The following is a 230,686-nucleotide window of genomic DNA, read 5'->3' as shown; positions in this document are numbered from 1 at the left end:
ACCGGGTCTATCTCTACTTTTATTTCATGGAGGAGGTTAATCAGTATACGGTCTACTTTTCTCTTCTTTAAATGAAAAATACCCCCCAATATGGTTGCTTTTAGGTTCAGCGTTTCATCCCTCACATAGATCTTATGTTTGTTATACCAGTTCTCACTGAGCATATAGGGAGAGGTTGATAAGGTTATTGCTAAATCAGCTATTTCCCGGTTATTGCTTTTGATAAACTGGTTGGCTACCGGAAGGTGACCGTTCTCTATTTCATCCCGATAGGTCTCAATAATATTTTTGCACAGCGCATTCTCAAACGTTACGTCCGATAGGTTTTGCATAATGAAAGAGCCGATATACATATTGTCTATCTTATCCCAGTTCACCAGCTCGTGCCCAAAAGCCAATAGCAGTCGCACAATTTCCTGTTCCTGCAAACTATCATCATCTGCTTCCTGTTTGGTTTCTCCGGCTGCTGCAGAAGGGTCGGGGTTTTCAAATAGGTTATCTGGCGGACCGTCTTGAAATTGTTGTTGGTTATGTTGGGGTGCTGAACTGTTGTTGTTTGCCTTTTTAAACCTTGCAGCACGCATTTTATTTAGTTCCGACAACAGAATGCGCTCTTCTACCTGCAACAATCCACTGCATTCTCTTATAAATATGGAGGCTTTTATGTCGTCCGGAATCTTTGAAATACTTTCTACAATATCTCTAATGATGCCTGCCCGCTTAATCGGGTCTGTGCCCGCTTCTGTCAGTAAAATATTGGCTTTATAGAGGATAAAGTCTTTGCGACTATTCTCTATGTATTTCTTAAATTCTCCTGCTCCTACACGGTGCATGTAAGAATCTGGGTCGTGCCCATCGGGGAAGGAAACTACCTTAACATTTAAGCCTTCCTCCAGTATCATATCCAGTCCACGTAGCGATGCCTTAATTCCGGCAGCATCACCATCATAGAGTATGGTTACATTCTCTGTAAACCGGCCTATCATCCTGATTTGCTCAACGCTAAGCGAGGTACCAGAAGATGCGACTACGTTCTCTACCCCGGCCTGGTGTACAGAAAGCACATCGGCATAACCTTCTACCAGGTAGCAGTTGTCGGTTTCTCGTATTGCCTTTTTGGCATGGTATAACCCATAAAGCACGTTTGACTTGTGGTAAATCTCACTCTCGGGCGAGTTGACGTACTTAGGGACATTTTTATCGGTCTTAAGTGTTCTGCCTCCAAATCCAATTACCCTGCCCGTAAAATTGTGGATCGGGAACATTACCCGGCCTCTAAACCTATCGTAAAGCTTACCCTTATCATTGCGGATAGACAACCCGGTCTTCTCCAGATATTCTTCTTTATGTCCGGCTGCAACCGCCCCCTGTATCAAGGCATCCCATACATCTGGAGAATATCCCAGCTGGAACTTTTTAACAATATCTTCCCGAAACCCCCGCTCTTTGAAATAGCTTAACCCTATGGACCTGCCCTCATCGCCAGTCCACAGCTCATTGGCAAAGAATGCCGAAGCGTACTCTGAAACGATATAAAGACTTTCCCGGGCATTTTGCAGTTCAATGTTTTGCGGCGACTGTACCGTTTCCTCTACCTCAATGTTGTATTTGTTGGCAAGGAACTTTAGTGCTTCGGGGTAAGAATACTTTTCATGGTCCATAATAAAATGGACAGAATCTCCTCCCTTACCACAGCCAAAGCATTTGTAAATACCTTTGGTTACAGAAACATGAAATGATGGTGTTTTTTCGTTATGAAAAGGGCAATTGCCTATTAAACTGGTACCACGCTTTTTTAAAGCCACAAAATCACCCACCACCTCTTCTATACGGGCCGTGTCCATGATCTTGCTTATGGTATCCTGATTGATCATATGTTTTCTACGCTATTTTCATCTTTTCTTACACTCGTCATTAAGAGGCCTTTCCTTCGATGTATGTTTGTCATTGCCAAGCATGTTCGTCGAGGTATGTTTGTCATTGCGAAGTATAGTCTGTCATTATAAAGTATAGTCTGTCACTATGAAGTATGGTTTGTCATTGCGAGGTTATTTTGTCATTGCGAGGCACGAAGCAATCTCCTGGCTTGATAAGATTGCTTCGTACCTCGCAATGACAAAATAACCCTCGCAATGACAAAATAACCCTCGCAATGACAAAAAGCACATACTACGAAGTTAAAAAATTACTTTCTTTTTCCAAGGTGGTAGTCCTTGTGCACAATTAAAAAACTGGCCCGTTCTTCCTTTTTAAAAGGGTAATCCCAATTGCCCTGATAGGTAATTTTTGTTGGCAGTTTCTCCCCATCAAAATAACTCATCTCAATGTTCATCTGCACATCAAAATCAAACAGGATGTTACTATATTTCATGTCTACATACCTGCCCAGAATGGCAAAGTTCCGCTTATCAAAAATAGTTGTTAGCGTCTTAATCATCAAGCCATCTTTAGTTCCGCTGCTAATGTCTTTTTTTACAGCCACCTTAAACCGGTAAACCGGGATAGAATCCAGGTACATACCGCTATCATAAGAATAGTCGTAATACTGCCTCATATTGGCGGTAAAGATCTGGGTTTTATTACCAATAAAAGGAAGGCCTTTAATTGGTCTGCCCGGACTAAATATCAATGTTTTCAGTTTGTCTTTGTAACCTTCGTTTGTTCCTTTTCCTTTAGCATCGGTTATCATTGGTCCGTCTTCAACCAAATCAGAGCTCTGAGGGTTCATAAAAATGAAATCAAACATCTCAACAGTGTACAACTGGAACTTGCCGTTCTTCTTATATAGCTTGCCAGATTCCTCTTTAGCCAGATATTCCATTTTATACGGACCATCATTGTTATGCCTGATCTTTCTGTATATCTTCCCTTCTACCTTGTTGTTCTTATCGTATGTGTAAATCCTGTTCTCCGCCGTGAAGGTATATTTCTTCATGTTCCTGAAAGCCTGATAAAAGGTTTCATCGGTAATAATGGCGTTGATAAAAGTCTCAATTCCGAACCGCTGTGCAGAGATCCTTACTGAAGTATCCAGTTGTATGGTCTTGATGGTATCGGGGTTAAAGCGATCTATTGCCTGTCCGTAAACAGTAATTCCCATTCCACAAACCAGCAACAACAATAAAACTTTTTTCATCTTAATTAGTTACCCAACTGCTTTAATGCAATATAGGCCATCAATCCGGTAGATATTTTTAAAGCATCCTCGTCAATATCAAATCTTGGCGTGTGTACAGAATATGCGGTATCTTTTGCTGTATTGCCGGTACCCAGCCTGTAAAAGCAGGCATCAGTAACTTGAGAGTAATATGCAAAATCTTCTGCAGCCATCCAGATGTCCATATCTATCACGTTGTCCTTACCCAAATATTCGGCTGCACAAGCACGTGAACTGGCAGTCAGCTTAGGCTCGTTAACTAGAAACGGATAGCCATCCACAATCCTGAATTCGCAACTTCCACCCATGCTTTCCGCAATGCCTTCTGCCATTTTCTTCATCAGGCGCTTTGCTTCTTTTCTCCAATCCTCGTTCAGCGTTCTAAATGTTCCTTCCAGCTTTACTTCGTTAGGAATAATATTGGTGGCGCCATTTGCCTGCACTTTGCCGAACGACAATACCGAAGGTAGTCTTGGATCAGCATTGCGACTCACTATCTGTTGTAAGGCTATAATAATATGCGAAGCGATAAGAACAGGATCTATGTTTTGATGTGGCTGTGCACCATGCCCGCCCTTACCATGTACGGTTACATATAACTCATCTGTAGAGGCCATGTAAATGCCTGAACGGAAACCTACTTTACCGCTTTCTATTAAGGGCATTACATGCTGACCAATAATAGCCTGCGGCTTAGGGTTTTCTAATACCCCTTCCTTAATCATGATACTTGCTCCACCGGGCAATACTTCTTCTGCAGGTTGAAAGATCAGCTTAACTGTTCCTCCAAATTCTTCCTTTAAACTGTTCAATATAAATGCCGTTCCTAAAAGGGAGGAGCTATGTACATCGTGTCCGCAGGCATGCATTACACCGGGGTTTTTAGAAGCGTATGGCTTATCATTCGCCTCAAGAATAGGCAAGGCATCCATATCTGCTCTTAGCGCAACTACCTGATCTGATGGGAGCGCACCTGTTATCAAACCCACTATGCCTGTATTGGCCATCGCCGAAAAAGGGATACCCCATTCGGTGAGCTTACTTTTAATAAATGAAGAGGTTTCAAATTCTTTGAAAGACAATTCCGGATTGGCATGAATGTGCTGGCGATAACCCACAACCTGCTCAAATATTTCAGCAGCGTGTAATTGTATTTGATCCTTATTAATCATTGCTGTACTCTAAACTTGGTGCATTAATTTTTTCCCTGAATATAAATAGTGTAGGAAAGGTACCCTTCAGCTCGCTCATTAAACGCTGAGCTTCCAGCCTTGTTCTAAAATCTCCTACTCTTAAATAGTAATTAGGCTGCTTATAGGTAATATAGGTGTTTAATTCGGGGTATAATCCGCCAAATCTGGACTGCTCAGCAAATACCTCACGCCTGTCCGATCCATAAAACACCTGTACCCGATATCCCATTTGAGATACAAGAGGCCCCTGTTTTACCGTTCCTGTGGTTGGCACAGGAACGGTAGCATGGGTAGTACTTAGTAAAATTCGTTTAGCAATCAAACTGTCTATTAGCGGATCTTTCTCTATGGTAACAATACCCCTGGTTTGCGCAAACACACCAACAGAAAAAAAACAACATATAGCAACGATTACTATTCTCATCAATAATTTTTAATTATACACCTGCGCCATGGCAGTTCTTAAACTTCTTTCCGCTTCCGCAAGGACATGGCTCGTTTCTGCCGGTAGTCACTTCTTTACGAATCGGCTGCTGAGGCACATTTTCACGGGTATCTTCCATCTCTGGCATTCCGGCAAGTCCACCAACATTTCCAAACTCAGGTTTTGAAGTCTTTATTCTATTGGAAGCTGGTCTTGGTGCCTGTGCTTCTCTTACATCATCAGGATCGGTATGTACCGGAATCCCGCCCTTATATAAGAAACTAACCACCTCTTTATTTACCGCATTCAGCATGTTTTTAAACAGGTTAAATGCTTCCATTTTATAAATAACCAATGGGTCCTTCTGCTCGTAAACTGCATTTTGTACAGATTGCTTCAACTCATCCATCTCCCGTAAATGCTCTTTCCAGGTCTCATCAATCAGCGCAAGTACAATCGTCTTTTCAAATGATTTAGTAATTTCCCTACCCTTATTGTCAATCGCCTTTTTCAAGCCTACCGGAACCTGAACGTTTCTGATACCATCTGTAAACGGAACCAATATTTGCTCTACATTTTCGCCACGCTCATCATATACCTGGATCAATACCGGCATCGCCTGACTAATTATCGCTTCTGATTTCCTGCTGTAGAAGGCAGTCATCTCGTCAAACAATTTATCAGTTAGCGTATGGATATTCCTTGAACCAAATTCAGCTGCGTCTATTGTGGTATCTGCAGAGAAGTTCTTGATCACCTCTAACTTAAAGCCTTCAAAATTACCTGCCTCTTTGTATTCTGTTACGATATCTTCTGAAACGTCAAATACCATGTTACTCATGTCAACGTCTAAACGCTCACCAAACAATGCATTTTTACGTTTGGAATAAATTACTGAACGTTGTGAGTTCATCACATCATCATATTCCAATAATCGCTTACGAACACCAAAGTTGTTCTCTTCTACTTTCTTCTGTGCACGCTCAATTGATTTGGTAATCATAGAATGTTGGATCACCTCTCCTTCTTCTATTCCCATTCTTACCATCACGTTAGAGATCCTTTCAGACCCAAATAAACGCATCAGGTTATCTTCCAGTGATACAAAGAATTGTGAAGATCCAGGATCACCCTGTCTACCGGCACGACCGCGCAACTGCCTGTCTACACGACGGGATTCATGGCGCTCTGTACCTACAATGGCTAAACCACCTGCTTCTTTAACGCCTGGGCCTAACTTAATATCCGTACCACGACCAGCCATGTTGGTGGCTATAGTAACCTGACCGGGTTGTCCGGCTTCTGCTACAATATCTGCCTCACTCTGGTGCATCTTTGCGTTCAGCACATTGTGCTTAATGCCCCTTAATTTAAGCATGCGACTTAACAATTCAGAGATCTCCACAGAGGTAGTACCCACCAAAACTGGTCTGCCTGCTTCCGTTAACTTCACAATCTCTTCTGCTACTGCATTGTATTTTTCACGTACAGTTCTGTACACGTAATCCTGATGATCAGTTCTTGATATCACCCTGTTGGTAGGTATCTCTACCACATCCAGTTTATAGATAGACCAGAACTCACCTGCTTCTGTTGTTGCAGTACCTGTCATACCACATAACTTGTGGTACATTCTAAAAAAGTTCTGCAAGGTTACTGTCGCATAAGTCTGTGAGGCATCCTCTACCTTTACATTCTCTTTAGCCTCAATAGCCTGGTGCAAACCGTCAGAATAACGGCGACCGTCCATGATACGGCCAGTCTGCTCATCAACAATCTTAATCTTGCCTTCATCAATGATGTATTCCACATCAATTTCAAACAAAGTATAAGCCTTTAGCAATTGATTTACAGAGTGAATTCTTTCTGCTTTGATAGAGTAATCACGCATCAACGAATCTTTCTGCGCAATTTTATCTTCATTGCTCATGTCAGATTTTTCGATATCAGCAATTGCAGTACCCACATCAGGCAATACAAAGAAATGCGCATCCTCACCAGATTTAGTGATCAGCTCAATACCCTTCTCTGTAAGCTCTACCTGGTTGTTTTTCTCATCAATATAGAAGAACAATTCCGCATCTACCTTAGGCATATTTTTAGACTGATCTCCCATGTAATGGTTCTCAGTTTTAAGTAAAGTCTGCTTGTTGCCGCCTTCACTTAAAAACTTAATCAATGCCTTATTTTTAGGTAAACCACGGTGTGCACGAAGCAGGGCTAAACCACCTTCGCCTTCTTCTGTACCGGATTTACCATCATTTATTAGTTTTTTAGCTTCATTTAAAGCTTTGGTAATATATTCACGCTGCGCGGAAACCAAACGCTCTATACGAGGTTTAAGCTCATAAAACTCATGCTGATCTCCAAAAGGCACAGGACCTGATATAATCAAAGGGGTACGGGCATCATCAATCAATACGGAATCGACCTCATCCACCATCGCGAAATGCAGCTTGCGCTGTACCAGCTGATCTGGAGTTTGAGACATGTTATCTCGCAGGTAATCAAAACCAAACTCGTTATTGGTACCATAAGTAATATCTGCCAGGTAGGCGTCCCTTCTCTCCTGAGAATTTGGCTCATGCCTGTCGATACAATCCACCTTTAAACCATGGAACTCAAACAAAGGTCCATTCCACTCAGAGTCACGTCGCGCTAAATAATCATTCACCGTTACAATGTGAACACCTTGTCCGGCTAAAGCATTCAAATAAGCAGGCAATGTACTTACCAGTGTTTTTCCCTCACCAGTAGCCATCTCCGCTATCTTACCGTTGTGCAATACAATACCACCTATTAACTGTACATCGTAATGCACCATATTCCACAATACCTCAGTACCGGCCGCATCCCATTTGTTTGCCCATAACGCTTTATCTCCCTTAATGGTTACATTGCTTTTGCGCGCAGCATAATCCCTGTCGAACTGGTTGGCTGTTACTTCTAAAAATTCATTCTCAGTAAAACGTCTGGAGGTTTCTTTAACTACCGCAAATGCCTGTGGCAGCACGTCTAGCAATACCACTTCCAATTCCTTATCGCGGTCTTTAATCAACGCGTCAATCTGGTCGTAAATGGAAGTTTTTTCTGCTAAGGAAAGCTCCTGACTTTCGCCTTCTGCTTTTAAGGCATTAATACGGCCATCAATTTCAGCTAAGGCAGTAGCGATAACTTCCTTAAAGTGGGTAGTTTTATTACGCAGTTCATCATTGCTTAACGCAGATAGCTTTGCATATTCTTCATTTATCTTGTTTACAATAGGTTGAATAACCTTAATATCTCTTTCTGATTTGCTTCCAAAAACCTTGGTTAAAAATCCTAACATCTTCTATATTTTGTGTTTATGTGTTGAATAGTGAATATCAAATTGGTGACAACAACAACTAGGCCATAGAGGCTAAAAAGCCAGAATGTCAGTCGCAAGTATGTCCTTATAGTTTGTCATTGCGAGGAGCGAAGCGCCGAAGCAATCTCCCTTATCTACTTAAGGGCTGTTATTTTTAGGCGTATCCTTAACGGTCAGATCCTGGATGATCTGGTTATTTACATAATAGGTAAGCGGATGCAACTTTGCTGCAACCCCAATAACGGTTAAGTCGCTATAAGACATAAAGAAAGGATAGCGCGGATCATCGGGCTGGGTCTGACTTACAGAAGCCGCCGCCGGATTGCTCTGGTGCTTATCACAATACTGTCTCGTTAATATCCTTAGCCCCTCCACACGCTCAGCTTTGGCCAATTGTGTAAGACTAAAAAATACAAGAGATAAGGTTACTATGTGTCTCATTTAAGCGGCAAAGCTACTTCTTATCTTTTAGAAATAGAAATCTGGACTTATAAATGATTGCTGCTTGCTTTTTAATAGGCTATTCCAGTCCTGATCTGTCATTTTTTACTATATTTATAGGGTTGCAAAAGCAAGTTTATCGCACTGTTATATTAAATTTAACACGTTACTGAATATAACTTACCACCTTAATAAATTCGACTTACTACCTTAATAAATATAACTAACAACTTTAATAATCCCTCAAAATAACCGAATGAAACTATTATCGCTATCTCTAATGCTGCTGTTTTCTATTGCAGCAAACGCCCAACAAACCTTTACCATAAGCGGAACGCTAAAGAATACCAAAGGTCAGCCGCTTTCCAGCGCAACGGTATTTATTGCAAGTTCCCAAAAAAGCACCGCCACCAATGAGAAAGGAGCTTTCATAATCGGGAATTTAAATCCTGGTAGCTACCAGGTGGTGATCAATTCTATCGGCTATGCGTCCATAAAACACAACATCGTTATCCGCGATAAATCTGCCGTATTAGATACCGTACTGCTGGAAAAGGCAGTTGATTTAGATGTGGTCATTATTGGGAATGATAGTCAGCGCAAAAACTTCATCAAAACCTTTACTAAGTATTTCCTTGGAGAATCTGAAAATGCCAAAGCCTGTAAAATCTTAAACCCCGAAAAGCTGGAATTTAGCACCGACAAAAAGCTTTTAAAAGCATACACGCAGGATTTTCTGATTATCGAAAACCCCAATCTTGGATACCACATCAAATACCTGCTCAGTACTTTTCAATACAACAGCATGGCAGATGCTACTTTTTACGACGGGGAATGCATTTTTGAAGATATGCAGGGTACAGCTGCAGAAAAACAGTTGTGGGATGCCAACAGAAAAAAAGCTTACCAGGGCTCCTTAATGCATTACTTAAGGGCGCTGCATACCAATACGACAAGGGAGGAAGGTTTTTTAACGTATTTAATCCACAACTTATTGATACCCCTTGTTATTGCACCCAGTCCTGTTTTTACCGAGCAACTGATCACCAGGACTGACAGCAACTTTTTAAAGTTCAACTATAAAAAGCGTCTTTATATGCTTTATGACAAGAAGAAAGCGCTGGCAGACGATAAGCCATCCGGCAAAACCCAAATCATTGTGGATGTGGCACCAACAGGATCTATTTTACTGCTTGATGCGGATATCGACAAGCGAGGCAGTTATGCCGCCTATAAAAGCGTACTGATCCAAGGCTTTTGGGGTACAAAACGCCTTGGAGATCAACTGCCATACGAGTATGTGGCTAACTAAATATCAGAGTAATCTGTAGGGTATAAAAAGAGAATTGTGCTTTTAGATACGGTATTTTTATACTCTTCAACAGCAGATAATGTTTTCCACTGACTGTCGCCAAAAAAAGCACTCCAATGCTTCTCTCTTGATGCCATGTTATCGAATGTAGTTAAATACATCAAATTAGGCATGCGCGATCCTGCCACTACTTCTCCATAAAACACAGCATTAAAGCTCAGTCTTTTAAACAAACCGATCTCATCACCCGTATTAAACATTTTCACTTTACTTTTAAAAAGCTTCTCTGTAGGTCCTTCATAACTGCGTAGTTCGTATACCCGCTCAGCCTTTGGTGTGCTTACCGCAGATACGTTAAAGACCGGACTTTTCTCAAAGGCACTGATTAAAATGGTTTCAATTCTTTCGTATGGTGCTTTGTTATAAGCAGCATTGATATAGTCTGCTCCACTTTGCTGATACAACTTATCCTTTTCCAGCTTATCATTTAATTTAAGCAAGGCATCTGCAGATTTAAAAGGCAACCATACATAGATCAGTCGCTCGTCTTTTGTCTCATCAAAAGTAGCCGCCTTAATGTTCTTGAATACACCGGCTTTCATAATTCCTGCTCTGTGTAGCGCCGGCAAATAAGCCTTCTCTAAATAGCTTTCTACCATTTGCTCCTGATCTGCATTTTTTAAATGATAGATCTTGATCTGATATAAATCCTTTGCCGCAGCAAATAGGCCCGAAGCGGAAAGCATCAGTACCGTTAACAATAAACTAAATCTCAACTTCATGATCACAATTTTATACGATATGTTAATATATTACTAATTAAACCAGGTCAAACCCGATGTCTTCTCTAAAATATTTCCCGTCAAAATAAATTCTCGCTGCATCAGCGGTGGCACTTTGCAAGGCTTCAAACTGCGTATCCTGCAAGCTGGTAATCGCAATTACCCTACCGCCATTTGTTTTTATCACACCGCCTTCCAACACAGTACCTGCATGAAAAGCGGTAGAATTCCTAATGTTATCAATGCCTGTAATATACTTTCCTTTTTCATAATCACCAGGATACCCACCTGCAACAATCATAACAGTGGCTGCGTTCTTCGCACTAATCCTTAGCTGTTGATCTTTCAACTTTTTTTCTGCTACCGCGATGAACAATTCTACCAAATCGTTTTCAATCCTTGGGATGACACTTTCCGTCTCCGGATCGCCCATCCGGCAATTGTACTCTATAATTAAAGGATCATCGCCAACCTTAAAAAGTCCGAAAAAGATGAAACCCGTATAATCAATATTGTCTTTTTTTAATCCATTGATGGTAGGCAAAATAATGCGTTCCTCTACCTTTTTTAGAAACTCCGCATCTGCAAAAGGAACCGGAGAAACCGATCCCATACCACCAGTATTTAGGCCTGAATCTGCAACACCTATCTTCTTATAATCCTTTGCTTCTGGTAGTACGACGTAGTTGTCTCCATCGGTCAGCACAAATACAGAAAGTTCAATTCCGTTTAGGAACTCCTCAATTACGACTAAAGATCCTGCAGTTCCAAACTTACCACCAAGCATGAGCTGAAGCTCTTCTTTTGCTTCTTCAACAGTCTGACAAATTAAAACGCCTTTACCCGCAGCAAGGCCATCTGCTTTTAGTACAATGGGCAAACTATGTTGATCCAGGTAGGCCAAACCTTGTTGTAAAGTTTCGTTATTGAACGACTGAGATCCTGGAGTAGGGATGCCATGGCGCGCCATGAATTGCTTTGAAAAATCTTTACTACCCTCTAAAATGGCACCCTCCTTTTTGGGGCCAATTACCGGAATGTTTGCCAAAGCTTCATCTTCCAAAAAGAAATCATGAATGCCGTTAACCAATGGTTCTTCTGGGCCTACAACAACCAGTTCTATTTTCTCTTTCAGAACCAGTGCTTTTACTGCTTCAAAATTATTAGGATCTATGTTAACATTCTTACCGAAAGCCCCAGTACCACCGTTCCCGGGGGCAATAAAAAGCTGACCACATAGGGCTGACTGACTAACCTTCCAGGCGAATGCACTTTCTCTTCCACCTGAACCTAAAATTAAGATATTCATAACAACAAACTTAAATAAAATTGTGATGAAGTAAACACTCCATATAAAAACGATTTTATCAACAATAGAAAACGGTAGGTTTTGAATGTAATCTGAATTGGCTCTGATTAATTTATTACAAGTTCTATACCCGTTGTAAACCCGTTTTGTACTCGTTACACACCCGTTTAAAAACGGGTTTAGTACAAGTTAAACACGAATAATTAAAGTATAAACTGATACTGAAAACAAAATACGTCAATGACTTATTCCTAACTAGATTCTCATAAGTCATTTTGAAAAGAGATGCTTACTATTTGTTAACAGATTTTTTACTCCTGTTGATGACCAATAATCATACCTTAGTATTTTAAACCCCCTGTTAAATGTCAATTAACAAATATCTCAATTTAGCTATCATTTGTATGGCGCTAAGTTCCTGTGGTCCATCAGCCGATGAAATTGCAGCTACTCAAATGAAAGAAATTGTCGCTTTAGAGAATGCTCATAGCCATAGTTCAGACAATATATTTGATGCCTCTGCCCAAATGGCTTCTTTAGATTCATCCTTAAAAACTGCGAATCCTTATGATGCCTTGCGGATTAACTATTCACGTGCTAAGGTTTTTATGGAAAAGGGTGACATCAACAAGGCAGTGGAATTATTTAGCCTGGTGCATAACGATTCTACGGTTAAGGGCAGTTATTTTGACCTTAGCAAACTGCAGCGGGAACTTGCCTTTGCCTATCTAAGAATGGGCGAAGTAAACAACTGTCTGGCTAATCACAATACAGAATCTTGTATCTATCCCATCCAGGGTGGGGGTTTGCACCGCGATCCATACGGTTCAACCAAAGCAATTGAGCTCTATGAAGATATCCTTAAAAGAAACCCAAAGGATGCGGAATCCCTCTGGTTGATGAATATTGCTTACATGACTTTAAATAAATATCCGGATGGAGTACCTAAGCAATATTTACTAAAAAATCCTTATCCTGAAACCGATAAAGTATTACCTTTTGAAGATGTTGCAGCAGGGTTAAAATTGAATGTAAGCAATCGTGGTGGTGGTGTGATTACTGAAGATTTTGACAACGATGGCTACCTCGATATCGTTACTTCTGCATGGGGAACAGAGGATGCTGTACACTATTTTCACAACAATGGAGATGGCAGTTTTATAGACCAGTCGGAAAAATCTGGCCTCAGTACCCAGACGGGAAGTTTGAACATGAACCAAGCTGACTATAATAACGATGGCTTTAAAGACATCCTTTTATTGCGGGGGGGATGGAAAGGGGTTTTTGGCGCCGTACACAATTCTTTAATGAAAAATAATGGTGATGGAACTTTTACTGAAGTAACCATCCAGGCCGGACTACTTTCTGCGCATCCTACCCAAACAGCTACATGGAATGATTTCAATAATGATGGCTGGGTTGACCTCTTTATCGGCAATGAAAGTTTTCCCAATGATCCGCAATTGCAACACCCTTGTGAATTCTTTATCAACAATCAGGATGGCACTTTTACCAACGTAGCCGCTCAAACTAAATTAGACCTGAAGTATTTTGTTAAAGGGGTAACTTCTGGGGACTATAACAACGACGGCTGGCAAGACCTATTTATTAGTGCAATGGGAGAACGTATCCTTTTAAAAAACAAGGGCATAAAAGGTAAAATACCTCAATTTGAAAATGTTACCGCAAAAGCCGGCCTGTCTGCCGACAAGAACAGCAGTTTTGCTACGTGGTTTTTTGATTACGACAATGACGGATGGGAGGACATCATTGCCTGCGATTATTCTTTTAACAACACACTGTCTGGCATTGCAGGTCAAGAAGCATTGGGTATAAATTCCGAATTTAAAGGTCAGCCTGTACTATATCACAATAATGGTGATGGTACTTTTAAAAATATAACGCAAGAAGCCGGCCTATACAAATCTGTTTATGCAATGGGTGCGAGTTTTGGAGATATCGACAATGATGGTTATCTAGATATGTTTTTCGGCACGGGGAATCCCAATTTTGATTCACTTATCCCCAATAGGATGTTTAGAAATGACAGCGGCAAAGGTTTTAACGAAGTCACCAGATCTGCTCGTGTTGGAAGTCTACAAAAAGGACATGGTGTGGCTTTTGCCGATCTTGATAATGATGGTGATCAGGATATTTATATCGATTTAGGCGGGGCATACCAGGGGGATGCATTTCCAAGTGCCCTTTATATGAATCCCGGCCAAAATAAGAACAACTGGATTAATATTGATTTAACTGGTGTTGAAGCAAATAAAGCCGCTATTGGCAGCAGGTTAAAACTGTCTGTATTGGAAAATGGCAAGATGCGGTTTATCTATAAAGACGTTAACTCTGGTGGTAGTTTCGGCTCTGCCCCCTTTAGAAGGGAAATAGGGATCGGATCTGCTACTGAAATTGCTGAGTTAGAGATTAAATGGCAGGGAAGCAGTAAGGTTCAAAAATTCAAGAACATCAAACCCAACCAGTTTATAAAAATTACAGAAGGCAGCAATGAAATAAAGAAAGTAAACCTCAAGATTCTTAATTTTAAAAAGCTGGGGCCTGAAGAACATCACCATATGGTAATGTAAAAACCCTCCATTTATTTGATCAACGTTATTGATCCTTTGATTGCTTTGGAGCTTTTGGCATCCCATATTTTATAGTAATAGATACCGATGGGTAATGTTTGGCTATTGTATTTTCCATCCCATATCAGGCTATCACCTTTGCCTTTGAAAACCACTATACCATACCTGTTATAAATGGTAATTCTGGCATCAGGGTTGTCATCAAGACCTCGCACCACCCATGTGTCGTTTACCCCATCCCCATTCGGACTAAAAGCATTGGCAACAATTGCCTTGGATAAATCAAGTTCTGAGCAGCCGGGAACGACTACATAAGTCATGCTTGCCGAGCAGCCCGCTGCATCTTCAATTCTTAAAACATATTGACCTACCTCTGTTACATCAAATGTATTGCTTGTGGTCCGCTGACCGTTCCAGATGTATACCGGATAACCAGCAGGGGCAGTAAGGATTAGCAACTCATGCCTTTCTATACAAATTTTAAGATTGGTGGTTGACTCTTTAAATATTTGAGGAGCAATGATTACAATTTCTGTATTGCTGACTTCATTACAACCAGCCCTGGATACAGTTACAGAATAGTTTCCTGCTTTTTTAACTTCTATTTCCCTTGTCGTTTCACCGCTACTCCATTTGTAGGTTACGCCACTTATATCTGGTGCGGTTAGTTTTACAGATTCGCCATAGCAGAGGGATTGGGTGCTGCTCCTGACAATAGCGACAGTTGGAATACTTTCCATAAAAACTTCTACTTCCTTGGAGAATGCATAACGGTCGCCGCACATATATGCCGTAGCTCTGTATTTCCCAGCTTCAGTAGCTATATAATTTGAATTATATGCATCAGTAATGTTCACTCCGTCTTTTTGCCATTGAACGGCATATATCGGATCAGTAAAAAGTTTTACCGAACCACCAGGACAAGTATACAGGCTACCAACGGCGCCAATAGAAACTGTATAATCTGGAGTTTTACGAATGAAACAGATATTTGATTTAGATTCAGAACCTTCGCACAACGTAATAACATGACACCTCCATTCTCCCGCTGGCACGTCTACAGAAGTCTTGTTTTGCAAGGCATCTACAAATACTCCCCTGTCGCTCCACCTGATCATATACTTGCTCAGATCCACATACTTAAGACTCATTTTGATATTAACAGTTTCATTTCCACAAAAATTCCAAACAGGTGCGCTACCATCACCACCCATTGGAAGTGGAAGATAGTTGAGCTGAAGTCCAACGTCAATACCTTGACTAGTTGAGATCTTAATTTGTCTAATGCCATTTTCTGTCGCCGCCCAAATGGTCAGCTGGCATATCTTAACAGATTCGTCCGTTATCTCATCCCCAGGCCTGTAAACTTGTACAGCGAAGCTACTAACCTTTTCTTGAATGCCCTCTACAGGCACAAAGTTCTGCGTTTCCGAGCCGACTAATCCCGTTCCCTGGCTATAGTAAAGTCCCTTATCTGTCGCAGCATAGATAACCCGATAATCTAAAATACCCTTAAAAAGCTCCAGTTCTTCCAAATCGTTGACTACAAAACCTGGTAAAAAACGGGCTATCGGAGCATCACAAGTACCCAGAACTTTTAAAAATAAACCGTCGTCTGTACCCCAATATTTTAATCGGTCACTAATACTTGCGCCGTAGGATACGTTCTCGAATAGTGTACAATTCACCTTAGCAGAGTATGGAGGATCTTCGGGCAAAATAGTAGGCGCAAAAGCTGGATCATGATAAGAATGCTTTGCATTTGGATAACAGGTAGCTGCGGTTGCATCATCGTATTGAAAATCTAAGCGCTCAAAACTTGAATTGGTTATCCGCCAGTTACCCTCAGCTCCTAGTGCAGCAGGGGCACGTTCATATCTTTGGCTTGCCAAAATATCTCCTCTAAAAATGGGGTACATCCCGTTGTTTGTTGCCACCGCCAAAAAATCCCTTTTGCCATAATAGCCCTTCACTGCATCAGTTCTTTTTGCGTTTACAATGGCTATATCGTTGATTTTAGTTACACCTGCATTCAGTACTTTTATGGGTTGTGGAATGCCCAGAACAATAGCATAAATAACATCAGGAGCCCCCAGGAAATACATCTCGTTATAATTATAACCTGCCAAATCAGTTACTGTTAAGTTTTTAGCAGGTAAATAGGGGGTAAAGTCTGGATCATAAACTTTCTTATACCAAACTTTGCCCGTTGCAGATAATGCAAATACAGTAAGATCATCTGTGCAAACAATAACCTTAACCATGGCGCCAATTGGATAAGTACGCTCGACGCTGGGTGCTTGAGAGAATCCTACCCCGGGGAGCAGTAGGAACAAGAGCGTAAATAATTTAGTTAAATTCACTAAGCAATTTAATAAAATTGATGGACTATTCCATTTGGTTAATTTCTACTATTTTACCGTTACTCTTATCCCATCAGAATGTGTACTAAACTCTGGTGCGTACATGCTTTGCAAGGTGGTAATTCCATTAGAGAAGCTACCTGCATTGTTTACCCTTAATGGATATTCAAACACATAGGTTCCCTTTGGCATATAGTCAATAAAGAAATTGGTAGATGCATCCTTTGTACTTTCATAATAACCTAAGCCATCTTGATATTTGTACTGTGATATGACGTTTACCGGCTCAAAACCTGCCGACCGCATATCTTTAAGGTGCAAGTATTCCATATCTCTATCGCAATGTATTTCAATCCTCACTTTGATCAGATCGCCGGTTTTTAATACGTTGGTTGGCGTCAACCGGGTTAACACTTCTCCTGTTGCTGTTTTTACCCTTAAAAATAATTCCTTTTTAATCTGTACACCTGTGGCCGCCGGTGTAATTTTATCCAACTGTTCAAAATATTGCCAATACACTCCTCCCCATGCGATGGTTTTGTTGTTGTTTTTAACACTGATGCTTCCCATTTCTGGTTTTACCTCTTTACCGGGAATAGTAAATTTTTGATAGCCGGTACCGGCCTCCTTTTTAGGCTCATCAATTCCAAGCTGGGCAATTGTTTTGCCCCCTATAACGATCTCTGGAGCTGCCGATTCACTGAGCAGGTTGTAACCCCTCATCAGCAACGCATAGCAGGCTGCGGTTGTGGCCTTGGTGGTTTTCCATTCTGTAGTTTGCTTACGTTTCAATAACCAGATTTTCATTTCCTCTACGGATAAATCATCTGCTGCAACTTCATCAAACACTTCAATCATCAGCGCCTGGGTTTCAATATCACTTTGATACCACCACCAGCCACTTTTATTTTCAGGCCAGTACATACCTACCTCTTCACTCTGGGCGGCACGCTCTTTTAATGAATTCACAATTTTTAATGCCGCTTCATGCTTACCATTGCGCTGCAATACCAATGCAGAAAGGCCTTGCTCGTAAATGCTCATCTGCAACCAGTCCTTTTCCACGTCTTTAAGAGTAGCATTTAGCGCTTTTGAAAATTCGGCGCCATTGTTTATCTGCTTGCTATAGCTTCTGGCGTATAGATAATGCAAGGGCAGGTTGTAATTATAATTGCCATTATTCTTTTCCTTAAAGTCTTTAGAAAACTGATTGTCCAGCCAAATAATGGCCTTATTGAGCATGGTATTGTACTTAGGAAAGCTTTTCTCATCCACTAGTTTCAGGGATTTCAATTGCGCCATACCCAACACAATCTGCTGGGTAATATACCTGTTTGCAGGCATCCCGTTGAACCATGGGAAACTACCATCGGCATTTTGCATGCCTTCCAGTTTATCAAAGTTGTGTTTAAGCTCATCGGTCATCCTGTCGAGATCAAACAATACCGCCAGTCGCCTTTTCCGCTCTGCATCGTTTCCTGCATTCCTCACCCATGGGGTTTCTTCTAATAAGATTGATTTAAGCTCTGGATTTTTCTCCAGCTTGGAAACAAGTGCTTCGCTGCCGGGTTGTTTCCATTGGTCAAATACTTCCTTAATTTTTGGAGAACTGTTTATGATTCCCGTTGCGAAACTGTTAGCATAAAACCGGCTTAGGGTTTGCTCTGCGCATTCGTAGGGATATTCCATTAAATAAGGAAGCGATTGTACCGCATACCATACCGGGTTGGACGTGAACTCCAGTGTTAATGCATGGTTGCGCATGGTATTAGAACTCCCCGATTTGATCAGCTTATCCAGATTAAATATCTTTTTCTCATTGCCCCTAACATTTAGTGTCATGCTTTCTGTTACCAACATCGCATTGGTGAGTACTGGAAGGGTCATCTCCTCTCCATCTGTATATTTCCCAGATGCAGCAATTACCTTATACGTGATGGCGCTGATGCCTTTTGGAATGACAAGCGACCAACTGAGGGCCTGACTTCCGGCATTGGCTAAAGCAAATTTCTTGGTTGCTGTGGTGTTGTTTTGGAAAATATTAATGGTATTCCCGCTAACCGCATCTCTAAGTTCTATGCCCGCGTTTCCTTTTAATGTTTTTCCTGAAAGGTTATTGAGCTTGGCAGATAGCAAAATGGTATCTCCCTCCCGGAAAAACCTAGGGGCATTAGCCGAAATGGATAACTGTTTCTGGGTGATCAACTCTCTGCTAAACTTAAGCGTACTCAAGTCTTTAGTGTGGGCGAAGCCCATCATCTTAAATCGGGTTAACGATTGCGGAATGGTAAATTCTATACTGATTTCGCCGGCGGCATTGGTAAGAAGCTGGGGATAAAAAAAGGCTGTTTCACTAAAATTGGTTCGTGGAATGATATTCATCAGCTTATTGCCCAGTTTCATCTTTATTTCTTCCATCGGCATTCTGTTGTTTTGGATGTTTAGACCGGCGACTCTACCTTGCAGTAATTGCTCGACATTCCCAACAGGCACATCTTGAACTTCCTTGCCAGAAACGATATAACTGGAGCCCGTGGTAGCTTCGCGCGTGCGTTTAACATAGCCCCTTATTACAACCTCTGACAATTTATTGCCTGCATCTTTAAGGGTGACGTCCAATCTTTTAAGGGCATTTAATTTTACTGTATATGGCGTAAAACCGATGCCCTTAATGGTAATCCGATCGCCAGGTTTAGCCTTTAGGCTATATAATCCGTACTTACTGGTAGATGTTACCGCTTTACCATTTAAAAATATGGCGACATCCTGCAAGGCATATCCTGCAGTATCCGTTACCATTCCATAGTAGCTATTACCTTTTTCCAGCGCTTTAAGAATTTTGTTGCCCGCTATCACATCGCGCTTTCCTTGTTCTATAGCTATATTATCCAGGTATTTGGAAAATCCCCTATTGATTGGGCCAGTATACTCATATCCCCGGGAATCCAGATTTTGGTAGCCCCGGGTAGGAACACCCGGAAAATAAGATTTCATGGTAAGAAAGCCTAGCGAGTAGCCATAGGCCTTTTCAGATAATCTAGACGCCCATCTGTATTGATAATATGGAAAATCACCGCTATAGTACTCCCAATCCATTTGGCGAAACTTTTCCAGGGAGGCATCATAGAGTGTTGCAACCAGCTCTGCCATTTTCGCATTCCCGGCTTTGCTGTTAATCTTTAGCTTCCAGGTTTCCTTTTCTCCGGGATCCAGTTTATCTCGAAAGCTCAAAAACTTAACTTCCAATTGCTTATCCGCATCATCAATAAAAATCTGTTGTGTGGTTTCCATCAAAACACCATTCCTCACCATAGTAAACTGCACGGCATAACTACCCTGGTAGCTCGCTTTGGTATTGATAGTCAACCTAGTTTGAGTTGGTCCAACTTTTACAACACCGCTTTCCATTACTGAATCTTTATATAGTACTTCGTATTGAATGGTTGATTCCGGCAAGCCAGCCAGTCTGAACACTGCGTCCTGCTTTGGCTTTAAATAGTTGTTTTCGGCAATTACCCATTCCTCTATTTCAAGTATTGGTTCTGGCTTTTTATCGTATAAACGAACCATTTGATTGGTTTTAACTGTATCGTTAAACTCTGAAATGGCTTCCACATATACTTTATAAAAACCGGGCTTAAGCTCATTTCTGTTAATTGGAAATATAATTCCCCGGCCTTCACTAACTCCAGATTGACTAATATTAGTTGGCAGTTCCTTCCAGGTGGATTTATCTGCTTCGTTTCCATATTGGAGATATGGAAAGGCTTTAATGAAATCTGCTCTGCTGTGGGTATAATATTCTGGCATTTGAAAACCAGTATTCAAGGTAAGTCGCTCTGGTGCCTGCAGCACCACCCAGCGTACAGTAGCTTTCACTTTTACCGGTCCATTGTTGGCATTACTGGCCGATAAAACCATAGTATCAATCATTTGGTCTAACCTCATCTTAGATGGAAACCTGGAGAAGTAAACATTCAGGTCCTTTTCAGTAATTTGAAAATTCTTCGCTGCAGACCGGGTTTCTCCATTCTTATCTGTCACATCTAAACTAATATCATAACGAGTAGTGGTTTTATCCTTGCCTGCAACTGCCAGGAATTTAATGGAAAAAGCACCATCTGCACCCGTGATTGTAGTACCACCAGGAATGTCTTGACCACTACTTCTAATGGTGTATTTAATATCTGCTCCAGATACATTATAGCCAGAAAACATTTTTACTTTTCCGGTGACTGTTACAGTATCGTTGAACCTCAATCTACCTTTTAAAGGGTCAAAAAGCACCTCAAATGTTGGCCTTTTGTATTCTTCGACCTGCACCCTCGTTTCGCCAAAATCAGTTGATATTGTCATTTCTCCATTTAGTTTCCCCATAGGGATGTCAAATGAACCCTGGAATGTGCCATAATCATTAGTCGTGAAGGTTTTGGTTTGGATGTCTTCACCATTTACATCCTCAAAGGTTACCTCTATTTCTTCCCCCGGCATAATTTTACTGCTAAAGTCGCTACGCTGTACAACAAGCCCTTTAAAAAAGACCTTTTGTCCGGGACGATAGATGGGCCTGTCTTTAAAAAACATTACACTGAGCCGTCCAGGCCTATATCTCGGGTAGTTTCCAGAGAAATTTAATATTGTAGTATCCTTCCCCAATGCAACAATTGTATAACCACTTTTTTGATTAGCTGGTGAATTTGCATTCCCGTTTTGGTCAGTAATAACAATCGAATTAGGCGTAGCCAATTCACTCTTATTGTTGTAATATACCTTAGTTATTTTGACTTCCTGGAGGGGAAGACCCGTACGGCTATCCAACACCTTATATAAATCGCCATTGATTGTTGCTCTATTGGAGACAGCGAGATTAGAAACACTGAATTTAGCTGCGCTGTTAACGAGTTCTTTATTGAGCGTATCTGCAATTTGATGATTTTGGGCAATCAAGATATAATTGCCCAAAGGCAATTCATCAAAGTAATCTTCTGTAGTATGATACCTATAATCGATCTCTTTAGGTAGCTTGATTGCATAGGATTTTACAGGCGTATTTGCATTCAAAAAGGAGATATATTTATTTTTATTATCAAAATAAGCTATTTCATTTAGCGCAGAAACCTTATAAATTTTAACATAAATAGAATCTACATTTTTGTAATAGTACTGCGCCCTAATGGGTGCAGTAGGCATATTGCTAGCGTTTAAATCTATCCTTAGCGATTTTACCTTTGTATCGTTAACTAACTTTTGAGCCCGCTTAGCACCATTACTTTCAGGAAAGGCCTTGATTGCCTTTTCCAAAAACTCCATTGCTGTGGTAAGTCGTGTTTTCTCAGGGATATCACGACCAGGCACTAAATAAACAGAGGCCATTTCAACCAAAACGTCTGTGTAAATCTCCGTACCTTCTGCTTTACCCAGCAATTGTGTTAGCTTACCCAAATACTCCGCTTGATCTACATCACGGTTATGTTGCCTCTTGATCCACAACAACTCTAAATCTGCACTTGCAGCTTTATTACCATGATCCAAATGGTATTTTAGTAAGGTATTATAGATGTTCTCTACGCTTAAGGATAACGTATTATTGGGTTGCTGTTTAATTTGATAATTTGTTAAAACGGCCAGTGCACGATGCACCAATACATCATATAAGGTTGGTCTGAGATAACTAGTAGTCGTATCACCTACAAGGATGTCTGGAATATTTTTTACGCTTACTGCCTGTAATGTTGCAGTTTCAGAAACCGAAACCAGGTAAGTTTTGATGGCTTCTTGTTGTAACTTGCTTGCCGACCAAAGGGTAATGTCTCCAACTGTATCTCCCTGAACATCTGTTCGCTGGCTTATTCTATAGGCATTTTGAGTGTAATAAACCCAATAGGCTTCGCCCAAAATAGATTGTAAAATGCTCTTTTCTGGTTGCTTAGCCTGAGCAACATCTTCCCTTAATGAAGCGATGTGTTTGGTCAAATCATTTCCTTTCAGATAACTCTGAAACAACATTCTTAATGTTACCGCTTTGATAATGGCCTGGGTATTCCCGGATTTTCTGGCCCGGCTACTGATGTCATTAATAAGCACCAGGGCTGCATCATTTTTCTTTATTGTCGCAAGGGAATCGACCTTGTCAAAATCTTTACGAAATTGGTCAGAAGAACCCTTTTGTGCTTGTACAGTTGGCAAGAACACAAAAGGGCTTAAGATTAAAAATATAAATCGTAGAGCGTTTTTCATATTTGGTTGTTTTAATGTTAAGATGTAATGGCATTGCATATTCATACCCAAAATCCTGAATCTTCAGATTCCCAATAGGCAAAGCGAACTGCTGTTTCACCCTTACAAAGCACTTGAACATGGCATATCCATACCATATTGGTAAGTTAAATAATAAATTATTACTTTGTCATTTGGTACAATTCAGTTCCTGCCAGCAACAAGGCGCCAACACCGTAAACATTGGTATTATCATAACCAGCAGCACCTGGCATATCGCCCACTTTTTGAACATAGCCTAGTTTACCATCTGGATGAATAGATGATGTTAACGCAGACCATGCCTTCTCTACCACGGGAAGATATTTTTTCTTAGGCAAAAGCCCTTTCCTTATTCCCCAGGTAATTGCGTAGCAAAAGAAACCTGTTCCGCTGGTCTCTTTTTCACTAAAGGTAGTGGGGTCTAGTAAAGAGGCGTGCCAGCTTCCATCTGCCTGTTGCAAACTAGCCACTTTTTCTGCCATTTGTTTAAATTGGGTTTCATACATTTTACGGCTAGCGAAGTTCTTTGGCATGTTTTCCATTACCCTAACCAATCCGCCCATAACCCAGCCATTACCTCGCGACCAAAATACCTTATCTCCATTCTTTTCTTTCATATCGAAAAATCGACTATCGCGGTAATACAAATGGGCATCTTTATCATATAAATAGGCAGACGTTTTCCACCAGAGGGAGTCTGCTTTCTTCAGGTATTTTAAATCTTTTTTTGCAGTTGAAAGATAAGCAAGTGCAGGTGGCCCCATAAAAAGCGCATCACACCAAGCCCATTCTCTCCAATTAAGGTCTGGTGCAACTTTTAATGGTTCATTATACTGATGTTGTACAATGGTATCGGCAAGCGCTACCCATTTAGCGATCATTTTGGGATCTTTATGTTTCATGTACATTTGAGTGTACATTTGTGCAACACAGTAATCATCTGCAAAAAGCCTATGGGTGCCCATGTTCCAGTTGTTACTTTCGCCAATCCCTATTAAAAACTCATCATACTTCTTTTCAGCATCAACTTTAGTTAATGCCACCATACCTGCGTAAAGTGCGCCATTTTCCCAGTTCGTTTTAGGGATTTTTACTTTACCTTCCTTAAACTCATTGATTTGCCAGTCGGCAACCTTCTTCATATTCTTAAGAATAGAATCGGGTAGTAATTTAGCACTTTTCTGGGAAAAAGATAAGCTAGAATAGGCTACAAAAAGTAGCGTTACTAAAATTCGTTTCATAAATTTGTTTAATTCGGCATTTTAAACCTAGCAATAATTATTTTAAAAACCATCCTGATAAGGACTTAATGATCATAAATATTAATTTTGGGGGAAATGGAATTAGGAATATACACGTTTGGGGATATCGCATCAGACCCTGTTACAGGCAGCTCATTATCTGCCGCACAAAGAATCAGCGATTTGATGGAAGAGATTGTACTGGCCGATGAGGTTGGTCTTGATGTGTTTGCAGTGGGTGAACACCATAGGCCTGAATATGTAATATCATCACCTGAGGTGATCCTTGCGGCAGCAGCCGTAAAAACCAAAAACATTAAGTTATCAAGCGCAGTTACCGTATTAAGTTCTGATGATCCAGTTCGGGTGTTCCAGGGTTTTTCTACAGTAGATTTACTATCGGCCGGCCGTGCAGAGATTATGGTTGGTCGTGGTTCTTTTATAGAATCCTTTCCACTGTTTGGTTTTAACTTGCAGGACTACGATAATCTCTTTTCAGAAAAATTGGAATTACTGTTAAAACTGAATGAAGCAGAAATTGTAAGCTGGAATGGTAAACTTAGGCCCTCCTTTAAGAACCTGGGTATTTATCCAAGGCCGTATCAGGATAAGCTGCCGATTTGGATAGCCGTAGGTGGAACACAAAGTTCCATTGTGCGCGCAGCGCAACTTGGACAGCCATTGGCTATAGCTATCATCGGGGGAAACCCCGCTCATTTTGCTCCATTCGTTCAGCTTTACCGGGATGAATGGAAACAGGCTGGTCATGACCCTAACAAAATACAACTCAGCATAAATTCACACGGCTTTGTTGGCGCAACGCCAGAAGAAGCCTCTGAAGCTTTTTATCCTAGCTATGCACGAACGATGAGCAAATTAGGAATAGAACGGGGATGGCCGCCATTTACACGCTCGCAATTTGATCAGAGCACTACCCTTTCAGGGGCATTACTTGTCGGAAGTCCGCAGCAGGTGATCGATAAAATCCTCTATCAATACGAGCTTTTTGGGCATACGCGATTCCTGGCACAAATGGATGTAGGAGGCATTAAACATGCTGAATTGATGCATTCTATCGAACTTTTTGGTACTCAAGTAGCTCCTGTTGTAAGAAAACACATTTAATGCCGTTATTATAATTGTCTTGTTACAATATTTGTATCGCAAAATCTACTTCATGATCCATGCTTGCAATTATTATCCTTTAAATCAAAAAACACAAAAATGAAACTAACAAAAATGATGTTAATGCCCGCGGTAATGGGCTTATTAAGTATTTCCCTTTACTCTTGCAAAACGAAAAAACTTGCTGCAAAGCCTGCACCGGCGCCAGTAGTAAAAGAAACTCCGGCCGAAAAACCCGCTGCTGCTCCTGCTCCAGTTGAAGAAAAGGTGGTACTGGTACCGGTTGCAAAACCTGATTTTAACTTTAGCAATGTACAGTTTGAATTTAACTCGGATGTATTGAAGACTTCTTCTTACCCTACTTTAGATAAAGTAATTTCTGAGATCAAAAAAGAACCATCTGCAACATTTGTATTAAACGGCAATTCATCTGCTGAAGGATCGGCAGAAAGAAATATGTCGCTTTCGATAGACCGAGCTAATTCTGTAAAAACATATCTTGTAAATGGCGGCCTTAGCGGTGACAACTTTACAATTAAAGGCTATGGAGAGTCTAAACCAATTGCTGACAACAAAACTGAAGCAGGTAAGGTTATGAATAGAAGGGTTGAAATAAAGAGAGATTAAAATTAAGTGATCTGCTTTCGGGCTGCATAATTCCCGATGAAAAATCGGGAAAGACGCTATGCCCTCTCCCAGACACTGAATTTTCAGGGAAGCAGAACGACAATAATAAAAGGCTTGGAACTGATCTCCAAGCCTTTTATTTACCATGTATTTTAAGTGCTTATATTTTATTTACCCGTCCAGAAGAAAAATTACCTTCTCTGAAAAGGCATTAGCGTTCATCGCGGTTCTTCATCGCGGTTAATGCAGCCTTCGAAGAGAACGGTTATTTTTCCTTTTACTTCGCCTTCTCACCACTCAGCAAATCGCTAAGTTTTTGTTGCAACTCTTCTCCTCTAATGTTCTTCGCAACAATCTTACCTGTTGGATCAATTAAATAATTAGCAGGGATGGCTTGAATTCCATATTGCTTTGCAACTGCATTGTCCCAAAATTTAAGATCTGAAACATGAGTCCATGTTAAACCATCTTTCTCAATTGCTTGTAGCCATGCTTCTTTTTTACCTGGCTGATCTAAAGAAACACCCAACACTGTAAAATTTTTGTCTTTATAAGTTTTAAACGCGGCTACCACATTAGGATTCTCTGCACGACAAGGGCCGCACCACGATGCCCAGAAATCTAGTAACACGTATTTTCCTTTGAAATCAGACAGCTTGACTGGCTTATCATTCACATCATTCTGGGTAAAATCCATAGCCATCTGACCAACCTGACTCAATTTAGCTGCATTTAAGGTTTTAGCAATAGACTGACCAAGCGTTGTATTTTTAACCTCTTGTGAAAAACGATTGAACTCTGATGTAAATTTCTCGGCATCTACATCATAACCCATATAATTACGAAAAGCGACAAGTCCGATATAATTCTTAGTGTTTGCGAAAGCAAAACTACGGTTCACCTCAGTTATTTTAACACTAATCTCATCTGCCCTTGCATTAAGTCCATCCATAAACGCTTTATCCTTACGTTCTTCTGGGGTCTTACTGTTGTACTCCGAATTAAGCACATTCATTTGATCAGTATAGGGCTTCAAAGTATTTTTTAACTGCTGGCTATCCCAGTTTACCCATGATCCTTTGACCTTTGCATTCTTTACTGAATCCGAAGCAGTCAATGAAATATCGCTGTTTTCAAGATAGAGACTCAAAACATCTATAGCATTACGCTTTGCAGGATCTGCGATAGCTGCATCGTGTTTTACCCTAATAATGGCTGAAGATGGAGAGGTTACTTTTCCTGAGAAGCTAAATTCTCCATTCTTAAGTATAGCAGAATCCAATACTTGTTCTGAACCTGCTCTATAACTTAGGTAAGCCTTAGCAGGGGCATTCAAATTTGCAATTTTACCCTTAACAGTAAAGCCATGCTGTGCCATTGCAGCAACTGGCAATATGCAAATAGCCGCCAAAATTATTCTTTTCATAGTCTTTTTATAGAGTTAAATGTAGAGTGTATCATTCTTATTGAATAGCAAATATAAGATGATAACAGGCTAAAAATAAGCCTCAAATGTAAAATTATAGTAGTTTTTGATAGGTACGCCACCAAAGGTCCGGCATCTCTCCATTTACCGCAATGGTATAATCCTCATACCTGCATGGAACCAAATGATAACGCTCATTTTTAGAAACACCCACTGGATAGGGTACTTGCATCCACCATCGGTCGGACTTTTTACTTTTTACAAACAGCATCTCTCCTGTTCCATCGCTTAGACTAGCACGGTAAATTAGATATTGAGATTTAGGCATCAATGGAAAATCCTTTTTCCTGTTATAAAAGCCATCTATGAAATACCACACCATTTGTGCAAGGAGCATAGCGGTTTGCCCATTCTGGTCAAACGCCGGATTAAATTCATAAAACCCTATGGATGTTAGCTTATCACTCATCCCTGCATACCGCGCAACCCTACAGGCCTGTTCGCCATAAAAACCATTCGGACTGGCGTTTGAGTTTGCGCCAGCATCAGATGAACGGATAGAACCAATATCAAAGCTAATCATATTGGCATTCCTTATTATAGGCTCAGCCGGCGAGATGTCTTCAGTAAACTCCCCTAATCTATGTACGTCAAAAAAAAGCTTACTCATCACTTTCAAGCTTTCCTGATTCACAAAATAAGTTTGGTAACCGATATTACTAAAGTTGAATAGAAAATTAGGCTGATGCAGCAGGATCTTATTTAGATAAGTATCAGACCGTGCAGATAGCCCTTCCTGATCTTCCTCATCAAGATCAAACTTACTGTCTACCACAACAAGGTCTACTTTTTGCTCCAACGATTCGTAAGCCAGGTATTGTGGGTAGGTAAGATCTTGTCCGCCACCAAGAATTACAGGTACAATATTCAGCTTAATCAATTCAGATACGACCATTTTCAAAGCCACATAAGTATCCGAAAGCGTAGCACCTGCCGTTATATTACCTAGATCAACCAAGCGTACGGAATATGGGCCTTCATTTAAACTGTAAAACTGCTCACGGAAATAATCAGGCCCTAATGCACAACCTTCATTATTGCTTGCCGCTCGGTCCTCCAGAACCCCAAATATCGCAATATCGAAATTCTCCTCATCCAGTTCGGGAAACCTATCTGTAAAGAAAGTAGCTTTCAACCCGAGTTGACTGGTATAAAACCCTCCCTTTGGCGTATATTTTTCGGGAGATAGGGGTGAAAAAAAATCGGATAAAGACATATAGCATTTAAATGTATGGCATCAAATATCTATTTTTGGGCTCATATTTTTAAATAAACCTGCCTAAAAAATTGAAATGATATTAATTACCGGTGCCACTGGATTTTTAGGATCAGAACTAATACATCAGCTAGCTACCTCGGGTGTGCCCATAAGGGCTTTAAAACGAAAGGAATCCCAAATACCTGAGCTGATAAAAGAAAACAAATTTATTGACTGGGTAGAGGTAGATATTCTTGATTTTGCAGCGCTTGAAGAAGCCTTTGAGGGCATTAAAAGCGTGTACCATTGCGCAGCCATGGTATCATTTAACCCTAAAGATAAGTCGCAATTACTCAAAATTAATATTGAAGGTACCAGCAACATTGTAAATCTATGTGTGGATAACAATGTAAGATTATTGCATGTAAGCTCTGTAGCAGCCCTGGGAATTGCTGGTAAAGGTGGACTAATCACAGAAAAAGACTTTTGGGAATATGATGCTAAAGCTCACAGCTATGCCATCTCTAAGTATGAAGGAGAAATGGAGGTTTGGAGAGGAATAGCAGAGGGGCTAGATGCCGTAATCGTTAACCCATCAGTAATAATCGGAGCAAGAGCAGGATTTAAAGGTAGTGGTGCCATTTTCAAACTGGTAAAAGACGGCCTCTCTTATTATACTCAAGGCGCAACAGGAATAGTTGACGTACATGATGTTGCCAATAGCATGATCGCACTGATGAATAGCAAGATTAGTAATGAGCGCTTCACCATCTCAGCAGAAAACTATCATTATCAACAATTTTTTAGCGAAATTGCACAGGGCTTTAATGTAAAGGCACCTAATAAAGAAGCTAAGCCCTGGATGTTGGGGGTTGCATGGCGAGCCGCAAAATTTGCTGCTTTGTTTACCAGAAAACCCGCAGCCTTAACCAGTGATGCGGCAAGAAGCAGTCTAAACGAGAGCCTTTACTGCAATGAAAAGATTATAAATACCATCGGAATAAAATTCAAACCACTTAAGCAAAGCATTCAGGAAGTTTGCAACAGCTTAAAGTCACTATAAAAAATGAAGCAAAAAAACTACTACATCATTGACTTTGACAGTACCTTTACTCAAGTTGAAGCGCTAGACGAACTTGCCCGTATCTCTTTAAAAAAACATCCTGATAAGGAGGCCATTTTTCAAAAGATAGAAGACTATACCAATCTTGCTATGGAGGGTAAACTCTCCTTTGGAGAAAGCCTGGCCCAAAGGGTAAAACTTTTGGAGGCCAACGAAGACCATTTAAAACAACTGATTACACGTCTTAAAAAGAAAGTCTCTGCTTCTTTTTCCCGCAATGCTGCATTTTTCAGGGACCATGCTGATGAAGTTCTGATTGTTTCAGGTGGATTCAAAGAATTTATTACCCCGGTTGTTAGCCAGTATCACATCAAAAAAGAGAATATTTATGCCAATACCTTCGTAACCACAGGTGATGGTAAAATCATAGATTATGACCATACTAATCCATTAAGCGAAGAGGGCGGTAAGGTAAAACTGGTTAGCCAGATGAACCTGGAAGGGAACTTATACGGTATCGGCGATGGGTATTCTGATTTTCAGTTAAGGGAGAGTGGGCTCATTAAAAAATTCTATGCTTTTACGGAAAATATATCAAGAGAGAGCATAGTGGAAAAAGCCGACCATGTTACCCCTAGCTTCGACGAATTTCTGTATGTAAATAATCTGCCAAGGGCGATATCATATCCCAAGAATAGGATCCTATGCCTGATCATTGGTGAAGCTCCTGCCGAAAGCGTCGAAATGCTTAAGAAGGATGGATTTTCCATCCGCCAGAAAACCTCTTTTGAAGAAAAATATGTTGCCGATGTACACATGATGCTTTTAGGTGAGGGAGAGAAATTGGATGCTGAACAGCTGGCTCGTGCAGTAAAGCTTAAAACAGTAGGTTATCTTGGAAACATAAAGACAAAAATTGACCTTGCAGCATGCACTGAAAAAGGAATTGTTGTATTTGACGACCTTAAGAATAACCCCAGAAATGCTAATTTCATTCCAAAGCGGATGATAGATTTCATGAATACAGGAACTACGCATTTGAGCAATAACTTTCCTAATCTGCAGCTACCAAGAATAGACAAGTCCCATCGTTTGATACATATTCATAAAAACGTTCCTGGCATTATGGCACAGGTAAACACTGTATTTGCCAGTCACAACATCAATATAGTAGGGCAGTTTCTTATGACCAATTCCAGTATAGGTTATGTAATAACAGATATTAATGCACAGTATGACGATCAGTTATTTAAATCACTAAAAAAAATAGAACACACCATAAAATTCAGGGTATTGTATTAACTAGTTTTTGATTACAAATCTGCTTACTCCTCTCCTACATAGATAATTTTCCGTAATTTTGCATTAAAGCACTACTATAATGAACGATATATTGGATATTTCAATAACCAAAGCTGCTGAAAGCAGGTTAACAGTAACTGATTTTTCTCAATTGCCTTTTGGAAAGGTGTTTTCTGATCACATGTTTATTGCAGAATATGACAATGGCGAATGGGGAAACCTTCAAATCTTACCATACGGGCCAATTCCAATGTCTCCTGCCATTTCTGCATTGCATTACGGACAGGCCATATTTGAAGGCATGAAAGCCTACCGTCAGGAAAGCGGAAAGATCAGTGTATTTAGAGGTGATAAGAATTTTGAGCGCTTCAATAAATCTGCAGCACGTATGTCTATGCCTTCAATAACAAAAGATATTTTCATGCAAGGTATTGCAGCGCTGATAGAGATTGATGAGCGATGGGTTCCCGCTCAGGATGGATACTCTTTATATATTCGTCCGGTAATGTTTGCTACCGATCCTTACCTGGGTGTTAGACCATCAGAAAAATATATTTTTGCTTTGCTTACTACCCCTACTGGGCCTTATTACAGCAAAGCCTTAAAAATTAAGATAGAAACTGAATTTACACGTGCCGATGAAGGTGGCGTTGGTTTTGCCAAAACCGCTGGTAATTATGCACGTTCTTTATACCCTTTTGCAGAAGCTCAAAAAGAAGGCTTTGATCAATTGATCTGGACTGACGCTGTATCACATGAATACATTGAAGAAGCAGGTACTGCAAACCTAATCTTTGTAATTAACGGAAAATTGGTAACCCCCTCTGTAAGAAGCACAGTACTAGACGGTGTGACAAGGGATACCATCATAAAGATTGCAAAGATGCAAGGTATAACAGTAGAAGAAAGACGTGTTAGTGTTAAAGAGATATTGGATGGTATTGAAAATGGTAGTGTTACTGATGCTTTCGCAGCCGGTACTGCAGCAACAGTAACTCCAATTGGAGAAATTGGTTACCAGGGAAAAATATATACTTTAACTGATCCATCAACCAGAACAATATCGTCTGGAATAGCAAAAACATTAAACGATATTCGTTATGGATTAATTCCGGACGAGTTTGGTTGGAACTGGATTCTTTAATAAAACCCTCTATATACGCTGTGCGCAGAGTCTTCCTAATTTGTTTAACCATGTCGCTTTCTTTAAATGCTCAGGTTCAGGCCCAGCTAAAAAAGCTTACTGCTGATCAGATATTTAAGGGGCAGCCGTCTCTAACAAAACCAATCAACAGCATTACGGGCTGGGCAGATGACCGCCGCTATACAGAAGTTGATGCCATGGATAAACAACTATACGCCGTTGATATAAAAACAGGCACCAGATCATCCTATACTCCACCACCAAAAAGCAATGTAAAGGTTTTCAGTAAAGACGATGATTTATATATACAGTATGGAACAGACGAGCCAAAACAGTTAACAGATATTGGGGGCCTAGAAAGAAACCCTACACTTTCTCCGGATGGCAAATATGTAGCCTTTACCCGCAACAGCGACCTATACGCAGTCGAAATTTCTTCTTTAAAGGAAATCAGATACACTGCAGATGCTACTGATGTGATCTACAATGGTTATTCTTCTTGGGTGTACTATGAAGAGATTCTCGGCAGATCCACCAATTACAAAGCCTTCTGGTGGTCTCCCGATAGCAAACACCTTGCATTTATGCGTTTTGATGACACCAAAGTGCCTATGTTTCCAATTGTGGGCGCAACGGGGCAGCATGGTTATACAGAGAAAACAAGATATCCTAAAGCCGGCGATCCTAATCCCGCTGTTAAGGTTGGCTTTGTAAAAACCACAGGCGGCGATGTGACCTGGGCAGATTTTAATGAGAAAGATGATCAATATTTCGGCACGCCTTACTGGAGTTTTGATGGTAGTAATTTAATGGTGCAATGGATGAACCGTGGACAGAACAACTTGAAATTCTATGCTGTTAATCCTAAAACTGGCTCTAAAATAGAGATATACGATGAGAAGCAACCCTCTTGGGTAGACCTTGATTTTGCCGGGCGAATTGAATACCTGAAAGACAATAGACACTATATCCTTAAAAGTGACAAAACTGGCTGGGCTCACTTTTACCTATATACCTTGAATGGTAAACTCATCAATCCAATTACCAGTGGTAAATGGCAGGTTAGTAATCTGGTACACGTAGATGAAAAAAATAAAGTAATTTACTTCACTGCAAGAAAAGAGACCTCAACAACTACTGATTTCTATAGTGTAAGCTACAATGGTGATCACCTGAAACGCTTAACTTTTGGTAATTATACCCATCAAATTCAGATGTCTCCTAATGGATCAAGTTTTATTACCACTTACTCCAACGTATCTACGCCTACAAAAAGAACACTTTTAACCAGTAAGGGCAAAATAATTAAAGAACTGGGCGACAGTAAAGCTGATGATTTTTCAAGCTATGATTTTGGTAAAACAGAAATGATTACCATTCCTACGGATGATGGCTATAATCTTCCCGCGGTTATTACTTATCCGACTGATTTTGACCAAACGAAACAACACCCGGTAGTGATGAGTATTTACGGCGGCCCAAACGCTGGTACCGTAACCAACACATGGAAGGGAACAGACAACCAATGGTGGAGCAAAGAAGGTATCATACAAATTTCGGTAGACCACCGGGCATCTGGCCAATTTGGAAAAGAGGGGGTAGCATTAATGCACAGAAACCTTGGAAAATGGGAGATGAAAGACTACACAACCGCAGCAAGGTGGTTAAAGGCCAAGCCCTGGGTTAACAATAAAAAGCTATTGATAACAGGCCATAGCTATGGCGGCTACATGACTTGTCTTGCCCTAACTATGGGTGCTGATGATTTCGACTATGGTTATGCAGGAGCACCGGTAACCAGCTGGGAGCTTTACGATACCAATTATGCCGAGCGCTTTATGGATACGCCACAGGAAAACCCTAAGGGTTATAAAAACGCTTCTGTCTTAACCTATGTAGATAAATACAAAGGGTTGCTCAGAATTATGCATGGCGAAATGGATGATAATGTACATGTTCAGAATACCATCCAATTGATAGATAAACTTCAAAATGCAAATAAGCATTTTGAACTGATGATTTACCCAGGCAGCAGGCACGGATTTGGGACTGCTAAAGCTCCTCATGATAAAGCGGAAAGAATTAGATTCTACTATCAAAACCTACTCAATAAACCAGTCCCGGAAGAACTTTTAAATTAAGCCATGAAAATAACCGCTATTTTGGCCATTGGCCTTACTTTATCTTTAAATTCATTTGCCCAGTCCACCAATTCAAAGCAAAAGAAAACACTGATCTGGAGCGAAGAGTTCAATTACAAAGGTCTGCCAGACTCTTCAAAATGGGGTTACGAGACGGGGTTTGTTAGAAATTCTGAGAAACAATATTACACCAAAGAACGGCTTGAAAACGCTGAAGTCAAAGATGGCAAATTGGTGATCACTTCCCTTAAAGAAAATTATAAGAATGCAGCGTATACCTCAGCAAGCATTAATACCTTGGGCAAAAAGGGATTCGAAGGTAACATCAGAGTGGAGATTAAGGCAAAGCTTCCGTTTGGAAAGGGCATTTGGCCTGCCCTTTGGATGATGGGATCAAACGTTAACCAGGTTGGATGGCCAAAATGTGTGGAGTTTGACATTATGGAATTTGTAGGTCACATACCAAGTACCATTCATGCCAACCTACATTGGTGGGACAATTCATCGGCACAATCCAATAAACACTCTTCCAAAGGAAATAAGATCCAACTGGAAGATATCCATAAAAAATACCACGTTTACGGCCTGGAAAGAAAGGGAGATTCTATTAAAATATTTGTTGATGATCAGTTCTATTTTAGCATGAAAGCGCCTGAGACCGCTTATGCAAATTCATTTACCGGCCCTCTATATTTATTGATCAATACCGCAGTGGGCGGAGAATGGGGCGGACCAATAGACGATAGTATTTTTCCACAAAAGTATTATGTAGATTATGTAAGGGTCTTCCGTCTGGACTAAGAACACTAGTGCCGCTTTGCTGCTCTTGCTCTCCGTTTTGCACGCTCCAGCTTGCGCTTTTCTCTATCTATCTTAATCTGTTCAAAGCGCTGTACCTGTACGGTTATTTCCTTTTCTTTTTGTGGTGTTAGCCCCACACTATATTTTATACCTGAAAAAAGCGTTCGCCAGATAAAGCTGAAGAAAGATGCAGTGTCTGGCCGCTGATAATAAACTGGTGCCTCCACCATCACACCCTTTCTACCAGGATTATCTGAATTAATTACCATTGCATTGGCCAATAGAGAGATCCATCCCTGTCTTACCAGTTTATTATCTTTTTCCTCCCGCTTCATCAGCGCAACAGAAAGGTCATTATAAGCAAACTTTAAGGTTCCCTTGGCGGTCTGATCGTTGGCCTTAATATCAAAATCCAGCCGCTTAACTTTACCCCGTTTAATTTCTACCATGCCAAGCGGCTTCGTTACATTATTTAATGCCCTACCATCCATCGCACCCAAAGTGCCCTGGTAAGAAAACTGTCCATTGCTTTCCAGTAAATCAAATCTAAAATTAACATCCAACTTACCCTTACCCATCATATAGGTAGTCATGTTGGCAAATAGGTAAGGATTCTTCTGCTTAATCTTGTCAACATTACTAATGTTGCTGATACTACCTGATGTTTTCTCAAAAGTAATTCTACCCTTTTGTTTACTATCCCTATCGTATTCCGCATAACTGATATTAACATCCTTCAGCGTTAGAATCTTTACAGTCAACGGCGCCCGCACCTGCTGAAGCAGCTGATGAGGATATTTGCCGTTTTTTATCTTAATGTTTGCAGGTAAAGAATTATTATTAAATACATCAATGGTACCATTGCTAATATTCATCTGCGTTGCATAAAGCTCCTGTTTTCTAATATATAACGGAAAATTAATGCCATCAAGGTCAATATTACTCATCTCAATATGATAGCGCTCTTTTGAATTTCCTGCCACTTTCGCAAAATTCATCTCATCATACCTGGGAATTACACTAAAGCTATTGATGTTGAGCTTTCCTTTTGATGAACTGAAATTTAAACGATTCAGACTAATGTGATAAAGGCTATCTGGTGTCGCATATTTATAGTCATTCAAATTGATAATGATATCCTGCAAAGCATATAAACGGGTGGGGTCTTTATCAGAGTCTTTATCAATTACCCAGTTTTTTAAGGTAATATTTAGATTATCTATCGAATCTACCTCCTTCACTCCCGGACTGTTGTGTATGTACTTAAATCTAATATTTTTAAATTCAATCGCATCGATCTTCAATCCCTTCAAGTACTTAGAAATATAATCGTAAGGAGATTTCTGTAAATAGGAAGGACTATTTTCATTGAAATCAAACTGCTGGTTTACCATAACTACATCCGGATTCTCAAATAGCAAACGTTCAATATTTAATTTTCTATACTTGAACAGTCTTTTAGGATTAAAATTATTGATGGATAACTTCTTCAATTCTATTGAATAGATGTTATTCGGTGCCTTTTTAAGACGAATTAGTTTTTTAAAGATATTGGTATCAGGAATAAGCTTTACATCCTTCAATGTTGCCCTTTGTGTAAGCAAATTTAAGGAAAGATTAGAAAACTCAATTGTATAGAGACTGTCCGTAGCATTTATAATCAGGCTCTTCAGTTCATGTTGAACAACAGGCCTAAGTTTATTACTGAAATAGAGGGACATAAAAAACACGAATATCAAAATAAGGGATATAATCCCCAGCACCCATCTCAACGTACTGTATTTATTTCGGATTTTTTTCTGCATAAGCAAACAAAGCAATACAATATACGGCTTTACATTGCTAAAACACTAGTTTCCTGCTTTCTTTTCTTTCTCCTCTTTTTTCTTTTCTTTCGCTTTTTTCCGCTCTTCCCTTTTCTTTTCCCGGTTGGCCTTACGTTCCTCTTTCTTGTCTTCTACCTTTTTCATGGCCTGTTCAGGAGTTTTTACAGGAACTATACCCAATCCTACATTTTCACGCATCCCAATAAAGACACTTTTCCAAAGTAAGTTAAAGAATGAAGCAGCTGGCGTCCTTTTAAAAGTAACATGAGCTATCCTTGGCGCGTCTCCCTTTTTAGGATTATCGTCCTTAATCAGGAAGCTATTGGCAATGAACGACAATAAGCCCTTTTCTTTTGGCTTTTCCCCGTTCTCCCCTTCTTTCAGCAATTTAATTTTTAGGTTGGTATAGTAAAACCCAACAGTAGAAGTGGAGCCATATTGATTGGCCTTAACATTAAATTCGGTCTTCTGCATTTGTCCACTGGCAATTTCAACCAGACCCATATTCTTTGCAACCGGATTAAGCACCATCATATCCATCGGACCAACCTTCCCACTATAGCTAAACGCTGCATCTTTAGCTGTCAGGTTAAAATCCATCTTTACATCTATCCTGCTCGTTTTCATAACGAGTGCATGAAGATTGGCAACCGCATGGTTATTCTTGGTCAGCTGCAGAGAATCGTTGGTTAAATTATAAATGTTCCCAGCAAAATCCTTAAAATAGATGGTGCCTCTCTTCTGACTTATTGGATTGTATTCAGTATAAGCAATGTCCAGTCCGCGTAATTTTAATGTGTCCAATATTGCAGGTATCGGCAATCTCTTTAAAGCAATATGGGGGAAATTTCGGACCTTATCCAAACCAGGGGGCGCAGGCAATTCCCTGTTTACAAAAATATTTACTTTGGCAGGGCCAACTAATAAGGCGGCTGCGTGCAAGCTTCCTTCACTGTTTAATCTTTTAAAATCTACACCGGAAAAGTTAAGGTGATCAAATTTTAAATCATATCGGTCTTTCCCGTAGGTATACTTCCTGCTAAATTCCAGGTCTGGATACATCGGTATCATTTGTAAACCAACCACTTTTATATTTTTTCCTGTAGCAGAACCGCTGATGGTATCCACTTTAATGGTATACATCTTGTCTTTGCCTAATGAGCGGTATCCGGTTAACAGAAAATTTATATCCTTGGTGTAATAGAAGCGCGTGGTATCAGATGCAGACAAAGAATCGATCAGCAAGTCATTCACATTAATACTCAAATGCTTTATACTGTTTAGCGGTCTTGAGGTGGCCCCGTTAATATAATCCAAATCGGCGTCAACAATTTTAATTGCCTTCACATGTATCGACTTTAAAGTACCTGAAATGAGTTGGTATAAGCTCTTCTCCTCTTTAACTGTGTCTGGTTTTTTAGGTATATTATAGTGGACAATATTGATGGATGGCTGATCAAGAACTATCGCATTTAGTTCCACTATTTTTTTAAAATAGGCTTTTAAAATACTTACCCTACTAATCTTTAGATGAGCCAGTTTAACCTGGTATAGATTAGGCGATGCCACTTTTGCTTCCCTTAACTTCCTAAAAACTACCGTATCTGGCAGGATAGATACACTATCAAGCGTAGCGCTACCTGTAAAAATATTGATGTGAATGTCATCAAAATTCAAACTATACAACCCTCCTGAAGCGTCGTGTACTCCCTTTTTCAATTTCTCAGTAAGCAAAGGCTTCCACTTGGCGTTAAGGTATATTGATGCAATACCCAGAATGAGTAATAGCGCAGCAACAATACCACCTATCCACTTAATTACTTTATACTTACCTTTTTTCGGCTGATCCATAAAATGTGTATAGGAAATTCATACACAATATCAAGGCCATAATGAAAATGTTATAGCTCTTTAGCGCGATATCTTCTCGCATCCACATCTACTACGGAAAAAAAGCCCTGCACATTGCCTGATATATTGCCTTCAATATTTACCGGAACACCTGAAAACAAGCCATTCCAATCGGTCTCCATAAATACCGAGTACAAATACTGCGCGTATTTAGCAGACAAAGAAATCTTATAGATATAAATAAATTCTTCCGACTTAAGACTAAACGTCCTTTTCAGATTATTTAGTGGATACAGAGAATTAGGCGAGCCTAGGAAATGGGTATAACTATAGTATTTGGTTTGATCAAACTTTGCTGGGTTCCAAATAGGAATCTCACCATAAGAGATATACCATTTATTGGGATTGACATAACCGAAAGTGTGCTTTGGTATATTGCCTTCAATTTTTTGGTCTTCCACCACGCGGGTTGATAGTGGCAAAAAGTCATCTACAATATTTACCACCTGCCTAAGGGTATCAACTGCTGTGTAGGTCTTTTCATTCAACTTAATAGTTAACTTATATGCCCCATTATAATTTGGATCACCACGACTAACACCCTTGTAAACACCTTTTATAGTGGTTTCATAATAAATGATGTCTACACGCCCATCATTGACCACTACCCTGGCCTTACTTACTGGAGTTGGTAGCGAGTCTGCATGTAATGCCGGTTTTGTTAGCTTTATATACTGGTCTACTTTAAGGGTATTAAAGCCCCCTTCTACCGCCAGTTCGTATCTAGATTGTGGACTATTGAAAACGCCATCTTCTAGGACATTCTTTTTACAGCCAGTCATAAAAATCAGGATAAGAAGCATCCCTGATAAAGAAACAGGTCTTTTCATATTATAACTTAAAGCTATACGCAACCCAGGGATATAATCCAAAACCATACTCCACTGTACTCTTTTTAGGTTCAAATGATGATGAATTTAAATGGTAATATAATGGGTTCTTCTGATTATATACGTTATAAATACCAACAGAGACTACATGGTCTAAAACACGTTTCCTGGAGAGCGCTGTTAAAAACTTATATTTTGCAGAAACATCAAGCCTGCTAAAATCAGGAAACCTATTAGTATTTCTTCCTTCAAATATAGGAACATTTAAACCATCATGCTCATAATACCCAACCGGCAAAGTAAGTGGTCTTCCGCTAGCATAGGTAAAGAAGGTTTGGAAGGATAGCTTTTCGTTAACTGCATAATCCAGATTCAACTTTACCTCTTGTGGGATGTCATAATTCGCAATAAATTTATTGCCATAATTGATATCGGGAATCTTGCGGAAAACCCTTGCATAATTATAGGCCAAAGAGCCTACAAACTTTCCCAACGTTTTGTTTATTTCAACTTCAACTCCGTAAGCATCAGAGCTGCCAGACCTGATCTGACTTCTTACATCAGGATTTCTAATGATCTGCGCATGCCCTAAAAGCTCGGGCTGGTTATCTAGTCTTTTCCCATAAGCACTCACAGAAAAAGCATAGCGGCTTGGTGCAAACCGATATCCAAGAGATATGTGGTGGGAGCGCTGAGGCTTAATCTTTCTGGATGCCGGCACCCAGGGCTCCAGAGATGAAAATGAAAGACTACTATTCTGTATCAATTGTAAATATTGATAGTTAAGGTTGTAACTTAAAAAAATACGTTGATTGTCTGAAGGCAGGTAGCTTAAATTCAATCTCGGCTCAGGGTTTACAAATACTGATGTTTCATTACTCTTAACCTGGTTTCCTAATTGGTCGTAAGTATTTCTATTTTCTTGTACGTTGTAAAACCCACCAAGCCGAATTCCATAATTTAATTCATACCACTTACTCAAATTAATTTGCTGGGAATAATACAAAGCCAGCTCTGCAGATTTATCTCTTGAAATATTGTATTCCAACTCCTGCTGTTTATAGGATTCACCGGGCATAAAACGGTGATAAGTACCTGAAGCCCCAAACTTGATTTGATTGGTTGGACTCCTATAATACGTATAATCCGCTTTTAAGGTAAGGTCCTTTACGGCAGTACGCCACTGACTTTTCTGTGATAGTGTATCCGCATTCAAATCCAGGAGATTATTATAATTGCTATATACAGCAGATACATTCAGGAACACCCTGGAGTTAAACAGATGGTTCCATCTTAAGGTAGAGGTGAAGTTTCCCCAGTTATTGGAATACGAATTATCGGAGAGCAGATGGTCCTTACCATAGTAAAGCGAATAAAACAAACTATTGTCCTTATCTACTTTATAGTTGGCCTTGGCATTGATGTCGTAATAAACAGAACGCGGACTAAAAAGCTTGAACTTACTTTGAAAAACATCAAGTAAACTGCGGCGGTAGGCAACTATAAAAGATCCCTTTTCCCTAACCAATGGCCCCTCTACGGCTATTCTGGCAGAGAGTAGGTTTACCCCGCCGCTAACGTGGTATTCTTTACTATTACCCTCCGTCATCCGGTTAACAATTACAGACGATAAGCGCCCGCCATAATTTGCAGGCATGTAATCCCGATACACTTGTATGTTATTAACCGCGTCTGGATTAAATACAGAAACCAAACCGTATAAATGCGAAGGATTATAAATGATTGCTTCATCCAGCAAGATCAGGTTCTGATCTGCATTTCCACCACGCACAAATAAACCAGAACTGCCCTCTGTGGTAGATTTTATCCCGTTTTGCATTTGTAGGCGCTTCAGTACGTCTGTCTCCCCCAAATAATAAGGTGCCCCGTTCAGTTGCTTTACGGTAAAGTTTTGTTCATTCTTTAAAATGGGATTCGGTGTAAGGGTAGATTTGCTGATTACAACTTCCTCCAGTTTATGGGTTATTGGTGTAAGTTCAACTTCCTGTTGTATGTCGTGATCAAGATGTAAAAGAATTTCTTCTATTTGATATCCGGTATGGGATATTGTTAATTTATAATTCCCTTCAGGAACCGATATAGAATAGAACCCATACTGGTTGGTAACAACACCAACCTGTAACTCGGGTATCTGCAATGTGGCGCCAATAACCTCTTCCCCATTTATCAGATCCCTCACGCGCCCATTTATACTGAACAACTGAACCTTTTTAGGTGCAACAACAATGTCTTTCCCAATAAGCGTGAAGCTTAAACCAGAACCAAAAAGAATTCTTTTCAGCACAGCTTCCAATGGAGTCTGGACAAAATGAAAGCCGGCAGATCTTTTAGTACGCAGCTGATCCGGATCAAAAGCAAAGTTAACGCCTGTACGTTGTTCCAGTTTTATTAACGTTCGGATCAAAGAATCCGGTGCTAAAGTAATGCTTAAGGGAGTGTTGAGCGGAATTTTCGCTTGCGCAAAAGTATCCGTTCCGTTTAGTGTTAATAAGAGCGCAATAAAAAAACATAAGTGTTTAATTATCGGATAAAACATAAGTGCCGCTATCTTTGATTACTTTGAACTGCAAAGATGCAGAAATAACCGCTAATGCACTATCAATTGTTTGATAATGCAGATTGGCAACTGTGAATTTTCTGTTATTTAACATGCGGCCTTTCACCACAACCGGTACCTGATACACTTTTTCCAGCTCTTGGGCCACCGCATGTAAAGGCATCTCTTCAAAAGTAAAGTTTTTATTGACCCAGGCTTTAAAGTTAGGATTAGCATTTTCAGCCATTATCAATGTTTTTGTATTTGCATTATAAGACCCAATTTTACCCGCCGTAAGAATCAGCTGGCGATCAGTACCCTGTTGCTTAAGGGCTACAATACCTTCTTCTACAACAACAGAAACATCATCATTGTGCTTAAGTACATTAAAACTTGTACCAATATCCTGAGCTTCAATAGCACCGGCTACTACTTCAAATTGTACACCTTCATGTTTAACAACTTGTATAAAAGCTTCTCCACTCAATATTTCCAGTTTCCTGTCTGCATTAAAGTTCTCTTTATTGTACCTGATCTTAGTCCCTGCATTTAAGTTAAGGATGGTCTCATCTGGAAGTACAATTCTGGTTACCGATGCATTTTCCGGGATGCTAATTGTTGCGTATTTACCTTGATTTAAAAAATAATAGCCTACAGATAGCATCACTAAAAACACCGCAGCTATTTTAGTAATCATTCCGAAGTTGATCTTTCTAACTAAAGGTTCATTAATTGTTACATCACCTTGAAGTTTATCACTTAAAACATTCCATGAGGCATCTGCATCGCGATGTACACTGCACAACTTGTCGATGCTAAACTGTACATTCAAAAATTCCTGATAGGTCTTTTCATTTTCCACATCTGCTTCTCTCCACTCTTCAAGGATCTTTTTATCTTCCTGTGAAATGGTACTGTCAAGATCATCAATGATCAATTCGAAAATCAATTCTTCGTTTTTATGAAACTTATTCATATTATGGAGATTAATGCGTTATAAAATTTAATACCAACAGCAACACTGCTGTTAGTTGTTGTTTATGTTTTTCCAAATGTTCCCTTAGCTTCTTAAAGCCATAGGTTAAATGGTTTTTAACCGTCTTAACAGAAATATCCATTTGATCGGCTATTTCCTGTTGCTTCAATTTACCAAAGCGGCTCAGGTACATGACCTGCTTACACTTTTCGGGCAATAAAGCCAGGGCTTCTTCCAAACCCTTTAACAATTGTTCATCAGCATCAACATGTTCATCAACCTCATCTGTTTGGTCCGGATGGTGAACAACCAGGTAAGCAGATTGCTTTTCAGCATCCGCTTTTTCCTTCTTTATATAGTTTAAAGAAGAGTTTACTACAGAACGAAACAAATAACTTTTCATAGATACCTGTATATTCAATTGACCTGCCTTATTCCAAATATTGATAAACACATCATGTACAATTTCTTCTGCTGTTTCTGCCCGGTTCACATATCTGTAAGCTAGGGTAAACAGCTGTTTATAATACTTTTTATAGAAAGCCTCAAACCATTTTTTATCGCCACTTGCCAGCGCTTCTAATAGTCCGGGATCTTCCTGGTTTTTTAACAATTCCTGATCAGCCATATCCTCCTATTGTTGTTTATAAGTGAGGATTCCGGATATTTCAGGCGAAATCGCCGGGGTGCTAACTGTTATAAACCATAATCCTTTAAACATATTCCGTTCCTGGAGCGGAGTTAGTAAAAATGATCCTTTTATAAGAACCAACTTGCCCTTTTCATTATTATATAACTCTTTAATAAATGTACCCACACTTCCCTTGGTTCCACTTCTTAAAGTTATCAGCTTAGGTTCAATATCACTATACTCAATGGTATAACTCAGCTGTTTTGTTTCTTCACTATACAAACCTTTCAATACTGCAGTACCGGCAGAATTGCTATTTGTACCTTTTTTATCAGCCCTTGCTGTTATAAGATATGACCTTATCGGGGGTTTAACTTTAGCCGAATCAACACTCAGCTCTTTCTCACACGATCCCAAAAAGAACAGTATAAATGTGGCAATCAGCCACACAAATCCTTTAATTTTACTCCTCTTCATTTTAGTATTTTATCCAGGGCCTAAAATACTAATTTCTAATAGATTATAAACAACCCCTAAAAGGCATTCATTCTTTCAATTACCTGCTCAACTTGTGCTTCGGTATGGTAATAAGATACCGGCAGACTTAATGTAGTTTGATGGATTAGATCTGAAACTGGGAAGGCTCCTTTTAGCCTGTTCTTTAATGCGTTTTGACGGTGTGGTGGAACCGGGTAATGAATCTCTGTACGTATGTTATTTTCCAGTAAGTATGCCCTCAATTTATCTCTTTTAGGATGTCTGATTGCGTAGATATGGTAAACATCATCATAATCAGGATGTACTTGTGGAAGTGTGAAATCTTCCTTTAACCCATCCTGATATAATTTAGCCAGCTTCTTTTTGTGTGCATTGATGGCGTCAAGATGCATCAATTTAACAGACAAAAAACCAGCTTGTATTTCGTCTAACCGGGAGTTCATCCCGATGTAATTGTTATAATATTTTTCTTGGCAACCGTAGTTGCGCAATGCTTTAATTTTAGTGATGGCATCAAAATCATTAGACAACAAAGCACCACCATCACCAAGGGCACCAAGATTTTTGGTGGGATAAAAACTAAAAGCACCAAAATCACCAAAAGTACCTGTTTTTTTACCTTTGTAAGTGGCACCATGAGATTGAGCGCAATCTTCTACAACTTTAAGGTTGTATTTTAATGCCAAATCCATTACCGGATGCATATCGCAGGATTTTCCATATAAATGCACAACCATAATTGCCCTCGTCTGCGAGGTAATTTTTTCCTCAATCTTGGCCGGGTCAATGTTATAGGTATCCAAATCAGGCTCTACCATAACTGGTACCAGCCCGTTATTATAAATAGCCAAAATGGTAGCGATGTAGGTGTTTGATGGAACGATCACTTCTGATCCCTCCGGAAATTCAAAATACTTCAACGCAAGCACTAAAGCATCTAACCCAGAAGCCACACCAGCTCCATATTTACTTCCACAGTAATCAGCAAATTCTGTTTCAAAAGTACTTACCTTATTTCCCAGAATGAACCACCCTTTACTCAGACTATCGGAAAAACTTTCCCGGTAACTTTCCATAAAAGGCTCATTCAGCAAAAAAAGATTTTCGTACTCTATCATATCGCACACTTAATCTGATAAGGTGTATGTATGTAATCGGCCGCTTCAAAATACTCGGATGCCAAAACCATCAGGATCGCATCTTCACTAAAACTGTGCATCGTATGCCAGTCTTCGGGCTCAATAATCAAACATTTATCCGGACTGTCCAGCAATACAGAACTTTCTTCATCACCGTTGTCATTGTATATGGTACAATTCCCGCGAATACATATCGCCGCCTGCCGGGTTTCATAATGCCTGTGGCCACCGCGCTCAGAATTATCCACACCGTAGATGTAAAAAATACGCTTGATGTCAAAAGGAACTACCTTTTCAATTACAGTAAGGTTTCCTCTATTGTCTGTAAAAGTTTTAAGATTAACTAAGGAAGCCATAGTTCAGTGCATTTTTTTTGTAAATATTTTTATAATAACCTCGAAGGAAAAACAATACAGATCTTCCGGGGACTTTATGTACCCATTGTATATCGTTGGTTACCTCATGCGAGACAATTTCTTTATTGTAAGCATTAATCACTTTTTCTGCTTCTGAAAGTGCAACGCTGTATGGTCTGTAAATGTGCTTAACAGGATTCCTAGACAGTGTGTAAGATTGGCTGGAAAGACTGTAGCTATCATTCGAAGTGTAATGAAAATCATGGTAATGGTAAAAAACCAGATCGAACTTTTTACCCGAAGCGGTTTCTGTTCCAACTACCAAATCGCCTTTTGTTTTGAAAGCATATTGCTGAACATTCCAGGGGGCAACGCCACCCCCCAGATGTTGCAGCACTTGGATAGCACTAAACCTGGTGGTCCAGTCGTCAAGGTATTTTTGATCTCCAAATTTACCATCTTCAACCCTGTTAAAACACCAGTTCAAACAGGCGTCCACCCACCAGTTCAGCACTTCCATACCCCCCCAGGTATTCTTAAATGTCATGAATTGCACACAATATAATCCACTTTTTACTGATTGATCATAGCAAGGTGTATACCTGTGTTCTGTGATCAATACAGATTTTTCGCCCATCTCTTCAATCAAAACTGAAGGATTTTTGAAAAACAAAAGGTCTGCATCTACATAAGTGCAGTGGTCTAATTTGTATTTTTCTAAACAATATTTTATGCTTGATGAAGCGCAAGTCCAGCAATACTCAGCTGCTGTTCTGCCTTTCTTTACTTCAAGAAGTCTTTTATTTTCAAATTCTTTTAAACTGATAATGGTCGCACTCTCTAGTCCTAAGCGGCTAAGCAGATCAAAACAATGGTCGTCAAACGCGATGATGTATAGGTGAAAATCATTGCACTGTTTTTCAAGCGAGCGGTACATGGCTAACCCGCGCGACAAATAGGTGGAGTTAAATAGCGTACAAAATTTAAGCATGTAGAGATAAATTAATTAAGTAAAAACCTTTATCGCAGCCAGCTGGCTTACCGTCAATATACATGACCTCCTCACCCTGCACGTAGGAAGGAAACTCAGCAACTATTTTATAAAATTTTTCAAAATGACTTAAAAAGAACTCCTGATTAAAAAACCAGGAAGGATAAGATGCAGCATATATTTCAGGCGGAACAACCTGCAATGTTAGGCGGTCGTCTGGTTTATTGTTAAAAGCAGTCCTGTCAAACAACAGAAAATCAAAACCGTAGGATAACAATTGTTTTAGGAATTGATGTGGCTTTTCTAAATACTGCACTACACCAGAAAGCAAAACAAAATCTATTTTCTTTTCTGCCTGGCAGGCTTCAATAGTAGGATAAAATTTCAGGGTCTCATCTGCAAAATGTTCATTTCCACAAACTACGTAATGTGCCTGCTCTACCACATTCCAGCTGGCACAAATCTCTTTGGTTAAAAATTCTTTTATCTGGTAGTAGGTGCTTCCAAGAGCACCGCCAAAATCTAATATATGTAGCGCCTTTTTCTTTAATGTTGCGCTAAGTTGCAAGAACGCTAGCAAAGCATAAGGACATTGTTTTTTATCAAAAATTACAGAATCACGTTCGTAAACTGCTTCTCCATTTTTAATCTTTAACATGGAATCTTTCGTTCTTTCTAAAATATTTGACGCATCGTACCCGCCTGCAACTGCACTGGCCTTTTCCCAGCTAGCGTAGTTGCCAAACCATCCGTATAGATTATCTTTATTCTTTGAAAACAATGCGTTGAACATTTAAATATCCCTAATTGTATATACAAGACAATGGGATAATCAAAAAGTCCTATATGAGATAGAATAAAAATTAAAAGAATTTTATTTTAAGCAAACCGATCCTTTCCACGGATGTGCTGATATAGCATACCGGACTAAGACTTGGTACACACCTCCTTTACCTGAACTCACCTTGATTGGATTATAAAACCACAGTGAGTCCACATTTTTCCTGGTAAAATGTGGACTCACTGTGGGCTGACTGTGGGGTCACTGTGGGCTCAGTCAAAAGGAGTGCCCACAGCGGGTGCTGACATAGCAGACGAAATTACAATTAAAACAGAGCGTAGTTGTTTTACATTTAGCATTTTGTTTAAATTATGAAATTTTACAGTACAGCGACTACTGCCAATTTGTCATTTATAAATATATTTTTGTATTTTTGAACCCCACATACACCATTACAAGATATGATTGACCTACAATTAGCCGATAAGAAACATGATGAAGAGCGCCAGGGTGAGGCTTTGGTTATTGATGCACCATTGGTACGTAACGGTCGCAAATTGTATATTGAGAGCTATGGTTGCCAGATGAATTTTGCTGATAGTGAAATTGTTGCTTCCATTTTGCTAGATCAGGGATTTGAAACTACGGGCAACTACAAAGAAGCCGATGTAGTTTTCATCAACACCTGTTCTATTAGAGAAAATGCAGAACAAAGGGTTAGAAACCGCTTGTCGCAATTTGGGGTAGAGAAACGCCGCAATCCGAAATTGATAGTTGGTGTTTTGGGCTGCATGGCTGAGCGACTAAAATCTAAATTCTTAGAAGAAGAGAAGTTGGTAGATGTAGTGGTTGGTCCTGATGCCTACCGGGAATTACCTCAGCTATTGAGTGAAGTAGAAAGCGGGCAAAAAGCAATCAATGTATTGCTTTCCCGGGAGGAAACCTATGCAGACATTAGTCCGGTACGTTTAAGCGGTAATGGCATTACAGCTTTCATCTCTATTATGAGAGGTTGTGATAACATGTGCTCGTTCTGCGTGGTTCCTTTTACCAGAGGCAGAGAACGCAGCCGCGATCCTTATTCTATATTAGCAGAGGCGCAAGATCTTTTTGAGCGTGGTTATAAAGAGGTGACTTTGCTGGGCCAAAATGTGGATTCTTACAAATGGAAAGGTAAGGATGCTGTAGAGGAAGCAGAGACTGAGGTCAACTTTGCACAATTGTTGGAAAAAGTAGCGATGATTGGTCCGGATTTAAGGGTTAGATTCTCTACTTCTCATCCTAAAGACATTACAGACGAAGTGTTGTATACCATTGCAAAACATGATAACATTTGCAACTATATCCACCTGCCGGTTCAGTCTGGCAGCAGTAGGGTATTGGAATTAATGAACCGTACTTATACCAGAGAATGGTACATTAACAGGGTAGACGCCATCAGACAAATCATTCCAGGATGCGCAATATCTTCTGATATTATTGCAGGATTCTGCACGGAGACAGAAGAAGATCACCAGGAAACTTTAAGTATGATGGATTATGTAGGGTATGATTTTGCCTTTACCTTTAGCTACTCTGAACGACCGGGTACATTGGCTGCGCGTAAGCTGGCAGATGATATTCCGCAGGAAGTTAAAAAACGCAGACTTGCAGAAATCCTTTTGAAACAACAACAAACATCTTTACACAGGTTGCAGCAGTTTGTAGGTAAAACAATGAGAATTCTGGTAGAAGGAACCTCCAAAAAATCTGATCAGGACTTTTGTGGCAGGAACGACCAGAATGCAATGGTAGTTTTCCCATTAACAGCAGGTGTGAAGGCTGGGGAATATGTAAATGTTTATATTGACAGGTGTACATCGGCTACTTTGCTGGGAACGGTTGTCAGTTAAAATTGAGGCGACTTATTCGTCGCCATTTGGTAATAGCTATTAAATAAATGGACGTACAAGATATAAAAAACCGCTTTGGAATAATTGGAAGCTCTCCATTATTAAACCGGGCAATAGACATAGCCAGACAGGTATCGCCAACAGACATGTCTGTTTTAATTGGTGGCGAAAGCGGTAGTGGTAAAGAAGTTTTCTCGCACATTATACACCAGATGAGTGCACGTAAGCATGGTGCATTCATTGCGGTAAACTGTGGCGCTATACCAGAAGGAACAATAGACTCAGAACTATTCGGTCACGAGAAAGGCTCTTTTACCGGTGCGCATGAAGCCCGCAAAGGATACTTTGAAGTGGCCAATGGCGGTACAATATTTTTAGACGAGGTTGCGGAGCTGCCACTTGGTACACAGGCCCGCTTATTGCGAATTTTGGAAAGCGGCGAATACCTGAGGGTAGGCTCATCTAAAGTTCAAAAAACAGATGTAAGAATTATTGCAGCTACGAATGTGGATGTGTACGACCGTGTAAAATCTGGTAAGTTTAGGGAAGATCTATATTACAGATTAAATACCGTGCCCTTAAGAATTCCAGCCTTACATGAGCGTAAAGAAGACATTTACCTGCTGTTTAGAAAATTCTCTGCCGATTTTAGCGATAAATACCGCAGTCCGGGTATACAACTGGAGCCCGATGCGATAAAGATATTGAGCAATTACAGCTGGCCTGGAAATGTAAGACAGTTAAAAAATATTGCCGAGCAAATTTGTGTGCTGGAAAAAGACCGCAATGTTACCGGAGCAGCACTGTTGAATTATATCCCAAATGAAAGCGGAAGCAACCTTCCAATGGCGATTAACGGCAGTAATAAGGAAGACTATTCAGAACGTGATATCTTGTATAAGGTGCTGTTTGACATGAAGAAGGATATGATGGAACTTAAGAAATTGGTTGCAGAGATCATTCAGAATGGCGGGAATACTTCACATGTAATGGCAGACAATACGCATTACATTAACCAGCTTTACCAGGAAGTGGACCAGACGGGGAATAACGACCATTCTACCCAGCTTACCATCAAGAAGCCTACACAGGGGCCGGTTGATTACAATTACGCTCATGAGGCAGAAGAAGTGGAAGAATCTTTATCACTGATAGATAAGGAATCAGATTTGATTAAAAAGGCTTTAAAAAAACATAAAGGAAAACGTAAGTTTGCTGCACAGGAATTGGGCATATCTGAACGTACGCTTTATAGGAAAATAAAAGAACTTAACCTGAACTAGTGATGAAGAATCTGTATATCGTTATTGTTTTTTTAGTCATCAGTGGATGTAAGATCTCTTTCAAAGGAGAATCTATTCCGCCCAATATGAAAACAGTTAACGTAACCGTTTTCGAAAACAACGCACCGCTGGTAGTGGCATCCTTAAGCTCTCAGTTTACAGAAGAGCTGAAAACGAGGATCAGAAACCAAACCCGTTTGAGCATTACTACCAATGATCCGGAAGCCACGTTTTCTGGCAATATTGTAGGTTACGACATTAGACCAGTGGCATTACAGGACAATAACAACAGGCAATCTTTGGCGGGTGCAAATAGGCTTACCATCAGGATAAGCGTTAAATATGTAAACAACCTGAATCCTAAACAAAGCTATGAGGAATCATTTGAACGCTTTAAAGACTTTAAACTGGCAGGTAGTTTACAAGCACAGGAGCCAGCCCTGATCAAAGATGTAACGGCACAATTAACAGAGGATATCTTTAACCGGGCATTTGCACAATGGTAAACAGCGCTGAAACAAACCGGATCAATGAATTTTTAGTCGCCCCCGAAACGGTTGCTGCGGATGATGTGGCTTTATTAAAAAGCTATGTTGTACGTTATCCGTATTTTCAACCCCTTAGGCTATTGTTGGCTAAAGCTTCGCTTGGCAGTACAGAAGAAAATGATACACTGGCTTCTGCTGCATTATATACCAATGGGCAGTTGCTGCATAACTTACTATATGAGCCGGAATATTTGCTGGATACTCAGTTTAATTACGCAAAAGTTATCGCTAACGCTGAACCGGTAGCAATAGATGAAGCGGGAATTGATGAGGTAGTATCGGAAGACGAAGTATTTGAAGAAATAGCTGAGGTTGATGTTAACCATTATCAGTCTGCTCCCACTCCTGTGGAAGAAACTGCAGACGATGAAATTTTTGAAGAGATTAGCGAATTTTATAGTGAAGCTTTCTCTGCAGAGGTAGAAGAACCAGCTATATTGAAACATGAAGAGGAAAAACTGGAGCAAGACCTGGTATTGGAGAATATTGTAGCTACAGACTTTTTTGCTTTTCAGGATAACTTTAAGGTAGAAACTGTTCCAGAAATAGAAGATCAGGAATCAATGGAAGCTGATACCATGGAGGGTGGCATAGTTGGGAACGAGGATCAGGTTGTAAGCAAGTATGACGATGACAAACTGCCTTTTACATTTTTATGGTGGCTGGCTAAAACCAGGAAGGAACATCAGCAGATATTTCAGCCCTATGCATCTCCTAAGGAAGCAAGATTGGGCGAGCCGGAAGCATTACCTCAAAACAGCAAACCAAGTGAGCTGCAACAGCAATATGTAGAACACATCTTTCACATCCAGACGCCGTTTAATGCGGAAGAACTTGTGGCCGCACCCCTACCAACAAAAACACCGAACAAGGGAAGCGAGATCATTGAGAAATTTATCAAAGGTGATCACCAAATCAGGGTGCTGAAGGCAGAAGAGATCAACAACGAGAATAAGGCAAGAAAAAGTGCGGAAGACAAGAATGACATGGTTACAGAAACATTGGCCAAGATCTACATAGAACAAATGCTTTACGACAAGGCCATAGAGACTTATCATAAATTAAGTTTGAAGTTTCCAGAAAAAAGCCGTTACTTTGCCGACCTTGTTAAATCTATAGAAAAGAAAATTTAATATTATATAACTCACTATGCTGTTTTTAATTATTCTACTCATCATTATCTGCATTGCCCTGGGATTATTTGTTTTGATACAAAACCCAAAAGGTGGTGGTCTGTCTACTGGTGGTTCCGGCAGCAATATGTTTGGCGTACAACGTACCGGCGATGTTTTGGAAAAAGGAACATGGGTATTATTGGGCCTTGTTGTAGTAATCACTTTATCCATTACTACAATGGCTAAAACTGGTGGTGCTGCTGCTGGTTCAGGATCTAAAATTCAGGAACAGCTGGACAAAACTCCTGCTCCTTCTATTTTAGGTGGCGGACAACAAGCTGCTCCGGCTAATAAGCCTGCTTTAAGCACAGATACTGCAAAAAAATAAGGCAAAGCCCTAAAAGAATTTAAGAGCCCGGTTGTTTTAATACATCCGGGCTTTTGTGTTTCTGCCACTCTGACACTAAAACTGATGCTCCTAAAGCATTAGCTGACAATGCCGTGTAAATTTGTCAAGCTACAGTGCATTGGCATAAAAACTGTTGTATTATTACCTGCGTAATTAATTTACTTTTACATATAAACTAAAATAAAAATTATAACAAGTTATGGCTTTAAACTTTAAACCTAATGCAGACAGAGTAGTTGTTGAAGCTGCTGCTGCAGAAGAAAGAACAGCATCCGGACTATACATTCCAGATACCGCTAAAGAGAAACCTCAACAAGGAATCGTTGTTGCTGTTGGACCCGGTAAATTTGCAGATCAGACAGGAAATGTGATTCCGCTTAGCGTAAAAGTTGGCGATCAGGTTCTTTACAGCAAATACGGTGGTACTGAAATTACCGTTGAAGGCAAAGAATATTTAATTATGAGAGATTCTGACATCTTAGGAACTCTTTAATCGCTGTCATCCTCATTATTAAAAACTAGAATAAAAAAAATAAAATGGCAAAACAAGTAAAGTATAACGTAGAAGCCCGTGACGCCCTGAAAAGAGGTGTTGATATTTTGGCCAATGCAGTTAAAGTAACATTAGGCCCTAAAGGCCGTAATGTAATTATCGACAAGAAATTCGGTTCTCCATCAATTACCAAAGATGGTGTTACTGTTGCAAAAGAAATTGAGTTGAAAGACCCAATTGAAAATATGGGTGCACAAATGGTGAAAGAAGTTGCTTCTAAAACTGCAGATATCGCAGGTGACGGAACAACAACTGCAACTGTATTGGCACAGGCAATTGTTACTGCTGGTATTAAAAACGTTGCTGCTGGTGCAAATCCAATGGACTTGAAACGTGGTATAGATAAAGCAGTTACTGCCATTGTTGAAAACCTGAGATCACAATCTCAAACTGTTGGTGAAGACAACAACAAAATCAAACAAGTTGCATCTATCTCTGCAAACAATGACGAAGTTATTGGTGCTTTGATTGCTGAAGCAATGGGTAAAGTTGGTAAAGATGGTGTAATTACTGTTGAAGAAGCAAAAGGTACTGAAACTGAAGTAAAAACAGTAGAAGGTATGCAATTTGACCGTGGATACTTATCTCCATACTTTGTAACCAATGCTGATAAAATGGAAGCGGAATTAGAAAACCCTTACATTTTGATCTATGATAAAAAGATCAGCAATATGAAAGAATTGCTTCCTGTGTTGGAAAAACAAGTTCAAACAGGCAAGCCATTGTTAATCATTGCAGAAGATCTTGACGGTGAAGCATTGGCTACTTTGGTAGTTAACAAGATCCGTGGTTCATTAAAAGTTGTTGCTGTTAAAGCTCCGGGTTTTGGAGACAGAAGAAAAGCAATGCTTGAAGATATTGCTATCTTAACTGGCGGTACTGTTATTTCTGAAGAAAGAGGATTTAAACTAGAGAACGCTGACCTTAGCTATTTAGGTACTGCTGAGAAAGTTTTAGTTGACAAAGACAATACAACAATCATTAACGGTGCTGGTGTTTCTGAAGACATCAAAGCTCGTGTTAACCAGATCAAAGCTCAAATTGAGACCACTACATCTGATTACGATAAAGAAAAACTACAAGAGCGTTTGGCTAAATTAGCTGGCGGTGTTGCTGTTCTTTATGTTGGTGCAGCTTCTGAAGTTGAAATGAAAGAGAAGAAAGACCGTGTTGATGATGCTTTACATGCAACCCGTGCGGCTGTTGAAGAAGGTATCGTTGCTGGTGGTGGTGTTGCTTTCATCCGTGCAATTGAAGCTTTAGAAGGCATGAAAGGTATAAATGATGATGAAACTACAGGTATTCAAATCATTCGTCGCGCGATTGAGGAACCATTACGTCAAATCTGTCAAAATGCAGGTATTGAAGGTTCAATCGTAGTTCAAAAAGTAAAAGAAGGTAAAGGCGACTTTGGTTACAATGCGCGTACCGATGTATATGAGAATCTAATTGCTGCCGGAGTTATCGATCCAACTAAAGTAGGTCGTGTAGCTTTGGAAAACGCAGCTTCTATTGCAGCTATGTTGTTAACAACAGAAGTTGTATTGGCTGACGATCCAGAAGATGCTCCTGCCGGTGGTGGTATGCCTCCAATGGGCGGTGGTGGTATGGGCGGAATGATGTAAATCATATAGTTCAATCAACATAAAAAGAACCCGCCTTAACAGCGGGTTTTTTTATTTTCAAATTTTATGGCATTAATCGCGCTATTTCAAAATATTTTATGCTAAAAAGTAGTGTCAAGTTCAATAAATTAATTAAAATTGCAGTGGAAAATATTTGGTGACAATAACTATTAAAGATACTTTGTATGATCTCAAATAGTTAAACGGAGTGTCAAAACTCTTCACTATTTACCAGTAAAAGACGCTTTAAATTAAAAATTCATTTTATGCTGTTTATTGAAAACCCACTAAATACCTATATCGCCTGGATCAAAGACCGTCCCGTAGACTGGGGTGATGCAATGGCCACAGATTTCTTTTATTCTTTGGAAAAAACTATAGAAACGAGGGCCCTTATTGAAGTTTCCAAAGAAGATTATGATGCTAAAGAAAAAGCGATTAAAGATTATCTAAATGCATGTGTTGACGGTGTTGAAGGCTTAATTGAACCGGACTTGACAACAGATAAATATTTCGAGGAGGATGATGATTATGTTTCTGGAGCATCGTTGGCTAAGCTGATTGATTATTTAAATAAATTTATTGAATTGGATGAACCTAGGTATATTAACATTGTTGCCTTAAACTTATTTAGTCAAACAGATTATCAGATCTATATTTACGATTTGAGATCAAAATTCATGGACTCAAATGATCGCTTAAGGGATAATTATGTAAAAAATTTACTAATCGGCGATCTGGATCGGGCAGCCTTAGAAGAAGACTATTTGGAACAAGGAGCAGATTTGAGCAGAATTTACGCGGAAGTAAAAATCTCGTGGGACAACTTTGTTATAGATGACTTCAATACTTCAATCATCTTCGCCTATAATATGTTTAGAATGATTGGCGGGTAGCAATTCCGGATTGCTATCCAGCAGGAATTAAACAAAGCCGTCCTGAATTCAATCAAGACGGCTTAAATTTTAAACTACTACTTCACCCAAATAGGCCGTTGTACTTACTGCAGTTCCGGTTTGGTCTACATACTGCATCCAGCAATGCACCGTATTGCCGGCAAAGCTATTGGGTAAGTTAAGATTCACCTCACCCACTTCCCGATTGGTAAAATCTTTAAAGGTTACAAACTTAGCCTTTTCAGGATTGTAGATAATAAAAAGAGAGTATAGGTTTGTAATTGCTATCCATTAAAGAAAAACATGATAAAAAATTAAGGACTAACAATTCAATTCTTGAACCTAACTTGGTTTACAAAATTTGTGAATATGACCCGATTCGCTGCCTTTGACGTTTTCGGAAACTCCGCTACCGTCGTCAAAAGCTTTGTTTTAGAACTGTCGATTCCCCAATATATCATATGGACAATGGGGTCATCTTCTAACTCGTACTCGACAAAGAAATATTTAATATTATTAACTGACTTAATGTCAGAAATAATATACTTTGATTTAGCAAGAAGCTTTGCGTCATAAAATTGGGACTTGCGAAGATCTTCCAAGTAATTTGGCGTATTATCAAAATTCGACACCTTAGTCTGTAAAACCATGTTGCCAATCTTCATTAATTTTATTTTTCGACTCGTCGCCCCTGAAATCACCGAATATTTACCAAGTGTTTTTAGCGAATTAGAATCATCCAATGAAATATCTACAGCTTGTACCGGAACAGAAAAACTTATTGCCTCGGTTGACACTACTTTTTGCGCTTCAACAGTTTGGCATATTAATAACACCAATAAACTGAATAATATATTTTTCATAACGTAATTTATGGTTAAGGATTACAAGGAGTATCGCCGATCGGCCCTGTAGATGGTTGGATATTATTAGAGGCGTTTAGTTTAACTCCTTCAAACTTTCTCATTGTGTTTGGATTAGTGATTGTTGATACCTTAGCGCTCGAATATAGTTAGTAAATGGATTCTTTCAAAGCCTCTTTTAATATGTCGCGCTCCATCTGTATATCATGCAACTCTTATCTTAGTCGTGCAAGCTCCTGCTCGGTTTCACTCCATATAAGTGTCCAATCAAAGGTAGCAACTCCACCCCCCACAACACCCTACTTACTTAATAACTCCTTCGGTACTTCTTCGATACAAAGACCGTACTTCTACACCAAAAGTAATTGTTTTGTGTAGAAATATGGTAGAAGTATGGTCTTTGTAAGGTTTTAGTGGAGAACCTGTCCCTTATTAACTAGCTTTGTGTATGCAGCGGGAACAAATCTCAGTATTCGATATTTTTAAGATCGGCATCGGGCCGTCCAGTTCACATACCTTGGGTCCATGGCGGGCGGCACAGCAATTTACTGCTTCTCTATTGGATAAGGATTTATTGAATGGGGTAGTGCAGGTTAAAATTTTGCTATATGGTTCACTGGCCAAGACCGGCAAGGGGCATGGAACGGATGTAGCCATATTACTCGGACTAACTGGCGCTGATCCGGTAACTTTTGATGTGAATGCGATAGACCCTACTATTGATGCCATCAAAAATGATAAGCTGCTTAACCTTTCCGGCAGCAAATCAATTCCTTTTAATTACGAGGAAGATCTCGCTTTCTTGTTTTTTGAAAGCTTGCCCTTCCACCCCAACGCGGTAACCTTCCAGGCTTTCCTGGAAACCGGTAAAGCCTTCTCTGAAACTTACTATTCTATTGGTGGAGGTTTTGTAGTAAAGGAGGGCGAAAGCGGCAACGAGAAAGAACAGGTAGACCTGCCCTTTCCTATTGAGAAAGCAGCTGATTTGTTACACTGGTGCCTGAGTACGGGTTTAAAGGTATCTGAAGTGGTATTGGAAAATGAACTGGCCTGGAGAACGGAAGCGGCAACAAAGACAGGTATTCTGCAGCATTTTGAAGTAATGAAAGACTGTACCTATCGTGGCTGCCATACCGCTGGCTTTTTGCCGGGTGGTCTAAATGTTGGCAGAAGGGCAGCTGCGCTGAATAAACGGTTAATTGGCGATAAACCCTATAGCGACTATGCAAGTTGGATAGCAGCCATCAGGGCTGGTGGTAATGGGTTCAATTATATTTTAGATTGGGTAAGTTGTTTCGCCCTTGCCGTAAATGAGGAGAATGCCTCTTTTGGACGGGTAGTTACTGCGCCCACTAATGGTGCGGCTGGTGTAATTCCGGCTGTATTGCAGTACTTCATTGCTTTTTGTGATGGTTTTACAGAGGATAAGGTCATCCAATTTATAGCTTGTGCTTCTGAAATAGGCAGTATCTTTAAAAAAGGGGCCACCATTTCTGCTGCTATGGGGGGCTGCCAGGCAGAGATTGGGGTTTCTTCTGCGATGGCCGCAGCGGCACTTACAGAGTGTATGGGTGGTTCGCAGCGACAAGTGTTAATGGCCGCAGAGATAGCCATGGAGCATCACCTGGGCTTAACTTGTGATCCAATTGGTGGCCTGGTACAAATCCCTTGTATTGAAAGGAATACCATGGGTGCGATTAAGGCCATTACTGCCAGTCAGCTGGCTTTGCAAAGTAATCCTGATAAAGCAAAGGTGAGCCTGGATGCAGTGGTACATACCATGTGGGAAACTGCCTTGGACATGAACTCCAAGTATAAGGAAACATCAGACGGGGGCTTGGCGACTAACATCCCCATCAGCTTGCCGGAGTGCTAGATCTTTTGTTGTGCTTTGATGGCAAGATATCGGTTTACTACGTTAACGGTTAGTTTTTCTGGCGCAGTAAGGATGCTGAGTATGCCATGTTTTGCCAACTCCATTACCATTAGCTTTTTCTCGTAAGCAAATTTCTCTGCAATGGTTTTAATGTAGATGCCTTCTACATCACTTGCCGCCTTTTCGCTAATGGCTTTCAGTTCGGTATTCTCGAAAAAAACGAGCAGCAGCAAATGGTGCTTCGCAATGCGTTTTAAATAGGGCAGCTGCCGGGTTAAGGCAGTCATGCTTTCAAAATTAGTGAAGAAGATAACCAGACTGCGCTGCTTCATCACACTCCGCACACCGCTGTAAAGTGCCTCCATATTGGTTTCCAGGTATCTGGTCTTTTCTTTATACAAGACCGACATGATTTTGCCCAGGTGTGCAGGCCTGCGATCGGCCGGCACGATACTCCCTACCTTTTCTGCTATGGTTATTAAACCGGCTTTATCTTCCTTCAGCAATGCGACATTAGACAACACCAGACTGGCGTTGATGGCATAATCTAAAAGGCTAAGCCCTTCAAATGGCATTTTCATCACGCGCGATTTGTCGATGATACAGTACACATGTTGCGCGCGCTCATCGGTATAGGAGTTTACCATCAACTCGCCTTTTCTGGCGGTAGCTTTCCAGTTTACGGTGCGGTAATCGTTACCCTGTACATAATTTTTTACCTGATCAAACTCCATGCTGTGGCCAATCCGCCTGATCTTTTTAATCCCCATTTCGGTTAACCGATTGGAGACTGCCATCAGCTCGTATTTCCTTAACTGCAGAAAGGAAGGATAAACAGCCACCATTTCTTCCTGACAGAAATCAAACCTGCGGGTTAAAATTTGTAGCGGGGATTGCACATAGAGCCTTACTTTGCCAAACAGGTATTCGCCGCGCTTGGTTGGCCTGAGCGTATAGCTGATATTTTTATGGGTAGCCTGCTTTAAAGAAACCTGGAACAGGAGATCGCGCTTTTGAAACTGGAAAGGAATTTCATCAATAATTCCTGCATGTATGGAGAAGGGATAGAAATTCTCTACATAAATATGTAACTCATTTTCATCGCCATTGCTCAGTCGCTCTGGCAAATCTCTTCGCAGGAAAACGTGACGCCTGCCCCTGTATAGCAGGATAAAGTCTACAACCGATAACCCAACCAGGATAAAAAATAAAAGGTATGGAAGGTCGCCCAGCCATGGCAGGAAAAAGGAAGTCAGGAAAAAACAGGCACAGATCGTCATGCCTGCAAAAAATCGTTTGCCTACAAACAGTTGTGTATAATATTTATGAAAGAGCCTTTTCAATGTTAACGCGGGATTTCTATTTTCTGAATGATCTGTGCAACGATATCTCTTGTGGTCAATCCTTCCATTTCTTTATCTGGTGTAAGCATAACGCGGTGCGCCAGTACTGGTGCAGCAACTTTAATAATGTCGTCTGGCGTTACAAAATCGCGACCAGCCATTGCGGCTATTGCTTTAGCACTGTTGATCATGGCCAGGGAAGCACGGGGTGAAGCACCCAGATAAAGCGACTTATTGTTGCGCGTTTCATGGGTAATCTTGGCTACGTATTCTATCAGTTTTGGCTCTACATGCAGCGCTTTAATAATGGCGCGGCAGGATTTGATTTGCGCAATACTCAACACAGGTTTTACCTCTTTTACTTCGGCACCCAGGTTTTGCTGGTGCTGATTAAGCAGTATGGTGGTTTCTTCTTCGAGGGTTGGGTATTTAACTTCCACCTTAAACAAAAAGCGATCTAGCTGTGCTTCGGGTAAGCGGTAAGTTCCCTCCTGCTCTATCGGGTTTTGCGTAGCCAACACCATAAAAGGTTCTTCCATGGCATAGGTATGTCCATCTACTGTTACCTGCTTTTCTTCCATCACTTCAAACAAAGCAGATTGCGTTTTTGCCGGGGCCCTGTTGATCTCATCAATCAGGATGATATGGCCAAATATTGGTCCTTTGCGGTATTCAAAAGTGGCAGATCTTGGGTCAAATACTGAGGTGCCCAATACGTCAGACGGCATCAGATCTGGTGTAAACTGGATTCTGGAAAAGGAAGCATCAATGCTTTTTGCAACCAGCTTTGCGCTGAGGGTTTTGGCTACTCCCGGCACGCCTTCCAGCAGGATATGGCCATCGGCCAGCAGGCCTGCAATAAGAAAATCTATTGTTTCTTGTTGACCTACAATTATTTTTCCAAGTGATGCTCTTATTTGCTCAACGGCATTGCTGAGTTCCGTAAGGTCGGTTCGCTGATTTGTTAGTTCCGGTTCCATAGTATTGTTATTGGACTTGTTTATAAAATTTTTCTATCAGTTTGTTTAAACTGATCAACTGATTGTCGTCTACTTTCACACCCCCGTTAATCTGATTAATGGTCGCTATCAGTGCTGCAATGGTTTCTTCATCGCCACCTGATTTATGGATCAAATTGTTTAAGAATTCAGTGTTGAGCTCATTGGTCTTTAACCGGTAATTGCTTCTGATAAATTCCAGCCAATAGCTGATCTTTTTCTTAGCAAGGTCATTATTGTCGCGCTGCTGATAATATACCTTGCCCATTACCTTTACAAAATCTACAGAAGAATTGAGCAAAGGTTCAATGACAGGGATGATGCGCTGGCGCCGCTTTATTTCAAACCCTACAAAAATGAGCAGACTAATTAAAGCAATTAGGTAAGCCCATTTAAGCGGCGGATGGTTGAAGAGTACCCGGAGTATGGAAGCATCATCAATGTTACCCCTGGTATTGCTTTCATCCCATATTAATAACTTGCTTTTGTTTAGATAGGAGAGGGTTTTTGCAGCATATTCAGCACCACGCAAGTTGATCAGGCTGTAATTGGCGAGCAATTGGGGGTTTGGCAGCAGGTATAAGTTCCCCTTACCAAAACTGTACCTCACGTAATTGGGATTGCCATATTGGTTTTTACCCAAAACAGTAACGTTCTTCGCTTCAGCAACATCAAAGTACTGGTCGCCAAGGCCTTTATCAAACACATAATTCCGATTTGCCTTTAGGACTGGATTGACAAAGTTGATGCCTGCACTGGCCGACTTGCCCATGTTAAACAGCGTAGTGGTCCTGATGTTCAGGGTATCATTCAGCATTTTCCCCAATTCAAAGGCAGCAATAAATACGTTGTTTCCACGCCTCAGGTAATGTTCCATCTCCTGATAATCGTATTTACTAAAATTCAGTGTTCCGGCAATGATCAGGTAATTGCTTTGTTCATAGTCGGTGCCCTTAAGCGTATTGTATACAGGTTGTCGAGACACCCTAATGGTACTATTTGGGAACAGGCTGCCTATTTCCTGATGAAGAATAAAGGTACCAAAAGGGATCTTATCCTCTTTAAGGTAACTGGGCGACCAATCCGTAGGCTTTGGTTTATAGTACTGTGCGACCACATAGGCGACCATAAAGATACCACTGATGACCAGATATAACTTTAGCCCCTTCATAATTTGCGGTTGAAGTTATTAAAGTCCGTACTTAACTCATTAAAACGTTCCTTTTCTAAAAAGAATTCTCCGTACCAGATGTACTCAAACTGGTTGGTTAGGATTGTAAAAACATGCTTCCTATCCGCATCTGTAATTTCCAGGATATAGGTCTGGTTGGTTTTTTCAGGCTGCCAGTCAATCTGATTGGTATCACTTAAATATTTTAGCGTGCGGAGGTAAAACATCCTGATGGCCAGCCTGTAATTGCCATTTGCACTAGCCTTTTCAATTTCCTGGTCGAAATTGATTTCATGAATGTTATCCAGCGTCTCGGTATAGGGAACGTCCACGCTTTTAGACTTGGAACTAAAGAATTTAAAATCAATACCAGATAATTTCAGTAAAAAGAAAACAACCACCGCAACAAATACAGCAATGATAAAATACCCAAAATAGTTGCCTGCTTTTGAACTGCTAAAGATCCTGTCGAAGAGATGCCAGAACCACTTCCAGAACCTGGACCACAGACTTTCATTTTCAGGAGCAACATTATCATACTTGAAATCCTTTTCTGCCCGATAGGCTTTGATCTTTTTAAGCTCAAACAGCCTTACTTGAATTGTCGAACTACTGTCTTCCGGTATTATTTTCTTTGGCTCTGCTTTTTTAAGCACAGTGCTTTTTGATGCAGATTGATCACCAGTTGCATAAGCAGAGCTGTTAAGACTACTGCAACATAAGAAAAATAACAAGAGAGAAAACCTTAGCATCCTAATACTCTTCCGGCGTGTTGAATTGATCTTTATCTTTTCCCATTTGTTGAATTCGCCCCAGCAATCCGCCACTCTCCAAACGTTCTACCAGGTTAAAATAGCAGAGCGAAACACCAATTAAAGGAAAAACAGTGAGTACTTGCGATATTTGTGATAGAATTGTAGAGAAGATAACCAATGTCGTGTTTACACTTTTAGCCCCTGGTGAAAAAGCACTTGCCATGCTAACAATGATAGAAGGAATTGCAGGAACCAGCATGGCCGCATAAGTAATGATGCACAATATAAATATGGCCGCAGCGGTAGCCCACCAATTTAAGTTTGCCAATTTGAACGCCCGCCTAAAAGAATAGCGAAAACTCCCGTTCTCAAAGATCATTACGGAATAAAAAATCGATAGCGCAGGAAAGACATACAGACCAGGAATAATACAGCAGGCAAAGGCTACGATCATGGCTAACATGATCAGAAATGAGCTGCCAAAAACCCGCATATAAAAGTATTTGAAGTAAGACCACACTTCCTCTACCGATGGGGGAAGATTTCCTTTTTCGATATATAAGGCCATATAGCATAAACCGGTAACCGTTATTGCCGTATAGGTGGCAAATAAGAATAACATGGCAAGGGCATAATTTATGGAAAACATCTTTTCATATGCTGCCATTGGTTTTGCACCATAGGTCATAGCAACATTTCCATTTAGCGCAAAGGCTATTGATGAGACGGTAGATGCCAGTATAAAAAACCCGCAAAGGTAAAGTAATACCTTTCCCATAGGTTTGAAATTCTGTTTAATGAACAGGAAAGAATCTCCTATGATTTCTCCAAATTCTCTTTGTTTTTTAAACTCTAATCTTTCTTGCATGGTTTATAGTTGTTTGCGTTTATTTAATTGATAAGGATAAAGGATGACGTACCAGATGATAAACAGCAGGGAGCCCCCTAAGATACTGCTGCTAAGCCATGCCGGCATTTCTGTATGCCTGGTTACAAAGCCTTCAAAAAAGGCGGCAACAATGATGATGGGTATTATTCCGGTAACGATCTTAGTGCCATCTTTTGCGCTGGACCGGAAAGCCTGCATACGGGTATACGTTTTTGGGAACAATAAGCCATGGCCTAGCACTAATCCGGCAGCACCTGCAATAATAATAGCAGAGATTTCCAGTGTACCATGGATCCAGATGACCAGTACAGACTCCAGCCCCAGGCCTTTACTAAAAAAATAATATTCAAAGGACCCCAGCATAACGCCGTTTCTTAGCATTGCCAACACAGGACCTATGGATAAAAAGATTCCGCTAACGAAGGTGTAGAACGTTACAAAGGTATTGTTTGCTGCAATCATAAAGAACATTTGAAATTCTCCCTGGTTCTTGTATACGCCAAATGGATCGCCTTTGGCAATGTTCTCATTGGTCATGTTTACGTAGGTATCACCCATAATAAGTCGCACAAACGTATCATCGTACTTGGCAGACAGCGCGCCTATTAAGGAAAAGAATACGAAGAATAAAAACGCATAAAGGAGTTGCCGGCGGTATTTATAGAACAACAAAGGGAGTTCAAATTTCCAGAACTTGACAAACCGCCCTGCATTTCCTTTCTTATTTTTATAAATGGATTGGTGCAACAGTGCGGCTACGCCATTAAGGTAGGCGGTAGTTTTTGATTTTGGATAAAAGGTTTTGGCGTAGGCAAGATCGTTGGTAATGTCTATAAACCGATTGGCCAGCTCATCAGGGCTATTACTATGGAGCTGCTCATAGGCTTTCCATTTCTCGGAATTTTGCTTCACAAAGAGCGCTTCTTTCATAAGGGTAACAGGGCGTTGAATTTTTTGTTAAAATAGTAAAAAACAAATTTACCTGTATCATAAAAATGATATTAGTTATTGATTATGTTTGAATGTATGGAGACAATACAAGTAGGCACCAGTCAGAATATAGCGATCGACTATCCAGTTGCAGGATTGGGAGAACGAATTGCAGCCCGTCTTATTGATTTGGCTATCTTTTTTGTAACCTATATCGTATTCTTAATTCTGGGTTTTGTAATCGCCTTATCCAAGATGGGCAATCTTGTTATGATACTGTTTGTCATTTATTTAATATGCTTCGTATGCTACAACCTGATCTTTGAGATCATTATGAACGGGCAAACCGTAGGGAAACGCATCATGAAAATTAGGGTAATTAGTTTAGATGGCGGACAAGCCAGCCTTGGTCAGCATTTTATCCGCTGGTTGTTCAGACTGGTTGATTTTACGTTTACCGCTCAGGTTGGTGGTATGATTTGCATCGCAGTTACAGAGAATAAGCAGCGTATTGGGGACCTGGTTGCCGGCACAACAGTGATAAAGACGGTACCTAGAACCAATTTAAGTCACATCGCCTTTACTCCGCTAAATGCAACGGAAGACTATACCCCTATATTTCCAAGTGTGCAACAACTGGCGGATAGTGATATTGAATTGATCCATGAAGTGATTATCACTTATTATAAAACCCGAAACTATGATGTTGTAGAGGCTATGGCTTTGAAAATGGCCGACTATATTGGCATTGTAAGACCCAGGGAAATGAGTGGTGTAGATTTTTTGCAAACTGTAATTAATGATTACAACTACATTACTTCTGCAACTATTTAAATACTTTAGTCACTTCAGCTGCTACAGCAATAGCCCAGCCATTGTACATTTTTGGCGAAGGATGTAAACCATCTGAAGCAACCAACGAAAGATCAGTAGCTGCATTTCTGGAAGCAGGAGTGATGTCTGTATAGCTGATCCCCAACGCCAGTGTTTCTTCTTTATTAATGGCATTGAAAGCATCGATTTCCATGGATATGGTTTGTTGATTTCTACCGCTTTGTTTGGCGAAAGATGTTACCCCCCAATCTGGTATAGATACCACAAAGACATGGGTCTTTTCGTTGCTGGTAAAGTTGAGTGCGGTTTGTAACAGCTCCTTAAATTCCTTACGGTAGGTAGCTTCAGACTCACCTCTGTATTGGTTATTTACACCAATGAGCAGTGTAACAAAGTTGAACTTTTGGATGACACCTGATGCTGTAATGGCAGCCTTCAAATCAGCGGTAGTCCACCCGGTGCGGGCAATTATTTTAGGCGGGTTAATGATCAATCCCTTACTTTGCAATTGGTTTACCAGCTGGCTAGGAAAGTTATCGGCAGCACTTACGGATTCGCCTATGGTATAAGAATCACCTAGCGCAAGGTAGTTGAGCTGTTTTCCTTTATTTGGATCTACAGGTGGGATTTTTACAGTGTCTATCGCCTTTTTTGGCGTATCAATAACTTTTTTTGGCGTGTCGATTGGTTTCTTTGTCGTATCGATAGGTTTAACAGGGCTGGGTTGTTCGGGGGTTTCCATAGCAGTTGAATTGCCTTTCTTGCAGGCCAATATCAGCATTAAACTTAAAAAAACAATACATGCCCTCATCTGTGGAAATATACGAGAACAAGAAGTGATTAGATGTTATTGGAGTTGCATACTGAACAAGGCGGCGATATGGCCTTTCAGTTTTTCTTTAACCTCTTCCATTTGTAGTGAATAGCCCAACTCTCTTTGCATAGAAGTTACATCCTTATCATCAATGCCACAAGGCACTATATTCTTAAAATAATCCAGGTTTGGATTGACGTTAAATGCAAAGCCATGCATGGTTACCCACCTGCTGCAACGCACACCCAGGGCGCAAATCTTTCGTGCTTTTTCATTATCGGCATCTATCCATACACCAGTATAGCCTGGGTATCTGCCCGCTGCAATTCCGTAATCTGCAAGGGTAAGGATTACTGCTTCCTCCAGTGTTCTCAAGTAAAGGTGTATGTCTGTAAAGAAGTTATCAAGATCTAATATTGGGTAACCAACCAGCTGCCCTGGTCCGTGATAAGTAATGTCGCCACCCCGGTTAATTTGGTAATAAGTAGCCTGCTGATCTGCCAGGCCTTGCTCATCCAGCAACAGGTTTTCAGGGTGACCACTTTTGCCTAAGGTATATACATGAGGGTGTTCACAAAAGATCAGGTGATTGGGTGTTTCAATTTGTGTACCGTTGGTCCTGTTTGCGATTTTAAGCGCTATGGCTTGCTCAAAAAGGTGCCCCTGCCTATCCCAGGCTTCCTGATAATCAACTAGTCCCCAGTCCGTAAATTTAACTTTCTTATTCATCCTGTGATCTTATCCAACTACGTACCCCAACATATACGCTTCTGCTGTTTTAATATAATTAACGGTAAGTTGTCGGGTTTCTTCCGGCAGTTCTACGATGGCATGAAGTGAACCCTTTTCTTCCAATTCAAATGGCTGAATGTGAATGTGCTGCTTAAACTCCAATCCTTTTTTACCATGCCATTTATAAATGGCCTCCTTTGCACACCAGCAAACATACAGACCGTTTATATTGTCGCCAATCTGCTTTTGCGCCAGTTCAACATCTGAAAGGAATTTGTGTTTAATGGCATTTATTTTGTTTTTGATCAGTTCAATATCAACCCCTACCTGATGTGTTTTGCCAACTATTACCGCAGCATAATCATAAGAATGGCTAAGTGAAATGTGATAGCCCAGATTTGGCAGGTAAGGTTTACCATGCTCGTCCATTTGACAATCTATATATTCTGAAGTATTCAGCATCGTTCTAAGCAATAGCCTGGTACTTAGCCATTGGAGCAAACGCTTCCCGTTGTTTAAAGATGCGATCAAATCAAGTTCGTGTTGTTTAAGCTGTAACCCTGAAATCAACTGTTCTTCAGTTTCTTCGATCTTCCATACCGCGAGTATGGTGTCTTCATCGATATTTTTATTAAAAACTACGGGCATCTCTATTTTAGAATACAATGCAAAAGTATCTTAAATTAATCATAATTTAGACCAAATACTTTACAAAATGATCCTGTCAGACAAACGAATCCTTGAAGAAATAGAAAAGGGAACGATAATTATTGAGCCATTCAGAGAAGATTGCCTGGGCACAAATTCTTATGATGTACACCTGGGTAAATACCTGGCTACTTATACAGACCGCGTGCTTGATGCCAAAGCCCACAATCAGATTACACATTTCGAAATTCCAAAGGACGGGTATGTCTTGCATCCCGGCACTTTATATCTTGGCGTTACCTTAGAATATACAGAAACACATGCACACATTCCTTTTTTAGAAGGAAAATCAAGTACCGGGCGACTAGGCATTGACATTCACGCAACTGCCGGCAAGGGAGATGTTGGTTTTTGTAACACCTGGACATTGGAGATTTCCTGTGCCCAGCCCGTAAAGATCTATCCAGGCATGCCTATTGGACAATTGATCTACTTTATGGTAGAGGGAGAAGTTCAGACCATGTATAATAGTAAGGCCAATGCAAAATACAACAACAAAACCACTAAGCCTGTGGAAAGCATGATGTGGAAGAATAAATTTTAAAACGGTTATGAAAAGTAAATTATTCACCGGTATAATCCTTTTGTTTAGCACAATTGCATTATTAGCTTACCGGGTGGATGATGATCCTTTTGATGCCATCTTAAAAAAAATGGCACAGTATGCCGAACAGTATCCGCAGGAAAAAGTTCACCTGCACCTGGATAAACCGTTTTATGCTGTTGGAGATGACATTTGGTTTAAAGCCTATGTAATTAACACCCAAACGTCTAAGCTATCTGCAATAAGTGGTGTGCTTTACGTAGAGCTGATTAATGAGAAAGACTCGCTTAAAAAACAAATTAAGCTTCCTTTAATATCAGGGATTACAGCCGGAGATTTTAAACTTCCGGATTCCTATACCGAAGGGAATTACAGAATACGGGCTTATACCCAATGGATGAAGAATATGGGTACGGAATTTTTCTTCGACAAGACCATTAAAATCGGCAACTCCTGGTCTAACAAGGTTTTTGCATCTGCCAGTTATGGCTATCACAAAGACGGCCCCACGGAAGCGGTTAAAGCACAGGTAAAATTTACAGACAAAGAAGGCACTCCATATACCGGACAGCAAGTTAGTTATGAGGTGCAACTCAATAGCCGAAGTATTATCAAAGGGAAAGGAGTTACCAATGAGCAAGGCGAAATAGTAGTAGATTTCCTAAATACGCAACCCTCCATTTATAAGTCGGGCAAGATAATAACTACGCTGACATTGCCTGATAAGAAAAAGGTAACTAAAGAAATCCTGATTAAAGCGACCTCCAATACAATTGATGTACAATTGTTTCCGGAGGGAGGTAGCCTGGTAGAAAACATACCCTCCAAAGTGGGTATAAAGATTGTTAACGCAAGCGGACTTGGAGAAGATGCTGAGGGCGTAGTTTTAGATAATAGCGGGCAGGAAATTAATAAATTTAGTACTACCCATTATGGTATGGGGAGCTTTATCGTAAACCCACAGGAGGGTAAAAGCTTTACTGTTAAGGTTAAATTTAAGGATGGATCGGAAAGCGTTTACCCATTGCCAAAAGCACTAACTGCGGGCTATGCCATTTCAGCAAAGAACAGTGAGGAGGACATTCAGGTAAAAATAATGCTATCAGCGCAAATGGTAGGAAAAGGCGATTTAAAACTGGTTGCACAACATAACGGAAACGTTTATTATGTAACAAAAGCCAGTTCAGCAAAGCGGGTAATTTCTGCCACCTTCAAGAAGAAAGATTTGCCTTCCGGTATTATGCAGCTCACGTTGTTTTCTGCCGACAATACTCCTGTTGCGGAGCGCCTTGTTTTTGTTAGAAACCGATCTGAAGAGATCAGTACTGGCCTATCTACAGACAAGCAGGAATATCATACCAAAGAAAAAGTAACTGTTACACTAAATGCATTGCTGGACAGGAAGCCCGTGCTGGGCAGTTTTTCAGTTGCAGTTACGAATACAAATGCGGTAAGTCCGGATGAATTAAACGAGAGTAATATATTAACCTCTTTACTATTAACATCAGACCTGGCTGGGTATGTAGAAAAGCCAAACTATTATTTTCAAAAAGACGATCCCGCAACGCGGGAGCAGTTGGACAACCTAATGCTTACTCAGGGTTGGAGGCGGTTTTTGTGGAAAAACGTAATCAGCGATATTAGGCCAAGTACCGTATTTGAAGCTGAGAAATCATTAAAAATTAGTGGTACCATAACAGACGGAGCAGGCAAGCCATTATCGGGCGCAAAGGTTTCTTTATTTGCAACATCCAGAGGCTTTTTTGGTATAGACACGATAAGCGACACCAAGGGCAGATTCTCATTCAACGATCTGAGTTTTCCAGATAGTACCACATTTATTATACAGGCAAGAAATGCCAAAGGGAAGAAGAATCTGGAGATTAAAATGGATATCGTATCCGGACAGGTTGTTACAAAAAATAAGAATGCCGGGGACGTTACCTTAAATATAAATCAGCAGCTTTCCAGTTATCTTAAACAAAGTGAGCAATACTTTGATGAGCTGATCAGGAGCGGCAGAATGGAGAAGAGCATCTCCCTAAATGAAGTAACGATACAAGAGAAAAAGAAAAAGGTTACAAATTCTTCCAATTTGAATGGAGCAGGTAACGCGGATGCGGTGATTACGGCCGAACAGTTGCAAACTTGCCCAACACTTAGTCAGTGTTTACAGGGAAGGGTTGCAGGATTAATCATTAGCAATGGCATACCCCAGTTGATGAGAAGTCAGGGTGTACCAATGCAAATTTTACTGGACGGAATGTACGTAGATGCAGATTTTCTGGACAACATTAACCCACAGGATGTGGAGACTGTTGAAGTGCTGAAAAGCATTTCTTATACCTCCATTTATGGATCTAGAGGAGGAGGAGGGATATTGCTGATCACCACCAAGCGTGGCGGCGGAAGTGCATCAGCCTATACTAAATACGTTCCGGGCATTGTTACATTCTCTCCGTTAGGGTATCGTCAGGGTAGGCAATTTTATTCCCCAAAATACGAAGCAGCAATAGCTACTCCCGCTAATGATTCAAGGTCTACCATCTATTGGAATCCTTTAGTAGCTACAAAAGAAAATGGAAAGGCTGAGTTCAGCTTTTTTAATTCTGCTGAACCTGGGACATACAGGATTGTAGTAGAAGGTATAAACCTATCCGGAAACCTCTCTCATACCGTTTACACGTACACCGTTAAATAAGTTTAGAAATGAACACCATAAAAGTTACCATAAAGGACCGCCTGAGTATCATTACGTTAGATCGGGGGAAATCAAATGCCCTGGATCGTGAAATGATTACGGAGCTAAATGATATGCTGAAAAATATAGCTTCCGATTCCAACATTGCTGGTGTGATCATTACGGGAAAGGAACATTTCTTTTCTGCAGGGCTTGACCTGATTGCGCTTTATAATTATACAGAAGCTGAAGCTGAAGCATTCTGGTATTTGTTCCTGGATTTTACAGCCACTATCACCGCTTTTAAAAAGCCACTTGTAGCGGCAATTAATGGGCATAGCCCTGCAGGTGGCTGCGTTATTGCCCTTGCCTGCGATTACAGGGTAATGGCCGAAGGTAAATACATCATTGGTTTAAACGAGGTTCCAGTTGGGATCATTGTGCCGGAAAGTATTTTTAAGCTGTATTCATTCTGGATTGGACAAGCCAATGCTACACGCAGTTTGTTAGAAGGAAAATTGTTTAATCCGGAGGAAGCGCTTCAAATTGGATTGGTAGACGAACTGGTAAATCCTGCAAGTATTTTAACTGCTGCGGAGCGGAAAATAAGAAAATATATGGCCATGGAGCGAAACACCTGGGAGCAAAGCAAACTAAATATTAGGAAAGAACTGATCAGGGCAACCAGTGCCGACCAGAGCGAAGCATTGAAAGTCATGCTGGAACAATGGTGGTCGCCAGCAACAAGGAGCATTCTTAAAATTATCATCAATAACCTTCAACAGAAATAGCATGTACAACGAGCCAATGTTAAGAGACGATGCTTTAAAAGGCAAAACCATAGTGGTTACAGGAGGCGGTACCGGGCTAGGTAAAGCCATGGGTACTTATTTTTTAAAACTGGGTGCAAATCTGGTGATTACCAGCAGAAAACTCGATGTTCTTCAGAAAACAGCGGGGGAGATGGAGGCGGAAACGGGCGGAAAAGTACTGGCTTTGGCCTGCGATGTTAGGGAATATGAACAGGTAGAACATGTGCTGGCAGAGACATTGAAAGTTTTTGGAAAGGTGGATGCACTACTTAATAATGCAGCAGGCAATTTCATATCACCAACAGAACGCCTTTCTGCCAATGCCTTCTCTTCCATTATAGACATTGTACTTAAAGGCTCGGTTAACTGTACGCTTGCTTTTGGAAAGCACTGGATTAAAGAGAAGCAGCCAGCAACAGTACTTAATATTGTCACTACTTATGCCTTTACAGGTTCTGCTTATGTGGTACCATCTGCATGCGCGAAGGGTGGTGTGCTGGCAATGACGCGTTCACTTGCTGTGGAATGGGGCAAGTATGGCATTCGGACCAATGCCATTGCTCCGGGACCTTTTCCTACTAAGGGTGCCTGGGAAAGGTTGTTGCCAGGTGATTTAGCAGAGAAATTTAACTTTAAGAACCGGGTACCGTTAAAACGTGTTGGAGAACACCAGGAATTGGCTAACCTTGCCGCATTTTTAATCAGTGATTTTGCTGGCTATATTAATGGAGAAGTGATCACGATAGACGGAGGCGAATGGTTACAGGGTGCTGGCCAGTTTAATGGAATGGAAGCCATTCCTGATGAAATGTGGGATGCTTTTGCGCAAATGACAAGATCTGCAAAAGGAAGCTAGCTTACCATTGTATCAACGCACTGGCCCAGGTAAAACCAGAGCCAAAGGCAGCAAGACAGATTAGATCACCTTCTTTAATTTTCCCTTCTTCCCAAGCCTCGCACAAGGCAATGGGCACGGATGCTGCGGTGGTATTTCCGTACTTTTGAATATTGTTAAATACCTTATCATCTGGCAATCCAAGCAATTGTTGTACGTACTGACTAATGCGAAGATTGGCCTGGTGCGGAACCAGCAGATCAATGTCTGTACTTTCTTTACCATTTGCAGCTAAAGCTTCTTTAATTACTTCCGGAAACTTAACTACTGCTTTCTTAAAAACTGCAGGCCCATCCATATAAGGCAAAGCGGCACCGCCTTCCAATTGTTCGCGGGTGAGGAAAAGTCCGCCAAGTTCCTGATCTGGGTAATCTGGTTTATCCTTCAGCCATTTATTGGCATTAGAGCCCGGGTAAAACATGGCTAATAATTCTGCATCTGCACCGTCGCTGTGCAAATGAGTACTCAATATTCCTTGTCCTGCTTTCTGTGTGGGCTGCAATACTACTGCTCCCGCTCCATCACCAAATATTACGGATACATTGCGGCTTCTTGTTTCGAAATCCATAGCAAAGGAGTGTTTCTCGCTGCCTACCACCAGGATATTCTTATACATCCCTGTTTTAATAAACTGGTCTGCTACAGAGAGGGCATAGATAAAACCAGAACATTGGTTCCTGATATCCAGGGCACCGATCTCTTTCATTTTCATTTCCCGTTGGAGCAAAACACCACAGCCAGGAAAATAATAATCAGGACTTAAGGTTGCAAATACAATAAAATCAACGTCTTGTGCAGTGATTCCTGCGCGCTCAATAGCAATTTTGGCCGCCTCTACTCCCATCGTGGTGGTGGTCTCTTCCAGGCGGTCTGCAAATCGGCGTTCTTTAATGCCTGTACGTTCCTGGATCCACTCATCACTGGTTTCCATAAATCTGGATAAATCAGTATTGGTATATACATTTTTAGGAACGTAATAGCCAATGCCGGCAATTTTTGACCGCTGCATCATATGTGAAGTTTGAATAATTTTAGTCAAAAATAACTTTACCTGCAACATTATTTTGAAATAAGCTTATTTTTGTAAGATGTCTACAGAAACAAAAGAAGAAACATTCACCTTAGAAGAGATTCTTACCTCACTTAAAACGGTTCACCGTTTGATCCTTTGGAATGATGATGTGAACACTTTTGAACATGTGATCTATTGCATGATGAAATATCTGGACTACACAGAACCTCAGGCAGAAAAAATAGCCTGGGAAGTACACAACCAAGGAAAGTGCGCTGTGCTGGAAGGTTCCTTTACCGAAATGGAGATTTACCGAAAGATTTTACAACAGGAAGCCCTTACCGTCTCTGTAGATTAATCCTCACAAAATTTTTACTTTTAGAAAGGTATTTAACCTGTAATAAAATAGTTACGCCCTATATTTTTAAACTTACTGGCCGTTTCTTTGTCCCTCTTATATAAATTATTAAAATAAAGATCCCAGATGAAGAATTTCGTATGCAAGGGTATGCTCTTAACACTTGCAGTTTGTATCTATTCAATTACCCTTACCGCACAAACACCTAGCGAGGGAAAAATTACCGCTAAACTTGTAGATGCCACTAATAATCAGACTATTCCATTTGCATCTGCAATTGTAATCAATAGAAAAACCAAGGCAATTGTTAAGGGTGCCCAAACAGATATAGATGGCAACCTGATCATATTAGGTTTGCCAAAAGGGGTATTTACCTTTAAAATAAGCTATGTAGGTTATCAGACTATGGTTAGAGATTCTGTTGCTGTAACAGATGCGAAGAAAGATATTAATTTCGGCACCATTAACATGAAGCTTTCCAAAGGCACTGCGCTGAATGAGGTAACCATTACTGCTCCAAAGAGCACCATTCAAATGGGAATCGATAAGAAGATCTTCTCGGTAGACCAAAGTTTGGTTAGCGAGGGTGGGTCTGCTTCTGATCTGCTCCAAAACGTTCCCTCTGTTCAAACCGACATAGATGGTAACGTTAGTTTGAGGGGTTCAAGTGGTGTGCGTGTTTTGATAGATGGTAAGCCTTCCCTAATCGCTGGTGGCAATGTGGCTCAGATTTTACAATCAATCCCTGCAAGTTCTATTGAAAGTGTAGAGTTGATTACTAACCCTTCAGCCAAATACGATGCTGAAGGCCAGTCGGGCATTATCAACATTGTCCTTAAGAAAAATAAAAAACTTGGCTTAAATGGTGCTGTTGCACTTACTGCTGGTAGCCAGGAAAACTACAATGCCAATACCAACCTAAGTTTCCAGAACAGTAAAATAAATCTATATGGAAATTACAGTTACCGTTATGGCAACAGACTTGGTGGAGGATTTAACAACATTCAGTATACAAATCTTTTATCCCCAAGTTCTGCTGCTTTTACCAATCAAATTACCGATTCTAAATCACTAGATAAAGGCCACAATTTTAAGGCCGGCATCGATTATTATGTGAGTGACAAAAGCATATTGAGCTTTTCAGGAGGATTTAATGTAAGAGATAATGACCGTTCCGAATTGCTAAGCATCGATAAGCTGGACCAATTGAGAAATCCGCTGGAACTAAGCAACAGGACGAATTCAAATTCAGGTACTGGCGGTAGTTATGATTTAAACCTTGATTATAATCAGAAGTTCTCTAAGCCAAAAGAAGAGCTTACCTTTAATTTAAGCTTCTCTGAAGGCGACAATAACAATGACCAAATTTACAATACCAATATTTATAATGTAAATGGAATGCCGGTAATGTCATTTCTCAATATTCAGAATAACAATAATTATGGGTATAACAAAAACTATAATATCCAAACTGATTACACACTCCCAATAGGCGAGTTAGGTAAAATTGAGGCGGGGTACCGAAGTCAGATCAAGTTTGCGGAGAACAGCCAGATCTCTTCTAACTCTGATATTTTTACAGGTGATTTTGTTAATAATTTTGCATTAAGCAACCTATTTAACAGCAAGGATCAGGTACATGCTTTGTATTTCAACTTTCAGAACCAGATTAAAAACTTTGGATATCAGTTTGGCTTGCGGGCTGAAGATGCGACGCTTGATACGCGTCTTGGAACTTACCAATCTAATGGTGGTATCGCCTACACCCCGGGTAAAGTTGCCTATAAAAGGATATATCCCAGCCTTTTCTTAACAGAGAAATTCAAGGGAGATCAGCAGTTGCAATTGAGCTATAGCAGAAGGGTGAACAGGCCACGTGGTTGGGATACAAACCCATTTCTGGATGTGTCTGATCCATACAATTACCGCCAGGGTAATCCAAATTTACTACCTGAAGATGTACATGCATTTGAATTGAGCTACAGCAAGTACTGGAAAAAAGTAACGCTGACTTCAACTGCCTATTTGCGCAAAACAAATGATGTGATTCAACGTGTTAGAACAACTCCTGCAGAATACGAAGGAACAGGAATTACCCTAACTACTCCTATAAACTTAGCAAGAAGTATAAATAGCGGATTTGAGTTGATCAGTAAGGTTGATGTTGTAAAAGCCTGGAGCTTTACCGGAAACGTAAACTTATACCAGGTAGATGTAAAAGGAAACTCCAATTCTGGTGTATTAGAAAATTCTGGTTTTAGCTGGAATGCAAATCTGACCAACAATTTTATTTTACCTTATAACATCACCTTGCAGGTTAAAGGCGACTACCGTGCAAGGGAAGCGATGGCGCAGGGAACCAGAAATGCAATGTATGGATTAGATGCAGGTGCTAAATACGATTTCAAGGATAAAAAATCTTCTCTGAGCTTAAACATAAGAGATATCTTCAATACCCGAAAATGGTCAATGACTACGGAAGCAGGGGGTACTATCGTTGATTTCAGCAGAAGGATGCAGGGAACAGTGGCTAACCTGACTTATTCTTACCGTTTTGGTAAAACAGATTTTAAATTTAAGAAATCAAATAAATCTGATCAGCAGCAAATGCGTCCAGATGAAGAATCATTTTAACAAAATAAATTAATGAAGTTTATTTTCCTCAGCTTTTCCCTATTTCTCTTTTCTATTCAGCTATTTGCTGTTGATAAAGGCGTGATTTCAGGAAAAGTTGTGGAGCAACTTGGCGCGCTTCCTATTCCATCTGCAGTGATCTCCGTGTATGCAGCGGGGTCCGATCAACCGATTATGACCACCCCAACAGATGAGAATGGCGCCTTTAAAATTACCACGTTAAAATTTGGAACTTACGGTATAAAAATCAGTTATATTGGCTTTACGCCATTGGTAGTAAGCGACATTATCCTAAATGAAAAGAACCCTGAAAAACGAATGGGCACACTTAAACTAGTACCAGATCAGACTAATTTAGAGGAAGTTACTATCAGTGCAGAGAAGCCTTTGATACAGTATGCGGCAGATATGATGACCTACAACGTAGAGAAATCAATATTAGCAGAGGGAAGCACAGCAACGGATATTCTAAAAAACGTACCCATGGTTGAAGTAGATCTTGATGGAAATGCCAGCATTTCTGGAAAGCGAAATACCCGTATATTTATTGATGGGAAGCCGTCTGACTATATGACCTCGAACATAGCGGACCTGCTGAGCGTTCTTCCTTCTGATGCCATTGAGAAGATAGAAGTGATGACCAATCCGCCCGCCAAATATTCTGGAGATGGAGAAGGCATCATCAATATTGTGATGAAAAAGAATTTTAAGATTGGCCTAGGTGGAAATGCAGGAACAACCGTCGGACTTCAAGGCAATACCAACCTCAATGCCAATGCATCTTATAAAAGTAAAACCTACTCCGTGAACGGAGGCGCAGCCTACCGTTATAACATCAGAAAAAATAGCAGCACTAATTACCGCGCAAATTTTTTCCCAGATACCTCCTTTTATTATAACAATATAAATGACAACAGGAACACAGGCGACGGAGGAAATTACAGGGCTAATTTTGACTGGAACATCACCAAGAAACAAAACCTTCATGTATCTACTAACTTTAACAATAACCTGGCAAAAAACCTTTCAGGTGCTTATAACCACTATCTGGACAATCAAGAGGTTGAATCTAGCTTAAGGAACCAAACGACCAATGGCACCATTAAGAACCGTACTTTTGTTTTTGATGCAGACTATGAGCTGACCATAGATACCACCGGTGGAAAACTTTCCATGGGGCTTACTTATAATGATAACGCAGACCTCAACGCGAGGGCAATGAACCGGGTATTTACACCTGCTACAAGAATTCCGCAGCTACAAGACAACAGCAATGAGATTACCAACAATGGTTTAACTTTTAAGGCAGATTACGACAAACCAGTTTTTAAGCGGCGAGATAATATTGAAGCCGGTTTAATGTACACTTATAGAAATAACAACAATGACCAGCTGATTCAGAATTTTGACTTCAATACAAATCAATATGTGATCAACGAAAAGTTGAGCAACCAGTTTTTATACAAGGAAGATATCTTTGCCGGCTATGGTTCTTACAACTTACGCGGCAAAAACTGGGGTGCAAAAGCTGGTCTTAGGGCAGAAGTTACGGCTGTGAAATTCGACTTGTCTTCTGGCGAAAACTACGCCATAAAACCATACCTCAGCTTGTTCCCCAGCTTTTCTGTTAACAAGAATTTTAGAAAGCGCTATAACCTGGGTGCCTCTTACAGTGTAAGGGTAAACAGACCAAGGGAGAACAGTTTAAATCCACAGGTTAATAACAACGATCCATTAAATATCAATTACGGGAACCCAAATCTTTTGCCAGAGCTTACCCATCAAATGGATGTAAGTTTTAATGTTTACGGGCAGCGCTGGTTTTTTATGCCTAAACTGGCTTACTCCCGTCGTAAAGCTGTTATAGAGCGCTATCGTTCAGTGGCACAAACTGGTGTTTCAGAATCTACTTATGATAACGTAGGATCAAATGAGGAATATAGCCTTTTTTTAACAGGAAACTACCGCCCTTATAAAACCATTTCTACCAATGCAAACATCGGGTTTAGTCAGGCTTCCTATAAATCAGACCTTAACACTTCATTAAACAGAAAAGGCAAAAATATTAGGGGAAGTTTAGGCATGTCTATGGAACTCCCTTTTAAAACCGCTTTTGAAGGCAATATCAATTATTATAACAATATATCAGCCCAGGGGCGCACTAAAGGTTCCATTACTACCTGGATGGGAGCAAGAAAGGTATTCCTTAAAAACAAGCTTAATGCAAGGATTAGTATAAATGATCCTTTTGGCAGAGCTAGCAACTCGTCTTTTAATGAAGGTATAAACTTCAGGGCTGAAAACTATTACACCAGTAATTCCAGCAATGTTACGCTTAGCCTTAACTACCGTTTTACCAGAATTACTAAAACTAAGATCCCTCCTCCGCCCACCGTAAAGCCATAAAGAAAAATTACCGTGGTTCAGGAATTTGTATATTGCAGCTATGGAAGAGCACAATCCCTGGACAACACTTAGATCAGAAAGTATTTACGACAACAACTGGATTAATGTGACAGAACATCAGGTAATCAATCCATCTGGTGGAGATGGCATTTATGGTGTGGTGCACTTTAAAAACTTAGCCATTGGCATACTACCACTTGATGAGCAAAATAACACCTGGCTGGTTGGACAGTACCGCTACCCATTGCAAGCGTATAGCTGGGAAATTCCGGAGGGAGGCGGTTTGCTGGATGTAGACCCACTTACAAGTGCACAGCGGGAACTGATGGAGGAGACAGGCTTAATTGCTACCGAATGGACAGAGATTCAACGGATGCACTTATCAAATTCAGTAAGCGATGAACTTTCCATCATCTATGTGGCCCGAGGATTGAGCCAGGGCCTTGCTGCACCTGAAGAAACGGAACAACTGTCCATACGTAAACTTCCTTTTGAAGAAGCCTATCAGATGGTACTTTCTGGCATAATAACAGATAGTATGAGCGTTGCCGCAATACTCAAAGCCAAAATCCTGATATTGGAAGGGCTTATATAAAAAATATTTACTTTTGTTAAAAACTAAACCGCTATGAATAAACTGTTCGGCTATATCCTTAGCCCAATATTTTATATTGCTTTCCTTATTGTACTTATTATATTTCAACCCATACAATGGATATGTTATCGCTTTTTTGGCTTAAAAGCACACAAATTATCTGTAGATATCCTCAACTTTTTTTTAACCTATTGTGACCTCCTGTTGCTATCATCTGTTAGTTTTAAAAATGAGCAGGTGCTACCTGTTGACCGTCCAATTATTTTTGTATCCAATCATCAAAGTATGTATGACATCCCTGCATTGATCTGGTTTTTAAGAAAGTATCACGTTAAATTCATTTCCAAGATAGAACTCACCAAAGGTATTCCTTCTATCTCCTTCAACTTAAAATACGGTGGCGGGGCAAATATAGACCGTAAAGATAGCAAACAGGCCGTTTCTGAGATCATTAAACTTGGTCGCCGGATGAAAGAAAATACGTGGTCGGCCATGATATTCCCAGAAGGTACGCGGGCAAAAGATGGCCATATAAAAGCTTTCCAGGTTGGCGGTATAGCTACTTTACTAAAGGTTGTTCCAAACGCCCTCATTGTGCCCATAGCCATAGAAAACTCCTGGAAAATTGTACAATATGGAACCTACCCACTTAGTGTTGGAGAGCGTTTATGGTGGACTGTATTAAAACCAATCGAGCCTGCAGGTAAGCATCCGGAAGATATAACCCTCGAAGCAGAAACTGCAATAAGGGCTGTATTAAACTAAATATTCTTATTATCAATTCTTTTAAAGAATTCATCTCTGTAAGTATCACCTATCGGGATGATTTTTCCGTTTATGGAAATCCTGCTTCGCTCAATACTTTCAATTTTGTCCAAAGAAATGATATAAGATTTGTGTACCCTGATAAATTGTGCCTGGGGTAGCGTTTCTTCCATCTTTTTCATGTTTTGCAACGTAATTACCCGTTCTGACTTAGTATAAATTGAAATATAATCCTTTAGCCCTTCTATAAATAGGATATCATCCAGTTGTATTTTCTGAATTTTATGTTCCGTTTTTACAAAGATAAAATCTTGTACAGTATGGTTCACTGCCTTAAAAGGAGCAGAGGTTAATATGGGTTGTGGCGCCGGTACGGGCACTGCAGTTTTATTCTGGTTGTGAACCTTTTCAACAGCTTTATAGAACCTATCAAATGCAATAGGCTTAAGCAAATAATCAGATACGTTCAGGTCGTAGCTTTCCAGCGCATATTGCGAGTAAGCCGTGGTCAGTATATAACTAGCTTTATTATTGGCGATCTTTAAGAACTGAATACCAGTAAGTTCTGGCATCTGGATGTCCAAAAAAACAAGATCTATTCCACCAGCCTGCACCAACTGAAGCGCTTCAATTGCATTCTCAGTTCTCTTTACTAATTCAAGAAATGGAATTTTAGACACGTAATCCTCAATAATATCTAGAGCCAAAGGCTCATCATCAACAGCAATACATTTTAACTTTGTCATATATCAAGCATTAACTCACTGGTATAGTGCGTTTCCGAATTTACAATATTTAATTTATACCGATCAGGATATAGCAGTTGTAATCTGCGCTCTACGTTATATAGACCTACCCCACCCATCTGGTCCTTATTATAACTGTTCTTTTTATTGCTCACACTAAAGTGAAGAATTTTCTGATTTGCAATAATATTAATCTTTATGGGATTTTCCGGATCATTGGCCACGCCATGTTTGAAGGCATTTTCTACAAACGAGATCAAGATCAGCGGAACGATATGCTGGCCATCAATTTCTCCATTCTGCGTAAACTCCACAGCAGCTCCATCTTTAAATCTTAACTTTTGCAACTCTATAAAGCTCTGCAGGTATTCTATTTCTTTACTGAGCGATACCCAACTATCGTTACTTTCATAAATCATGTAGCGCATAATCTCAGAAAGCTTTAAGATGGCATCGGCTGTCTTATCTGATTTTTGATAGGCTAGAGAATAAATATTATTGAGAGAGTTGAATAGGAAATGTGGATTAAGTTGCGATTTCAGGAACTGCAATTCCATTTCCTTCTTTTCCCTAATCAGGTTCTTTTGTGCGCTTTCATTGCCAAACCAGTCTGACGCAAACCTGATCAGCGAACTGGCCACAACAAAGAATCCGGAAATGAACATGTTTAAGAGAAAATATACAGCCACTTCTGCGTACCTCCCCTTAATAGCTTCATCGGTTACCTTCAGAAATAAATTAGAGAAGATGCTGTCTATGCCCAGTTTGCAAAAGGTCATGATCAATATTAGGAGTACAATGCTGACCACGTATAAGCCATACCTTTTCGTATCCTTAACCAGTAAGGGGATAAGTAAAGTATAATTGATATAAAAAATAGAAATATTGATTAGTGAAGCAAACATATGCTTGGTCGCAAAAGAACTAAGCGTTGTCGGCTCCCTTCCAAAAAACACCTGAAAGTACAAGATGGCACCTACAAAGAGCCAAAATATAAGGTGACCGGTTAATGGCGTTTTAGTCTTCATTTGTTGATGTTATACCCAATTTTATAAATCCAAAATAGCGAATGTGATATGTTTTGAGGCTTTTCTTTCGACGAACTGGCATTTTCTTTCTACCAATGCCTTAAATCAGCTAACCAATTACAAAACTATTCTTTTTAGGCGTTTATCTAGAATATTGTGGTCTTGGTCTAAAACATTTTAGCATCATTTTATTTATGATTCTATTTGTTTCATCAAAACAACAAGATTATGAAAAAGTTATCAAACGTATCGCCATTCTTACTTCTATTATTTCCTGTACTTATAATGATGGTATTTACTTTTGTTTCAGCAACTACCGCTACCCAAAATGATGATGAGGTTGCATTAAAGTCCAGTTCTTCAAAAACTGCTTTAATTAAAATCAGCAACCCCTTCAATAACTAAGATCTCATCCCTAATTAGTGGGATAGCTCATTAATGCTCCCCTAATTGAAATAATTACGGCTAACTTATTTACCGATAAGTATAAATTCAGCCATAAAAATACAGCTCCTTAACCATAAGAAATTTATTATATTTCTCACCTCAGCCTCCATTTTATGGGGGCTGAGGTCGTTTAATGGCCCTTGCAAATCCATTTATCCTATTGAATACCAAAAAAATAAAAGATTTATTTTGAAAACTAAAATATTAGTTTTAAGTTTATACTAAGTTTTTAGTTATAACAGGTAATGCGCAGTATGCTGATGACAAAGGACAGAACAACAATAGAATAGATTAATTATGGAAATTAAGGACTTAACAAAAGCAGAAGAGCAGATCATGCAAATTGTATGGCAGATTGAAAAAGGATTCGTTAAAGACGTTATGGACTTACTTCCCGAGCCAAAGCCTGCCTACAACACGGTATCTACAATAATTAGGATACTAGAAGTAAAGGGATTCATAGCTCATGAAGCATTTGGCAAGGCCCATAAATATCAGCCAGTTATTAGCAAAGAAGATTATAAACGTTATGCAACAGAGAAATTGCTGGGTAATTACTTTGAAAACTCCGTTGAGAGCATGTTCTCCTTTTTTGTGAAAGAAGAAAAGCTAGATCTGGGCGACGTTGATGAGATTCTTAAAATGATCAGTAAACTTAAAAACAAAGAGAAATGAGTTGGGCACATTACATCCTCCAGGTCAATATTTACCTATTGGTATTTTATGGCTTTTACAAGCTATTGTTAGATAAAGAGACGTACTTTACGCTAAACAGATGTTATCTTGTTGCTGCAGGCATCCTGTCGCTTACAATCCCCTTCTTAAGGTTTGAGTGGTTTAGTGCACAACCTATTGCCCAGCCTGTATATGTTACTGTAGGACAGGTAAGCGATTATATGTACCAGGTTGGGACAATACAGGATGATCTATCCGTACTTACCCCTGGTAATATGCTGGCGCTTTTATACATGGTAGGAGTTGTATTTTTTATAATCCGGTTGGTAGTAAGGCTTATTCATGTAAGGCTTCTTTTGAAAAGAAATGAAAGCGGAATGGCCTTCTCCTTTTTTGGGAGAAATATGATCGACGCTACTCTTCCCGGATTTCATACCATTAATAGCCACGAAGAAATACACATCAGGCAGCTCCACTCTTTGGATGTCCTCTTTTTTGAAGTTCTTGGCATTATCGCCTGGTTTAACCCCATCATTTATTTTTATAAGCATACCGTTAAAAACATCCATGAATACCTGGCTGATGAAGAAGCAGCAAATTTTCAGGGTGATAAAGAGCAGTACGCTTTATTGTTGTTGAGCAGTGCCTTCGGGGTGACCCCAAGCAACCTTACTAATAGTTTTTTTAACAAATCACTCATTAAAAAAAGAATTTACATGCTACACAAACAACGTTCAAAGAAAACCGCTATACTAAAGTATGGCCTGTTTTTACCGCTCTTCGCCATTACATTGGTCATGTCATCGGCTACTTTAAGAACCAATAAAAAAATTCAACTATTAACGGAAGATATCCCATTAAATCAGCCACTTCAGGTGGTAAAAGAGGTTGTTGCCGCAGCTATAGAAGATGTACCAGCTGGCTCGAATTCCGAAAAGGTGGACTTTTCAGACCTGCTTACTCACCTCAAAAGAAGTGTAAGGTACCCTCCTGCAGCATCCGCATCTGGGGTACAAGGATTTTCGATGATAAAATTTACAGTTAAAAACGGTGAACCAAATGATGTTTCCATTGCAAGCACTGCTCTTGGTTATGGTTGCGATACTGAATTAATGAGCAAAATTCTAACCTATGATCGCTTCAAGAAAATTGCTGATGGCAAATATGTGATCAAAACTAGTTTCATACTTTCTGGGAACACCAGTCCGCTTAAAAATCAAAACCTTCAAACACCAGCCAATTACACCCTTCTACCGGATCTCGTGATCCGTGGGTATATTAAAACTAGCAATTCTGCTACGGATCTTCCCGACAATAAAGTCTATGATTTCGTTTCTCTAGAACAACAACCAACGTTCCCAGGAGGAATGGATAAATTTTATGGCTATTTGAAGTCTACTTTGGCCTATCCTGAAGAAGCTAAGGCCAATAAGGTTGAGGGTAAAGTTTTTCTTTCTTTTGTTGTTGAAAAAGATGGCAGCTTGTCGGACATTAAGGTAGAGAGGAAGCTTGGTTCCGGCACTGATGAAGAAGCAGTAAGAGTATTGAAACTAAGTCCTGCATGGACACCGGGTATTCAGAACGGCAACAAAGTCCGCGTAAAATACAATATTCCTATATCATTTTCACTAGAAAGCTCATCCACTATAACGGTGAATGCTGTTCCTACTCCAGAAAACAAAGTGTACGACTTTGTCTCCCTGGATCAGCAGCCTACCTTCGAGGGCGGAATGGATAATTTCTATAAGTATTTGAGTAAAACGGTAAAATACCCCGCGGATGCACAAAAATTAAACAAACAAGGGAAAGTATTCTTATCATTCGTGGTGGAGAAAGATGGTGCTTTAACCGACATTAAAGTAGAGCGGGGAGTGGGTTTTGGCTTGGATGAGGAAGCAGTAAGGGTGATGAAAGCTTCCCCAAAATGGATTCCTGGGATACAAAATGGAAAAAAAGTGAGGGTAAAATATAATATTCCGCTCAACTTTACACTAACAAAATAGCCTCACAATTAACCCTCAAGTAACACAAAACCCCAGCTAAATTAGCCGGGGTTTTGTGCATAGTACCTTGTCTCGTCCTATAAAGCTATTAATTATCTTCTTCAGATACAAATTTCGCAGAATAAAAATCTCTGTTCATCCTTGCAATGTTCTCTAGTGAAATCCCTTTAGGGCATTCGGCTTCGCAGGCACCTGTATTTGTACAGTTCCCAAAACCTTCCGCATCCATCTGTGCAACCATACTTTGAACCCTTCTGTAGCGTTCAGGCTGACCCTGAGGCAGTTGTGCCAACTGCGAAATCTTAGCAGAAACGAATAACATTGCCGAAGCATTCTTACAAGTAGCTACACAAGCTCCACAACCTATACAAGCTGCGGCTTCAAATGCAGCATCTGCTTTACTCTTTGGTATAGGAAGCGCATTTGCATCCTGTGCATTACCAGTGTTCACAGAGATAAATCCACCTGCGGCAACTACCCTGTCAAACGCAGTCCGGTCAACCATCAAATCCTTTATTACAGGAAAAGCTGCTGCCCTCCATGGCTCTACAACAATGGTATCACCATCTTTAAATGAGCGCATGTGCAATTGGCAAGTAGTTACTAAATCCTTTGGCCCATGCGGACGGCCGTTAATAAACATAGAGCAACTTCCACAAATACCTTCGCGACAATCATGATCGAATACAATCGGCTCATCGTTTTTATTGATCAGTTGCTCATTCAGCACGTCAAACATCTCCAGGAACGACATGTCCGGTGAGATCTCCGATAGCTTATAGTCCACTAAAGCACCTTTGCTACTGTTATTTTTTTGACGCCAAACTTTCAGCGTTAAGTTCATATTTCCTGTACTCATGATATTGAGATTTTGGTACTTACTATTTATAACTTCTTTGTGCTACCTTGATATTTTCAAACTTCAGTTCTTCTTTGTGCAGCTCAAAATTAACGCCTTCTTTAAACTCCCAGGCAGCAACATAGGCGTAGTTCTCATCATCACGCAATGCTTCACCCTCTTCTGTTTGGTATTCCTCTCTAAAGTGGCCTCCACAACTTTCGTTACGGTTCAATGCATCAATACACATCAGTTCCCCCAATTCAATGAAATCGGCAACACGACCTGCTTTTTCTAATTCAGGATTAAGCTCATCTGCAGTTCCTGGCACACGTACTTCCGACCAAAATTCTTTACGTAATTCCCTTATTTCTGCAATGGCTTCGGTTAAACCAGCTACGTTTCTTGCCATTCCACATTTTTCCCACATGATGTGCCCTAAGCGCTTATGGAAATGGTCAACTGATTTTGTTCCTTTAATATTGATTAGAGTGTCAAGAATCCCCTTTGCCTTTGCCTCTGCTTCCACGAAAGCTGGGTGATCCGTTGGTATTGCTTTTACAGATATTTCCTGAGAAAGATATTTACCAATGGTATATGGCAGTACAAAATAACCATCAGCCAATCCCTGCATCAAAGCAGAGGCACCTAAACGGTTAGCACCATGGTCAGAAAAGTTAGCCTCACCCGCACAGTACAAGCCTGGAACAGTGGTCATCAGGTTATAATCAACCCAAAGTCCGCCCATTGTATAATGCACCGCCGGATAGATACGCATCGGTGTTTCGTATGGATTCTCCCCGGTAATCTGTGCGTACATATCAAACAGATTACCATATTTCTCTTTAATTACAGCTAAACCTAAACGCATGCAAATTTCCTTGTCAGGATTATGCATCCCTGCCTTAGAAGCTTCTATCCTGCCATATCTTTCTGTATTTGCTTTGAAATCCAGATATACTGCCAGTTTAGATGCACCAACTCCATAACCTGCATCACAACGCTCTTTAGCAGCACGAGATGCCACATCACGAGGCACCAGGTTACCAAAAGCCGGATAACGGCGCTCCAGGTAATAATCTCTTTCGTCTTCAGGTATTTCAGAAGCCTTTCTGGTATCGTCTTTTTTCTTTGGAACCCAGATCCTACCGTCGTTACGCAGCGATTCTGACATTAGTGTCAGTTTACTCTGGTGATCTCCCGAAACCGGGATACAGGTAGGGTGAATTTGTGTGTAACATGGGTTGGCAAAATAAGCGCCTTGCTTATGTGCCTTCCAGGCAGCTGTAACGTTGCTCCCCATTGCATTTGTAGATAGGTAAAATACATTCCCGTAGCCACCAGTTCCCAATACTACTGCATGACCAAAGTGGCGTTCCAATTCTCCTGTAATCAAATTACGGGCAATAATTCCACGGGCTTTACCATCTATTTTTACCACTTCCAGCATTTCATGGCGGGTAAACATCTCTACCTTACCCATTCCAATCTGGCGCTCCAGCGCCGAGTAGGCACCTAGCAATAACTGCTGACCGGTTTGTCCTGCTGCATAAAATGTACGTTGTACTTGTGTTCCGCCAAAAGAGCGGTTGTCCAGCAAGCCACCATATTCTCTGGCAAGTGGAACACCTTGCGCCACACACTGATCTATTATATTTGCACTTACTTCAGCAAGGCGATAAACGTTCGCTTCTCTAGACCTGTAATCGCCTCCTTTAATTGTATCGTAAAATAAACGGTAGGTACTATCTCCATCATTCTGGTAATTCTTTGCTGCATTTATACCACCCTGAGCCGCAATAGAATGCGCCCTTCTTGGAGAATCCTGAAAACAAAAGCATTTCACTTTATATCCCATTTCAGCTAAAGTAGCCGCTGCAGATGCTCCGGCCAAACCAGAACCTACAATGATCACTTCAATACTTCTTTTATTTGACGGGTTTACCAGAGCCACTGAAGAACGGAACTTAGTCCATTTTTCGGTCACATCACCTTCTGGTATATTAGCATTTAATTCTGCCATGTTGTTTTTAACTTAAAATCTAAAACTATTTAATAAAGCCAAAGTGTATTGCAAGCGGCATGGCTGCAAAAAGCAAGCTGATGATGATAGAAAACCAAACACCTACCACCTTAATAATCGGTGTATACTTTTTATGGTTCCAGCCAAGAGTTTGAAATGCAGAAGCAAAACCATGTAACAAGTGGTACGCTAAAGACCCCATAGAAAATACATATAACCCCACAAGCGCGGGATTCTTAAAGGTCTCTACCATTAATGCAAACAGGTCATGATTACCATTGATATCCTGAGTAGGGATTCCTGTAAACCTGGAAGCAACCCAAAATTTGGAAATATGAACAATTAGGAATATCAGTAACAACGTACCCAGCAGGCCCATAGAGCGAGAGTACCATTTACTATTTGCCGCACCATTATTTACTGCATATCTTACAGGTCTGGCCGCGCGGTTTAAAGCCCAAAGCCTGAATCCCTGAAAAATATGGAGCAATAGCCCAGCAAAAAGCACAATTTCCATAGATCGTATTACCCAATTGGTACCCATAAAATGAGCTCCCTCATTAAACGTTACACCACCATCATTTAAAAAGATAAGTGAATTGATAAAACAATGCACCATTAAAAATGAAATAAGAAACAGGCCGGTAATACCCATTATTAATTTTTTCCCTATGGAGGAGGAAAAAGCGTTTCCGAAACTAGCCATTATGAAATTATATTTTATTGTTGTTGTACAAAAGTATTTAATAAAAGAATTAATTTGTTAATCCACACCATAAAATCCAGAGAAATAATCTATTTAGAAACGATCTAAGACTTAGGCCTCTTCTGGTTTAAGCGCAAAAAAAACAGGGAAGCAATTTTCATTACTTCCCTGTTTAAAAACCAATCAATTATTATTTTGTACTGAACGTGGCAGACATCCTCGTTCCATCCGGCAAAACTCCTGTTACCTTCATCTTATCACCCACCATTTTCAGCGCGGCTGACACATCTTGCGTAGTATTTATCTGCATATCATTAATACTGGTAATTACCGTCCCCGGTATCAGGTCGTTCTCGTAAAATAGACCAGTAGTATTTGTCCTGGCAACCACTATACCATTCTTTACACCCAGTTTACTTTTAATTTGTGCTGAAAGAGGTTCAAACGATGCACCAAGTTTCTCCAACGAAGCACCACTTGCTTTTTTAGCTATTTCTATTCGATTACCTAAACTTTTTTCTCCCTTAAGTATTACACTGGTATTCCTCATTTGTCCATCCCTTAGGTAGGATAGCTGCACCCTATCGCCAGGATTCAAACGTCCAATTTTTTCTTGCAAATCCGGAGAATCGTAAATAACCGTTCCTTCAACTTTTTTAATAATATCTCCCTTTTTCAATCCCGCAGCTGCTGCGCCACTATTCGGCAATACATCAGTCACATACAATCCTGCAATATCTTTTACATTGTATTTGGTAGAATTATCTGCATCAAGCGGATCAAATGTTACCCCAATATAACCGCGTTTTACCTCGCCGTACTTTCTAAAATCATCCAGAACCTTTTTAGCAAGATTTACCGGAATTGCAAAACCGTAACCTACGTTTGTACCAGTTTGTGATGCAATTGCTGCATTGATACCTACCAATTCTCCATTCGCATTTACCAATGCCCCGCCGCTATTGCCGGGGTTAATTGCTGCATCAGTTTGTATATATGATTCAATGCTACTGTTGGTTTTATTGGGGATTTTACCTGTCCTCTGGTATTCTTCAAATTCTTCTTGACTAGGCTGGGTTCTATTCAGAATACCTATACTGCGCGCTTTTGCACTTACAATACCTGCAGTAACCGTAGTCTGTAAATCAAGTGGAAATCCTACTGCCAATACCCATTCTCCAACGCGCACATTATCAGAATTACCCATCTTCACTACCGGAAGGTTAGTCACATCAACTTTAATCAACGCCAAATCCGTATTCGGGTCTTTCCCGATAACTTTTGCACTTACCTTTCTTCTGTCAGAAAGGATTACTTCTATCTTGTCCGCATTTTCCACTACGTGATTGTTGGTAACAATATAACCATCAGGTGTTAAGATCACTCCAGAACCAGACGCAGCTCTGGGTGTAGGTTGTCCTCTTCTATTTCCGCCATTGCCAAAGAAATCTTCAAACATATCCATTGGCGATGAATCACCTTTCCCTTCACCTGATGTTGATCCATATGATGTTTTAATGTGAACTACCGCAGGCGAAACCGATGCCGCAGCCTCAACAAAGTCGATCGTGCCTGCAGAGGAGACCTTCGGGTCGCTGGCAAAAAGCACATGTTGTTGTTCAGCAAATGAAAGTTGTTCGTTTCTCGGCTCTAATAATTTATAGCCACCAATTGCAGCCGCACCTCCTATAAATGCAGCCAGCACTATTAATCCTATTCTTTTCATTTATATATTGTTTAGTGTTATTTCTTATTAACAGCTTTAAGTCACATAAGCAGGCTAACACCAACTTATTTTCTTTGTCTTATTCAAATTTAACACCATATTAACGATATTTGCATCTTCAAAAGGTCATCATTTCTGTTAAATTATGTTAAATAGTCCAGCTTAGCTAAAATGAATATACATTTCTATAAATACCAAGGCGCAGGCAATGATTTTATCCTGATTGATCATCGGGAATCATCTATTAAAGATATTGATTATGATCGTGTTGCACAATTGTGTAACAGGCGCTTTGGTGTGGGTGCCGACGGGTTAATGTTTCTGACTAGCCATCCTGATTATGATTTTGAAATGCTTTATTTTAATGCCAATGGCAGGCCGGGCAGCATGTGTGGCAATGGGGGCAGGTGTATCGTAGCTTTTGCCAAACACCTTGGGATAATAGACCGTGAAACAAACTTTCTGGCAGTGGATGGTCCGCATTATGCCAAAATTTCAGAAGCAGGTAATTGGGTAAACCTGCAGATGATAGACATCGATACCATTAACCGCGACGGGGATGCCTTCGTTTTAAATACTGGATCGCCACATTATGTTCAAGAAACTACAGATCTTGAACATTTGGATGTTTACCATAGCGGGTACGAAATCCGAAATAACCCCACTTACAAAGCAGAAGGCATTAACGTCAATTTTGTAGAAGATCAAGGCGATCATCTTTTTGTACGGACTTTTGAGCGCGGTGTTGAAGACGAGACCTATGCTTGCGGCACGGGTGCAACTGCTGTGGCTTTAGCGATGGCGAAGCATAAAGGAATACCTGGTCATATCAAAACCCCTGTTAAAGTGCTTGGCGGGAATTTGCGCATCGAATTCGATTACAATGGCACTCAGTTTACAAATGTGTTTTTATGTGGTCCTGCAGAAAAGGTTTTCGAAGGGGAGCTTGATCTTTAATCATCCCCTTCCGCGAGATGCTCAGCAATCCCTATCTTGATCTCACCGAAACTATAATCTCGCCCTAGCTTATCCCGAATGGCGTTCATCTGGATCGTCTTCAATTCTTTTATCGTCTTCAGTATCTGATCCAGCTTGCCAGACCCAATCAGGTCTTTCCCTGCAATCTCCTGTTTCGCTACATAATGTGCAAGGTGACCCTCAATGGTTCCCTCCGCCATTTTACGTTCAGCAGCGATTTGTCGAATGTTCTTTCCTTCTTTAAACAATTCCAGGGAAAGTTCTTTGGTATCTTGTTTAGGTTCCTTTCCTTCAGTAGTCTTATTAGATTTTGTCGCTTTTGCCCTGGGTACCTTCTTCTTTGTAAAATCAACTGTCCCCTCCATTGCAAATACCCTAAGCATGCGTTTGCCTCTTGTTGAAACATCTATCAGTGCATCCGTATCAGCACGCTTAAAATCTCTTTTCTCAATCACAGCTTCCAGCAGAGCCGGCGCTTTCTTCATCCGCTTAAAGCAATCGTAAAATAACGCCTCCATTTCCAACAGTTCGGCTAAAAATTCCAATACCTGCTTATCTTGCTTCACCAGTTCCATGCGCTCAAAAATATGTTCAGAGAAATCATGCATCAGCGGAGTGAAATAACCTTCAGCAGCCTTAACCCGCTCCACAAGATGCCGCATTCCTACCGGGGACAAATCTTTACTTAGTCGATCCAGTTGTACTAGAAACTTCGCTGCATTTTTCCGCACTTCTATTACAGATACCAATAGCTTAGCAGCCCATTTATGGTGTTTCTGCTTCGCAGATTTGTTGATGTCTTTGGTATAAGAGTGAACATGTTCATATACATAATTATCTAGCGCCGCCAAGTCAAAACTTTGCATCAAGTAGGTCTTCAAAAACAATTCACTCTCTCGCTCAACCTGGTCATACAGCGTTTGCTGATCGGGTTTGGTTTTTGAGAAAAACGACACATGCTGATCTTGCCGTATCCCCGCACCCGAGATCATGGAAGTCAGCACAAGTCCTTTCAGCGACCTTAAACGCGACAGGGCCACGTAGATTTGTCCGGGGGCAAAGGCATTCCCAATGTCAATAATTGCTTTTTCGAATGTTAAGCCCTGACTCTTATGCACCGTAATCGCCCAGGCCAGCTTTAATGGGTATTGTGTAAAAGTTCCAATTAAATCTTCCTGAATCTCTCCTGATATTTTATCAGTCGTATACCTGATGTTTTTCCAGGTATATTTCTCCACTATGATCCTTGTCGCCTCTCCTTCCAGCTGCACTTCTATCACATCATTTTTAAGTCTGGTAACAGTGGCTATTTTGCCATTAAAGAACCGTTGCTCACCACTTGGATCATTCTTAATAAACATGACCTGGGCACCCAACTTAAGTTCCAATAGATCTTCTGCCGGAAAGGCAAACTCACTAAACTCATCTTCCACCTTCGCCTTATACATAGATGAGCTGGTTTGCAGTTCCTGCAAACTTCTCCTATTCATCTCATCGGCCTTATTGTTATGCGTAGTTAACGTAATGTACTTTTCATCTAAAGGCGCTTTAAAATTAGCATGGTAATGCTTTTCCAGTAAGGCCATATCCGCATTATTCACGGTATTATTCCTTAAATTGTTCAGTAAACCGATAAACACGTCATCTGCCTGCCGGTATATTTTTTCAAGCTCTATGTAAACTGGCGGACTCTGTTGCAGCACATGCGCATCAAAGAAGTATGCGCTTTTATAAAACTGTCCAAGCAAATTCCATTCTGCCGATTTAACTACCGGTGGCAGCTGGTGTAAATCGCCAATAAACAACACCTGAACACCTCCAAAAGCTTCGTTACCTCGCTTTCTTATGTAACGAAGCACCATATCTATCGCATCCAACAAGTCAGCCCGCAGCATACTCACTTCATCAATAATCAGCAGTTCCATATCTGTAAGCACTTTCCGTTTTACAGAAGTCATATGCAGGTGCCTAATAATTGATTTGGCTGTGCTATACTGTTGATTGTAGTGGTCGCCTTCTGCATCAGGAGCTTTTGGTAGGTAGGCTCCAAAGGGCAATTGGAACAACGAATGTATGGTTACACCTGCAGCATTAATTGCAGCAATACCTGTAGGAGCAGCTATTACAGCCTTTTTATGCGTAAGCTCAGTTAAACTTTTTAGAAAAGTAGTTTTACCGGTTCCTGCCTTGCCTGTTAAAAAAATGTGCTTAGAGGTATAATTTACAAATCTTGCAGCCAGCTCGGCAGGATTGGCAGTTTCAGAATTAAGCATAAAGCAAAAGTAGATAAAACTCCTGTTTCCAGCATCATTTAACAATTCTTAACAAGATTTAACATTTAATTTTCTTTAATACTAAACCTTTAGTTATAACTTAGTTGGCGTAACCAAATGCTCTTATGAAGACACTATCCCTCTTTTTGCTGAGTTTCCTAGTCAGCACCTGCATATTCGCTCAAAATCCCTATGCTATTAAAGGAACAGTAACTGATACGGCTGCTACCTATAAAATGGTCAATTCAGCAGTTACCATCATCAACCAAAAAGATTCAACGTTAGTCGGGTTTACCCGTGCCAATGCCGAGGGTATTTTTTCTCTGCCCAATCTGAAGGCCGGTAAATTCATTTTGCTCATCACCTATCCTGGCTATGCAGATTATGCAGAAGAGTTTGCGCTGGACAGTGTGAAGCACCTGAGAGATTTCGGACAGGTAAACCTCATGCTCAAGTCAACCCTCTTACAGGGCGTAATTATAAAAGGTAAAGTTGCAGCCATAAAAATAAAGGGCGATACCACCGAGTTCAATGCAGGTAGCTATACCATACAAGCCAATGATAAGGTGGAAGATCTGCTAAAGCAACTTCCCGGTATCACCATTGATAAAGACGGAAAGATCACTGCACAAGGCAAAACAGTCAATAAGGTATTGGTAGATGGCGAAGAGTTCTTTGGTGATGACCCCACTTTAGTTACCAAAAACCTTCGGGCAGATATGGTAGACAAAGTACAACTGTACGACAAGAAAAGCGATCAGGCTACTTTTACCGGCATCGATGATGGTGTAAAGGACAAAACCATTAACATCAAACTCAAGGAAGATAAAAAGAATGGATATTTTGGCAAACTGGAAGTTTCTGGAGGTACTGATAAATTTTATGGTGCCCAGGCTATGTTCAACCTTTTTAAAGGTAAACAACGTTTTTCCGGTTACGGAATTACAGGCAATACCGGTACCGTGGGGCTTGGCTGGAACGACAATAGCAAATACAGTAGCTCAGGCGCGGTAACCGAAGTTTCAGAAGATGGCGATGTTATGATGTATATGGAAGGAGGAGACGAACTAGACTCGTGGGACGGGCGCTACAATGGTCAGGGCATCCCAACAGCTAAGGTAGGCGGGCTACATTATGAGAATAAATGGAACAGCGATAAATATTCCCTAAATACCAATTACAAAATAGGATCAATAGGCGTAAAAGGTAGTAGGAATACCCTCACACAAAACAACCTACCAACAGGACTGTTAAATAACAATTCAGACCAGCTGTTTGACAACCAAATGTTCAGGCAAAAGCTAGATGCCACCTATACCATCCGTATAGACTCCACCTCTACCCTAAAATTCACAATTGATGGGACAAATAGGAATAGCAAAACCAACGATCAATTTGGCTCTTCCAACCGCCGTGGAGATAGTACATTACTCAATACGGGCTCACGATTTTTAAATAATGACGAAGACCAGCAACTGTTCAACGCAGGCGTATTGTGGACAAAAAAACACAAGAAAAAAGGGCGTACCATTTCATTAAACATCAAGCAATCCCTTAGCAAGAGTGATGCCGGAGGCAACTTACTATCTACCAATCAATTTTTCAATACTGCAGGCATCATAGATAGCACACAGCACATCAATCAATATAAAACCAATAACACCGAAAGTTCGGTTACAAATGCCAACCTGACCTACACAGAGCCGCTAACAAAACAAATTAGCCTTACGCTTAATTATGGACTAAACATCAACAATACCAACTCCAACAGAAAATCTTATAACCAGTCGGCATCTGGCAGTTATAACATTCTTGATCCGCTTTTTAGTAATGATTACCAGTTTGATCAGCTCAGCAATCAGGGTGGTGCCAACTTTAATTACAGAAAAGAGAAAACCACAATAAGGCTGGGCACCAAGTTAAACGCGGTAAGCTTCAACCAGACGGATGGCTATACGAGCCAGTCGTTCAAAAGAGATTTCATCAACTGGAACCCGCAAGCATCCTATCAATATCGCTTTTCCCAACAAAGATCAATCAGCATAGATTATTCCGGCCGCACAGATCAGCCACAAATTGGTCAGATACAGCCAATCCGGGTAAACACCGATCCATTAAACATTACACTTGGCAATCCCAATCTGCGCCCTTCTTTCTCTAATAATATAAATGCTTATTATAGCGCGTATAAAATCCTTACAGAACAAAGCATTTGGATAAGTGCATCTTACGGAGTAGAGACAAACTCCATTACCAACAGTACGAATACAGATGCTGCAGGTAAATCCACCTATCAATCCATTAATATCAAGGATAAGAATCCAACCAGTTTCAACTTCTACGCCTCAACGGATAAAAAAATTAAAGCCCTGGATATAAATTTAGGACTGGAACTAAATGGTAATGGCAATACCAGTTACAATATGGTCAACGATGTCCTTAACCAGTCCCGCTATGCGGATGTATATGGGAAGTTTTATATGAGAAAGAATAAAGAAAAAAAATACAGCTTAAGCGCTGGAGTGGGTCCGGCTTACACTACTATCGTTTCATCGTTACAAAACTCAGGCAGCAAGGGCTGGGGCTTAGATGCCAACTATTATTTCAACTTCTACCTTCCAGGAAAAATAGAACTTAATTCTGATGGGGTATATACCTATAAAGCCCAAACACAAGCATTTAATGATCGGCTTGAACGCTTTATCATTAACGCTGGTATCAGTAAGAAATTTCTGAAAACAGAGGCATTAAGGTTAAGCTTAAAGGCCAATGATTTATTCAATCAGAACAACGGCTTCACCCGATATGCAAGTGGCAATATGATTACCCAAAGCAAATTCACCACCATCAAACGCTACTTCATGGGCTCCATCAGCTGGGATTTCAACAAAATGGGTGCTGCGCCAAAAAAATAACCTCATTATGAAAAAAACTATATTACTCATCACGGCAGTTCTTTTTGCCATGCTAAATAATGTCCGGGCACAAAATGTTAGATTTCCCTTTGAAGGCACAATTGATTTTGAGAAAACCATCAATGTGCAAGGCCTCCTTAAGAAATCCTTAGAGAACGCTCAAGATGGTTTCATGAGAGAGATTTATGAAGCACAGATCAAGAGTAGCCCCCAGTTCAAAGTACTCAACAGCACACTCATCTTTACCAAAGACAAGACACTATATACCCCTACTACCCAGCCAGAATCACGGGGCTTTAACGACGACCCGATGATCAAGCAAAACAGCGTCATCCAGACAGATCTTTCTACCGGCACTTTTGTGGCGCAGAAAAAAGTATACGAAGAAACTTTCCTGGTGAAAGACAGTGTAAGAAAGATCAACTGGAAACTCACAAGCGAGGTCCGCACCATTGCAGGCTACGAATGCCGCAGGGCAAATGCTATTATTCTCGATTCAATTTATGTAGTCGCATTTTATACAGACAAGATTCCGGTATCAGGCGGACCAGAATCTTTTACAGGTCTGCCCGGCATGATATTGGGTGTAGCTTTACCCCATGAGAACATCACTTGGTTTGCCAAGACAGTTACTGACCAATCCATATCAGCTACAGCCGTAAAGCCCCCACTAAAAGGGAAGGCAACAGACAACAAAGGCTTGCGCGATATTATAAACGGGGCATTAAAAGATTGGGGAGCCTATGGAAAAACTGCGCTTAAGGCGTTTATGCTTTAGCCTACCAGTAACTTATAACCTTTACCATGCACATTAAGAATTTCAACTTTTGGATCCTCACGCAGGTACTTTCTTAGTTTACTCAAAAACACATCCATACTGCGCCCGTTAAAGTAATTATCGTCATGCCAAATACTCAACAAAGCCTCCTCGCGGGTAAGCACTGCATTCTTTTTTAAACAGAGCAATTTTAATAACTCTGCTTCTTTGGTTGATAGTTTTTGTTGCTGACCTCTAAAATGGATGAGCTGAGCAGTATAATCAAACTCATATTCACTAATCTGGAAATTGGTTTGTGATATACTGCTATCCATGCCATCTTTACTCTGAACACGCTTTAGCAAGGCATTTATCCTTAACAGCAACTCTTCAATACGAAAAGGTTTGGTAATATAATCATCGCCACCCAGATCATACGCAGACGCCTTATCTTCCATCATGGCCTTTGCCGTAGCAAAAATAATAGGCACATGAACATTAATCTTTCTAATCTCTTTACCCAGTGTAAATCCATCCTTTTTTGGCATCATCACATCCAGTATACACAGATCGAAATCTTGTTTGGTAAAGGCACGGAGACCTTCATCTCCATCCACACAAAGTACTACATCAAATTTACCTTTGAGCTGCAGGTAGTCCTGCAACAGCAGTCCCAGGTTTGGATCATCCTCTACCAATAAAATTCTTTTCATGTGCTGTTAATTTAGTTAACCGGTAAGTTTATAATAAATGTGGTTCCTTTATCTTTTTCGCTATGCACTTTAATAGTTCCGCCCATTTGCGTAACAATATCCTGAACATAATTTAGCCCCAGGCCAAATCCTTTTACATCATGCAGGTTACCGGTTGGCACCCTGTAAAATTGATCAAATACCCGTTTAGACTGCTCTTTAGTCATCCCAATTCCTTTATCTGCCACTTCAATAATTAACAATCTTGAGGTTATGACAGTCTTGATGGAGATATGAGGCTGTTCCAAACTATACTTATTGGCATTATCTACCAAATTGTAGATCACATTAGAAAAATGCAGTTCATCTCCATAAATGATGGGATCAATGGCATCCAGATCAAGCTCAACCGCAGCATTTTTCTTTTCCAATTGGAGGTGCATACTATCCAGTACTGCCGTAATCAGGTCATTCACATTCACCTCTTGATGCTCCAGCTTAAGTTCCTTTTTCTCCAGGCGTGCAATGCTAAGCACACGTTCAATATGGTTGCCCAGCCTTACATTCTCATCATAAATGATACCCGCAAGCCGGGTTATCCGCTTTTTGTCTTCCACTATTTCCGGATCCTTGAGCGCTTCACTAGCAATCATAATAGTAGCTACAGGCGTTTTAAACTCATGAGTCATGTTGTTAATGAAATCCGTTTTCATTTCAGATATCTTTTTCTGCTGTAATATGGTATAAATGGTATAAGCAAAAATAAATACCAGCACCAACAATAACCCTGCAGACGAAGCCATGGTCGTCCACATATTACCCAATATCAAACCATTCTTATTCGGAAAGCTGACATACAATATCCCGGGATCACCAAATATTTCGTTATTAAAAAGTGTAGTCTTAAACGTATTGCCCGGTAAATTCTCATCAATGGCATTAGAGGCCTTTCGGTAAACAAGCGAGTCCTTATCCGCAGTCTTTAACCAGAAATCATAAACCAGGCTAATGTTACGATTTAGCAATTCCTTTTTAAGCAGGGTATCCAGATTATCACGATTTACACGCTGATTGATTGGGACGTAGACTTGTCTCATCTCCTTTTCCAGGTCCGCCAAATAATTCAGATTACTGGGATCAGACACCAATGTATCCTCCATTAATTTCTTTAAACCCTCTTTGTATTCCTGCTGGGCTATATTATCTTCAATCTTAAATTTTGTAGCCATTTCTGCCCTCACCCTTTCCAGTGTAAAAGCAATTGGGTTTAGCGTAGTTGGATCAAAAGCAATGTACCTGATGCTATCTGGTATATCGCTACTGTTCATAGAAAAAGTAGAGGGTCGTTTTAATGATATAATGGTCTGGTTTATTCTTGCGCGTACATTACCAAACTCGTCTTTGTATAAATCTACCTGCACCTGTAAAGGTGACTTCCCTTTGGCGTCTTTGGCGGAGATTTGCTGAAATATTTCCTCGGTTATTACCGTAGGATTAGAGAGGTTAATACTTAGTAAACTATCCCGTCTGTTAAGGTCGCTATTTATTTTTTTTTCCTGCGCATACTTTCGTTTGGCTTCCAGATCCTGAAAGTTTTCCTTAAAATCGACAATCTGTTGGGCCTTATCTCTAAAATCCCGCTCTTTTTGTTGTTTAACCTGTAAATGTTTCTGGTCTATATGTACCGCTGCGTAACGCTTCTGAACCTTATTAACCACGGCATTAAGTACCTCGTTCACATCATTTTCAAAGAGCTGCGACTTCAAGTTATAGGCCTCTCTGATGTAATAAAGCTGCATGACAAATACACCAAGCAAAGCTATGGTCATCAGGGCAGTTATCAACCAAAGGGTTCTTTTTTTCATATCAGTATACCAAAATTAATGAAGCATTAATATACTAAAGGTTATTTAACATATTTTAACAGACAAATCGATTGCACTTAAGCGCAATTTCGATGTTTGTATTCCCTAAATAACCCAAAAAATCTTGTAAGATTACCGTTGTAAAATTATTTATAGGATTGCCATGCCAGTACTCATATTATTTAAGACCGCTTTATCTTGATGATAAACCGAATTTTCCTCCTGGATTGAAAATCCATTAAAAAGCTCCCTTCATCCATTCGATAAAAAAGATAAGCTGCAATTTTGTACTGTCAATGAAGACAAAATAATTTTAAAACAATGTCACGTTTAACAGCACTGAATCCAGAAACAACAACTGGAAAAATCAAAAGACCTGATTGATAGGGCAAACGCACAGCTTTTGTAAACAAGTATTAGAAGTATAGCTTATAATTTAATAACATCAATATTATCAACACTGACCAAAGCATTGTATGACCTTAACCCAATGCTTCCGCTTTTAAATTCTTGATCGCGAACAGAGATAACGGGCTGATCACTTCGATTTATGAATACCTCTATTTTGTCGCCAAAAGCTTTCACCATAACAGCAAATTTATTGTTGACTTTAATTGCATATTTAGCCGAGGTTATGACTGTCCACTGTGTACCGTTTGATTTGCCAAGCTCAATCCGACCTGTTTCTGCATTAAATCCAAGGTAATAACCTCGGTAGGCTTCAGATCCGATAGCAGGATCATTTACCCTAAACAAAAGTCCGGCGTCTCCCGTTGAATTCACTGATACATCAGCATTGTAGACAAAGTCAGAAAACTTAGTAGCAGTCGCAATGATCTTCGTGCCAGCTCCAGTCCGCCCATCTTCATTGGGTGCTGCATGAATGGCATTATCTTTATAGAACCACGCTCCCCCGTAGATTACCAAACCTTTGGCGGTATTTTTATCGAATGTTTCCTTATAAGTCTGAGTAATAAGGTTAGGCTTTCCAATTGTAGGAAAAATGCTGACCCGAAGGTTTTCAGATCCAAACGGCACCAAAGTAATTTCTTCAATTTTTTCACTGGAAGTCATCGGGCTATATGGAACATCAAAGGAAGCAGTCTTGTTATAGTCAAGTGTCCAAGATGGTATTTGCTTAGCTTTAATTACCAGTTGAACGGGTGTTTGCTCCTGAACGAATGGATTTTCAGGCATTGAAGTTCTTTTAACCTGAATTTCTTTATCAAGCTGAACGTTGTCTAACAACAAACCGTAATTCCAAGGCGATGCTGGGGTTATTGCTGTTTCATAGAATCCTTTCACAGCAAATTCTCTAATATTTTTTTCAGCTTGCTTTATTTTCAAAGCGTACAAAATTGGACCACGTTCGATACTAACTGCATTATTCACCTGTTTCTTTGCCATTAGGTGCATCGGAAAATCAAGAACAACGTTGTCATTGTTTTTCCAGATCCTGTTTATAGTATGCAATTCACCTGTCTTAACTCCTGTTACAAGCTTGCCGTTTACCTTAACTTGTGGAGTTTTACACCACCCAGGTATTCTTAGCGTCAATGGGAACGAAACAGTTTTGATAGTTACTATTTTTAACCGAATCTGCTCTTCAAATGGATAGTTGGTATCCTGTTCAATTTTTATCCTATTATTACCAGCAACCATCGCAGTGATTTCCATTGGACCATAAGTGTTTATTGCCAAGCCGCCTTCGGGGGTTGCCATGCAACTATTTTTCACAAAATAAGGCCAGCCCATGTGCATGTTATACCTGCAGCAAGGAAATCCAGAATATGGTCCTGGAACAATGCTATTGGAGTAATCTTGGTTAAAACCATGTTGTCCTGGCACGCTGATGACCTGATTGGGCAATGTATAATAGGTATGTTGTTTTAAATCTTTGCTAAACTGGGCTGGAAGGGCATTGAAGGCTACCTTTTCAAGTTGATCACCAATTTCGGCACTATGTATAATTCTTGAGGCTGTTTCTAAACTTTGCATCCACTCTACGACGGTACAAGTCTCAACCCCTTGTACGGAGCTCTTACCTGACAAGCGTTCTGTACCAGATGCCAGACCATGAGGTTGTCCATTGTGGTAAAGAAGATGGTTGATGCCATTTTCCAATGCATCACTATAGTATGCTGAATGGTTTATCTGTGAGTAAATCGCTGGAAATTTCAACGCCTGCGCTACATTTACCATATGCTTTGGCTGATAATCATTACCAAAATAATCAAACTGATTTTTATTGAAGATATCGGCCCAATGGTATGATTGTGTTTTTAGCTTCTCAGCCAATTCCAATAAATAACTTTCTCCGGTCTTATTATAAACCCACAGCGCGATTTCTATATTATCACCAGCTCGTGATTTTCCCCATTCCTTCAGCGGATCTTTATCAATATTTTCCAGTTCATATTTCAGGTATCTTGATAAAAATGGAATCACTCTTTTATCATTAGTAGCTTCATAGTAGCTTTGTAGGGCATACATAAAAGGCATTCTTGGCCACCAGTCCTGCATGTTTGCCGGGCCGAAAAGTCCATTTTCCTGCTGATGTTGTAATGTATAATCCAACCACTCTTTGCTTTATCTTTTAGATTTTTATCGTCCAATGTATAAGCAAGGGCAACAAGCCCTTTAAGGTAATAAGGTGCCTTTTCCCAGCTTTTCCCAGTGCCTCCCAACCAGTCTGCATCTTTACCCAGATCATCCTTTCCTGGATACAACTCTTCTGCATGCCCTGTAAATCCATCTTTTTGGAGTTCGAGTTGCTTCAATAGCCAGCCCTTTGCTTTTATACTCCCTAAAGGCAATTGTACATAGGTATCCGTTTTTAGGGGCTTACGGTTAAACGAATAATTTGGAGAATGGTCTTGCTGAGCTTGGGTGGCGTTAACTACACAAAAGCAATAAACCAATGTTATTAGTATGATATGTTTCATTTGAGCAAGTTAAAAATTAATAAATTTACCTTTCTATTTCATCATAAAGCTTCAAAGTAGCTTTCAAAGCATCTTCAAGACAAGCAATATAATTTTCAAGTGGCCATTCCTTTATGTAACCAGATGCCTTAAGGGTTTCAGTGGCCACAGTTACATTATTTACCTTTGCACTTAGGTCACTTTTTAAAGATTCTATATCTTTCATTGGAATTATAATGCTGCATAAACTTAAGGAACCTATGATGAACGAGACCTAGTTACAGTAACAGAGATCAGTTACAATAAGTTAGAGTACGATTTTTAATAAAAAAACTATAGCATGTTATGAAACTATTTTGGCATAAAGATAAGCAATTTATTCCTTTCGTAACTAACTACTAAAAAATAGTAATAGCAATAAATTCCAGGTATTTAAGTAAAAACCGATATGTACATTTTTGAGGAAGCCTACATAGTGAGTTGAATTACTTAAAGAGACATTCAAAGCACTGTCTAATCAAGAATTTAATCATAAGTCGGATAATATTCAAAAGGCAACTGGTCGCCGAGCCTCTTTTTTCCCAAAAAGCCTTCGATGAAAAATGTATTGAAATGACCGAGACTGCCTTTTTTATCAATTAATGCTTCGTTTAAATAAAGCTTAAGTAAGGAACCGTCATAATTCAATAAAATAGTCTCAGCTTCCATTTTTGCATCTAATTTAATTCTAGAAGCCTCCTTTGGGTTGTAATGGACATACAGCTCATTTTTAAATTTTAAGGATACAAATGCTGAATCAACAATATAAACTAGGGTGTCAAACTGTACCGGTCTTGGGTCAATACTTAGGTCTTTCGCCTGCATTGCCTCATAGAATTGTGTCGAGAATACGTGATGAGTTAAAAAGCCTTCCTTCAGTACTGTGTTTTGGTAAACTGAGCGAAAGAAATGCATGAGGGATCCGTAATAAGCTTTTTTCCTGCTTTCTTGCCATTTACGTCGTTCTTTTTCTGTACCCTTAAGTTCTTCAAAAACAGCTTGGCCATCGTAAAGAGTAACGTCTGTCAATGAGCTATATTGAAACATTTTAAGCAAGTACTTAATTCGATATCCTAAAGCCCTGTTTTCTATAACTAGAAAATCGTCTGTTGATGCTTTAAGTACCCCTTCTTTTTTACTAAAGTCAAAGTTTATTATGCTATCATTGAGTATTTTACAATTTTTAGAGTTTTTTGATATTCCTAAAAAACTTCTTTTAAACAGCTTGTAATTTTTGTCCCGATCATCACTAGAACCAATAACTACTTCCTTCAGCGTGTCACTTGTTTCTTTCAAAACAACTTCAAGAAACACATCTTTATTAACTAACTGTATCTCTTGAACAGAGGAGGAGTAACCTAACGTTCTGACTACTAAAGGAAATGTTCCAATTTCTAACCTTTCAAATTTGAATTTACCCTCCGCATTTGTTACTGTAATCTTTTGAGACCCATTAATAAAAACGGTTGCTGATTTTAACACCTCTCCTTTTTCATTCACTACCCGACCTTCGATCTTAAAATAAGATTGCGCATTAACGAATAACACTTGAAAAGAAACAAAAAGAAATAGTAGAAATATTTTGATTGAAGTAGTTGCAGACATATATTAATACCTCACAATTTATAGATTACGGATCACTTAACAAAGTTATGTAATGGAATCTTAACTTGCATTATAAGTTACCCTGTATGAACGTTTCTGCCTATGTGTTGACGTTCGGCAAATCAGGGTAATTTCTGCCTTTAAAATTTTAATGAAACGTTATGAGAATGCTTTTAGTAGGTATGGCTGCATGTTTTTGCTTCATGAATTCCTCTTGTCAATCCACAAGAAATAAGTTGGTCGGAAGTAATATAGACTCCTTACTTAAAACTCCTGTATTATTGCCTGATTCCGGATATTCCAATACCGAAGTTGAATTTGTTGCCAAGTACGGAGGGGAGGCTCGGGAGATTGAAGGTTCTCTAAGAGATCGTTTTATGCAATTCCAAGACCAGCATCCAAAACTTAATTGGGATACTACCAATACTACCGCTGCATTTAAAATCGGTGACACAACTATATTTCTTCCACTAGCCGGGGGGAACAATGGGAAACTCGGCTTTCTTGTTTTTTCTTGGGGGAATGAATTTACGCCTAAAGTAAAGGTGAAGGCTCAAATGATTATCAGTAAATATCTAAGGTATGGTGTAAAGCGTGATTTCCTTGTTAAAGAAATTGAGGTAATTAAGTAAGTTCTCAGGCATATCTTTCAGATCATATTTCTTAACTGAATTTACCTGATATTTGGAGGAGCTAACCTCAAAAAATTACAATTTGCCTACAGCAGATAAATTTTCACCAGCATTTATACGATTAAGATATCTATTAATCTCGTTACGAATCATCGGTATAAGTTTACTCAGCTGAGTTTCCATATTTTTTTGATAATCGAGAATCGGTATATTAATTTCCTCTATAGGTCGCTTTTTCTTGCCCGGGTCAGGATCAGTAAGATCGTATTCATGGAACTGTGTTTCATACACTGTTTTACCTTCAGTAATAAATGTTAGGTCATAAATTCCGCTATCTGAAAGCCTTTTAAATCTCTTTAACTTTTCATGATATATCTGTTGCTTATGCTTCAGATAAAAGCTTGCAAAAGGAGATTTTTCCATAGCAAAGGGCTTGTAGGAATAGCAATCATCAAACTTCTGGATAAACGTTTTCGAGCCGAACACCCACATCAAGAATTTAGTTTCATTATTGCTACATCCGCCAAGAACATACTCAGTAGTCATCCCCCCGTGTGGAAAATAGACAACCAGATCTTTAACACCCATATCCTTTAAAAATTCTATTTTTTCTTCTAACCGCTCTCCCTTTGTTCCATAAGCCATATTCCAATAATATTGTGCAATGCCACTTGAAGAACTAAGCTTTTGGCTTAATTTGCTATGCGCATTTCCCGCACTTACCAAAGTATTAAACCAAACTTGCTGATCCACACTTTCTTTATTCTTCAGAATCAGATTAATGGCTTGATCATAATATGTAGTCGCGCTATCAAGATTATTAGCAGCTACCAGGGAGTCTGCCTTACGCTGAAAAAAATTAAAGCTTTGGGCGGAGCTACTTTGATGGAATAGAAGAACTAAAAGACTGAGCATTAATCGATTCATAACTATAATGGTTATTCTCAAATATAATTATTTGCTGTTGAAAACCAGCTATGTCAGATATTCTGGAGAAATATCTCAAGAATATCCGGTGACCTTTAATTGGCCCAATGACCACCGTATTAGACAATGGACTGATCTACATAAATAAAATATACGCTATGATATAACACATATCGATAATCAAATTTAATTTTAAAGACAGAATGAAATTTGTTAAAATCTTATGTGAACTTTAATAATAAGTTGCAAAATTTCTTCAACGACATTTTGCCTTTTAACATTTGGATTATTAAAAAAAGACCGTTTTTTGATAAGAATTGAGATGAGTATTTGAGAATTACATTAAGAACTATATTTAATATCTAGTGGGAAAAGTCTAACGACGTAGTGAGCCTATTTGGGATAGTTTCTATAATAAGTCACAGATGCAGTAAGGGTATTAACTATTTCCAAATGGGAGTTTCTTTCCAGTGATTTAGAAAGCCAAGCTTATATATTGGAACATTTGGATAATCTAAAAAAAGCTGTAAAATCTTGTCTTTGATATGATGCCCCGGAGTCACTTGATTGCACATATACAATAGTGCCGAAACCATCAGGAAAATCTTTTTTTCTTGTACTGTCAATAGAGGGCTAGAAAACCATAGACCTTTTGGGTTATTTAAATTGTTTGGCTTTTTGACCATTGTTCTGCTCCATAGCCTGGAATGATGAGCAATAATATTTCTTAAATATGTTATCGCTTCTAGCCAGCTAGACAATTCACTATGTATATTAAAGCCCATTTCTTGGGCTATTTTTGATTTTTCTGGAAGTTGAGCATTTAGACATTTGTATAATTTTGACAAGCAGCCCATTGAAGCCACTTCTAAAATTTTCCACGCATCTGCTGGAATATTAGGATAACGAGTTCTGTGATCTTTGATAAATATTTCCTGACTCCGATTGAATTCTTTTGTTAGTTCAGCAACGGTGTGTAAGTGCGGTGTTTTAATTATTCCGTTGATTTCGATCGTTCTATTTTGGAATATTGAAGGATCAAAATACCAAAGGCCTCCAAACTTTAGAGATAATATATAGATCATTTTTGTCCTTAATGCAATCTCTATGCGTTCAACACCATCAAAAAGGATAAGTCTTAGTTGACGGTCGAAATTGTACCGATCTATAATGTCTTCGAAATAAGTATCCGGTTTGTAGGTATGACTATTTAAGTTGTCCTGCATGTCCCACCAGTAACCCTTGAGCCGATAATAACTGATATTAGAAAGGAGTTGATTGGCTGTAGCTTCCTCTTTAAAAATCATTCCACGGCTTTGTAAAAGTAGGATCTGATCTGGAATGCTGTAGGCAGGTTTGTTACTTGGCATAAAAAAAATGACCCGAATGCAGTTCTAACGGTATGCAAACGGGTTCTGTTATTACAAATATAGTAATGGTATAATGCACTACCAAATAATTTTGAACGTTTAAACCAACATTCACCAAGTCTACAGCAGAATTACAAGCATTAACATCCATCTCCTCTTCAAATCGGTGATATTTTACTCATTCGCTAAAGCCATCAATCGCTTTTTTATTTCATCTGTCTGGCTCCATCGAAAATGTCCATCAACCACTCCCCCACGCTTATTAACCAGCGCATAATGAGGTATGCCGGTTATCTGGAACTGCTTGGTTAATAAATTATATTGATCATTAGTTACACGGTAATGCTCTCCCTTGATGCCAGGCATTACGGTGTGGTAGGCCTTTTCTGGCGAAGATGGATTGGTGATGTACAGAAACACAATGTCCTTGTTTTGTGCCAGTTCCTCTTTCAATGGGGCCATTTCCTTGATGCTGTTCATACAGGGCACGCACCAGGTAGCCCAAAAATCAATAAACACTACTTTGCCTTTAAACTTATCCATTAGCTTTACAAACAAGCTATCGCCCGGCGTGTTTGTCGGGGATTCATTGTAGGTATAACCTGTTTGGGTTTTAACGCTTCTGATACTTGCTTTGATCCTTTCATTGAGATGCACCACATCCTCCAGAAGAAACTTGTTTTTTACCTTCGACTTTAGATCGGCAAACTGCGCAGCAGACAAAGTATCTTTCTCAGCATCCATCCCCGCTGATACGGCCCTCAGGTACATTAAATCAAGTCCCAATGAGCTTTCCCTGTTTAAAAGCCCTTTCAAAACAATTGGCCTTGCTTTCTCTAAATCCCCAGGCGTGGTTGCGGTTTCGTAGTATTCTATTGGTAACTTAATGTCTTTATCTACGGAATCTAGAATTTTAAGCTTCTTCATTTCCTTAATATAGTCTTCGCGCCTAATTCTGTCATAGATTGGATGTATGTACATGAGTTGGTTTATAAACATATTATAATTAAATGACGCCATTGCTGCCCTATCATATTTCATTCCTTTTAAAAAATCATAGTAGCCGACACCTAACCTTACCGGAATTAGCACTGGCTTTTTGCTGGCAAACGATAGTTTATTTTTTGTGCGGTAGGCATTTTCCAGCATATAATTATACTGGATCAAGTCGTAGCCAGTCTGGTATTGTATGTTTTGACGGGCCAGTTCAATGCCGACTTTTCCCATGCCCTCCTTCTTTGCCACACTATCAATCTTGCTGAGCTTCCGCTCCATGCGCTTTAAAGTATAGGTTTTGTATTGCTCCGGCGTTAATTGGTATATGTCAGCGTACAAAACATCATAATTGTAATCCAATAAAATTGGCCTCACCTTATTGATGTCATTATTGATTATTGCCAATTTGCGATCACCCTTAAACACGGAGGTTACTTTAGGGACATCGGCGATGTCAAAGTCCTGTATTAGATTTTTACCAGGTTCAAAATATACGTAGGTATAAAAAAATGGGAAAGTCACTAAACACTCCTGACCGCGGAGCAGGGAAAACCTTGCGGAAAATGTACCGTCAGACTGTATTTCAATCAAATACACCTCCTGCTTGCCGGTTACTATGTTATTGACAAGCAGTTGTGCAGTTCTAAAACCCATGTTATTGGAGTAGCCCTTTATTGTACCTGTATAGGTGGTCTCTTTGGATTGCGCAGATGAGACATAGACTGACAAGAGCAGACAGATAAGAAATAATAGTTTTTTCATACTTAAGAAGCGTTAGGTCGATAAGAGTATCGAATTTGGTTTATAAGGCCTCAAATTACAGATATTTCCTGAACATATCAAAAGTACCACTGGCAAGAAACAGTTATCCTAATACCTTCATAAAAGATACTTTCTCAGATATAACAGTTATCAGGCATTTTTGGGTCAGGATCTTTTAGATTACTATTAAGCCCTCCTTTTTCGATAATTAATCTGGATCAGAAGCCAGGCTATTTGTAGCGGTTAAAACGAATTCATGAATTTAGCCAGAACGAATTCATGAAAAATTATTTTATTTATCGTATTTTGAGACTACCTTATAAATTATGATTTTAATTTAGTTTGCCCATAGTTTTAAAGGTGTTAAAAAAGTTAAAATTTATGTAAGGTGAATAAATCTTATACTTTCGCCAACTTACGATGATGAAATGAGAAAACTTATTTTTACTAGATGTAATAGTGTTTGCATCTTGCTCCGTCTTGATGACTCTCATATGAAAATTATATTAATTTTAATAGTGCTTTTTTGCTTGAGTATCCCTTCAAATGCGCAGACTTTTTCTTTAGACTCGACTTATACAACTGAGCAGAAAGACAATATGTCTGAAAATGCTTTTAATGGCAGCTTAGAAAAAGCTCATTTAAGATACAATCCGCCAATTGGCTTTTCCACTGTAAAAATTTCGAATGCAGAAAAAGGACTTTTTCTTGATATCAACTATAGATGGATTGCCAATTTTTTTAAAGTAATAGTTAACAAAGATACTAGCATCGCGATAGGATTAAGCATTTTTCCTCCTTGGAAATTTCAGGGTAAGATGTTCGATTTTGTAGGTAATGCTAAAATGGGGTTTATCTCGCACGTGGATAGTATAAAAAACACTTATCATTACTTGAGCAAAGCAGATTTAGCAAAGTACAATGCTACATATGGTGTTGAATTTTCAGCGAAAATGGCCAGGTCTTATATGGGCAAATTTACAAATCACCGAATGGTTTACATTGCTCAACAAAACTTTCAAATTTACATGGTCTTTTTTTACAAGAATCAATCGTCGATTGAAATGGAAAAATTCATTCATGATAATTTAGGAGTGATTGAACTTGTAAAATGATTCAATTTTTTACGGCTGGGAAATAATGTATCCCAGCCATAAATTTATTTCTTATCCGTTCTATTGGTTTCCAAAATTCGCCCTATTAACCATCTTAAGCGTTCGGTAAATAGCGTCTTTGAAAAGTATTGTCAAATATTATATACTATTTATTTTACTGCATAATTGGACTTTAGATGCCAGTAAAAGAGTGGCAGAATAGTGGGTTGAGCCAGGTCGGCTACTGCCAGGACAAAGGGCTAAACTTTAGTAAATTCAATTATTGGGTACGTAAATAACGTCCGGATTCCACACCTAAACAGGGCTTTATTCCGATCCAGCTGGAAAAAGCCACAGTATTATGTTACTGATTTATGTTCAAATTAGACATCGAATACCAAATTGATCTAGATTGACTATTCATCACTATAATGAAATCGGCATTGGACAATAGCACACTGTTGGTCTTTCCCTTTAGTTCCAGATATCTGGTAAACTAGGCGATGCTCACCCGTAATACGTCTGGACCAAAAGCCTTTTAAATTATGCTTCAAAGCCTCAGGTTTACCCAGGCCATGGAAAGGAGTTCTTTTAATTTCTTTCAACAACTCTCTAATCTTTATTTCAACCTCTTCATCATTATCCATCCAATACTCAAAATCTTCCCAGGCTTCAGGTGTAAAAACTAAATTCATACCTTATGCTTTCACTGGAATTTCGTCTTCAAGAGTAAACGATTTAGTATTACCTTGATTTAGATGGTCAATAGAACGTTCAAGACGTCTACGATTCGCATCAGTTGACATTAGATGTGCAGTTTCAGTAAGGGCATTATATTCTTTAATAGAAATTACCACTACAGCATCATCCTCATTATTATTGCGTGGAATAATCAAAATATCTTCTGTTGCACTTACTTCATCAAAGTAATTTTTCATGTTCGTCCTCAGGGACGAGATAGTCACTGCTTTCATAATTACAATTTTGTACACTCAAATGTACGTATCATTGTACGAATGATAAAATTAAATTTCAAATACTCTATAACTTGGCTAAAGTATATCAGTTAGAATTGTCAGGTGACCATCGGCTATATAAAGTCTTATTGTGCTATCATTATTCCCTCGTGGCTGTTGCAGAAGGGGTATAGATCAGGAGTATCTTTCCTAGATCTTACTCACGCTGTTGAAAAAGATTAAGGTTAAAAACTTTACCTGTTAAAGCTACAATCAGATTTGTCTGAAAAATTACAGTTGCCATGTCTAGTTCATTGAGAAAGTATTATTTGGAACCTCATTCCGATTTTTTAGAAAACGAGGCAGGTAAAAAGCATACGAAGAATAGGAGTTTTTCTGCGCTACTTAAGTATTTCATTCCCTATAAAACTAGTTTCTTAAACCTTTGCCGATGGGTATCTTGTTTGGGATAGTTTTACAAAAAATACGGTACGAACACCAACTGTCGATTAGGCTGGTGCGACAGTTGGTGTTAAAGCGAACGGCCAGCCATTAACTTGAATCATGAAGACAAAATATTTTATATTGGTTATTTTAATTAGCCATGCTGCCATACGGGTGAGGGTACAATCTTTAAAAATTGACACTACATGGATGTTTCGAAATTCTTCGGCTTTAAGAAAGCTGTGCTAACCATTCTTTAAACGAGTACAACATGCACTGGCAAATAATATAATCGTCCCTACACAGTAAACCTCAAATTCATATATCGATTTAGGCAATTTGAGTTTGATTTATTCTAACTTCTTTAAAGATTATACCTATCTTTAAGTGCCATACAGTGGCCATGCTGAAAGGGCAGTGGTTACAGCATTCCCCGAGTTGACTTGGCAGGAGGCGCGGTTGATGGCTTGGGGCGGACTACAGAGTACGAAAAAGAAATCCATAAAAGAATATGATATGCTAGATTCAGCTTTTAAAGATTCTATCCGTGTCATGGGTGACAGGAGTAAGCGTACTCCGCCACCAGGCGCTCCTCCGAGAAAAGGTCATTATTGTCCAGATACGCCGCCGATACAATCCCACCCGTAACACCCCCGCATTGATGAAAAAGCTAATATTATTCATATGTGTTCTCATGACATCGCACACAGCGTTTTCACAAGATTCTCTGAAGGTTGTCGAAAAGATTCCAGATCAAAAATGGGGCGTCTCCGCAGTATCAGTCAGTAAGTTAATCACAATCGCTATACTAGATAAAATAAAGATCTACAAGAAAGGAGTATCCGCAAATCCTGTTGAATTTGTCATAACATCAATCGCAATAAACATAGAAAAAGGAGGAAAAGTGAATGGCGTATATTTTCCCAACAATATACCCACAAAAATGGCTAAATGGTATCAAACGTTAAGTATTGCAGATGAGATTAAGAAAATTGAGCCAGCCAAATTGGCCAGGTTTGCGAATAAAACTCTTCTCTATACGGTAATTTTCACGAATGATGATTCGGAGTTCATTGTACCGCGAAGCAACTTAATGAATAACATTCCGATCATCTGGCCAGATTTTATTGTAGAGAATGAGACAGAGGTTGTTGTTTTAAAACCCCAAGTATTAACGATGGGGATTCGGCATGTTGATTATCACCACAAGTGACTTCGCGTTGATAAAGACAATGTTCGATAGACACAAGAGGACTCCGCCACCTGGAGCAGGTCCGAGAAAAGGACATTTTGCCAGGGATTTATTGGCCCAATTGAATGATATTTATTTAAAAGATAGTCATGAAAAAGATTTATTTAACACTGCTGTTTTGTTCGCCGTTTCTTCATGTTTTTTCTCAAGTTGGAGAAATTGAGCACTCTTCAAAAAGGAACGTAAAAACCGATATGTCATTGATTACCAAGTCTATAAAATGGTCTATTTACGAACACATTGATACTTGGAAATTTTCAGCTATCCCTAAGAATGCGGCCTTTATTACGTCGATCTCGATTTCAGTAGGGAGAACCGGCTTGGTTGACTCTGTTTATTTTCCGAACCATATAGAGCAAGGAATGAAAACGTTCTATTCAACCAATAGGATTGCAATAGGTATAAGGAAAATGGGAGCGGCAACGTTTTCTCAGTACAAAAGCAAGATACTGGTTGTCCCTCTGCTTTTTATGAAGTCATCTGATGATGTTATCAGTAAAGACTATGGTCTTTTAAATAGCTTTGCTACACTATGGCCAGATTTTATTATTCAAGATGGAAAAGGGATTATACTAATCCCGCCGATTTTGTTAACCACGACTGCTCCTATAGTTAATTAGATATCAAAAATTTAATAAAAGCCACTCTTTAGGGAGTGGCTTTTATGTTAATGAGTCCTAGTACCAAGTTCATCATTTCTTGATGCGGCAAATGTTTGCCTTGCTCCCATCCTTGAATTGTAGTTGTATTCACGGTTAAACGTTCGGCTAACTCTTTGATGGAAAGTCCATTCATATACCGCCATATAGACGTATTTCGTTTTTTTCATTTCGACCATTCGTAATAAAATCATTCTGTGACTATTAATTTAATACATCGAGGAATAGCGAAACCATTTATTTTGCCAATCATACTGCCAGTTTTCAACAGGGGTGTTGTAGCACTGCAAGTACCTTTACAGGTACTTTGTAGGGGAAAAGGGTACCTCTAGTGCTACAAGATACCTAGTAGCCTGCACGAAAGGCACTCCAAGCGATGTAGGTGCTATGGAAAATATTAGGAAATCAACTGCACCATTGGTTTGCCATCGTTCTCGGATTGTATGCGGCTTAAACATGGTTTAGTCGTGGTTTCTTCGTGTATGAAGTACCTTTTGTCGCACAAACTGCGACTAATCCACGAAGGAAACCCAAATGAACCCGGAATTAACCCAAAATGGAACCACTCCAAAGGCGCTATCATTTTTATAAGAAGATGCACAGCGTTGCTGCTGTAATGGCGCAATTTAAAAATCTTTCCTGCTCTTAATTCGCCCACAACAAGGGTCCACCTGGTTAAGAAGTTTGCCGGCGATCCCGAATATGATATTGCTTGATTCCGGCACTAATTACAGCAACAACAAGCCGAAAAAATTAAGCTTAAACCGAGACTTTTCATAGGAGCAAAAAACATACTTAACTTACTGTAAATCAATATATTTAATTCGAAAAAATCCGATATTTTATTTGGAAATACCAACTATTTTTCTTACATTTGCACTTGTAATAAAACGAGCTTTTGATAAGCCACAATTATACCAGCCTTTCGGGTAGAACCGAACAATTTATAGGCTCCTGGAATATACTCCGCCATCGCTGATCAGCAAAAAACAATAGGCAAGTATTCCGGTTTCAATTTTTTAATTAGTCGACTAGTTAAATGTAAACTGCAAGCTGTGATAGCAGGCAGCAATAGTTCATTGACGTATTAAAAGCCGATAAGGCTTTGAATTAAAACGCTTTAAAGGCGTGGCACACATATAGGCCATATTCTTTAAAACTTTGGAGCCAAAAAAATGTTATTAACATACCAAACTGTCAAAAAACGATTCTTATTCCATTTTCCATCTATGCGCAATCCTGTGAAAAAAGTTATTTTATCGCTCTCCCTAGTCTTCGGAATCACCTTTCTGGCTCAAGCTCAGTTTGGCGGACTCGGCAAAATATTAGTCGACAAAGGTGCTGAGCTGGCCGGCGGCAGTCTCAATAAAATTATTAAGCAACCTGCCGCCATCACCACTAATTTTAAGGATGTAGAAGTCAGCGGTAAAAAACCACCTTCTTTTCGTGATGGAGAAACTGCGCAACCACTATACCTTTTACCTAAGGCACCTGGCGGAGGCTTCAAATTATGCGCAGGCTATTATGAAATGACAAATAAGAGTTATTGTTTGCAAGCAGGCACACGTGGCCCTAGCAATGGCGATGGTTACATGCTGGCTCCTGTACTCGGACCAAAACAGGATGTTGTAATTGCCATTTTAAAAAGTGGAGAAACTCACCGCAATGTAAGTCAACACGATATTCAGGTATTGCTGTGGGCCATCATCGCCAGAACACGCTTCGCTGATTACAACACGCAAATTAAGCTCACAGCAACTACTTTGTTGACCCCAGCCCTCTTATTAAAACTAGAAGGTGGAGCACTTGGCATACTCCCCGCAAGTTTAATGGAAAAAGCTAAAGCCCAGTTGCCGCAGCCCATACAAGCTATATTTGAAGCTGAAAACAACATTCGCAGATTAGCGGCATCCGGAAGCTCCACCTATGAAGAAATAGAACGTTATGCCATGCTTGCGGGAATGATATCGGTGGTAGACAATGAGTTCCCATCCGGTACCTGGTCGCTACACCCTGACGGGTACTACATTAGATTTATTCCTGCTGGATATTCGGTTACCAAAACACAAATTTATGTGCCTCAGGAATTGGTTGACAGCAAAGCCGGATTGATTTACGATGCGCCAAACAATATTGCCTGCCCTGCCAATACTGGTGCGCAACGATTGATTCAAACCAACGAGCCGCTTAACCCTAATTATAGCTTAAAGTTAAAAACAAAGTGCTTTTAACAAAACGCATCCATAAAAAATGCCGCCCTCTTTTTGGAAGGCGGCACCGCTACTATTTGTTTATTTAAAAAAGGTCTTTAGAAAGGCAAATCATCATCTTCTCCTGGAGCATTACTTAAATCAGCAGGAGGTGCATATTGTGGTGTTGCTTCCGCTGCAGCACTAGTTAATGCATTGATACGCCATACCACAAGGCTATTGAAATAGGAAGTCTTACCAGTTTTATCAGTCCATGGGCGACCGCGAAGATTAAATGAAACTTCCACATCATCTCCTTGTTTTAAACTGTCAAACAACCCGGTTTTATCTTGTAAAGCCTCAAACCTGATAAATTCAGGATAAGTTGGGTTTTCTGCATATTCTACGATAAGATCGCGTTTCTTGAATGTTTCACTCACCTGCTGTAATGCACCAATTTCGTGCACTTTTCCTTTAATTTCCATATCAAATACTATTTTATTATACTAGGAAGTTCAAATCTCTATATTTTTATTGATAACTTCGCAAAATTACTATGCAAGTTTTCCACACAAAAAGTAAGGTGATCATCACCTGTAATAAACGTCTTTCACCTTATTTACAGGATGAAGTTTCGGCCCTGGGCTATACCATTGTTAGGGATTTCCCTACAGGTGTGGAATTGAATATCACACTTTCTGAGTGCATAAAACTCAACCTCAACCTGAGGTGTGCAAGTCAGATTCTTTACTGTATTAAAAGCTTCAAATCAGCTGATCCTGAAGAATTATACCGTGAAGTTGTAGAGATGCCATGGGAAGACCTGATCGATTTCTCGGGCTATTTCTCGGTAACTTCCAATGTAGATAATCCAACAATCACTACGCCACTTTTTGCCAATTTAAAGGTAAAGGATGCTATAGTTGACCGCATTAAGGACAAAAAAGGAATCAGACCAAACTCTGGTTCTGATGCCAATAAAGCCGTGGTACATTTGTATTGGAAAGACAATGATGCAGACATTTTCCTGGATACTTCTGGTGAAACCCTTGCCAAACACGGATACCGCAAAATACCAGGAAAAGCACCTATGCTGGAAGCCCTGGCCGCGAGTGTAGTGATGAGCAGTCAGTGGGACCGCAAGTCGCCATTCGTTAACCCCATGTGCGGTTCTGGAACACTGGCCATAGAGGCGGCTTTACTGGCGACCAACAGGAGACCAGGTTTATTTCGAATGAACTACGGTTTTATGCATATTATCGGCTACGATGAAGAAGTGTTCTTTGCAGAAAGAAGAATCCTGAAAGACCAGGTCATTAAAAATATTGACTTGCAGATTATCGCCACAGATATTTCTGAGGATGCTGTTGATGTGAGTCGCAAAAACGCTAAAACTGCAGGCGTAGATACCCTCATTACTTTTGAAGTATGCGATTTTGCTGATACTCAGGTACCGGAAGGCGGAAAAGGCGTTGTGGTGTTCAATCCTGAATATGGAGAGCGTTTAGGTGTGCATTCTAAATTGGAGTTGACCTACAAGCGTATTGGCGATTTTATGAAACAGGATTGTAAAGGCTATTCGGGTTACATCTTTACAGGTAATCCTGATCTTGCCAAAAAAATAGGACTTAAAGCCGCACGTAAGATTGAGTTTTATAATGGAAAGCTGGATTGCCGGATGTTGGAATACGAGTTGTATGACGGCACCAGAAGAGCAGATCCAAGAGATTAAATTCAAATCCCCATACTAGATTTATAGTAACTTATTTCTGCTACTCCCCCGGTTAGAAATTGGAGCAAAAAACCAAAATTTTAAATAATTCGTTTATTAAACTGAATTAGAATAATCTAGCATACATGGTTGACCAAAAGGGGAAGAAGACAAAAATAGTGGCGGAGAATATTAGGAAAATAAGAGCCTTTAGGAACTATACTCAAGATTACCTTGCAGCAAAATTAGGGATTTCGCAAAATGCTTATAGCAAAATTGAATTGGGTTATAGCAAATTAACCCTCGAAAGGACTTTTGAAATTGCTATAATTCTGGAAGTAGAAATGATCCTGATAATTTCTTTAAATCATTTGGATATTACAAAGCTTATTCCTTCTTCACACTAGATCAACGTATCTTCGCCCCATGAAGGAAATTGTTAATCTAACCATACAATTTGTAAAGACCAGGCTGGCAGATGCTGAAGCGGGACACGACTGGTTTCACATCGACAGGGTGTACAAAAATGCTTTGAAGATCAATGCTGAGGAGCAAGGCGATCTATTAATCGTTTCTCTTGCAGCATTGTTACACGACATTGCTGATAGCAAATTCAACAATGGGGACGAGGAAATAGGGCCAACAATTGCTGGTGATTTTCTATTAACCTTAGGATTGGAACAGCATCAGATACAGCATGTGCAAAATATTATCAGAAACATGAGTTTCAAAGCTTCCTTGGGTAAAGTCAATTTTGCTTCTAAAGAACTGGATATTGTACAGGATGCCGACAGATTAGATGCCATTGGTGCCATTGGGATAGCCAGGGCTTTTACTTATGGGGGTTACAAGAATAGGCTGATGTATGATCCGGAGATAAAACCTGCGATAAATCAAACTAAGGAACAATACAAGAATACGGTGGCACCAACGATCAATCACTTTTATGAAAAACTGTTGTTGCTTAAAGATTTGATGAAAACCGATAAGGCTCGCGCAATGGCCTCCCGTCGCCATGATTTCATGCTCAGTTATCTGGAGCACTTTTATGAAGAAGCCGGTCAGCCGCCCTTCCCTATTTCATAGCCTGCAGGAATATCTTTTTAGCTAATTTATTTAGTTTGTTTACTATATTTGTTAGTAAACAAAATTCAATGTCTGAGCGTCTAAGAGAAAAGTTAAATATTTTAGCGGATGCCGCTAAGTATGATGTGTCCTGCTCATCCAGTGGCGGCAAAAGAAAGAACGACAATAAGGGCTTGGGCGACAGTCACGCTTCGGGGATTTGCCATACCTATACAGAAGATGGCCGCTGTGTGTCCTTATTAAAAATCCTGCTGACAAACCATTGTATTTTTGATTGCGCTTTTTGTGTTTCCCGAAAAAGCAATGACATTGAACGCGCTGCTTTCACGGTTGAGGAAGTCGTGTCCCTAACCATGAACTTTTACAGAAGAAATTACATTGAAGGTCTATTTTTAAGCTCAGGCATCTTTAAGAATGCAGATTTTACCATGGAGCGCCTGCTCAAAGTGGTAAAGAAACTACGTTTGGAAGAGCGCTTTAATGGCTATATCCACTTAAAAACCATACCGGGTGCAAGTGAAGAACTGTTAATGGAAGCAGGGTTGTATGCAGACCGCATGAGCATTAATTTAGAAATGCCTACAGAATCAGGACTAAAGTTATTGGCACCGGAAAAAAGCCACGTTGAAGTGATTAAACCGCTTGGCTTCGTCCAAAACCAAATTGTAAAGTTCAAGGATGAAAAGAAGCTAATCAAAAGTGTCCCACAGTTTGTACCCGCAGGCCAAAGCACCCAAATGGTTATTGGTGCAACTGCAGAGACGGACAAGGAAATTATGCAAACCGCCGCAGCATTCTATAAAGACTTTTCACTGAAGCGGGTATATTACTCAGGCTATATTCCAATTAGTAACGACAATCGTCTGCCTATTCTTGGATCACAACCACCTCTAATTAGGGAGAACAGGTTATACCAGACAGATTGGCTGATGCGCTTTTATGGTTTTCATGTAAACGAATTACTGAATGATGCCAATCCGCATCTGGATATTGATATAGACCCTAAATTAAGCTGGGCGTTGAGAAATCTACATTTTTTTCCTGTGGACATAAACACGGCTGCTTATAAAATGATATTGCGCATACCTGGTATTGGGGTTACTTCTGCGCTCAAAATAGTTCAGGCAAGGAAATTTGGTAAGCTACGCATTGATCAGCTTAAAAAAATAGGTGTTGCCTATAACCGGGCAAAGTATTTTATAAGCTGTGCAGATACGCCATACCAGCTTAAAGATTACCAGAATACACAGATCAAATCCTTTATCCTGGCAGATAGCCAGAGTAAATATATTAAAACCGACACCAGGCAACTGGGTTTATTCTAATGTCTGTAGCCGAAATCTATCTAATAGACGGAAGCCTGGAAGGACTGCTTTGTGCGGTCTTTGAATGGTTTGAAAGAAAGCCTGGCAAAGTAATCTTACAATTAGATAAACAATGCCAGCCTGATGCCTTTGTGCAGCCTCTGAGGATTTACAATGACCCGGTTAAAGCCGATAGGGTTTGGAAAGGCCTCCATCAAAAATTGGATGGCAGCTGGACGCGCAGATTTTACTGCGCCTTTCTCTCAGAACTTCCCGAAGCATTTACCCACCTCTTTGAGTTTAGCTGTTACCTATTCCTACAGGGTAAGGGTGCGGAGACAAATTTTGGCAATGAACATGTATTGGCCATTTCACAACTTGCCAAAAAAGTAGAACGTGAAAAACACAGGATGGAAGCATTTATTAGGTTTAGAGAGTCGGCCGACGGCCTATTCTATTGCGGCATTGACCCGGACTTTAATGTAATTCCTTTGATTATGATGCACTTTAAAAACAGGTATGCGGATCAAAAATGGATCATTTACGACATAAAAAGACATTATGGTATTTACTATGATCTTGAAAAAATGGAAGAGGTTTACTTAGATCAGGAGGCGATAAAGAAGTTTACTAAGCCCACAACTGAAGAATTGCCAGAAAAGGAAAGTCAATTTGCTGCACTGTGGTTTGATTATTTTAAAAGCACCAACATTGTAGCAAGAAAAAATACTAAACTGCATGTGCGGTATGTACCAAAAAGATACTGGAAATATCTTACTGAAAAACAGGGTAAATAGCAATTAATCCCGTATTTTGCTGTCATGAAATTAAGTGTACTGGTACTCATCACTTCTCTGGCTGTTGCCCTCTCTATTGGCCTGGTAAATTTTTACTTCCAGCAGAGCTGGTATTATATGCTGATCTCCTTTGGCGTTTCCTTTTTTACGTGTTTCATTGTATTTTATTACCTGTTGGAAAAATATATCTATTCTAAGATCGTATTAATCTACAAGATGATCCACAACCTTAAGCTGGGCAAGGATTTAAAAGATGCATTAGGAGAATATGTGAGTGCGGACCCGATAAATGATGTGGAGCAGGAAGTAAAAGAATGGGCGGGAGCCAAGAAACGTGAAATAGAGCTTTTAAAGAAACAGGAGCAATTCAGGAGAGAGTTCTTATCCAATGTTTCGCACGAATTTAAAACTCCACTATTTGCCATTCAAGGTTATATAGAAACCCTGCAGGACTGCCTTACTGATGATCCGGAAACCGCAGCCAGGTTTTTGAAAAAAGCAGCCAATAATGTTGACCGGCTGAGCTACCTAATTAACGATCTTGATTCTATTTCTAAACTGGAAACCGGGGAGATTCCTATTAATTACCAAAAATTCGATTTCGTTACGCTGACGAAGGAAGTAATGGAGGGTTTGGAAGATAATGCCAAAAACAAAGGCATCAAACTATCCTTCAAAGAAAAATACACTTCTCCTGCTATGGTAAATGCAGATCGTGAAAAGATTCGACAGGTAATGATTAATCTGGTACAGAATTCTTTGAAATACGGAAAGACAAACGGTTCTACAGCAATCAAGATATTTGAACTGCATGACCAATACCTAATAGAGGTAACTGACGATGGGATTGGCATTAATGAAAAACATTTACCAAGACTTTTTGAACGTTTTTACCGCATAGATACGCACCGGTCCAGAGAAGAAGGAGGAACGGGATTAGGTCTTGCTATTGTAAAGCATATATTGGAGGCGCACCAACAGATTATTTCGGTAAGAAGTACGCTGCAAATCGGGACAACCTTTGCTTTCACGCTGCAAAAGAGCACTTAAACATATTAAGAAAATTCAAAAAAATTAACACTTAACATTAAGTTAACATTGTACTCATACTTTTGCATGATATTATATTTAACAAGATGAACAGTATTTTCAGTTTCTTCACTCCCAAGGATAAAAAATTCCAACCGTTATTCGAACAGGCAGGTAGTAACGTTTTAAAGATCTCAGAGGCTTTACTTTCGGCTTTAACAACCACTGAGTTTGAAAAAAGAAAAGAACATATTAAGGAAATTGAGCGTCTGGAGCATGTAGGTGATGACATTACGCATTCTATTTTTTTAGAGTTGAGCAAGAATTTCATTACGCCGTTTGATAGGGAAGACATCCATGCACTAGCTAGTGCTGTTGATGACATTGCTGATTATATACACGCATCTGCCACTAACATTGAATTGTATAACATCACCACTATCAACGATGCCATGATTAAACTGGCAGAATTGCTGGTAGAAATGTGCATTGACCTTGAAAAAGCGATCAAAGAACTGAGAAGCTTTAAAAATATCAGGGTAATCGCTGATGCTTGTGTACGGATCAACAGTGGTGAAAACCAAGCTGATTATGTATGTAACTTGGCTATAGCACGCTTATTTGAGTTTGAAACCAATGCCATTGAATTGATCAAGCAAAAAGAAGTACTTCAAACGCTTGAAATGGCTACAGACAAATGTGAAGATGCAGCAAATGTGCTGGAATCTATTTTGGTTAAGAACGCTTAAACATTAAAAAAACATGGTAACTACCTTACTGGTTGTTGTAATCGTTCTCGCAATTGCCTTTGATTATATCAATGGTTTTCATGATGCTGCGAATTCAATTGCTACAATTGTTTCTACAAAAGTGCTTTCTCCTTTTCAGGCCGTACTTTGGGCCGCACTTTTTAATTTTGCTGCATACTTTTATTTTACGGATCATAAAGTTGCAAACACGATTGCCAAAACCGTAGTTGAAAATTACATTACGCTTGAAGTGATTTTAGCAGGTTTAATTGCCGCAATTATGTGGAATTTATTTACCTGGTGGTTTGGTATACCTTCCAGTTCTTCGCATACGCTGATTGGAGGTTTTGCAGGTGCGGGTATGGCCAAAGCAGCTTCTTTAGGCGCAAATGTAATGTCGGCCATTAACCTGGCCCCAATTCTGAAAGTGGTAGCATTTATTGTGCTTGCTCCTGTAATTGGTATGGCAATCTCTGTGATCATCTCCATTATTATTCTACACATATCAAAGAATGCTAGACCTTCGGTCGCCGAAAAATGGTTTAAGCGCTTACAACTGGTCTCTTCTGCAGCATTGAGCTTTACCCACGGTGGTAACGATGCACAGAAGGTTATGGGTATCATTTATGTGGCTATGGTTGCTTCTAATGTATTACATAGTGGCGATGCAATGCCCGAATGGATACCAATCTCTTGTTATGCTGCAATTGCATTGGGCACCATGAGTGGTGGATGGAAGATTGTTAAAACTATGGGATCAAAGATTACCAAAGTAAATGCTTTTGAAGGTGTTGCTGCAGAATCGGCAGGTGCAGTTACCCTAGGTATTACAGAGCATTTTGGTATTCCAGTTTCTACTACACATACCATTACAGGTTCCATTGTAGGTGTAGGCCTCCTTAAAAGAGTGTCTGCTGTAAGATGGGGCGTTACGGTAAGTCTTTTATGGGCCTGGGTATTGACCATCCCTGTATCTGCTGTACTTGCCTGCCTCGTATATGCAATTATTCATCTTTTCTTTTAGAAATTAACAGTAAAGAAATTTGGTTTGGAGTTTGGCTTACCGGGGCTCCATTTAGGCCCTTCTGCAATTAGCCGGGTGGCCTCATCATCATATTTCTTAGCAATCCCTTTAACAATTTTAATCTTTGTAGGCGTACCGTCTTCCTTAACCGAGAAAGACAGTTGTACCGCTTTGCCCAATCTCGGCTCTTCCTTAAACTTGTTGTTGCTGGCGATGTACATAAACAGGTGGTCCCAGCCATCTTTAGGGTGACTACTAACTGTATCTAAGCCCCTTATATTTATGCTTCCTCTTTGTCCAGGTGCACCGGTATTGTTTTGGATATTTAATCCTGCAACCTTTCCCTGCAGCAACTGCTCAACATGTCCTACAGGAACATCCTGCACTTCTTTACCACTAACAATGTAGCTGGATCCGGTAGCATTTTCTTTGTTTCTTTTCACATATCCCCTGATCACCACTTGATCTTTAAGATCATTCTTGGTTTCGCGAAGCATTACATTTCTAACATCACCACTGGCTGCAAGGATAAAACTATCATAAGAAATATAGCTAAAGACCAGATCTTTTCCAACTATGGCGCTGTCTTTTTTGATCTCGTACTCACCCAATTTGTTCGTGGTCGTTAAAACTTTCAAGTTGCCATTTGCATCCTTGGCTGAAACATATGCACCTACCATCGGTTCTTTGGTAACAGAATCAATTACTATCCCTCTTAGAAAAGCCGAAGTATCAGTCATGCTACGGGACACCATTTTCGAAGCAGAGATTTTATTGAGCCTTCCATTAACTGGAGCAGAAAAAGCAATAGCAGAAGGCGAGATATCGGCAGTCGCTTCAGCAGCCGTAACAACTGCACCCGGTGTTGACTCAGCCTGTATTCTTGCTTTTCTGACGCTTCTGTTTACGGCTAGATCCTGACTGCCGGCAATTATTGCAGAGTCAATTGGTGAAGCATCTGGAGCAGTGGCTTTTGGTGCCAATACCACTTCCACTTGCTTATTTTTATTCTGTAGTTGCTGGTAATTGCTCTGCTTCATCCAAAAGACAACCCCTGCGGTAATGAACATCACTGCAGCAGCAGATCCGATACTAAGTCGCTGCCAGGTAATAACCGATTGTTTTTTGGTGTTTTGTTGCTGTGCTATCCTTTCTTGTAACTGGCGTTGCAATATGGATATGGATTCCAGCGAGCGTCGCGGAGAATTGCTAAGCCCTGCAAGTGCTTCTGCCACGAAAGGATCTTCCAACGCCTCTCGTTCCACCCTATTCATGGTTTTGGCATCAAGCTTACCATCAAGGTAATCTTCTAAAACCGCTATATCTAACCAATCGTTATTCACCACTATTCTTCTCTATACAAATCTTCAAGTTCCTTTTCCCATTTTGGATGTAGCTCTTTACTTTGAGCATATCATACCCGGTCATGTCGGCTACCTCTTTGTAGCACTTTTCCTGCAAATAGAAGAGATCAACCGTAACCCGTTGCTCTTCAGGCAGCTTTTCCATGCACCCCTCCATCACAGAAAGCTTACGCTCCTTTGTATCATCCATATCAAGATGCACAAAATTCGTGTTTTCCACAAAAGTTTCTTCCAATGAGACTGTTTCATTTTTTGATTGCTTGCGAATGGCCATAAGGCAATGGTTGCGGGTAAGTACATGCAACCAACTCTTAAAGTTCTGCACCTCATGAACCTTTAGCTTTACAATCAGCTCCTCAAAAATCTGCATCACAGCATCCTTGCTCTGCTCCTCATTTTTCAGGTAGTTGATGCATACCCCAAAAACCAAGTGCATGTATTTGTTGTACAACTGGCCCAATACATCCAGACTGCCACTTAATTTGTAGCTGCTGATCAGTTCTGCATCGTCCTGTTCCTGTATGCGCGAATTGTTCTTTATGAATTTCAAAGTTTTGAGCGGATATCGAGTCCAAGTATAAAAATATTTTCTGACACTCTTATGGAAATTAAGCAAAGTCTACATCCTGTAAGCAAATATAACTTTTATGAAAAATCTAAATCTATCGCTATTCATCTTCCTACTGATCACCGGCTTCAAAGTATCAGCCCAGGAAAGAACCATCACAGGAAGGGTTACAGACAAAAAAACAGGATCCGCTATGGTGGGCACATACGTATCTGTGGTTGAAAAGGGCGCGCCGCTAAAAGTAAAGGTCACCGTGGATGCAAAAGGAAATTATCAAATCTCTATTAACCCTTCTATTACAGAACTGGTATTCTCTTATATCTCTTACAATACGGTAATTGTTAAGATTGCCAAACAAAAGGTGATAAATGTGCAAATGGAAGAGACAAAAAATGCATTAAAAGATGAGGTTGTGGTCAGAGGATATGTGAAAAGGACAAAAGAAAGTGGTAACGGATCCAGCTACATGGTTAGCGGCAAAGAAGTTCAGAATGTTCCTGTCGGAAATGTGGAGCAGTTGTTACAAGGAGTAAGTACTGGTAAATTGAAAATTCAGAACAACACTGGTGCGCCTGGCATGCGCGGATCGGTTAATATAAGAGGGCTAGAAAACGGAGAAAGCTATGCGGTCACCAACGAGAATAAATTTAAGAATGCACTGGACAACCCACTGTCGACTTTCTCTATCGATGTGGATGCCGCAGCTTATAGTAACCTGAGAAGATTTATAAATAACGGTACCCTACCGCCGGCTGATGCAGTGCGTATTGAGGAGATGGTCAACTATTTTGACTACGAGTATGAGCAACCCAAAGGACAGGACCCAATTCATATCAGCACAGAAATTGCTGACGCTCCATGGAATACAAACCACAAGCTGGTAAAGATTGGACTGCAGGGCAGGAAAGTGCCGACGGATAAGCTTCCTGCATCCAATCTTGTATTTCTGATAGACGTATCTGGCTCGATGAACGATTACAACAAACTGCCGTTACTGGTCTCTTCTTTGAAAATGCTAACCGACCAGCTTAGGGAGAACGACCATGTAGCTATTGTTGTTTACGCAGGAAGTGCGGGCTTGGTATTACCATCCACCCCTGGGAATGAACGGGTAAAGATAAAAGAAGCGCTGAATGAACTGAGGGCAGGTGGTTCTACTGCTGGTGGGCAAGGTATTGAACTGGCTTATAAAATAGCGGGTGATCACTTTATAAACGGCGGCAATAACCGCGTGATCTTGGCTACAGATGGCGATTTTAATGTGGGTTCATCAAGCGATGGTGAGATGGAGAAACTGATAGAACAGAAAAGGAAGAGTGGTGTATTTTTAACGGTACTGGGCTATGGAATGGGTAACCTGAAGGATAGTAAAATGGAAAAGTTAGCCGACAAAGGAAATGGGAATTACGCTTATATAGACAACATTAGTGAAGCGAGAAAAGTGCTGATAAATGAATTTGGGGGTACGCTCTTTACCATAGCAAAGGACGTAAAACTGCAGGTTGAATTTAACCCCGCTAAAGTACAATCATACCGACTGATAGGTTACGAGAACAGGATGCTGAAAGCGCGCGATTTTAATGACGACCAGAAAGATGCCGGTGAACTTGGTGCCGGGCATACCGTAACTGCACTATACGAGGTGATCCCTGTTGGTGTGAAAAGCAATTTTTCTAGTAGTGTGGATGAACTAAAATACCAGAAGGAGCCGGCTAGACCTGTAATACTGAAGGGAAATGGCATGGAATTGATGACGGTTAAACTGAGATACAAGCAACCAGATGGTAACGTGAGCAAGTTAATTTCTGAACCAGTGCTTGATAATAAGTTGGCTTTTGATAAGACCTCTGACAATTTCAGGTTCAGTGCAGCTGTAGTGGAATTCGGTATGCTATTGAAACAGTCAGATTATAAGCAAAATGCAAGTTACGCGCATTTAATAAGTATCGCAGAAAAAGCAAAAGGCAAAGATAGCGAAGGTTATCGATCGGAATTTATCAAATTAGCGAAGTCTGCAAAGTTATTGGCCAAAGATTTGCTTAGTACTGAGCAGACAAATAAACTCAATGAGAAGAATTAGCTTTTTTTTAGCCATTATCATAATACTACCAAGCCTGAGCAGCTGTGACGTACAAAGTCAGGCGCAATTGGGAAACATCCTTAAACAGTTACCCATTGGCAATCCAACAACCACGGAGATGGGATTGGGAATAAAGCAGGCATTAGAGATCGGCACCGCCAATGGTGCCGATCAACTTTCTGCAAAAGATGGCTTTTTGGGAAACCTTGCTGTAAAAATCCTGTTTCCTCCAGAAGCACAAAAAGTAGAGAAAACACTAAGAAGCATAGGACTTTCTTCGCTTGCTGACAATGTGATCCTGACCATTAACCGCGCAGCGGAAGATGCCGCTAAAGAGGCGAAGCCTATATTTATATCTGCTATTAAACAGATGACCATTGCTGATGCGACCAATATCCTGCTAGGAAATAAAGATGCGGCAACTACTTATTTTAAAAGGGTAACCACTTCACAGCTGATGGAAAAATTTAGACCGGTTATAGCAAACAGTTTAGGTAAAGTAGGCGCTACCAAATACTGGGGTGATGCGGCTAATGCCTACAACAGGATTCCGTTGGTTAATCCGATTTCAACAGATCTATCCTCCTATGTTGCACAAAAAGCAATAGACGGTATGTTTTTGCAGGTAGCACAGGAAGAGTTAAAAATAAGGGACAACATTGGCTCCAGAAGTTCTATACTGCTCCAAAAAGTGTTCGGATATGCAGATAAGTATAAAGCGAAATAAAAAGGTTACTTTTATAGCATAAAACTAACAATAAAAGTACATTGGATTTTAAAGATTTTAATTTTAACCCCGACCTTTACGAGGGGTTACTGGCAATGGGATTTCGCAACGCCACACCCATACAACAACAGGCTATCCCACTTATTTTAAATAAACAAGACCTGATTGCCTGCGCGCAAACAGGAACAGGAAAGACGGGAGCTTATCTTTTGCCGATCATGAATATGATTAGTGAAACTCCCGAAAGACATAACAACACCCTGATATTGGCCCCTACAAGGGAGCTTGCACAGCAGATAGACTTGCAGGTAGAAGCTTTATCTTATTTTACCAACATTAGCTCCTTAACGGTTTATGGTGGCGGCGACGGTATCGCCTATGAGCAACAAAAACGCTCGATGCGTGAAGGGGTGGATATTATTATTGCTACTCCCGGCAGATTGATTTCGCACCTTTCTTCTGGATTGCTAAAACTGGATCAGCTGAAACACCTGGTTCTTGATGAAGCGGACAGAATGCTGGACATGGGTTTCTACGATGACATTATGAAAATTGTAGGGTATTTACCACAGGTTCGTCAAACTGTATTGTTCTCCGCAACGATGCCTCCTAAAATTAGAAAGCTGGCGTCCACACTTTTAAAAGATCCGCAGCAAATAAATATTGCCTTGTCTAAACCCGCTGAAGGAATTAATCAGCAGATTTATATGGCGCATGACGACCAAAAAGTCCCGTTGCTTACGCAGATTCTTAAATCAGGCGACTATAAAAGTATCATCGTTTTTGCCTCAACGAAAGAAAAGGTTAAAAACCTGGGCAAAGTATTTAGAAATCTGGGCTTAAAAGCCGAGGCTTTCCACTCGGATCTTACACAGAAAGAAAGAGAAGCGGCATTGCTAAAATTCAAGAATAAAGCACTCCCTATTCTGATTGGTACAGATGTACTAAGCAGAGGGATTGATGTGGAAGGAATTGATTTGGTGGTTAATTATGATGTGCCGCATGATGCAGAAGACTACGTACACCGCATAGGCAGAACAGCAAGAGCCTCTACAAAAGGAACGGCCATTACGCTGGTAAACCAAAAAGACAAAAGAAAACTGGAAAGTATAGAAAAGCTGATTGAAAAGAAAATAGATCGCATACCGATGCCAGAGAATCTTGGCGCCGCGCCTGTGGAAACAGCTTCTACATCAACTACAGGCAAGCCAAAGCCTACCGGTGCAGTAAAGAAAAAATTCTGGAATAAAAAACCTAAAACCGCTGGCGGTACTCCAAAGACAGAATAAATATTCTGTATATTTACTTTCATGCAAAATTTGCCCCCATTAGCTGAACGGATGCGTCCACAAAGTCTGGATGAGTATGTTGGGCAAAAACACATTGTTGGTCCGGATGCAGTGTTGCGTAAAGCCATTCAAAGCGGGCAACTTCCATCAATGATTTTCTGGGGCCCACCGGGTGTAGGCAAGACTACGCTTGCCTATATTATTTCTCAAACACTGGATCGCCCATTCTTTAACTTAAGTGCCATCAACTCCGGGGTTAAAGACATCCGTGAGGTGATTGATAAAGCGGCACAATTAAAGGACAGTTTCTTGGGATTACCCATCCTATTTATAGATGAGATACACCGTTTCAGCAAATCTCAGCAGGACAGCCTATTGGGTGCTGTAGAGCGCGGACTGTTAACACTGATAGGCGCGACTACTGAAAATCCCTCTTTTGAAGTGATCTCGGCTTTGCTTTCGCGCTCGCAAGTATATATTCTAAAATCGCTAAGCGAAGAAGAACTTTCAGGTTTATTACAAACTGCTATTAAACAAGATGTGATCCTGAAGCAAAAGAAGATCACAATCAAGGAGCATGAGGCCCTAATCCGTTTATCTGGCGGAGATGCGCGCAAACTATTGAATGTATTAGAAATTGCAATAAATGGTATTGGTGGCGATGAGGTAGTGCTAACCAATGAGAATGTATTGGCCCATGCCCAACAAAATCTGGCCATGTACGATAAAGCTGGAGAACAACATTATGACATCATTTCTGCATTTATAAAATCTATCCGCGGTAGCGATCCAAATGCTGCTGTATATTGGCTTGCACGCATGATTGCCGGTGGTGAAGATCCGTTATTTATTGCAAGGAGACTTGTCATTCTATCATCTGAAGATATTGGAAATGCGAACCCCAATGCGTTGCTAATGGCAAACAACTGCTTTTCTGCAGTTAATGTGATCGGTTTCCCTGAAGCCCGAATAATTCTTTCGCAATGCGTAACTTACCTGGCCAGCTCTGTTAAAAGTAATGCTGCTTATGAGGCTATTAATGCTGCACAGGCTTTGGTGGCAAAAACGGGCGACCTTCCTGTACCCTTACACATCAGGAATGCACCCACCAAATTAATGAAGAACATTGGTTACGGCAAAGATTACCAATACAGCCACGGCTATGAAGGCAATTTTTCTGCGCAGGAGTATTTACCGGATGAATTGAGTGGCACAAAACTATATGACCCAGGAAAGAACCCTGCGGAGGATAAGCTGAGGGAAAAGCTAAGAAAAAACTGGAAAGAGAAATACAATTACTGAGGTAACAATACGGGCAGAAATAAATCATATTTTTACATTGAAGAATAACTACGAAACTATATGCTAAGCACCTTTTTAAGCCATCAGTGGAAATCATTTTGGCGGTCGAGAAATAAAAATGGCAGCATCGCTGCACAACTTGTTCTAGGCTTTTTTATGCTCTACTTTTTAGGAATTGCAATTTCAATAGGGCTTTTCATGTCTCAATTTTTGGAGCAAATGTTTCCGGGTCAAAACTCGCTACATAGCTTTAACGGACTGATCCTTTATTATTTTGCATTGGATTTTGTAATGCGCTTTCAGCTACAGGAATTACCTACGCTGAGTATTGTCCCTTACCTCCATTTAAAGGTAACCAAAAATCAGATCATTAAATTTCTGAACGTCAAAGCGTTATTCTCCGCCTTTAACCTCTGGCCATTCTTTATCTTTTTTCCTTTTTGTTTTATAAAGATTCTTCCGGCCTATGGAGGATTTGCAACACTGATGTTCACTGTATCTATCCTCTCACTCGCCTTTTTTAACAATTATCTGGTACTGTACTTAAAAAGAAAATCTGTTTCAAACGCGTTATACACTGCAGCAGGATTGGGAGTTATTGCTGGCTTTGCCGCAATGGAGTACTACAAGATCATCTCCATCATGGCAGGTTCTGATTTTATATTTCAGGGCATTGCAAAATACCCATATCTGGGCTTCGGATTTACCTTAGCTGGCGTGCTGATCTTCTTTGTGAATACTAGCTACCTGCGCAGGAACCTATACACTGAAGAGTTAAGTACCGCCCAGGAAAAAAAGGTAAGTACTGACTATGCCTTTCTAAATAGGTTTGGTAAAGTCGGCGAATTGGCTGCATTGGAACTGAAATTGATCTTGAGACACAAAAGACCCCGATCGGCAGTTATTATGGGTTTCTTTTTCTTGTTCTACGGCTTTATATTTTATAAGGAAAAACCCATCGCCAGTGATTCATTTGGAACAATGATGTTTGGAGCCATATTTATGACCGGGATTTCCATCATTATATACGGACAGTTTATGTTTGCCTGGCAAAGCGCACACTTTGACGGACTGCTTGTTAACAAGATTAATTTTAAGGATTACATAAAAGCCAAATTTTTACTGTTTACCATTTCGTGTACGGTAATTACACTGCTGGCTAGCTTTTATGGGTTTTTGAGTCCGAAATTATTGCTGCTCCACTTGGCGGCTTACCTGTACAACATCGGTTTTGGAACTGTTGTGGTATTGTACCTGGCAACCCTGAATTATAAGAGACTGGACATAACCAAAAGCACCACCTTTAACTACCAGGGAAGCGGTGCCACGCAATGGTTGCTGATGTTTCCGTATGCATTGACGCCACTATTAATTTACCTTCCTTTTGGCATCATGAATAAACCATACATCGGGCTAATCGCGGTTTCACTATTTGGGCTGATCATGCTATTGATGCGCGGATTTTGGGTAAATTATATTACAGAAAAATTTGAAAAACAACGTTATAAAATAGCTGAAGGCTTTAGGGAATAATTATGATTTTAGAAATTAAGAATTTAAGGAAGGTTTATGGCGACAAAACTGTTGTAAACATACCAGATTTACAGATTAGAGAAGGCGAAACTGTTGGACTAGTTGGAAACAATGGAGCAGGAAAAACAACCTTTTTCAGAATGCTGCTGGATTTGATCAGACCAACTGAAGGCGAAGTGATCTCTAAAAATGAAAACGTAATGAGTAGTGATAACTGGAAGAATTACACCGCTTCTTACCTGGATGAAGGCTTCCTGATCGACTATCTTACACCTGAAGAGTACTTTGTATTTATCGGCAGCTTAAGCAACTTGAGTGTTGCGGATGTGACGGCCTATTTAGAAAAATATAAAGAATTCTTTAACGGGGAGATCTTGAACAGCGGGAAATATATTCGTGATTTCAGTAAGGGTAATCAAAACAAAATTGGAATTGCAGCGGCATTGATGCAAAGTCCTGAATTATTGGTATTGGATGAGCCTTTTGCTAATCTGGATCCAACGACACAGATCAGGCTAAAAACAATATTGAAATCTTTGAAAAGTGAAAGGAAGATGACAACGTTTATATCCAGTCATGACCTGAACCACATTACCGATGTTTGCGACAGAATTGTACTGGTAGAAAAAGGCATAATAATTAAAGATTTCCATACCGATGAAAATTCGCTAAAGGAGCTGGAAGAATATTTTTCTGAATAAAGTCAAAAACTGGCATTACGTTTGAGTTACCGACATTGAAAATAAACTTTAATATTATGATGACTTCAAAATTTAAAATAGCAACTTTTAGTATCGCGTTATCTATGAGCGCAATGGCATTTCAAGGATGTGATAGTTTAACAAAAACACAAAAGGGTGCAGGAATTGGTGCCGCAGCAGGTGGTATAATTGGTGCTATTATAGGTAAGAAAGCTGGTAATACAGCAGTTGGGGCAGTTATTGGTGCTGCTGTAGGTGGTACCGCCGGCGGTTTTATTGGAAAGCGGATGGATAAACAAGCAGCTGAAATCCAAACGGCTATACCAAATGCAGAAGTAATTCGTGAAGGCGAAGGTATTATTGTGAAATTTGATAGTGGTATCCTATTTGGATTTGATAAGGCAAACTTAACTGCACAGGCTAAAACCAATGTAAAATCACTAGCCAGCTCATTAAATCAGTACCCAGGTACCGACATTAGAGTAATTGGCCATACCGATAACAAAGGCACAGAATCATATAACATGAACCTTTCTGAAAAACGTGCAGCAGCTGTAAAAGCTTATGCGGTTTCTCAGGGTGTTCCGTCATCACGTTTAGTAACAATTGGCAAAGGATTTTCTGAACCAATTGCTGACAATGCAACAGAAGAAGGAAGAGCTGCAAACCGTAGGGTTGAGGTGGTTATTGTTGCAAATGAATCTTTGAAAAAAGAAGCGCAAGCACAAGGAAAATAAAATCTGGCTTTGAAAATAGAAGCCTGGCAGAATCGGTCTGCCAGGCTTTTTTATGCAATTTTATTTATTGATAGATATCATCAAAATACGCAATGGCAAGCGACTTAAGTAATAGTTCCTGTTCCATCATTGCAAAGGATGGAACAGGCTTTACCAATGTCCAGTGCGGCCAACCATCCTGATCCAGACCTTCAAGCTCATAAAAGCCCATTTCGCTAAGGAGTCTGCAGGTAGCGATGTGCATTAGTTCCTCCTTTTGACGTTTACTGTACTTGCCAGGTCCTTTACCCAGCTCCTGTACACCTATTAGGAAAAGAACCACCTTAAGATCAGGAACATCTGAGTCAAACTCGGTTGAGATTTTGGTTTGCAATAGTTTCCACTTTGCATGTATTTCTGCAGGTTTCATAGTGCAAAGATACAATTAGAGGACAGCTTTATTGAAATTAGTGTAGGCTTTAGTAAAGTGTTTTAGTATTTTTATCCCTATGAATAAAGAAATTATAACCGGTATACTAGCCTATGGAATGTCTGGCAAGGTATTTCATGCACCATTCATCGACGCACACCAAGGTTTTAAACTGCACGCAATAACAGAACGCAACCACAAACAGGCTGCTACTAATTACCCTGGTATTATTAGTTATGATACCATTGATGAAACAATTAATGATCCAGCGATAGAATTTATCATTATCAATACCCCAAACTTTACGCATTACGATTATGCCACAAAGGCTTTAAATGCAGGTAAGCATATATTGGTTGAAAAACCACTTACAGCAACAGCTGCAGAAGCAACGGAACTTTTTAAATTGTCTGCCCAAACAGGAAAAAAGATCTTCTTTTATCAGAACAGGCGTTGGGATAGTGATTTTTCTGCTGTACGGGATATAGTACAAAGTGGGAGACTTGGAAAATTAAACGAAGTACATTTCAGGTACGATAGATACCGTACTGCAATAGGACCTAAAACCTTTAAAGAAGAGCCTTATGCAGCAAGTGGTTTAATGTATGATCTTGGTCCGCACCTGCTTGATCAGGCAATTAGCTTATTCGGCAAACCAGATACATTCCATAAAATACTTGGAAAGAACAGGAAGGGAACGAAAGTAGATGATTACTTTTCGATCCACTTGGGATATCCAAATAGCGTTAATGTATTTGTACACGCCAATTTATTGCTCGTTGATCCACTGCCCGCTTTTGTGTTGCATGGCGAGAATGGATCCTTACATAAAAAGAGATCTGACACACAAGAGGAGCAGTTGTTGAAAGGCATGAAGCTGACTGAAGTGGGCTATGGAATTGAGCTGCCTGGAAGCGAGGGAAAGCTAACATTGATTGACGACGAAGGCAACCGCACTGTCGAAGAAGTACCATCTTTAAAAGGAAGCTACCTGCCTTTGTTTGATGCGATTTATGAAAGCATAGTAAATAATGTAACCTATCCTGTAAGCCAGGAACAAGTACTGATACAGTTAGAAATTTTAGAGGCTCCCTAGCAGAGCCACTGTAAATTCTGTTGCAACCTCGATATGAGGTATGTGTCCGCATGCCTCAAACTCGATAATTTTAGCGCCAGGAATTTTAGCAGCAGTTTGCTTGCCAAGCAATTTGTATTGGCCATGCAGTGCCTGCTGATCCGGACTTAACAATGACTTGCCGATTATAGTTTTGTCTTCCTTTCCAATAAACAATATGGTGGGCACTTTGATGTTATACAATTCATATACTATAGGCTGTTCATAAATCATACTATAGGTCATGGCCGCCACTCTGGCTGCCATAGGGTAATCTCCGCTGTTGGTTATCCCACCTGCTATACGAACTAGCTCCTCATACTCCGGCTTCCATACCGTAAAATAAGAAGTTTGATAATATTTACGGATGCTCTCTGGGGTAGCCCTAAGTTCTGTGCGGTATTGATCTTCTGTAGTGATATAAGGAACAAAACCGCGGTAATCTTCCAATCCTATCGGGTTTTCCAAGAGGAGCTTCTCTGTGGTTTCAGGATAAAGTAAAGCGAATCTGGTGGCTAGCATCCCGCCCATTGAATGACCTAAGATACTTGCTCTTTTTATACCAAGCGTATCTAACAATGCTTTATTCCATTTTGCCAGTTGATGAAAGCTATAATGAATAATTGCTTTTGAAGACTTGCCAAACCCAATTTGGTCTGGAACAACAACCCTAAACCCGCGACTAGTTAATGCCTTGATGACATTTGTCCAGTAGTAGCCTGCGAAATTTTTGCCATGTAAAAGAACGACCGTTCTGCCGTTTGCAAGTTGAGTTGGCTTTACATCCATGTAAGCCATCCTTAGGTCTTGACCCTCGGCATGAATAGGATAATATTGAACAGGATATGCATATTTAACCCCCTCTAAAGTTGTAGATATGGTATCGGCCTTTTGAGCAAATGAGCTATGGGATAAAGCGAATGAGAGGGAGATAATAAGCGATAACTGGAATAAGATTTTCCTGAACATGAAATAATGACTTTAAATTATAAACAACAACAAGGCACTAAAGTTCTAAGCTAACCATTATTTAACAAAAATCCCGTTCTGATGAGGGAACGGGATTTTTGAAGCAATGATTGACTATTTTTTTACTGTAAAAGGGATATTTAATCCGAATGTAATTGACCTGCCCTGGTTATAAATACCAAGTGTTGGATCCTCATCGCTCAATCTGCCAGGCTTAAAACGACTTAGATGGTCGTAGTACGCTTTGTCTAAAAGGTTACGGCCGGCAACATAAACTGTGATATCTTGTGATTTTCCCAACCGTATCGTGGTACCCACAGAAGCATTTAATAAAGTATAGCCGCTGGATGCACTTTCAAAACTATCGATTTTATCCTGTTTGAAGAAGTTATCTATACCAACTGCAAAATAGGAATTATTAGTACCTGTGATCTTTGGTTCAAACCTTAGCTCATTCCTTAAGGTTGCCGCAGGAATAAAAGGCAAAGACGTTTTAATACTGCGATTGGTTGCTCTGGTATAGGAAAATCCATTCTCAAAATGAATAAAGCTAACTGGGTGCAAAGTTAAAGAAGCCTCTATTCCGCGGAGGAAAGCGTTGTTCTGCACAAAATTATAAACAGGAAAATCTCTTGTGCTGCCATTACCGTTATCTATAGCGATGGTAGTACCGTTTGTATTGTAATAGATATAATCGTTGATAAGGTTTGCAAAACCACCCAGCGAAGCGCTGATGTATTGGCTCTGGTACTCAAAAGAAGCATCCAGCTGGTAGCTTTGTTCTGGCTTTAGCGATGGATTACCCACCTCATACCGAAATGCTCCTGAGTGCACACCGTTAGAAGATAGTTCGGCAATGTTAGGTGCGCGAAATGCACTTCCGGCATTAGACTTAAAACTTAATGCCTCATTAAATTCATGTGTATAACCAACCGCTCCCGTGATGTGAGAAATAGTATTGGAAAAAGCAAAGAATTCAGCATCACCACTAAATGCTTTACCATCCATTTTCCGGTAATCTAACCTTGCTCCAGCGTTAAAGCTATCGCTCTCCCATGATTTTTTGATGAACACGAAACCTCCAAGTGCACTTGAATTATAATCGGGTATGAGTTGAGCGCCACCAGTTGTATTTAGGCTGTTGATAAATTCTCCTGAAAGACCGACAACTGGCGCCCATCCATTGAAATCTTTCAATGAGTATTTAAGATCATAGCTATAAGTATGGCTGTTTAGGAACAAAGCTAAACCTTCAGGACCTTCGGATTCCAATTCCCTGCGCAGGTTGTGCTGATAACCCAATGTTGCTTTTAAGCTTCCATCGCCTAAGATGATGTTACTGTTTAATGCAATCTTATAATGACGCACATCCTGCTTAGGAAAGGCCAGTGATCGATCTTTGTTCTGCGCATCAGAAAATAGATTTCCATCCTGGTCGGTCAGCTGTCCATCGGCATTTCGTACCGGTTCGTAAAAACCGATGTTGTTGCGAAAGCTTGAGGCATCCAAATGTGCGTAACCCCATTTGCGGTTTACACCAATTTGGCCTTCAAAATTCGTTTCATTGAAACCCGAGTTGGGCACATATTCGGTAGGTGTTTGGTAAGAATATGCATTTTTATAAGTTCCGCGAACTTTATAGACAAGACCATTCTCATTACCCTGCAACATCAGTGAACTACCAGTCAAACCATTATTGCTTGCGTAATTTGTAAGGAACTCTCCTCTAAGTGTGCCTTCTGGAGCAGGTAGGCCATCCAGGATATTAATAACACCACCAAGTGCATCAGAGCCGTACATTAAACTTGCGGGCCCTCTTAATACTTCAACATGATCTGCACTATACTGATCAATCTCAATACCATGTTCATCACCCCATTGTTGTCCTTGTTGCTTAACCCCATTACTTAAAGTAACAACACGGTTGTAACTTAAACCCCTTATTACAGGTTTTGAAATAGAAGGACCAGTAGTGATTTGTGCAACCCCAGGCAACCTGGATATGGCATCCATCAAGTTAGTAGAGGGATGTGATAATAACTGAGATTTGTTTAAAGTGGCAACTGAAGTACTGTTTTTGCGATTATCTGAACTGGAGCCCGATCCTGTGATAACCACCTCCTGGCCTTCAATAACACTTGGCTGCAGGGCAAAGGTTAAATTAGCTGACACTGAAAAATCAACAGTTTTTGTAATGCTCTTGTAACCTACATAACTAACCTGAACTAGGAATTTGCCCCTGAATGGAAGGTTCTTTATTGTGAATTCTCCATTATCGTTGGTCAACGCAGACTTGCGTAGATCTGGAATGGAAACTGTAGCACCACTAAGTGAAGTGTTACTCTGGGCATCGGTGACTTTACCTGTAACATCTGCTAAAGATGCAGCATAGCCTGTACCAGAAAATAGTATATATAATAAAAAAACCAGTGAAAAATGTAAATGTTTCATAAACTGAATTAAAAATAAATGGTGGAACAAGGCAATTGCCTGTTCAGAAAACATAATTGATTGGAAATAGCGGCAATATTTGGCCGTTAATGGAAATTAGCTTAGTGGAGGACCACGAAGCGAAGTGCCGATGAGCTCAGTGTAAGCAGTTGAAAGCTCATAAAAATGTGGTGTATGCTGCCTTTTTTGCAGAAAAACTTGAAAATAGTAATCGTTACGGCAATAGGTTTTTTCGAAATGTAGCGAACAGATAACACAAGTATCGGCATTGCTTTTCACATGCTGTTTATGCATGCACTTAACTTCCCCATTTGTACAACTTACCTTGGTTTCCTGATGGTGGTTATGGAAAATACTTAAAGGAATAAGTGCAAAAGCAAATACCGCGAGCAGTAAAAGTGCAAATACTTGTTTGATATGTTTCCTATTGTATTTCAATACGCAACGAAATTAGAAATTTCTTCCACAAAGCTGGCCTATGTCACCAATTAATGACGGAAGATTGCGTTAACTTTACATTTAACAAGAACTAAGTATTTCATTTTAACGTTACTAAGATAAAAAAGAATGGCAACTGCAGAACAAATAAAAAATGGGTACGTTAATTATGTACTCACTAATGATGAACGGCCAAAATCTGTATACAGTTTTTCTAAGAAGCTTAAGATAGCAGAATCTGATTTCTACGATTTTTATGCCTCATTTGATAGCATCGAAAAGCTAATATGGGTAGACCTTACTGTTGAAACCATCGATACTTTACAACAACAGGAAGTTTGGCAGCAGTATAGCTCAAGGGAAAAGATACTCGCTTTTTTTTACAGCTATGTAGAAGTATTAAAGAAACAGCGCAGTTTTATCTTATACAGTATAAAACCCGCTGGCCTTAGCTTTGCAACTCCCGCTATACTTTCTGGAGTAAAATCGATATTTGAAAATTTTGCAGAAGAAATTATAAACACAGGAATAGAAACTGGTGAGCTAGCTGATAGAAAGTTCTTTAGCAAAAAATATAAAGATGCACTTTGGCTGCAATTTGCTTTCATAGTTAAATTTTGGATTGGTGATGATAGTGTAGGATTTGAAAAAACCGACGAGGCTATTGAAAAAGGCATCAATGTAACTTTCGACTTATTTCAGCACTCACCGATCGACAATCTGCTGGAATATGGGAAATTTTTATCTAGAAACACCGGCCTTAAAGAAAAAATGAGGTTTTAATAAATGAAGGAGCAAAAAAGCATCCCAGTGTCAAAAACACTGCGTTCAGCAAAATTTGTTAAAACAGGTATACAAATTGGAGGGAATTACATAAAACATTACTCTAAAAAACTGTTTAACCATGCTTTAAATAGGGATGAGTTAAATGAAGATAATGCAACCGATATCTATAATTCGTTAAGTGAACTGAAGGGAAGTGCACTCAAGATTGCGCAGATGTTGAGTATGGATAAAAATATATTGCCTAAATCTTATGTAGATAAGTTCTCTCAGTCGCAATATAATGCACCGCCACTATCAGGCCCGCTCATTGTAAGGACTTTTACAAAAAACTTTGGAAAGACTCCTGAACAGATTTATGATAAATTCAATACAAAATCAAACAATGCCGCATCAATAGGGCAAGTTCATCAGGCAGAACTGGGTGGAAAAAAATTGGCTGTAAAAATCCAATATCCAGGAGTTGGAGATAGCATCTCTTCGGACTTGAACTTGGTAAAACCCTTTGCTTTCAGATTACTTGGAATGAGCGAAACAGAGCTTAACATTTATATAAAAGAAGTTGAAGAACGCCTGTTGGAAGAAACAGATTATGAGTTGGAGGTAAAACGTTCTATTGAATTCTCGGAAGCTTGCAAAGACATACCAAATGTTGTTTTTCCAAAATACTACCCATCGCTTTCTGGAAAGCGTATCATATCAATGGACTGGATAGATGGAATGCACTTAAAAGAATTTTTGAAGACCAATCCTTCGCAGGAGTTAAGGAATAAGATTGGGCAGGCCCTTTGGGATTTTTATAACTTTCAGCAACATGAGCTTAGAGCGGTACATGCTGATCCTCATCCCGGTAATTTTTTGATTACGGCTGATGAAAAATTAGGTGTGATTGATTTTGGGTGTATTAAGGAACTACCGGAAGATTTTTACAAGCCTTTTTTTTCATTAATATCAAGCGACGTAATATTAGACAAGGCTAAAACCATTGATGCTTTCAGGAAGCTAGGCATGATACACAAGGATGATAGTAAGCGAGAAGTAGAGTTTTACTATAAATCCTATTTGGAGATGATTAAGCTTTTTGCGATGCCTTATACCAGTAAAACGTTTAATTTTGACAACCCTGATTTTTTTAAGGAATTATATAACTATGGTGAAAAAATATCCAAAATGCCAGAGTTTAAACAAGCTAGGGGGGTAAAGCATTTTATTTATGTGAACCGTACAAATTTTGGGTTATATTCCATTTTGCAAGATTTAAAAGCAGTTGTTAATACGACAACATATCAGCCTCATATATAAAGAGGGTACAATCGCCACAATCATACCCTCTTAACCTAAAACTAAAACTATTATTAAGACTACATTTAGTTGAAAAGGTTTCATTTAAGACTACATTTTTTTTCAAAAGTTGGATTTGCAATAATCTGTTTATAAATTTTAAAAAATATATAAACAAATCAAAACACTTAAATATATTTGTACTCCACTAAGTACTCTATTTTGACTAAAGGCTCACCAATTTACAAAAACATACTTGTTGTAGAAGATAATCATGCAATACTAGACGTGATTACGCTGATCCTGCAAAGTGAATCTTATAAAGTTAGCGGCCTTAATAAGAGTGCAGATATGATGAGTCATATTGAATCCTTTGGCCCTAATTTGATTATTCTTGACATTATGCTCCCAGATGCGGATGGAAGAGAATTGTTAAAACAGCTTAGGTCTGACGATAAAACATGTGAAATTCCAGTGTTAATGATATCTGCAAGGTACACCGCTGAGAATGTAGAGCATGGAAAATTTAAACCAAATGGGTTTTTAGCAAAACCATTTGATATAGATGATTTGTTAGACCGAATTGAGGGCATTTTGGCTGGAAAAAGCTATTAATTTGTTTTTTATATATTAGGGTAAAAAAAATCATATTTAGCTTCATCAAAAATGAATACGAACGAAACCCTGATCACTGATTTTTACACCGCATTTAAAAAGAAAGACTATTCTGCCATGCAGGCATGTTATCATGATAATGCCAGTTTTACAGATTCGATATTTAAGGGATTAAATTCATTGGAAGTTAAAAAGATGTGGGAGATGTTAATCAAGAATGGAAAAGACATGGACCTAATTTTTAAAGACGTTTGGGCAGATGAAAATAGCGGGAGCGCCTCTTGGGAAGCAACTTACACCTTTTCACGCACGGGCAAGAGGGTGGTCAATAAGATCAATGCCTCGTTTATAATTAAAGATGACAAAATTTTAAAGCACCGTGATGAATTTAATTTTTACAGCTGGGCAAAACAAGCATTTGGCAACACGGGCCTACTAATTGGCTGGACCCCCTACTTTAAAAGAAAAATTAAAAAAATAGCTATGGACAATTTATCGAAATACATTGCTAAGAATTAACGAATAGTAATTCAATGATTTCAGCAATTGATAGTTGCAGCTGATCTCCCGATTTCATATTTTTCAAGGTTAATTTACCACTTTGCATTTCGTCGCTACCAATAAGCATTACATAAGGAATAGTCTTTACATCCGCATAAGCCATTTGCTTCTTTAACTTTGCTGAGGAAGGATAAAGTTCTGCAGCTATGCCAGCATTCCTTAATTGCAGTAAAATAGGCAAAGCGTATTTTTCTGCAGCCAGATCAAAATTACTGATGAGCACCGTAGTACCCGCAATTGCAGATTCTGGAAAAAGTCCAAGTTCCTGAAGCACATCGTATATCCGATCGGCACCAAAAGAAATACCTACACCAGAAAGACCTTTTAGTCCGAACATTCCAGTTAGGTCATCATAACGTCCGCCACCACCAATACTGCCCATGGCTACTTCGTTGGTTTTTACTTCAAAAATGCATCCTGTATAATAATTTAGTCCCCGAGCCAAGGTAATGTCGAGCTCTAGATCGGGTTTAGATAAAGTATCCGAACCAATCATCCCTGAAACATACCTGAAAACAGATTCGATCTCTTCAATACCTGCCAGTCCTGTTGGCGAAGAAGAAAGTACCGACTTAAGTTGCTCCAGTTTCTGATCATTATTGCCCTCTAACAGAATTACAGGTTTAAGTTTAACTATATCATCATCCGTGAATCCACGTTCAAGAAGCTCTTTAATTATCCCATCCAGTCCAATTTTATCCAACTTATCTATCGCAACTGTCATATCAATGATCAGTCCAGGCTTTCCAATTACTTCTGCAATGCCCGAAAGGATTTTTCTGTTATTGATCTTAATAGTGAAATCTTTCAAACCAAGATTGCCCAATGCCTCCTGATAAATAAGAACAAATTCTGCCTCATTAAGTAAACTTGGCGAACCGACAACATCCACATCACATTGATAGAACTCCCGGTATCGTCCTTTTTGCGGCCTATCGGCGCGCCATACCGGCTGAATCTGAAAACGCTTGAAAGGCAGCGTGATATCATTCTGATGCATAACAACGTATCTTGCAAAAGGCACTGTCAGATCATAACGTAATGCTTTTTCACTAATAGAACTAGTTAAGGCATTTGAATTTAAATCAGACAGGTGAGTGGAATTGGCCTTAGAAAGATAATTTCCCGAGTTCAGAATTTTGAAGATCAGCTTATCGCCTTCATCACCATACTTACCAGTTAAGGTAGATAAGTTCTCCATCGCTGGAGTTTGAATCTCTGAGTAACCATATTTCTTGAATACCCTTTTAATGGTATCGAAAATATAGTTGCGTCTGATCATCTCCTGCGGAGAAAAATCCCTGGTTCCTTTAGCTAAAGAAGGTTTGATATTTGACATGCATGCAAAAGTACAAAAACTAAAAGGCATAAAAAAAGGTTGCCAACTTTTGATCTGGCAACCTTTTAAATTCTTATCTTTTATGTTAGATCAACAATCTTACAGGTTCTTCCAACAAGGCCTTCAATGTTTGAAGGAATGCAGATCCTGTAGCGCCATCAACAACACGATGATCGCAACTTAAAGTAACTTTCATTACGTTACCGGGTACAACAACTCCGTTCTTAACAACAGGAACTTGAGAGATACCACCTATAGCCAGAATACAAGCATCAGGCGGATTAATTATTGCAGTAAACTCATCAATACCAAACATACCCAGGTTAGATATGGTAAAAGTTGAACCTTCCCAATCAGCTGGCTGCAATTTTTTAGCTTTTGCACGTTGCGCGAAATCCTTCACTTCGGCAGAGATTCTTGAAAGAGATTTACCATCAGCAAAGCGAACAACAGGAACAAGCAGTCCGTCTTCTACAGCAACTGCTACACCGATATTAATATGCTCATTATAACGGATCTTATCACCCAACCATGAGGAGTTAACGTTAGGGTGTTGTTTTAAAGCAACTGATACTGCTTTCAGCACAAGATCATTAAACGATATTTTAACAGGCGCAAACTCATTCATCTTAGTACGGGCGGCAATAGCGCCGTCCATATCTATACTCATTGTTAAATAAAAGTGAGGAGCAGTAAATAAGCTTTCAGATAAGCGTTTAGCAATCACCTTGCGCATTTGAGTTACCGGTTTCTCGGTAAATTTCTCTTCACCAATATAAACTGGAAGTGGAGCAGCTACTTTTTCTGAAGTTGCAGCAGGAGCCTCCTTTGAAACTACTGGAGCAACAGCGGCTGGCTTATAGTTTTCTATATCTTTTTTAATGATACGACCACCATCAGCACTTCCAGAAACCTGGCTTAGGTCAATTCCTTTATCTTTAGCTATTCTTTTTGCCAATGGGGAAGCCTTAACACGATCATCAGAGGAATGAGATTCTTCTTGCTTTTCTGTTTCGACTTGTTTAGCCTGAGTTTTTTCAGCTATAGGAGCATCAGCACTTTTATCTGCAACTGGTTTTGCCGGACCATCTCCCTGACTTAAAATTCCACTGATGTCTGTTCCTTCAGGACCAACAATGGCAATGATTCCATTAACCTTCGCCGCTTGTCCTTTTTCAACACCAATGTGCAATAAAGTTCCTTCTGCATAACCCATTACTTCCATTGTTGCCTTATCGGTTTCCACATCTGCAAGGATATCATCATTCTTAACTTTATCACCAACCTTTTTGTGCCATTCTGCAATAACACCTTCAGTCATGGTATCACTTAGTAAAGGCATACGAACTACAGTTACCCCTAGTTTTTCAATATCTGCATCAGTAAGAGCAGCACCTTTAACGGCTTGTTCTTTTGTTTCAGCAGGCTTGCTTTCCGATTTTTCTTCCTTGGCCGGAACCTCGGTAGAACCACCTTCAGCAGATAAAGCCGCTTTATAATCTTCGCCTTCTTTTCCTATTACTGCAATAATTGCATCAACAGGAACAGCTTTACCTTCTTCAACACCAATATATAATACGGTACCGTCCCAATAGGATTCAAGATCCATAGTAGCTTTGTCAGTTTCTACCTCAGCCATCACGTCACCGCTTTTCACTTTATCGCCAACTTTTTTATGCCACTTCGCCATCACCCCTTCGGTCATGGTATCGCTCATTTTGGGCATTCTAACTATTTCAGCCATTCTATATACTATCTATTGAATATGTTAAAATTAATCTTTAATATACGGGTAGTCCTGTTGAATATACACATCAGTATACAATTCAGAAGCATCTGGCCAAGGAGAATCTTCAGCAAATTTAACTGCATCATCAACGACCTGTTTTACTTTAGCTTCGATTTCCTCAATCCATGACTGGTCTGCATATTTCTCACTCAAAATCGTTTCTCTAACACTTTCAATAGGGTCCTTTGCCTTGTATTCTTCCAACTCATCTTTAGTACGGTACTTTGCTGGGTCAGACATGGAATGACCTCTGTAACGATAAGTACGCATCTCCAGGAAGGTTGGTCCTTCGCCATTTCTTGCACGCTGGGCAGCTTCGTCCATTGCATTATGGACAGCTACCGGATCCATACCATCAACAGGAGCACATGGCATATCAAATCCTAATCCAATTTTATATATATCGGTCATGTTCGTAGTACGTTCAACTGAAGTACCCATTGCATATCCATTATTTTCGCAAACAAAGATGACAGGTAACTTCCAAAGCATAGCCATGTTGAATGCTTCGTTTAAAGCACCCTGACGAACAGCACCATCACCCATATAGCAAACATTAAGATTGGTAGTACCTTTGTATTTTTCTGCAAAGGCAATGCCGGCCCCCAATGGAATCTGGCCACCAACAATACCATGACCACCATAGAAGTGATGTTCTTTGCTAAACATGTGCATTGAACCACCTTTTCCCTTAGAACATCCTGTAGCTTTACCATACATCTCAGCCATGATTTCATTTGCACTTACCCCCAAAGCCAAAGCATGGGCATGGTCACGATATGCAGTAATCATAGAATCTCCTTTCTGCAATGCAGAAAGAGCTCCGGCTACTACAGCCTCTTGACCAATATATAAATGACAGAATCCACGGATTTTTTGTTGCCCGTAAAGCTGCCCTGTTTTTTCTTCGAATTTGCGCATCAGCAGCATCGACTCAAACCACTTCAGATAGGTATCTTTATTAATTTCTACTGCACTCATTGTTGGTGTGTTGATTTTATTTATGAGAGCAAATCTACTTTTTTATTGGAATATATCGAAGAAAATGATGTAAAATACATAGTAAGGTTACAGCGCCTAACAATGTATTGATCTTGGTGCCGAACACCCTATATTATTTTAGTTTTTTGGCCAGCAATAACAGGTATTTATTAATGTATTTATCAATAGCATCGTAAACGTTAACCCGTGAGAGGAAAGAATTTGAGCAATCATAGATATACTCGCTCTTATACTCCTCCTACAATGCTCTTTTATGGGTGGCATAAAAATAGGACTTTGACAGGACTTGAGAAGAAGGTAAAGTCCTATTCAACTCCTCTGTACCCCTTTAGAACCCTTATCTTTTTGCCAGCCATATAAAACGATGGTAAACAGCACCTGCAAGGGCTGATTTGTGATTTGAATCCTGCTCATTAAAGATTAACTTGTTGGATATGCATGACCTTAGCGCAGAATGGCATAAAGCGAGGTATTATGCACAACTTTTTTATTCTCTTATTTTAATCGCACAACACGTTCCTAATATTAAAATATTAATAATTATTGATTATGATCTCTATAGATTTGCATAAAATGACTAAAATACATATGTTTGCTTCTCAAACAATAAGCCCCTAGTGGTGTACGTTTAAGTGTAAGTCTTATAACCCAAACTTAACAGTATAACATGATTAAAAAGTTTTTGTTGTCTATATGTATCGTATTGTGCGGCCTAACGGCTTTAAATGCACAAACTAATACAAAAGAAGCCAGTAAACTGGAAGATCCTGACAACTTAGCATCGCAATATTTCTCCCAGGTAATGGGAGTTGCAGTTGACGCTACTTCTAACATTAAACTTTACAAATTTATCTACGAATGGATTGGAACTCCTTACAGATTTGGAGGAGAAACTAAAAAAGGCATTGATTGCTCTGCTTTTACCAAGGCTATTTACGATAAAGTTTTCAACACGACGATCTTAAGAAACTCCCGCGATATTTTTAGCATGGTTAATCCACTTCCAAAGGATGAACTAAAAGAAGGTGACCTTGTATTTTTCAAGATAAAGAGCAGAAGCATTACTCATATTGGAATATATCTAGGCGACAATCGCTTTGCTCATGCATCATCTTCACGTGGCGTAGTAATCAGCAATCTTAACGAGCCTTATTATTCTAGGTATTTTTATAAAGGCGGTAGAATATTAGAAGGTCTGAAAGAAGAGCTTGTCGAAGAGTAAACACTTATTAATTGTAGTTCCAACAATACACATTTTCCTAGGCTTCACAATAGGAAATGTTTCTAATATTACGCTTAAAAAAGCCGCTTCTGAAACTCATCTTATTAAGCCCCTAAATACAGATACCATATCCATTTCTGCTGTGGGAGATATCATGTTGGACTCTGCTTATCCTTCAAAAATAAACTTACCGAAGGATGACGCTATTCATAGTTTTAAAAATGTCATTAACCAATTAAAAGGAAATATTATTTTCGGAAATCTAGAGGGGTGTCTTTTAGACACGGGCAAATCTACTAAATGTAAAGATACATTAAGCAATAGCTGTTTTGCATTTAGAATGCCTGAAAGATATGCAGGCATTATCAAAGAAGCGGGTTTTAACGTTTTAAGTATCGCTAATAATCACATTGGTGACTTTGAAAACACAGGCAGAAAATGAACAATTGAGATACTAGATTCACTTGATATAAAGTTCGCCGGTCAACGTTTCCATCCTTATAGTCTTTTTGAAAAAGATAGCATTAAATATGCATTTTGCGCATTTGCACCAAATGAAAACACGCTGCAGATAACTGACATTGAAGGTGCAGTAGAGTTGGTTTCAAAATTAAAAACGCTGTCGGACGTCGTTATTGTATCATTTCACGGCGGGTGGTGAAGGTTCTAAATTCGAACATGTACTGAAACAGGATGAAATCTTTTATAAGGAGAACCGCGGCAATATTTACAAATTTGCACATGCAGTTATTGATGCAGGTGCTGACGTAGTTCTTGGACACGGCCCACATGTTACACGTGCGGTGGAAGTCTACAAAAATCGGTTTATCGCCTATAGCCTTGGCAATTTTTGCGCTTATGGAATGTTTAACCTGAGTGGCTCCAATGGAATTGCTCCTTTGTTGAATTTAAAAATTAAGCCTAATGGAGAATTTATCACCGCCTCAATATGTCCGTGAAACAAGATAAAATCAGCAGACTAAAGATTGATCCAACTCATGCCGCTTTCAAAAAAATGAAATTCCTTACTGATGCAGATTTTCCTGGTCATAGATTAGTTTTCGAAGGAACAACAATTCGCCAAAGAGCTGATTAAGCTTCGTCTTTTGTATTTCTTACAAGACTTACTCCAGTAAAGAAAAAAACAGCTCCTATAATTCCAAAAACTATTAGTTGCCTAGTTGCAGAGTCATGTTGAGTAAAGCCATATCCAGCATAAATTAATCCTATAACTCCCAGTAAAGTTAAAATAGTTCCGAAGGTACGTTTAACGTTCATAATTGATTTTCTTATATATAAATTCTTATTGCAATATCTGTGCCTAATACAAATTAGTTTGTATCTTCAATATTTATCACCAAAAATATTGAATGATCATGGAATACTTTTTCTACGCTTTATTATTGTTTGCTTTAGTTGTACTTCTTAGTTCCTTTGTGACTGTAAAACAAGGAACAATCGCGGTAATTACTGTTTTCGGTAAATACCGTCGACAGCTCGGGCCAGGTTTAAATTTTAAAATACCACTGATTGAAAACATTCAATCCAGAATATCAATTCAAAACAGATCGGTAGAACTTTCCTTTCAGGCCGTAACTCAGGATCAGGCAAACGTTTACTTTAAGGCTATGCTGCTGTATTCCGTACTCAATCAGGATGAAGAGACTATTAAAAATGTTGCCTTTAAATTTGTTGATTCAACCAATCTAATGCAAGCACTTATAAGAACCATTGAAGGATCTATCCGCGCATACGTAGCTACTCAAAAACAGGCCAATGTTCTTGCCCAGCGAAATGAAATTGTGCTGCATGTAAAAGAGCAAATTGACATTGTATTAGAAAGCTGGGGATACCATTTACAAGATTTGCAGTTAAATGACATTACATTTGATGAAGAAATCATGAGATCAATGAGCCGTGTAGTTGCATCAAATAATCTAAAAGCCGCAGCAGAAAATGAGGGACAAGCACTTTTGATAACAAAAACAAAAGGAGCGGAAGCTGACGGTAATGCTATTAAAATTGCTGCGGCAGCTGAAAGAGAAGCTGCACAGTTAAGAGGTCAGGGTATTGCGCTATTCAGAGCAGAGGTAGCACACGGAATGACCAAAGCTGCCCAGGAGATGGAGGAAGCAAATCTCGATATTTCTGTCATACTTTTTACCATGTGGACAGAGTCAATTAAGCATTTTTCTGAGAACAGTGATGGAAACGTAATTTTTCTTGATGGGTCAACCGAGGGAATGAATAAAACACTGAAAGAAATGATGTCTATGCAAATTGCAAAAAAATCGCAATAAAAATGGGGCTTTAAAAGCCCCATTTTTATTGCGATTTTAATGCTTTAGTTGCATAAGGTCGGCCATAACTTTAAGGCTTTCATTTTGTATAAAATCAAAGCTTTCTTCTTTAACTATTTTATCACCTTTTTTTATGGGTGCTAATCCTCTTGAGGCCCTAAGCAAGTTTGTTTTTGACAATGATTTAGCTTCTAAACTATCTCGTTCTTTTTTCAACCTTGTTTCATTAAGGCTAACCGAATTTTCAGAATCCCTCTTTTTCAGATCAGACAAATCTTGCTGAAGGATTTTATAATCCAAAGAATTTGCCATCCTTTGATCATGTAGCTTAACCAACTCAGCTTTAGTAGCAGAAAGATCTGCAACAGGTATAAAATCAGATTTATTTACAGTATCCCATGGTAGGGCAGATTTCTCGGTATCCTCACCAATTTTATCCAAAGGATAAAGAGAAGGGAAAATAATATCAGGCATTACACCTTTATGTTGAGTACTACTTCCATTGATACGATAAAACTTAGCCATCGTTAAATTGATAATGCCCAACTGAGGTTTATCAGGGTTTTCTTTTGATGAAGTTTTTGCTCCACTTTTGCCAACTAATGCAGCAAGGCGCTGAAGTATAGAAGGATTAACCAAATCGTCCATTTTAATGGAAGACTGCACTGTTCCTTTTCCATACGTTTGCGTTCCGAAGATAATTCCACGTCCGTAATCTTGTATCGCACCGGAAAATATCTCCGATGCAGAAGCACTAAGTCTATCAACCATCACTCCGAAAGGACCATCCCATGCAACACCAGACACCGTATCTCTATCAACTTCAACATCATTTCTAAGATCCTTAATCTGAACCACTGGTCCTTTATCTATAAACAAGCCGGTAAGATTGATAGCTTCGGGTAAAGATCCACCACCATTAGACCTTAGATCCATAATAATAGCATCCACTTTATCTTTATTCTTAAGCGTATCTATTAATAAGCTAACGTCACGTGTTGTACTCTTATAATTTTTATCCCCCTGTCTCAGTGCAGCAAAATCCGCATAAAAAGCCGGAAGGGTAATTATTCCTATTTTATAAGTATTACCATTAGATTTAATAGTTTCTACTTTTTTCTTGGCTGACTGATCTTCCATAACAATCTTTTCTCTCACAAGAGCGATTATAACTGGTTTCGCAGAAAGTTCCTGGCCAACAGGAATGATCTTCAGCCTAACAGTCGTGCCCTTTGGACCTTTAATTTTAGAAACAGAATTTTCAATTCTCCAACCGGTAATGTCTTCAAATTCACCATTGCCTTGAGCAACGCCAATAATCCGATCGCCAGTATTCAATAATTTGCTTTTGTAAGCAGGGCCGCCAGGAATAATCTCTCCAATTTTAAGTACCTCATTTTCCATTTGTAGTCTTGCTCCGATCCCCTCAAATGACCTGGCCATATCTTCACTAAATGCTTGCGCATTTGATGGATTGAAGTAGTTTGTATGTGGATCAATACTTTCTGTAAATGCGTCCATTATAGTCTGGAATACGTCCTGATTATTTATTTTGGACACCTGCGATTTAAGATTAGCATAACGTTTAGTTAGAACTTCAATATTCTTGGCATCAGTACTACCTGCAATCTTCAAGTTAATAAGCTCATATTTTACACGTTTTTGCCATAATGAGTTTAGATTTGAGGAAGATGTAGCCCAAGGCATTTTTTCACGATCATAAACATACTTATCATTGCCATTGAAATCATATTTAGCTTTTATTTGAGCAACGCTGTAGTCGATCCATTCATTGTATCTTTTTAAATAAACATTAAAGATATAAAACGGCGCACTTAGATCGCCGTTACGGAAATCATCATCCAGCTTAAAGCGGTAGGTTTCAAAATCTTTAATATCAGCAGAAGTAAAGTAATTGCGTGAAGGATCAAGGTCTTTGATATATTTATCAAGTACCACAGAAGAGATAGAATCATTTACTTTCATCTTCTTATAATTATAATTTTCGATAAGGGTTACGATTTCCTTACAAACTAAAGCTTGCTTTGCATCTGGCATAATATTACTAACACCTTTAACCATTTCCTGAGGTTTTGGTGCTGCCTGACATGCGAGGACCGCTGCGGTAAAAATTACCAAAAACATTCTTTTCAACATTTCTTTCACTAATTTAAAATCCATTTTTTAATTACATACTAATATGATACCAATTTCATTAATAAACAGAAAAGAGACAGTATTATTACTGTCTCTTTTCTGTAAACTTAGCAAAGTTAACCAATTACATTACTTTTTCATCAAGTTTTTAACTGGCATTAGTGCCCTCGCTTCTCTTATTTTACTTTTATATTGACTTGCATTTAATCCTGAAGCAAGGTGCTCAGCTCGATCCAGATCCTTTTGGGCCATAGAATATTCCTTTTTACGGATTTTAACCTTTGCGATACCTATAACTGAATCAATATATGCACTACTGTTGCCGATTTGCTTGGCCAAAATACCTTGTTGTGTATAAAACCACATGGACTGGGTATATTTATTTACCGCGAGATAGATTTTACCCAGCTGGCTATAACTATCAATTAGTCCACCTTTACTGCCAAGTTTAGAATAATTTTTAATTGCAACATTTAAAACAACCTGTTCGGCCTCAGAATAGTGCTCTAACAAATAATGTGCATTGCTTAAACGAAGGAGGGCGGCGCCATAATGATCCAGTTGCTTTAAACTATTGTACTCGAAAGCCGCTTTCCCAAACATAGTTACTGCTTCGTTTAGGTCCCCTTTTCGCTCGTTTCTTTCTGCTTCGACAAAGTAAGCATTACCCTCATTCTCATCTAAACTAGAAGCAACAATATTAATTGAAGCCCCACCGGTTGAGGATTGTGGCAAGAAATGGGTGTTCTGAGCATTTGACCTGGCTGCAAAACATAACGCCACAAAAGCTAACAAACTCTTTCTCATGCTATAAAGATATGGAAAAAAGATTAATCAAAGACCTTTATATCTCCATCGCTGAATGCCCAAACCATATTTGGATGAGAATCGACATGAACAATATCTCCTGTATTCGATATTCCAATTACTCCGGCAAAGCCGCCAAAACGTTTCAGTTCTTCAAATGATTTCTTACAAGCATCTGCTAAAGACATTCCATCCGAAACCCTAGTAACTATTTTTGCAGCCAAGGCAGCGTTAACAATATCTTCGCCAACACCTGTGCAGGAAATTCCTGCAAAATCATTTGCAAAATTGCCAGCTACAGTGGCAGAGTCGCTAACGCGAGAGGGAATTTCAAAACCCTTACCACCAGTTGATGTTCCAGCAGCAATACTGCCGTCTTGGTCTAAAGCAACGCATCCAACTGTCCCTTTACGCTCCAGCTGATTACGTTTCTTTTCAAATTCTTCTTGTCGCTGTGGAGTAATCGGATCAAAATATTTGTGCCCATGCTCCCTCGCAAAATGAAGAGCTCCTTCACCACTTAATACCCGATCATCATATGCGATTAGTTGCCCGGAGATTTTTATAGGATTTTTAACATTTTCAACATTAATAACACCACTAAATTTCTGCGTTTTCCCATCCATTAGCGATGCACTAAGTCTTACCTTTCCATCACTTTGTAATTGCGAGCCAAAACCAGCATTAAAAAGCTCATTATCTTCCAATAAACTCACTGCATAAATTACAGTTTCAACTGCAGTATGATACTGTAGAAACTCAAAGGATTTACTTGCTACATCCCTAAGGGCCAACTGTTTTGCTCTTTTTGTTTCTTGGTTGGTTGCAGATTCGCTAAAAAACCCGCCATGGATAATTACTTTCATTGTTAATCTACTGAGATGTTGTTAGGGTGATGGATCGTAAGTTTATGCTCTAACAAATCGTATATATCGCCATCGCACATCACATGCACTATCATGTTTTTAATGGATACAGGTTGGCCCATTTCCACATCGGTAAGATTTGTATCTGCCATATCACGGCCATCTACTAAAATAACCATCCCGCTTCCAATAGCTTCCATTCTATTTCCGTTAGAAATATACAAACCTGTATCTTCACCAAGACCGATACCGAGGATACCTGGATTACTTGCTGTGGCATACAAAAGGCGGCCAATTCGACCTCGTTGAACAAAATGAGTATCTACGATCACGTCATCAATAAATCCTAGTCCGCCAGTGATCTTTACTTCACCCTTAAGCAGGGCATCTTTACTACTCCCTTGATAAATCATATTCTTTGAACTCGCCGCTGCACCCGCAGAGGTACCTGCTATAACAATTTCTTCATTCTGGTATTTATCCAGTAATATCCGATGAAAACCGGTACCTCCAAATATTGACGACAATCGCAACTGATCTCCTCCTGTGAATACAATTACATCTGCAGCTTTTGCCCGATCACAAAACTCTTGTGAATTGGCCTGATCACGGCTACTTATGGAAAGTATGCCAACATTATGTACATCAAGCTGAGAGAAAGCCTTAATATACTCTTCACCAACCTTTTCAGGAACCAGAGATGCTGTAGTAATAATTTCGAATCTGGACTCTGTATTCTTTACTGACTCCGTAGTAATTTTCTTTAAAATACCACGTTCGAAAAAATTCATATTTTGTGGCAGTCCAAATTGAGTTTCCGTAAAACTTCCAGTGTTTATTGCACCACCTATAATAATTAATTTACCCTTTGGAGTCATTATTAACCTTTAAATTTCCAATTTTTCCAAAGATATATTCATTAGTATAATAATTAAGATTTTTTGTGAATATTAAGCCATAATTAGCAATTAAGTATTACTTCTATAATTTTAATAATTATTGGCTGTGGGGAATAAAATTGGCTTTTAATTTATTTAAATTGACCTCGCAAATCTCTATCCACAAAACAAAGTCATTCTAATGAAAATTTTAAGCATTCAAGCCCTTAGAGGGCCAAATATTTGGTCAATTAAAAGAAAAAAGCTAATACAGATGAGGCTTGACCTAGAGGAACTTGAGCAGCTGCCGACAAATCTGATAGATGGATTCAGAGAACGGATCGAAAAACTTATCCCTTCATTGTCTACTCATAGGTGTTCTAAAGGTGCTCCCGGCGGCTTTTTGGAACGGGTAAATGACGGTACATGGATGGGGCATGTTATTGAACACATTGCGTTAGAAACCCAAACACTTGCCGGAATGAATACCGGATTTGGACGCACTAGAAGTACAAAAACAGAAGGCATTTACAATGTTGTATTTAGTTATTTAGAAGAAAAAGCAGGAATGTTCGCTGCAGAATCGGCAGTAAGAATAGCCGAAGCACTAATCAACGGAATAGATTATGATTTGGAGGGCGATATACAAAAAATGCGCGAGCTTAGAGAGTTGGAGCGTCTTGGGCCAAGTACAGGATCAATTGTTGATGAGGCAATTGCCAGAGACATCCCGTGGATAAGACTAAACAAAAGCTCACTTGTACAGCTAGGTTATGGCAAGAATCAAGTAAGGTTCCGCGCAACAATGACGGAGCGTACAAACAGTATTGCGGTTGATATTGCCTGCAATAAAGACGAAACTAAAAGGCTTTTACAAGATGCAGCAATTCCAGTTGCCAATGGCGTTACCTTATCTGACATTGAAGATTTGCCTGCTACGATTAAAAAACTAGGGTATCCATTGGTTTTTAAGCCCCTTGATGGAAATCATGGTAAAGGTGCATCCATTAACGTAAAAACCGATGAGGCAGCTAAAGCTGCGTTTGAATACGCAAAAAACTATTCAAGAAAGATCATTATTGAAAAATTTATTACAGGTTACGACTTTAGAGTACTAGTTATAGATCATAAAATGGTGGCTGCTGCTTTAAGGGTTCCCGCTCATATTACAGGTAATAATAACAGTACTATACAACAACTTATAGATAAAGAAAATGAGGATCCGAGACGTGGCTATGGACACGAAAACGTACTAACCGAAATAAAGGTTGATCGTGATACAATGGATTTACTGGAGAAAAAATCCTACACACTAGAAACTATACCACAGAAAGGTGAGGTTGTGTACCTAAAGTCCACGGCTAATTTAAGTACAGGAGGAACATCCATAGATGTGACGGACCTTGTACATCCACAAAATATATTTATTGCTGAAAGGATCTCAAGGATAATTGGCTTAGATATTTGCGGAATAGACATTATGGCAGAAAACCTTACACAGCCCCTGCCGGAAAACGGCGGTGTAGTACTAGAGGTGAACGCTGCCCCTGGTTTTAGAATGCACTTGGCACCAAGCGAGGGGCTGGCCAGAAATGTTGCTGCACCTGTTATAGATATGCTTTATCCGATAGGTAAATCTGCCCGTATACCAATTATTGCGGTTACCGGAACAAACGGAAAGACCACAACAACCAGACTTATAGCACATATAGTGAAAAGCAATGGTACACGCGTTGGTTTTACTACATCTGACGGGATTTATGTACAAAACACTAAACTGATGAAGGGCGATACCACTGGCCCGATTAGTACTGAATTTATCCTAAGAGACCCTACAGTAGAATTTGCTGTTTTGGAAACTGCCCGGGGCGGAATATTAAGAGCCGGCTTAGGCTTTAACAGTTGCGATATAGGGGTGGTGACTAATATACAGGAAGATCATTTGGGCATATCAGACATCAATACCCTTGACGATCTTACCCGCGTTAAGGCGGTAGTAATTGGTGCAGTAAAAAGATCAGGCTGGGCTGTACTAAATGCTGACAATAAGTATTGTATTAGGATTGCTGAGAACGCTGATTGTAATGTAGCGTACTTTAGTATGGATGAAAACAATCCAATAATTGTTGAGCATGGAAAAAAAGGTGGAATCGCCGCTGTTTACGAAAACGGATACATTACCATCAAAAAAGGCGAATGGAAAATAAGGGTGGAAAAGGTAACACACATACCTCTTACATTTGGTGGCACCGTCGATTTTATGATTCAGAATGTATTAGCTGCAACTTTAGCAACATTTTTATATGGGTATAAGATAGAAGATATTAAGATGTCGTTAGAGACATTCATTCCTTCAGCAGCGCAAACTCCAGGAAGGATGAATATCTTTAAATTTAAGGAATTTAAGGTGCTGGTAGATTTTGCGCATAATCCTGATGGATTTAATGGAATTAAGGGCTTTCTAAAGTCTATTGAAGCTACAGAGCATGTTGGAGTAATATCAGGAACCGGAGACAGAAGAGATGAAGATATTATAGAAACTGCGAGAATTGCTGCACAAATGTTCGACCGTATCATCATCTGCCAAGAAAAATACTTGCGTGGCAGAACAAGACAAGAACTGATAGACCTATTAATTGCCGGAATCAAGCAAGTTGAACCAATTAAAGAAGTCACCATTAATAACGATGGCTCCGATTGTTTTAAATATATTATGGCGACTGCAAAACCAGGTTCCTACATTACTATTCTAAGCGATACCATTGATAATGCTATTGGTAAAGTGACAGAATACCTGGATAAGGAGTTTGGTGTATAGATTAATTTAGACTGAAGGGAATTTCTATTTGTAAATATCATTTAAAATATTTGCCAAACAGATGCCTCCAGTAAGTAATTGTCTATTCAGTGTATCAACAAAATCAAAATTGTACTTGTAACTTAACTTAGAATCTGGCTTTGTATTATCGTAAATCTTAGTACAGACTAAGTAAGAGTTATAAACAAAATCATATAGAGATTTTGATTTCCAGGAAACCATGTCTTGTGATGAAGAAAAATCAATTGCCTTTGCATATTCTGTGTAACTTAATTTTTGGTATTCAATTAATTGATCATCCCAAACTCTATGTAGATTAGACTTTTCTCCAAACCAGGTTACATTTACTTTATTGCCACCTAAGTCATCTTTATGAGCAACGTGCATTGGCTGGTTGAGATCACCTATTAAATGCACCAAAATTCTTAAAGCAAATTTTCTTTGTTCTAAGGTGGTGTGCTTATTTTTTAAAATGCTAATTAATTGCAACGATTTGTTGTAAACATTTGCATCTTTTTCTGTGTCCAGATATTGGAATAAATCTTTTTTATCAAGCCCAGATTGAAGATTTACGAAGTGCCAATTATATAGAGAATCATAATTTGAGTCTGACTTAATGAAATCTCCCCAGTTACTGGCCATTGCCAGACTTTCATTTCCTAGAATTAGCCTTATTGCCTTTTTAGATCTTGAAGTTAAGTGGTTTTCTGCTATCTGACCAACAATCCTATGACCCAACATGCTCCATGCTCCAGCTTGAGATGGCATATAAGCTGCAATGATCAGTAGAAGTGCTTTTATATATCTTTTCATTTATTCTTAATTTAAAGTGCTTTTGGAATACACAATATATGCTCTTTTAAAGTGAGACTAATAATTCTTTGGTTATCGGTACTTTCAAGTTTTAATTTGTCCTTTTCAGACTTTAAAACTTTGAAGGACTTTATATATTGTCCTATTTGGAAACATCCTGAGATTTTTTGCTTATAATTCTGTTTGGTAAACGTTCCCGTTAGGAAAATGGTATCATTTTTTACTTCATAGGTTCCCTTGGCATATTCCCTCCATACTCCATTATTAAAACATGAGTCTGAATAGTAATTAACCTTAGAGTGGGTTATTAAATCAACATAGAAGGAATCACAGGAGATCTTTAACTTATGTTGTGTAAAACTTAATAATGTATTTAAATTCTCTATACTATCCTGGGTCCATACCCCTTGAAAAAAAGATGCACCTTTTCCTTGAATATCCGGCAGCCGCTTACATGAGGTAATAATACAAATGATTAACAAAAAGACAATTAAAAGCTTGGGCATAATCAGCGATTACTTTAAACTGCCTACCATATCCTCTGGACGAACCCATGCATCAAACTGATCAGCGGTAAGTAATCCTAATTCTACAGAAGCTTCCTTTAACGTTTTGTTTTCCTTATGTGCTTTTTTTGCAATCTTAGCAGCATTTTCATAACCAACATGTGGATTTAAGGCCGTTACTAACATTAAGGAGTTTTGAAGATGCTTTTTGATTTCTGGTAGATTAGGCAATATACCATTTGCACATTTGTCGTTAAATGAGACACAAGCATCTCCGATAAGTCGGCCTGATTGAAGAACATTTGCAGCGATAACAGGCTTAAACACGTTTAACTCAAAGTGACCATTGCTGCCACCAATGCCTACAGTTACATCATTCCCCATTACCTGTGCACAAACCATAGTCATAGCTTCGGGCTGAGTTGGATTTACCTTTCCAGGCATAATGGATGAACCCGGCTCATTATCAGGAATGATAATCTCCCCTATGCCACAACGAGGACCTGAACTTAGCATTCGTATATCATTAGCTATCTTCATAAGCGATATGGCAGTGCGCTTATAAGCAGCAGATAGTTCCACCATCGCATCATGCGCAGCCAATGCTTCAAATTTATTTGGTGCAGTTACAAACGGTAAGCCTGTAAGATCAGCAATCTTTTGCGCAACAAGTACATCATATCCTTTGGGGGTATTTAGACCGGTTCCTACCGCAGTACCACCCAGAGCAAGTTCGCTTACAACAACCAGTGCATTTTTTATAGCTCTTACACTATTATCGATCTGTTGCACATAACCAGAAAATTCCTGTCCTAAAGTTAAAGGCGTGGCATCCATAAAATGGGTTCTACCCGTTTTAACAATGTCTTTGAATTCTATAGCCTTTAAATTTAAAGTGCCACGAAGCTTCTCAAGCCCCGGAATTGTGATTTCTACAGCCTGTTTGTATGCTGCAATGTGCATAGCTGTAGGGTATGTGTCATTTGAAGATTGAGATTTATTTACATCATCGTTTGGATGTAATATCTTTTTATCGTCAGAAAGAGCTCCACCTTTAATAACATGAGACCTATTTGCAATTACTTCATTGGCATTCATATTACTCTGCGTTCCAGATCCAGTTTGCCAAATGACAAGTGGAAACTGTTCATCCAGACTTCCGTCAATTACTTCATCGCATGCATTGGCAATTAAATCTGCCTTTTCTTTGCTTAAAACTCCAAGCTCTGTATTGGCCAAAGCAGCAGCCTTTTTTAAATAACCAAAAGCATGAATAATTTCTTTTGGCATCGAAGCCTCTGGTCCGATTTTGAAATTATTCCTTGAACGTTCAGTTTGTGCGCCCCAGTATTTATCTGATGGAACCTGTACTTCGCCCATCGTGTCATGCTCTATTCTAAAACTCATATCGCTATTTAATTATTCGGATCAAATTTAAGCCTTTTGAGAATGAAACTATTGGAATTATGTAAGATATTTAACACGATTGAATATTTTGACAATTTAAAAAATGAAAATGTGAATGTTTAAAACTCTTTTAAATTAAAAGGGTTTATATCCTTAATTTTCCAGCTTTATTTGAACACAATCTATTTCATGATATATCGCAATACTTTAGCCATTGCCTTAACGGCATCAATTCTATTACTTAGTTGTTCTCCTGACTCCAAGAAAACCGAGGAACTAAAAAAACTAAGCAAAGAAAGAACTGCAAATGATGATAAAGCAGATAGCCTATTACTAGTATATAACCCAGCCAAAGGCGACAAATGGATAGCAGACTTCGTTTACAACCTACATAAAAAGTATGGCTTTAACGGTAACATGCTAGTGGCAAAAAACGGAAAAATTTTATATGAAAAAGCGATAGGATGGGCAGATTACCTGCATAGGGACAGTTTAAAAATAAATTCAGAATTTGAACTTGCCTCTATTACCAAGACTTTTACTGGGACTGCGATCATGCAACTTGTTGAACAAAAAAAGATTTCCCTTACTGATGATGTAAAAAAGTTTTATCCCAATTTTCCTTATGAGGGAGTTACTGTAAAGCTATTGCTTTCCCATAGAAGCGGAATGATGAATTATGTATACTTTACAGATGGCATTTGGAAAGACAAGAAAAAGGCAATGAGTAATCTTGATGTGATGAACTTAATTGCTGAGTATAAACCTAACCGGTATGCAAAACCCGATACAAGATTCCATTACAACAACTCTAATTTCATGGTATTGGCAGCAATTATAGAAAAAGTTACCGGCAAGAAATACGCAGACTATATGATGGAAAACATCTTTAAACCGGCGGGCATGAAACATACCCACGTCTATTCCACCACGGTTTACCCCAAGATTCCTGTAGATGTAGTTGGACACGATCGTACATTTAGGTATTCGGTGGTGCAGAATTTCCTTGACGGGCCTGTTGGTGATAAAGGGATTTATAGCACACTTCATGATCTTGTGTTATACGATAAATCATTAAAAAACGGAAGATTGCTTACCAAACAAAGTCTTGATTCGGCCTATAAAGGGCACAATAAACCTATAAATGGTCATTTTAACTATGGTTACGGATGGAGAATATTTGACGGTGAGAATGGTAGAAAAGTTGTTTACCACACTGGTTGGTGGCACGGATTCAGACATATTTATGTGAGAGATATCGATAAAGACATAGTTATCATTTTCCTTGGAAATCTTACCAATGGAAGTTTATTACATCTTGACGACCTTTATAAATATATGAAAACGCCAATCATTAGAAAAGGAGCATATTCAGGCACTGGGTCTTTGCCAGGGAGTGACGAGGAATAATCAGGAAATTTTATCCAATGCTATACCTCTACTTCGTTTATCAATAAAACTCTTGAAAAGTGAATTTTGAGGATTTGTGAGGTGTGGGTCTTCTTTCAGCACATCCATAATTGTTTCCCGTGCCCGCTGAAGTATAAGCTGATCAGTAGCCAGGTCTGCTAATTTTAAATCCAGAACACCGCTTTGCTGAGTTCCGGATAAGTCTCCCGGCCCTCTTAATTGCAGATCGATCTCTGATATCTCAAATCCATTATTTGTTTTCACCATCGTTTCCAAACGAAGCTTGCCCTCTCGGCTAAGTTTATTGCCAGACATCAATATACAGTAAGATTGATCAGCACCCCTGCCAACTCTACCTCGTAGCTGGTGTAATTGAGACAATCCAAAGCGCTCTGCATTTTCAATGATCATCACTGATGCATTGGGAACATTAACACCTACCTCAATTACGGTAGTTGCAACCATAATTTGTGCTTTACCTTCTACAAACCGGCGCATTTCAAATTCCTTATCCGAATTGTGCATTTTACCATGAACAATGCTAATCTGATAATCAGGCAGCGGAAACTGATATCTAACCTGTTCAATTCCTGCTTCAAGATGTAAAAGATCAAGTTTTTCACTTTCTTTAATCAATGGATATACAATATATACCTGCCTTCCTTTAGCAATTTCTTGTTTCATAAAACCAAACATCCTCAATCGTTGTCCCTCATAAAGATGTAACGTTTGTATTGGCTTCCTTCCAGCAGGCAATTCATCTATAACAGACACGTCCAAATCACCGTACAGCGTCATCGCCAACGTTCTAGGGATAGGGGTAGCTGTCATTACAAGAATATGTGGCGGGATAGCATTTTTTCGCCAAAGGCGAGCCCTTTGTTCCACGCCGAAACGGTGTTGTTCATCTATAACAACTAAGCCAAGATTTTTGAATACCACTTTATCTTCTATCACAGCATGAGTACCAATCAAGATATCCAAAGTTCCATCTTCCAACTGTTGATGGATTATGGTTCGCTGCTTCTTTGTAGAGGTCCCGGTAAGTATCCCAACATTCACCAGCTTTCCATCTAAAAGGGAGATGACCGATTGGAAATGTTGTCGGGCAAGTATTTCTGTAGGGGCCATCATACAGGCCTGGTAACCGTTGTCGTTCGCTAAAAGCATACTAATAAGCGCCACCGCAGTTTTGCCACTGCCAACATCTCCCTGCACAAGCCGGTTCATTTGTATACCTCTTTGTGTATCTAATCGTATCTCCTTAATCACCCGCTTTTGGGCATCCGTAAATTCAAATGGAAGCAGTTCCTTATAAAAAGTAATGACAAAATTGCCTACCAACTTAAAAACATGTCCTTTAAATCGTAATTCCCGTTGCTGTTTATTGTTTAATAATTGTAATTGGATAAATAGTAATTCCTCAAACTTCAATCTGCTCTCTGCCGACTTTAAACGCTGTAAATCTTTAGGAAAATGAATACTCAATAAAGCTTCCTTTCTACTTACCAAATTATTTTTTTCAAGTATATAAGGCGGAATAGTCTCCTTTATTTGACTGATGAACTGTTCAAGGAGTTGATTCTGAAGTTTTTGTATTGCTCTGCTATCCAATAAAACCTTTTTAAGTTTTTCTGAAGTGTGATAAACCGGTTGTAAGGTTAAATTACCAGCGATATTAAATTGTCGGGGATAGCTTTCTACCTCCGGATGTGAAATGCTGAAAATACCATTAAACAAGTTAGGCTTGCCGAATATGATATATACCTTTCCTTTTATGACATGCTCTTCTACCCACTTTAAACTTTGAAACCACACAAGCTCTATAGCGCCCGTTTCATCAGTAAGGCGAGCCACAATTCGCTTTTTTTGCTTCTCACCAACCTGCTCCTTGTTTGTAATACGACCTAATATTTGTACATAGGGAAGATCAGAATTTAATTCATTAACCTTATAAAACCTGGTTCTATCTATATATCGGAAAGGATAGTGTGATAATAATTGTTCACAAGAAAATATGCCGAGGTCTTTTTGTAAGATTTCGGCACGCTTAGGTCCAACGCCCTTTAAAAATTCTATTCCAGTATCTAAGCTGTCAGCAAACAAAATGCTATCTGTTATTGTGCTTAAATGTAGATATATCTTTTATTATACTCCAATTAAAAACAGATAGTAGTAAACGAAAATATGCAGCTAACTTATGCGTGTCAACCTTTTCGCCGAAGTACACCATTGCTAAAGTAAAAGCGATGATTGGATTTATGTAAAGGATAATACCAAAAGTGGATGATGGAATCCCAATCAAAGCGTATAGGCTAAGAAACAGTGGCAATATGGTGAAGATTGTAGCGACAACAATAATGTTTTCCCAAAACCAAAAAGCCGAGGGTATAGTACTTCTTTCCTCTTTAACTGTTGATGCCGAAAAATAACTAATATCCTTCTTTAACTCCTTCCTCATAAAAACTAATATAGCAAACCGCACGAAAATAAGTGAAGTGAAAATTCGATAATATAGAATCTCTGTTGCAGGATATCCCTTAAGGTTTCTTAAAGGAATTGGAAAAAAGCCCCATATAGCGAAGAACATAGCTCATGAAAAAAAGGCCTTAGTTGTTGTTTGGGCAAAATTAGCTCTTGTATGCAGTAATGGAAATTTCAACGTTAACTCCTTTTGGCAGGCCTTTAACAGCTACTGTTTCTCTGGCAGGGAAATTACTTTGAAAATAAGATCCATAAACTTCATTGATGTTGGCAAACAGACTCATGTCTGATATAAAAATAGTTGCCTTCACAACATCCTTAAAATCATAAGAAGCTTCTATTAGTAAAGCTTTAATATTTCTCATCACCTGATGGGTCTCTTCCTCGATACTTGAAGTCACTACTTCTCCATTTTCGGGATTAATAGGAATTTGTCCGGAAAGAAATAAGAAACCATTTGCAATAACCGCCTGACTGTATGGGCCGATTGGAGCTGGAGCATTCGTAGTATTTATTACTTTATTCATGATTACAACTATGTTATGGTTTAACGCAAATTTAAAAATAAAAAAGAGGGCTTCAGTTAAGAAGCCCTCTTTTTATAATTTATGTTAGGAGATACTAGTTTCTAGCAGTCTCAACACGACGGTTTTGGATACGACCTTCTTCAGTATCGTTAGAAGCAATTGGATTAGCTTCACCTAGACCTTTAGTAGCAACTTGACTAGCGTTAACACCAGAGTTTACTAAGTAAGTTTTAACAGAATTAGCTCTGTCTTTAGATAACTTCATATTGTATGCAGCAGTACCTTCGCTAGAAGCGTAACCATTAACAGCTACTTTACCACCGTTTTCACGCAATACTGAAGATAATTTATCTAAAGTAGGATAAGCTTCAGTTTTTAAAACTGAAGAGTTAAATTCAAATTGGATTGCTTCAAAGCCAGTTGCAGTTCCCATAGGCATAGCAGCTTCTACCATTTTAGGTAGAGGACATCCTGAACCATCAACTGCAGTACCTGCTGGAGTTCCAGGGCATTTGTCAAATTGATCAGAAACACCATCACCATCAGTATCTTTTTTCAAATCTTCGATAGATTTCTCTACGTTAGACACACGGTTTTTCAAAGCTTCAACTTCTTGACGTAATGTTGGATCTTTCAATTCATCATACATTAAAGCAAGTGGGTTAACCCAATCCAAGTTTGGTTTAGCACCAGAACCTAGAGAGAACTCAAGACCAGCATATCCATAAGAGAATTTGTCTTTAGTTGTTGCTTTAGCATAAACTCCATCAAAGTTATCAGCGTCAAGAAAGTGCATAGTATAACCTAAGTTAAATGATACACGCTCAGAAACTTTAAACTTAATACCAGCACCAACTGGGATATAAGCTTCTTTAACGTATTTGTTGTTGTGGTCATTACCAGCTTTATCTTTCCAATCAGTTGCAGGATTTGCAGTGTTAGGGTGTGGAGCATAAGCGATCAAACCATAACCAGCTGTTACGAAGAAATTAACTGAATTCTCACGACGTAAGAAATCAACAGTTGCAACATTAACAACACCTCTTAAATCAGCTGAGTAACCAATTTCAGTTTCGAAATCTTTGATACCATTAACAATTCCACCTGGAGCGTCTTGATTAGTTCCAGAAACTTTTCCACGGAAAATGTTACCTTCTAAGCCAAATGCATGACCTAATTGTTTTCTCAATGAAACACCGTAACCTAAAGTAGGATCCCAGTTAGTAAAATCATTTGATCCGCCGATAGCAATGAACGGTGATAAAACACCCGCATTAACTCCAATAGACCAAGTTCTGTACTGACCTCTACCACCAAATACTTTGGCAGAAGAAGATGTCATAGTAGAATCTTGAGCATTAGCTAGAGAGGAAACTCCCAGTAACGCTACAAAAGAAACTGCAAGACTCTTTTTTAAAGTAGAATAATTCATAATTTTCTTTTTTAAGGTTAAACAAATTTTAATTGTGTATTTTTTTTGTGTAGCAAAAATAAACAAATTTTTAATTTCTCAAAACACTATACAAACTCCGTTCCAAACTCTGCAAAATGCCATAATAAGTCAAATTTAATAGTAATTAATGCCACATACATAAAAACATAACAATTTGCAGTTTTTTTTTAACTTACAAGAATAAATACACATGTATATTCTAATACAGTATCCAGTCCAGTTTTATAGACACTTCTTTCTTCTATTTATTATTTTGATATTTTAGCCGAATAATCATCTGTAATGCCGATTCCTAAAATAATTCATCAAACCTTCAAGTCGGCATCTTTGCCCGCACTTACTAAATGGCATGTTGCCAGATTTAGAAAAAAAAACCCGGAGTATATCTACGAATTTTATGATGATCAAAGGATTGAAGATTTTATTGCACGAGAATTCAATAGCCATATCCTAACCCTCTATAAAAAAATACAGATCGGTGCCGCTAAAGCAGATTTTTTCAGGTACGCTATACTTTCAAAAAAGGGAGGGGTTTATCTTGATATTGACAGTGATATTAAGGGTAAACTTTCAGATTTTATTAAGGAAACCGATGTTGCTGTATTATCCACAGAACGAAATCCCGATCTATATGTTCAATGGGCACTAATATTTGAACCAAACCACCCCTTCTTAGTAAAGACAATGGAGATTGTCATTGAAAACCTGGAAAACAACTCTTTCCCTAACGATGTGCATAAAATGACTGGGCCAAGTGCTTATACCAAAGCAATCATGGAATGCATAAAAATCAACCCTGATATTAAATACAGAGTGGAGGGTACTGATTATAATGGTCATTTAAAATTTAAATACTTTTTAAACAAATTGCTTTATGAAAAAGGAGAGCACTGGAAAAAAGCACAAACTAAAACCTCGGTTCTCCATAAAACAATGAAAGTAGCTGGATTCACATTCATAAGAAATGCCGTTTTAAACGATTATCCAATTGTGGAGGCCATTACTTCCATACTCCTTTTGTGCGATGAATTTATAGTCGCCATCGGTAAATCCTCGGATGAAACCAGAAAACTGATCGAAGATATTGGTTCGCCTAAAATCAAAATAATTGATACCACGTGGGACGAATCTTTAAAAAAGGGAGGTGCAGTTTTCGCAGCAGAAACAGACAAAGCTTTTAATGCAATTTCTAAAGATGCCGATTGGGCATTTTATATTCAGGGAGATGAAGCCATTCATGAAATGGATCTTCCCCTTATAAAAAAAGAGATGGAAATCTGTCTAAATAAAAAGGAAATAGAAGGGCTTTTATTTAAATATAACCACTTCTATGGTTCTTATGATTTCATTGCTGAATCAAGGAGATGGTATAGGAGGGAGATAAGAATTCTGAGAAGAAATTTAGAAGTACAATCCTATAGAGACGCACAAGGGTTTCGTATAAATGGAAGAAAAATAAAAGTGAAACTGATCGATGCGCACATCAACCATTATGGATGGGTCAAACCCCCAGCTGGACTGGTTAGAAAGAAGCAGAACTTTAATACCTTCTATGATGAAAATGCAAAAATTGAAGTAGTGCCAGAAACCGCAGAATTTGATTATGGAAACGCAGACCGTCTTATCGCATATTCAAATACTCAACCCCAGGTAATGAAAAAGAGAATTCAAGATGCAAACTGGAAGTTTAATTTTGATCCAACAAAACTTAAAAGAAAATTAAACCTGAGAAGACGACTACTTGAGAAATTTTACAAGCTAACGGGCATTCGCCTGGCTGAATACAAAAATTATGATAGAATTGCCTAAAATGATTTCGACACCAAGTAATACTAATGTAGCGCTAGTCATATATCTTGGGCCACCAATTGGACAACTAGGTTTAGACCATTAAAACTACTAAATTTGCATTTCATCCTTCAAATTTTTTAATGCAAAATCAACCAAGCGTTGCCTTATTAATTTCTACTTATAACTGGCCTCAAGCTCTAGAGCTAGTTTTGGCTAGTCTAACTCAGCAAACAAAAATGCCAGATGAGATTATAATTGCTGATGATGGTTCAAGTGAGGATACAAAGAAAATAATCTTGTCCTTTCAACAAAAACTTAGTGTCCCTATTACGCATGTTTGGCATGAAGATAATGGATTTAGAAAAAGCCTTATCCTAAACAAAGCTGTAAAAGAGATTCAATCCGACTATATTATAGAAATAGATGGCGACATTATTCTTCACCCCAAATTTATTGAGGATCATATAAAGGAAGCGCGAAAGGGTTACTTTGTACAAGGAAGCCGTGCAATGATTGAAGAAAAAAAAGCAAATGAAATTTTAAAGTCAAAACAAATTAATTTATCCTTCTTTTCAACTGGGTTATACAGCAGATTCAATGCAATCAGAATTCCTCTTTTAACTAAAATATTTTTACTAGACCCCTCCAATCCTTATCACATCAAAGGGTGTAACCTTGCTTTTTGGAGAAAAGACTACATTGCAATAAATGGCTATTACAACACATTTGAAGGCTGGGGTGGCGAGGATTATGAATTTGGTGCGCGACTATTACATTCGGGCGTCAAGCGAAAACGACTTAAAATGGCCGCTTTGTGTTTTCATATTTTTCATAAAATAAATTCAAGAGCCAATACTGGCCCTAATGATATTATTTATAGAAAAACTATTTCAGAAAAATCAACCTATGCAAGCGTCGGCTACAAAGAAACATAACATGGCCAACACAGGTGTTTCTGTTATTGTATGTACTTTTAATGGTGCAGAAAGAATTACTGAAACCATCAACCATCTTGCAAATCAAATCGTTCCAGATCAGATCCACTGGGAAGTAATTCTGGCAGATAATGGTTCTACAGATAACTCCATTGAAATCGCTAAAGCCGAATGGGAAAAACATACACCTCTGCCTTTAAGTATTGTAAAAGAAAGTCAGCCTGGAAAACTATTTGCTTTACAGAAGGCTGTTTCCACAGCAAACTATGAATACATTATTATTTGTGACGATGATAACTGGTTGGCTAGTGACTATGTGGCAAAGGTATTTCAAACATTATTTTTAAGTCCAGAAATTTCTGCCTTAGGTGGGTTCGGTTTCCCTGCCATTAAACCTGGCACAACCTTACCTAACTGGTTTGCTAAATATCAATATGCATATGCCGTTGGTCCCCAAGCAAAATCAACCGGCTTTTTAAACCCTAGAAAATATTTATGGGGTGCGGGTATGGCAACAAGAAGATCAGTGTATCTAAAAATTTATGAAAAACACCCTTCATTTCTAATCGATGAAAAGTATAAGAACATCTTATCTTCAGAAGATACAGAATATTGCTTAAGACTTTCGTTGAGGGATTACCGACTTTACTATGATGGCACGTTGACCTACCATCATTTTATATCTGATGAAAGGATTGAAAACTCCTATCGGGATAAACTCTTGCAGGGCTTTTTAAACTCTGATGAGATTCTAAGAAAATACCACACCGCCCTACGGATGAAGTACAAAACCAAAGGCAAACCCTATATGTCCCTTTATCTTTTAATTACCTCATTATTGATGCTGCTTTTTACGATCAATAAGTCTAAAAAAAGCATCGCAAAAGACACCATTTTCTATTTGCTCCCTTTAAAAGGTAAAAAAATAGATCATAGAGTTAAGGTCATAAAAGAGTTCTCATCGCTTTAACTTGTCTTTAATAGCCCTAAATAACAATCTTAAATAGATATTTAAACCCATATACTTTCTAATCAACCTAAGCTTATCTTTATTAAAAGATGTATCTTTTGTCTCTGCAGAAAAGCCGGACATGTTGTAGCTAACAATTTCCATAGGATAGAATTTCTTTATAAACTTATCATTTCCCCATAGCCTGATATTAAATGCATAGTCTGCTAAAACAGGATATTTCAAGTTATAAACGTAAAGGTCAAATGCAGACCTGGGATATATTATAGATTGATGATTCATGCAATACTTTGCCAATCTATAATTGGAAAATTCACCTTGTAGAAGTCCATAGGCATCATTAGGCACACTCTTATAATATGGTTTACTATTCCCATAATAAACACTCGTTGGGTCCTTTAATTTTGTCAGCAATTCATTAAAGCCTTTTAAAAGGCGGTCGTCAGATCCCAGGAAATAGATCCACTCACCAGAAGCCATTTCTACTCCTTTATTTAATGCATCATAAATACCCTTATCTTTTTCACTGATCCATTTCAGACCTGGATGCTCAAATTTCTTTATCTCGTCAATAGTAGTATCTGAACTATCTCCATCCACTACAATTACTTCCAGATCTTCAATAGCCAACTTAAAAATTGATGCTAAACAATCTGCTATCTCCAGACCAGCATTATAAGTGGCTATAACTATTGTGATCATTTATCTAATGTTAGTTTCATTTTCCATTGCCAAATTCCCGTGCCTGATGTGCAATCAAATCTAATGCTTAACTTAGCATTTTTAATCATTTTAATGAAAACATACTTTAGATTACTTTCATTTGCCAAGCCTATTGAAAAATACGCCATTCCTTATTTCATAGCAACCATATTTGCCATATTTTTCAACACGTTTCTCTTTGCCTTACTTGGCCCCTTGTTAACTACTTTATTTTCTGATACCACTACTGCGTCAGCGGTAATACTTCAAAAAGCATCTTCTTTTGACTTAGTTGGCCGTCTTAACGACTACATTAATCTTACCATTAAGAATCAAGGAGAACTTTATACTTTACGTATCGTAAGTTTAGCTATTATAATTGCAGTGTTTCTAGCCAACTTCTTCCGTTATCTTTCCCAACGTTTTATGGAGGATCTGAGAGTTCATACCTTACTTAATCTCAGAAAGTCGGTGTTCGACAATGTCATGGACCTTCATGTTGGATATTTTAATAGTGAAAAAAAGGGCGACATCATTTCAAAAGTAGCTTCTGATGTTCAGGTAGTTCAGGGAACAGTAACGAATACCCTTCAAGTTATTTTTAAAGAGCCTGTTCAATTGATTTTTTATATAGCAGTTTTACTATCTATCTCTCTTAAACTTACTTTATTCTCGTTGTTGGTAATACCGATCTCGGGCTATATAATTAGCAAAATAGTAAAAAGACTAAAACAACAAGCAAAGGAGTCTCATGAAAGCTTCGCCAAAATGATCGGTTTTTTAGATGAGGCCCTAGGCGGGATAAGAATTATAAAGGCCTTCAATGCAGTAGAAAGGATCAAAGATAAATTTAATAGCGAGAACATAGTTTATTCTAATTTGAATAGAAAGATGGCGCGAAGACAACAACTTGCCTCGCCAGTTTCACAAACATTGGGTGTATTAGTCGTGGTCTTTATCGTATTATATGGAGGCACCATGATTCTCGAGGGAAGAGGAGATCTTACTCCTGCAAAGTTTTTGGTTTATATAGCTACATTTTCACAAGTAATGCAGCCAATCAAATCACTTACTGATTCATTCAGCAACATACATTCTGGTATAGCCGCAGGTGTTAGGGTTTTAGAGTTAATAGATACCAAACCAGAACTGGTCAACAAAGAGGATGCTTTAATACTACCGGAATTTAAAGACAGTATTAGATTTGAAAATGTGAACTTTAGCTACGGAGAAAAGCAAGTGTTGGACAATGTAAATCTTACCTTTAAAAAAGGCCAGACCATTGCATTGGTAGGTCCTTCTGGCGGAGGTAAAAGTACACTAATGGATCTCATTTCCAGGTTTTATGACCCCAAATCTGGCACTGTCTTTATAGATGATCATGATTATAAAGATTTGACTGTAGAAAGCATCAGACATCAAATGGGAACAATAAATCAAGAATCCATTCTGTTCAATGACACCATCTTTAATAATATTGCATTTGCAAAACCTGACGCTTCAGACGAAGAAGTGATCAATGCAGCTAAAATCGCCAATGCCCATCAATTTATTCTGCAAACAGAAAACGGATACGACACGAACATTGGAGATCGTGGCAACAAGTTATCAGGTGGACAAAAGCAACGCATTTGCATAGCAAGGGCTGTATTAGCAAACCCACCAATCATGCTAATGGATGAGGCCACATCTGCGTTAGATACAGAGTCTGAAAGGCTTGTTCAGGATGCCCTTAATAACCTGATGAAGAACAGAACTTCAATTGTAATTGCGCACAGATTAAGTACGATACAGCATGCAGACACTATTCTTGTATTACATGATGGGAAAATAAAAGAGCAGGGAAACCATTCTCAGTTATTGTCCCTTAACGGACTATACAAACGTCTTATAGATATGCAAACATTTGATATTTAACCGAGATGACCATTCTTTAATTCCGTTTCCAATATTTTTGTAAACTCTTTTTTTACGCTGCTAACCGAAAAGCCTTCATGTATATAAGCCTTTGCTGCTAAACTATAGTTTAGGTAAACGTTATCTTCAAGCGCAAGGGCCCAATCTATTGCCTTACCAACACCCTCTACAGTTAAATCAGAAATTTCTATGATAAAGTCCTCGCTTGGAAAGCCACAGTTTCTACTTACTATAGGCACAAGTCCGGCAGACATCGGTTCGATGGTTCCACCCGGAAAACCATCAACATAACTCGGAGCAATAGAGTACGTACAATTTTCTACGATGGTTTTAATCTCAATCGAATCCATCCGCAGGTTTAGACTTAAAAATACATTTGGAGCAGAAGTAAGGAATTCATGGTAGTATTCCTCTATAAGCGCATCAACATGAAAAACTACAATGTAAAAATTTACATCCTTTCTTATGCGGGCGGTTTCTAGGACTAAGAAAAGTCCTTTTTGCACTTGCCCTGTGCCACTCAGGTATAGGAAATTCTTATTCCTATCCTCTATTTGCTTAGGTTTAAAATTACTAAATGCACCCAGAATGTTATTGTTTAGTGAATATAATTTGTTAACATACCTTGATTTGAAATCTTCGTAAACTAGTCCGCCGGCCAGGATTATCGAGAAGTCAGAATCAAAACATGCATAATAATTACTGGTAGTTATCCCTTTGCTTTCCCTTGGCAGCCAAACACCGGTTAACTTAAAAAAATCACGAACACTTTTTAATGCCCATGCACTATGAAAGTGTTCATGCGTACCTGTTATAAAATGAATCCTGGGTATCGCTCGATCCCGACTGTAGAAAGACTTTTCATAATTTATCCCCATGCCGAAGATTATAGCATAGGAATCATAAGCTACACTAGTATTGGCTTGGTAATCCACAACATCAACGTCATATCCCAATTCAGAGAATACTTCAGCAACGATGTGTGACGTTAAATGATTTTGATGTGTAAAATTATTTTCATCAATAAATGGATGGGTGATATAGCTAATTAGTACCTTTTTACCATAGCTGGTGTTATATAAGTTGCTCAGAAAGTCGCTATAAGCTTTCTTTTTACTTCTAAATATTTTTCTAATACTTTTTGCTAACTTCATTCACAACCCTTAATGTGTTTAACAAAGGTAACAAAAACGTTTATTTCCAAAACTAGTTCCTCTTCTAAAATCAGTCTCCGTTTCCATCTAAAACCCTGCTTTTATAACAAAATAAAAAAGGCTGTCTGATAGTAATTATCCGACAGCCTTTTCAATCAAAAACTATTTATTTTACAATTTCCTCTTAACTTCTACTTGCTCGTAAGCCTCAACAATATCACCAACCTCAATGTTATTGAAATTATGAATATTCAATCCACACTCGTAGCCTCTTGCAACTTCTTTCACGTCATCTTTATAACGTTTCAATGAAGCAAGCTCGCCCGTGTAAACAACTACCCCATCTCTAACTATGCGGATCTTGCTGTTTCTTGTAATTGTTCCGTCAAGTACCATACATCCGGCAATTGTACCAACCTTGGTGATTTTAAAGGTATCTCTAATCTCCACATTGGCAGTAATCTTCTCTTCAAACTCAGGAGCAAGCATACCTTCCATTGCAGCTTTGATCTCGTTGATTGCATCGTAAATGATGGAATATAAACGAATATCAATTTGTTCCGCTTCAGCAAGCTTCCTTGCACCCGGCGAAGGACGAACCTGAAAACCAATAATGATCGCATCAGAAGCTGATGCCAGCAATACATCAGATTCTGAGATCTGACCAACCGCTTTACCAATAATATTGATCTGTATCTCTGGTGTAGAAAGTTTCAACAATGAATCAGATAGTGCCTCGATTGAACCATCCACATCACCCTTAACAATTAAGTTCAGTTCCTTGAAATTACCAATTGCCAAACGACGACCGATCTCATCCAATGTAATGTGTTTCTGAGTACGCAGACCCTGCTCACGCATTAATTGTAAACGCTTGTTAGCAATCTCTCTTGCTTCAACTTCACTTTCTAATGCATTGAATCGATCACCAGCTGTTGGCGCACCCTGCATACCCAGTACTTGTACCGGAACAGATGGTCCTGCCTTATCAACTTTTTGTCCGCGTTCGTTAAATAGTGCCTTAACACGACCGCTATAACTACCTGCTAAAATCGGATCACCTATTTTAAGTGTACCTGCCTGTACAAGAACAGTAGTAACAATACCTCTACCCTTATCAAGTGTAGCTTCTATAACACTACCCGTAGCACGCTTAGAAGGATTTGCTTTTAAATCAAGCAATTCGGCCTCAAGCAATACTTTTTCTAAAAGTAGTTCCACATTCAAACCACTCTTACCAGAAATCTCCTGCGACTGGAAGTTACCTCCCCAGTCTTCAACAAGGATGTTCATGGTAGATAGTTGCTCCCTGATCTTTTCAGAGTTAGCTCCCGGTTTGTCAATCTTAGTAAATGCAAATACCAACGGTACACCCGCAGCCTGTGCGTGGTTAATGGCCTCTTTTGTTTGAGGCATCACCGCATCATCTGCAGCAATAACGATAATTGCAATATCTGCAACCTTGGCACCCCTTGCACGCATCGCCGTAAAGGCTTCGTGACCTGGCGTATCCAGGAAGGTTACTTGCTTACCTGTAGGTGTAGTAACCATATAAGCACCAATGTGCTGGGTAATACCACCGGCCTCACCTGCCACAACATTTGCTTTACGGATATAATCCAGTAAAGATGTCTTACCATGATCAACGTGACCCATAATGGTTACAACAGGAGCACGTGGCAACAAATCATCTTCCGTATCTTCTTCTTCTATCAGAATGTCGCTTTCATCATCTGGTTTTACAAACTGAATTTCATAACCAAACTCATCCGCAACAATAGTTAATGTTTCTGCATCAAGTCGCTGATTAATGGAAACAAACATTCCCAAACTCATACAAGTGGCAATAATCTTGGTAACCGGCTCGTCCATCATGGTCGCAAGCTCGTTAGCGGTAACAAACTCTGTTACCTTTAATACCTTAGACTGAAGCTCTTGCTCCATTGCCGCCTCATCTGCAGACAAGGCAACATCATCACGTTTTTGACGACGTAACTTAGCACGCTGAGCGAATTTACCAGATTTACCTGCCCCACTTAAACGTGCAAGTGTTGCTTTAATCTGATCTTGTATTTCTTTTTCTGTAGGTTCTTCTTTAGGACCTCCTGACGGAGCTCCAGGTTTGGCATTCCTAAAATTAGGCCTGTTTGCCGTATTGTTCGTATTATTCCTAAAATCTGGTCTGTTACCAATTGGCGCAGCAGGTCTTGCAGGAGTTTGTGCAGGCTGATTACCCTGCTGATTTGGAGTACTTTGTCCGGTTGTTTGTCCCGGATGTTGTCCAGGTGTTTTTTTACGTTTACGCTTTCTCTTCGCATCTGCACTATCTGCAGACGAGGCTACAGGTTGAGACTTGCGATCAGGCGTTACCGGTAAAGTGATCTTACCAATAATGTTTGGTCCGGTTAATTTTATAGAACGTGCCTTTATGACCTCATCCTCAAGTTTTTCAACCGGTTTTTCAACTGGCTTCTCCTGTTCAACAGGTTTAGGCGCAGCTACAACAGGAGCCACAACAACTGCAGGTTTCTCCACAGGCTTAACTTCTTCTACTGGCTTTTCGGCCACAACAGGCTTTACTTCCACAACTGGCTCTGGCTTAACTTCAGCCACCGGTTCTGGTTTCTCTTCTTTAGCTACCTCAACTGGTGCTTCTTGTTGTACAGGAGCAACTGGCTCAGGTGCCGGAGCTTCTACTTCTTCCTTTTTAACCGTACGTGACTTAGCGTTCAGGTCATCTAAATTGATTTTCCCTACTATCTTAACACCTGGCAAAGAACCCTCTTCTGCTTTCGCTTCTGGTTCCGGAACCGGCGCCGGAGGAGTAACAACAACAGGTTTAACTGGTGCCTCTTCCTTAATACGCTCTGAATGAAGTGCAGAAGAACTCAGGTTCTTAATTAAAATACCTTCGCTCTCAAATTCAATATTTTTTCTAGGTGCTTCAGCAACTCTCTCTGTTACCTCTGGCTCATCACGACGAATTTTACCAATAACTATCTGATTGGCCTCTTCTTTAACGATCTTATCGCCTTGAAACTCTTTCAGCAACGCGTTGTACATATCGCGAGAGAGCTTGGTAGTAGGTTTATTCTCCACAGAAAAGCCTTTCTTTTCCAGAAAGTCAACAGCCGTAGCAATCCCTACGTTAAGCTCCTTAACTGCTTTGAATAAAATTATTGGTTTGTCGTCTGACATTGATTATCCTATTTTTCTTTAATTCTTATACAAAAGTAACGTTTATTCTTGTTTATTTCACGTTTAAACAGCCAGTTTTTGTGTTATTCAAACTCTGATTTCAAAATACTTATTACTTCTTTTATTGTTTCTTCTTCCAAATCGGTGCGGTTTACCAGTTCATCAATAGAAAGGGATAAAACACTCTTCGCCGTATCACAACCGATAGCCTTAAGCTCATCAATGATCCAGCTGTCAATTTCATCTGAGAATTCCTCGATATCCACATCCTCATCTTCTTCACCAGCTTCACGGTAAACATCAATTTCATATCCTGTCAACTTACCTGCCAGTTTAATGTTATGACCCCCGCGACCGATAGCCAATGAAACCTGATCTGGCTTCAAATATACCGCAGCGTGCTTGGTCTCGTCATCCAGTTTGATCGAAGTGATCTTTGCCGGACTCAAAGCCCTTGTTATATATAATGAAACATTCTGTGTAAAATTGATTACATCAATATTCTCATTTTTAAGTTCTCTAACGATACCATGTATACGCGAGCCCTTCATACCCACACATGCCCCAACCGGGTCAATCCTGTCGTCATAAGACTCAACAGCAACTTTAGCTCTTTCACCTGGTTCACGAACAATTTTCTTAATGGTAATTAAACCATCAAAGATTTCAGGAACCTCAATTTCAAACAAACGTTGCAGGAATTCAGGTGCAATTCTAGAAATAATGATTTTAGGTGTGCTATTAACCATATCAACCTTAAGAATCACCGCACGAACGCCATCTCCCTTTTTAAAATAATCTGCAGGGATTTGCTCAGATTTAGGCAGCAACAATTCGTTGCCTTCATCATCCAGAATAAGGGTTTCCTTTTTCCAAACCTGGTAAACTTCACCAGTAACAATTTCACCTACCCTGTCTTTATATTTCTTAAAGATCTCATCTTTCTCCAGCTCAAGAACTTTAGAAACCAAAGTTTGACGGGCCGCTAAAATTGCCCTTCTACCAAAACTCTCTAAGGTAATCTGCTCAATGTAATCGTCCCCAACCTCCATATCAGCATCAAGTTGCTTTACTTCGGCAAGCTCAATTTCCAGGTCATCGTCTTCAGAGAATCCATCTTCCATCACCTTCCGCGTACGCCAGATTTCCAAATCCCCGTTATCAGGATTCACAATCACGTCACAATTCTCATCGGTACCATATTTTTTACGCAGCATGCTGCGAAATACCTCTTCCAAAACGCTAATCACCGTCGGACGGTCGATGTTCTTGAAGTCCTTAAACTCCTGAAATGAATCGATTAAATTAATATTGCTCATTTTTATTTAAATGAAATTAAAACCTTTGTTTCTGTTATATCACTAAAATTCAAACTGGTTTCCACCAACTGAACTTTTTTACCTTTTTCTTTTACTTTGGCTGCTATAATAATGCCCGCATCACTCACAGAAAGCAATTCTCCTTCTTTCTGTTCGCCACCGGTAAGCTTAATACCAACCTCGCGACCGATATTTTTTTCATACTGCCTCTTTAACCTAAGCGGCTCACCAACTCCTGGTGAAGACACTTCAAGATTGTAGGCTTTTTCAATGGTATTCTCTTCTTCCAAATGAAAGCCAACATGCTTGCTTATCGCTGCACAGTCCTGAATATTAATACCCTCATCGCCATCAACATGTATAATTAGCTTGTTATTTGGCAGCATTCTTACCTCAACCAAAAACAGCTCCGGCCTGTCAGAGATTTTCTCTTCCACTAACTCTGTAACTCTTCTTTCTATCTGCATAACCAATTGTACAATAACAGAAAAGAGGGGACATCTGCCCCCTCTTGCCCACTATTATTGTGCAAATATAATAAATTTTTTCACAAAATAAAATTATCGGGCTGGCACAGATACCTTTCCCATATACAAGCTATGTGCCTGGCAAGAGCGGTCCCTCGCTACGAAACCCATATATACATGATATGATAAGGCTTTCTTATCTGGATTCAACTGCAAACTGTCTTTACCAGCCATTCTGAAAGCCCCTGTTGGTTGTCCGGCTTTCTTACCAGAAAGCAAATTGTTTTCTTCGGGTGAATAGGCCAGCATAAATACCTGATCATAGGCATTCCCGTTTTCTCCTTCTTCTGGGGTCCAGGTAAACTGTAAAACATTGTCTTCATCCAAAACCATGGTCGCAGAAGCAGGGAAATGAAGTTCGCCGCCACTAACCCTAACCTTTTCAGGATCTATAAACTGGTCCGGATACTCCCCCTGTATCGCATTATTTAAGGCGTAAGAAACCGCACCTTTGTATCCGCCTGTTTTGGAACCATATCCTTTAAAACCAATACCCACATATTCTTTAATCGGCTTCATAAAGCTTTGCACCTTGGCGAAGCCACTTGTGTTGGCCTTTTCTTTAATCGTCTTTTTACCAGATCTTTTTTCAGGTAATGAGCGTACAAAATTTTCACCATTTAGGGTATAAAAAACTGCAGCCCCAACTTTTCCAGATACAGGACCATTAACTCCACCACTTACTTTTCCCATATTTAGCTTATCTTACGACAAATATACAATTCTATTTTTTAATTTTTTTTAAACTTTTATAAATCGTTGTTTAAACAATATTTGATTGTATAACCATTGTATAAAGAATGTGTAATTATTGTATTAAAATTGCTAGAATATAAAGCGAAAACCTAATGTTTATTAAGCTATTTATCCTTAACGCTTGAGTAGTTGTTCCTGAGGTTTAATCCCTGTACTAAGTGAACTTTTAACTATTTGCTCAGCATCACCAAACTTCGCGTTGATGTGGGTAATAATTAAATAGGTCCTGTTTTTTACGAAAGGCATTTTAGGCGAAAAAACGATGTTACTATCTGACACGATATATTTACCTGCAATTGGTTCTTCTCTAATTGAAGAGTCCAGCTCTGTAGGTGTTTGAAGCACCGATATCAATTCTGAGTAAGAAGAATCTGTTAAATTTAGATCTTTAAGTTGGAGTAAGCCGGGTCTGTCAATATTACTGATTATAATTGTAGAACTATCTGCAGAAAACTGGATGGACAATGGCTTGGTATTTGAAGACGAACAAGCAAGAAGACAGCAAGACATTAAAACAGCTACTTTAGTAAAGACTTTATTCATACCACTAAACTAAACAATATGAGACTGATAATTGAAATTTTAATAATGGGATTGGCTGTATTTCTTGGCGCACGGATAGTACCTGGTGTTGTTGTAGATGGATTTGGCACTGCAATCATCGCTGCATTGCTCATCGCATTGGCAAATGCCACTATAGGTTTTATCCTAAGGTTGCTTACTTTTCCTATTAACTTTTTAACGCTTGGCTTAATGTCCTTCGTCATTTCCGTATTGATGATCATGTTGGTTGCCAACGTAATGCAGGGTTTTAGTACATCAGGTTTCCTGGCATCAGCCATATTGGCTATTGCAATTGCCTTGATTAAAGCAATACTAGGCAGTTTAATAGGATCGGGAAAAAGCTAATTTATTTTAGAATATCTCTGGAAATAACAATTTTCTGTATTTCAGAAGTGCCTTCATAGATTTGGGTAATTTTGGCATCGCGCATTAATCGTTCTACGTGATATTCTTTAACAAAACCATAACCTCCGTGAATTTGTACTGCTTCGATGGTCACGTCCATGGCAATTTTTGATGCATACAGCTTAGCCATAGATCCGGCCAAGGTATAAGAAAGGCCTTGGTCTTTAAGCCAGGCCGCTTTATAAACCAGCATTCGTGCTGCTTCAATGTTGGTAGCCATATCTGCCAGCTTAAAGGCGATGGCCTGATGATCTGAGATCGGTTTACCAAAAGATTTACGTTCTTTGGAATAAGCCAATGCAAGCTCGTATGCCCCGGCAGCTATACCTAAAGCTTGGGCTGCAATACCGATGCGACCGCCTTCTAAAGTCTTCATGGCAAATTGAAATCCAAAACCATTATCACCTATTCTGTTCTCCTTTGGAACTTTTACATCGTTAAACATTAAGGAATGGGTATCAGATCCACGAATGCCCATCTTGTTTTCCTTAGGTCCGATGGTAAAACCAGGCATCCCCTTTTCTACAATAAAAGCGTTGATCCCTTTATGTTTCAACGATTGGTCAGTTTGTGCAATTACTAAATATGTGGAGGCTGTACTGCCATTGGTAATCCAGTTTTTTGTGCCATTTAAGAGGTAATAATCTCCTTTATCTTCTGCTGTAGTCTGCTGCGAAGTTGCGTCAGATCCCGCTTCGGGTTCCGATAAACAGAAAGCACCTATCTTTTCTCCGGCAGCCAAAGGCTTTAAATATTTTTCCTTTTGTGCCTCAGTTCCGTAGGCTTCTAAACCGTAACACACCAAAGAATTGTTGACAGAAACAACAACTGAAGCAGACGCATCTATTTTGGATAATTCTTCCATTACCAAAACATAAGAGATGGCATCCATGCCGCTGCCATTGTATTCTGGAGAAACCATCATACCAAGAAAACCAAGTTCTCCAAGCTTTTTAACCTGTTCTGCAGGGAATTTTTGATGCTCGTCTCTTTCTATCACTCCAGGCTTAAGTTCTTGTTGTGCAAAATCTCTTGCAGCCTGTTGGATCATCAATTGTTCTTCAGTTAATTGAAATAGCATAATTTTATTATTGAAATAATAAGTTAAGCCAAATTTAACGAATAGCAGTGGATTTACTATGGTTGCATAGTAAATATTTGAAATGAAGGGATAAACTTATTTTAAAAGGCGGTTATTCTCGTCTGGAAACACCAATATTGGGTGGTAGTTTCTGGCTTTCTCCTGTGGCAGGGAACCGTAAGATATGATGATCAGAATGTCTCCTACCTGCACCCGGCGTGCTGCTGCTCCGTTTAAACAAATGGTTCCACTACCGCGTTCGCCTTTAATCACATAGGTTTCAAGACGCTCGCCATTGTTGTTGTTAACAATTTGCACTTTTTCGTTTGCAATAATATTTGCGGCATCCATTAAATCTTCATCTATGGTAATGCTGCCTACGTAGTTAAGTTCTGCCTGTGTTACTTTAACACGGTGTATCTTCGATTTTAATATCTCGATAATCATACCGCAAAGTTACTTAAAAAAGTAGCATATTATCAATCAAACGGGTTTGACCGACCTTTGCTGCCACCAGGGCGACTAAATTAGGTTCATTTTTATCTGTAGCAGGAAGCAGGCTATCCTGGTGTGCGATGGTAAAATAATCCAGCTCCACACCCACCCTGTCGGTTATTATCTCCCGCGCCTTATCCAGCAGTTCTGTTATAGATAGGGTATGGAAATTTTCTTTCACAAAGCTGAGCGCTTCATTTAAAACCAGGGAATGTGCCCTATCGGCGGCACTTAAATGAATGTTACGGGAGCTCATGGCCAACCCGTCGTCCTCTCGGATAATCGGACAAGAGATGAGTTCAATATCCAGGTTAAACTTGGCTACCATATTGCGGATCATCAACACCTGTTGAAAGTCCTTCTGACCAAACATGGCTACGTCAGGTTGTACTGCATCAAAGAGTTTTTTAACAATTTGAGTTACGCCCTGATAATGCCCTTTACGAAATTCTCCTTCTAAAAGAAACTCTGCCGGACCAAGATCTATGTGCCATTCTTCGGGGGCGGGATACATTTCATTAACCGATGGCATAAAAACAAAGTGACAACCTGCGGCCCTCAGCATTTCTATATCGTGTTCCAGCGGTCGGGGATATTTCTCCAAATCTTTAGGGTCTGTAAACTGCGTTGGGTTTACAAAAATACTGCACACGATGAAATCTGCGTGTTGCCTGGCGATATCAATAAGGGAAACATGGCCTTTATGAAGTGCGCCCATTGTTGGGACAAGAGCGATTTTTTGTTGAGCCAATTTAATTGGACCTAGCAGCGCCTTTAACGCTGCAATAGTATTGATAACTTTCAAACCAGCTTATAAAATTTAACGGAGTAAAGTTGGTTATTTATATATTCCGAACAAAACATCTTGCGTATTATCTTGATAAATGTTATTATTTTCCTTACCTTTGCCCCTTGATTATCTTTTCTTTAACATAAATTTTTATTTACGAATATGGAGATGGCAAAAACGAAGCTACTGATTGTTACCCACGAGATGTCGCCTTTCCTTGAACTCACAAAGATTTCAGAAATTACCCGTCAATTACCACAGGCAATGCAGGATAAAGGATTTGAGATCCGTATTCTTATGCCAAGGTTTGGGAACATTAATGAGAGAAGGAACAGATTACATGAGGTAATCCGCTTGTCGGGTATGAACATCATTATTGACGACAATGATAACCCGCTGATCATTAAAGTTGCTTCTATTCCTGCTGCCCGCATGCAGGTTTATTTTCTTGATAACGAAGATTATTTTCAACGCAAATATATTTTCAGGGATAAGGAGAACAAGTTTTACGCAGATAACGACGAGAGAACGATCTTCTTTTGCAAAGGAGCGCTTGAAACCGTTAAAAAATTAGGCTGGTCTCCGGATATTGTTCATTGCCATGGCTGGATGACAGCTCTTGTTCCGGCATATATTAAAACTACGTATAAAAACGACCCTACTTTTAAAAACTCTAAAGTAGTATATTCTGTTTACGAAGATTGTTTTACTGAGACGCTAAATACTGACTTATACAAAAAAGCGGTAATGAGTGGAATGACCGTGGAAGACACCAAGGTGTTTGAAAAAGCAGATTGCGCTGCCTTACATATGGGAGCTATAACTTACTCGGATGCAGTAGTATTAGCTGATGAAAAGATCAATTCTGATGTGTTAAAATTTGTTAAAGATTCAAATAAACCAACTTTAGCTTTTAATTTAACCGATAATTTCGAAAACTTCTATGCTTTATATGAAGAGATTTCGGATGAAGAATTGGTTACAATAGCATAAACTCAGTTAATTAAATATGAAATTTATAAAACTAGACTTATTGACCCTGTTGATAGGTCTTTTTCTTTTGTCTTCTTGTAAAGACGCGAATACAATTGGTCTTGAACTTGATCCTACCCTTTCTACTAAGGGAACACTCAATAGCACCGTTACCGTAAAAACAGTTACAGAAAAGGATCTGCCTACAAGTACCTTGGGCAAAACAAGGCATCCGCTAGGTTTTATTAATGACGATCCTACTTTTGGAGATACCGAAGCTACCCTTTCTATGGCTATATCATTACCTGCAACAGGTTATAGTTTCGGGAAAAATCCTATCATTGATTCTGCCATCTTAGTTTTACCTTATCAAATAAGTATAGATAAAGCTTCGTCAAAGGCGATAAATGAATTTTATGGTGATACTGCAACTTCTATTTACAGCTTTAAAGTTCAGCAGTTAAAAGAAGACATCACTTTCCAAACAAATTTTTCGAGTGATAGAGAGTTCGCTGTTGAAACTCCTGTTATTGGGACTTTTAAAGCTAAGATAAGTCCGAACACACCAGTTAAGGTTAATGACATCAGAGTCGGCAAGCCAGATACAATTCGTACCATTGTTCCTGAACTGAGAATTAAACTTGACAATAATTTTATCCAAAATCAGATATTAAATCTGGATTCGATAACTCTTGCTAAATATTCTCGTTTCTATGCTGCTTTTAAAGGCTTACAAGTAAGCGTGGATAAGGCTACAGCAACTGGTAAAGGAGGAATTCTGATGATCGATTTTGTGGGATCAAATGCCAATTTACAAGTTTATTATAAGAAGGACATCACCAACTCGGTTTCTAAGGATACTGTTGGTGTGAGTTTTCCAATTTCGGCAACTTCCGGAAGGGTAGCGGCAACAATAAAGCATGATTATACTGGCACGCCTGTAGAAACGCAATTAAATAATCCAAATCCGGCAACACCTTATAGCGTAAGTTACCTGCAGGGCCTTACAGGTTTAAGAACCAAGCTTTCTTTTCCTGACTTGTCAGCCTTCGCAACCACTGTAAAAGGAACTGGAACAAACTCACGAATTGTGGTAAATAGGGCAGAACTGATTGTAAACATCGCTTCTGGCTCTGATGTATCGCCATTTGCTCCGGCAAGAAAGCTGGCGCTATACAGAAATGATATTGCAGGAAACAGGGTTAACCTAATAGATTATACACCTTCTTCTGTTAATGCAGCTAACCATAATTATATTGGCGACGATCCCTTGGTAAGCGGAAAATATGATGCCATCAACAAGCGTTATGTATTTGTACTTACGGGTTATCTTCAGTCTCTGATAGATGGCAATACGGAAGATTATGGAACATATTTGTCGGTAATGGGATATGATGAGACTGCATTAGCGCCTAGTATTCTTTCGCCATCAAGATCTTCTATATCTTCTTTTAATCCTGTTACAGGAGATAAGGCAATAAAATTAAATATCTATTACACAAAAGTAAACTAGATAATTTCATTAACTGTACTTTTATATCCTCCGAAACTATTTACTTTCGGAGGATTTATTTTTTTAAGACATAAATATATGTGTGGAATAGTTGGTTATATTGGTCACAGAGATGCATGGCCTTTGATCATTAAGGGACTAAAAAGACTGGAATATAGAGGCTATGATAGTGCAGGCATTGCATTGATAGCTGATCATAAACTAAGCATTTATAAGAAGGCTGGTAAGGTTATAGAACTGGAAGCCTTTGCTGCAGGAAAGGACTTGAGTGGTACCATTGGTATAGGACATACCAGATGGGCAACACATGGTGCGCCGTCTGACAGGAATTCTCATCCGCATACCTCCAACAACGGTAAACTCACCATTATCCATAACGGGATCATAGAAAACTATGCAACCATTAAAGAAGAATTACTGAGCAGAGGTCACCAATTCAATAGTGACACCGACACCGAAGTCCTAATTCACCTGATAGAAGAGATTTATAAAAACGAAGAGATCGACTTGCTGGAAGCAGTACGTTTGGCGCTTCAAGGCGTTAATGGTGCCTATGCAATTATTGTAATGGACGAAGACCAGCCTAACCAGCTTATTGCGGCACGGAAGGGAAGTCCGATGGTGATTGGTGTAGGTGAGGGGGAATATTTCATTGCCTCAGATGCAACGCCAATAGTGGAGTACACGAAGAATGTAATTTACCTGAACGACAATGAGATCGCTTTTGTAAAGCGTGACGATTTGTTGATTAAACGTTTAGACAACGTGGTCCAAACTCCATATATCCAAGAGCTGGAGCTTAAGTTGGAGATGCTGGAAAAAGGAGGTTACGAGCATTTCATGCTAAAAGAGATCAATGAGCAACCACGGTCTGTAAGAGATTGTTTGAGGGGACGGATCTATCCAAATGAGGGAAGGGTACAACTAGGTGGATTGAGCGAGTATGACCATAAGTTAAAAAACGTAGAAAGAATTATAATTGTTGCTTGTGGAACCTCATGGCATGCGGGTCTTGTTGGAGAATACCTGATTGAAGAATATGCAAGAATACCTGTTGAGGTAGAATATGCTTCGGAATTCAGGTATAGAAATCCGATTATTACAGAGAAAGATATTGTAATTGCGATCTCCCAATCTGGCGAAACAGCAGACACCATGGCTGCCATAGAGATGGCTAAAGAAAGAGGTGCAACCATAATTGGCGTTTGTAATGTTGTTGGTGCATCTATTCCAAGAATAACGGATGCGGGTGTTTACACACACGCAGGACCGGAAATTGGTGTGGCATCAACAAAAGCCTTTACCGCGCAGGTGACCGTGCTTACATTAATAGCTTTCCATCTTGCTCAGCAAAGGGGTACAGTAACCACCTCTAAACTTGCAGAATTGCTTACCGAGTTAGACAACATTCCTGATAAAATTGAAAGAGCACTGCAATCAGACTCTCTGATTAAAGAGATTGCCTCTAAATTTAAAGATTCAAGAAACTGCTTATTTTTAGGTAGAGGAAGCGGTTTTCCGGTTGCACTGGAAGGCGCGCTTAAATTAAAAGAGATTTCCTACATACATGCAGAAGGTTATCCTGCTGCAGAGATGAAGCACGGGCCTATTGCCCTTATTGATGAAGAAATGCCTGTTGTAGTAATTGCAACAAAAAATTCATCTTATGAGAAGGTAATCAGCAATATTCAGGAAGTAAAGGCAAGAAAAGGTATCGTTTTAGCCATAGTAACTGAAGGCGATGTAGAAGTTAGGAAAATGGCAGATTACTGTATTGAAATCCCTGATGCCAGTGAAGCATTTCTTCCTTTGTTGGCTACCATTCCACTGCAGCTACTTTCTTACCACATTGCGGTAATGAGGGGTTGTAACGTTGATCAGCCAAGGAACCTTGCAAAATCTGTTACTGTAGAATAAAACAGAAAGGGCTCAGGTTTAATGCCTGAGCCCTTTATATGGTGTCTTTTAAAAACTAAAAAGGCAAATCTCCTGAAGGATCACTATCCAGATAATCGCCTTCACTCTTAGGTGTACTGTTTTCTGTAGTGGAAGGGGTGTGTTCGAAATCACTTTTCCTGCCCAGAATGGTAAAGTTTTCTGCAACTACCTCCGTCACGTACTTCTTTATCTTTTCCCGGTCTTCAAAAGAGCGGGTACGCAGTTTACCCTCAATATACACCAGCTTACCTTTCTGTAAATATTTAGAGGCTACTTCTGCAAGTCCCCTCCACAGTACAATATTGTGCCATTCGGTTTGTTCAACTCTCTTTCCGTCTTTGTTATAAGTCTCTGAAGTGGCCAAAGGGAAGCTGGCTACGGTAACGCCCCCGTCTAAATGTCTTACCTCCGGGTCTTTACCCAAATGCCCGACTAAAATAACTTTGTTAATACCTGACATGCACTCTCGTTTTTTTATAATTGGTTAGAAAAATACTTTTCTATAAAATTAGCTATAACCTTTGGTTGCGGCAATTGTTCAAATTCGCCTAAAGAGACCCATTTTATATCAGCATTCTGATTAAAGTTAATGATATAATTATCTAAAGCAAAAAAATCAACATATATAGTTTGGTGGGTAAGCAAATGCTTTTTTTGCTCCAAATGGGTAAGCTTTACGTCGCCCCCGAACCTATTATTTACTTGATTGCTAAAGACCTTAAAGTCACCCTGGTAAATGCTTTCCGTCTCTATAAGCGGCAGATCAAACATTTCCTGCCAGATATCAGCCCCTGTTCTTTGGTGCACTAAAATCTGGCCTTCGATAACACAGACAAAATAATTGAAGTGCCGAATCCGCTTTTTTAACTTTTTTTCTTTGACTGGTAAAGCATTTACGAGGTTATGGGTAAGTGCATAACAGCCAGATTGAATTGGGCAAACAAAACAATTGGGAGATTTAGGTTTACACTGCAATGCACCAAATTCCATAATAGCCTGATTATAAATAGCAGGCTTTTGTCCGACGATCAGATCCTGTGCAAGCGCTATAAACTCCTTCTTTCCATTAGTACTATTAATAGGTGTAGAAATACCAAAAAACCTGGATAACACACGGAATACGTTGCCATCCAACACCGGTTTCAGCTCATCAGCAGAAAAAGAAGAAATGGCCGCAGCAGTATAATCACCCACGCCCTTAAGCAGCATCAGCTCCTCATAACGACTAGGAAAAACACCTTTGTGCTGATCAACGATTTGCTGTGCGGTATAGAGCATATTTCTTCCCCTCGAATAATATCCAAGGCCTTGCCATAATTTCAAAATCTGCATTTCTGTTGCCGATGCAAATGCAGTTACTGTTGGAAACGCTTCCAAAAACCTGATAAAATAAGGCAATCCTTGTTCTACTCTGGTTTGCTGAAGAATAATTTCAGAAAGCCAAATTACATAAGGATCTCTGGTATTTCTCCATGGAAGATCCCGCTTATTTTGTAAATACCAGGTAATAATTTCGGTCTGGAAACTCATAAAAACAAAAATACGGCCTTATTGAATTGGTTTTCTATAAAACTTGCATTAGCCTGATAGATGGCGCAACAAATAATTCATCTTTTATTTTCCTATCTCGTTAAAAAGCAATACTTTTGCAACCCCAAAACACTTATAATACTAACACGCACAATAATTTAAATAACATAAAATATGACGAAGGCAGATATTATTTCAGAAATATCAACGAAAACAGGAATTGAAAAAGTAGATGTACAGGAAACCGTTGAGGCATTTTTCAAAGTGATCAAGACGAGCATGATCAGTGGAGAAAATGTTTATGTAAGAGGCTTTGGAAGTTTTGTTGTTAAAAAGAGAGCACAAAAAACTGCAAGAAATATATCAAAAAACACAGCAATTATTATTCCTGAGCATTTTGTACCAAGCTTTAAGCCTGCTAAAGTTTTTGTAGACAAAGTAAAGAGCAACACTAAGAAAGCAAGCGTAGAAGCCTAATTGTTATGCTAAAGAATACCCGTTTAAAACAATCATTAATTATAGGAGCAGTATTCCTGCTCGTAGGATTCTTGTTTACACGGGATATTAAAGGGTTGGTAAAACCCAAAGAAGCAAATGTCAAAGGTCCTGCTGCAAGTGGGCAGATGACTCCACAACCAGCAATGGCTATAAATCTTGCAGAAGTTTCAGCCACTGCTAAAAATGCAATAAGTCCAAGTATTGCTGCTGAGATTACATCTTTAGAACAAGCTTACGATAAAGCCTCCAGCACTGAAAAAGCGGCTGCAGCAAAAGCTCTTGCACAGAAATGGGATGATGTAGAACAAATTATTCCAAGTTCTTTATATCTTGAGCTTTATGCAAACGAAGATAAGTCGCTGAAAAACTGGCTTAATGCGGGAGACAAGCTGACAAAGGCTTACGACAATACGCGTGATAGTTTATTGCAGCCTGCACTTTTGCAGAAAGCGAATGCTGCCTACGCCAATGCCATAGCCCTTGACTCTACAAATACGGAGGCAAAAACAGGAATGGGGATTACCATTGTAAATGGTATGGGTATGCCTATGCAGGGTATAGCGATGCTGCTTGATGTGGTAAAGAAAGATCCGAAGAATCTTAAAGCAAACATGAGCCTTGGAACCTTTGCGATTAAATCTGGACAATTTGATAAAGCAATTACCCGGTTTAAACAGATCATTGCAATTCAGCCTTCTCCCGATGCTTATTTCTATTTAGCAACAGCATATGAGAACCTTGGCAAAAAAGCAGATGCTATTGATGCCTATGTGCAAAGTAAAAAGCTAGCAGCTAACCCAACGCTCTCTAAGTTTATCGATGAAAAAATCATCGAATTAAAAAAATAAACGTTAATAAACAGATTTATAAAAATATTTAAATTAAAAATTATGCCAAGCGGTAAAAAAAGAAAAAGACATAAAATGGCTACGCACAAACGTAAAAAACGCCTTAGAAAAAACAGACATAAGAAAAAATAGTTTTTCTTAGTTTAGTGTCCCAATAATTCCAGAGCTTATCTTGAATTATTGGGCGCAATTTTTTGCGTTTTTGTCCACGTGTTAATAAGGCGTAAGCCTTTAATTCTGTAGCTTTTGGTAAAAGAACTAATTATAGATTCCACTCCTCAGGGAGTGACCATCGCTTTAGTTGAAGACAAGCAACTTGTAGAACTTCATAAGGAACAAATCAATAATAACTACGCCGTAGGCGACATTTATCTTGGCCGCATAAAGAAAATTATGCCCGGACTAAATGCCGCATTCGTTGATGTTGGTTATGAAAAGGATGCATTTTTGCATTATTTTGATCTTGGGCCGCAAGTTCAGTCTTTAATTAAGCTCACTAAAATTAAGCGTAATGGCTCCGTTAGTGGAACCCTATTAGATAATTTTAAGTTAGAGGGCGATATCAACAAAGCCGGCAAGATATCTGAAGTAGTGAGCAAAAACCTCGTGCTTCCGGTACAAATTGCTAAGGAACCAATATCAACAAAAGGCCCGAGGCTCAGCTCTGATCTCTCCATTGCAGGCCGATATATCGTACTGGTTCCATTTTCCAATGTAATTTCCATATCTAAAAAGATCAAAAGCAATACGGAACGTAATCGACTAAAGAAGATTATTGAAAGTATTAAGCCTAAGAACTTTGGTGTAATTATCCGAACTGTTTCAGAAAGCAAGGGTGTTGCTGAACTTCAGAAAGATTTGCTGGATTCAGTAGACAAATGGGAAAACTTTATAAAGAAGTTACCCGATGCTGAACCTTCTAAAAGAGTATGGGGAGAAATGGACCGAACATCTACTTTGATCAGGGATATTCTTAGCTCCGACTTTACAAATGTGTATGTAAACGATGCCGGACTTTTCGAAGACATCCGTTCTTATGTTCATGAAATCTCACCAGAGATGGAAAAGATTGTAAAACTTTACAAGCATAAAGAGCATATTTTTGAGCACTTTAGCATTGAAAAGCAGATTAAGAACTCCTTCGGTAGAACGGTAAATCTTCCGGGTGGTGCCTATCTTGTTGTTGAACATACGGAAGCACTTCATGTTATTGACGTGAATAGCGGCAATAGAACAGCAAGCAAAGAGAACCAGGAAGAAAATGCATTACAGGTAAACAGGGAAGCGGCAAAGGAGATTGCAAGACAATTGAGATTGAGGGATATGGGCGGAATAGTTGTTATCGATTTTATCGATATGCATAAGGCCACCAACCGGAAAATCCTTTTTGATTACCTGAAAGACCTCATGTTGCTGGACCGTGCAAAGCATACCATATTACCTCCAAGTAAATTCGGACTCGTTCAGATTACGCGCCAGCGGGTAAGACCTGAAATGAATATCGTAACCAGCGAAAAATGTCCAACTTGCGAAGGTACAGGAGAGATTAAGGCTAGCATTGTTTTAATGGATGACATAGAAAACAATCTGACCTATATTTTGCAAGAGCAAAATGAAAAAAATATTACGCTTTGTGTACACCCTTACATCGAAGCCTACATAAAAAAAGGAATCATTTCTCTACAGTGGAAATGGTTCTTCAAATTCGGACAGCGTGTTAAGATCCGTTCGGTATCTTCTTATAGCCTAAATGAATTTCATTTCCTTTCTTCAAAAGACGAAGAAATCAAATTATAAAATACGAGCTTTATTAAACAGGCCTGAATTCAATGAATTCGGGCCTGTTTATTTTTACAACTTATTATAATATACCCTAAATTCGTAAACGTTTTTTAATTGAAATCAATTGGCTAAAATCAAATCAGCATACTTTTGTCAGAGTTGTGGCTACGAATCTGCAAAATGGCTAGGCAAATGCCCTTCATGCCAGCAGTGGAACACTTTTGTAGAAGAAGTAGTTGAAAAAACTCCAGCTAAAGTCCCCTCCTGGAAAAGTCCGTCGGAAACTCAACGGGTTAATAAGCCGACTAAGGTTACAGATATTCAAACCACAAGGGAAGAGAGAATGCCAAGTGGAGATGGAGAGCTTGACCGGGTATTAGGTGGCGGAATAGTCCCCGGCTCTGTTATCCTTATTGGTGGAGAACCAGGTATTGGTAAATCAACATTAATGCTACAATTGGCACTAAACATCTCTGGTAAGAAAATCTTATACGTTTCGGGAGAAGAGAGCGAACACCAGATTAAAATGAGGGCGGAAAGAATAACAACTAATCCAACGGCAGACTGCTTTATCTTAACAGAAACATCTACCCAAAATATTTTTAAACAGATAGAACATACTGCTCCGGATGTACTCATCATAGACTCTATACAAACACTTCATTCCGCACACATAGAATCCACACCAGGCAGTGTATCGCAAATAAGAGAATGTGCTGCAGAGTTGTTGCGCTTTGCCAAAGAAACAGATACGCCTGTATTTCTGATCGGTCACATTACCAAAGACGGGACAATTGCTGGTCCGAAAATCTTGGAGCACATGGTAGATACTGTACTTCAGTTTGAGGGAGACAGAAACCATGTTTACCGAATACTGCGCGCCATAAAAAACAGGTTCGGCGCAGCGGCGGAATTGGGTATATATGGCATGCATGCGAGCGGGTTAAGGCAAGTTTCCAATCCATCAGAAATACTATTATCTCAGCGGGATGAGGAACTCAGCGGGATTGCAATTTCTGCTACTCTTGAAGGCGCAAGGCCGATGTTAATAGAGACACAGGCTTTAGTGAGCACAGCTGCGTATGGAACGCCTCAGCGCTCTGCAAATGGATTCGATACCAAGAGAATGAATATGCTGTTGGCAGTACTGGAAAAACGCTGTGGCTTTAAACTGAGCACACGTGATGTCTTTCTAAACATTGCGGGCGGGATTAAGGTAGAAGATCCTGCAATTGATCTGGCCATTCTTGCAGCTATTGTTTCCTCACATGAGGATATATTTATTTCTTCAAAAACCTGTTTTGCTGCCGAAGTTGGCCTATCTGGTGAAATTAGAGCAGTAAATAGAATTGAGCAAAGAATATTGGAAGCAGAGAAGCTTGGTTTCGAAACGATATTCATTTCTGCATTTAATATGAAAGGGCTGGACAAGAATAAATTCGGTATCCAAATCAAGGCGTCCAGTAAAATTGAAGACGTATTTTCTGAATTATTTGGATAAATAGAGATCAATTATCTTTATTCATATATTTCTTAATAATTTATATATTAGCTGTATCACTAAATCTGATACTATGATTATCGCAGCCATTATTCTCATTGTAATACTACTATTCGGTATTACGTTTTACAATTCTCTTATTGGTAAAAAAAACCAGGTAACAAACGCCTTTTCTGCAATAGATGTAATGGTTAAAAAACGGTTCGACCTTATTCCTAATCTTGTGGAAACTGTAAAGCAATACATGCTCCACGAATCTGCCACGCTGACAAAAATAGTAGAACTGAGAAGTCAGGCAGGAAACGCCGGCCTAAGCACTGAGCAAAAAATAGACCTGGACAAACAACTTAGCGCCGGGGTAAAGAGTTTGATGTTGAGTGTGGAAAGCTATCCAGATCTAAAGGCCAGTCAGAACTTTATTAACTTACAAAGTACCTGGACAGAAAGTGAAGAACAAATTGCAGCGGCAAGAAGAACTTATAATGCTTCTGTTACTGACTATAACAATGCCATTATGATGTTTCCGGGAAGCCTTTTTGCGGGCATGTTAAATTATCAATCTATAGCTGTATTGTCCAGTACAGAAGAGGAGCGTCAGAATATCAGTGCGAAATCTCTTTTTAATAGCTAAATGTCCGATACAACGATCGCCTCTACCCTTCAAAATACATTAATTGAATTAGAAGTTCAACGCAAGGAAGTTTCATCTGCTAAGTTGAAGAGTTACTTGATTATCGGGACGGGGGTTCTGTTTGTTGCGGCTGGATTTATTTTAAGTGATTTGCTCCTGGCTGGTGCAATTGCAGGTGGAATTACGCTGATTATAGGCTTTATCATCTTTAGTAAAGCATCTCAAAAATTCAGCGAATACCGTCATGAGTTTAAGCAGCGGGTTATAGGTGCGGCACTGAAATCTATAGACAACAGTTTGGAGCTAAAATATGAAAGTGGCCTATCTGAAGGAAACTTCATTTCATCTCAACTTTTTACACAACGGCCGGATCGTTACAATAGTCAGGATCAAGTTCAGGGCAGTGCTGGTAATACCCGATTTTCATTTTCTGAGGTACATGCAGAATACAAAACGGTTACGCAAACAAAAAACGGCAGACAGGAGCACTGGCATACCATTCTAAAAGGCATCGTATTCTGCGCAGATTTTAATAAGAATTTTAATGGTACAACAGTAGTACGCCCAAAGGATTTTGGAGCGGCTATAGGTGCCTGGATATCTGACAAAGCAAGCATCTTTTCATCATCGGATAAGGAACTGGTAAAGCTGGAGAGTCCCGATTTCTGCAAAACATTTGTCACCTATTCAACTGATCAGGTAGAAGCAAGGTATATCCTAACACCCGCAATGATGGAAAGACTATGCGAGCTGAATCATAAAAGCAAAGACACCATCTCGGTATCATTTACAGACAGCTATGTTTATATGGCCTTCCCGCTATCTAAAGATTATTTTGAACCACCCGTTTTTAAAAGCCTGCTAGACGGGCAATTTCTTGAGGAAGATCTGGGAGTAATTAGATTTATGTATGGCATCATCAAAGAGCTAGACCTCAATACCAGAATCTGGGGGAAATCTTAGTTGTAAAAAAAGTCCCTTTCGGGACTTTTTTTATTATTTAGACAAATACATGGACTTATCTTTATATAACTTTCTGAAATATGGATCTTCCAGGTCTTTAATGAATCGAATAGATTCTCCTGTAGATTTCATTTCCGGGCCTAATTCTTTAGTTACCTCAGGAAACTTATCAAAAGAGAATACCGGTTCCTTTATTGCATAACCTTCCAGTTTCCTTACAATAGTAAAGTCTTTCAATTTATTTACACCCAGCATCACTTTTGCAGCGATGTTAATGTAAGGCACATCGTAAGCTTTAGCGATAAATGGAACCGTTCTGGATGCCCTTGGATTCGCTTCGATCACATAAACCTTTTCATCCTTAACAGCAAACTGGATATTTAGCAAACCAATAACGTTTAATGCCCTCGCTATTTTCTTGGAATAAGCCTCCATATCGCTAATGACTTTTTCAGATAAACTGAAAGGTGGCAATACAGCAAACGAATCTCCAGAGTGGATACCTGCTGGCTCAATATGCTCCATCAACCCGACGATATGTACATCCTCACCATCGCAGATAGAATCAGATTCTGTTTCTTCCGCCCTGTCCAGGAAATGGTCAATCAATACCCTATTGCCAGGAAGATCTCCAAGTAGTTTTACTACAGCTTTCTCCAAGTCCTCATCGTTGATAACAATGCTCATCCCTTGTCCACCTAGTACATAACTTGGTCTAACCAATACTGGGTAGCCTACTTCATTGGCCACTACAATTGCTTCTTCCGCATTTTCTGCAACCCCATATTTTGGATAAGGAATACCCAGTTCTTTAAGCAGATCAGAGAAACGGCCCCTGTCTTCCGCCACATCCATATCGTTGTACGAAGTACCAATGATCTTGATTCCATGCTCATGAAGCTTTTCGGCCATCTTAAGTGCAGTCTGACCACCAAGTTGTACAATAACACCTACTGGTTTTTCAAGTTCTATAATCTCGCGAACATGCTCCCAGAATACCGGCTCAAAGTATAACTTATCAGCCATATTAAAATCTGTTGAAACCGTTTCAGGATTACAATTGATCATGATGGCTTGAAACCCGGTTTCTTTTGCGGCAAGTAAACCATGCACACAAGAGTAATCAAACTCAATTCCTTGTCCAATACGGTTAGGTCCTGATCCTAAAACAATGATCTTCTTTTTATCTGATGGGATAGATTCGTTCTCATCCTCAAATGTGGAGTAGTAGTATGGTGTCTGAGCGGCAAACTCTGCTGCGCAGGTATCAACCATTTTGTAAACGCGACTAATCCCTAGAGATTTTCTTCTGTCGTATACTTCGTCTTCAGTTACATTTCCTAAAAGGTAAGCAATCTGGATATCAGAGAATCCCTTTTGTTTCAATGTAAATAAGAATTCCTTCGGAATGTTTGTCAGCGTGTAACGTTTTACTTCTGTTTCCAGATTCACCAATTCCTGGATCTGTGTTAAGAACCATTTATCAATACGTGTAACCTTACGGATGGACTCTAATGGAACGCCCATACTCATGGCATCCTTAATTAGAAACAACCTGTTCCAGCTGGCATGCTCAAGACCGTACATAATCTCATCAATGCTTCTATTATGTTTTCCATCTGCGCCTAATCCTGCCCTGCCTATCTCTAAACTCTGACAAGCTTTTTGCAATGCTTCTATAAAACTGCGACCAATTGCCATTACCTCACCTACAGATTTCATTTGCAGGCCTAGTTCCATATTGGCACCTTTAAACTTATCAAAGTTCCATCTTGGCACCTTAACGATTACGTAATCTATCGTTGGCTCAAAGTATGCGGAGGTTGTTTTAGTGATCTGATTTTCAATCTCATCAAGGTTATAACCAATTGCCAATTTAGAAGCAATCTTCGCAATAGGATATCCGGTTGCCTTACTTGCCAGCGCAGATGAGCGGGATACCCTTGGGTTAATTTCTATCGCAATAATTTCGTCGTTATCCGGGTTAACAGAGAACTGAACGTTACAGCCCCCGGCGAAATTACCAATGGCACGCATCATTTTTATTGCCTGGTTACGCATATCCTGGTAGCAACGGTCTGACAGGGTCATGGCCGGTGCAACAGTAATTGAATCTCCTGTATGGATACCCATTGGATCAAAGTTCTCGATAGAACAGATAATAATCACATTGTCATTACTATCCCTCAACAACTCCAATTCATATTCTTTCCAGCCTAAAACTGCTTTTTCTACCAGCACTTCATGTGTTGGAGAAGCTTCTAAACCACGTTTCAGTGCTGCATCAAACTCTTCTTTCTTATGAACAAAACCGCCACCTGAACCGCCAAGCGTGTAAGAAGGACGTATAACTAGCGGGTATCCAATTGATTGTGCAGCCTCTTTACCTTCCAGAAAGGAGTTGGCGATCTTTGAAGGTGCCACACCTACGCCTATATCTACCATTAACTGGCGGAATGCTTCCCTATTCTCAGTTTTCTCAATTGCAGCGGTATCAACGCCAATTATCCTGACACCGTATTTTTCCCATATACCATGCTCTTCTGCCTCAATACAAAGGTTTAAGGCTGTCTGACCGCCCATGGTAGGCAATACAGCATCAATTTTACGTTCTATCAAAATTTCTTCAATAGAAGCCACTGTTAATGGTAGGAGATAAACATGATCTGCAATAACCTTATCGGTCATAATAGTAGCAGGATTGGAGTTGATAATAGAAACTTCAATTCCTTCATCTTTTAAGGATAATGCTGCCTGGGATCCTGCGTAATCAAATTCGCAGGCTTGGCCAATAATAATGGGTCCAGATCCGATAATCAGTACTGAGCGTATGGAGGTGTCTTTTGGCATAAAATGATCTATTTATAGCCAGAATCGTCCGGGAGATATATTGATCATCAACATAGATCACCGACTCTTCTGTCGGGATGCAAAGTTACGCTTTTGCACATTATAATTCAGGTATTTTTTAAAAAAGGAGATAAGCCGCTTTAACAACAGTTGGAACGACTTTTGCAATAGCCAGTTTATGAAAAAATTACTTCCATTTGTTTTCGTCGCCACGCTAGCAATAGCCGGCTGTGCAACTGTACAGTCCATCATTAAATCTACCCTACCCTATACGGCTAATATTATAATTCCGGCATCAGGCAAAACCGGCACTACCATTTCAGCAAGCTCGTCTGCCACTAGTATAGACCAGGTTTTTGGCAATCAGAATGGGGCCAATTACATCAAAGAGGTGAGAATCGCCTCTGCAAAATTGACGGCCTATAACCCTGCAAACACTAGTCTTAGTATGTTCAAATCTGTTAAGTTATTTATCTCCAGTGGTAGCAGTGGTGAGGTTATGGTAGCCTCAAGAAATGATGTTCAAGCAAATATCGGTTCTGATCTGGTTTTGGATATCGACAACTCCCGCTTTCTGGATAATTATGTGAAAGGCAGCAGTATTAGTGTTAGAATGGAATATGTGCTTAGAAACAATACAACTGCTGATATCAGCATTAAAACATCCTTAAGTTTTACTTCTATTCCTAAAACCCAGTAATATTTATTGCTATTCTTTCCAGATTGAGCACAACCCTATTGCAGAAATCCGAAGGTTCGTTACTTTTGATTTATGATTGATGTGTTAAGGGATAGTTTCCAGCAATTGTTTCTTCAAACCAGTGCATTGGAATGGTGCGGTGTTTTTACAGGAATTCTATGTGTGTGGCTTGCCGCAAAAAACAACATATACAATTGGCCTATAGCCATTGTTAGTGTAGTCATCTACATCTTCATCTTTCTAGAATCCAAGCTATATGCAGATATGGGCCTGCAGGTTTATTTTCTGGCTACCAGTTGTTATGGCTGGTACTATTGGAGCAAGAACAGAAATAACCCAGAACTGTCCACCCCTATTAGTCAGATTACTCGAAAAGAAATCCTATTTTTCATTCTTGGTGTTTTTGCTTTTACCGGGATTATTGGACTCGTCTTACACAAACAAACCGATGCCTCATTTCCTTTTATCGACAGTTTTTGCACGGCATGCAGCGTAATTGCACTGATTTTCCTGGCGCGAAAAGTATTGCAAAACTGGCTCATCTGGATTTTTGTTGACATTATTTACGTCGGCGTTTACATCTCTAAAGATTTATATGCAACGGCCATCATGTACGCGCTCTATATTTACATTGCCACAATAGGATATTTAGACTGGAAAAAAATATACCGTGAACAGGGAAATTAAAAAAATAGCCATCGTTGGTCCGGAAAGCACCGGAAAGTCTACCATTGCACATGAACTCGCAAAGCATTACCATACCTTATGGGTACCAGAGTATGCACGCTATTATTGCGCTGCCTTAACTGAACCCTGTAATTTACAGGACGAGGTAAACATGTTCCACGGACAGTTGGCTCTTGAAGATGCTATTCTCGCTATTGCAGAAAAGCCACTCATCTTTTGCGACACCACCTTTATCACCGTTAAGATCTGGAGTGATGAGGTATTTGGTGAAACACCATCAATTGTATTGGATGCATTGCTGGTTTACCATTATGATCTTTACCTCCTTATGGATATAGATTTGCCATGGCAGGAAGATCCCCTAAGGGATTTCCCACATAAAAGACAGCATTTTTTAAACACCTGGCATCAGGAGTTAAAGGCTCTAAATGCCAATTATGTAGTCGTTAGGGGCATAAAAGATCGAACCAGCAATGCAATAGCTGCAGTAGAGCGGTTTTTAAAGACAACTTAATACAAAATATTATTTGGTTTAAAAATTTTATATACATTTGCCCCATCAAAAAGGGGTGCCTTGTTTTGTAAAAAACACAAAAACGGGCTGAGAACATACCCATTATATCTGTTAAAAGATATATGCACCTGATCCGGATAATGCCGGCGTAGGGATTGGAGTTATGGAGTTTAACTGGGCTGTAAGTACCCCTTACTTACAGTGGTTTAACTTAAAAATGTAAAACATTGAAAAAATTAATCTTAACACTTGCTGTGCTGATTGTGCCATTTTTAATTCATGCACAAAACAAATCTATTGTTAGCGTAAAAAGAGATACGCTCATCAAACTTGACGAGATCATTGTAAAGGCTACAAGGGCCGGAACTAAATCTGCCGCTACCTATAAAAACATCAGTAAAGCAGAATTAGAGGTAAACAATTTCGGACAGGATCTTCCTTTTCTTTTAAACAACACGCCAGGCGTGGTGATCACTTCTGATGCAGGTGCAGGTGTAGGCTATACCGGAATTAGAATTCGCGGTAGCGATGCCAGCAGGGTAAACGTAACCATAAATGGCATTCCTTACAACGATAGCGAAAGTCAGGGTACCTACTGGGTAGACATGCCCGACTTTGCTTCCTCTGTAGACAATATACAGATTCAGCGTGGTGTAGGCACATCCACTAATGGTGCAGGTGCTTTTGGCGGAAGCCTTAACATCCAAACTGCGTCATTTGCAGACAAGGCTTACGCAGAACTCAACAATACTTATGGCTCTTTCAATACCTTAAAAAACACGGTTAAGATAGGCACAGGGTTGATTGATAACAAGTGGAGTTTCGATGGGAGATTATCCCGCATCAAATCAGACGGTTTTATTGATCGGGCTGCTTCTGATCTAAGGTCATTTTTCCTATCAGGTGCTTACCACGGTAAAAAGGACTTATTTAGAGTAAACATCTTTTCAGGAACGGAAAAGACATACCAGGCTTGGAACGGCGTTCCTGAGTCGCGTTTAAATGGAGACCAGGCAGAAATGGAAGCCTATATCGCACGGAATTACCTGTCAGATGCAGACGCACAAAATTTACTGAATTCCAATAGCCGCACCTACAATTCATTTACTTACAAAGACCAGAACGACAATTACGCCCAAACACACTACCAGGCTTTATATGCCAGACAGTTAAATGAAAAGCTATCTTTAAATGGAGCTTTGCATTATACCGACGGGAAAGGATATTTTGAAGAATTTAAGTCGGACGATAAATTCAGTAAATATGGTCTGCCAAATGTAGTTATCGGTGCAACAACGATAAGCAAATCAGACCTGGTTCGCCGCAGATGGCTGGACAATGCTTTCTACGGTGCAACTTTTGCCTTGAATTATGCTGCAAAATCTAACCTGAGCTTTGTCTTTGGTGGCGCTTATAACCAGTATAATGGCAAGCATTACGGACAAGTAATCTGGGCTCAATATGCTTCTACCGGTGATAATTTCCGCCACTATTTTGATGGCAAAGGAGATAAAGCCGATTTCAATGTATATGGTAAAGTGAATTACGCTCCTGTAGAAAAACTAAGCTTGTTTGCGGACCTTCAGTACAGAAAAGTGGATTACAAGATTGGTGGCAATGATAAAAACCTGATACCATTGGATTTCAACAATAAGTATGATTTCTTTAATCCTAAGGTTGGTGCAACTTATACATTCAACGAACAAAGTAACCTGTATGCCTCATTCAGTGTAGCGAATAAAGAACCTAACCGTGATGACTTTACCAATATCAGGGCAGGTCTGCTACCAAAAGCGGAAAGGTTAAATGATGTGGAGTTGGGGTATCGTTATATGTATGGCGCGTTAAATGTTGGTGCAACCGCCTATGGAATGTTCTACAAAGACCAACTGATTTTTACCGGAGAGATCAATGATTTTGCTGACGCCTACCGTCAAAACGCGGCTAAAAGCTACCGGGCCGGTATTGAGTTAGAGGCTTCTTACGTCATCAATCCTAAATTTGCAGTTAATGCAAACGCCGCATTCAGTAAAAACAAGATTAAGGATTATGTGGATTATGTTTCAGAGTATGATGATAATGGTGACGTAGTGAACATCATAGCTACCAATTATGCCAATCCAGATATTTCATTCTCTCCGGCTTCTGTATTATTTGGAGAGCTGGTCTATAAACCTGCAAGCGGCCTTGCGCTGGCTATCCAAACAAAATATGTAAGCAAGCAGTTTATTGATAATACTCAAAATAGCAGCAGACAATTGGATGCCTACTGGGTTAACAATGCCAGGTTGGGGTATGACTTTAACTTTAAAGGGTTAAAAAATGTTAACATTGGTTTGCTGGTAAACAACATATTGGATAGGAAATACGAGAGCAATGGTTATACTTATAGCTATGCATATCAAAGTTCGGTTACTACAGAAAACTTTTATTTCCCGCAGGCAGGAACAAATTTCCTACTTTCGCTTAACCTCAAATTTTAAAACATGAAGAAGTTCATCGAGAAGCTCCATTTTATTACACATGATATTGAACAACATACGCACACCGAGCAGGCTAGGATTGCTTGTGAAGCAGGTGCTAAATGGATCCAGTACAGGTGTTTAACAAAGGGGGATGATGAACTGCTTAAAGATATCAATGTGATTGCTGATTTATGTGACGATTGGGGAGCTACCCTGATCGTTACAGATCACATCCAATTTAACGGAAAGGCCGATATTCAGGGCTTTCACATCGAAGATATGGATGCCAATTTCAGTTTACTAAAGTCGCAACTTGGGGAGGAAATAACGCTTGGCGGCTCCTCAAATACGGTAGAAGGATTACTCCACCTAGCAAAGCAGGGTGCAGATTATGCGGGCTTTGGCCCCTTTAAAACAACCACAACAAAACCCAATAATGCGCCACTATTGGGCATTAAAGGATATGCAGATGCGATGCTGATTTTAAAAGAAAAGCAAATTGATTTGCCAGTACTTGCGGTGGGCGGAGTTACTATTGATGATATCGATCAACTAATGGCCACAGGAATTTTCGGTATAGCAGCTTCATCAGCAATAAACCAAGCTGATAATATGAGAAATGCCTACCTTGATTTTTACGATAAAGTCATGTAAACTCTCTACATTTGTCTAAAATTTTATCCCTTTGGACAATACTGATCCCGCAGAACAACCCATCCCCTTTTATGCCGCGCTCCTTTACAGAGAATTTCGTTCCTACCTGGGTATGCGCTTTTTCTTCACTTTCGCTTACCAAATGCAGGCTGTTATTATCGGCTTTCACATCTACCACCTTACTCATGACCCACTGGCACTTGGCTTGGTAGGTCTTTGCGAAGCAATACCAGCGATTAGCATTGCTTTGTACGGCGGCTATATAGCAGATAAATCTGAAAAGAGAGGATTACTATTAAAAGTATTTACTGGTGTTTTTCTATGCTCACTGGTTATGTTCATCGCCACTACAAAACAAATGCATCAATACGTGCCGACAAGTTCAATTGTCCCTATCATGTACCTGATGGTTTTTGGAATTGGAATAGCACGGGGCTTTTTTAGTCCGGCAACCTTCTCCCTGATGGCGCAGATAGTCCCTAAAAAATTGTATCCAAATTCCAGTACATGGAACAGCTCTAGCTGGCAGGCAGCTTCTATTTTAGGCCCTATGACGGGTGGATTGCTCTATGCTTACGAGGGAATTACCGTTACTTATTTCGTAATCATCGTGTTTATCTCTATAGCACTGGTTTGTATTTTCTTTTTAAAACCACACCCGCCAACATTTATACCTGCACAGAGTATTGTTAAAAGTCTGACGGAGGGTGTCAAATTTGTCTTCAAAAGCAAAATGATGTTAGGTGCTATGAGTCTGGATCTGTTCTCTGTATTTTTTGGAGGCGCAGTAGCTTTATTGCCTGTATTTGCAAATGACATTCTTAAGGTAGGTTCAGAAGGATTGGGATTAATGCGTGCGGCGGCTTCTCTGGGTGCAGTATTAACCATGCTCACCATGACGGTATTTTCTCCTATGAACAAACCATGGAGAAACCTGCTGATAGCAATTGTCGGTTTTGGCAGCAGCATTATTTGCTATGGGCTTTCCAAAAGCTTTTACCTTACCCTGGTTTTCCTGTTTATGGAAGGTGCATTTGATAGCGTAAGCGTCATCATCAGATCAACCATTATGCAACTACTTACACCAGATGAGATGCGTGGCAGAGTATCGGCAGTAAACAGCATGTTTATTGGCTCATCTAATGAGATTGGGGCATTTGAATCAGGCCTTACTGCAAAACTAATGAGAACCGTGCCCGCAGTAGTCTTCGGAGGCAGCATGACCATCATTATAGCCGGCATCACCTATTTCAAAACAAAAGAACTAACAAAACTGAGTCTTCAGGAAATTAACGAACAAACTAATTCAGTTGGCTAACTAAACACTTTCGCGTTCACCAATTTGTTGTCTCCACATGGCATAGTATAAACCATTTTGGTTTACCAGCTCATCATGTGTTCCTTGTTCAATTACATTACCCTTTTCAAGTACATAGATTCTATCTGCATGGCGAATGGTGGATAACCTGTGCGCAATAAGAATAGTAATGTGATTGGCAATATCAGAAACATCACGTATAGTTGCAGTAATCTCTTCTTCAGTTAAAGAATCCAACGAAGAAGTCGCTTCATCAAATACCAAAATATCTGGATTACGCAGAAGTGCACGCGCAATAGACAATCGCTGCTTTTCTCCACCAGAAACCTTTACGCCACCTTCTCCAATAACGGTATCTAAACCTTTATCGGCCCTTGCCAGCAAATTCTGGCAGGCTGCCTGATTTAATACCCGAAGGCAATCTTCATCAGTAGCATTGGGCCGCACAAACTGGAGATTTTCTCTAATGGTTCCGGAGAACAATTGAGTGTCTTGCGTTACAAAGCCAATCTTTTCCCTTAGAATATCGAGGTCAAGATTTTTACTGACAATTCCGTTGTACCTGATCTCGCCAGATTTGGCATCATAAAGTCCAACCAATAATTTTACAAGTGTTGTTTTTCCAGAGCCTGAAGGACCCACAAAAGCGATGGTCTCCCCAATCCTGGTATTAAAGCTGATCCTGTTTAAGGCATTTGTAGAAGCAGACTGGTGTTTAAATCCAACCTCATCAAACTCCAATTGCGTAATCTGGTCAATCGGTACAGGATTATCTGGTTTCTTATCTTTCGGGATCGACATAATGCGCTCAAAATTACCAAGGGAAACCTCAGTCTCACGATATACGTTGATGATATTTCCAAGCTCCTGTAGCGGACCGAAAATAAAGAAGGAGTAGATAAATAAAGAGAAAAACTCCCCAACACTAATCCGGCCGGCAAAGATTAGGTACATCATCAAAAAGAGTAGACCGTTCCTCAATAAGTTTACAAAAGTTCCTTGTATAAAGCTCAAGCTTCTAATGTATTTCACTTTCTTTAACTCCAGCCCCAGGATCTTAATAGTTGTGGTATTTAACCTGCCAATCTCCTGCTTGGCTAAACCCAAACTTTTAACCAGTTCAATATTCCTTAAAGATTCAGTAGTAGAACCCGCCAATGCGGTGGTTTCGGCGACAATACTTTTCTGAACGGTTTTAATACGTTTGCTCAAAAAAGAGCTTAAAAATCCCAACAGCGGAATAAAAGAAAAATAAACTACAGCTATAACCCAGTAAACGTTTATGGCATATACCGTAACAAAAATAATCCCGATTACACTGGTAAACAAAACGTTTACTACTGCCTGCACTAACTTTTCAGTATCAGTTCTAACCTTTTGCAAAATACCAAGCGTTTCTCCGCTACGCTGATCTTCGAAAACCTGGTAAGGTAATTCAAGAGAATGCGCCAATCCATCAGAGTAGATTTGAGCACCTAACCTTTGGGTAATCACATTCACATAATAATCCTGAAAATTCTTAGCAATTCGGGATACCATCGCAGCGCCCATTGCCAAAAGGATCAGCACACCAGCACCCCTAATAAACTCCTGAGTGGTAAAATGTTTGTAATTGGTGACGTACTTATCGATGATCAGCCTAAATACATAAGGATCAAGAAAAGAAAAGATCTGGTTGACCGCTGCAAGAAACAACGCCAAAAATATAAGGCTCTTGTAATTCTTTAAATAGCTAAAAAGTAATTTCATTAAATATTAGTTGTCTGGTTAATCCTAAGAGGGTTATTTATCAAAAATAAACAAAGGGAATGACGCATTTGCTTCATTCCCTTTATATTACTTAAAAATTATAATGTAACCTAAACCGTCATTACATCTTTTTCTTTCACTTCGGCGTGCTTATCAACTTTAATGATATAGGCATCCGTTATTTTTTGAACTTCAGCTTCGCCAGTTTTGATTTCATCATCAGAAACGCTTTCGCCTTTCAGCTTTTTGATTTTTTCGTTGGCATCTTTACGGATGTTACGTACCGTTATACGGCCACGTTCTGCTTCTTCCTTTACCTTTTTAACCAGGTCTTTTCTTCTTTCCTCTGTTAAAGGCGGAACCATTAGTCTGATTACAATACCATCATTCTGTGGATTAATGCCAATATTGGCCTCCATAATTGCACGTTCAATTGGAACCAATAAAGACTTTTCCCAAGGCTGTACAAGCAGCGTGCGGGCATCAGGAGTATTTATACTTGCCACCTGGCTAAGCGCAGTTGCGCTCCCGTAATAGTCAACCATGATACCATCAAGCATTCCTGCAGAAGCTTTTCCTGCACGGATCTTTGTCAGTTCAGACTCGCAATGCAAAATTGCTCTGTCCATTGCTGCCTGGGCATCTTGTAATTGTTTGTTTATGAGGTCATTCATAATGAAATTTATCTAACTAATGTTCCTATTTTTTCTCCCTTAGCAATCTTCATAAAATTGCCGGCTTTGTTCATATCAAACACAATAATCGGAAGTTTGTTCTCTTCACAAAGGGTGAATGCAGTCATGTCCATTACATTCAGGCTTTTAGCATAAACCTCTTTAAAAGAGATTTCATCATACTTTGTCGCTGCAGGATCTTTCTCCGGGTCTGCAGTATAAATACCATCAACACGTGTTCCTTTTAATACCACATCAGCCTTAATTTCTATGGCGCGAAGCGCAGCTGCAGAATCAGTTGTGAAATAAGGATTACCTGTTCCTGCGCCAAAAATAACGATACGCCCTTTTTCTAAGTGTCTAACCGCTCTTCTACGAATAAAAGGCTCACAAATCTGTTCCATTTTAATGGCAGTAAGCAACCTTGTTTTCAAGCCTACTTTCTCCAATGCATCCTGAAGCGCCATGCTGTTGATGACCGTAGCAAGCATACCCATGTAATCAGCCTGTGCCCTTTCCATTCCCGATTTCTCTGCGCTAAGACCTCTAAAAATATTACCACCTCCAATTACAAGAGCGATCTCAAGACCTTCGTCGTGAACAGCTTTAATGTCTTCGGCGTACTTTCTTACAACCTCGTTATCAATTCCGTATTGCTTGTCGCCCATTAGCGATTCGCCACTTAACTTTAGCAGGATCCTTTTATACTTCATGGCCTCAAAAATAGCTATTTAATTTCTGATGCCCAAATGTTCAACCCCCGCAACATAAACTTTCAGTAATCTTAAATCTTCATCTAAAAACACCAGGTTTGCGAAACTCCCCGCAAACAAACTGCCGTTTTGCGTGTTCAATCCCATTAATTTTGCTGGATTGTAAGTTGCCATCCGCAATGCAGCAGAAAGAGGTATGTCACAATGATGCACACAATTCTGCACCGCCTGTACCAAAGTGATGTTTGAGCCGGATAGCGTACCGCCGGGCGTTATAAATTTATCACCCGAAAGCTGATGCTGATACGGCCCGATATGACATGGCGTAACCGCATCTGTAATTAGAAAAAGCCTATCGCCCATGAGCTTATAGCTCAGCTTAACCATTTCAAAATCTACATGGCATCCATCTGCAATGATGCTGGCCATTGCAGTAGGGTGGTTCAGTACCGCTGAGGGTAAATTTGGCGACCGGTGATGTATAGAGGGCATGGCATTAAATAGGTGTGTAGTGGTGGTAAAGCCTTTTTGATATGCGCTATTGGCCTGTTCAAATGTAGCATCACTATGCCCCAGCGAAAGGACAATATCCTGATCAGCCAGATAGGCCAGTACATGATCATCTTGCAATTCAGCGGCTATAGTCATCATTTTAACTACACCATCCGCATCCTCAACCAATCTTTTTACCTCATCAATCGTTGCTTTCTTTATATATTTTTCGATGTGTGCACCCAACCGTTTGGGATTAAGATAAGGCCCTTCTAAATGAAGTCCTAAAAAACCAACAGCATCTTTTCGGTATTCCTTTGCCGCTTCGATAGATTGCGCGACAACTTCAGGAGCATTAGTAGCCACACAGGCTAAAAACCCAGTAGTACCTTTGCTAAGCAGTTCCTGATCCATTTGTTTGAGGGTATCGGCAGTAGGATATGCAGAGAACAAATCCCCTCCAGATCCATAAATCTGAAGGTCTATAAAGCCCGGACTAACATAACAACCTTTCGCATCAACAATGGTATAATGAGCAGGGATGGAATCACTACTAACAGCGGTGATCTTACCGTTAGCTATTAAAATAGAATGATCGGTTAACAACAAATCATCTTTAAATATTTTACAATTGGTTATTGCCAGCATAGGGCAAATATAAAAAAAACGCCTCCGTTTCGGGAGGCGTTTTTCCTATAACATTCAATTGGTAATTAAGATCCTAATTGTACGCGTTTGAATGAAGTAACGGTTAAACCTTTAGCCGTATCGTCTAAGAACTTACGAACGTCTTTTGAAGAATCTTTAACAAATTCCTGATTTAACAAAGTACTGTCTTTGTAGAATTTATTCAATTTACCAGCAGCAATTTTCTCTACCATTGCTTCAGGCTTACCTTCAGCGCGGATTACTTCTTTAGCGATTTCAGTTTCACGCTCGATTGTAGTCGCATCAACGTCACCTTTATCTAAAGCAACAGGGTTCATTGCAGCAATTTGCATTGCAACATCTTTACCAGCTTCTTCAACACCGTCAAAAGTTTGGTTCAAACCAACCAACACACCTAAACGGTAGTTACCGTGGATGTAAGGAACAACTTTCTCGCCAGATACAGTCTCGAATTTAGAGATACCGATCTTTTCGCCAATTTTACCAGTGTTTTCAATAATGATATCAGAAACTTTCTGACCATCAACTTCTAAAGATAAAAGTTCTTCTAAAGTAGCAGGGTTTTTATCAATCGCAAGGTCAGTGAATTTGTTAGCTAAGGCAATGAAATCAGCATTTTTTGCAACGAAATCAGTCTCACAGTTTAATTCAACAACAACACCACGTTTGCCATCAGCAGTAGCTTTAGCAATAACAACACCTTCGTTAGAATCACGATCCTGACGGGAAGCTGCTACTTTAGCGCCTTTTTTACGTAAATAATCAACGGCTGCATCAAAATCTCCGTTTGCTTCTACTAATGCTTTTTTGCAATCCATCATACCGGCACCGGTTTGTTGGCGTAATTTATTTACATCTGCAGCAGTAATTTGTACTGACATTTTAGTTCTTTTTAAGTTATGATTTAAAAATTATGGGTTGTACAGTATTGTTGTAAGTAAACCCTGCAACGCACCATACAACCCAAATTATATTATTTTAAGCTTCTTCGCTAGTACCTTCTTCGGTATCAGCCTCAACTTTTTTCCTTCTTGAACCAGGAGCAGCAGCTTCCGGAGCATCAGCAGCAGCTTTAGCAGCTACAGCTTCTTTTTCAGTTTCTTCGTCTTTCTCACGTTTGCGCTCATCTAAACCTTCTTCAATTGCTTTGATAATTACATCACAAATTAAAGAGATAGATTTAGTAGCATCATCATTCGCAGGAATTGGGAAATCGATGTTTGAAGGATCAGAGTTGGTATCAACCATTGCAAAAGTTGGAATGTTTAATTTCAACGCTTCGCTAACAGCAATGTGCTCTTTTTTAACGTCAATTAAAAAGATAGCAGCTGGTAAACGGTTAAGATCCGCGATACCACCTAATAAACTTTCCAATTTGATACGCTCACGTTGGATCATTAAACGCTCCTTTTTAGAAAGGATTGAATAAGTACCATCTTTAGTCATCTTATCGATGGTAACCATCTTTTTGATCGACTTGCGTACTGTAGCAAAGTTGGTTAACATACCACCTAACCAACGTTCAGTTACGAAAGGCATGTTTACTTTTTTTGCTTGCTCAGCAACAATTTCTTTAGCTTGTTTCTTCGTAGCCACAAATAAGATCTTGCGACCAGATTTTACGATTTGTTTAATCGCAGAAGCGGCTTCTTCAGTTTTAGTTAAAGTTTTATTTAAATCTATAATGTGGATACCATTGCGTTCCATAAAAATATATGGTGCCATTTTTGGGTTCCATTTACGGGTAAGGTGACCAAAGTGTACACCTGCATCCAATAAGTCTTGATATGTAGTTCTTGCCATTGTTTTGTCTCCTTAAGATTAACGTTTACTGAATTGGAATTTCTTACGTGCTTTCTTGCGTCCTGGTTTCTTACGCTCAACCATACGCATATCACGGGTCATTAACCCTTTAGCGCGCAATGCTGGTTTTTTCTCAGCATCTAATTCAACAATAGCTTTTGCAATAGCCAAACGAACTGCTTCGGCCTGACCTTTTACACCACCACCTGCTACATTTACCTTAACATCATACTGACCAACCAATTCAGATACTGTGAATGATTGATTAACGATGTATTGTAGTGGCAAGGTTGGGAAATATTCTTTGTGATCTTTACCGTTAACGGTAATGATGCCGCTGCCGTCCTTTAAATAGATACGAGCAACAGCAGTCTTTCTTCTTCCTGAAGTATTAGTAACTGACATTTCTTCTTTAATTAAAGTGTAATGGTTTTTGGTGATTGTGCTGCATGAGGATGTTCTGTACCTGCATAAACATAAAGGTTGGTGTATAATTTAGCACCAAGTTTAGTTTTAGGTAACATACCACGTACCGCTTTTTCGATAACACGTTTTGGATGTTTCGCCATTAACTCTTTAGGAGAAATGAAACGCTGACCACCTGGGTAACCCGTGTAAGAAGTATAGATCTTCTCTGCGAATTTGTTTCCGGTCAACTTAATCTTGTCTGCATTGATAACGATCACATTATCGCCGCAGTCTACGTGTGGGGTGTACTCAGGCTTGTTTTTACCACGGATGATCATTGCGATCTTCGATGACAAGCGCCCCAAAATCTCGCCTTGTGCGTCAACAACAACCCACTGTTTGTTAACAGTTTTTGCATTGGCAGAGACAGTTTTGTAACTTAACGTATTCACTTGCTTGTATTTAATTTGTTAAACAATTATTTATTCCCCCTAATTTTAGGGACTGCAAAGATAGCGTAATATCTTTAATTGTCAAACACTTGATGAAAAAAAGTGAATACGCAGAAAAATTACTTTCCTTGCTTAACTTCTTCTATTAGACGTTTTGCCTGTGCATTCCAATCCTTTTCCAAAAGGTCAAAATTGGTATACCCATCTGAGAGATTAAAAATCAACAGCAATATGTAACTTTTCTTTAGATTTCAAGATCGGTGGGCATTAATTTCCTTAAATCCACCACTAGCAAATTCTTAGGCCAGTTTGTCTGCAACGGCTCTACCGGGTTGTCGCTTATTTTTAGATATTTGTGGCGTTAATTTCCCTGCCAGATAAATGTTATTTACATCGCGCTTAGAAAAGTGGGATATGCAGGGTAAAAAATACCGTCTCTGTATCAACACTGCACCAACTCAATACCATCTCAACACCAACACGATTTGGCTAGAAGTTGTTTAAAGGCTGATTCCCATTTATAGTCATCATGCTAATGTTTTAACTCCATATAGGAGTGTTGTGCAACACCTGTAAATAAGGGAATATTTATTCTGTCTTTGTGTTGGGGCTAAAATAAGAAAGTGAACAAAAGAACACTGCATTTCTTTTGCAGGAGGATTTAGGGAAAAAATAGAGGAATTGCCCTTTTGAAAGCTCACGAAAAAAACGGATTAGGAAAAAAATCAGGTTGCGTGCGGATGTTATAACGTAAATTAGTATATTAGCCTTTAAAATACATATTTAGTTATAACATGAAAACAAATATTATAAATATAGGAAACAGTCAGGGAATAATACTTCCCTCAGTACTTTTGAGGCAATTAAAACTAAGTAATAAATCTACTGTCGAACTTGAAATTAATAATGGAAGCATTGTTATTAAGCCTGAACCACGTCAGGGATGGGCAGAAGCGGCAAAAATGATGAACATTGCTGGAGATGATAGTCTTCTTTTAGCTGATTTTCCAAATGAATTTGAAAAAGATGAATGGACATGGTGAAAATTCATCAATATGAGGTTTTTTGGATTTCTTTAGATCCTTCTCAAGGAAGTGAAATGGCAAAAACAAGACCATGCGTAGTCGTAAGCCCTGATGAAATGAATGAATTTTTACGGACATTGATCATTATACCTATTACATCTACTATTAAAAACTATCCTTGGCGCATATCCTGCGTTATTTCCAATAAGCATGCGTCAATTGCTACAGATCAAATGAAAGTAGTAGACAGAGCTCGTATTGGGTCAAAAATAGGGAAGCTATCTAAAAGTGAAATAGGTCTTTTAAAAGATGCTTTACATAAAATGTTAATCGATTAATTCTTTGTAAATCTTAATGCCATTAAATCACTTACTAATACAAGGCCTTTGATTTCTGAGACTTTCTTTTTAACTGGATATTCTGGTGTATATAAATAACAGGATTAGTAATTATAAAGCTGTAATAGATTTCACTTAGAAAGAGATAACGCTAAAACCACCTCTCTTTTAAACCTTTCAAAATTTGGATTAATAGATGGGGGGTAAGATTTATATCTTACGACTCCCGTCTTGTCTAGTATGAAAAACTGTCCAACGTCATTTGAACTATAATTGTCTGCAACCTGAAAATAGCAATTCCTACTGAAATAGCGATCATAATGATACTTATCAAATAACACTGGATAGGAGTATGAGCGACTTTTAAGCCATTTCTTAACAAAGGATACCCTTGCCTCCTGACTGGATTTCTCCTCATTATAAATACTTGCTGTTACATCAATTCCCAGGCAAACAATGTCTTTCGTGTCTTTGTATTCAAAAGCGAGTCGATCAAAATAACTATTCAAAGAGTCTACCAGTTCGGGATTATCCTTGTTTGTATTAAAAAAATATAGCATTACAGTTTTCCCCTTTAAAGAAGAGAGTGTGACATTTTTACCATAAATATCCGGCAATGAGAAATTGATGCTTTTAAAATTGATGATTCTATTTATCGGTAATGCATACTGTTGATTTGCTATGCCTAATAGCTCACTATAGTATTTTTGAAATCCATTTGATGTATTGTTAATTGCTTCAAAAGATTCCAGCATAAAAGTCTTTATTTGCTCCGATGTTTGGTCACTTTTCACATATCCAGCTCCCAAATCCAATGCTCTTTGGTATTGCATATTTTCCACTAGGAATTTTAACATGTGGGTCTTAATTATCGGATCAAAATCATTGAGTTCTAGTGCAATTTCTGATTGGCGAATGGCCTGCTCTATTTTTCCTTCTCTATGTAATAATTCTGCATATACATCTGTTAGACTTCCTTTATTTTTCTTTAGCTTTTCTTCCCAATCTTTTTTGTCGAAAATATGCTCGTTGAGCATTTGCTTTTCAAATGATGCCAATTTGATGGTTTGTTCAGCAAAAGAACACGCTAACGGAAGGTTACTGTCATTTTTAGCCAAAACACCTACAAGTCTAACATAGGTTTCCTTTAAGATAAATTTTGACCTAATCTTTTTAATGAAGGTATCCGCCCTATAAAAATCATCTTTCGTGATAAAATATACAGCCAATTCCGAGTATATCTTATCGAAATCTTCCGTACCCAACCGACTTTCAAATTTCGTTTCTAAAGAATGCTTATAATTCTGATAAGTATCTATTTTCTCTTTTAGAGCGGGAGAATTAATCTTTCTATGTGCATAATCGGTTTGTGCAGCAGATGTAGCACTAATGAATGTCATCAAGCAAAAAATAAACTCTATTCTATTATTGAATAAACTAAGCATAACGTCTTGGCGATTAAAAGCAAAAGAATAAAATGGATTCAGGAAAACCTATTTATACCAATTTAAGGTAATAAATTTAGACAAGATTTGTGACAAATAATGAATTGAAATATTTTAGAATGCGTTTCAATAAATTAGGCTTACCACTGATAGCGTTGACAAAATGAATAGCCCGTCAAAAACATATTGATCTTTTCCAACAATAATTCTGCTATCCAAACTTGGAAATGCCGATAAATATGCTGGATTATAACCTTTTAAAAGGTTCAATTTTTCTGTAGGTTCTACATAGTCGTTCCCACGATAAACACCCTTGGCTTGATCCGAGCCTGTGGCATTCTGTATATTCATTTTTTGCGTTGAAAAATCAGCAACAGGTAAATTTGCTTCGACTGCAAAGTCAGTCACATAAACTTTGTAGCCTCCTGCTAAGGAAATCTTAAGATAATTTCCAATTGAGGAATACTGAAGCTGGTCTATCACGAAATTTGACTCCAAGTTTGCCTTGACTACCGCTTTATTCAATCCTAAAAAGATTGTTTTTTTATTTAGTTTTTTCAGAATTTGATTTGCAACATATCTATTTATACCATTTAGCTGATCCCGGGAAAATTTTTGATCTAAAGGTGTGAGTTTTAATACTGAATTGTTATGTGACAAATCTTCAACGCATCTGGAAATTAAATCTTGGTTCAGCTTAGAGATTCGCAGGTCTTTCTGACTCTCAGCCCATTTTCTGATATCAACATATGCTAAAGAGTCTGGGGTATTGTCGTCGCTCCATTTTGCACTTAATTTTTGCCCATTTGAGGCATCAACCGGATAAATGTAAGCTGATAAAAAATAAGACGGTGGTATAGTGTTTGAAGACGCGACTCCAAAAAGGTTCACCATTTCTAGTGGGTGATTAATGTTATATGTTTTTACCCATTGTAGAAATGCCTTAAACTCCAGATTTTTATATTGATAATCGGAAGTAAAAATATTACTGACAAGCGTATCCAATTCAGATGTATCGCGAGCAGAAGAAGATATTAAATAAGCATTTAACGGGCGGATTTGCCAATCATCAACGGGCAATGTGATATTTCTAAATTGCCTTTTACTAATCAAATAAGCCGAAAAAGAGAAATTGATTTTTTTGGTTTCTTTTGAGAACATCCCCACATCACCAATTCCCAAAAGCTTGACCGAGTTTAAGTTTTTAAAATCCGATAGCTTTTCAAATTTGGGTATAGCTTCGTTGATGCTCAAAGACGATATCGCTTGGATCTTTTGACTACGAACCTGGCTAAACAGGAAAAGGAATAGGAATATGATTGAAAGCTTTTTCATTTGGATTATTTAACTAAGCTGCTTTATTTATTTGGGAAAATGTTATCAAATACCACCAACGCATCTAATGAGCCTTCAAAGGAAGGTAAGAACAAATGAGCTCCGTACGCATCAATCACATTTGTAGCATTTCCAACTTTCATTTTGTTAAGGTCCTGACTAAAAAAAATACCATTTGAGATGCCATAATTTTTTAGAATTTGACTTGCTGCACTAAAAGGGTCACTTTTAATTTTTAAGTTTATATAAATCGGAACCTCCCATGTTTGTTTTTTAACTACCTCTGCAGACGCAAGAGTTGAAAAGTCCGTTGCAATGACATAATACTTTCCTTTAAAAAATTGATTCAAATAAGTTCCCATATATTTCCACTGTGTTCGAATTACATGTGCATTGTGTGCTGATACAATGGTTTTTTCTTTTCCACTAAGAAAAAGGACGTTTTCAGCCAAAAGACTATCTCTATGTAAATTTGATACATTTGAATTCTTAGTTGTATCTACGGCCCTATTCTTAAGATAGTTCACCCCACCGACTGCATTTTTAATGTAGTATTGTAACCATTTAAAACTTTGTATACTTAAATGTGCTTTAAGCGCTAGTTGATTATCGCCAAACCAACGTTGAATTAAAAAAATTTTATCCGCATCAGAGATATTCGCATTCAATTTATATATGATGCTCTGACTTTTTTTGACATCAAATGGTATAATATAATTATTGAGGATAAAGTCTATTGCGCCTTTTTCTGTGCCTATCTCAAAACCCATAACTTCTACCATATCTTTTGGGTACTGCAGGTTATAATCCTTTATCCACTTAAATAAATCCAAATAACCAGATGTACCAGCCTGAGTGAACATGCCTTTTCTTACCCAACTAGAAATGTATGTAGTATCAGTTCTACCTGAGTTGTTCAAATAGTTTCTTATCGTTCTTAACCCCATAAGATCAGATTGCTCGAACAAAATTTTTCGAAATCCCTTTTTTTTTATTAAATATTTGATCATTGCAGTTTTATAGGCAATCGGGCCATAGTTACCATGGCTCACTTCACCTAGTGCTATTATCTGAACCGAATCAGGGATTTTTTGTTCAAAGACTGAACTTACATAACTGGCTGCTGTATCTGCTTCCGGCAGGCCCAATGCGAAGGTAGGAAGTCTTTGCTGAGCCTGACTTGATGAAATGTTATGCACCAGACTAAGGAGAAAGATTATTAATGTTATTATAGGTACATTTTTTTGCATATAAAATTTACAACGGGTTGATTTATGAGATGGTAGATATATTTTTCACAGGCCGTCGGTAAGGCATAATACTTTTTAAACAAATAGAGCCCTCGGATAAACGATCATGTTATTAATTTACCACTATCTATGTAATGTATATAACGACCAAAATTCTGTTGGAAAAGTAAGGCCTAAATATTTTGTCGTCATGGGCCAAACATAGTTGTCGATATTTTTTCCCTTTATAAAGATTCTTCCCCTTTCGGAGTCAACCATAATATTGACATTTCGATAACTCGCACCATTCACTCTAATTCTATAAAGAAATTGCTTCGTATCATCATCGAAATCCCGGATTAGGTTTAAAGGGAATGTCAACTCATAAGTGTAGAATAAATTTTTGTCAAACTTTGCTTTAACTTTAATATCCTCATTATCATATACGAATATTAAACTATCATTGGCTGATTTCGATCCAGCAACACCAATAAGTTTAAATTTTGTATCTATCTGCTTATTACTAATGTTCACAAACGAGTCAACCGTAGACGGTTTCGACTTGATGTATTTTTTTATTTCGTTAATGTCTTGCACATTTATCATCCAATTAGAATAACTTTTCGTGTAGCTGGGAAACGTTATTTCAAAATTTCCTGTGTCGGTCTTCAAATGAGAAGTGCTTATCATCAGACTGATTCCTCCGTAGATAATTTTTTGGATAGTTTCTATATTCTGAGCCTGCACAATTAGATAAAACTTATCTTTATCGTTCGAGAGTGTGTAGAAGATCTCAGCCTTAGGATTATATGCCTGAAAGGTATTTTGCCATTCTTTTGACTTTCCATCAATTTTTAAATTTACTGGGATACCTAAAGGTTTCATCTGAACTTTAGGTAATTTCTGGGGAAAAACCTGAAGGTGTAAGACAAGAAGAGAGAAACAAATAAACTTTGATTTTACATTTTTCATATCTAATTTTTTATTAAAATAAACTTTGTATTAACGTCTAGTTTGATGGAAATATTTAATAACATGTCTATTTTTAAAGATCAAATCCACCTCGCAGTTAAAACGTGTTCAGTTGATATCATGAAAACAAGTATTATAAATATAGGAAACAGTCAGGGAATAATACTTCCCTCTATACTTTTGAGGCAATTAAAGCTAACCAATAAATCTACTGTAGAACTTGAAATTAATAATGAAAACATTTTTATTAAGCCTGAACCACGTCAGGGATGGGCAGAAGCGGCAAAAATGATGAACGCCGCTGGAGATGATAATCTTCTTTTAGCTGATTTTCCCAATGAATTTGAAAAAGATGAATGGACATGGTAAAAATTCATCAACATGAGTTTTTTGGATTTCTTCGTAACTGGCTCATGCGATGATCATAATATTGCAGTAGATCAAAAAACTTGTTAATTAAAACTTGATAAATGAAAAATATAATATTATTCTTTACTTTAATTATTTTAAGCATTAGTTGCACAGCGCAACGTATTACATTATTAGATTCAGTGACTTTACAGCTGCCTAAAACAATGTTGAAAGTTTCTCGAGAAAACATCCCAAAGCTCGCTGCGGAAAGATTTGGTAAGACGAAATACATAATACGAAATATACTGTATAACCCAGGAAAGGTATATACCGTTGATGACATCGTCGTATTCATAAACTCAGCTAAAATGCCAAAAGAAAAAGGCAAGCTAAAAGTCCTAAAATTAGGGTTTGATGATAATAACGAAAACAACAAAAATTATTCATCAAAAATTGAAACCATCGATGGTAAGGACGTTGCGATAATTAATGAAATTACAGAAGGTTTGAATGTCTTTCGCTTTGTGACTGTAAATCCAGCCGAAGATTTTTGTATTATAGGTTTTGTTCAATATAACCCAAAAGACTATTCTAAAGCCAAAGTCGTGTTAGAAGATATAATTAAAGGCCTAAAATATAAATAATAAAGGCACGTGGTGGGTTTAGCTAACGTTCGCTGGCGTGTTTGGCTCTTCCTGTAGCATTTTAAATATTTACATACTGCCCGAGTGACGGTCCTTTAACCCACACTCATACATTATCCCTTATTTCTGATGGTTGACCATATTTTAATTACTATCCATGCAAAACCTATAGCTAAAATCAAATCATATACTAAATTTAGCACTATGAAAGAGACCCTTGTTCCGGTGCCGGAAGAACCCACATAGCTTACTTTTTCCAAGTAAGGAAATGGAAATCCTGCTTCAATAAATGAAAATTGGTTCCATATAAAAGGAAGTAGGGACAGCAGCAGAAACGATAAAATAAATACCGGAAAGAATTTCATATAAGAACCAGCGTATAAAAATTACTGCTTAGGAACTCTCTTTACAGACATCAATTTTTGTATAACCGCTTCCAGCTTAGCCGGATCTTTAGCATATTTTTCAAGATCAATAATCTCTACTTTTCTGAAATCTATAGGGTGACTTTCGCTTTGCAATGAAATAGAACCTCCCTTTAACAATTCGCCTTCTTCCTCATTTCCTTTAGAATCTTTTTGAGGACGCTGATAACGCAAAACTTCTACACCATTGATGTAGTGAACCACCAAAGAATCACCCAAGACTAATACTTCAGCACGTACCCATTGGTTGCCATTAAACGTGTCCGAATTAGAATCTACACAATGTGTTTTAATCACTTTACCATTCTTTACAAACTGTGTACCCGGCGTGCAAATATTGGCAGTTGATCGTCTATTACCATCTCCATTTCCTCCTAGTAGTTGTACTTCAATTGAATTTGGAAAATCCTGATCCTTCTTCATTTCTGTAGGAAGCTGCCCGTGGATCATGATCCCGCTGTTGCGTAAGGCCCAACCTTCGCCACCCTTAACCTGATCACCAACAAAACGATATTCTACTCCAATTAAATAATGAGAGAAAGGCTTTTTATAGAAAAGATGACCATACTGCTTATCGAAATCAGTATACTGATCGTATCTAACTTCAATTTTACCATCTTCTACCCTAAATGTATTTCCAAAATTGTCATTCAAATCGTGTTTCCTGATCTTCACATCCCACCCTTTAAGGTCCTTTCCATCAAACATCTGTTTCCATTTAGGAGTAGATACCATAGGTGATTTAAAAGTGTAACCCAAAAACATCAGTGGTAAAACTGCAATTGCAGCAATCCTTATTACAGGAGATTTTATATTTAGTTTCATTTTCGTGTGTGTATTTCGGATTGAATTTACAACAATAATTAGGCAATAGCAATATTGAGCAGTAAATTTCAAGAATACATTGGCTCAGAAATACGCCAAAGCGTAGTAATAAACCTAAGAGCTTTCTTACTTATTTGATGTTGTGCGGAGAATAAGTGTTTTAAACTCCGCAAATTTGCGGAGAAAAATAAATATATTTACCGCATAATTGCCAAAACCATGTATATCCATCAATTAAAAGACTGGCCTTCTTTCACTTGGGACACAGAAGCGTTACAGATCCGTTTAGGTGAAGTAAGACATCGGCAGGGACGTATATTGGGGTTAATGAGTTCCGCCGGTTTTAAAATGCAGGAGAATGCAGTGTTAGATACCCTGACATTAGACGTTACCACATCCAGTGAGATAGAAGACGTGAAGCTTAACACCAACCAAGTAAGATCTTCGATAGCACGCAGGCTGGGAATAGAAATAGCTGGAGCAGTACCTACCGATCGAAATGTAGACGGAGTGGTGGAAATGATGTTAGATGCAACCATGAGGTATGCTGATGATTTGACCGCAGACCGATTATACGATTGGCACGCTGCTTTATTCCCAACCGCAAGAAGCGGTATGCATAAAATCACAGTAGCAGCCTGGCGTACCCAAGAAGCTGGCCCAATGCAAGTTGTTTCAGGAGCTATGGGAAAAGAGAAGGTGCATTTTGAAGCGCCCGAAGCGGAAAAATTACCCCTTGAGATGGATATATTTTTAAAATGGTTTAACGCTGAACTTACTACAGATGCGGTATTGAAAGCAGCAATAGCACATTTATGGTTTGTTACTATCCATCCATTTGATGATGTCAATGGTCGTATAACCCGAGCTATTACTGATATGCAACTTGCTCGCGCAGACGGAACATCCCAACGTTTTTACAGCATGTCAGCACAAGTATTAATGGAAAAGGCTACCTACTATGAGATGCTGGAAAAAGCACAAAAAAGTGATCTGGATATCACCAGTTGGTTGAGCTGGTTCTTGGATTGCTTATTTCACGCTATGGACCACACGGAAGAGACTTTAGCTGCAATTTTAAACAGAACTCATTTTTGGGAGAAGAACCGGGACGTTTCATTAAATAACCGCCAGCAATATATGGTTAGCAAATTGCTTGATGAATTTCACGGAAAGTTAACCAGTACAAAATGGTCGAAGATGACAAAAAGTTCTCCCGATACTGCATTAAGGGATATACAAGATCTTATAGAAAAGGGCATATTGGAAAAAGAAACAGGCGGTGGTCGAAACACAGCATATAGTTTGATAGCTTAAAAATAAATTATGAGAAGGACTCAATTACTTGTTTTAGCAATTTTTGGATTAGTAAGCCAAATTGCAGTAGGTCAAAAGCTATCTGGCAAATTTGCCGAACTGAGAACAGAAGGCACACAATCTCTTACATTTTCCAATGGCACTTTTAAGCACAGCGGATCTGTAGAGGGGCAAGAATATTTCGGACAAGGTAAGTATACTGTTCATAAAGGGATTCTTACTTTAAAATACCAGAGAATAATGACTGGGCGAGATTCATCAAATTATTCATTAGTGTATAGGGCAGGTGCGTTATCAAAAACTATAGTTTCATTTAAAATGGTAGATGAGAGTAACGCTGTACTTAAAGGCACACTAACCCTTAGGGATAGGGAAGGAGATCCTATAGCAATTTTTGAGTCAGCAAAGGACGGTACTGGAACAATTTGGTTGGCACACCACAGTTCTATAGGGTATATCAGTTTGGAAAATCGGGATTCTAATTCCATAATTATTGATGTGTCTCGTATGAGGGGTGCCCACTATGATTTGATTGCAACTATGGTTCAAACGACCACCTATTACATAGAACCTAAGATTGTTAAGTATAAGATCTTAAAGCGCACAAATGAGCAACTGTTTTTGAAATCAGATGATGACGGTTCTTTAAGCCTTTTCAAAGAAAAGTAGTTGCTTTTCGGTCGTTCAGTTAAGGCTTGGCCTTGCTTGTGAGTTTCAAATTAAAGAGTTGTCTATCAATTGGAATTAATGATTGCTATATTGCACTTGCAATTAGACCCTTTATGAAATTATCATTAATTCTGATTTTATTCCTTTTATATTTTAACAATTGTTCCGCTCAAATAACTCAAGATGATCCTGTAGCGGAAAGAATCATTTTCCGGAAACAGTTAGATCAGCAAAAAATAACTTACAATGTTCCAGATGGATACGAACAATTATACCGACCACATAATGCGATGATTGGCCCAATATTACTCTCTGGCTCTCGACACCAGTTAAGAGCGTTAAAGGATAGCATCTTTATTTATTTTAGTATTGACGTGGTTGATACAACTATGGCGTATTTTAACATAATGAAAAAGTTCGGTTTCATTCATAATACAAATGAAAATTATCTGAAAACAAGGAGCGATACTTTAAAATATCCGATTACTAGAAACTCATTAATGGTAACCCGAAAAAAATACAATGCTGATGTTTCTGGTTATTATGACTTGCCACTAGAGGGGCGGTATATTAATCAATATGGAAAATGCAGGGTTGCTTTTATTCATAAAGAAAACAGAGCTGATATCACTTTGTACTTCTTTTATACTCCCGCTAGTGCTGCTTCTGTAGAGAAACACATGAAAAAAGTTTTGAAGAAAATAGAGTTCACTGGATAAGAATTACTCCACATCTAATTCTCAACAATCGAATATTAATTTAATGCCACAGAATACAAATACACTTGTCGCCCTATTTGCCCATCGGCATTAATACCTTCCACTATCACTTTATAAGTGCCAGGCCCGTCTCCATTAAAATAATTAAGCTTGGCCTTACCAGTACTGTACGTTTTAACACTTGCATTCCAATAGATAGTAGAGCGAAGGTCAAGAAAATCAGTATTGTTACCAGGACGATCGTACCTGGGGGAATAAAATTCTCTTACTTTATTAAATCCCTTCGGGGAAATATTAGCGATGTTGGGGTTGTATCCTAACTTTTTATCTTTCTTAGTATAGATCAAAATAGCAGGGGCACCAAGTAAACTGATGAGTGCTCTGTTGTCTTTTACAAGCTCTATTTTGGCTATTTCCTCAGTATCAACTGTACGATTATCAAAAACACCACCTGCTTCTCCTGGACTAAGTTGCCTTCCGTCCAATATAATTTTCATTGGCTCTATATTTTGGGTCATAGGATTATAGGAGTAAGGATAATCGGCAATAATTGGTCCTGGTGGTTCTGGTATGTATGGTCTAAAGGACACGTTTGGCATTTTATCACGCAAGAATATACCCAAGTTCGCAAAAACCTTTTCGTTTCCCATATTAATGGTTCGATCCGAATGCCCATCTGGAATTGTTAAAGGACCTTGTGTTTTATAAACCTGATCTATTTTTTTTCCACTTATCTGAACCGTTTTCAGTCGCTGTACCCTGTTTAGTTGCCCCGTCTTTTCGTATATAGAATCCTGCTTTCTACTGTTATCAATGTATGCTTTAATTGTACCTGCTATGTTCGTATTGACATCAGCAATATTCCTGTTCTTTGACAGGTATAGTTTGGGAACAGTATCCAAGACCAGTTCTACTTTATTTCCTTTTTTAGGGTCCAGTGCCTGTACAGCAAACTTAATACTATCGGTTAACACCAGTCCTTCAAACTTAAACCTGCCATTTGCATCGGCAGTAGCGTTTTGAAGTATTCCGGCTTTTGTAGCCATCAGCATGAGTTTGGCATTAGGAACTGCTTTACCACCCAGTGTTTTTACCACTCCGGTAATGTCGATACCTAAGCCCTCCGGTTTGAACATCGCATTGGTAAGGTAGGCTGTATTGGGGTCTGTGCTGGCGTTTGATACCAGCGCACTCTTTGCTATACTACCAGCAATCTCCTTCCAGCTAAACCTCCGGTAACCCTGTGTCAGCATTAGGTTATCCAACGCTTTGTTCACTTCGCCATTATCCTGAGTAAAGTAATAATTAGGCCTTTCAACATATCCTTTCAAATCCGCAGTCAGCAACAAGTTCGAAAAGATCGTGCTTTCACGCTCTTCTTCAAAAGGTACCTTGCTCTCATCAATCACTGTTACCGAGAAATTTCCCGCTGTCGGCTTATCATCTTTATCCTTTGCTTCCAGCTCCAACTCCACAGCTTCCTTGCTTTTGTAAGTTTTCTTTGCTGTCGATAAACTCAGCTGCAGCTGGTCCTTGCTCCTGATAAAAGCAATCCGCTCATTCAGTGGTTCTCCGGCAGCATTGAACAGCGTAAACTGCGCTATCCCGGTGGGGAAATCGCTCTTCTCCAACCAGAACGAGCTGATCTGCCTGCTGAGTTTGACTGGAAAGGCATTGATTGTTGCACCTCCAGACTGTACAATGATACTCAGGTTAACTGAATTTTGTGCTGCTTCCAGGGTTTTTGCTGAGGTACTTACCCTAACAAGGATACTGTCTTTATTGGGTTGATAAACACTCAGCACATAACCCTCATCTACTGCCAGCGGCAACGGCATTAGCTTTTCGGTACTGTCAGCAAACCTGATTTTTGCCGTATAGGTTTTCCCTGACTCAGGGAGGATGTTAAAGCTGCCCATCCCAAACTTTAAGCTCTCAAAGACTGCAACCTCTTTGTTGTCGTTGTCCAGTATTTTGCCTGTTACCCCTAAACCCGCACCATCAATTCCGGTAGCTTTAAAGGCAACCTTGCTAGTCACCCCGTTTATTAAGTTCCCACTCTCGGGAAAGAACTGAACATCGCTTTGTGCCAGGCCAGCTTTAATCGGGAAGTCTTTGGTGACCTCCTTTTTTCCGCTTGCTGTTTCTGAACCTATTCTGGTACGGATATACGCTCCCCGCAGATCAGCCTGGTTCTCATTTGAAATTTTTACTGTAATATTTCCCTGCTGATCGGTTTTAGCCGATTTACTGTATGCCCTTTGCTGATCAATCATGATGTCGTATGCCACATTTCTTCCCGGTAAGGGTTTACCTTGCTCATCGGTGTATTGCAGGGTGGCAGTAAGTACAGATTTATCGTCAACAGTTTGATAGCGGTAATCTGATCTGCCTATAACTTCCTCGCTAACTGGGCTGCCGACAGTAAACGTATGGTCAAAGAAATAATCTTCACCGGCATTCCTCATCCATTGTGTATAGGCCCTTATCCGGTAACTCCCTTCCCTCAGCTCATCTTCCAGAACAAAATCCCCCAAGCTCATGCCCGCAGCAAGGGGAAGTTTCAAAGATCGTACAATAGAATCCTTTTCGGTAATCAGGTCCACATGCAGCGCCCCGCTGATGGCAGAGAGCTGGTGGCTGCTGCCCGTAGTTACATACGCCTTAAACCAAATCGTATCGCCCAACGCGTAATAAGGCTTATCTAGGTGCAGGTACACCTTTTCCTGGGGATGGATGTCTGTCCACTGCCTTAGTGAAGCAACCAGTCTGTCCAAAGGATCGTCATCCTTTGAAACAAAAGCACTAAAAATAAAATGTAGTAAAAAGGGTATTGTTAATTTTTTAAGAAGCGTCATAACAAAAGAGATATACTTGGTTCTATTATAGGCAACTCAGAAATGGAAATAGGGGACAACAATCGAATATTAATTTAATGCCACAGAATACAGATACACTTGTCACCAGATTTGCCCTTCTGCATTAATACCCTTAACTATCACTTTATAATTACCAGGCCCGTCTCCATTAAAATAGTTAAGTTTAGTTTTACCGGTACTGTATGTTTTAACACTTGCATTCCTACTATTTTACAATTAGCTCATCCGGCAGAATGCAAAATATTTTTATTCCTGATAAGTCGTTACCATTGATAACTTTTTCGTATTTTGCTTTCGTTACCGCTTTACTAAATTAACTCTTATATGATAGCTCTCCGGTTTTTCATCATTATCATTTTATTTATTTTCGTAAAAAACGCTCCTAAGGAGCCTATAGATCCTATAGTTCATGAAAAGGTCTACATCCAAACCAATAAGCAGAATTATACTGTTGGAGATACGCTTTGGTTTAAGGCCTATGTTACCAGTGGACCAGAAAATCGCCTAAGCAATCATAGCGAATCAGTTTATGTTGAATTGATTAACGAAAAAGATTCTGTACAGAGAATCATTAAAGTACCCATTAACAAAGGAGTAGGTTTTGGGGATATCGTTTTGGAAAACGAAATACAACAAGGCGCTTTCAGGCTTCGGGCTTATACCCAGGCCATGAGAAATAATGATCCAGCTTACTTTTTTGATAAATCATTTTTCATTCGCGGGTATTTTGTAAAAGGAATTAAAGCAAAAGCTAACTATGAATTTGTAACTAAGGGAAATCAATCTTCAATATTAGTCAAACTTAATTATAAAGGATTAGATGGCGCCCCCTTATCGGGACAGCAAATTCGTTATAACATCATTTCTGAAAGAGAGCTGATATCTAAAGGCACAAGCAAAACTGATGCATTGGGCAATATAATGGTCGAGGTACAGAAATCTGGTAAAATAAATCTGGATGACAGCTATTTAGAATCTTTTGTAGAACAAAAGCGGGGGGGTGTGATCACTAAAACTTTCCCATTGTTTGGAAAGTGGTCACAATCTGATGTTCAGTTCTTGCCGGAAGGTGGAGTCTTACTTGCCGGTGTTAAAAATAAGATAGGCTTTAGAGCAGTGGGACAAAATGGAAAAGGTTTGGCAATAACAGGTAAAGTTGTAGATGGGGAGGGTCATTTAATCAGTAATATTAATACAACACATGCAGGAATAGGGAGTTTTGAAATTGATACTAAAGCTGGAGTAGATTATACTGCTGATGTCCGATTAACCAACGGCCAGCAAATGTTATATAAACTTCCAAAAGCCAAAACTGACGCTTATCAATTGGGTTGTAGCCTGCAGGATACCCATCAACTGATTTCAGTGCGGACGAATGACCCCAGTTTAAGCAACAATAAAGATTTAAGTGTAGTGATTAGTTCAGGGGGGGCAGTTGTTTATCAAAAACCTATAAAATTGATTTCAGGAAAGGCTAATATTGAGATTGAATTAGACAGCCTTCCGATGGGCGTATCGAAAGTAGAATTGATCAACAAGAATGCAGTGGTCAATTCCAGGGTCATATTTGTGAACAACAAAAAGGTCTTGACTGCCAAACTGAAGCTAAACAAGTCTGCATTTGTGAAGAAAGAATTAGTGCAGATTTCTGCAGAATCGATGGATCAAACGAAATTGAACGGCAACTTTAGCGCTACAATAACACGTTTGGATACTTTGCAAAACAATAAGAAAAATGAGGTGACTATTTTTTCCAGCCTGTTGCTTTCTTCTGATTTAAAGGGTTACATAGAAGAGCCTAATTATTATTTTTTAGATCGTGAAGAAAAGAGATTGAAAGCCCTGGACGATCTAATGCTAACTCAAGAATTTGATAAATACGAGAAGGTAAGAGGTGCTGCGATAAATCAACTTTTTACCGTTGAGAAAGCGAAGACTGTTATTAGTGGTAAAGTAACGACTTTAGATGAACGGCCAGCCGTTAATGCAAAAGTGACTATAGTTTCGCTGAATAGTAATATCATGGAAGAAACCAAATCTGACGGAACTGGAACATTTGCCTTCGATGGCATAAGGATAAATCAGGGTACAAGATTTACGGTTCAGGGTAAGTTGGCTAACAATTCAGATCGGTTGATTATTTCAGTTGATGAGATCGATCCAATGACAATGGGCATAAACCCCAACAGGGCCGAAATGAATATGAAGCTGCTAGACATGGAACAGAATGATGTCGAGGCACCTCTTTACATAGTCGCAAAATCCAGAAACTTAAAAGAAGTTAAAATCAATGCACAACTTAAGCAAGAGGTAACTTATACGAAGCAATTTGGGAACTTTGTACCTGACGGACATGCAGATCAAACCTATATTATGCGGGACGCAGAACATTGCGCTTCTTTAGGTCAGTGTTTGCAGGGTATGCTTCACGGGGTGATATTTAGGGAGAATAAGTCCGTGCGATACTATCCTTTCGGGCGTGATCCGGTACCGATGAATGTCTTCATAGACGGAAGAAAAGTAATGACCTTAGATGAAATGGGCGACATTTTTGATAACAATGTATTGGATCCGATGGATATTGGAAAGATAGAAGTTGTTAGAACAAACTTAGCCCTAAAAGCGATGTTAGGTGGAGAGTCTCTTTTAATTATCACTAAAAAAAGAGAGAAGATAGAAAAATTGTACACGCCGAATATTACTAACTACTACCCGCTAGGTTTTACCAAACCTCATTCTTTCTTTCTACCGGATTATAGCTCCGGTCAATTTGAATTTATGAATGACTACAGGACTGCAGTTTATTGGAATCCTAAGCTAGTTGGGAATGGCAGTAATAAAATTGAATTTGATTTTTATAATTCGGATCAACCTGGTACATATGAGGTGGTCTTTGAGGGAATTAATAATTTAGGATATTTATGCAGACAAGTCGCCTACTATGAGGTTAAATAAAGCGTATTTGGCAAAAAGCATTCCATTGTGTTTTATATTCACCATGCATTGGGCATTTACTTTCGCTCAGTATCCATTTAATATCCCTATTAAAATACCTGCTGGCAAAATAAGTTCATTTACGGAAAGCATCTTCGATCAAAGCTCAGGTCAGCCGGTGCTGATTAAAAAAAGTACCACCTCTTTTGATGTTAAGAGAAATATGAGGGAGCAGATTATATTTGATAGTATCGATAGCAATGTTATTGAAAACAAAATTGTTTATCGTTACGAAAATGATCAGCTAGTAGAAGAAAAGGACAAATATTCCATTAAAAAATATCTTTATGATATTTTGGGAAATAGGACAGCCATTAAAGAAACAAATGATTCAATCAGCACTTTAACCAGGTATTTGTATAATGTAAAGAAGTTGGTTGAACAGCGTGTTCAATATGCAGAGGATGGCACGCTAAATTTCGAAGAAAAGTTTGGGTACGATTTACAAAGCCATTTAATATCAAAGGAAGTGTTAATTCCTGATTCGCTTTCGAAAAGTTATTATGCCAATTACACCTACGACTTAAAAGGAAATGTAGTCAATGATAGAGTCTATGCGATGAACAACCACATTAAATGGTCAAATAGTTATTCTTATGACCAGTACGGTAATTTGATTGGGCAACAAAGGCTAAATGAGAACGGTGTAGAACAGTGGAGAATCTCCTGCAAATATTTAATGGACAAATTAGGGAACTGGACGACATTGAAAATTGTACGCGATAAAAACAATTTTTTAATCAAAAGAATTATCAACTATTGAGCTAATGGTATTAGCAACCATAACTTAATTAAGTTCAGAAAAAGCACAATTGTTTTTGGTAATCTTTCGGATCTGCCGATGAACCCCTTCGATAAGATGTCTAATACGGTAATCATTGGGCCAGTCATTACGGTGATATCACCGTTATAGACAGTTTTAATTAAAAGCAGTTCAGAAATGGAATAGAGGACAACAATCGAATATTAATTTAATACCACACAATACAGGTACACTTGTCGCCCGATTTCCCCTTCTGCATTGATGCCTTCCACGATTACCTTATAATTACCGGGGCCATCTGCATTGAAATAGTTGAGTTTAGTTTTACCGGTGCTGTAGGTTTTAACATTCGCATTCCAATAGATGGTAGTTCGAAGATCCGGAAGTTCGCTATCGGCGTTTAAATGATCATATTTAGGTGAATAAAACACTTTAACTTTATTGAATCCTTTCGGGGAAATATTAGCGATGTTGGGGTTGTAACCTTTTCCTTTGTCTTTTTTAGTATAAATCATAATGGCAGGGGCACCAAGTACATTGATCAGCGCTCTATTTGTTAATACGAGTTCTATTTTAGCAATATCACCGGCTTCAAGGGTGGTATTATCAAATACCCCTGCAGCTTCCATTTCTCTTATTTCCCTTCCGTCTAAAATAATTTTCATTGGAACAAACAATTTGGTTTGCGAATCATAGAAATGTGGGTAATTGTCAATAAACAGGCGCCTAAGAGGTTCTGGATAAAAACGATCAAATTTAACATTAGGCATTAAGCCCCGTAAGAAGATACCCAAATTTGCAAAGGGCTTTTGATTCTTCATATCAATTGTTTTATCGGCATGCCCTTCTCCAATTCTTACCGCACCCTGTGTTGCGTAAACTTGGTCTGGTATTTTTCGTGCGGTTATCTGAACCGTTTTTAGTCGCTGCACCCTGTTTAGTTGGCCCGTCTTTTCGTATATAGAATCCTGCTTTCTACTGTTATCAATGTATGCTATAATTGTACCTGCTATGTTAGTATTTACATCAGCAATATTTTTGTTCTTTGACAGATATAATTGTGGAACAGTATCCAAGACCAATTCTACTTTGGTACCATTCTTCTCCGTTCGTGCCTGTACAGCAAACTTAATACTATCGGTTAACACCAATCCTTCAAACTTAAACCT

201 protein-coding genes (2 of these 201 running past the window's edge) are annotated in these 230,686 nt (G+C 39.2%); 96 read left to right on the top strand and 105 right to left on the bottom strand.

Features of this window, described 5'->3' with window-relative positions:
• The 6 genes from dnaG to ACVWYN_RS03340 form a co-directional block, all read right to left on the bottom strand.
• Positions 1-1,874, bottom strand: the 5' portion of a protein-coding gene (dnaG, locus tag ACVWYN_RS03365; RefSeq protein ID WP_457287409.1) for a DNA primase. It extends 91 nt beyond the left edge of the window; only the first 1,874 of its 1,965 coding nucleotides appear in the window; its start codon is at positions 1,872-1,874; its stop codon lies beyond the left edge, outside the window.
• A gap of 311 nt (positions 1,875-2,185) precedes the next feature.
• Positions 2,186-3,136, bottom strand: coding sequence for a hypothetical protein (locus ACVWYN_RS03360; RefSeq protein WP_457287408.1), 951 nt, complete (start codon positions 3,134-3,136; stop codon positions 2,186-2,188).
• A 5-nt stretch (positions 3,137-3,141) separates the two neighbouring features.
• Positions 3,142-4,329 (bottom strand): M20 metallopeptidase family protein, encoded by a 1,188-nt coding sequence (locus ACVWYN_RS03355; protein WP_457287407.1) that lies wholly within the window; start codon positions 4,327-4,329, stop codon positions 3,142-3,144.
• Positions 4,322-4,774 (bottom strand): SPOR domain-containing protein, encoded by a 453-nt coding sequence (locus ACVWYN_RS03350; RefSeq protein ID WP_457287406.1) that lies wholly within the window; start codon positions 4,772-4,774, stop codon positions 4,322-4,324. The genes ACVWYN_RS03355 and ACVWYN_RS03350 overlap by 8 nt, the downstream gene beginning before the upstream one ends.
• A gap of 13 nt (positions 4,775-4,787) precedes the next feature.
• The gene (secA, locus tag ACVWYN_RS03345) at positions 4,788-8,102 is read right to left on the bottom strand and encodes a preprotein translocase subunit SecA (protein WP_457287405.1); all 3,315 of its coding nucleotides are present in this window, start codon (positions 8,100-8,102) and stop codon (positions 4,788-4,790) included.
• Between the two features lie 159 nt (positions 8,103-8,261).
• A complete protein-coding gene (locus ACVWYN_RS03340; protein ID WP_457287404.1) occupies positions 8,262-8,564 on the bottom strand; it encodes a hypothetical protein in 303 nt (100 codons plus the stop codon).
• Positions 8,565-8,820: 256 nt separating this feature from the next.
• Here ACVWYN_RS03340 and ACVWYN_RS03335 point away from each other — a divergent pair, with 256 nt between their 5' ends.
• Positions 8,821-9,876 carry a carboxypeptidase-like regulatory domain-containing protein gene (locus tag ACVWYN_RS03335; protein WP_457287403.1) on the top strand — a complete coding sequence of 352 codons (1,056 nt, stop codon included), beginning with the start codon at positions 8,821-8,823 and terminating at the stop codon, positions 9,874-9,876.
• Here the strand turns inward: ACVWYN_RS03335 and ACVWYN_RS03330 are convergent.
• A complete protein-coding gene (locus tag ACVWYN_RS03330) occupies positions 9,873-10,658 on the bottom strand; it encodes an NIPSNAP family protein (protein WP_457287402.1) in 786 nt (261 codons plus the stop codon). The genes ACVWYN_RS03335 and ACVWYN_RS03330 overlap by 4 nt on opposite strands.
• A gap of 37 nt (positions 10,659-10,695) precedes the next feature.
• Positions 10,696-11,967, bottom strand: a complete 1,272-nt coding sequence (purD, locus tag ACVWYN_RS03325) for a phosphoribosylamine--glycine ligase (RefSeq protein ID WP_457287401.1) — start codon at positions 11,965-11,967, stop codon at positions 10,696-10,698.
• Positions 11,968-12,332: 365 nt separating this feature from the next.
• Between purD and ACVWYN_RS03320 the strand changes: the two genes are divergently transcribed.
• Positions 12,333-14,558 (top strand): FG-GAP-like repeat-containing protein, encoded by a 2,226-nt coding sequence (locus ACVWYN_RS03320; protein ID WP_457287400.1) that lies wholly within the window; start codon positions 12,333-12,335, stop codon positions 14,556-14,558.
• Positions 14,559-14,569: 11 nt separating this feature from the next.
• On the opposite strand, the gene ACVWYN_RS03315 is transcribed toward ACVWYN_RS03320, so the two are convergent.
• The 3 genes from ACVWYN_RS03315 to ACVWYN_RS03305 form a co-directional block, all read right to left on the bottom strand.
• Positions 14,570-16,921 carry a gliding motility-associated C-terminal domain-containing protein gene (locus ACVWYN_RS03315; RefSeq protein ID WP_457287399.1) on the bottom strand — a complete coding sequence of 784 codons (2,352 nt, stop codon included), beginning with the start codon at positions 16,919-16,921 and terminating at the stop codon, positions 14,570-14,572.
• A gap of 48 nt (positions 16,922-16,969) precedes the next feature.
• Positions 16,970-23,158 (bottom strand): alpha-2-macroglobulin family protein, encoded by a 6,189-nt coding sequence (locus ACVWYN_RS03310; RefSeq protein ID WP_457287398.1) that lies wholly within the window; start codon positions 23,156-23,158, stop codon positions 16,970-16,972.
• A 161-nt stretch (positions 23,159-23,319) separates the two neighbouring features.
• Positions 23,320-24,420: a glycoside hydrolase family 88/105 protein gene (locus ACVWYN_RS03305; protein WP_457287397.1), complete on the bottom strand. Its 1,101-nt coding sequence runs from the start codon at positions 24,418-24,420 to the stop codon at positions 23,320-23,322.
• A gap of 96 nt (positions 24,421-24,516) precedes the next feature.
• Between ACVWYN_RS03305 and ACVWYN_RS03300 the strand changes: the two genes are divergently transcribed.
• Together ACVWYN_RS03300 and ACVWYN_RS03295 are read left to right on the top strand one after the other, a co-directional pair.
• Entirely contained in the window at positions 24,517-25,545 is a 1,029-nt protein-coding gene (locus tag ACVWYN_RS03300; protein ID WP_457287396.1) for an LLM class flavin-dependent oxidoreductase, read from the top strand.
• A 99-nt stretch (positions 25,546-25,644) separates the two neighbouring features.
• Positions 25,645-26,172 (top strand): OmpA family protein, encoded by a 528-nt coding sequence (locus tag ACVWYN_RS03295; protein ID WP_457287395.1) that lies wholly within the window; start codon positions 25,645-25,647, stop codon positions 26,170-26,172.
• 277 nt (positions 26,173-26,449) lie between these two features.
• On the opposite strand, the gene ACVWYN_RS03290 is transcribed toward ACVWYN_RS03295, so the two are convergent.
• Together ACVWYN_RS03290 and ACVWYN_RS03285 are read right to left on the bottom strand one after the other, a co-directional pair.
• Complete coding sequence (locus ACVWYN_RS03290; RefSeq protein ID WP_457287394.1) at positions 26,450-27,598, bottom strand: redoxin domain-containing protein; 1,149 nt, start codon at positions 27,596-27,598, stop codon at positions 26,450-26,452.
• Positions 27,599-27,692: 94 nt separating this feature from the next.
• The gene (locus ACVWYN_RS03285) at positions 27,693-28,874 is read right to left on the bottom strand and encodes a formimidoylglutamase (protein WP_457287393.1); all 1,182 of its coding nucleotides are present in this window, start codon (positions 28,872-28,874) and stop codon (positions 27,693-27,695) included.
• Between the two features lie 76 nt (positions 28,875-28,950).
• Here ACVWYN_RS03285 and ACVWYN_RS03280 point away from each other — a divergent pair, with 76 nt between their 5' ends.
• From ACVWYN_RS03280 to ACVWYN_RS03260, 5 genes are all read left to right on the top strand, one after another.
• Positions 28,951-29,919: an NAD-dependent epimerase/dehydratase family protein gene (locus ACVWYN_RS03280; protein ID WP_457287392.1), complete on the top strand. Its 969-nt coding sequence runs from the start codon at positions 28,951-28,953 to the stop codon at positions 29,917-29,919.
• A gap of 3 nt (positions 29,920-29,922) precedes the next feature.
• Positions 29,923-31,221: an HAD-IB family phosphatase gene (locus ACVWYN_RS03275; protein WP_457287391.1), complete on the top strand. Its 1,299-nt coding sequence runs from the start codon at positions 29,923-29,925 to the stop codon at positions 31,219-31,221.
• Between the two features lie 79 nt (positions 31,222-31,300).
• Positions 31,301-32,365, top strand: coding sequence for a branched-chain amino acid aminotransferase (locus tag ACVWYN_RS03270; protein ID WP_457287390.1), 1,065 nt, complete (start codon positions 31,301-31,303; stop codon positions 32,363-32,365).
• A 50-nt stretch (positions 32,366-32,415) separates the two neighbouring features.
• Positions 32,416-34,506, top strand: a complete 2,091-nt coding sequence (locus ACVWYN_RS03265) for a DPP IV N-terminal domain-containing protein (protein WP_457287389.1) — start codon at positions 32,416-32,418, stop codon at positions 34,504-34,506.
• Positions 34,507-34,509: 3 nt separating this feature from the next.
• Positions 34,510-35,307: a glycoside hydrolase family 16 protein gene (locus ACVWYN_RS03260; protein WP_457287388.1), complete on the top strand. Its 798-nt coding sequence runs from the start codon at positions 34,510-34,512 to the stop codon at positions 35,305-35,307.
• Between the two features lie 5 nt (positions 35,308-35,312).
• On the opposite strand, the gene ACVWYN_RS03255 is transcribed toward ACVWYN_RS03260, so the two are convergent.
• The 11 genes from ACVWYN_RS03255 to ACVWYN_RS03205 are packed head-to-tail and all read right to left on the bottom strand — an operon-like array spanning position 35,313 to position 47,815.
• Positions 35,313-37,112, bottom strand: coding sequence for a hypothetical protein (locus tag ACVWYN_RS03255; protein ID WP_457287387.1), 1,800 nt, complete (start codon positions 37,110-37,112; stop codon positions 35,313-35,315).
• A gap of 45 nt (positions 37,113-37,157) precedes the next feature.
• A complete protein-coding gene (locus tag ACVWYN_RS03250) occupies positions 37,158-38,984 on the bottom strand; it encodes a hypothetical protein (RefSeq protein ID WP_457287386.1) in 1,827 nt (608 codons plus the stop codon).
• A 50-nt stretch (positions 38,985-39,034) separates the two neighbouring features.
• A complete protein-coding gene (locus ACVWYN_RS03245; protein WP_457287385.1) occupies positions 39,035-39,874 on the bottom strand; it encodes a hypothetical protein in 840 nt (279 codons plus the stop codon).
• Position 39,875: 1 nt separating this feature from the next.
• On the bottom strand, positions 39,876-42,431 hold the full coding sequence (locus ACVWYN_RS03240) for a TonB-dependent receptor domain-containing protein (protein ID WP_457287384.1): 2,556 nt from the start codon (positions 42,429-42,431) through the stop codon (positions 39,876-39,878).
• A complete protein-coding gene (locus tag ACVWYN_RS03235; RefSeq protein ID WP_457287383.1) occupies positions 42,412-43,407 on the bottom strand; it encodes a FecR family protein in 996 nt (331 codons plus the stop codon). The genes ACVWYN_RS03240 and ACVWYN_RS03235 overlap by 20 nt, the downstream gene beginning before the upstream one ends.
• 10 nt (positions 43,408-43,417) lie before the next feature.
• A complete protein-coding gene (locus tag ACVWYN_RS03230) occupies positions 43,418-44,035 on the bottom strand; it encodes an RNA polymerase sigma factor (RefSeq protein ID WP_457287382.1) in 618 nt (205 codons plus the stop codon).
• Positions 44,036-44,041: 6 nt separating this feature from the next.
• A complete protein-coding gene (locus ACVWYN_RS03225) occupies positions 44,042-44,515 on the bottom strand; it encodes a CHRD domain-containing protein (RefSeq protein WP_457287381.1) in 474 nt (157 codons plus the stop codon).
• Between the two features lie 56 nt (positions 44,516-44,571).
• A complete protein-coding gene (locus tag ACVWYN_RS03220; protein WP_457287380.1) occupies positions 44,572-45,654 on the bottom strand; it encodes a DegT/DnrJ/EryC1/StrS family aminotransferase in 1,083 nt (360 codons plus the stop codon).
• Positions 45,651-46,031 carry a sugar 3,4-ketoisomerase gene (locus tag ACVWYN_RS03215; RefSeq protein WP_457287379.1) on the bottom strand — a complete coding sequence of 127 codons (381 nt, stop codon included), beginning with the start codon at positions 46,029-46,031 and terminating at the stop codon, positions 45,651-45,653. The genes ACVWYN_RS03220 and ACVWYN_RS03215 overlap by 4 nt, the downstream gene beginning before the upstream one ends.
• Positions 46,015-47,022: a glycosyl transferase gene (locus ACVWYN_RS03210; protein WP_457287378.1), complete on the bottom strand. Its 1,008-nt coding sequence runs from the start codon at positions 47,020-47,022 to the stop codon at positions 46,015-46,017. The genes ACVWYN_RS03215 and ACVWYN_RS03210 overlap by 17 nt, the downstream gene beginning before the upstream one ends.
• Positions 47,015-47,815 carry a TIGR04325 family methyltransferase gene (locus tag ACVWYN_RS03205; RefSeq protein ID WP_457287377.1) on the bottom strand — a complete coding sequence of 267 codons (801 nt, stop codon included), beginning with the start codon at positions 47,813-47,815 and terminating at the stop codon, positions 47,015-47,017. The genes ACVWYN_RS03210 and ACVWYN_RS03205 overlap by 8 nt, the downstream gene beginning before the upstream one ends.
• Positions 47,816-48,264: 449 nt before the next feature.
• Here ACVWYN_RS03205 and miaB point away from each other — a divergent pair, with 449 nt between their 5' ends.
• The 8 genes from miaB (at position 48,265) to ACVWYN_RS03165 (ending at position 56,124) form a co-directional block, all read left to right on the top strand.
• The gene (gene miaB, locus ACVWYN_RS03200) at positions 48,265-49,695 is read left to right on the top strand and encodes a tRNA (N6-isopentenyl adenosine(37)-C2)-methylthiotransferase MiaB (protein WP_457287376.1); all 1,431 of its coding nucleotides are present in this window, start codon (positions 48,265-48,267) and stop codon (positions 49,693-49,695) included.
• Positions 49,696-49,742: 47 nt separating this feature from the next.
• Positions 49,743-50,978, top strand: coding sequence for a sigma-54 interaction domain-containing protein (locus tag ACVWYN_RS03195; RefSeq protein WP_457287375.1), 1,236 nt, complete (start codon positions 49,743-49,745; stop codon positions 50,976-50,978).
• Positions 50,979-50,980: 2 nt separating this feature from the next.
• Positions 50,981-51,484: an LptE family protein gene (locus tag ACVWYN_RS03190; RefSeq protein ID WP_457287374.1), complete on the top strand. Its 504-nt coding sequence runs from the start codon at positions 50,981-50,983 to the stop codon at positions 51,482-51,484.
• Positions 51,478-52,659 carry a hypothetical protein gene (locus tag ACVWYN_RS03185; protein WP_457287373.1) on the top strand — a complete coding sequence of 394 codons (1,182 nt, stop codon included), beginning with the start codon at positions 51,478-51,480 and terminating at the stop codon, positions 52,657-52,659. The genes ACVWYN_RS03190 and ACVWYN_RS03185 overlap by 7 nt, the downstream gene beginning before the upstream one ends.
• A 16-nt stretch (positions 52,660-52,675) precedes the next feature.
• Positions 52,676-53,029 carry a preprotein translocase subunit SecG gene (secG, locus tag ACVWYN_RS03180; RefSeq protein WP_457287372.1) on the top strand — a complete coding sequence of 118 codons (354 nt, stop codon included), beginning with the start codon at positions 52,676-52,678 and terminating at the stop codon, positions 53,027-53,029.
• Positions 53,030-53,249: 220 nt separating this feature from the next.
• The gene (locus ACVWYN_RS03175) at positions 53,250-53,543 is read left to right on the top strand and encodes a co-chaperone GroES (RefSeq protein WP_457287371.1); all 294 of its coding nucleotides are present in this window, start codon (positions 53,250-53,252) and stop codon (positions 53,541-53,543) included.
• A 44-nt stretch (positions 53,544-53,587) separates the two neighbouring features.
• Positions 53,588-55,228: a chaperonin GroEL gene (gene groL / locus ACVWYN_RS03170; protein WP_457287370.1), complete on the top strand. Its 1,641-nt coding sequence runs from the start codon at positions 53,588-53,590 to the stop codon at positions 55,226-55,228.
• A 266-nt stretch (positions 55,229-55,494) separates the two neighbouring features.
• A complete protein-coding gene (locus ACVWYN_RS03165) occupies positions 55,495-56,124 on the top strand; it encodes a hypothetical protein (protein ID WP_457287369.1) in 630 nt (209 codons plus the stop codon).
• A gap of 69 nt (positions 56,125-56,193) precedes the next feature.
• Here ACVWYN_RS03165 and ACVWYN_RS03160 read toward each other — a convergent pair whose 3' ends face one another.
• Together ACVWYN_RS03160 and ACVWYN_RS03155 are read right to left on the bottom strand one after the other, a co-directional pair.
• Positions 56,194-56,379: a DUF6266 family protein gene (locus ACVWYN_RS03160; protein WP_457287658.1), complete on the bottom strand. Its 186-nt coding sequence runs from the start codon at positions 56,377-56,379 to the stop codon at positions 56,194-56,196.
• Between the two features lie 74 nt (positions 56,380-56,453).
• A complete protein-coding gene (locus ACVWYN_RS03155; RefSeq protein WP_457287368.1) occupies positions 56,454-56,987 on the bottom strand; it encodes a hypothetical protein in 534 nt (177 codons plus the stop codon).
• A gap of 448 nt (positions 56,988-57,435) precedes the next feature.
• On the opposite strand from ACVWYN_RS03155, the gene ACVWYN_RS03150 reads away from it, so the two are divergent.
• Positions 57,436-58,863 carry an L-serine ammonia-lyase gene (locus ACVWYN_RS03150; protein ID WP_457287367.1) on the top strand — a complete coding sequence of 476 codons (1,428 nt, stop codon included), beginning with the start codon at positions 57,436-57,438 and terminating at the stop codon, positions 58,861-58,863.
• Here ACVWYN_RS03150 and ACVWYN_RS03145 read toward each other — a convergent pair.
• The 6 genes from ACVWYN_RS03145 to ACVWYN_RS03120 are packed head-to-tail and all read right to left on the bottom strand — an operon-like array spanning position 58,860 to position 64,949.
• Positions 58,860-60,206: a DUF58 domain-containing protein gene (locus ACVWYN_RS03145; protein ID WP_457287366.1), complete on the bottom strand. Its 1,347-nt coding sequence runs from the start codon at positions 60,204-60,206 to the stop codon at positions 58,860-58,862. The two genes, ACVWYN_RS03150 and ACVWYN_RS03145, sit on opposite strands and share 4 nt — an antisense overlap.
• 2 nt (positions 60,207-60,208) lie before the next feature.
• Positions 60,209-61,186: an AAA family ATPase gene (locus tag ACVWYN_RS03140; protein ID WP_457287365.1), complete on the bottom strand. Its 978-nt coding sequence runs from the start codon at positions 61,184-61,186 to the stop codon at positions 60,209-60,211.
• A 7-nt stretch (positions 61,187-61,193) separates the two neighbouring features.
• The gene (locus ACVWYN_RS03135; protein WP_457287364.1) at positions 61,194-62,375 is read right to left on the bottom strand and encodes a DUF4350 domain-containing protein; all 1,182 of its coding nucleotides are present in this window, start codon (positions 62,373-62,375) and stop codon (positions 61,194-61,196) included.
• Positions 62,372-63,109 carry a hypothetical protein gene (locus ACVWYN_RS03130; RefSeq protein ID WP_457287363.1) on the bottom strand — a complete coding sequence of 246 codons (738 nt, stop codon included), beginning with the start codon at positions 63,107-63,109 and terminating at the stop codon, positions 62,372-62,374. The genes ACVWYN_RS03135 and ACVWYN_RS03130 overlap by 4 nt, the downstream gene beginning before the upstream one ends.
• A 19-nt stretch (positions 63,110-63,128) precedes the next feature.
• Positions 63,129-63,998 carry a hypothetical protein gene (locus ACVWYN_RS03125; protein WP_457287362.1) on the bottom strand — a complete coding sequence of 290 codons (870 nt, stop codon included), beginning with the start codon at positions 63,996-63,998 and terminating at the stop codon, positions 63,129-63,131.
• A 3-nt stretch (positions 63,999-64,001) separates the two neighbouring features.
• The gene (locus ACVWYN_RS03120; RefSeq protein ID WP_457287361.1) at positions 64,002-64,949 is read right to left on the bottom strand and encodes a stage II sporulation protein M; all 948 of its coding nucleotides are present in this window, start codon (positions 64,947-64,949) and stop codon (positions 64,002-64,004) included.
• A 96-nt stretch (positions 64,950-65,045) separates the two neighbouring features.
• Between ACVWYN_RS03120 and ACVWYN_RS03115 the strand changes: the two genes are divergently transcribed.
• Positions 65,046-65,783, top strand: a complete 738-nt coding sequence (locus ACVWYN_RS03115; RefSeq protein ID WP_457287360.1) for an RDD family protein — start codon at positions 65,046-65,048, stop codon at positions 65,781-65,783.
• Here the strand turns inward: ACVWYN_RS03115 and ACVWYN_RS03110 are convergent.
• The 3 genes from ACVWYN_RS03110 to ACVWYN_RS03100 form a co-directional block, all read right to left on the bottom strand.
• Entirely contained in the window at positions 65,776-66,525 is a 750-nt protein-coding gene (locus tag ACVWYN_RS03110) for a GDSL-type esterase/lipase family protein (RefSeq protein WP_457287359.1), read from the bottom strand. The genes ACVWYN_RS03115 and ACVWYN_RS03110 overlap by 8 nt on opposite strands.
• A 105-nt stretch (positions 66,526-66,630) precedes the next feature.
• On the bottom strand, positions 66,631-67,326 hold the full coding sequence (gene lipB, locus ACVWYN_RS03105) for a lipoyl(octanoyl) transferase LipB (protein WP_457287358.1): 696 nt from the start codon (positions 67,324-67,326) through the stop codon (positions 66,631-66,633).
• A gap of 9 nt (positions 67,327-67,335) precedes the next feature.
• The gene (locus tag ACVWYN_RS03100; RefSeq protein WP_457287357.1) at positions 67,336-67,977 is read right to left on the bottom strand and encodes a 4'-phosphopantetheinyl transferase family protein; all 642 of its coding nucleotides are present in this window, start codon (positions 67,975-67,977) and stop codon (positions 67,336-67,338) included.
• Positions 67,978-68,044: 67 nt separating this feature from the next.
• Between ACVWYN_RS03100 and dcd the strand changes: the two genes are divergently transcribed.
• Genes dcd through ACVWYN_RS03080 form a run of 4 tightly spaced genes read left to right on the top strand, consistent with a single transcriptional unit; the run spans position 68,045 to position 72,929 of the window.
• A complete protein-coding gene (dcd, locus tag ACVWYN_RS03095; protein ID WP_457287356.1) occupies positions 68,045-68,581 on the top strand; it encodes a dCTP deaminase in 537 nt (178 codons plus the stop codon).
• Positions 68,582-68,588: 7 nt separating this feature from the next.
• On the top strand, positions 68,589-71,282 hold the full coding sequence (locus ACVWYN_RS03090) for a carboxypeptidase regulatory-like domain-containing protein (protein ID WP_457287355.1): 2,694 nt from the start codon (positions 68,589-68,591) through the stop codon (positions 71,280-71,282).
• 8 nt (positions 71,283-71,290) lie between these two features.
• Positions 71,291-72,052, top strand: a complete 762-nt coding sequence (locus ACVWYN_RS03085) for an enoyl-CoA hydratase/isomerase family protein (RefSeq protein WP_457287354.1) — start codon at positions 71,291-71,293, stop codon at positions 72,050-72,052.
• A gap of 1 nt (position 72,053) precedes the next feature.
• A complete protein-coding gene (locus ACVWYN_RS03080) occupies positions 72,054-72,929 on the top strand; it encodes an SDR family oxidoreductase (protein WP_457287353.1) in 876 nt (291 codons plus the stop codon).
• Between the two features lies 1 nt (position 72,930).
• Here the strand turns inward: ACVWYN_RS03080 and ACVWYN_RS03075 are convergent, their stop codons facing one another.
• The gene (locus tag ACVWYN_RS03075; RefSeq protein WP_457287352.1) at positions 72,931-73,980 is read right to left on the bottom strand and encodes a 3-oxoacyl-ACP synthase III family protein; all 1,050 of its coding nucleotides are present in this window, start codon (positions 73,978-73,980) and stop codon (positions 72,931-72,933) included.
• 76 nt (positions 73,981-74,056) lie between these two features.
• Between ACVWYN_RS03075 and ACVWYN_RS03070 the strand changes: the two genes are divergently transcribed.
• The 5 genes from ACVWYN_RS03070 (at position 74,057) to ACVWYN_RS03050 (ending at position 80,738) form a co-directional block, all read left to right on the top strand.
• On the top strand, positions 74,057-74,338 hold the full coding sequence (locus ACVWYN_RS03070; RefSeq protein WP_457287351.1) for an ATP-dependent Clp protease adaptor ClpS: 282 nt from the start codon (positions 74,057-74,059) through the stop codon (positions 74,336-74,338).
• Between the two features lie 126 nt (positions 74,339-74,464).
• A complete protein-coding gene (locus tag ACVWYN_RS03065; RefSeq protein ID WP_457287350.1) occupies positions 74,465-76,972 on the top strand; it encodes a TonB-dependent receptor domain-containing protein in 2,508 nt (835 codons plus the stop codon).
• Positions 76,973-76,984: 12 nt separating this feature from the next.
• Positions 76,985-79,378 (top strand): TonB-dependent receptor domain-containing protein, encoded by a 2,394-nt coding sequence (locus ACVWYN_RS03060; RefSeq protein ID WP_457287349.1) that lies wholly within the window; start codon positions 76,985-76,987, stop codon positions 79,376-79,378.
• Positions 79,379-79,418: 40 nt separating this feature from the next.
• On the top strand, positions 79,419-79,973 hold the full coding sequence (locus tag ACVWYN_RS03055; protein ID WP_457287348.1) for an NUDIX domain-containing protein: 555 nt from the start codon (positions 79,419-79,421) through the stop codon (positions 79,971-79,973).
• 33 nt (positions 79,974-80,006) lie between these two features.
• Entirely contained in the window at positions 80,007-80,738 is a 732-nt protein-coding gene (locus tag ACVWYN_RS03050) for a lysophospholipid acyltransferase family protein (RefSeq protein ID WP_457287347.1), read from the top strand.
• Here the strand turns inward: ACVWYN_RS03050 and ACVWYN_RS03045 are convergent.
• Entirely contained in the window at positions 80,735-81,484 is a 750-nt protein-coding gene (locus tag ACVWYN_RS03045; RefSeq protein ID WP_457287346.1) for a LytR/AlgR family response regulator transcription factor, read from the bottom strand. The genes ACVWYN_RS03050 and ACVWYN_RS03045 overlap by 4 nt on opposite strands.
• The gene (locus ACVWYN_RS03040; RefSeq protein WP_457287345.1) at positions 81,481-82,512 is read right to left on the bottom strand and encodes a sensor histidine kinase; all 1,032 of its coding nucleotides are present in this window, start codon (positions 82,510-82,512) and stop codon (positions 81,481-81,483) included. The genes ACVWYN_RS03045 and ACVWYN_RS03040 overlap by 4 nt, the downstream gene beginning before the upstream one ends.
• Before the next feature lie 228 nt (positions 82,513-82,740).
• Between ACVWYN_RS03040 and ACVWYN_RS03035 the strand changes: the two genes are divergently transcribed.
• From ACVWYN_RS03035 to ACVWYN_RS03025, 3 genes are all read left to right on the top strand, one after another.
• Entirely contained in the window at positions 82,741-82,917 is a 177-nt protein-coding gene (locus tag ACVWYN_RS03035; protein WP_457287344.1) for a hypothetical protein, read from the top strand.
• Between the two features lie 339 nt (positions 82,918-83,256).
• Complete coding sequence (locus tag ACVWYN_RS03030) at positions 83,257-83,634, top strand: BlaI/MecI/CopY family transcriptional regulator (protein WP_457287343.1); 378 nt, start codon at positions 83,257-83,259, stop codon at positions 83,632-83,634.
• A complete protein-coding gene (locus ACVWYN_RS03025; RefSeq protein WP_457287342.1) occupies positions 83,631-85,637 on the top strand; it encodes a TonB family protein in 2,007 nt (668 codons plus the stop codon). The genes ACVWYN_RS03030 and ACVWYN_RS03025 overlap by 4 nt, the downstream gene beginning before the upstream one ends.
• Positions 85,638-85,725: 88 nt before the next feature.
• Here ACVWYN_RS03025 and ACVWYN_RS03020 read toward each other — a convergent pair whose 3' ends face one another.
• From ACVWYN_RS03020 to ACVWYN_RS03005, 4 genes are all read right to left on the bottom strand, one after another.
• Positions 85,726-86,496 carry a succinate dehydrogenase/fumarate reductase iron-sulfur subunit gene (locus ACVWYN_RS03020; RefSeq protein WP_457287341.1) on the bottom strand — a complete coding sequence of 257 codons (771 nt, stop codon included), beginning with the start codon at positions 86,494-86,496 and terminating at the stop codon, positions 85,726-85,728.
• A 22-nt stretch (positions 86,497-86,518) separates the two neighbouring features.
• Complete coding sequence (locus ACVWYN_RS03015) at positions 86,519-88,498, bottom strand: fumarate reductase/succinate dehydrogenase flavoprotein subunit (protein WP_457287340.1); 1,980 nt, start codon at positions 88,496-88,498, stop codon at positions 86,519-86,521.
• Positions 88,499-88,523: 25 nt separating this feature from the next.
• Positions 88,524-89,204 carry a succinate dehydrogenase cytochrome b subunit gene (locus tag ACVWYN_RS03010; RefSeq protein WP_457287339.1) on the bottom strand — a complete coding sequence of 227 codons (681 nt, stop codon included), beginning with the start codon at positions 89,202-89,204 and terminating at the stop codon, positions 88,524-88,526.
• Positions 89,205-89,394: 190 nt separating this feature from the next.
• Entirely contained in the window at positions 89,395-90,930 is a 1,536-nt protein-coding gene (locus ACVWYN_RS03005) for a trypsin-like peptidase domain-containing protein (protein WP_457287338.1), read from the bottom strand.
• Between the two features lie 171 nt (positions 90,931-91,101).
• On the opposite strand from ACVWYN_RS03005, the gene dapF reads away from it, so the two are divergent.
• The gene (dapF, locus tag ACVWYN_RS03000) at positions 91,102-91,887 is read left to right on the top strand and encodes a diaminopimelate epimerase (RefSeq protein WP_457287337.1); all 786 of its coding nucleotides are present in this window, start codon (positions 91,102-91,104) and stop codon (positions 91,885-91,887) included.
• On the opposite strand, the gene ACVWYN_RS02995 is transcribed toward dapF, so the two are convergent.
• Positions 91,884-94,181, bottom strand: a complete 2,298-nt coding sequence (locus tag ACVWYN_RS02995) for a helix-turn-helix domain-containing protein (RefSeq protein WP_457287336.1) — start codon at positions 94,179-94,181, stop codon at positions 91,884-91,886. The genes dapF and ACVWYN_RS02995 overlap by 4 nt on opposite strands.
• 125 nt (positions 94,182-94,306) lie before the next feature.
• On the opposite strand from ACVWYN_RS02995, the gene ACVWYN_RS02990 reads away from it, so the two are divergent.
• Positions 94,307-97,096: an outer membrane beta-barrel family protein gene (locus tag ACVWYN_RS02990; RefSeq protein ID WP_457287335.1), complete on the top strand. Its 2,790-nt coding sequence runs from the start codon at positions 94,307-94,309 to the stop codon at positions 97,094-97,096.
• 7 nt (positions 97,097-97,103) lie between these two features.
• Positions 97,104-97,874 carry a GLPGLI family protein gene (locus tag ACVWYN_RS02985; RefSeq protein WP_457287334.1) on the top strand — a complete coding sequence of 257 codons (771 nt, stop codon included), beginning with the start codon at positions 97,104-97,106 and terminating at the stop codon, positions 97,872-97,874.
• Here the strand turns inward: ACVWYN_RS02985 and ACVWYN_RS02980 are convergent.
• The 6 genes from ACVWYN_RS02980 to ACVWYN_RS02955 form a co-directional block, all read right to left on the bottom strand.
• Positions 97,871-98,566, bottom strand: coding sequence for a response regulator transcription factor (locus ACVWYN_RS02980; protein ID WP_457287333.1), 696 nt, complete (start codon positions 98,564-98,566; stop codon positions 97,871-97,873). The two genes, ACVWYN_RS02985 and ACVWYN_RS02980, sit on opposite strands and share 4 nt — an antisense overlap.
• Positions 98,567-98,577: 11 nt before the next feature.
• Positions 98,578-100,410, bottom strand: a complete 1,833-nt coding sequence (locus ACVWYN_RS02975) for a sensor histidine kinase (protein ID WP_457287332.1) — start codon at positions 100,408-100,410, stop codon at positions 98,578-98,580.
• A 429-nt stretch (positions 100,411-100,839) separates the two neighbouring features.
• Entirely contained in the window at positions 100,840-102,912 is a 2,073-nt protein-coding gene (locus tag ACVWYN_RS02970) for a beta-L-arabinofuranosidase domain-containing protein (RefSeq protein ID WP_457287657.1), read from the bottom strand.
• Positions 102,855-103,355, bottom strand: coding sequence for a hypothetical protein (locus ACVWYN_RS02965; RefSeq protein WP_457287331.1), 501 nt, complete (start codon positions 103,353-103,355; stop codon positions 102,855-102,857). The genes ACVWYN_RS02970 and ACVWYN_RS02965 overlap by 58 nt, the downstream gene beginning before the upstream one ends.
• Before the next feature lie 25 nt (positions 103,356-103,380).
• Entirely contained in the window at positions 103,381-103,560 is a 180-nt protein-coding gene (locus ACVWYN_RS02960) for a hypothetical protein (RefSeq protein WP_457287330.1), read from the bottom strand.
• 299 nt (positions 103,561-103,859) lie between these two features.
• Positions 103,860-104,978, bottom strand: coding sequence for a carboxypeptidase-like regulatory domain-containing protein (locus ACVWYN_RS02955; RefSeq protein WP_457287329.1), 1,119 nt, complete (start codon positions 104,976-104,978; stop codon positions 103,860-103,862).
• A 161-nt stretch (positions 104,979-105,139) separates the two neighbouring features.
• On the opposite strand from ACVWYN_RS02955, the gene ACVWYN_RS02950 reads away from it, so the two are divergent.
• The gene (locus ACVWYN_RS02950; protein ID WP_457287328.1) at positions 105,140-105,610 is read left to right on the top strand and encodes a hypothetical protein; all 471 of its coding nucleotides are present in this window, start codon (positions 105,140-105,142) and stop codon (positions 105,608-105,610) included.
• A gap of 75 nt (positions 105,611-105,685) precedes the next feature.
• Here the strand turns inward: ACVWYN_RS02950 and ACVWYN_RS02945 are convergent, their stop codons facing one another.
• The 3 genes from ACVWYN_RS02945 to ACVWYN_RS02935 all read right to left on the bottom strand — a co-directional run bounded on the left by ACVWYN_RS02945 (position 105,686) and on the right by ACVWYN_RS02935 (position 109,665).
• A complete protein-coding gene (locus ACVWYN_RS02945; RefSeq protein ID WP_457287327.1) occupies positions 105,686-106,537 on the bottom strand; it encodes a hypothetical protein in 852 nt (283 codons plus the stop codon).
• A gap of 443 nt (positions 106,538-106,980) precedes the next feature.
• Positions 106,981-107,907 (bottom strand): Abi family protein, encoded by a 927-nt coding sequence (locus tag ACVWYN_RS02940; protein ID WP_457287326.1) that lies wholly within the window; start codon positions 107,905-107,907, stop codon positions 106,981-106,983.
• A gap of 174 nt (positions 107,908-108,081) precedes the next feature.
• Positions 108,082-109,665 carry a TlpA family protein disulfide reductase gene (locus tag ACVWYN_RS02935; RefSeq protein WP_457287325.1) on the bottom strand — a complete coding sequence of 528 codons (1,584 nt, stop codon included), beginning with the start codon at positions 109,663-109,665 and terminating at the stop codon, positions 108,082-108,084.
• A 494-nt stretch (positions 109,666-110,159) separates the two neighbouring features.
• On the opposite strand from ACVWYN_RS02935, the gene ACVWYN_RS02930 reads away from it, so the two are divergent.
• Both ACVWYN_RS02930 and tnpA read left to right on the top strand, forming a co-directional pair.
• On the top strand, positions 110,160-110,780 hold the full coding sequence (locus tag ACVWYN_RS02930) for a hypothetical protein (RefSeq protein WP_457287324.1): 621 nt from the start codon (positions 110,160-110,162) through the stop codon (positions 110,778-110,780).
• Between the two features lie 176 nt (positions 110,781-110,956).
• Complete coding sequence (tnpA, locus tag ACVWYN_RS02925) at positions 110,957-111,058, top strand: IS66 family insertion sequence element accessory protein TnpA (RefSeq protein WP_457287323.1); 102 nt, start codon at positions 110,957-110,959, stop codon at positions 111,056-111,058.
• Positions 111,059-111,175: 117 nt separating this feature from the next.
• On the opposite strand, the gene ACVWYN_RS02920 is transcribed toward tnpA, so the two are convergent.
• Both ACVWYN_RS02920 and ACVWYN_RS02915 read right to left on the bottom strand, forming a co-directional pair.
• Positions 111,176-111,454: a Txe/YoeB family addiction module toxin gene (locus tag ACVWYN_RS02920; RefSeq protein WP_457287322.1), complete on the bottom strand. Its 279-nt coding sequence runs from the start codon at positions 111,452-111,454 to the stop codon at positions 111,176-111,178.
• Positions 111,455-111,457: 3 nt separating this feature from the next.
• Positions 111,458-111,733, bottom strand: coding sequence for a type II toxin-antitoxin system Phd/YefM family antitoxin (locus tag ACVWYN_RS02915; protein WP_457287321.1), 276 nt, complete (start codon positions 111,731-111,733; stop codon positions 111,458-111,460).
• Positions 111,734-112,853: 1,120 nt separating this feature from the next.
• Between ACVWYN_RS02915 and ACVWYN_RS02910 the strand changes: the two genes are divergently transcribed.
• A complete protein-coding gene (locus ACVWYN_RS02910; protein ID WP_457287320.1) occupies positions 112,854-113,372 on the top strand; it encodes a hypothetical protein in 519 nt (172 codons plus the stop codon).
• Positions 113,373-113,500: 128 nt separating this feature from the next.
• Positions 113,501-114,031, top strand: coding sequence for a hypothetical protein (locus ACVWYN_RS02905; RefSeq protein ID WP_457287319.1), 531 nt, complete (start codon positions 113,501-113,503; stop codon positions 114,029-114,031).
• A gap of 28 nt (positions 114,032-114,059) precedes the next feature.
• Here the strand turns inward: ACVWYN_RS02905 and ACVWYN_RS02900 are convergent, their stop codons facing one another.
• Together ACVWYN_RS02900 and ACVWYN_RS02895 are read right to left on the bottom strand one after the other, a co-directional pair.
• Positions 114,060-114,206 carry a helix-turn-helix domain-containing protein gene (locus ACVWYN_RS02900; protein ID WP_457287318.1) on the bottom strand — a complete coding sequence of 49 codons (147 nt, stop codon included), beginning with the start codon at positions 114,204-114,206 and terminating at the stop codon, positions 114,060-114,062.
• Between the two features lie 261 nt (positions 114,207-114,467).
• Positions 114,468-114,653 (bottom strand): hypothetical protein, encoded by a 186-nt coding sequence (locus tag ACVWYN_RS02895; protein ID WP_457287317.1) that lies wholly within the window; start codon positions 114,651-114,653, stop codon positions 114,468-114,470.
• A gap of 592 nt (positions 114,654-115,245) precedes the next feature.
• On the opposite strand from ACVWYN_RS02895, the gene ACVWYN_RS02890 reads away from it, so the two are divergent.
• Positions 115,246-116,301 (top strand): hypothetical protein, encoded by a 1,056-nt coding sequence (locus tag ACVWYN_RS02890; RefSeq protein ID WP_457287316.1) that lies wholly within the window; start codon positions 115,246-115,248, stop codon positions 116,299-116,301.
• Between the two features lie 77 nt (positions 116,302-116,378).
• Here the strand turns inward: ACVWYN_RS02890 and ACVWYN_RS02885 are convergent, their stop codons facing one another.
• The gene (locus tag ACVWYN_RS02885; RefSeq protein ID WP_457287315.1) at positions 116,379-116,744 is read right to left on the bottom strand and encodes a DUF3127 domain-containing protein; all 366 of its coding nucleotides are present in this window, start codon (positions 116,742-116,744) and stop codon (positions 116,379-116,381) included.
• A 71-nt stretch (positions 116,745-116,815) separates the two neighbouring features.
• On the opposite strand from ACVWYN_RS02885, the gene ACVWYN_RS02880 reads away from it, so the two are divergent.
• From ACVWYN_RS02880 to ACVWYN_RS02845, 8 genes are all read left to right on the top strand, one after another.
• Complete coding sequence (locus tag ACVWYN_RS02880; protein ID WP_457287314.1) at positions 116,816-117,991, top strand: THUMP domain-containing class I SAM-dependent RNA methyltransferase; 1,176 nt, start codon at positions 116,816-116,818, stop codon at positions 117,989-117,991.
• Between the two features lie 125 nt (positions 117,992-118,116).
• Positions 118,117-118,377: a helix-turn-helix domain-containing protein gene (locus ACVWYN_RS02875; RefSeq protein WP_457287313.1), complete on the top strand. Its 261-nt coding sequence runs from the start codon at positions 118,117-118,119 to the stop codon at positions 118,375-118,377.
• Positions 118,378-118,396: 19 nt separating this feature from the next.
• A complete protein-coding gene (locus ACVWYN_RS02870; RefSeq protein WP_457287312.1) occupies positions 118,397-119,056 on the top strand; it encodes an HD domain-containing protein in 660 nt (219 codons plus the stop codon).
• Between the two features lie 68 nt (positions 119,057-119,124).
• The gene (locus ACVWYN_RS02865; RefSeq protein ID WP_457287311.1) at positions 119,125-120,381 is read left to right on the top strand and encodes a putative DNA modification/repair radical SAM protein; all 1,257 of its coding nucleotides are present in this window, start codon (positions 119,125-119,127) and stop codon (positions 120,379-120,381) included.
• Positions 120,381-121,157, top strand: a complete 777-nt coding sequence (locus ACVWYN_RS02860; protein WP_457287310.1) for a TIGR03915 family putative DNA repair protein — start codon at positions 120,381-120,383, stop codon at positions 121,155-121,157. Before ACVWYN_RS02865 ends, ACVWYN_RS02860 begins: the two co-directional genes overlap by 1 nt.
• A 24-nt stretch (positions 121,158-121,181) precedes the next feature.
• Positions 121,182-122,207: a sensor histidine kinase gene (locus tag ACVWYN_RS02855; protein WP_457287309.1), complete on the top strand. Its 1,026-nt coding sequence runs from the start codon at positions 121,182-121,184 to the stop codon at positions 122,205-122,207.
• A gap of 86 nt (positions 122,208-122,293) precedes the next feature.
• Positions 122,294-122,935, top strand: coding sequence for a DUF47 domain-containing protein (locus ACVWYN_RS02850; protein ID WP_457287308.1), 642 nt, complete (start codon positions 122,294-122,296; stop codon positions 122,933-122,935).
• Between the two features lie 13 nt (positions 122,936-122,948).
• Entirely contained in the window at positions 122,949-123,959 is a 1,011-nt protein-coding gene (locus ACVWYN_RS02845; protein WP_457287307.1) for an anion permease, read from the top strand.
• Here the strand turns inward: ACVWYN_RS02845 and ACVWYN_RS02840 are convergent.
• On the bottom strand, positions 123,956-125,305 hold the full coding sequence (locus ACVWYN_RS02840; RefSeq protein WP_457287306.1) for a TonB-dependent receptor plug domain-containing protein: 1,350 nt from the start codon (positions 125,303-125,305) through the stop codon (positions 123,956-123,958). The two genes, ACVWYN_RS02845 and ACVWYN_RS02840, sit on opposite strands and share 4 nt — an antisense overlap.
• A complete protein-coding gene (locus ACVWYN_RS02835; protein ID WP_457287305.1) occupies positions 125,295-125,873 on the bottom strand; it encodes an RNA polymerase sigma factor in 579 nt (192 codons plus the stop codon). The genes ACVWYN_RS02840 and ACVWYN_RS02835 overlap by 11 nt, the downstream gene beginning before the upstream one ends.
• A gap of 97 nt (positions 125,874-125,970) precedes the next feature.
• Here ACVWYN_RS02835 and ACVWYN_RS02830 point away from each other — a divergent pair, with 97 nt between their 5' ends.
• The 7 genes from ACVWYN_RS02830 to ACVWYN_RS02800 are packed head-to-tail and all read left to right on the top strand — an operon-like array spanning position 125,971 to position 134,260.
• Positions 125,971-127,971, top strand: coding sequence for a YfbK domain-containing protein (locus ACVWYN_RS02830; RefSeq protein ID WP_457287304.1), 2,001 nt, complete (start codon positions 125,971-125,973; stop codon positions 127,969-127,971).
• Positions 127,958-128,698 (top strand): DUF4197 domain-containing protein, encoded by a 741-nt coding sequence (locus ACVWYN_RS02825; protein ID WP_457287303.1) that lies wholly within the window; start codon positions 127,958-127,960, stop codon positions 128,696-128,698. The genes ACVWYN_RS02830 and ACVWYN_RS02825 overlap by 14 nt, the downstream gene beginning before the upstream one ends.
• Before the next feature lie 41 nt (positions 128,699-128,739).
• On the top strand, positions 128,740-129,987 hold the full coding sequence (locus tag ACVWYN_RS02820) for a DEAD/DEAH box helicase (RefSeq protein WP_457287302.1): 1,248 nt from the start codon (positions 128,740-128,742) through the stop codon (positions 129,985-129,987).
• Between the two features lie 21 nt (positions 129,988-130,008).
• Positions 130,009-131,289, top strand: a complete 1,281-nt coding sequence (locus ACVWYN_RS02815; RefSeq protein ID WP_457287301.1) for a replication-associated recombination protein A — start codon at positions 130,009-130,011, stop codon at positions 131,287-131,289.
• Between the two features lie 60 nt (positions 131,290-131,349).
• Positions 131,350-132,822 carry a DUF5687 family protein gene (locus ACVWYN_RS02810; protein WP_457287300.1) on the top strand — a complete coding sequence of 491 codons (1,473 nt, stop codon included), beginning with the start codon at positions 131,350-131,352 and terminating at the stop codon, positions 132,820-132,822.
• A 2-nt stretch (positions 132,823-132,824) separates the two neighbouring features.
• Positions 132,825-133,523 (top strand): ABC transporter ATP-binding protein, encoded by a 699-nt coding sequence (locus ACVWYN_RS02805; protein WP_457287299.1) that lies wholly within the window; start codon positions 132,825-132,827, stop codon positions 133,521-133,523.
• Positions 133,524-133,579: 56 nt separating this feature from the next.
• Positions 133,580-134,260 (top strand): OmpA family protein, encoded by a 681-nt coding sequence (locus ACVWYN_RS02800; protein WP_457287298.1) that lies wholly within the window; start codon positions 133,580-133,582, stop codon positions 134,258-134,260.
• A gap of 64 nt (positions 134,261-134,324) precedes the next feature.
• On the opposite strand, the gene ACVWYN_RS02795 is transcribed toward ACVWYN_RS02800, so the two are convergent.
• A complete protein-coding gene (locus ACVWYN_RS02795; RefSeq protein WP_457287297.1) occupies positions 134,325-134,669 on the bottom strand; it encodes a hypothetical protein in 345 nt (114 codons plus the stop codon).
• A 79-nt stretch (positions 134,670-134,748) separates the two neighbouring features.
• Here ACVWYN_RS02795 and ACVWYN_RS02790 point away from each other — a divergent pair, with 79 nt between their 5' ends.
• Positions 134,749-135,765, top strand: a complete 1,017-nt coding sequence (locus ACVWYN_RS02790; protein WP_457287296.1) for a Gfo/Idh/MocA family oxidoreductase — start codon at positions 134,749-134,751, stop codon at positions 135,763-135,765.
• Here ACVWYN_RS02790 and ACVWYN_RS02785 read toward each other — a convergent pair.
• Positions 135,751-136,752, bottom strand: coding sequence for an alpha/beta fold hydrolase (locus tag ACVWYN_RS02785; RefSeq protein WP_457287295.1), 1,002 nt, complete (start codon positions 136,750-136,752; stop codon positions 135,751-135,753). The genes ACVWYN_RS02790 and ACVWYN_RS02785 overlap by 15 nt on opposite strands.
• A gap of 114 nt (positions 136,753-136,866) precedes the next feature.
• Entirely contained in the window at positions 136,867-139,203 is a 2,337-nt protein-coding gene (locus tag ACVWYN_RS02780; RefSeq protein ID WP_457287294.1) for a TonB-dependent receptor, read from the bottom strand.
• Between the two features lie 567 nt (positions 139,204-139,770).
• On the opposite strand from ACVWYN_RS02780, the gene ACVWYN_RS02775 reads away from it, so the two are divergent.
• The 4 genes from ACVWYN_RS02775 (at position 139,771) to ACVWYN_RS02760 (ending at position 142,839) form a co-directional block, all read left to right on the top strand.
• Positions 139,771-140,424 carry a TetR family transcriptional regulator C-terminal domain-containing protein gene (locus ACVWYN_RS02775; RefSeq protein WP_457287293.1) on the top strand — a complete coding sequence of 218 codons (654 nt, stop codon included), beginning with the start codon at positions 139,771-139,773 and terminating at the stop codon, positions 140,422-140,424.
• Positions 140,425-140,427: 3 nt separating this feature from the next.
• Positions 140,428-141,726: an ABC1 kinase family protein gene (locus tag ACVWYN_RS02770; RefSeq protein ID WP_457287292.1), complete on the top strand. Its 1,299-nt coding sequence runs from the start codon at positions 140,428-140,430 to the stop codon at positions 141,724-141,726.
• 201 nt (positions 141,727-141,927) lie between these two features.
• On the top strand, positions 141,928-142,320 hold the full coding sequence (locus ACVWYN_RS02765; protein ID WP_457287291.1) for a response regulator transcription factor: 393 nt from the start codon (positions 141,928-141,930) through the stop codon (positions 142,318-142,320).
• Positions 142,321-142,371: 51 nt separating this feature from the next.
• Entirely contained in the window at positions 142,372-142,839 is a 468-nt protein-coding gene (locus tag ACVWYN_RS02760; RefSeq protein ID WP_457287290.1) for a nuclear transport factor 2 family protein, read from the top strand.
• Here ACVWYN_RS02760 and hisS read toward each other — a convergent pair.
• The 3 genes from hisS to pdhA all read right to left on the bottom strand — a co-directional run bounded on the left by hisS (position 142,829) and on the right by pdhA (position 146,990).
• Positions 142,829-144,220, bottom strand: a complete 1,392-nt coding sequence (hisS, locus tag ACVWYN_RS02755; RefSeq protein ID WP_457287289.1) for a histidine--tRNA ligase — start codon at positions 144,218-144,220, stop codon at positions 142,829-142,831. The two genes, ACVWYN_RS02760 and hisS, sit on opposite strands and share 11 nt — an antisense overlap.
• Positions 144,221-144,305: 85 nt before the next feature.
• The gene (locus ACVWYN_RS02750) at positions 144,306-145,964 is read right to left on the bottom strand and encodes a pyruvate dehydrogenase complex dihydrolipoamide acetyltransferase (RefSeq protein ID WP_457287288.1); all 1,659 of its coding nucleotides are present in this window, start codon (positions 145,962-145,964) and stop codon (positions 144,306-144,308) included.
• 30 nt (positions 145,965-145,994) lie between these two features.
• Positions 145,995-146,990: a pyruvate dehydrogenase (acetyl-transferring) E1 component subunit alpha gene (pdhA, locus tag ACVWYN_RS02745; protein ID WP_457287287.1), complete on the bottom strand. Its 996-nt coding sequence runs from the start codon at positions 146,988-146,990 to the stop codon at positions 145,995-145,997.
• A 688-nt stretch (positions 146,991-147,678) separates the two neighbouring features.
• On the opposite strand from pdhA, the gene ACVWYN_RS02740 reads away from it, so the two are divergent.
• The 4 genes from ACVWYN_RS02740 to ACVWYN_RS02725 all read left to right on the top strand — a co-directional run bounded on the left by ACVWYN_RS02740 (position 147,679) and on the right by ACVWYN_RS02725 (position 149,329).
• On the top strand, positions 147,679-148,233 hold the full coding sequence (locus ACVWYN_RS02740; protein ID WP_457287286.1) for a C40 family peptidase: 555 nt from the start codon (positions 147,679-147,681) through the stop codon (positions 148,231-148,233).
• Positions 148,220-148,675: a CapA family protein gene (locus ACVWYN_RS02735; RefSeq protein ID WP_457287285.1), complete on the top strand. Its 456-nt coding sequence runs from the start codon at positions 148,220-148,222 to the stop codon at positions 148,673-148,675. The genes ACVWYN_RS02740 and ACVWYN_RS02735 overlap by 14 nt, the downstream gene beginning before the upstream one ends.
• A 193-nt stretch (positions 148,676-148,868) precedes the next feature.
• Positions 148,869-149,192 carry a CapA family protein gene (locus ACVWYN_RS02730; RefSeq protein ID WP_457287284.1) on the top strand — a complete coding sequence of 108 codons (324 nt, stop codon included), beginning with the start codon at positions 148,869-148,871 and terminating at the stop codon, positions 149,190-149,192.
• On the top strand, positions 149,183-149,329 hold the full coding sequence (locus ACVWYN_RS02725; protein WP_457287283.1) for a hypothetical protein: 147 nt from the start codon (positions 149,183-149,185) through the stop codon (positions 149,327-149,329). The genes ACVWYN_RS02730 and ACVWYN_RS02725 overlap by 10 nt, the downstream gene beginning before the upstream one ends.
• Here the strand turns inward: ACVWYN_RS02725 and ACVWYN_RS02720 are convergent.
• Positions 149,326-149,511, bottom strand: a complete 186-nt coding sequence (locus ACVWYN_RS02720) for a hypothetical protein (protein ID WP_457287282.1) — start codon at positions 149,509-149,511, stop codon at positions 149,326-149,328. The two genes, ACVWYN_RS02725 and ACVWYN_RS02720, sit on opposite strands and share 4 nt — an antisense overlap.
• 98 nt (positions 149,512-149,609) lie before the next feature.
• Here ACVWYN_RS02720 and ACVWYN_RS02715 point away from each other — a divergent pair, with 98 nt between their 5' ends.
• Positions 149,610-150,533 carry an SPFH domain-containing protein gene (locus ACVWYN_RS02715; protein ID WP_457287281.1) on the top strand — a complete coding sequence of 308 codons (924 nt, stop codon included), beginning with the start codon at positions 149,610-149,612 and terminating at the stop codon, positions 150,531-150,533.
• A gap of 36 nt (positions 150,534-150,569) precedes the next feature.
• Here the strand turns inward: ACVWYN_RS02715 and ACVWYN_RS02710 are convergent, their stop codons facing one another.
• The 4 genes from ACVWYN_RS02710 to ACVWYN_RS02695 form a co-directional block, all read right to left on the bottom strand.
• Positions 150,570-152,714, bottom strand: a complete 2,145-nt coding sequence (locus ACVWYN_RS02710) for a carboxy terminal-processing peptidase (RefSeq protein ID WP_457287280.1) — start codon at positions 152,712-152,714, stop codon at positions 150,570-150,572.
• Positions 152,715-152,819: 105 nt separating this feature from the next.
• Positions 152,820-153,497, bottom strand: a complete 678-nt coding sequence (locus ACVWYN_RS02705; protein ID WP_457287279.1) for a hypothetical protein — start codon at positions 153,495-153,497, stop codon at positions 152,820-152,822.
• A 23-nt stretch (positions 153,498-153,520) separates the two neighbouring features.
• Positions 153,521-154,363: an isoaspartyl peptidase/L-asparaginase gene (locus tag ACVWYN_RS02700; protein WP_457287278.1), complete on the bottom strand. Its 843-nt coding sequence runs from the start codon at positions 154,361-154,363 to the stop codon at positions 153,521-153,523.
• Positions 154,364-154,365: 2 nt separating this feature from the next.
• Positions 154,366-155,241: a cyanophycinase gene (locus ACVWYN_RS02695; RefSeq protein ID WP_457287277.1), complete on the bottom strand. Its 876-nt coding sequence runs from the start codon at positions 155,239-155,241 to the stop codon at positions 154,366-154,368.
• A 202-nt stretch (positions 155,242-155,443) separates the two neighbouring features.
• Between ACVWYN_RS02695 and cphA the strand changes: the two genes are divergently transcribed.
• The gene (gene cphA, locus ACVWYN_RS02690; RefSeq protein ID WP_457287276.1) at positions 155,444-158,059 is read left to right on the top strand and encodes a cyanophycin synthetase; all 2,616 of its coding nucleotides are present in this window, start codon (positions 155,444-155,446) and stop codon (positions 158,057-158,059) included.
• A gap of 24 nt (positions 158,060-158,083) precedes the next feature.
• Here the strand turns inward: cphA and ACVWYN_RS02685 are convergent, their stop codons facing one another.
• From ACVWYN_RS02685 to fumC, 3 genes are read right to left on the bottom strand one after another with little or no spacing between them, the layout of a single operon-like run.
• The gene (locus tag ACVWYN_RS02685; RefSeq protein ID WP_457287275.1) at positions 158,084-158,872 is read right to left on the bottom strand and encodes a S1/P1 nuclease; all 789 of its coding nucleotides are present in this window, start codon (positions 158,870-158,872) and stop codon (positions 158,084-158,086) included.
• 11 nt (positions 158,873-158,883) lie between these two features.
• Positions 158,884-159,378 (bottom strand): fumarate hydratase, encoded by a 495-nt coding sequence (locus tag ACVWYN_RS02680; RefSeq protein WP_457287274.1) that lies wholly within the window; start codon positions 159,376-159,378, stop codon positions 158,884-158,886.
• A 9-nt stretch (positions 159,379-159,387) separates the two neighbouring features.
• Positions 159,388-160,785, bottom strand: a complete 1,398-nt coding sequence (fumC, locus tag ACVWYN_RS02675) for a class II fumarate hydratase (protein ID WP_457287273.1) — start codon at positions 160,783-160,785, stop codon at positions 159,388-159,390.
• A 189-nt stretch (positions 160,786-160,974) separates the two neighbouring features.
• Between fumC and ACVWYN_RS02670 the strand changes: the two genes are divergently transcribed.
• Positions 160,975-162,195 (top strand): serine hydrolase domain-containing protein, encoded by a 1,221-nt coding sequence (locus ACVWYN_RS02670; protein WP_457287272.1) that lies wholly within the window; start codon positions 160,975-160,977, stop codon positions 162,193-162,195.
• Here ACVWYN_RS02670 and recG read toward each other — a convergent pair whose 3' ends face one another.
• The 4 genes from recG to ACVWYN_RS02650 form a co-directional block, all read right to left on the bottom strand.
• Positions 162,196-164,301 carry an ATP-dependent DNA helicase RecG gene (gene recG / locus ACVWYN_RS02665; RefSeq protein ID WP_457287271.1) on the bottom strand — a complete coding sequence of 702 codons (2,106 nt, stop codon included), beginning with the start codon at positions 164,299-164,301 and terminating at the stop codon, positions 162,196-162,198. It lies immediately after the preceding gene.
• Positions 164,302-164,305: 4 nt separating this feature from the next.
• Positions 164,306-164,656, bottom strand: a complete 351-nt coding sequence (locus tag ACVWYN_RS02660) for a hypothetical protein (RefSeq protein WP_457287270.1) — start codon at positions 164,654-164,656, stop codon at positions 164,306-164,308.
• Positions 164,657-164,825: 169 nt separating this feature from the next.
• Positions 164,826-165,206, bottom strand: coding sequence for a RidA family protein (locus ACVWYN_RS02655; RefSeq protein ID WP_457287269.1), 381 nt, complete (start codon positions 165,204-165,206; stop codon positions 164,826-164,828).
• A gap of 94 nt (positions 165,207-165,300) precedes the next feature.
• On the bottom strand, positions 165,301-166,638 hold the full coding sequence (locus tag ACVWYN_RS02650) for an OmpA family protein (RefSeq protein ID WP_457287656.1): 1,338 nt from the start codon (positions 166,636-166,638) through the stop codon (positions 165,301-165,303).
• A 303-nt stretch (positions 166,639-166,941) separates the two neighbouring features.
• Here ACVWYN_RS02650 and ACVWYN_RS02645 point away from each other — a divergent pair, with 303 nt between their 5' ends.
• From ACVWYN_RS02645 to ACVWYN_RS02635, 3 genes are all read left to right on the top strand, one after another.
• On the top strand, positions 166,942-168,468 hold the full coding sequence (locus ACVWYN_RS02645; protein ID WP_457287268.1) for a glycosyltransferase: 1,527 nt from the start codon (positions 166,942-166,944) through the stop codon (positions 168,466-168,468).
• A 122-nt stretch (positions 168,469-168,590) separates the two neighbouring features.
• Complete coding sequence (locus tag ACVWYN_RS02640; protein ID WP_457287267.1) at positions 168,591-169,385, top strand: glycosyltransferase family 2 protein; 795 nt, start codon at positions 168,591-168,593, stop codon at positions 169,383-169,385.
• A 1-nt stretch (position 169,386) separates the two neighbouring features.
• Entirely contained in the window at positions 169,387-170,355 is a 969-nt protein-coding gene (locus ACVWYN_RS02635; protein WP_457287266.1) for a glycosyltransferase, read from the top strand.
• Here the strand turns inward: ACVWYN_RS02635 and ACVWYN_RS02630 are convergent.
• Positions 170,344-171,057, bottom strand: coding sequence for a glycosyltransferase family 2 protein (locus tag ACVWYN_RS02630; protein ID WP_457287265.1), 714 nt, complete (start codon positions 171,055-171,057; stop codon positions 170,344-170,346). The genes ACVWYN_RS02635 and ACVWYN_RS02630 overlap by 12 nt on opposite strands.
• 93 nt (positions 171,058-171,150) lie before the next feature.
• Here ACVWYN_RS02630 and ACVWYN_RS02625 point away from each other — a divergent pair, with 93 nt between their 5' ends.
• Complete coding sequence (locus ACVWYN_RS02625) at positions 171,151-172,974, top strand: ABC transporter ATP-binding protein (protein WP_457287264.1); 1,824 nt, start codon at positions 171,151-171,153, stop codon at positions 172,972-172,974.
• Here ACVWYN_RS02625 and ACVWYN_RS02620 read toward each other — a convergent pair.
• The 6 genes from ACVWYN_RS02620 to ACVWYN_RS02595 all read right to left on the bottom strand — a co-directional run bounded on the left by ACVWYN_RS02620 (position 172,971) and on the right by ACVWYN_RS02595 (position 180,471).
• Complete coding sequence (locus tag ACVWYN_RS02620) at positions 172,971-174,128, bottom strand: glycosyltransferase (protein ID WP_457287263.1); 1,158 nt, start codon at positions 174,126-174,128, stop codon at positions 172,971-172,973. The genes ACVWYN_RS02625 and ACVWYN_RS02620 overlap by 4 nt on opposite strands.
• A 171-nt stretch (positions 174,129-174,299) precedes the next feature.
• The gene (gene infB, locus ACVWYN_RS02615; protein WP_457287262.1) at positions 174,300-177,326 is read right to left on the bottom strand and encodes a translation initiation factor IF-2; all 3,027 of its coding nucleotides are present in this window, start codon (positions 177,324-177,326) and stop codon (positions 174,300-174,302) included.
• Positions 177,327-177,409: 83 nt separating this feature from the next.
• Positions 177,410-178,645 (bottom strand): transcription termination factor NusA, encoded by a 1,236-nt coding sequence (gene nusA, locus ACVWYN_RS02610; RefSeq protein WP_457287261.1) that lies wholly within the window; start codon positions 178,643-178,645, stop codon positions 177,410-177,412.
• A 2-nt stretch (positions 178,646-178,647) separates the two neighbouring features.
• Positions 178,648-179,112, bottom strand: coding sequence for a ribosome assembly cofactor RimP (gene rimP, locus ACVWYN_RS02605; RefSeq protein ID WP_457287260.1), 465 nt, complete (start codon positions 179,110-179,112; stop codon positions 178,648-178,650).
• 93 nt (positions 179,113-179,205) lie between these two features.
• Positions 179,206-179,865, bottom strand: coding sequence for a DUF6266 family protein (locus ACVWYN_RS02600; RefSeq protein WP_457287259.1), 660 nt, complete (start codon positions 179,863-179,865; stop codon positions 179,206-179,208).
• A 177-nt stretch (positions 179,866-180,042) separates the two neighbouring features.
• Positions 180,043-180,471 carry a hypothetical protein gene (locus tag ACVWYN_RS02595; protein WP_457287258.1) on the bottom strand — a complete coding sequence of 143 codons (429 nt, stop codon included), beginning with the start codon at positions 180,469-180,471 and terminating at the stop codon, positions 180,043-180,045.
• Positions 180,472-180,489: 18 nt separating this feature from the next.
• Between ACVWYN_RS02595 and ACVWYN_RS02590 the strand changes: the two genes are divergently transcribed.
• A complete protein-coding gene (locus ACVWYN_RS02590) occupies positions 180,490-180,837 on the top strand; it encodes a phage holin family protein (RefSeq protein WP_457287257.1) in 348 nt (115 codons plus the stop codon).
• Position 180,838: 1 nt separating this feature from the next.
• Here the strand turns inward: ACVWYN_RS02590 and ACVWYN_RS02585 are convergent, their stop codons facing one another.
• The 3 genes from ACVWYN_RS02585 to panC all read right to left on the bottom strand — a co-directional run bounded on the left by ACVWYN_RS02585 (position 180,839) and on the right by panC (position 183,278).
• A complete protein-coding gene (locus ACVWYN_RS02585) occupies positions 180,839-181,978 on the bottom strand; it encodes an acyl-CoA dehydrogenase (protein ID WP_457287256.1) in 1,140 nt (379 codons plus the stop codon).
• Between the two features lie 96 nt (positions 181,979-182,074).
• The gene (gene panD / locus ACVWYN_RS02580; protein WP_457287255.1) at positions 182,075-182,425 is read right to left on the bottom strand and encodes an aspartate 1-decarboxylase; all 351 of its coding nucleotides are present in this window, start codon (positions 182,423-182,425) and stop codon (positions 182,075-182,077) included.
• A gap of 13 nt (positions 182,426-182,438) precedes the next feature.
• Complete coding sequence (panC, locus tag ACVWYN_RS02575) at positions 182,439-183,278, bottom strand: pantoate--beta-alanine ligase (protein WP_457287254.1); 840 nt, start codon at positions 183,276-183,278, stop codon at positions 182,439-182,441.
• Positions 183,279-183,431: 153 nt separating this feature from the next.
• On the opposite strand from panC, the gene ACVWYN_RS02570 reads away from it, so the two are divergent.
• The 3 genes from ACVWYN_RS02570 (at position 183,432) to glmS (ending at position 187,665) form a co-directional block, all read left to right on the top strand.
• A complete protein-coding gene (locus ACVWYN_RS02570) occupies positions 183,432-184,256 on the top strand; it encodes a glycogen/starch synthase (RefSeq protein ID WP_457287253.1) in 825 nt (274 codons plus the stop codon).
• 16 nt (positions 184,257-184,272) lie between these two features.
• Positions 184,273-185,748, top strand: a complete 1,476-nt coding sequence (locus ACVWYN_RS02565) for a DUF4270 family protein (protein WP_457287252.1) — start codon at positions 184,273-184,275, stop codon at positions 185,746-185,748.
• A gap of 78 nt (positions 185,749-185,826) precedes the next feature.
• On the top strand, positions 185,827-187,665 hold the full coding sequence (gene glmS / locus ACVWYN_RS02560; RefSeq protein WP_457287251.1) for a glutamine--fructose-6-phosphate transaminase (isomerizing): 1,839 nt from the start codon (positions 185,827-185,829) through the stop codon (positions 187,663-187,665).
• A 55-nt stretch (positions 187,666-187,720) separates the two neighbouring features.
• Here the strand turns inward: glmS and ACVWYN_RS02555 are convergent, their stop codons facing one another.
• Both ACVWYN_RS02555 and mutY read right to left on the bottom strand, forming a co-directional pair.
• Entirely contained in the window at positions 187,721-188,146 is a 426-nt protein-coding gene (locus tag ACVWYN_RS02555) for a single-stranded DNA-binding protein (protein ID WP_457287250.1), read from the bottom strand.
• Positions 188,147-188,160: 14 nt separating this feature from the next.
• Positions 188,161-189,216: an A/G-specific adenine glycosylase gene (gene mutY, locus ACVWYN_RS02550; protein ID WP_457287249.1), complete on the bottom strand. Its 1,056-nt coding sequence runs from the start codon at positions 189,214-189,216 to the stop codon at positions 188,161-188,163.
• A 174-nt stretch (positions 189,217-189,390) separates the two neighbouring features.
• Between mutY and ACVWYN_RS02545 the strand changes: the two genes are divergently transcribed.
• The 6 genes from ACVWYN_RS02545 to ACVWYN_RS02520 all read left to right on the top strand — a co-directional run bounded on the left by ACVWYN_RS02545 (position 189,391) and on the right by ACVWYN_RS02520 (position 195,439).
• Entirely contained in the window at positions 189,391-189,693 is a 303-nt protein-coding gene (locus tag ACVWYN_RS02545) for an HU family DNA-binding protein (protein WP_457287248.1), read from the top strand.
• 5 nt (positions 189,694-189,698) lie between these two features.
• Positions 189,699-190,562: a tetratricopeptide repeat protein gene (locus ACVWYN_RS02540; protein WP_457287247.1), complete on the top strand. Its 864-nt coding sequence runs from the start codon at positions 189,699-189,701 to the stop codon at positions 190,560-190,562.
• A gap of 246 nt (positions 190,563-190,808) precedes the next feature.
• Entirely contained in the window at positions 190,809-192,359 is a 1,551-nt protein-coding gene (locus ACVWYN_RS02535; RefSeq protein WP_457287246.1) for an Rne/Rng family ribonuclease, read from the top strand.
• A 109-nt stretch (positions 192,360-192,468) separates the two neighbouring features.
• A complete protein-coding gene (gene radA / locus ACVWYN_RS02530) occupies positions 192,469-193,845 on the top strand; it encodes a DNA repair protein RadA (RefSeq protein WP_457287245.1) in 1,377 nt (458 codons plus the stop codon).
• Between the two features lie 73 nt (positions 193,846-193,918).
• Positions 193,919-194,476 (top strand): LemA family protein, encoded by a 558-nt coding sequence (locus ACVWYN_RS02525; RefSeq protein WP_457287244.1) that lies wholly within the window; start codon positions 193,919-193,921, stop codon positions 194,474-194,476.
• Positions 194,477-195,439, top strand: a complete 963-nt coding sequence (locus ACVWYN_RS02520) for a DUF3137 domain-containing protein (RefSeq protein WP_457287243.1) — start codon at positions 194,477-194,479, stop codon at positions 195,437-195,439.
• 33 nt (positions 195,440-195,472) lie between these two features.
• Here ACVWYN_RS02520 and carB read toward each other — a convergent pair whose 3' ends face one another.
• Positions 195,473-198,289: a carbamoyl-phosphate synthase large subunit gene (gene carB, locus ACVWYN_RS02515; protein WP_457287242.1), complete on the bottom strand. Its 2,817-nt coding sequence runs from the start codon at positions 198,287-198,289 to the stop codon at positions 195,473-195,475.
• Between the two features lie 178 nt (positions 198,290-198,467).
• Here carB and ACVWYN_RS02510 point away from each other — a divergent pair, with 178 nt between their 5' ends.
• The 6 genes from ACVWYN_RS02510 (at position 198,468) to ACVWYN_RS02485 (ending at position 204,627) form a co-directional block, all read left to right on the top strand.
• Positions 198,468-198,989: a hypothetical protein gene (locus tag ACVWYN_RS02510; RefSeq protein ID WP_457287241.1), complete on the top strand. Its 522-nt coding sequence runs from the start codon at positions 198,468-198,470 to the stop codon at positions 198,987-198,989.
• 72 nt (positions 198,990-199,061) lie between these two features.
• Positions 199,062-199,676, top strand: coding sequence for a nicotinamide riboside transporter PnuC (gene pnuC / locus ACVWYN_RS02505; protein ID WP_457287240.1), 615 nt, complete (start codon positions 199,062-199,064; stop codon positions 199,674-199,676).
• Positions 199,660-200,190, top strand: a complete 531-nt coding sequence (locus ACVWYN_RS02500) for an AAA family ATPase (protein WP_457287239.1) — start codon at positions 199,660-199,662, stop codon at positions 200,188-200,190. The genes pnuC and ACVWYN_RS02500 overlap by 17 nt, the downstream gene beginning before the upstream one ends.
• A gap of 227 nt (positions 200,191-200,417) precedes the next feature.
• On the top strand, positions 200,418-202,673 hold the full coding sequence (locus ACVWYN_RS02495) for a TonB-dependent receptor (RefSeq protein ID WP_457287238.1): 2,256 nt from the start codon (positions 200,418-200,420) through the stop codon (positions 202,671-202,673).
• A gap of 3 nt (positions 202,674-202,676) precedes the next feature.
• The gene (locus tag ACVWYN_RS02490; RefSeq protein WP_457287237.1) at positions 202,677-203,309 is read left to right on the top strand and encodes a thiamine phosphate synthase; all 633 of its coding nucleotides are present in this window, start codon (positions 202,677-202,679) and stop codon (positions 203,307-203,309) included.
• Positions 203,310-203,340: 31 nt separating this feature from the next.
• Positions 203,341-204,627: an MFS transporter gene (locus ACVWYN_RS02485; RefSeq protein ID WP_457287236.1), complete on the top strand. Its 1,287-nt coding sequence runs from the start codon at positions 203,341-203,343 to the stop codon at positions 204,625-204,627.
• Here the strand turns inward: ACVWYN_RS02485 and ACVWYN_RS02480 are convergent, their stop codons facing one another.
• The 8 genes from ACVWYN_RS02480 to rplM form a co-directional block, all read right to left on the bottom strand.
• Positions 204,628-206,376, bottom strand: a complete 1,749-nt coding sequence (locus tag ACVWYN_RS02480; protein WP_457287235.1) for an ABC transporter ATP-binding protein — start codon at positions 206,374-206,376, stop codon at positions 204,628-204,630.
• Positions 206,377-206,486: 110 nt separating this feature from the next.
• Positions 206,487-207,050 (bottom strand): ribosome recycling factor, encoded by a 564-nt coding sequence (gene frr, locus ACVWYN_RS02475; protein ID WP_457287234.1) that lies wholly within the window; start codon positions 207,048-207,050, stop codon positions 206,487-206,489.
• 8 nt (positions 207,051-207,058) lie between these two features.
• Complete coding sequence (pyrH, locus tag ACVWYN_RS02470) at positions 207,059-207,763, bottom strand: UMP kinase (protein WP_457287233.1); 705 nt, start codon at positions 207,761-207,763, stop codon at positions 207,059-207,061.
• 18 nt (positions 207,764-207,781) lie between these two features.
• Positions 207,782-208,903, bottom strand: a complete 1,122-nt coding sequence (nagA, locus tag ACVWYN_RS02465) for an N-acetylglucosamine-6-phosphate deacetylase (RefSeq protein WP_457287232.1) — start codon at positions 208,901-208,903, stop codon at positions 207,782-207,784.
• Positions 208,904-208,968: 65 nt separating this feature from the next.
• Positions 208,969-209,805 carry a translation elongation factor Ts gene (gene tsf / locus ACVWYN_RS02460; RefSeq protein ID WP_457287231.1) on the bottom strand — a complete coding sequence of 279 codons (837 nt, stop codon included), beginning with the start codon at positions 209,803-209,805 and terminating at the stop codon, positions 208,969-208,971.
• Positions 209,806-209,902: 97 nt separating this feature from the next.
• Complete coding sequence (gene rpsB, locus ACVWYN_RS02455; RefSeq protein ID WP_457287230.1) at positions 209,903-210,727, bottom strand: 30S ribosomal protein S2; 825 nt, start codon at positions 210,725-210,727, stop codon at positions 209,903-209,905.
• A gap of 18 nt (positions 210,728-210,745) precedes the next feature.
• Complete coding sequence (gene rpsI / locus ACVWYN_RS02450; protein ID WP_457287229.1) at positions 210,746-211,132, bottom strand: 30S ribosomal protein S9; 387 nt, start codon at positions 211,130-211,132, stop codon at positions 210,746-210,748.
• 11 nt (positions 211,133-211,143) lie between these two features.
• A complete protein-coding gene (rplM, locus tag ACVWYN_RS02445; protein WP_410882455.1) occupies positions 211,144-211,587 on the bottom strand; it encodes a 50S ribosomal protein L13 in 444 nt (147 codons plus the stop codon).
• A 794-nt stretch (positions 211,588-212,381) separates the two neighbouring features.
• On the opposite strand from rplM, the gene ACVWYN_RS02440 reads away from it, so the two are divergent.
• A complete protein-coding gene (locus ACVWYN_RS02440; protein WP_457287228.1) occupies positions 212,382-212,630 on the top strand; it encodes an AbrB/MazE/SpoVT family DNA-binding domain-containing protein in 249 nt (82 codons plus the stop codon).
• On the top strand, positions 212,624-212,950 hold the full coding sequence (locus ACVWYN_RS02435; protein WP_457287227.1) for a type II toxin-antitoxin system PemK/MazF family toxin: 327 nt from the start codon (positions 212,624-212,626) through the stop codon (positions 212,948-212,950). The genes ACVWYN_RS02440 and ACVWYN_RS02435 overlap by 7 nt, the downstream gene beginning before the upstream one ends.
• 131 nt (positions 212,951-213,081) lie before the next feature.
• Here ACVWYN_RS02435 and ACVWYN_RS02430 read toward each other — a convergent pair whose 3' ends face one another.
• From ACVWYN_RS02430 to ACVWYN_RS02415, 4 genes are all read right to left on the bottom strand, one after another.
• Positions 213,082-214,350: a peroxiredoxin family protein gene (locus ACVWYN_RS02430; RefSeq protein ID WP_457287226.1), complete on the bottom strand. Its 1,269-nt coding sequence runs from the start codon at positions 214,348-214,350 to the stop codon at positions 213,082-213,084.
• Between the two features lie 171 nt (positions 214,351-214,521).
• Complete coding sequence (locus tag ACVWYN_RS02425) at positions 214,522-215,577, bottom strand: hypothetical protein (protein WP_457287225.1); 1,056 nt, start codon at positions 215,575-215,577, stop codon at positions 214,522-214,524.
• Between the two features lie 176 nt (positions 215,578-215,753).
• The gene (locus tag ACVWYN_RS02420; RefSeq protein ID WP_457287224.1) at positions 215,754-216,980 is read right to left on the bottom strand and encodes an erythromycin esterase family protein; all 1,227 of its coding nucleotides are present in this window, start codon (positions 216,978-216,980) and stop codon (positions 215,754-215,756) included.
• A 123-nt stretch (positions 216,981-217,103) separates the two neighbouring features.
• The gene (locus ACVWYN_RS02415) at positions 217,104-217,931 is read right to left on the bottom strand and encodes a hypothetical protein (protein ID WP_457287223.1); all 828 of its coding nucleotides are present in this window, start codon (positions 217,929-217,931) and stop codon (positions 217,104-217,106) included.
• Between the two features lie 120 nt (positions 217,932-218,051).
• Here ACVWYN_RS02415 and ACVWYN_RS02410 point away from each other — a divergent pair, with 120 nt between their 5' ends.
• Positions 218,052-218,300, top strand: a complete 249-nt coding sequence (locus ACVWYN_RS02410) for an AbrB/MazE/SpoVT family DNA-binding domain-containing protein (RefSeq protein WP_457287222.1) — start codon at positions 218,052-218,054, stop codon at positions 218,298-218,300.
• A 101-nt stretch (positions 218,301-218,401) separates the two neighbouring features.
• Positions 218,402-218,926: a hypothetical protein gene (locus ACVWYN_RS02405; RefSeq protein ID WP_457287221.1), complete on the top strand. Its 525-nt coding sequence runs from the start codon at positions 218,402-218,404 to the stop codon at positions 218,924-218,926.
• Between the two features lie 386 nt (positions 218,927-219,312).
• Here ACVWYN_RS02405 and ACVWYN_RS02400 read toward each other — a convergent pair whose 3' ends face one another.
• On the bottom strand, positions 219,313-220,176 hold the full coding sequence (locus ACVWYN_RS02400) for a 3-keto-disaccharide hydrolase (protein ID WP_457287220.1): 864 nt from the start codon (positions 220,174-220,176) through the stop codon (positions 219,313-219,315).
• A gap of 219 nt (positions 220,177-220,395) precedes the next feature.
• Here ACVWYN_RS02400 and ACVWYN_RS02395 point away from each other — a divergent pair, with 219 nt between their 5' ends.
• From ACVWYN_RS02395 to ACVWYN_RS02385, 3 genes are all read left to right on the top strand, one after another.
• On the top strand, positions 220,396-221,493 hold the full coding sequence (locus ACVWYN_RS02395; RefSeq protein ID WP_457287219.1) for a Fic family protein: 1,098 nt from the start codon (positions 220,396-220,398) through the stop codon (positions 221,491-221,493).
• Between the two features lie 9 nt (positions 221,494-221,502).
• A complete protein-coding gene (locus tag ACVWYN_RS02390) occupies positions 221,503-222,162 on the top strand; it encodes a hypothetical protein (RefSeq protein ID WP_457287218.1) in 660 nt (219 codons plus the stop codon).
• Between the two features lie 113 nt (positions 222,163-222,275).
• On the top strand, positions 222,276-222,881 hold the full coding sequence (locus tag ACVWYN_RS02385; RefSeq protein ID WP_457287217.1) for a hypothetical protein: 606 nt from the start codon (positions 222,276-222,278) through the stop codon (positions 222,879-222,881).
• A gap of 35 nt (positions 222,882-222,916) precedes the next feature.
• Here the strand turns inward: ACVWYN_RS02385 and ACVWYN_RS02380 are convergent, their stop codons facing one another.
• Positions 222,917-225,739: a carboxypeptidase-like regulatory domain-containing protein gene (locus ACVWYN_RS02380; RefSeq protein WP_457287216.1), complete on the bottom strand. Its 2,823-nt coding sequence runs from the start codon at positions 225,737-225,739 to the stop codon at positions 222,917-222,919.
• A gap of 345 nt (positions 225,740-226,084) precedes the next feature.
• On the opposite strand from ACVWYN_RS02380, the gene ACVWYN_RS02375 reads away from it, so the two are divergent.
• Together ACVWYN_RS02375 and ACVWYN_RS02370 are read left to right on the top strand one after the other, a co-directional pair.
• Positions 226,085-228,715 (top strand): carboxypeptidase-like regulatory domain-containing protein, encoded by a 2,631-nt coding sequence (locus tag ACVWYN_RS02375; protein ID WP_457287215.1) that lies wholly within the window; start codon positions 226,085-226,087, stop codon positions 228,713-228,715.
• Positions 228,702-229,517 carry a hypothetical protein gene (locus tag ACVWYN_RS02370; RefSeq protein WP_457287214.1) on the top strand — a complete coding sequence of 272 codons (816 nt, stop codon included), beginning with the start codon at positions 228,702-228,704 and terminating at the stop codon, positions 229,515-229,517. The genes ACVWYN_RS02375 and ACVWYN_RS02370 overlap by 14 nt, the downstream gene beginning before the upstream one ends.
• A gap of 203 nt (positions 229,518-229,720) precedes the next feature.
• On the opposite strand, the gene ACVWYN_RS02365 is transcribed toward ACVWYN_RS02370, so the two are convergent.
• Positions 229,721-230,686, bottom strand: the end of a protein-coding gene (locus ACVWYN_RS02365) for a carboxypeptidase-like regulatory domain-containing protein (protein ID WP_457287213.1). The gene runs 1,863 nt beyond the window's last position; only the last 966 of its 2,829 coding nucleotides appear in the window; its start codon lies off the right edge, out of view; the stop codon is at positions 229,721-229,723.

It is taken from the genome of Pedobacter sp. UYP24, assembly GCF_054057295.1.
This window is presented reverse-complemented; position numbering and strand designations above follow the sequence as displayed.

Excerpts from the sequence above, each read along its gene's own strand:
- infB (WP_457287262.1), bottom strand. The coding sequence starts at position 177,326 with ATGTCAGACGACAAACCAATAATTTTATTCAAAGCAGTTAAGGAGCTT.
- ACVWYN_RS03015 (WP_457287340.1), bottom strand. The coding sequence starts at position 88,498 with ATGGCAGAATTAAATGCTAATATACCAGAAGGTGATGTGACCGAAAAA.
- ACVWYN_RS02795 (WP_457287297.1), bottom strand. The coding sequence starts at position 134,669 with ATGAAACCTGCAGAAATACATGCAAAGTGGAAACTATTGCAAACCAAA.
- ACVWYN_RS03235 (WP_457287383.1), bottom strand. The coding sequence starts at position 43,407 with ATGAATAAGTTTCATAAAAACGAAGAATTGATTTTCGAATTGATCATT.
- nagA (WP_457287232.1), bottom strand. The coding sequence starts at position 208,903 with ATGCTGGCAATAACCAATTGTAAAATATTTAAAGATGATTTGTTGTTA.
- ACVWYN_RS02600 (WP_457287259.1), bottom strand. The coding sequence starts at position 179,865 with ATGGGAAAAGTAAGTGGTGGAGTTAATGGTCCTGTATCTGGAAAAGTT.
- ACVWYN_RS02400 (WP_457287220.1), bottom strand. The coding sequence starts at position 220,176 with ATGAAACTAAATATAAAATCTCCTGTAATAAGGATTGCTGCAATTGCA.
- ACVWYN_RS02990 (WP_457287335.1), top strand. The coding sequence starts at position 94,307 with ATGAAGACACTATCCCTCTTTTTGCTGAGTTTCCTAGTCAGCACCTGC.
- ACVWYN_RS02630 (WP_457287265.1), bottom strand. The coding sequence starts at position 171,057 with ATGATCACAATAGTTATAGCCACTTATAATGCTGGTCTGGAGATAGCA.
- ACVWYN_RS02640 (WP_457287267.1), top strand. The coding sequence starts at position 168,591 with ATGCAAAATCAACCAAGCGTTGCCTTATTAATTTCTACTTATAACTGG.
- ACVWYN_RS02905 (WP_457287319.1), top strand. The coding sequence starts at position 113,501 with ATGAAAAAGATTTATTTAACACTGCTGTTTTGTTCGCCGTTTCTTCAT.
- ACVWYN_RS03320 (WP_457287400.1), top strand. The coding sequence starts at position 12,333 with ATGTCAATTAACAAATATCTCAATTTAGCTATCATTTGTATGGCGCTA.
- ACVWYN_RS02885 (WP_457287315.1), bottom strand. The coding sequence starts at position 116,744 with ATGGAAATTAAAGGAAAAGTGCACGAAATTGGTGCATTACAGCAGGTG.
- ACVWYN_RS02585 (WP_457287256.1), bottom strand. The coding sequence starts at position 181,978 with ATGCTATTTCAATTAACTGAAGAACAATTGATGATCCAACAGGCTGCA.
- ACVWYN_RS02655 (WP_457287269.1), bottom strand. The coding sequence starts at position 165,206 with ATGAATAAAGTAATAAATACTACGAATGCTCCAGCTCCAATCGGCCCA.
- ACVWYN_RS03155 (WP_457287368.1), bottom strand. The coding sequence starts at position 56,987 with ATGAAAAATATATTATTCAGTTTATTGGTGTTATTAATATGCCAAACT.
- ACVWYN_RS03140 (WP_457287365.1), bottom strand. The coding sequence starts at position 61,186 with ATGGAACCGGAACTAACAAATCAGCGAACCGACCTTACGGAACTCAGC.
- ACVWYN_RS02870 (WP_457287312.1), top strand. The coding sequence starts at position 118,397 with ATGAAGGAAATTGTTAATCTAACCATACAATTTGTAAAGACCAGGCTG.
- lipB (WP_457287358.1), bottom strand. The coding sequence starts at position 67,326 with ATGAATAAGAAAGTTAAATTTACGGACTGGGGACTAGTTGATTATCAG.
- ACVWYN_RS02760 (WP_457287290.1), top strand. The coding sequence starts at position 142,372 with ATGAATACGAACGAAACCCTGATCACTGATTTTTACACCGCATTTAAA.
- ACVWYN_RS03210 (WP_457287378.1), bottom strand. The coding sequence starts at position 47,022 with ATGCTTAAATTTTGTACGCTATTTAACTCCACCTATTTGTCGCGCGGG.
- ACVWYN_RS02525 (WP_457287244.1), top strand. The coding sequence starts at position 193,919 with ATGATTATCGCAGCCATTATTCTCATTGTAATACTACTATTCGGTATT.
- ACVWYN_RS02775 (WP_457287293.1), top strand. The coding sequence starts at position 139,771 with ATGGCAACTGCAGAACAAATAAAAAATGGGTACGTTAATTATGTACTC.
- ACVWYN_RS02985 (WP_457287334.1), top strand. The coding sequence starts at position 97,104 with ATGAAAAAAACTATATTACTCATCACGGCAGTTCTTTTTGCCATGCTA.
- hisS (WP_457287289.1), bottom strand. The coding sequence starts at position 144,220 with ATGTCAAATATCAAACCTTCTTTAGCTAAAGGAACCAGGGATTTTTCT.
- ACVWYN_RS03175 (WP_457287371.1), top strand. The coding sequence starts at position 53,250 with ATGGCTTTAAACTTTAAACCTAATGCAGACAGAGTAGTTGTTGAAGCT.
- ACVWYN_RS02705 (WP_457287279.1), bottom strand. The coding sequence starts at position 153,497 with ATGAGAAAGAGTTTGTTAGCTTTTGTGGCGTTATGTTTTGCAGCCAGG.
- carB (WP_457287242.1), bottom strand. The coding sequence starts at position 198,289 with ATGCCAAAAGACACCTCCATACGCTCAGTACTGATTATCGGATCTGGA.
- rpsB (WP_457287230.1), bottom strand. The coding sequence starts at position 210,727 with ATGGCAAGAACTACATATCAAGACTTATTGGATGCAGGTGTACACTTT.
- ACVWYN_RS02715 (WP_457287281.1), top strand. The coding sequence starts at position 149,610 with ATGGAATACTTTTTCTACGCTTTATTATTGTTTGCTTTAGTTGTACTT.
- ACVWYN_RS02670 (WP_457287272.1), top strand. The coding sequence starts at position 160,975 with ATGATATATCGCAATACTTTAGCCATTGCCTTAACGGCATCAATTCTA.
- ACVWYN_RS03260 (WP_457287388.1), top strand. The coding sequence starts at position 34,510 with ATGAAAATAACCGCTATTTTGGCCATTGGCCTTACTTTATCTTTAAAT.
- ACVWYN_RS03300 (WP_457287396.1), top strand. The coding sequence starts at position 24,517 with ATGGAATTAGGAATATACACGTTTGGGGATATCGCATCAGACCCTGTT.
- ACVWYN_RS03275 (WP_457287391.1), top strand. The coding sequence starts at position 29,923 with ATGAAGCAAAAAAACTACTACATCATTGACTTTGACAGTACCTTTACT.
- ACVWYN_RS02660 (WP_457287270.1), bottom strand. The coding sequence starts at position 164,656 with ATGAGGAAGGAGTTAAAGAAGGATATTAGTTATTTTTCGGCATCAACA.
- ACVWYN_RS03255 (WP_457287387.1), bottom strand. The coding sequence starts at position 37,112 with ATGCAGAAAAAAATCCGAAATAAATACAGTACGTTGAGATGGGTGCTG.
- ACVWYN_RS03230 (WP_457287382.1), bottom strand. The coding sequence starts at position 44,035 with ATGGCTGATCAGGAATTGTTAAAAAACCAGGAAGATCCCGGACTATTA.
- ACVWYN_RS02435 (WP_457287227.1), top strand. The coding sequence starts at position 212,624 with ATGGTGAAAATTCATCAATATGAGGTTTTTTGGATTTCTTTAGATCCT.
- ACVWYN_RS02415 (WP_457287223.1), bottom strand. The coding sequence starts at position 217,931 with ATGAAAAATGTAAAATCAAAGTTTATTTGTTTCTCTCTTCTTGTCTTA.
- ACVWYN_RS02970 (WP_457287657.1), bottom strand. The coding sequence starts at position 102,912 with ATGCCTTTTATGTATGCCCTACAAAGCTACTATGAAGCTACTAATGAT.
- ACVWYN_RS02910 (WP_457287320.1), top strand. The coding sequence starts at position 112,854 with ATGACATCGCACACAGCGTTTTCACAAGATTCTCTGAAGGTTGTCGAA.
- ACVWYN_RS02390 (WP_457287218.1), top strand. The coding sequence starts at position 221,503 with ATGAGAAGGACTCAATTACTTGTTTTAGCAATTTTTGGATTAGTAAGC.
- ACVWYN_RS03090 (WP_457287355.1), top strand. The coding sequence starts at position 68,589 with ATGAAAAGTAAATTATTCACCGGTATAATCCTTTTGTTTAGCACAATT.
- ACVWYN_RS02700 (WP_457287278.1), bottom strand. The coding sequence starts at position 154,363 with ATGAAAGTAATTATCCATGGCGGGTTTTTTAGCGAATCTGCAACCAAC.
- ACVWYN_RS02405 (WP_457287221.1), top strand. The coding sequence starts at position 218,402 with ATGAAAAATATAATATTATTCTTTACTTTAATTATTTTAAGCATTAGT.
- ACVWYN_RS03360 (WP_457287408.1), bottom strand. The coding sequence starts at position 3,136 with ATGAAAAAAGTTTTATTGTTGTTGCTGGTTTGTGGAATGGGAATTACT.
- ACVWYN_RS02740 (WP_457287286.1), top strand. The coding sequence starts at position 147,679 with ATGATTAAAAAGTTTTTGTTGTCTATATGTATCGTATTGTGCGGCCTA.
- ACVWYN_RS02520 (WP_457287243.1), top strand. The coding sequence starts at position 194,477 with ATGTCCGATACAACGATCGCCTCTACCCTTCAAAATACATTAATTGAA.
- ACVWYN_RS02595 (WP_457287258.1), bottom strand. The coding sequence starts at position 180,471 with ATGAATAAAGTCTTTACTAAAGTAGCTGTTTTAATGTCTTGCTGTCTT.
- ACVWYN_RS02815 (WP_457287301.1), top strand. The coding sequence starts at position 130,009 with ATGCAAAATTTGCCCCCATTAGCTGAACGGATGCGTCCACAAAGTCTG.
- ACVWYN_RS02720 (WP_457287282.1), bottom strand. The coding sequence starts at position 149,511 with ATGAACGTTAAACGTACCTTCGGAACTATTTTAACTTTACTGGGAGTT.
- ACVWYN_RS02975 (WP_457287332.1), bottom strand. The coding sequence starts at position 100,410 with ATGAAAAAAAGAACCCTTTGGTTGATAACTGCCCTGATGACCATAGCT.
- ACVWYN_RS03060 (WP_457287349.1), top strand. The coding sequence starts at position 76,985 with ATGAAGTTTATTTTCCTCAGCTTTTCCCTATTTCTCTTTTCTATTCAG.
- ACVWYN_RS02620 (WP_457287263.1), bottom strand. The coding sequence starts at position 174,128 with ATGAAGTTAGCAAAAAGTATTAGAAAAATATTTAGAAGTAAAAAGAAA.
- ACVWYN_RS02965 (WP_457287331.1), bottom strand. The coding sequence starts at position 103,355 with ATGAAACATATCATACTAATAACATTGGTTTATTGCTTTTGTGTAGTT.
- ACVWYN_RS02540 (WP_457287247.1), top strand. The coding sequence starts at position 189,699 with ATGCTAAAGAATACCCGTTTAAAACAATCATTAATTATAGGAGCAGTA.
- ACVWYN_RS02380 (WP_457287216.1), bottom strand. The coding sequence starts at position 225,739 with ATGACGCTTCTTAAAAAATTAACAATACCCTTTTTACTACATTTTATT.
- ACVWYN_RS02770 (WP_457287292.1), top strand. The coding sequence starts at position 140,428 with ATGAAGGAGCAAAAAAGCATCCCAGTGTCAAAAACACTGCGTTCAGCA.
- dcd (WP_457287356.1), top strand. The coding sequence starts at position 68,045 with ATGATCCTGTCAGACAAACGAATCCTTGAAGAAATAGAAAAGGGAACG.
- ACVWYN_RS02680 (WP_457287274.1), bottom strand. The coding sequence starts at position 159,378 with ATGCCCAAGCTTTTAATTGTCTTTTTGTTAATCATTTGTATTATTACC.
- ACVWYN_RS02945 (WP_457287327.1), bottom strand. The coding sequence starts at position 106,537 with ATGAATCGATTAATGCTCAGTCTTTTAGTTCTTCTATTCCATCAAAGT.
- ACVWYN_RS02995 (WP_457287336.1), bottom strand. The coding sequence starts at position 94,181 with ATGCTTAATTCTGAAACTGCCAATCCTGCCGAGCTGGCTGCAAGATTT.
- ACVWYN_RS02940 (WP_457287326.1), bottom strand. The coding sequence starts at position 107,907 with ATGCCAAGTAACAAACCTGCCTACAGCATTCCAGATCAGATCCTACTT.
- ACVWYN_RS02920 (WP_457287322.1), bottom strand. The coding sequence starts at position 111,454 with ATGAATTTAGTTTTTACACCTGAAGCCTGGGAAGATTTTGAGTATTGG.
- ACVWYN_RS03240 (WP_457287384.1), bottom strand. The coding sequence starts at position 42,431 with ATGTTTTATCCGATAATTAAACACTTATGTTTTTTTATTGCGCTCTTA.
- ACVWYN_RS03250 (WP_457287386.1), bottom strand. The coding sequence starts at position 38,984 with ATGGATCAGCCGAAAAAAGGTAAGTATAAAGTAATTAAGTGGATAGGT.
- ACVWYN_RS02890 (WP_457287316.1), top strand. The coding sequence starts at position 115,246 with ATGTTATTAACATACCAAACTGTCAAAAAACGATTCTTATTCCATTTT.
- ACVWYN_RS03225 (WP_457287381.1), bottom strand. The coding sequence starts at position 44,515 with ATGAAGAGGAGTAAAATTAAAGGATTTGTGTGGCTGATTGCCACATTT.
- ACVWYN_RS03285 (WP_457287393.1), bottom strand. The coding sequence starts at position 28,874 with ATGTCTTTATCCGATTTTTTTTCACCCCTATCTCCCGAAAAATATACG.
- purD (WP_457287401.1), bottom strand. The coding sequence starts at position 11,967 with ATGAATATCTTAATTTTAGGTTCAGGTGGAAGAGAAAGTGCATTCGCC.
- ACVWYN_RS03115 (WP_457287360.1), top strand. The coding sequence starts at position 65,046 with ATGGAGACAATACAAGTAGGCACCAGTCAGAATATAGCGATCGACTAT.
- ACVWYN_RS02750 (WP_457287288.1), bottom strand. The coding sequence starts at position 145,964 with ATGGCTGAAATAGTTAGAATGCCCAAAATGAGCGATACCATGACCGAA.
- ACVWYN_RS03025 (WP_457287342.1), top strand. The coding sequence starts at position 83,631 with ATGAGTTGGGCACATTACATCCTCCAGGTCAATATTTACCTATTGGTA.
- ACVWYN_RS03125 (WP_457287362.1), bottom strand. The coding sequence starts at position 63,998 with ATGCAAGAAAGATTAGAGTTTAAAAAACAAAGAGAATTTGGAGAAATC.
- fumC (WP_457287273.1), bottom strand. The coding sequence starts at position 160,785 with ATGAGTTTTAGAATAGAGCATGACACGATGGGCGAAGTACAGGTTCCA.
- ACVWYN_RS02880 (WP_457287314.1), top strand. The coding sequence starts at position 116,816 with ATGCAAGTTTTCCACACAAAAAGTAAGGTGATCATCACCTGTAATAAA.
- ACVWYN_RS02545 (WP_457287248.1), top strand. The coding sequence starts at position 189,391 with ATGACGAAGGCAGATATTATTTCAGAAATATCAACGAAAACAGGAATT.
- cphA (WP_457287276.1), top strand. The coding sequence starts at position 155,444 with ATGAAAATTTTAAGCATTCAAGCCCTTAGAGGGCCAAATATTTGGTCA.
- ACVWYN_RS03045 (WP_457287346.1), bottom strand. The coding sequence starts at position 81,484 with ATGACAAAGTTAAAATGTATTGCTGTTGATGATGAGCCTTTGGCTCTA.
- ACVWYN_RS03070 (WP_457287351.1), top strand. The coding sequence starts at position 74,057 with ATGTCTACAGAAACAAAAGAAGAAACATTCACCTTAGAAGAGATTCTT.
- ACVWYN_RS02850 (WP_457287308.1), top strand. The coding sequence starts at position 122,294 with ATGAACAGTATTTTCAGTTTCTTCACTCCCAAGGATAAAAAATTCCAA.
- ACVWYN_RS02645 (WP_457287268.1), top strand. The coding sequence starts at position 166,942 with ATGCCGATTCCTAAAATAATTCATCAAACCTTCAAGTCGGCATCTTTG.
- ACVWYN_RS02790 (WP_457287296.1), top strand. The coding sequence starts at position 134,749 with ATGAATAAAGAAATTATAACCGGTATACTAGCCTATGGAATGTCTGGC.
- ACVWYN_RS02370 (WP_457287214.1), top strand. The coding sequence starts at position 228,702 with ATGAGGTTAAATAAAGCGTATTTGGCAAAAAGCATTCCATTGTGTTTT.
- ACVWYN_RS02845 (WP_457287307.1), top strand. The coding sequence starts at position 122,949 with ATGGTAACTACCTTACTGGTTGTTGTAATCGTTCTCGCAATTGCCTTT.
- ACVWYN_RS02725 (WP_457287283.1), top strand. The coding sequence starts at position 149,183 with ATGTCCGTGAAACAAGATAAAATCAGCAGACTAAAGATTGATCCAACT.
- ACVWYN_RS02625 (WP_457287264.1), top strand. The coding sequence starts at position 171,151 with ATGAAAACATACTTTAGATTACTTTCATTTGCCAAGCCTATTGAAAAA.
- ACVWYN_RS02800 (WP_457287298.1), top strand. The coding sequence starts at position 133,580 with ATGATGACTTCAAAATTTAAAATAGCAACTTTTAGTATCGCGTTATCT.
- ACVWYN_RS03350 (WP_457287406.1), bottom strand. The coding sequence starts at position 4,774 with ATGAGAATAGTAATCGTTGCTATATGTTGTTTTTTTTCTGTTGGTGTG.
- ACVWYN_RS03085 (WP_457287354.1), top strand. The coding sequence starts at position 71,291 with ATGAACACCATAAAAGTTACCATAAAGGACCGCCTGAGTATCATTACG.
- ACVWYN_RS02865 (WP_457287311.1), top strand. The coding sequence starts at position 119,125 with ATGTCTGAGCGTCTAAGAGAAAAGTTAAATATTTTAGCGGATGCCGCT.
- ACVWYN_RS03065 (WP_457287350.1), top strand. The coding sequence starts at position 74,465 with ATGAAGAATTTCGTATGCAAGGGTATGCTCTTAACACTTGCAGTTTGT.
- secG (WP_457287372.1), top strand. The coding sequence starts at position 52,676 with ATGCTGTTTTTAATTATTCTACTCATCATTATCTGCATTGCCCTGGGA.
- ACVWYN_RS02420 (WP_457287224.1), bottom strand. The coding sequence starts at position 216,980 with ATGCAAAAAAATGTACCTATAATAACATTAATAATCTTTCTCCTTAGT.
- ACVWYN_RS02950 (WP_457287328.1), top strand. The coding sequence starts at position 105,140 with ATGAGAATGCTTTTAGTAGGTATGGCTGCATGTTTTTGCTTCATGAAT.
- ACVWYN_RS02900 (WP_457287318.1), bottom strand. The coding sequence starts at position 114,206 with ATGAATGGACTTTCCATCAAAGAGTTAGCCGAACGTTTAACCGTGAAT.
- glmS (WP_457287251.1), top strand. The coding sequence starts at position 185,827 with ATGTGTGGAATAGTTGGTTATATTGGTCACAGAGATGCATGGCCTTTG.
- ACVWYN_RS02695 (WP_457287277.1), bottom strand. The coding sequence starts at position 155,241 with ATGACTCCAAAGGGTAAATTAATTATTATAGGTGGTGCAATAAACACT.
- pnuC (WP_457287240.1), top strand. The coding sequence starts at position 199,062 with ATGATTGATGTGTTAAGGGATAGTTTCCAGCAATTGTTTCTTCAAACC.
- miaB (WP_457287376.1), top strand. The coding sequence starts at position 48,265 with ATGATTGACCTACAATTAGCCGATAAGAAACATGATGAAGAGCGCCAG.
- ACVWYN_RS02685 (WP_457287275.1), bottom strand. The coding sequence starts at position 158,872 with ATGAAAAGATATATAAAAGCACTTCTACTGATCATTGCAGCTTATATG.
- ACVWYN_RS02490 (WP_457287237.1), top strand. The coding sequence starts at position 202,677 with ATGAAGAAGTTCATCGAGAAGCTCCATTTTATTACACATGATATTGAA.
- pyrH (WP_457287233.1), bottom strand. The coding sequence starts at position 207,763 with ATGAAGTATAAAAGGATCCTGCTAAAGTTAAGTGGCGAATCGCTAATG.
- ACVWYN_RS03355 (WP_457287407.1), bottom strand. The coding sequence starts at position 4,329 with ATGATTAATAAGGATCAAATACAATTACACGCTGCTGAAATATTTGAG.
- ACVWYN_RS03135 (WP_457287364.1), bottom strand. The coding sequence starts at position 62,375 with ATGAAGGGGCTAAAGTTATATCTGGTCATCAGTGGTATCTTTATGGTC.
- ACVWYN_RS03190 (WP_457287374.1), top strand. The coding sequence starts at position 50,981 with ATGAAGAATCTGTATATCGTTATTGTTTTTTTAGTCATCAGTGGATGT.
- ACVWYN_RS03035 (WP_457287344.1), top strand. The coding sequence starts at position 82,741 with ATGAAAAAGTTATCAAACGTATCGCCATTCTTACTTCTATTATTTCCT.
- ACVWYN_RS02375 (WP_457287215.1), top strand. The coding sequence starts at position 226,085 with ATGATAGCTCTCCGGTTTTTCATCATTATCATTTTATTTATTTTCGTA.
- nusA (WP_457287261.1), bottom strand. The coding sequence starts at position 178,645 with ATGAGCAATATTAATTTAATCGATTCATTTCAGGAGTTTAAGGACTTC.
- ACVWYN_RS03270 (WP_457287390.1), top strand. The coding sequence starts at position 31,301 with ATGAACGATATATTGGATATTTCAATAACCAAAGCTGCTGAAAGCAGG.
- tnpA (WP_457287323.1), top strand. The coding sequence starts at position 110,957 with ATGCCAGTAAAAGAGTGGCAGAATAGTGGGTTGAGCCAGGTCGGCTAC.
- frr (WP_457287234.1), bottom strand. The coding sequence starts at position 207,050 with ATGAATGACCTCATAAACAAACAATTACAAGATGCCCAGGCAGCAATG.
- ACVWYN_RS02650 (WP_457287656.1), bottom strand. The coding sequence starts at position 166,638 with ATGAATTATTCTACTTTAAAAAAGAGTCTTGCAGTTTCTTTTGTAGCG.
- ACVWYN_RS02710 (WP_457287280.1), bottom strand. The coding sequence starts at position 152,714 with ATGGATTTTAAATTAGTGAAAGAAATGTTGAAAAGAATGTTTTTGGTA.
- mutY (WP_457287249.1), bottom strand. The coding sequence starts at position 189,216 with ATGAGTTTCCAGACCGAAATTATTACCTGGTATTTACAAAATAAGCGG.
- ACVWYN_RS02570 (WP_457287253.1), top strand. The coding sequence starts at position 183,432 with ATGGCAAAAACGAAGCTACTGATTGTTACCCACGAGATGTCGCCTTTC.
- ACVWYN_RS02555 (WP_457287250.1), bottom strand. The coding sequence starts at position 188,146 with ATGTCAGGTATTAACAAAGTTATTTTAGTCGGGCATTTGGGTAAAGAC.
- ACVWYN_RS02780 (WP_457287294.1), bottom strand. The coding sequence starts at position 139,203 with ATGAAACATTTACATTTTTCACTGGTTTTTTTATTATATATACTATTT.
- ACVWYN_RS03020 (WP_457287341.1), bottom strand. The coding sequence starts at position 86,496 with ATGAGTACAGGAAATATGAACTTAACGCTGAAAGTTTGGCGTCAAAAA.
- ACVWYN_RS03265 (WP_457287389.1), top strand. The coding sequence starts at position 32,416 with ATGTCGCTTTCTTTAAATGCTCAGGTTCAGGCCCAGCTAAAAAAGCTT.
- ACVWYN_RS03120 (WP_457287361.1), bottom strand. The coding sequence starts at position 64,949 with ATGAAAGAAGCGCTCTTTGTGAAGCAAAATTCCGAGAAATGGAAAGCC.
- ACVWYN_RS03110 (WP_457287359.1), bottom strand. The coding sequence starts at position 66,525 with ATGGAAACCCCCGAACAACCCAGCCCTGTTAAACCTATCGATACGACA.
- ACVWYN_RS02860 (WP_457287310.1), top strand. The coding sequence starts at position 120,381 with ATGTCTGTAGCCGAAATCTATCTAATAGACGGAAGCCTGGAAGGACTG.
- ACVWYN_RS03150 (WP_457287367.1), top strand. The coding sequence starts at position 57,436 with ATGCAGCGGGAACAAATCTCAGTATTCGATATTTTTAAGATCGGCATC.
- ACVWYN_RS02825 (WP_457287303.1), top strand. The coding sequence starts at position 127,958 with ATGAGAAGAATTAGCTTTTTTTTAGCCATTATCATAATACTACCAAGC.
- ACVWYN_RS03280 (WP_457287392.1), top strand. The coding sequence starts at position 28,951 with ATGATATTAATTACCGGTGCCACTGGATTTTTAGGATCAGAACTAATA.
- ACVWYN_RS02810 (WP_457287300.1), top strand. The coding sequence starts at position 131,350 with ATGCTAAGCACCTTTTTAAGCCATCAGTGGAAATCATTTTGGCGGTCG.
- ACVWYN_RS03075 (WP_457287352.1), bottom strand. The coding sequence starts at position 73,980 with ATGATGCAGCGGTCAAAAATTGCCGGCATTGGCTATTACGTTCCTAAA.
- ACVWYN_RS03030 (WP_457287343.1), top strand. The coding sequence starts at position 83,257 with ATGGAAATTAAGGACTTAACAAAAGCAGAAGAGCAGATCATGCAAATT.
- ACVWYN_RS03330 (WP_457287402.1), bottom strand. The coding sequence starts at position 10,658 with ATGAAGTTGAGATTTAGTTTATTGTTAACGGTACTGATGCTTTCCGCT.
- ACVWYN_RS03205 (WP_457287377.1), bottom strand. The coding sequence starts at position 47,815 with ATGTTCAACGCATTGTTTTCAAAGAATAAAGATAATCTATACGGATGG.
- pdhA (WP_457287287.1), bottom strand. The coding sequence starts at position 146,990 with ATGAGTGCAGTAGAAATTAATAAAGATACCTATCTGAAGTGGTTTGAG.
- ACVWYN_RS02955 (WP_457287329.1), bottom strand. The coding sequence starts at position 104,978 with ATGTCTGCAACTACTTCAATCAAAATATTTCTACTATTTCTTTTTGTT.
- tsf (WP_457287231.1), bottom strand. The coding sequence starts at position 209,805 with ATGTCAGTACAAATTACTGCTGCAGATGTAAATAAATTACGCCAACAA.
- ACVWYN_RS03005 (WP_457287338.1), bottom strand. The coding sequence starts at position 90,930 with ATGAAAAGAATAGGATTAATAGTGCTGGCTGCATTTATAGGAGGTGCG.
- ACVWYN_RS02805 (WP_457287299.1), top strand. The coding sequence starts at position 132,825 with ATGATTTTAGAAATTAAGAATTTAAGGAAGGTTTATGGCGACAAAACT.
- dapF (WP_457287337.1), top strand. The coding sequence starts at position 91,102 with ATGAATATACATTTCTATAAATACCAAGGCGCAGGCAATGATTTTATC.
- ACVWYN_RS03055 (WP_457287348.1), top strand. The coding sequence starts at position 79,419 with ATGGAAGAGCACAATCCCTGGACAACACTTAGATCAGAAAGTATTTAC.
- ACVWYN_RS03100 (WP_457287357.1), bottom strand. The coding sequence starts at position 67,977 with ATGCCCGTAGTTTTTAATAAAAATATCGATGAAGACACCATACTCGCG.
- ACVWYN_RS02395 (WP_457287219.1), top strand. The coding sequence starts at position 220,396 with ATGTATATCCATCAATTAAAAGACTGGCCTTCTTTCACTTGGGACACA.
- ACVWYN_RS03305 (WP_457287397.1), bottom strand. The coding sequence starts at position 24,420 with ATGAAACGAATTTTAGTAACGCTACTTTTTGTAGCCTATTCTAGCTTA.
- ACVWYN_RS02960 (WP_457287330.1), bottom strand. The coding sequence starts at position 103,560 with ATGAAAGATATAGAATCTTTAAAAAGTGACCTAAGTGCAAAGGTAAAT.
- ACVWYN_RS03335 (WP_457287403.1), top strand. The coding sequence starts at position 8,821 with ATGAAACTATTATCGCTATCTCTAATGCTGCTGTTTTCTATTGCAGCA.
- ACVWYN_RS03165 (WP_457287369.1), top strand. The coding sequence starts at position 55,495 with ATGCTGTTTATTGAAAACCCACTAAATACCTATATCGCCTGGATCAAA.
- ACVWYN_RS03290 (WP_457287394.1), bottom strand. The coding sequence starts at position 27,598 with ATGAAAAGAATAATTTTGGCGGCTATTTGCATATTGCCAGTTGCTGCA.
- panD (WP_457287255.1), bottom strand. The coding sequence starts at position 182,425 with ATGATTATCGAGATATTAAAATCGAAGATACACCGTGTTAAAGTAACA.
- ACVWYN_RS02430 (WP_457287226.1), bottom strand. The coding sequence starts at position 214,350 with ATGACATTCATTAGTGCTACATCTGCTGCACAAACCGATTATGCACAT.
- ACVWYN_RS03215 (WP_457287379.1), bottom strand. The coding sequence starts at position 46,031 with ATGGCTTCCTTAGTTAATCTTAAAACTTTTACAGACAATAGAGGAAAC.
- ACVWYN_RS02895 (WP_457287317.1), bottom strand. The coding sequence starts at position 114,653 with ATGATAGCGCCTTTGGAGTGGTTCCATTTTGGGTTAATTCCGGGTTCA.
- ACVWYN_RS02875 (WP_457287313.1), top strand. The coding sequence starts at position 118,117 with ATGGTTGACCAAAAGGGGAAGAAGACAAAAATAGTGGCGGAGAATATT.
- ACVWYN_RS03220 (WP_457287380.1), bottom strand. The coding sequence starts at position 45,654 with ATGATAGAGTACGAAAATCTTTTTTTGCTGAATGAGCCTTTTATGGAA.
- ACVWYN_RS02565 (WP_457287252.1), top strand. The coding sequence starts at position 184,273 with ATGAAATTTATAAAACTAGACTTATTGACCCTGTTGATAGGTCTTTTT.
- ACVWYN_RS03040 (WP_457287345.1), bottom strand. The coding sequence starts at position 82,512 with ATGAAGACTAAAACGCCATTAACCGGTCACCTTATATTTTGGCTCTTT.
- ACVWYN_RS03245 (WP_457287385.1), bottom strand. The coding sequence starts at position 39,874 with ATGAAAAGACCTGTTTCTTTATCAGGGATGCTTCTTATCCTGATTTTT.
- ACVWYN_RS03080 (WP_457287353.1), top strand. The coding sequence starts at position 72,054 with ATGTACAACGAGCCAATGTTAAGAGACGATGCTTTAAAAGGCAAAACC.
- ACVWYN_RS03050 (WP_457287347.1), top strand. The coding sequence starts at position 80,007 with ATGAATAAACTGTTCGGCTATATCCTTAGCCCAATATTTTATATTGCT.
- ACVWYN_RS02480 (WP_457287235.1), bottom strand. The coding sequence starts at position 206,376 with ATGAAATTACTTTTTAGCTATTTAAAGAATTACAAGAGCCTTATATTT.
- ACVWYN_RS02785 (WP_457287295.1), bottom strand. The coding sequence starts at position 136,752 with ATGTTCAGGAAAATCTTATTCCAGTTATCGCTTATTATCTCCCTCTCA.
- ACVWYN_RS02410 (WP_457287222.1), top strand. The coding sequence starts at position 218,052 with ATGAAAACAAGTATTATAAATATAGGAAACAGTCAGGGAATAATACTT.
- ACVWYN_RS02935 (WP_457287325.1), bottom strand. The coding sequence starts at position 109,665 with ATGAAAAAACTATTATTTCTTATCTGTCTGCTCTTGTCAGTCTATGTC.
- ACVWYN_RS03010 (WP_457287339.1), bottom strand. The coding sequence starts at position 89,204 with ATGGCTAGTTTCGGAAACGCTTTTTCCTCCTCCATAGGGAAAAAATTA.
- ACVWYN_RS02855 (WP_457287309.1), top strand. The coding sequence starts at position 121,182 with ATGAAATTAAGTGTACTGGTACTCATCACTTCTCTGGCTGTTGCCCTC.
- ACVWYN_RS02590 (WP_457287257.1), top strand. The coding sequence starts at position 180,490 with ATGAGACTGATAATTGAAATTTTAATAATGGGATTGGCTGTATTTCTT.
- ACVWYN_RS02510 (WP_457287241.1), top strand. The coding sequence starts at position 198,468 with ATGAAAAAATTACTTCCATTTGTTTTCGTCGCCACGCTAGCAATAGCC.
- ACVWYN_RS02385 (WP_457287217.1), top strand. The coding sequence starts at position 222,276 with ATGAAATTATCATTAATTCTGATTTTATTCCTTTTATATTTTAACAAT.
- rimP (WP_457287260.1), bottom strand. The coding sequence starts at position 179,112 with ATGCAGATAGAAAGAAGAGTTACAGAGTTAGTGGAAGAGAAAATCTCT.
- ACVWYN_RS02915 (WP_457287321.1), bottom strand. The coding sequence starts at position 111,733 with ATGAAAGCAGTGACTATCTCGTCCCTGAGGACGAACATGAAAAATTAC.
- ACVWYN_RS03295 (WP_457287395.1), top strand. The coding sequence starts at position 25,645 with ATGAAACTAACAAAAATGATGTTAATGCCCGCGGTAATGGGCTTATTA.
- ACVWYN_RS02930 (WP_457287324.1), top strand. The coding sequence starts at position 110,160 with ATGAAAATTATATTAATTTTAATAGTGCTTTTTTGCTTGAGTATCCCT.
- ACVWYN_RS02440 (WP_457287228.1), top strand. The coding sequence starts at position 212,382 with ATGAAAACAAATATTATAAATATAGGAAACAGTCAGGGAATAATACTT.
- ACVWYN_RS02830 (WP_457287304.1), top strand. The coding sequence starts at position 125,971 with ATGAAAAATCTAAATCTATCGCTATTCATCTTCCTACTGATCACCGGC.
- secA (WP_457287405.1), bottom strand. The coding sequence starts at position 8,102 with ATGTTAGGATTTTTAACCAAGGTTTTTGGAAGCAAATCAGAAAGAGAT.
- ACVWYN_RS03310 (WP_457287398.1), bottom strand. The coding sequence starts at position 23,158 with ATGAAAAACGCTCTACGATTTATATTTTTAATCTTAAGCCCTTTTGTG.
- rpsI (WP_457287229.1), bottom strand. The coding sequence starts at position 211,132 with ATGTCAGTTACTAATACTTCAGGAAGAAGAAAGACTGCTGTTGCTCGT.
- ACVWYN_RS03185 (WP_457287373.1), top strand. The coding sequence starts at position 51,478 with ATGGTAAACAGCGCTGAAACAAACCGGATCAATGAATTTTTAGTCGCC.
- groL (WP_457287370.1), top strand. The coding sequence starts at position 53,588 with ATGGCAAAACAAGTAAAGTATAACGTAGAAGCCCGTGACGCCCTGAAA.
- ACVWYN_RS03340 (WP_457287404.1), bottom strand. The coding sequence starts at position 8,564 with ATGAGACACATAGTAACCTTATCTCTTGTATTTTTTAGTCTTACACAA.
- ACVWYN_RS03195 (WP_457287375.1), top strand. The coding sequence starts at position 49,743 with ATGGACGTACAAGATATAAAAAACCGCTTTGGAATAATTGGAAGCTCT.
- ACVWYN_RS02635 (WP_457287266.1), top strand. The coding sequence starts at position 169,387 with ATGGCCAACACAGGTGTTTCTGTTATTGTATGTACTTTTAATGGTGCA.
- ACVWYN_RS02980 (WP_457287333.1), bottom strand. The coding sequence starts at position 98,566 with ATGAAAAGAATTTTATTGGTAGAGGATGATCCAAACCTGGGACTGCTG.